Origin of the sequence: Occultella kanbiaonis, assembly GCF_009708215.1 — a bacterium.
Lineage (GTDB): Bacteria > Actinomycetota > Actinomycetes > Actinomycetales > Beutenbergiaceae > Occultella > Occultella kanbiaonis.
In genome coordinates, this window is sequence record NZ_CP046175.1 from 3,879,009 (window position 1) to 4,109,694 (window position 230,686).

Annotated in this window: 195 protein-coding genes, 1 tRNA gene and 1 pseudogene (2 of these 197 only partly in view); 71 read left to right on the top strand and 126 right to left on the bottom strand. The window is 71.1% G+C overall.

The window, feature by feature from the left end:
* The 4 genes in view from crtI to idi are tightly spaced (each overlapping or abutting the next) and all read right to left on the bottom strand, a layout consistent with a single transcriptional unit that may run on beyond the window.
* Positions 1 to 1,291: the 5' portion of a phytoene desaturase family protein gene (gene crtI, locus GKS42_RS17880; protein WP_154795059.1), read on the bottom strand. Its footprint begins 323 nt before the window's first position; only the first 1,291 of its 1,614 coding nucleotides appear in the window; its start codon is at positions 1,289 to 1,291; the stop codon falls past the left edge of the window.
* The gene (locus GKS42_RS17885) at positions 1,249 to 2,133 is read right to left on the bottom strand and encodes a phytoene/squalene synthase family protein (protein ID WP_154795060.1); all 885 of its coding nucleotides are present in this window, start codon (positions 2,131 to 2,133) and stop codon (positions 1,249 to 1,251) included. The genes crtI and GKS42_RS17885 overlap by 43 nt, the downstream gene beginning before the upstream one ends.
* Entirely contained in the window at positions 2,130 to 3,179 is a 1,050-nt protein-coding gene (locus tag GKS42_RS17890; RefSeq protein ID WP_168217885.1) for a polyprenyl synthetase family protein, read from the bottom strand. Before GKS42_RS17890 ends, GKS42_RS17885 begins: the two co-directional genes overlap by 4 nt.
* The gene (gene idi / locus GKS42_RS17895) at positions 3,176 to 3,715 is read right to left on the bottom strand and encodes an isopentenyl-diphosphate Delta-isomerase (RefSeq protein WP_232847724.1); all 540 of its coding nucleotides are present in this window, start codon (positions 3,713 to 3,715) and stop codon (positions 3,176 to 3,178) included. Before idi ends, GKS42_RS17890 begins: the two co-directional genes overlap by 4 nt.
* Positions 3,716 to 3,801: 86 nt before the next feature.
* Between idi and GKS42_RS17900 the strand changes: the two genes are divergently transcribed.
* Positions 3,802 to 4,332, top strand: a complete 531-nt coding sequence (locus GKS42_RS17900; RefSeq protein WP_168217886.1) for a MarR family winged helix-turn-helix transcriptional regulator — start codon at positions 3,802 to 3,804, stop codon at positions 4,330 to 4,332.
* A 15-nt stretch (positions 4,333 to 4,347) separates the two neighbouring features.
* On the opposite strand, the gene GKS42_RS17905 is transcribed toward GKS42_RS17900, so the two are convergent.
* A complete protein-coding gene (locus GKS42_RS17905) occupies positions 4,348 to 5,163 on the bottom strand; it encodes a tryptophan-rich sensory protein (RefSeq protein ID WP_154795063.1) in 816 nt (271 codons plus the stop codon).
* 154 nt (positions 5,164 to 5,317) lie between these two features.
* On the opposite strand from GKS42_RS17905, the gene GKS42_RS17910 reads away from it, so the two are divergent.
* Together GKS42_RS17910 and GKS42_RS17915 are read left to right on the top strand one after the other, a co-directional pair.
* Positions 5,318 to 7,609: an MMPL family transporter gene (locus GKS42_RS17910; RefSeq protein ID WP_154796807.1), complete on the top strand. Its 2,292-nt coding sequence runs from the start codon at positions 5,318 to 5,320 to the stop codon at positions 7,607 to 7,609.
* Positions 7,609 to 9,114: an SDR family oxidoreductase gene (locus GKS42_RS17915; protein ID WP_232847726.1), complete on the top strand. Its 1,506-nt coding sequence runs from the start codon at positions 7,609 to 7,611 to the stop codon at positions 9,112 to 9,114. The genes GKS42_RS17910 and GKS42_RS17915 overlap by 1 nt, the downstream gene beginning before the upstream one ends.
* Positions 9,115 to 9,180: 66 nt before the next feature.
* Here GKS42_RS17915 and GKS42_RS17920 read toward each other — a convergent pair whose 3' ends face one another.
* The gene (locus GKS42_RS17920; RefSeq protein WP_232847727.1) at positions 9,181 to 9,609 is read right to left on the bottom strand and encodes a carbonic anhydrase; all 429 of its coding nucleotides are present in this window, start codon (positions 9,607 to 9,609) and stop codon (positions 9,181 to 9,183) included.
* Here GKS42_RS17920 and GKS42_RS26600 point away from each other — a divergent pair.
* Complete coding sequence (locus tag GKS42_RS26600) at positions 9,511 to 9,714, top strand: hypothetical protein (RefSeq protein ID WP_232848151.1); 204 nt, start codon at positions 9,511 to 9,513, stop codon at positions 9,712 to 9,714. The genes GKS42_RS17920 and GKS42_RS26600 overlap by 99 nt on opposite strands.
* Here the strand turns inward: GKS42_RS26600 and GKS42_RS17925 are convergent.
* The 5 genes from GKS42_RS17925 to GKS42_RS17945 form a co-directional block, all read right to left on the bottom strand.
* A complete protein-coding gene (locus GKS42_RS17925; protein ID WP_232847728.1) occupies positions 9,704 to 10,642 on the bottom strand; it encodes a DUF1214 domain-containing protein in 939 nt (312 codons plus the stop codon). The genes GKS42_RS26600 and GKS42_RS17925 overlap by 11 nt on opposite strands.
* Before the next feature lie 68 nt (positions 10,643 to 10,710).
* Entirely contained in the window at positions 10,711 to 11,424 is a 714-nt protein-coding gene (locus tag GKS42_RS17930) for an anti-sigma factor (RefSeq protein WP_154795064.1), read from the bottom strand.
* Positions 11,408 to 12,043, bottom strand: a complete 636-nt coding sequence (locus tag GKS42_RS17935) for an RNA polymerase sigma factor (protein WP_354002668.1) — start codon at positions 12,041 to 12,043, stop codon at positions 11,408 to 11,410. Before GKS42_RS17935 ends, GKS42_RS17930 begins: the two co-directional genes overlap by 17 nt.
* Entirely contained in the window at positions 12,033 to 12,539 is a 507-nt protein-coding gene (locus GKS42_RS17940) for a class F sortase (protein ID WP_154795066.1), read from the bottom strand. Before GKS42_RS17940 ends, GKS42_RS17935 begins: the two co-directional genes overlap by 11 nt.
* A 170-nt stretch (positions 12,540 to 12,709) precedes the next feature.
* Positions 12,710 to 13,531 (bottom strand): DUF4397 domain-containing protein, encoded by an 822-nt coding sequence (locus tag GKS42_RS17945; RefSeq protein WP_154795067.1) that lies wholly within the window; start codon positions 13,529 to 13,531, stop codon positions 12,710 to 12,712.
* 407 nt (positions 13,532 to 13,938) lie between these two features.
* Here GKS42_RS17945 and GKS42_RS17950 point away from each other — a divergent pair, with 407 nt between their 5' ends.
* The gene (locus tag GKS42_RS17950) at positions 13,939 to 14,916 is read left to right on the top strand and encodes an alpha/beta hydrolase (RefSeq protein ID WP_154795068.1); all 978 of its coding nucleotides are present in this window, start codon (positions 13,939 to 13,941) and stop codon (positions 14,914 to 14,916) included.
* Positions 14,917 to 15,051: 135 nt separating this feature from the next.
* Here the strand turns inward: GKS42_RS17950 and GKS42_RS17955 are convergent, their stop codons facing one another.
* The 3 genes from GKS42_RS17955 to GKS42_RS17965 are packed head-to-tail and all read right to left on the bottom strand — an operon-like array spanning position 15,052 to position 17,725.
* Complete coding sequence (locus GKS42_RS17955) at positions 15,052 to 16,092, bottom strand: NAD(P)/FAD-dependent oxidoreductase (RefSeq protein WP_154795069.1); 1,041 nt, start codon at positions 16,090 to 16,092, stop codon at positions 15,052 to 15,054.
* Entirely contained in the window at positions 16,089 to 16,649 is a 561-nt protein-coding gene (locus GKS42_RS17960) for an isoprenylcysteine carboxyl methyltransferase family protein (RefSeq protein WP_232847729.1), read from the bottom strand. The genes GKS42_RS17955 and GKS42_RS17960 overlap by 4 nt, the downstream gene beginning before the upstream one ends.
* On the bottom strand, positions 16,646 to 17,725 hold the full coding sequence (locus GKS42_RS17965; RefSeq protein WP_154795070.1) for a type III polyketide synthase: 1,080 nt from the start codon (positions 17,723 to 17,725) through the stop codon (positions 16,646 to 16,648). The genes GKS42_RS17960 and GKS42_RS17965 overlap by 4 nt, the downstream gene beginning before the upstream one ends.
* A gap of 79 nt (positions 17,726 to 17,804) precedes the next feature.
* Here GKS42_RS17965 and GKS42_RS17970 point away from each other — a divergent pair, with 79 nt between their 5' ends.
* Complete coding sequence (locus GKS42_RS17970; RefSeq protein WP_232847730.1) at positions 17,805 to 18,653, top strand: UbiA family prenyltransferase; 849 nt, start codon at positions 17,805 to 17,807, stop codon at positions 18,651 to 18,653.
* Between the two features lie 16 nt (positions 18,654 to 18,669).
* Here the strand turns inward: GKS42_RS17970 and mnmA are convergent, their stop codons facing one another.
* Together mnmA and GKS42_RS17980 are read right to left on the bottom strand one after the other, a co-directional pair.
* The gene (mnmA, locus tag GKS42_RS17975) at positions 18,670 to 19,791 is read right to left on the bottom strand and encodes a tRNA 2-thiouridine(34) synthase MnmA (protein ID WP_154795072.1); all 1,122 of its coding nucleotides are present in this window, start codon (positions 19,789 to 19,791) and stop codon (positions 18,670 to 18,672) included.
* Positions 19,791 to 21,035: a cysteine desulfurase family protein gene (locus GKS42_RS17980; RefSeq protein WP_154795073.1), complete on the bottom strand. Its 1,245-nt coding sequence runs from the start codon at positions 21,033 to 21,035 to the stop codon at positions 19,791 to 19,793. Before GKS42_RS17980 ends, mnmA begins: the two co-directional genes overlap by 1 nt.
* Positions 21,036 to 21,263: 228 nt before the next feature.
* Between GKS42_RS17980 and GKS42_RS17985 the strand changes: the two genes are divergently transcribed.
* From GKS42_RS17985 to GKS42_RS17995, 3 genes are read left to right on the top strand one after another with little or no spacing between them, the layout of a single operon-like run.
* Positions 21,264 to 22,991: a PQQ-binding-like beta-propeller repeat protein gene (locus GKS42_RS17985; RefSeq protein WP_168217887.1), complete on the top strand. Its 1,728-nt coding sequence runs from the start codon at positions 21,264 to 21,266 to the stop codon at positions 22,989 to 22,991.
* Entirely contained in the window at positions 22,988 to 23,140 is a 153-nt protein-coding gene (locus GKS42_RS17990; RefSeq protein WP_154795075.1) for a hypothetical protein, read from the top strand. Before GKS42_RS17985 ends, GKS42_RS17990 begins: the two co-directional genes overlap by 4 nt.
* A complete protein-coding gene (locus GKS42_RS17995; RefSeq protein WP_154795076.1) occupies positions 23,137 to 25,077 on the top strand; it encodes an outer membrane protein assembly factor BamB family protein in 1,941 nt (646 codons plus the stop codon). The genes GKS42_RS17990 and GKS42_RS17995 overlap by 4 nt, the downstream gene beginning before the upstream one ends.
* A gap of 6 nt (positions 25,078 to 25,083) precedes the next feature.
* Here GKS42_RS17995 and GKS42_RS26605 read toward each other — a convergent pair whose 3' ends face one another.
* Together GKS42_RS26605 and GKS42_RS26610 are read right to left on the bottom strand one after the other, a co-directional pair.
* Entirely contained in the window at positions 25,084 to 26,217 is a 1,134-nt protein-coding gene (locus GKS42_RS26605; protein ID WP_435529676.1) for an NAD(P)-binding domain-containing protein, read from the bottom strand.
* Between the two features lie 115 nt (positions 26,218 to 26,332).
* Positions 26,333 to 27,181, bottom strand: coding sequence for a hypothetical protein (locus tag GKS42_RS26610; RefSeq protein ID WP_154795077.1), 849 nt, complete (start codon positions 27,179 to 27,181; stop codon positions 26,333 to 26,335).
* Between the two features lie 195 nt (positions 27,182 to 27,376).
* On the opposite strand from GKS42_RS26610, the gene GKS42_RS18010 reads away from it, so the two are divergent.
* Positions 27,377 to 27,766, top strand: a complete 390-nt coding sequence (locus tag GKS42_RS18010; protein WP_210769211.1) for a hypothetical protein — start codon at positions 27,377 to 27,379, stop codon at positions 27,764 to 27,766.
* 89 nt (positions 27,767 to 27,855) lie between these two features.
* Positions 27,856 to 28,515: a vWA domain-containing protein gene (locus GKS42_RS18015; RefSeq protein WP_154795078.1), complete on the top strand. Its 660-nt coding sequence runs from the start codon at positions 27,856 to 27,858 to the stop codon at positions 28,513 to 28,515.
* On the opposite strand, the gene GKS42_RS18020 is transcribed toward GKS42_RS18015, so the two are convergent.
* Complete coding sequence (locus GKS42_RS18020) at positions 28,473 to 29,468, bottom strand: EamA family transporter (RefSeq protein WP_210769212.1); 996 nt, start codon at positions 29,466 to 29,468, stop codon at positions 28,473 to 28,475. The genes GKS42_RS18015 and GKS42_RS18020 overlap by 43 nt on opposite strands.
* A gap of 106 nt (positions 29,469 to 29,574) precedes the next feature.
* Here GKS42_RS18020 and GKS42_RS18025 point away from each other — a divergent pair, with 106 nt between their 5' ends.
* Positions 29,575 to 30,081 carry a MarR family winged helix-turn-helix transcriptional regulator gene (locus GKS42_RS18025; RefSeq protein WP_154795079.1) on the top strand — a complete coding sequence of 169 codons (507 nt, stop codon included), beginning with the start codon at positions 29,575 to 29,577 and terminating at the stop codon, positions 30,079 to 30,081.
* Positions 30,082 to 30,124: 43 nt separating this feature from the next.
* Here the strand turns inward: GKS42_RS18025 and GKS42_RS18030 are convergent, their stop codons facing one another.
* Positions 30,125 to 30,532: a winged helix-turn-helix transcriptional regulator gene (locus GKS42_RS18030; protein ID WP_154795080.1), complete on the bottom strand. Its 408-nt coding sequence runs from the start codon at positions 30,530 to 30,532 to the stop codon at positions 30,125 to 30,127.
* A gap of 66 nt (positions 30,533 to 30,598) precedes the next feature.
* Here GKS42_RS18030 and GKS42_RS26270 point away from each other — a divergent pair, with 66 nt between their 5' ends.
* Both GKS42_RS26270 and GKS42_RS26275 read left to right on the top strand, forming a co-directional pair.
* The gene (locus tag GKS42_RS26270) at positions 30,599 to 31,579 is read left to right on the top strand and encodes an NAD(P)-dependent oxidoreductase (RefSeq protein WP_154795081.1); all 981 of its coding nucleotides are present in this window, start codon (positions 30,599 to 30,601) and stop codon (positions 31,577 to 31,579) included.
* A complete protein-coding gene (locus tag GKS42_RS26275) occupies positions 31,576 to 32,511 on the top strand; it encodes an NAD(P)-dependent oxidoreductase (RefSeq protein WP_232847731.1) in 936 nt (311 codons plus the stop codon). The genes GKS42_RS26270 and GKS42_RS26275 overlap by 4 nt, the downstream gene beginning before the upstream one ends.
* Here the strand turns inward: GKS42_RS26275 and GKS42_RS18045 are convergent.
* The 3 genes from GKS42_RS18045 to GKS42_RS18055 are packed head-to-tail and all read right to left on the bottom strand — an operon-like array spanning position 32,492 to position 35,210.
* A complete protein-coding gene (locus GKS42_RS18045) occupies positions 32,492 to 33,409 on the bottom strand; it encodes a phosphotransferase family protein (protein WP_154795082.1) in 918 nt (305 codons plus the stop codon). The two genes, GKS42_RS26275 and GKS42_RS18045, sit on opposite strands and share 20 nt — an antisense overlap.
* Positions 33,406 to 34,416, bottom strand: a complete 1,011-nt coding sequence (locus tag GKS42_RS18050; protein ID WP_154795083.1) for an electron transfer flavoprotein subunit alpha/FixB family protein — start codon at positions 34,414 to 34,416, stop codon at positions 33,406 to 33,408. The genes GKS42_RS18045 and GKS42_RS18050 overlap by 4 nt, the downstream gene beginning before the upstream one ends.
* 14 nt (positions 34,417 to 34,430) lie before the next feature.
* Positions 34,431 to 35,210 (bottom strand): electron transfer flavoprotein subunit beta/FixA family protein, encoded by a 780-nt coding sequence (locus GKS42_RS18055; RefSeq protein WP_154795084.1) that lies wholly within the window; start codon positions 35,208 to 35,210, stop codon positions 34,431 to 34,433.
* 69 nt (positions 35,211 to 35,279) lie between these two features.
* On the opposite strand from GKS42_RS18055, the gene glgX reads away from it, so the two are divergent.
* From glgX to GKS42_RS18075, 4 genes are all read left to right on the top strand, one after another.
* Complete coding sequence (gene glgX, locus GKS42_RS18060; RefSeq protein ID WP_154795085.1) at positions 35,280 to 37,502, top strand: glycogen debranching protein GlgX; 2,223 nt, start codon at positions 35,280 to 35,282, stop codon at positions 37,500 to 37,502.
* Positions 37,503 to 37,603: 101 nt separating this feature from the next.
* Positions 37,604 to 39,259, top strand: coding sequence for an FAD-binding dehydrogenase (locus GKS42_RS18065; protein WP_154795086.1), 1,656 nt, complete (start codon positions 37,604 to 37,606; stop codon positions 39,257 to 39,259).
* Between the two features lie 64 nt (positions 39,260 to 39,323).
* Positions 39,324 to 40,415, top strand: a complete 1,092-nt coding sequence (gene trpS / locus GKS42_RS18070) for a tryptophan--tRNA ligase (RefSeq protein ID WP_232848118.1) — start codon at positions 39,324 to 39,326, stop codon at positions 40,413 to 40,415.
* A 160-nt stretch (positions 40,416 to 40,575) separates the two neighbouring features.
* The gene (locus GKS42_RS18075; RefSeq protein WP_154795088.1) at positions 40,576 to 41,562 is read left to right on the top strand and encodes a hypothetical protein; all 987 of its coding nucleotides are present in this window, start codon (positions 40,576 to 40,578) and stop codon (positions 41,560 to 41,562) included.
* 114 nt (positions 41,563 to 41,676) lie between these two features.
* Here the strand turns inward: GKS42_RS18075 and glgP are convergent, their stop codons facing one another.
* A complete protein-coding gene (gene glgP / locus GKS42_RS18080) occupies positions 41,677 to 44,268 on the bottom strand; it encodes an alpha-glucan family phosphorylase (RefSeq protein WP_154795089.1) in 2,592 nt (863 codons plus the stop codon).
* A gap of 118 nt (positions 44,269 to 44,386) precedes the next feature.
* Between glgP and GKS42_RS18085 the strand changes: the two genes are divergently transcribed.
* The 3 genes and pseudogenes from GKS42_RS18085 (at position 44,387) to glgB (ending at position 52,211) form a co-directional block, all read left to right on the top strand.
* The gene (locus tag GKS42_RS18085) at positions 44,387 to 46,402 is read left to right on the top strand and encodes an alpha-1,4-glucan--maltose-1-phosphate maltosyltransferase (RefSeq protein WP_154795090.1); all 2,016 of its coding nucleotides are present in this window, start codon (positions 44,387 to 44,389) and stop codon (positions 46,400 to 46,402) included.
* Positions 46,399 to 48,027 (top strand): annotated as a pseudogene (treS, locus tag GKS42_RS18090) (maltose alpha-D-glucosyltransferase); the annotation flags it as partial. The gene GKS42_RS18085 and the pseudogene treS, both read left to right, overlap by 4 nt.
* Before the next feature lie 401 nt (positions 48,028 to 48,428).
* On the top strand, positions 48,429 to 52,211 hold the full coding sequence (gene glgB / locus GKS42_RS18095; RefSeq protein ID WP_154795091.1) for a 1,4-alpha-glucan branching protein GlgB: 3,783 nt from the start codon (positions 48,429 to 48,431) through the stop codon (positions 52,209 to 52,211).
* A 72-nt stretch (positions 52,212 to 52,283) separates the two neighbouring features.
* Here glgB and GKS42_RS18100 read toward each other — a convergent pair whose 3' ends face one another.
* The 4 genes from GKS42_RS18100 to GKS42_RS18115 all read right to left on the bottom strand — a co-directional run bounded on the left by GKS42_RS18100 (position 52,284) and on the right by GKS42_RS18115 (position 56,911).
* Entirely contained in the window at positions 52,284 to 53,258 is a 975-nt protein-coding gene (locus tag GKS42_RS18100; RefSeq protein WP_154795092.1) for a type IV toxin-antitoxin system AbiEi family antitoxin domain-containing protein, read from the bottom strand.
* A gap of 146 nt (positions 53,259 to 53,404) precedes the next feature.
* Complete coding sequence (locus tag GKS42_RS18105; protein ID WP_154795093.1) at positions 53,405 to 54,340, bottom strand: tetratricopeptide repeat protein; 936 nt, start codon at positions 54,338 to 54,340, stop codon at positions 53,405 to 53,407.
* 25 nt (positions 54,341 to 54,365) lie between these two features.
* Positions 54,366 to 55,376, bottom strand: a complete 1,011-nt coding sequence (locus GKS42_RS18110) for a DUF8094 domain-containing protein (RefSeq protein WP_154795094.1) — start codon at positions 55,374 to 55,376, stop codon at positions 54,366 to 54,368.
* Positions 55,373 to 56,911: a hypothetical protein gene (locus tag GKS42_RS18115; protein ID WP_154795095.1), complete on the bottom strand. Its 1,539-nt coding sequence runs from the start codon at positions 56,909 to 56,911 to the stop codon at positions 55,373 to 55,375. Before GKS42_RS18115 ends, GKS42_RS18110 begins: the two co-directional genes overlap by 4 nt.
* A 296-nt stretch (positions 56,912 to 57,207) precedes the next feature.
* On the opposite strand from GKS42_RS18115, the gene GKS42_RS18120 reads away from it, so the two are divergent.
* Together GKS42_RS18120 and GKS42_RS18125 are read left to right on the top strand one after the other, a co-directional pair.
* Positions 57,208 to 58,923, top strand: a complete 1,716-nt coding sequence (locus GKS42_RS18120; protein ID WP_174791096.1) for a hypothetical protein — start codon at positions 57,208 to 57,210, stop codon at positions 58,921 to 58,923.
* Positions 58,924 to 58,954: 31 nt separating this feature from the next.
* On the top strand, positions 58,955 to 59,431 hold the full coding sequence (locus GKS42_RS18125; protein ID WP_154795096.1) for a hypothetical protein: 477 nt from the start codon (positions 58,955 to 58,957) through the stop codon (positions 59,429 to 59,431).
* A 90-nt stretch (positions 59,432 to 59,521) separates the two neighbouring features.
* Here the strand turns inward: GKS42_RS18125 and GKS42_RS18130 are convergent, their stop codons facing one another.
* A complete protein-coding gene (locus tag GKS42_RS18130; protein ID WP_154795097.1) occupies positions 59,522 to 60,310 on the bottom strand; it encodes an alpha/beta fold hydrolase in 789 nt (262 codons plus the stop codon).
* 136 nt (positions 60,311 to 60,446) lie between these two features.
* Here GKS42_RS18130 and GKS42_RS18135 point away from each other — a divergent pair, with 136 nt between their 5' ends.
* Positions 60,447 to 61,922, top strand: coding sequence for a glutamate-cysteine ligase family protein (locus GKS42_RS18135; protein WP_154795098.1), 1,476 nt, complete (start codon positions 60,447 to 60,449; stop codon positions 61,920 to 61,922).
* 180 nt (positions 61,923 to 62,102) lie between these two features.
* Here GKS42_RS18135 and GKS42_RS18140 read toward each other — a convergent pair whose 3' ends face one another.
* Both GKS42_RS18140 and GKS42_RS18145 read right to left on the bottom strand, forming a co-directional pair.
* On the bottom strand, positions 62,103 to 62,408 hold the full coding sequence (locus GKS42_RS18140; protein WP_154795099.1) for a hypothetical protein: 306 nt from the start codon (positions 62,406 to 62,408) through the stop codon (positions 62,103 to 62,105).
* A 112-nt stretch (positions 62,409 to 62,520) separates the two neighbouring features.
* Positions 62,521 to 63,192, bottom strand: coding sequence for an alpha/beta fold hydrolase (locus tag GKS42_RS18145; RefSeq protein WP_168217889.1), 672 nt, complete (start codon positions 63,190 to 63,192; stop codon positions 62,521 to 62,523).
* A 151-nt stretch (positions 63,193 to 63,343) separates the two neighbouring features.
* On the opposite strand from GKS42_RS18145, the gene GKS42_RS18150 reads away from it, so the two are divergent.
* Entirely contained in the window at positions 63,344 to 64,078 is a 735-nt protein-coding gene (locus tag GKS42_RS18150; RefSeq protein ID WP_154795101.1) for an SDR family NAD(P)-dependent oxidoreductase, read from the top strand.
* 63 nt (positions 64,079 to 64,141) lie between these two features.
* Here GKS42_RS18150 and GKS42_RS18155 read toward each other — a convergent pair whose 3' ends face one another.
* From GKS42_RS18155 to GKS42_RS18165, 3 genes are read right to left on the bottom strand one after another with little or no spacing between them, the layout of a single operon-like run.
* Positions 64,142 to 65,578 carry a GH1 family beta-glucosidase gene (locus GKS42_RS18155; protein ID WP_154796815.1) on the bottom strand — a complete coding sequence of 479 codons (1,437 nt, stop codon included), beginning with the start codon at positions 65,576 to 65,578 and terminating at the stop codon, positions 64,142 to 64,144.
* Complete coding sequence (gene yicI / locus GKS42_RS18160; RefSeq protein ID WP_154795102.1) at positions 65,574 to 67,898, bottom strand: alpha-xylosidase; 2,325 nt, start codon at positions 67,896 to 67,898, stop codon at positions 65,574 to 65,576. The genes GKS42_RS18155 and yicI overlap by 5 nt, the downstream gene beginning before the upstream one ends.
* A complete protein-coding gene (locus GKS42_RS18165; protein WP_210769213.1) occupies positions 67,895 to 69,901 on the bottom strand; it encodes a beta-galactosidase in 2,007 nt (668 codons plus the stop codon). The genes yicI and GKS42_RS18165 overlap by 4 nt, the downstream gene beginning before the upstream one ends.
* Before the next feature lie 192 nt (positions 69,902 to 70,093).
* Here GKS42_RS18165 and GKS42_RS18170 point away from each other — a divergent pair, with 192 nt between their 5' ends.
* The 3 genes from GKS42_RS18170 to GKS42_RS18180 are packed head-to-tail and all read left to right on the top strand — an operon-like array spanning position 70,094 to position 74,544.
* On the top strand, positions 70,094 to 72,646 hold the full coding sequence (locus GKS42_RS18170) for a glycosyl hydrolase family 95 catalytic domain-containing protein (protein ID WP_154795104.1): 2,553 nt from the start codon (positions 70,094 to 70,096) through the stop codon (positions 72,644 to 72,646).
* Positions 72,640 to 73,641, top strand: coding sequence for a LacI family DNA-binding transcriptional regulator (locus GKS42_RS18175; RefSeq protein WP_154795105.1), 1,002 nt, complete (start codon positions 72,640 to 72,642; stop codon positions 73,639 to 73,641). Before GKS42_RS18170 ends, GKS42_RS18175 begins: the two co-directional genes overlap by 7 nt.
* A 51-nt stretch (positions 73,642 to 73,692) precedes the next feature.
* On the top strand, positions 73,693 to 74,544 hold the full coding sequence (locus GKS42_RS18180) for a universal stress protein (protein WP_154795106.1): 852 nt from the start codon (positions 73,693 to 73,695) through the stop codon (positions 74,542 to 74,544).
* Positions 74,545 to 74,554: 10 nt separating this feature from the next.
* On the opposite strand, the gene GKS42_RS18185 is transcribed toward GKS42_RS18180, so the two are convergent.
* The 3 genes from GKS42_RS18185 to GKS42_RS18195 are packed head-to-tail and all read right to left on the bottom strand — an operon-like array spanning position 74,555 to position 78,245.
* Positions 74,555 to 75,550: a carbohydrate ABC transporter permease gene (locus GKS42_RS18185; RefSeq protein WP_154795107.1), complete on the bottom strand. Its 996-nt coding sequence runs from the start codon at positions 75,548 to 75,550 to the stop codon at positions 74,555 to 74,557.
* Complete coding sequence (locus GKS42_RS18190; protein ID WP_435529646.1) at positions 75,547 to 76,593, bottom strand: ABC transporter permease; 1,047 nt, start codon at positions 76,591 to 76,593, stop codon at positions 75,547 to 75,549. Before GKS42_RS18190 ends, GKS42_RS18185 begins: the two co-directional genes overlap by 4 nt.
* Entirely contained in the window at positions 76,590 to 78,245 is a 1,656-nt protein-coding gene (locus tag GKS42_RS18195; RefSeq protein WP_154795108.1) for a type 2 periplasmic-binding domain-containing protein, read from the bottom strand. The genes GKS42_RS18190 and GKS42_RS18195 overlap by 4 nt, the downstream gene beginning before the upstream one ends.
* Positions 78,246 to 78,548: 303 nt before the next feature.
* On the opposite strand from GKS42_RS18195, the gene GKS42_RS18200 reads away from it, so the two are divergent.
* Positions 78,549 to 81,470, top strand: coding sequence for a beta-glucosidase family protein (locus GKS42_RS18200; RefSeq protein WP_232847732.1), 2,922 nt, complete (start codon positions 78,549 to 78,551; stop codon positions 81,468 to 81,470).
* A 31-nt stretch (positions 81,471 to 81,501) separates the two neighbouring features.
* Here the strand turns inward: GKS42_RS18200 and GKS42_RS18205 are convergent, their stop codons facing one another.
* Both GKS42_RS18205 and GKS42_RS18210 read right to left on the bottom strand, forming a co-directional pair.
* Positions 81,502 to 82,083: a dihydrofolate reductase family protein gene (locus GKS42_RS18205; RefSeq protein ID WP_154795109.1), complete on the bottom strand. Its 582-nt coding sequence runs from the start codon at positions 82,081 to 82,083 to the stop codon at positions 81,502 to 81,504.
* A 65-nt stretch (positions 82,084 to 82,148) separates the two neighbouring features.
* On the bottom strand, positions 82,149 to 82,985 hold the full coding sequence (locus tag GKS42_RS18210) for a helix-turn-helix domain-containing protein (protein WP_154795110.1): 837 nt from the start codon (positions 82,983 to 82,985) through the stop codon (positions 82,149 to 82,151).
* A gap of 153 nt (positions 82,986 to 83,138) precedes the next feature.
* On the opposite strand from GKS42_RS18210, the gene GKS42_RS18215 reads away from it, so the two are divergent.
* Both GKS42_RS18215 and GKS42_RS18220 read left to right on the top strand, forming a co-directional pair.
* Positions 83,139 to 83,846: a VOC family protein gene (locus GKS42_RS18215; protein ID WP_154795111.1), complete on the top strand. Its 708-nt coding sequence runs from the start codon at positions 83,139 to 83,141 to the stop codon at positions 83,844 to 83,846.
* 71 nt (positions 83,847 to 83,917) lie between these two features.
* Complete coding sequence (locus GKS42_RS18220; protein WP_154795112.1) at positions 83,918 to 84,439, top strand: UDP-N-acetylmuramate dehydrogenase; 522 nt, start codon at positions 83,918 to 83,920, stop codon at positions 84,437 to 84,439.
* Between the two features lie 6 nt (positions 84,440 to 84,445).
* Here the strand turns inward: GKS42_RS18220 and GKS42_RS18225 are convergent, their stop codons facing one another.
* From GKS42_RS18225 to GKS42_RS18290, 14 genes are all read right to left on the bottom strand, one after another.
* Positions 84,446 to 85,699 carry an N-acetylglucosamine-6-phosphate deacetylase gene (locus GKS42_RS18225; RefSeq protein WP_154795113.1) on the bottom strand — a complete coding sequence of 418 codons (1,254 nt, stop codon included), beginning with the start codon at positions 85,697 to 85,699 and terminating at the stop codon, positions 84,446 to 84,448.
* A gap of 71 nt (positions 85,700 to 85,770) precedes the next feature.
* Positions 85,771 to 86,466 carry an endonuclease NucS gene (gene nucS, locus GKS42_RS18230; protein ID WP_154795114.1) on the bottom strand — a complete coding sequence of 232 codons (696 nt, stop codon included), beginning with the start codon at positions 86,464 to 86,466 and terminating at the stop codon, positions 85,771 to 85,773.
* A 69-nt stretch (positions 86,467 to 86,535) separates the two neighbouring features.
* Positions 86,536 to 86,949: a DUF2550 family protein gene (locus GKS42_RS18235; protein ID WP_154795115.1), complete on the bottom strand. Its 414-nt coding sequence runs from the start codon at positions 86,947 to 86,949 to the stop codon at positions 86,536 to 86,538.
* Between the two features lie 9 nt (positions 86,950 to 86,958).
* The gene (locus tag GKS42_RS18240; RefSeq protein ID WP_154795116.1) at positions 86,959 to 87,237 is read right to left on the bottom strand and encodes a F0F1 ATP synthase subunit epsilon; all 279 of its coding nucleotides are present in this window, start codon (positions 87,235 to 87,237) and stop codon (positions 86,959 to 86,961) included.
* An 85-nt stretch (positions 87,238 to 87,322) separates the two neighbouring features.
* Complete coding sequence (atpD, locus tag GKS42_RS18245; protein ID WP_154795117.1) at positions 87,323 to 88,801, bottom strand: F0F1 ATP synthase subunit beta; 1,479 nt, start codon at positions 88,799 to 88,801, stop codon at positions 87,323 to 87,325.
* Between the two features lie 29 nt (positions 88,802 to 88,830).
* Positions 88,831 to 89,724 carry a F0F1 ATP synthase subunit gamma gene (locus GKS42_RS18250; protein ID WP_154795118.1) on the bottom strand — a complete coding sequence of 298 codons (894 nt, stop codon included), beginning with the start codon at positions 89,722 to 89,724 and terminating at the stop codon, positions 88,831 to 88,833.
* 3 nt (positions 89,725 to 89,727) lie between these two features.
* Positions 89,728 to 91,356, bottom strand: coding sequence for a F0F1 ATP synthase subunit alpha (atpA, locus tag GKS42_RS18255; protein ID WP_154795119.1), 1,629 nt, complete (start codon positions 91,354 to 91,356; stop codon positions 89,728 to 89,730).
* Between the two features lie 114 nt (positions 91,357 to 91,470).
* Positions 91,471 to 92,286 carry a F0F1 ATP synthase subunit delta gene (locus GKS42_RS18260; RefSeq protein WP_154795120.1) on the bottom strand — a complete coding sequence of 272 codons (816 nt, stop codon included), beginning with the start codon at positions 92,284 to 92,286 and terminating at the stop codon, positions 91,471 to 91,473.
* Positions 92,286 to 92,843, bottom strand: coding sequence for a F0F1 ATP synthase subunit B (locus tag GKS42_RS18265; RefSeq protein WP_154795121.1), 558 nt, complete (start codon positions 92,841 to 92,843; stop codon positions 92,286 to 92,288). The genes GKS42_RS18260 and GKS42_RS18265 overlap by 1 nt, the downstream gene beginning before the upstream one ends.
* A gap of 31 nt (positions 92,844 to 92,874) precedes the next feature.
* Positions 92,875 to 93,165 (bottom strand): ATP synthase F0 subunit C, encoded by a 291-nt coding sequence (atpE, locus tag GKS42_RS18270; protein ID WP_210769214.1) that lies wholly within the window; start codon positions 93,163 to 93,165, stop codon positions 92,875 to 92,877.
* Between the two features lie 16 nt (positions 93,166 to 93,181).
* Positions 93,182 to 94,036: a F0F1 ATP synthase subunit A gene (atpB, locus tag GKS42_RS18275; protein ID WP_154795122.1), complete on the bottom strand. Its 855-nt coding sequence runs from the start codon at positions 94,034 to 94,036 to the stop codon at positions 93,182 to 93,184.
* 121 nt (positions 94,037 to 94,157) lie between these two features.
* Positions 94,158 to 94,772: a Cg1360 family ATP-synthase-associated protein gene (locus GKS42_RS18280; protein ID WP_154795123.1), complete on the bottom strand. Its 615-nt coding sequence runs from the start codon at positions 94,770 to 94,772 to the stop codon at positions 94,158 to 94,160.
* Positions 94,773 to 94,817: 45 nt separating this feature from the next.
* Positions 94,818 to 95,969, bottom strand: coding sequence for an MraY family glycosyltransferase (locus GKS42_RS18285; protein ID WP_154795124.1), 1,152 nt, complete (start codon positions 95,967 to 95,969; stop codon positions 94,818 to 94,820).
* A complete protein-coding gene (locus tag GKS42_RS18290; RefSeq protein ID WP_232847733.1) occupies positions 95,966 to 96,799 on the bottom strand; it encodes an L-threonylcarbamoyladenylate synthase in 834 nt (277 codons plus the stop codon). Before GKS42_RS18290 ends, GKS42_RS18285 begins: the two co-directional genes overlap by 4 nt.
* 85 nt (positions 96,800 to 96,884) lie before the next feature.
* On the opposite strand from GKS42_RS18290, the gene GKS42_RS18295 reads away from it, so the two are divergent.
* Entirely contained in the window at positions 96,885 to 97,271 is a 387-nt protein-coding gene (locus GKS42_RS18295; RefSeq protein WP_232847734.1) for a VanZ family protein, read from the top strand.
* A 23-nt stretch (positions 97,272 to 97,294) separates the two neighbouring features.
* Here the strand turns inward: GKS42_RS18295 and prmC are convergent, their stop codons facing one another.
* From prmC to GKS42_RS18340, 9 genes are all read right to left on the bottom strand, one after another.
* A complete protein-coding gene (prmC, locus tag GKS42_RS18300) occupies positions 97,295 to 98,230 on the bottom strand; it encodes a peptide chain release factor N(5)-glutamine methyltransferase (RefSeq protein WP_168218013.1) in 936 nt (311 codons plus the stop codon).
* Between the two features lie 40 nt (positions 98,231 to 98,270).
* Complete coding sequence (gene prfA, locus GKS42_RS18305; protein ID WP_154795126.1) at positions 98,271 to 99,353, bottom strand: peptide chain release factor 1; 1,083 nt, start codon at positions 99,351 to 99,353, stop codon at positions 98,271 to 98,273.
* A 53-nt stretch (positions 99,354 to 99,406) separates the two neighbouring features.
* Positions 99,407 to 101,569, bottom strand: coding sequence for a transcription termination factor Rho (rho, locus tag GKS42_RS18310; protein ID WP_154795127.1), 2,163 nt, complete (start codon positions 101,567 to 101,569; stop codon positions 99,407 to 99,409).
* Between the two features lie 246 nt (positions 101,570 to 101,815).
* Positions 101,816 to 102,706 carry a homoserine kinase gene (gene thrB, locus GKS42_RS18315; RefSeq protein WP_154795128.1) on the bottom strand — a complete coding sequence of 297 codons (891 nt, stop codon included), beginning with the start codon at positions 102,704 to 102,706 and terminating at the stop codon, positions 101,816 to 101,818.
* 4 nt (positions 102,707 to 102,710) lie between these two features.
* Positions 102,711 to 103,772 carry a threonine synthase gene (thrC, locus tag GKS42_RS18320; protein ID WP_154795129.1) on the bottom strand — a complete coding sequence of 354 codons (1,062 nt, stop codon included), beginning with the start codon at positions 103,770 to 103,772 and terminating at the stop codon, positions 102,711 to 102,713.
* Positions 103,772 to 105,076, bottom strand: a complete 1,305-nt coding sequence (locus tag GKS42_RS18325; protein WP_154795130.1) for a homoserine dehydrogenase — start codon at positions 105,074 to 105,076, stop codon at positions 103,772 to 103,774. Before GKS42_RS18325 ends, thrC begins: the two co-directional genes overlap by 1 nt.
* Before the next feature lie 108 nt (positions 105,077 to 105,184).
* Positions 105,185 to 106,528 (bottom strand): diaminopimelate decarboxylase, encoded by a 1,344-nt coding sequence (gene lysA, locus GKS42_RS18330; RefSeq protein ID WP_232847735.1) that lies wholly within the window; start codon positions 106,526 to 106,528, stop codon positions 105,185 to 105,187.
* Positions 106,525 to 107,370, bottom strand: coding sequence for a DALR anticodon-binding domain-containing protein (locus GKS42_RS18335; protein ID WP_168217890.1), 846 nt, complete (start codon positions 107,368 to 107,370; stop codon positions 106,525 to 106,527). Before GKS42_RS18335 ends, lysA begins: the two co-directional genes overlap by 4 nt.
* A gap of 73 nt (positions 107,371 to 107,443) precedes the next feature.
* Positions 107,444 to 108,421: a hypothetical protein gene (locus GKS42_RS18340; protein ID WP_154795132.1), complete on the bottom strand. Its 978-nt coding sequence runs from the start codon at positions 108,419 to 108,421 to the stop codon at positions 107,444 to 107,446.
* A gap of 294 nt (positions 108,422 to 108,715) precedes the next feature.
* On the opposite strand from GKS42_RS18340, the gene GKS42_RS18345 reads away from it, so the two are divergent.
* Together GKS42_RS18345 and GKS42_RS18350 are read left to right on the top strand one after the other, a co-directional pair.
* A tRNA-Arg gene (locus GKS42_RS18345) sits at positions 108,716 to 108,788 on the top strand.
* Positions 108,789 to 108,953: 165 nt separating this feature from the next.
* Positions 108,954 to 109,868, top strand: coding sequence for an aldose 1-epimerase family protein (locus GKS42_RS18350; RefSeq protein ID WP_154795133.1), 915 nt, complete (start codon positions 108,954 to 108,956; stop codon positions 109,866 to 109,868).
* A gap of 59 nt (positions 109,869 to 109,927) precedes the next feature.
* On the opposite strand, the gene GKS42_RS18355 is transcribed toward GKS42_RS18350, so the two are convergent.
* The 3 genes from GKS42_RS18355 to GKS42_RS18365 form a co-directional block, all read right to left on the bottom strand.
* Positions 109,928 to 111,325: a peptidoglycan DD-metalloendopeptidase family protein gene (locus GKS42_RS18355; RefSeq protein WP_154795134.1), complete on the bottom strand. Its 1,398-nt coding sequence runs from the start codon at positions 111,323 to 111,325 to the stop codon at positions 109,928 to 109,930.
* A 236-nt stretch (positions 111,326 to 111,561) separates the two neighbouring features.
* Positions 111,562 to 112,671 carry a hemolysin family protein gene (locus tag GKS42_RS18360; RefSeq protein WP_154795135.1) on the bottom strand — a complete coding sequence of 370 codons (1,110 nt, stop codon included), beginning with the start codon at positions 112,669 to 112,671 and terminating at the stop codon, positions 111,562 to 111,564.
* Positions 112,668 to 113,987 (bottom strand): hemolysin family protein, encoded by a 1,320-nt coding sequence (locus tag GKS42_RS18365; protein WP_154795136.1) that lies wholly within the window; start codon positions 113,985 to 113,987, stop codon positions 112,668 to 112,670. Before GKS42_RS18365 ends, GKS42_RS18360 begins: the two co-directional genes overlap by 4 nt.
* Before the next feature lie 112 nt (positions 113,988 to 114,099).
* On the opposite strand from GKS42_RS18365, the gene GKS42_RS18370 reads away from it, so the two are divergent.
* The 5 genes from GKS42_RS18370 (at position 114,100) to GKS42_RS18390 (ending at position 122,838) form a co-directional block, all read left to right on the top strand.
* The gene (locus GKS42_RS18370) at positions 114,100 to 114,825 is read left to right on the top strand and encodes a response regulator transcription factor (protein WP_154795137.1); all 726 of its coding nucleotides are present in this window, start codon (positions 114,100 to 114,102) and stop codon (positions 114,823 to 114,825) included.
* A 42-nt stretch (positions 114,826 to 114,867) separates the two neighbouring features.
* Positions 114,868 to 116,013, top strand: coding sequence for a HAMP domain-containing sensor histidine kinase (locus GKS42_RS18375; protein ID WP_154795138.1), 1,146 nt, complete (start codon positions 114,868 to 114,870; stop codon positions 116,011 to 116,013).
* A 551-nt stretch (positions 116,014 to 116,564) separates the two neighbouring features.
* On the top strand, positions 116,565 to 120,410 hold the full coding sequence (locus tag GKS42_RS18380; protein ID WP_154795139.1) for a multifunctional oxoglutarate decarboxylase/oxoglutarate dehydrogenase thiamine pyrophosphate-binding subunit/dihydrolipoyllysine-residue succinyltransferase subunit: 3,846 nt from the start codon (positions 116,565 to 116,567) through the stop codon (positions 120,408 to 120,410).
* Positions 120,407 to 121,012, top strand: coding sequence for a GDSL-type esterase/lipase family protein (locus tag GKS42_RS18385; protein ID WP_290368028.1), 606 nt, complete (start codon positions 120,407 to 120,409; stop codon positions 121,010 to 121,012). Before GKS42_RS18380 ends, GKS42_RS18385 begins: the two co-directional genes overlap by 4 nt.
* Positions 121,013 to 121,020: 8 nt before the next feature.
* Positions 121,021 to 122,838, top strand: coding sequence for a glycoside hydrolase family 35 protein (locus GKS42_RS18390; RefSeq protein ID WP_168217678.1), 1,818 nt, complete (start codon positions 121,021 to 121,023; stop codon positions 122,836 to 122,838).
* A 16-nt stretch (positions 122,839 to 122,854) separates the two neighbouring features.
* Here GKS42_RS18390 and GKS42_RS18395 read toward each other — a convergent pair whose 3' ends face one another.
* From GKS42_RS18395 to GKS42_RS18420, 6 genes are read right to left on the bottom strand one after another with little or no spacing between them, the layout of a single operon-like run.
* Positions 122,855 to 123,001 (bottom strand): methionine/alanine import family NSS transporter small subunit, encoded by a 147-nt coding sequence (locus GKS42_RS18395; protein ID WP_154795141.1) that lies wholly within the window; start codon positions 122,999 to 123,001, stop codon positions 122,855 to 122,857.
* Positions 122,998 to 124,521 (bottom strand): sodium-dependent transporter, encoded by a 1,524-nt coding sequence (locus GKS42_RS18400; protein WP_154795142.1) that lies wholly within the window; start codon positions 124,519 to 124,521, stop codon positions 122,998 to 123,000. The genes GKS42_RS18395 and GKS42_RS18400 overlap by 4 nt, the downstream gene beginning before the upstream one ends.
* Before the next feature lie 60 nt (positions 124,522 to 124,581).
* Positions 124,582 to 125,433, bottom strand: a complete 852-nt coding sequence (locus tag GKS42_RS18405; RefSeq protein ID WP_154795143.1) for a DUF4097 family beta strand repeat-containing protein — start codon at positions 125,431 to 125,433, stop codon at positions 124,582 to 124,584.
* Between the two features lie 52 nt (positions 125,434 to 125,485).
* Positions 125,486 to 126,469: a zinc-binding dehydrogenase gene (locus GKS42_RS18410; protein WP_154795144.1), complete on the bottom strand. Its 984-nt coding sequence runs from the start codon at positions 126,467 to 126,469 to the stop codon at positions 125,486 to 125,488.
* Positions 126,470 to 126,519: 50 nt separating this feature from the next.
* Positions 126,520 to 127,266: a ThuA domain-containing protein gene (locus GKS42_RS18415; RefSeq protein WP_154795145.1), complete on the bottom strand. Its 747-nt coding sequence runs from the start codon at positions 127,264 to 127,266 to the stop codon at positions 126,520 to 126,522.
* A 51-nt stretch (positions 127,267 to 127,317) separates the two neighbouring features.
* Entirely contained in the window at positions 127,318 to 128,412 is a 1,095-nt protein-coding gene (locus GKS42_RS18420) for a Gfo/Idh/MocA family protein (RefSeq protein WP_154795146.1), read from the bottom strand.
* 235 nt (positions 128,413 to 128,647) lie between these two features.
* Between GKS42_RS18420 and GKS42_RS27030 the strand changes: the two genes are divergently transcribed.
* Positions 128,648 to 128,722 carry a 50S ribosomal protein bL37 gene (locus GKS42_RS27030; protein ID WP_407938729.1) on the top strand — a complete coding sequence of 25 codons (75 nt, stop codon included), beginning with the start codon at positions 128,648 to 128,650 and terminating at the stop codon, positions 128,720 to 128,722.
* A gap of 195 nt (positions 128,723 to 128,917) precedes the next feature.
* Here the strand turns inward: GKS42_RS27030 and rsrA are convergent, their stop codons facing one another.
* Together rsrA and GKS42_RS18430 are read right to left on the bottom strand one after the other, a co-directional pair.
* Entirely contained in the window at positions 128,918 to 129,190 is a 273-nt protein-coding gene (gene rsrA, locus GKS42_RS18425) for a mycothiol system anti-sigma-R factor (RefSeq protein ID WP_154795147.1), read from the bottom strand.
* Positions 129,187 to 129,933 (bottom strand): sigma-70 family RNA polymerase sigma factor, encoded by a 747-nt coding sequence (locus GKS42_RS18430; RefSeq protein ID WP_435529647.1) that lies wholly within the window; start codon positions 129,931 to 129,933, stop codon positions 129,187 to 129,189. The genes rsrA and GKS42_RS18430 overlap by 4 nt, the downstream gene beginning before the upstream one ends.
* Positions 129,934 to 130,018: 85 nt before the next feature.
* Between GKS42_RS18430 and GKS42_RS18435 the strand changes: the two genes are divergently transcribed.
* From GKS42_RS18435 to GKS42_RS18450, 4 genes are all read left to right on the top strand, one after another.
* Positions 130,019 to 130,573, top strand: a complete 555-nt coding sequence (locus tag GKS42_RS18435) for a DoxX family protein (RefSeq protein WP_154795149.1) — start codon at positions 130,019 to 130,021, stop codon at positions 130,571 to 130,573.
* Positions 130,574 to 130,593: 20 nt separating this feature from the next.
* Positions 130,594 to 131,916, top strand: coding sequence for a 3-phosphoshikimate 1-carboxyvinyltransferase (gene aroA, locus GKS42_RS18440; RefSeq protein ID WP_154795150.1), 1,323 nt, complete (start codon positions 130,594 to 130,596; stop codon positions 131,914 to 131,916).
* A gap of 7 nt (positions 131,917 to 131,923) precedes the next feature.
* Complete coding sequence (gene rsgA / locus GKS42_RS18445; RefSeq protein WP_154795151.1) at positions 131,924 to 132,937, top strand: ribosome small subunit-dependent GTPase A; 1,014 nt, start codon at positions 131,924 to 131,926, stop codon at positions 132,935 to 132,937.
* A 296-nt stretch (positions 132,938 to 133,233) separates the two neighbouring features.
* A complete protein-coding gene (locus GKS42_RS18450; RefSeq protein ID WP_154795152.1) occupies positions 133,234 to 134,262 on the top strand; it encodes a hypothetical protein in 1,029 nt (342 codons plus the stop codon).
* 104 nt (positions 134,263 to 134,366) lie between these two features.
* On the opposite strand, the gene GKS42_RS18455 is transcribed toward GKS42_RS18450, so the two are convergent.
* The 15 genes from GKS42_RS18455 to GKS42_RS18525 all read right to left on the bottom strand — a co-directional run bounded on the left by GKS42_RS18455 (position 134,367) and on the right by GKS42_RS18525 (position 151,182).
* Positions 134,367 to 135,113, bottom strand: coding sequence for a succinate dehydrogenase/fumarate reductase iron-sulfur subunit (locus GKS42_RS18455; RefSeq protein ID WP_154795153.1), 747 nt, complete (start codon positions 135,111 to 135,113; stop codon positions 134,367 to 134,369).
* Positions 135,110 to 137,065: a fumarate reductase/succinate dehydrogenase flavoprotein subunit gene (locus GKS42_RS18460; RefSeq protein WP_154795154.1), complete on the bottom strand. Its 1,956-nt coding sequence runs from the start codon at positions 137,063 to 137,065 to the stop codon at positions 135,110 to 135,112. The genes GKS42_RS18455 and GKS42_RS18460 overlap by 4 nt, the downstream gene beginning before the upstream one ends.
* A gap of 1 nt (position 137,066) precedes the next feature.
* The gene (locus GKS42_RS18465; protein ID WP_232847736.1) at positions 137,067 to 137,750 is read right to left on the bottom strand and encodes a succinate dehydrogenase cytochrome b subunit; all 684 of its coding nucleotides are present in this window, start codon (positions 137,748 to 137,750) and stop codon (positions 137,067 to 137,069) included.
* 115 nt (positions 137,751 to 137,865) lie between these two features.
* Complete coding sequence (locus GKS42_RS18470; protein WP_154795155.1) at positions 137,866 to 138,714, bottom strand: SMP-30/gluconolactonase/LRE family protein; 849 nt, start codon at positions 138,712 to 138,714, stop codon at positions 137,866 to 137,868.
* A 35-nt stretch (positions 138,715 to 138,749) separates the two neighbouring features.
* Positions 138,750 to 139,760, bottom strand: a complete 1,011-nt coding sequence (locus GKS42_RS18475) for an aldose 1-epimerase (protein WP_154795156.1) — start codon at positions 139,758 to 139,760, stop codon at positions 138,750 to 138,752.
* A 5-nt stretch (positions 139,761 to 139,765) separates the two neighbouring features.
* Complete coding sequence (locus tag GKS42_RS18480; RefSeq protein ID WP_154795157.1) at positions 139,766 to 141,844, bottom strand: glucosidase family protein; 2,079 nt, start codon at positions 141,842 to 141,844, stop codon at positions 139,766 to 139,768.
* Positions 141,841 to 142,890 carry an acetylxylan esterase gene (locus GKS42_RS18485; protein WP_154795158.1) on the bottom strand — a complete coding sequence of 350 codons (1,050 nt, stop codon included), beginning with the start codon at positions 142,888 to 142,890 and terminating at the stop codon, positions 141,841 to 141,843. The genes GKS42_RS18480 and GKS42_RS18485 overlap by 4 nt, the downstream gene beginning before the upstream one ends.
* Before the next feature lie 85 nt (positions 142,891 to 142,975).
* Positions 142,976 to 144,250 carry an enolase C-terminal domain-like protein gene (locus GKS42_RS18490; RefSeq protein WP_154795159.1) on the bottom strand — a complete coding sequence of 425 codons (1,275 nt, stop codon included), beginning with the start codon at positions 144,248 to 144,250 and terminating at the stop codon, positions 142,976 to 142,978.
* Positions 144,247 to 145,068 carry an SDR family NAD(P)-dependent oxidoreductase gene (locus tag GKS42_RS18495; RefSeq protein WP_154795160.1) on the bottom strand — a complete coding sequence of 274 codons (822 nt, stop codon included), beginning with the start codon at positions 145,066 to 145,068 and terminating at the stop codon, positions 144,247 to 144,249. Before GKS42_RS18495 ends, GKS42_RS18490 begins: the two co-directional genes overlap by 4 nt.
* An 18-nt stretch (positions 145,069 to 145,086) precedes the next feature.
* Entirely contained in the window at positions 145,087 to 145,896 is an 810-nt protein-coding gene (locus tag GKS42_RS18500; protein WP_154795161.1) for a carbohydrate ABC transporter permease, read from the bottom strand.
* Positions 145,897 to 145,906: 10 nt separating this feature from the next.
* Complete coding sequence (locus GKS42_RS18505) at positions 145,907 to 146,824, bottom strand: carbohydrate ABC transporter permease (RefSeq protein ID WP_154795162.1); 918 nt, start codon at positions 146,822 to 146,824, stop codon at positions 145,907 to 145,909.
* An 82-nt stretch (positions 146,825 to 146,906) separates the two neighbouring features.
* Complete coding sequence (locus GKS42_RS18510; RefSeq protein ID WP_154795163.1) at positions 146,907 to 148,187, bottom strand: ABC transporter substrate-binding protein; 1,281 nt, start codon at positions 148,185 to 148,187, stop codon at positions 146,907 to 146,909.
* Positions 148,188 to 148,267: 80 nt separating this feature from the next.
* Entirely contained in the window at positions 148,268 to 148,969 is a 702-nt protein-coding gene (locus GKS42_RS18515; protein ID WP_210769215.1) for a FadR/GntR family transcriptional regulator, read from the bottom strand.
* A 110-nt stretch (positions 148,970 to 149,079) separates the two neighbouring features.
* Positions 149,080 to 150,309, bottom strand: coding sequence for a DUF5005 domain-containing protein (locus GKS42_RS18520; RefSeq protein WP_154795165.1), 1,230 nt, complete (start codon positions 150,307 to 150,309; stop codon positions 149,080 to 149,082).
* Positions 150,310 to 150,420: 111 nt separating this feature from the next.
* Positions 150,421 to 151,182, bottom strand: a complete 762-nt coding sequence (locus GKS42_RS18525) for an IclR family transcriptional regulator (RefSeq protein ID WP_154795166.1) — start codon at positions 151,180 to 151,182, stop codon at positions 150,421 to 150,423.
* An 89-nt stretch (positions 151,183 to 151,271) separates the two neighbouring features.
* On the opposite strand from GKS42_RS18525, the gene hisN reads away from it, so the two are divergent.
* Positions 151,272 to 152,090: a histidinol-phosphatase gene (gene hisN, locus GKS42_RS18530; protein WP_154795167.1), complete on the top strand. Its 819-nt coding sequence runs from the start codon at positions 151,272 to 151,274 to the stop codon at positions 152,088 to 152,090.
* Positions 152,091 to 152,180: 90 nt separating this feature from the next.
* Here the strand turns inward: hisN and GKS42_RS18535 are convergent, their stop codons facing one another.
* The 3 genes from GKS42_RS18535 to GKS42_RS18545 all read right to left on the bottom strand — a co-directional run bounded on the left by GKS42_RS18535 (position 152,181) and on the right by GKS42_RS18545 (position 156,297).
* Positions 152,181 to 152,612: a type II toxin-antitoxin system VapC family toxin gene (locus tag GKS42_RS18535; protein WP_154795168.1), complete on the bottom strand. Its 432-nt coding sequence runs from the start codon at positions 152,610 to 152,612 to the stop codon at positions 152,181 to 152,183.
* Positions 152,609 to 152,839, bottom strand: coding sequence for a FitA-like ribbon-helix-helix domain-containing protein (locus GKS42_RS18540; RefSeq protein WP_210769216.1), 231 nt, complete (start codon positions 152,837 to 152,839; stop codon positions 152,609 to 152,611). Before GKS42_RS18540 ends, GKS42_RS18535 begins: the two co-directional genes overlap by 4 nt.
* An 83-nt stretch (positions 152,840 to 152,922) precedes the next feature.
* A complete protein-coding gene (locus GKS42_RS18545) occupies positions 152,923 to 156,297 on the bottom strand; it encodes a phosphodiester glycosidase family protein (RefSeq protein ID WP_154795170.1) in 3,375 nt (1,124 codons plus the stop codon).
* Positions 156,298 to 156,505: 208 nt separating this feature from the next.
* Here GKS42_RS18545 and GKS42_RS18550 point away from each other — a divergent pair, with 208 nt between their 5' ends.
* Entirely contained in the window at positions 156,506 to 156,883 is a 378-nt protein-coding gene (locus GKS42_RS18550; RefSeq protein ID WP_154795171.1) for a VOC family protein, read from the top strand.
* A gap of 13 nt (positions 156,884 to 156,896) precedes the next feature.
* Here GKS42_RS18550 and GKS42_RS18555 read toward each other — a convergent pair whose 3' ends face one another.
* A complete protein-coding gene (locus tag GKS42_RS18555; protein ID WP_154795172.1) occupies positions 156,897 to 157,361 on the bottom strand; it encodes a DUF6912 family protein in 465 nt (154 codons plus the stop codon).
* Between the two features lie 116 nt (positions 157,362 to 157,477).
* Between GKS42_RS18555 and GKS42_RS18560 the strand changes: the two genes are divergently transcribed.
* Positions 157,478 to 158,470: a hypothetical protein gene (locus GKS42_RS18560; protein ID WP_154795173.1), complete on the top strand. Its 993-nt coding sequence runs from the start codon at positions 157,478 to 157,480 to the stop codon at positions 158,468 to 158,470.
* A 32-nt stretch (positions 158,471 to 158,502) separates the two neighbouring features.
* Here the strand turns inward: GKS42_RS18560 and GKS42_RS18565 are convergent, their stop codons facing one another.
* On the bottom strand, positions 158,503 to 159,894 hold the full coding sequence (locus GKS42_RS18565; protein WP_154795174.1) for a CpaE/TadZ family protein: 1,392 nt from the start codon (positions 159,892 to 159,894) through the stop codon (positions 158,503 to 158,505).
* Positions 159,891 to 160,544, bottom strand: coding sequence for a hypothetical protein (locus GKS42_RS18570; RefSeq protein WP_154795175.1), 654 nt, complete (start codon positions 160,542 to 160,544; stop codon positions 159,891 to 159,893). The genes GKS42_RS18565 and GKS42_RS18570 overlap by 4 nt, the downstream gene beginning before the upstream one ends.
* Before the next feature lie 130 nt (positions 160,545 to 160,674).
* Between GKS42_RS18570 and GKS42_RS18575 the strand changes: the two genes are divergently transcribed.
* Both GKS42_RS18575 and GKS42_RS18580 read left to right on the top strand, forming a co-directional pair.
* Positions 160,675 to 160,926, top strand: coding sequence for a helix-turn-helix domain-containing protein (locus GKS42_RS18575; RefSeq protein WP_154795176.1), 252 nt, complete (start codon positions 160,675 to 160,677; stop codon positions 160,924 to 160,926).
* A gap of 70 nt (positions 160,927 to 160,996) precedes the next feature.
* Positions 160,997 to 162,559 (top strand): helix-turn-helix domain-containing protein, encoded by a 1,563-nt coding sequence (locus tag GKS42_RS18580; RefSeq protein WP_154795177.1) that lies wholly within the window; start codon positions 160,997 to 160,999, stop codon positions 162,557 to 162,559.
* A gap of 4 nt (positions 162,560 to 162,563) precedes the next feature.
* Here the strand turns inward: GKS42_RS18580 and GKS42_RS18585 are convergent, their stop codons facing one another.
* The 3 genes from GKS42_RS18585 to GKS42_RS18595 form a co-directional block, all read right to left on the bottom strand.
* Positions 162,564 to 163,076 (bottom strand): nucleoside deaminase, encoded by a 513-nt coding sequence (locus tag GKS42_RS18585; protein WP_232847737.1) that lies wholly within the window; start codon positions 163,074 to 163,076, stop codon positions 162,564 to 162,566.
* Between the two features lie 2 nt (positions 163,077 to 163,078).
* Complete coding sequence (uraD, locus tag GKS42_RS18590; RefSeq protein WP_154795178.1) at positions 163,079 to 165,001, bottom strand: 2-oxo-4-hydroxy-4-carboxy-5-ureidoimidazoline decarboxylase; 1,923 nt, start codon at positions 164,999 to 165,001, stop codon at positions 163,079 to 163,081.
* A gap of 210 nt (positions 165,002 to 165,211) precedes the next feature.
* Positions 165,212 to 165,718: a hypothetical protein gene (locus GKS42_RS18595; protein ID WP_154795179.1), complete on the bottom strand. Its 507-nt coding sequence runs from the start codon at positions 165,716 to 165,718 to the stop codon at positions 165,212 to 165,214.
* Positions 165,719 to 165,854: 136 nt separating this feature from the next.
* Here GKS42_RS18595 and GKS42_RS18600 point away from each other — a divergent pair, with 136 nt between their 5' ends.
* Complete coding sequence (locus GKS42_RS18600) at positions 165,855 to 166,916, top strand: LysM peptidoglycan-binding domain-containing protein (protein ID WP_154795180.1); 1,062 nt, start codon at positions 165,855 to 165,857, stop codon at positions 166,914 to 166,916.
* Between the two features lie 10 nt (positions 166,917 to 166,926).
* Positions 166,927 to 167,469 (top strand): Rv3235 family protein, encoded by a 543-nt coding sequence (locus tag GKS42_RS18605; protein ID WP_154795181.1) that lies wholly within the window; start codon positions 166,927 to 166,929, stop codon positions 167,467 to 167,469.
* A 95-nt stretch (positions 167,470 to 167,564) separates the two neighbouring features.
* Here GKS42_RS18605 and secA read toward each other — a convergent pair whose 3' ends face one another.
* The 7 genes from secA to mtrA all read right to left on the bottom strand — a co-directional run bounded on the left by secA (position 167,565) and on the right by mtrA (position 177,952).
* A complete protein-coding gene (gene secA, locus GKS42_RS18610) occupies positions 167,565 to 170,546 on the bottom strand; it encodes a preprotein translocase subunit SecA (RefSeq protein ID WP_154795182.1) in 2,982 nt (993 codons plus the stop codon).
* Positions 170,547 to 170,666: 120 nt separating this feature from the next.
* On the bottom strand, positions 170,667 to 171,905 hold the full coding sequence (locus tag GKS42_RS18615; protein ID WP_154795183.1) for a winged helix-turn-helix domain-containing protein: 1,239 nt from the start codon (positions 171,903 to 171,905) through the stop codon (positions 170,667 to 170,669).
* Positions 171,906 to 172,062: 157 nt separating this feature from the next.
* On the bottom strand, positions 172,063 to 172,713 hold the full coding sequence (gene hpf / locus GKS42_RS18620) for a ribosome hibernation-promoting factor, HPF/YfiA family (protein WP_154795184.1): 651 nt from the start codon (positions 172,711 to 172,713) through the stop codon (positions 172,063 to 172,065).
* Positions 172,714 to 172,952: 239 nt separating this feature from the next.
* The gene (locus GKS42_RS18625) at positions 172,953 to 173,735 is read right to left on the bottom strand and encodes a ComF family protein (protein ID WP_154795185.1); all 783 of its coding nucleotides are present in this window, start codon (positions 173,733 to 173,735) and stop codon (positions 172,953 to 172,955) included.
* Positions 173,736 to 173,835: 100 nt separating this feature from the next.
* Positions 173,836 to 175,536 (bottom strand): LpqB family beta-propeller domain-containing protein, encoded by a 1,701-nt coding sequence (locus tag GKS42_RS18630; protein ID WP_154795186.1) that lies wholly within the window; start codon positions 175,534 to 175,536, stop codon positions 173,836 to 173,838.
* Entirely contained in the window at positions 175,533 to 177,272 is a 1,740-nt protein-coding gene (mtrB, locus tag GKS42_RS26720; protein ID WP_154795187.1) for an MtrAB system histidine kinase MtrB, read from the bottom strand. Before mtrB ends, GKS42_RS18630 begins: the two co-directional genes overlap by 4 nt.
* A complete protein-coding gene (gene mtrA, locus GKS42_RS18640; RefSeq protein ID WP_154795188.1) occupies positions 177,269 to 177,952 on the bottom strand; it encodes an MtrAB system response regulator MtrA in 684 nt (227 codons plus the stop codon). The genes mtrB and mtrA overlap by 4 nt, the downstream gene beginning before the upstream one ends.
* A 97-nt stretch (positions 177,953 to 178,049) precedes the next feature.
* Between mtrA and GKS42_RS18645 the strand changes: the two genes are divergently transcribed.
* The 7 genes from GKS42_RS18645 to GKS42_RS18675 all read left to right on the top strand — a co-directional run bounded on the left by GKS42_RS18645 (position 178,050) and on the right by GKS42_RS18675 (position 186,582).
* Positions 178,050 to 179,327: a DUF7847 domain-containing protein gene (locus GKS42_RS18645; RefSeq protein WP_154795189.1), complete on the top strand. Its 1,278-nt coding sequence runs from the start codon at positions 178,050 to 178,052 to the stop codon at positions 179,325 to 179,327.
* Complete coding sequence (locus GKS42_RS18650; protein WP_154795190.1) at positions 179,324 to 180,028, top strand: DUF4129 domain-containing protein; 705 nt, start codon at positions 179,324 to 179,326, stop codon at positions 180,026 to 180,028. Before GKS42_RS18645 ends, GKS42_RS18650 begins: the two co-directional genes overlap by 4 nt.
* Positions 180,025 to 181,257: a DUF4350 domain-containing protein gene (locus tag GKS42_RS18655; protein WP_154795191.1), complete on the top strand. Its 1,233-nt coding sequence runs from the start codon at positions 180,025 to 180,027 to the stop codon at positions 181,255 to 181,257. Before GKS42_RS18650 ends, GKS42_RS18655 begins: the two co-directional genes overlap by 4 nt.
* Positions 181,258 to 182,150: 893 nt before the next feature.
* Positions 182,151 to 183,107, top strand: coding sequence for an AAA family ATPase (locus GKS42_RS18660; RefSeq protein ID WP_154796825.1), 957 nt, complete (start codon positions 182,151 to 182,153; stop codon positions 183,105 to 183,107).
* On the top strand, positions 183,107 to 184,399 hold the full coding sequence (locus GKS42_RS18665) for a DUF58 domain-containing protein (protein WP_154795192.1): 1,293 nt from the start codon (positions 183,107 to 183,109) through the stop codon (positions 184,397 to 184,399). Before GKS42_RS18660 ends, GKS42_RS18665 begins: the two co-directional genes overlap by 1 nt.
* Positions 184,400 to 184,618: 219 nt before the next feature.
* Positions 184,619 to 185,854 carry an L-talarate/galactarate dehydratase gene (locus tag GKS42_RS18670; RefSeq protein ID WP_232847738.1) on the top strand — a complete coding sequence of 412 codons (1,236 nt, stop codon included), beginning with the start codon at positions 184,619 to 184,621 and terminating at the stop codon, positions 185,852 to 185,854.
* A gap of 11 nt (positions 185,855 to 185,865) precedes the next feature.
* A complete protein-coding gene (locus GKS42_RS18675; protein WP_154795193.1) occupies positions 185,866 to 186,582 on the top strand; it encodes a FadR/GntR family transcriptional regulator in 717 nt (238 codons plus the stop codon).
* Between the two features lie 43 nt (positions 186,583 to 186,625).
* On the opposite strand, the gene GKS42_RS18680 is transcribed toward GKS42_RS18675, so the two are convergent.
* The gene (locus GKS42_RS18680) at positions 186,626 to 187,621 is read right to left on the bottom strand and encodes a stage II sporulation protein M (protein WP_154795194.1); all 996 of its coding nucleotides are present in this window, start codon (positions 187,619 to 187,621) and stop codon (positions 186,626 to 186,628) included.
* Positions 187,622 to 187,640: 19 nt separating this feature from the next.
* Here GKS42_RS18680 and GKS42_RS18685 point away from each other — a divergent pair, with 19 nt between their 5' ends.
* Positions 187,641 to 188,678: an RDD family protein gene (locus GKS42_RS18685; RefSeq protein ID WP_232847739.1), complete on the top strand. Its 1,038-nt coding sequence runs from the start codon at positions 187,641 to 187,643 to the stop codon at positions 188,676 to 188,678.
* An 87-nt stretch (positions 188,679 to 188,765) separates the two neighbouring features.
* Here GKS42_RS18685 and nhaA read toward each other — a convergent pair whose 3' ends face one another.
* Both nhaA and ahcY read right to left on the bottom strand, forming a co-directional pair.
* Complete coding sequence (gene nhaA / locus GKS42_RS18690; RefSeq protein WP_154795195.1) at positions 188,766 to 190,043, bottom strand: Na+/H+ antiporter NhaA; 1,278 nt, start codon at positions 190,041 to 190,043, stop codon at positions 188,766 to 188,768.
* Between the two features lie 337 nt (positions 190,044 to 190,380).
* The gene (ahcY, locus tag GKS42_RS18695) at positions 190,381 to 191,856 is read right to left on the bottom strand and encodes an adenosylhomocysteinase (RefSeq protein ID WP_154795196.1); all 1,476 of its coding nucleotides are present in this window, start codon (positions 191,854 to 191,856) and stop codon (positions 190,381 to 190,383) included.
* A gap of 92 nt (positions 191,857 to 191,948) precedes the next feature.
* Between ahcY and rfbA the strand changes: the two genes are divergently transcribed.
* Positions 191,949 to 192,839, top strand: coding sequence for a glucose-1-phosphate thymidylyltransferase RfbA (rfbA, locus tag GKS42_RS18700; protein ID WP_154795197.1), 891 nt, complete (start codon positions 191,949 to 191,951; stop codon positions 192,837 to 192,839).
* Between the two features lie 2 nt (positions 192,840 to 192,841).
* A complete protein-coding gene (locus GKS42_RS18705) occupies positions 192,842 to 194,785 on the top strand; it encodes a SpoIID/LytB domain-containing protein (protein WP_168217891.1) in 1,944 nt (647 codons plus the stop codon).
* A 19-nt stretch (positions 194,786 to 194,804) separates the two neighbouring features.
* On the opposite strand, the gene GKS42_RS18710 is transcribed toward GKS42_RS18705, so the two are convergent.
* The gene (locus GKS42_RS18710; protein WP_154795199.1) at positions 194,805 to 196,061 is read right to left on the bottom strand and encodes a D-alanyl-D-alanine carboxypeptidase family protein; all 1,257 of its coding nucleotides are present in this window, start codon (positions 196,059 to 196,061) and stop codon (positions 194,805 to 194,807) included.
* A 78-nt stretch (positions 196,062 to 196,139) separates the two neighbouring features.
* On the opposite strand from GKS42_RS18710, the gene GKS42_RS18715 reads away from it, so the two are divergent.
* Both GKS42_RS18715 and GKS42_RS18720 read left to right on the top strand, forming a co-directional pair.
* Positions 196,140 to 196,757, top strand: a complete 618-nt coding sequence (locus GKS42_RS18715) for a dTDP-4-dehydrorhamnose 3,5-epimerase family protein (RefSeq protein WP_154795200.1) — start codon at positions 196,140 to 196,142, stop codon at positions 196,755 to 196,757.
* Between the two features lies 1 nt (position 196,758).
* Complete coding sequence (locus GKS42_RS18720; RefSeq protein WP_154795201.1) at positions 196,759 to 197,667, top strand: glycosyltransferase family 2 protein; 909 nt, start codon at positions 196,759 to 196,761, stop codon at positions 197,665 to 197,667.
* Here GKS42_RS18720 and GKS42_RS18725 read toward each other — a convergent pair.
* From GKS42_RS18725 to GKS42_RS18735, 3 genes are read right to left on the bottom strand one after another with little or no spacing between them, the layout of a single operon-like run.
* Complete coding sequence (locus GKS42_RS18725) at positions 197,645 to 198,583, bottom strand: lysylphosphatidylglycerol synthase domain-containing protein (protein ID WP_232847740.1); 939 nt, start codon at positions 198,581 to 198,583, stop codon at positions 197,645 to 197,647. The genes GKS42_RS18720 and GKS42_RS18725 overlap by 23 nt on opposite strands.
* Positions 198,580 to 199,755 (bottom strand): glycosyltransferase, encoded by a 1,176-nt coding sequence (locus tag GKS42_RS18730; RefSeq protein WP_232847741.1) that lies wholly within the window; start codon positions 199,753 to 199,755, stop codon positions 198,580 to 198,582. Before GKS42_RS18730 ends, GKS42_RS18725 begins: the two co-directional genes overlap by 4 nt.
* Positions 199,752 to 200,897, bottom strand: coding sequence for a glycosyltransferase family 2 protein (locus tag GKS42_RS18735; RefSeq protein WP_354002669.1), 1,146 nt, complete (start codon positions 200,895 to 200,897; stop codon positions 199,752 to 199,754). Before GKS42_RS18735 ends, GKS42_RS18730 begins: the two co-directional genes overlap by 4 nt.
* Before the next feature lie 123 nt (positions 200,898 to 201,020).
* Between GKS42_RS18735 and GKS42_RS18740 the strand changes: the two genes are divergently transcribed.
* The 6 genes from GKS42_RS18740 to GKS42_RS18765 all read left to right on the top strand — a co-directional run bounded on the left by GKS42_RS18740 (position 201,021) and on the right by GKS42_RS18765 (position 211,934).
* On the top strand, positions 201,021 to 202,634 hold the full coding sequence (locus GKS42_RS18740; RefSeq protein WP_154795202.1) for a DUF2142 domain-containing protein: 1,614 nt from the start codon (positions 201,021 to 201,023) through the stop codon (positions 202,632 to 202,634).
* Entirely contained in the window at positions 202,631 to 204,067 is a 1,437-nt protein-coding gene (locus GKS42_RS18745; RefSeq protein ID WP_154795203.1) for a glycosyltransferase family protein, read from the top strand. The genes GKS42_RS18740 and GKS42_RS18745 overlap by 4 nt, the downstream gene beginning before the upstream one ends.
* Before the next feature lie 336 nt (positions 204,068 to 204,403).
* Positions 204,404 to 207,262 carry a YfhO family protein gene (locus tag GKS42_RS18750; RefSeq protein WP_154795204.1) on the top strand — a complete coding sequence of 953 codons (2,859 nt, stop codon included), beginning with the start codon at positions 204,404 to 204,406 and terminating at the stop codon, positions 207,260 to 207,262.
* A 119-nt stretch (positions 207,263 to 207,381) separates the two neighbouring features.
* The gene (locus tag GKS42_RS18755) at positions 207,382 to 210,084 is read left to right on the top strand and encodes a DUF7657 domain-containing protein (protein WP_154795205.1); all 2,703 of its coding nucleotides are present in this window, start codon (positions 207,382 to 207,384) and stop codon (positions 210,082 to 210,084) included.
* Positions 210,085 to 210,310: 226 nt separating this feature from the next.
* Positions 210,311 to 211,216 (top strand): lysylphosphatidylglycerol synthase domain-containing protein, encoded by a 906-nt coding sequence (locus GKS42_RS18760; RefSeq protein WP_168217892.1) that lies wholly within the window; start codon positions 210,311 to 210,313, stop codon positions 211,214 to 211,216.
* Complete coding sequence (locus GKS42_RS18765; RefSeq protein ID WP_210769217.1) at positions 211,209 to 211,934, top strand: class I SAM-dependent methyltransferase; 726 nt, start codon at positions 211,209 to 211,211, stop codon at positions 211,932 to 211,934. The genes GKS42_RS18760 and GKS42_RS18765 overlap by 8 nt, the downstream gene beginning before the upstream one ends.
* Before the next feature lie 96 nt (positions 211,935 to 212,030).
* Here GKS42_RS18765 and GKS42_RS18770 read toward each other — a convergent pair whose 3' ends face one another.
* From GKS42_RS18770 to GKS42_RS18800, 7 genes are all read right to left on the bottom strand, one after another.
* On the bottom strand, positions 212,031 to 214,091 hold the full coding sequence (locus tag GKS42_RS18770; protein WP_154795207.1) for a glycoside hydrolase family 99-like domain-containing protein: 2,061 nt from the start codon (positions 214,089 to 214,091) through the stop codon (positions 212,031 to 212,033).
* A 10-nt stretch (positions 214,092 to 214,101) separates the two neighbouring features.
* Positions 214,102 to 214,851, bottom strand: a complete 750-nt coding sequence (locus GKS42_RS18775) for a rhamnan synthesis F family protein (protein ID WP_168217893.1) — start codon at positions 214,849 to 214,851, stop codon at positions 214,102 to 214,104.
* 77 nt (positions 214,852 to 214,928) lie between these two features.
* Positions 214,929 to 216,218: a class I SAM-dependent methyltransferase gene (locus tag GKS42_RS18780; RefSeq protein WP_168217894.1), complete on the bottom strand. Its 1,290-nt coding sequence runs from the start codon at positions 216,216 to 216,218 to the stop codon at positions 214,929 to 214,931.
* Entirely contained in the window at positions 216,215 to 217,483 is a 1,269-nt protein-coding gene (locus GKS42_RS18785) for an ABC transporter ATP-binding protein (protein ID WP_154795210.1), read from the bottom strand. The genes GKS42_RS18780 and GKS42_RS18785 overlap by 4 nt, the downstream gene beginning before the upstream one ends.
* Positions 217,480 to 218,313: an ABC transporter permease gene (locus GKS42_RS18790; protein WP_154795211.1), complete on the bottom strand. Its 834-nt coding sequence runs from the start codon at positions 218,311 to 218,313 to the stop codon at positions 217,480 to 217,482. The genes GKS42_RS18785 and GKS42_RS18790 overlap by 4 nt, the downstream gene beginning before the upstream one ends.
* A 73-nt stretch (positions 218,314 to 218,386) precedes the next feature.
* A complete protein-coding gene (locus tag GKS42_RS18795; RefSeq protein WP_154795212.1) occupies positions 218,387 to 219,103 on the bottom strand; it encodes a hypothetical protein in 717 nt (238 codons plus the stop codon).
* Positions 219,104 to 219,161: 58 nt separating this feature from the next.
* A complete protein-coding gene (locus tag GKS42_RS18800; protein ID WP_168217895.1) occupies positions 219,162 to 221,216 on the bottom strand; it encodes an N-acetylmuramoyl-L-alanine amidase in 2,055 nt (684 codons plus the stop codon).
* Positions 221,217 to 221,450: 234 nt separating this feature from the next.
* On the opposite strand from GKS42_RS18800, the gene rfbB reads away from it, so the two are divergent.
* Positions 221,451 to 222,446 carry a dTDP-glucose 4,6-dehydratase gene (gene rfbB / locus GKS42_RS18805; RefSeq protein ID WP_154795214.1) on the top strand — a complete coding sequence of 332 codons (996 nt, stop codon included), beginning with the start codon at positions 221,451 to 221,453 and terminating at the stop codon, positions 222,444 to 222,446.
* A 37-nt stretch (positions 222,447 to 222,483) separates the two neighbouring features.
* On the opposite strand, the gene GKS42_RS18810 is transcribed toward rfbB, so the two are convergent.
* The 6 genes from GKS42_RS18810 to GKS42_RS18835 form a co-directional block, all read right to left on the bottom strand.
* Complete coding sequence (locus GKS42_RS18810; protein ID WP_154795215.1) at positions 222,484 to 223,341, bottom strand: glycosyltransferase family 2 protein; 858 nt, start codon at positions 223,339 to 223,341, stop codon at positions 222,484 to 222,486.
* Positions 223,338 to 224,300, bottom strand: a complete 963-nt coding sequence (locus GKS42_RS18815; RefSeq protein ID WP_154795216.1) for a cation diffusion facilitator family transporter — start codon at positions 224,298 to 224,300, stop codon at positions 223,338 to 223,340. The genes GKS42_RS18810 and GKS42_RS18815 overlap by 4 nt, the downstream gene beginning before the upstream one ends.
* Before the next feature lie 96 nt (positions 224,301 to 224,396).
* On the bottom strand, positions 224,397 to 225,320 hold the full coding sequence (locus GKS42_RS18820) for a cation diffusion facilitator family transporter (RefSeq protein WP_154795217.1): 924 nt from the start codon (positions 225,318 to 225,320) through the stop codon (positions 224,397 to 224,399).
* A 52-nt stretch (positions 225,321 to 225,372) separates the two neighbouring features.
* On the bottom strand, positions 225,373 to 225,585 hold the full coding sequence (locus tag GKS42_RS18825; protein ID WP_154795218.1) for a Trm112 family protein: 213 nt from the start codon (positions 225,583 to 225,585) through the stop codon (positions 225,373 to 225,375).
* On the bottom strand, positions 225,578 to 227,053 hold the full coding sequence (locus tag GKS42_RS18830; protein WP_232847742.1) for a phosphomannomutase/phosphoglucomutase: 1,476 nt from the start codon (positions 227,051 to 227,053) through the stop codon (positions 225,578 to 225,580). Before GKS42_RS18830 ends, GKS42_RS18825 begins: the two co-directional genes overlap by 8 nt.
* A gap of 23 nt (positions 227,054 to 227,076) precedes the next feature.
* Positions 227,077 to 227,478, bottom strand: coding sequence for a DUF3499 domain-containing protein (locus tag GKS42_RS18835; RefSeq protein WP_154795219.1), 402 nt, complete (start codon positions 227,476 to 227,478; stop codon positions 227,077 to 227,079).
* A 73-nt stretch (positions 227,479 to 227,551) separates the two neighbouring features.
* On the opposite strand from GKS42_RS18835, the gene GKS42_RS18840 reads away from it, so the two are divergent.
* On the top strand, positions 227,552 to 228,028 hold the full coding sequence (locus tag GKS42_RS18840; RefSeq protein WP_154795220.1) for a metallopeptidase family protein: 477 nt from the start codon (positions 227,552 to 227,554) through the stop codon (positions 228,026 to 228,028).
* Positions 228,029 to 228,057: 29 nt separating this feature from the next.
* Here GKS42_RS18840 and GKS42_RS18845 read toward each other — a convergent pair whose 3' ends face one another.
* The gene (locus GKS42_RS18845; RefSeq protein ID WP_154795221.1) at positions 228,058 to 229,608 is read right to left on the bottom strand and encodes a DUF5719 family protein; all 1,551 of its coding nucleotides are present in this window, start codon (positions 229,606 to 229,608) and stop codon (positions 228,058 to 228,060) included.
* Between the two features lies 1 nt (position 229,609).
* Positions 229,610 to 230,686 carry the end of a glycosyltransferase gene (locus GKS42_RS18850; protein ID WP_154795222.1) on the bottom strand. Its footprint extends 2,673 nt past the window's final position, so 1,077 of the gene's 3,750 nt are visible here — the last part of the coding sequence; its start codon lies beyond the right edge, outside the window; it ends in the stop codon at positions 229,610 to 229,612.

Genomic DNA, 230,686 nt, shown 5'->3' on the forward strand with positions numbered 1-230,686 from the left:
CTGCGATCCGCTCCACCGTAGGGTCGCCGCCGCCGCTCATGCCGCCGCCGCCGATGCTCGGGTCCGGGGGCACCGGGATCAGCACGAAGAGGTTCTCCATACCCGGTGGCGCAACCGTCGTATCGGTCGCGGAAGGTCGGCACACGTAGCACGAGGCCGGGTCCGGCACACGCGGGTTGTCGCCGAAGATGTCGTCGAAGTTCCCGGTCCAGTCACGAGTGAAGAACAGCGAGTGGTGTGCCAGCTCGGGTAGCTCGCCACGCACGCCGAGGTACACCAGGACGGCGCCGGGGCCGGATTCACGCCGGTCCCACCACCGCTGCGGGTACGTCTGCAACGACAGGGGTAGCAGGTCGGTCTCCGTGTGGTGCAGGTCGGCCGCCCCGATGACGACGTCCGCCGCGATGGTCCGTTCGGACCCGTCCGAAGCCTGGTACCGCACGCCGGTTGCTCGGGCGCGCCCCCGGTGCGGAGTGGTGGTGCTGATAGCCGTGACCACCACGTTGGTGTGCAGGCGCGCACCCTCTTTCTCCGCGAGCGTCGCGATCACCTCGATGAGGCGAGTGAAGCCCCCGTGGGGATAACTGACGCCATCGGCCAGGTCGAGGTGGCTCATCAGGTGGTACATGCTCGGAGCTCGATCGGGTGAGGAGCCGAGGAACACGGCAGCGTAGCCAAGGATCTGCCGGAGCCGATGGTCGGTGAAGGACTTCGCCACGAATGTCTCGAGCGGCGTGCCGAGCAGGGTCAGCAACCGGCCGGCGCGGGCCAGCACATCCCTGCGCAGCAAGGGGACCAGGGACTGGAATGAGGAATAGAGAAACCGGCGGGTCGCGACGTCGTGGGTGTCCCGTGCCGACGCGAGATAGGCCCGGAGGCCGGCGCCGGCGCCAGGTTCGATGGCTTCGAAGGATGCGACGTTGTGCGCCAGGTCGGCGCGGATGTCCATCGGTTCGTCGAAGCCCTCGAAGAAGACGCGATAGGCGGGGTCGAGGGTTTCGAGGTCGAGCTCAGCACGTGCCGTGGTACCGAGGAGGCGGAAGAAGTGGTCGAACACCTCTGGCATGAGGTACCAGGACGGCCCGGTATCGAACCGGAAGCCGTCCTGCGCCCAAGATCCAGCCCGACCTCCAAGAGTCTCCTGCTGTTCGAGCAGATCCACGTCGTAGCCGTTGCGGGCGAGCAGCGCCGCGGATGCCAGGCCGGCGATACCGCCGCCGATGATCACCGCGCGCTGACCTGCTGAGGTCACGATCGGCCACGCACGGCGTACGCGTGGACGAGGATCCATCCCTTGCCCATCGCCGGTACCCGGACCCTGGAGCGGCGCAATTGAGTGGCCGGGGTAGCACGCAGTCGCTTGGAGAGGGCCGCGAACAGGTCGTGCGCGGCTCGAACCGCCCGCCGGCTGCTCCGGGGTAGGCGTGCGATTGCGACGGCCGCGGCATCGAGGTCGGCATCGATCTCGTCCAGGAGGGCGTCTCTGTGCGCGTCCGTGAAGTGGTCCACGTCCAGGTCCGGGAAGTAGATCCGGCCGCGCAGATCGACGTCGGCGCCGAGGTCGCGAAGGAAGTTCACCTTCTGGAAGGCCGCGCCGAGTCGCTTCGCGCCCGGCGCGAGGTGGCTGTAACTGGGTGCGCGAGCCGCGTCCGGTGCGGCGAGGAAAGCCCGCAGGCACATCAGTCCGACCACCTCCGCGGAGCCGTAGACGTACTCCCGCAGGCTCTGCTCGTCATGGCCGGTGACAGACAGATCGGTTCGCATCGATGCGAAGAAGGGCGCGATCAGGTCTGCGCCGATGCCGCAGGACCGAGCCGTCAGCGCGAATGCGTGCACCAGCAGATTCGTGCTGTGACCGGTCCGCACGGCGTCAAGGGTCTGTGCCTCGAGGGCGTCCAGCAGCACGGCGGCTCGCGCAGGGTCCGCCGATGTGGGTCCGTCCACCAGTTCATCCGCGACGCGTACCAGTGCGTAGATGCTGCGCACCTGGGTGCGCACCGGCTCCGCCAGCAGCCGGCACGCCCAGGAGAAGGACGTGGAGTACCCCGAGATCACGACACCCGCGCTACGTTGGGCGACCCGGTCGTAGAGCGGGTCGGCCGAGCCTGCGATGGTGCCCGCTCGGACGCTCATGCCGCGCTCCGGAGCAGACCCTTGGTCAGCGTGGAGACCCAGCCCAGAAACTCGCGCGGCAGCCCGATCTCGTCGGCGATGACGAGTGCCGCCTCCAGGTAGCTGTGTGCGAGATCCTCGATGAACTGGCGCGAACCGCACTCCTCGAGCAGGGCGCAGGCCCGGTCTGCCTGTTCCTGGGTCAGGTCCGCCTTTCCGTGGAACGGCGCGATCGACGGCCACTGGGCTGTCGTGCGTGCGTGCGCGATCAGCGGCGTCTGCTTTGCCTCGCGCAGGTCGCTCAGGCAGCTCTTTCCGGTCTGTTCCTCGTCGCCGAAGACACCGAGAACGTCGTCCTGGAGCTGGAATGCGATGCCCACCAGGCGGCCGAGCTCGCCCAACCGGTCCACCACGGGTGCAGCTGCCCCGGCGAGGATGGCACCGGCCTGGAGCGGGAGGACGAACGAGTACACCGCCGTCTTGAGCTCGGCCATGGTGAGCACCTCGCCGAGCGTGGCGCTACCGATGCCGACCGAGAGCCCGACGTCGGCCAACTCCCCCGCGGCACTGGCGTGCACGGCCTGGTCCACGAGGTCGAGGACGCGGGAGACGGTCGCCGGTGGGGCGCCGCACAGTGCGACGGTGCGCACCGCGCCCACGAGTGCCAGGTCCCCGGCGAGGATGCCTGCGGTCTGCGCGTAGGCGTTGGCGTGGGCCTTGTCGACCCCGGCCGCGCGTGCTCGACCGGCTGCGGCGCCGGATACATTGGGCAGGCCGCGTCGGGTCTGATCACCGTCGATCACGTCGTCGTGGATCACGAATGCGGTGTGCAGCAGTTCTACCCCGGCGGCGACGGTGGCGGCCATGTGGCGGTCCGTGCCGCCGTGAGCCTGATAGACGCCGACCAGCAGGGCCGGCCGGAACCGTTTGCCACCGGATGTGGCACCGGCGAGGTCGGACCACAACTGCTGGTACGGCCCACCGAGGGGGCCGGAGCTGGCGGTGCCGCGGTCGATGAAGTCCTGCAGCACGGCGTCACGTTCGAGGTCACGGTCCGTCGGGTTCATCGGACGTACTCCGGTCGCGAGGTGACTCGATCGCCGGTGGCGGCCAGTTCGTTGAGTTGCTGCACCATCCACGGGCTGAGCGCCCAGGGGGCCACCCGGATCAGATTCCCGACGTCCTCCATCCGCACCCATTGTGTCTCCATGACGGCGTCGGGGTTCGGCGTCGGGATCTGGTCCGAGTAGGCGAACAGCACCGGGCAGACCTCATCCTCGACCATGCCGCCAGCGCCAACGGCGCGGAAGCGGAACTCCGGCAGCACCACGTCGATGCCGTCGATTGTCAGGCCCAACTCCTGGTCGGCAAACCGTCCGACCGCGTCCGGGAGGTTCTCGTCGAGATGGGGGCGTCCGCAGAAGGAATTCGTCCAGACTCCCGGCCAGGTCGTCGTCGTGAGCGCTCGCCGGGTGAGCAGGACGTGACCGTCGGCGCGGAAGAGGTAGCAGGAAAAGCCAAGGTGGAGTGAGGTATCACGGTTTGGCACGGTCGCTCGCGGCGGAGCACCCAGCCCGTGGCCTGCGTCATCGAGCAGGATCACATCGTTGACGTCTTCTCGAGGCATCCGCTGCTCCTTCCCGAATGTTGTTAGCCTATCTAGTAGTAACTCACGGTAGCATCACCGCTATGGAACCGACCACCCCGTCGACGGGGGCCTACTGGTACGACGACGACGATGACCTCGTGGTGTCGATGTTGGAGGCGTTGCGGGCGTTTCGCCGGTCGGACCAGGAGATGCGTCAGCGGGTCAGTGCGAACATGCGGATGAACGTCAGGGACATGCAGGCCCTCCAGTTCGTCATCGCGGCGCAGAACCTGAACGAGGTGACCACACCCCGCGACCTCGCCGCCCATCTCCACATCTCAACGGCGTCGACCACCAAACTGCTGGACCGCCTGACGAGGTCGGGGCACCTCAACCGCGGGCCACACCCCAGCGACAGGCGCTCGCTTGTGATCACCGCCACCCACCACGCGCACGAGGAGGTGCGCGAGCGCTTGGCGAGGATGCACGCGCGAATGGCCGAGATTGCCCGCGCAGTACCGTCACAGGCCCGACCCTCCGTGGTCGAGTTCCTGCGGAGCATGGCGGCCCAATTGGATCACGAGGCCGAGATCGTGCCCCTACGTCCCGATCCGGGTCTGGATCGGAGCTGAATCGGACCCTGGCACTCATCCGACCATCTGTGCGTCCGAGTTTCGAGGCGGTGTAGCCAGACGACGGATCACGGTCGAACCAAGGACGACGAGGGCCGCCAGCCCTGCAGCGACGGCCGTCGGCAGGGAGTAGGGGTCGCCGCCCGCTCTGGCCACGGCGATCCAGGCCAGTCCCCAGGCAAGTGTGGCGGCCACCGCGAGGCGGCCTCCGCCCTTGATCGCAAGCGCCACTCCGACGCCGGCGGTGATCGTCAACATCGCGACGGCCCACCAGTTCGGAGCGATCCCCCCGCCGTCGAACCCGTTGGCAGCCAAAGCAGCGGCCACGTTCGCGACGGTGGCGACGCAGACCCAGCCGAAGTAGAGGCCAAGCACGCCGTCGACGAGTATCCGCTCCAGTAGGCCGTGCGGGCGAGTCCGCACCAGGATCACGAAGGTGTAGGCCAGCAGTGTCAGCAATGCCGCGATGACCAGGACGCTCAGCCACAGCCAGCCGGCCTGGACGACCAGGATCCACGCAGCGTTCAGGAGCATCGTGCCGGCTACCGGCAGTCGAAGCCTGCGCTGCCGCGGGTCAGCCGTACGCGCCGGCAGCCACTGGAACACCGTGTAGCCGGCCAACCCGAGATAGATCACGGTCCAGACCGAGAACGCACCCGAGGCCGGCGCCAGCAGGGTGGCATCGGCGGAGAGCGCACCCCCGGCAGCCGAGGAGATCGGCGTGCCGCCGAACACTCCGACGCCGACCATCGAGCCGATCAGGCAGATCAGGAAGCTTGCGGTGACGGCGACCTGACGCCATCGGTCGCCCACGGTATGCGGCAGTGCCACGGTGGCTCCTCCTCGAGCGGTTCGGCTGGGACACGAGCCTGTCATGGCTCCTGGCGCGACACCACCGGGGGACATTGCTAGCCTGGCTAGTAATCGATTAGGCTCAGCCGAGCCATACGGCACCCACCATCAAGCCCTGGACCAGAGGAACACGATGACCTCAGTTGAACCGTCGACCACGCAGGCCCACGGTCGACGCCGTCGCAGCCGGGGACCAGTGCTCCGATCCGTGCTGATCGCGGTGTCACTGCTGGCCTGGCTTGGGATCGCCGCGTTCGGTGGCATGGCCCAAGGCACCCTCTCCGAGGTGCAGCAGAACGATCAGGCCGCGTTCCTGCCCGATAGCGCCGAGTCCACCCAGGCCGCCGAGCTCGCCCGAGAGTTCTCCGAGACCACAACACTGCCGGCCCTGCTGGTCCTGCAAAGCAGCGACGGCGCACAGGTCACCGAGGAGCAGCTCGCTGCCGCCCAGGAGTTCGCCGAGCAGATCCAGGACCTTGAGATCGGCGAAGGGATGACCGTCGGCGACTACCTCACGGGTGCGGTGGTCGCGGTCCCCTCGGAGGACGGCGAGGCAATCCTCCTGCCGATCCCACTCGACGCCGATCAGGTGAACGAGACCGTAGGCGAAGAACGCGTGGTCAATCTGGTGGTGGACTCCGTCCGCACCGCGGCCGCCGAGGACCTGTCGGAAGCCGGGCTGAACGCGTGGGTCACCGGACCCGCAGGTGCGGTGGCCGACCTCGTCACCGCGTTCGGTGGCATCGACGGGATCCTGCTCCTGGTGGCCCTGGTCGTCGTCCTCGTCATCCTGTTCATCGTCTACCGCTCCCCCACGCTGCCGTTCACCGTGCTTCTGACCGCAGTGTTCGCGCTCTGCCTCGCAGCCCTCGTCATCAAGCCCCTCGCCGCCAGCGGCGCCCTGCTCCTGAACGGGCAGAGCCAGGGCATCCTCTCGATCCTGGTGGTCGGTGCGGCGACGGACTACTCGCTGCTACTCGTTGCGCGTTACCGGGAGGAACTCACCCGCTACGAGCGTCCCGCCGATGCCATGCGCGTTGCCTGGAGGGCGTCCCTGGAACCGATCCTGGCGAGCTCGGGCACGGTGATCGTTGGCCTGCTCTGCCTGCTGCTCTCGGACCTGGGCTCGAACGCGAGCCTCGGACCGGTGGCCGCGATCGGCATCGCGTCCGCGGTGATCGCGGCGTTGACCCTGCTGCCAGCGATCCTCCTCGTGGCCGGTCGTCGATCGCGGTTCTTCTTCTGGCCACGCAGTCCGCGCTATGTCGACCCCCACGCCGCGGAGGACCCTCACCACCACGCGGCCACCACCCTGGGCCTGTGGCAGCGGGTCGCGGACTTCGTTGCCCGTCGGGACCGCAGCGTTTGGATCGTGACCGCGGCCGTGTTGCTGGTGGGGGTCGCTTTCGTGCCGACGCTGCGGGCCGAGGGCACCAGTGATTCCGACGTGTTCCTCAACGAGGTCGAGTCGGTGGCCGGGGAGGAGATTCTGGCCGCGCACTTCGACGCCGGTCAGGTCCAGCCGGTCACGATCATCGCCGACGAGTCCTACGGCGCGGATCTGGTCAGTGCGGCCGAGGACGTCGACGGTGTCCAGAGTGCGAGCCTGTTCACCGGAGAGACGACGACCGGCCGCCCGGCCGATCCAGGCGCCGAACCGGTGGTCGTCGATGGCCGGGTCCAGGTGCAGGTCATCACTGAGGATGCCGCGGAGACGCAGGAAGCGCTCGTCACCGTCGCGTCATTGCGCGACGCGGCGCATGCGGTTGATCCCGAGGCACTGGTCGGAGGCGCGGCCGCGCAGCGCCTGGATACCCAGGTCACGGCCGCGAACGACCTCCGCACCATCATCCCCGTCGTGCTGCTGGTCATCTTCGTGATGCTCGTGCTGCTGCTGCGCGCCGTGGTGGCGCCGTTGATCGTGCTGGTGGCGAACCTGCTGTCGTTCGGCTTCACGATGGGCCTGGCCGCAGTGGTCTTCAACCATGTGTTCAAGTTCCCGGGCGCGGATGCAACGGTGCCGCTGTACGGGTTCGTCTTCCTGGTGGCCCTCGGGATCGACTACTCGATCTTCCTGATGACCCGAGTGCGCGAGGAGTCGCTTCAGTTCGGCACCCGGGAAGGGGTGCGCCGCGGCCTGGCCGTCACCGGCGGGGTCATCACCTCCGCCGGACTCGTCCTGGCCGCCACGTTCAGCGCACTCAGTGTCATTCCGCTGCTGTTCCTCGCTCAGCTCGCGTTCATCGTGGCTGCCGGCGTGCTGGTGGACACGTTCATCGTCCGATCGCTGCTCGTCCCGGCCCTCGTGCATGACGTGGGGCGCCCATCGTGGTGGCCGTGGACCCGACGGATCCCCCGCGACCATCAGAACACGACTCCACCCGCCGCCTCCGAGGCAGATGCCGACCAAAGGAAGCAGACCTGATGAGCAGCATGCCCCTTGTCCTCGTCACCGGGGCCACCGGCTACATCGGTGGCCGACTGGTTCCCGAGCTCCTCACCGCCGGCTACGCCGTGCGGGTCATGGCTCGGCACCCCGAACGACTCAACGCCCGCGACTGGGTCGATGACGTGGAGGTGGTCACCGCCGATGCCACCTCGCGCGCCGACCTACGCTTGGCACTAGAGGGCGTGGAGGTCGCCTACTACCTGATCCACGCATTAGGTACGGGGAGTGGATTCGCCGATCGTGACCGGCGCACAGCCCGCGGATTCGCCGTGATGGCACGGGAGGCGGGAGTCCGGCGGGTCATCTATCTCGGTGGCATCCATCCCCAGGGTGAGCGGCTCTCCCCGCATCTGGAGTCCCGCAGGGAGGTCGGCGAGATCCTGCTCGACAGTGGCGTTCCCACGACCGTGCTGCGGGCGGCCGTGATCCTCGGTTCCGGGAGCGCATCGTTCGAGATGATGCGCTACCTCACCGAGCGGTTGCCGGCGATGGTCGCTCCGCGCTGGATCAACAATCACATCCAGCCGATCGCGGTACGGGATGTGCTGCGCTACCTCGTGGGAGCCGCCAGCATGCCGCCCACTGTGAACCGAGGGTTCGACATCGGCGGTCCCGAGGTGCTGACCTACCGCGCGATGATGCAACGCTACGCCGCCGTGGCAGGGCTGCGACCCCGCATCATCCGGGCGGTTCCGGTCCTCACTCCACGCCTGGCCAGCCTGTGGGTCGGACTGGTCACCCCCGTGCCCCCGGCGATCGCACGACCCCTGGTTGGCTCCCTGGTGCACGAGGTGGTGGCGAAGGAACACGACATCGAGGAGTACGTGCCCGATCCACCTGAAGGCCTCATCGGTTTCGACCGAGCCATCGAGCTGGCGCTGGCGAAGATCCGCAACGTGGACGTCCGCACCAACTGGGCATCCGCCTCGACACACGGAGCACCCTCGGAGCCGCTCCCCGAAGATCCTGACTGGGCAGGCGGCAGCCTGCAGGTCGACGACCGTTCGTGCGAGGTGAACTGCACCCCGGAGGCGCTCTGGTCTGTGATCGAGGGTATTGGTGGCGCGCACGGCTGGTACTCGTGGCGCCTGGGCTGGGTGGCGCGCGGCCTCATGGACCGCCTGTTCGGCGGGCCGGGGCTACGGCGTGGACGACGCGACCCACACCGCCTCACTCCTGGCGACGCACTCGACTGGTGGCGGGTGGAGGCAGTCGTGCCAGGACGCCTGCTGCGGTTGCGCGCCGAGATGCGACTTCCGGGTCTCGCTTGGCTGGAACTCTCCGTGGAGGACGCAGCGGGTGAGGGCGCCACGTTTCGACAGCGCGCGATCTTCTACCCCCGCGGGTTGTTCGGCCAGGCGTATTGGTGGGCAATCCTGCCGTTCCACGGCATCGTCTTCGGCGGCATGCAGCGCAACATCGCCCGCGCGGCCGAACGTGCCACCGGCCATGTGGTCTCGGCCGAGCAGCGCCGTCGATAACCGCGACCCGTCGAGATCCGGACCTGCAGAACCTGCGAATCCGCGGGGGTCAGCCGGCCTCGATGGTCACCTTGCCCACCGAGGTGATCGGCGTGACCCGGCCGTCTTCGAGTTGATGTTGGCAGCCGACGATGCTGAGTCTGCCGGTGGCGACCGCATCGCTGATGACGCGCGAACTGCGCATGAGCGAGTTGATCGTCTCCACGAGATGACGCCGCCCGACCGCATCCTCGTCGATCGCGGTCGGGTCGACATAGGGAGTGTCCCGGTGCTTGCCGAACCATCCTGATGGACGGCAGGCTGGATAGCCTCCAGCTCGTGCTTGATCGCCGCCGTCACCCGGTTGGGACTGGCACTGGTCTGGTTGATGGCTGCAGCCACCGCACCACACGAGCGATGCGCGAGCACGACGATCAAGGCGAGGTCGAGCTCGGCGACAGCGAACTCCATGGTTGCGGTCGTATTCTCGTTGGCGATCTGCCCGATGTCGCGCACGACGAAAAGGTCGCCCAAACCACAGTCGAACTGGATCTCAAGTCAGCAACGTCATCGGGATGCTTCGCACTCATACCCGGGCGCGATCGGGTTGCTAACGGGTGAGGGTCGGGAAACTCCACCGGCCATCGGTGATCTCGGAGCGAGGCCGGTAGAGCCTGACGAGGTAGTTCCATCCCTGCGTGGTCGGAAGCGCGTTCGGAACATCACTCGGATAATCGCCGAACCGGACGGTGATCGTGCCGTCATCGTTGCGCGCTCCGGTGATGCTGTTGATCGTGTACGCGCCGCGCTCGTTCGGCTCGAAGAACCCGGCAGCGTTATAGACGGAGATGGACCAGAACCCATCAACGGGGACCCGCCCGACGGTCAACTCGTACCGTCCCACCGGAAGGCGCGGGTCGACGCCGATGTAACTCGCCTCAGACGAGGGCAGCCCTCCCCACCCAGCCGCTGTGCCGATGAGGTGGCGGACGGGGTCGACCTGATCCTTCGAGCCGAACATGCGGTCGAAGCCGCTCAGGTTGCGCGCGAGCGAGAGCAGCGCGTCCCGGGTCTCGTCGAGGCTGGTCACGTCATAGACGGGCATCTCAAACGGGCTCGATGAGGCGCATTCGAGTCGGATCTGATCCTGCAGTGCCGACACGTCGGCGACATCGGCCGCATCTGCGGGATCCACCAGGATGCGGATCGCCAACACGACGTGTGATGTGCCGAACTGCTCGACCGACAGGTGGTGCTCGCCCGCGTCGTGGAAGATGGCGTCGACGTAGTGGTGCTCGTTGACGACCATCGCCGACAGGTACCGTTCGGCATGCTCGGGAATGCTGAACCTCGCACCGGCGCTGATGTCCACGACGGCAAAACTGTAGAGCGTATCCCGGTTCAGTCGAATGACCGTCTGCTTGTCGATCGCCGCAGGCTCACGGTTGTGAAGAAATCTGTTCACGCCTCCCGCGTTCCGTTGGAGGTCACGCATCATCCGGTGGGTCTCAGCGAGTGCGAAGTTGTCGGCATTGACGAGGCTGGTCACAACGGGATCATCGCACAACGGAGAAGATCATCCACGGAACTGTCGCCACGAGGTTTAGCAAACACGTCCTAGGTGAGTTCACCACGCACGATGCTGTCTCCGCTGTGCGCTGGATCGCCGTCGAACGGCTCGTCGGAGACGTCGACGATCGGGAACTCTGCGACATCCACTCCGGCAGGCACGGCGAACTCCCCGCTCTCGCCGACGAGGATGCCGAGGCTGATCAGGCGTTGAAGTTCGACATCGATGAGCCAAACCTCACGAAACCCGTCGGATCCATCGCCGGTCACCTCGACGGACAGCACTTGCTGACCGTCGACCTCCCGCAGTGCCGCGGTGCCGCCATCCTGCCAACCGGGCAGAGCCTCCAGGTCCGCGGTAGCGATCGTGCGCGCGGTCGGAGGGGCTGGTTCGAGAAGGCGATCGACGGCGACGGAGACGCCGACACCGGCCACGAACGACGCCGCAACGATCCACGCGGTGCGGCGGCGCCAACGATGCGACGCGGGCTTGACCGTCGGTTCGGCTGCCTCCGCCGTGGCCTGCGCGGGCCCAGGTTCCGGCAGGCCCAACTCCAGGGCGACGCGCTCCCAGACTCGGGCCGCAGGAACGTCCAGTTCGTCAGGGTCCGAGGCATTGCGGCCGGCGCGGGTGACGCGCTCGAACGCAGCGAGTTCACCCTGGCAGCGCGAACACTCGGCCAGGTGCTCCCGTGCACCCGTCCCACCAGCCTGCTCGCCGAGTGCCAGGAGAGCCAACGTCTCGTCATCCAGGTGCGCCATCTGACACCTCCAGCCCTGAGCGCATGCGTCGAAGACTACGTTTGATGTGGGACTTGACCGTGCCGAGCGGCAGATCGACCCGCGACGCGATCTGACTGTGGGTGAGGTCCTCGTAGAACGCAAGTCTGAGGATCTGCGCCTGCGGTTCGGGAAGTTCGCGCAGCGCGTCCGCGACGACGACCCGGTCCACGACTCCGGAGACCGCGTCCTGGTCCGTCGTCGGCGCCGGCAGGGCGGCGGTTGCGGCCTCCTGTGCGCGACGTTCACGGGCGCGCCGAGCGTGCATGTCCGCGACCGTGTGCCGGGTGATGCCGACGAGCCAGGCTTGCAGTCCGGAGCGCTCGGGGTCGAACCCGCTCCTGCCGCGCCACGCTGCGACGAAGACCTGCTGGGTGACGTCTTCGGCGTCGGCAACCGAGCCGAGCGACCGCAGGGCCACGGTGTAGACCAACGGCGACCATCGCTGGAACGCGAACTGGATCGCGTCGCGCTGGCCCTCCCGGAAGGCGCGATCGAGGTCGCTGCCTTGCGCATGTTCCTCGACGTTGATCAACTCCCCGCGTGCATCGGTGCAGTGCGTAGAACGGCCGCCTCGCGCGGCGGCACCGTCAATCTGCACTGAGCGTAGCGGTGACGACGATGTTGTCGTCGTAGCTCTGTCGGTCATCGTCCCACCGTCCGCCGCACGTGATGAGTACCAGGCTCGGCTCGCCGTCCCAGCGGAAGTGCTCGGACAGGTCGATCGTCGCCTTGGACAGGGCCGCAACGCTCGTGACCACGTAGTCGACGGTGGCGCCGGTCGCGCTCGTCGCCGTGACGAGGTCGCCCACCTCGGCCTCGCGCAGGTCGTAGAAGGGTCCCCTGGGAGTGATGAGCGACCCTGCGTGCGCCGCGACCACCACACTCCCGGCGACGGCGTCCAGGCCAGGGCCGAACCGGTACCAGCCGGCACGATTCGCGTCGTCGGGGATCTCCATCTCCGTGCCCGTGACCCCGACCGGATCGACGGGGACATCGATGCCCAGTTCCTCGTAGACGACGCGGACGGGCGCGACGCTCGCCGCCGGCCTCGTGGCCGCGAGGTCCGCGGACCGGACCGTGACCGCCGGGGCCACGGCCGGGGTTGAACTCGGCGCAGAGGTGGTTGTCGCCGGCTCGGGAGCCGGGACGTCCCTCGGTGGTTGCGCGACGGGGGATGCGCAACCACCGAGAGCGGCCAGCCCAAGAACCAGGACGCAGGCCCACACTCGTGGGTTGGTCCTCATCCTCGAACTCAAGTCGCGACTCAGCGCCGGGAGGTGGCCAGGCGACGCGTACCCACGAAGCCCAGCGTGGCGACCAGGAGAGTCAGCGCGATCCAGAGCGCGGGCGAGGTTCCCGACTCCTGGACCTCGACCATTCCGGTGGGCACCCCGCCCGGGGCGGAGTGCAGGCCCTCGATGGTCTGGGTGGCAAGGGCCAGGTTGCCGTCCTCGAGACTGCCCCAGGCGTAGACGATGGTGTTCGCACCCTCGGCGACGGCAACGTCGGCCGGGCCGATGACCGGCTCAGTGGTACCTGCTGCGGCAACGGCGGCCGAGACCGTTCCGGCCGGGAGATCCAACATCGCCTCGTCCGGGTTGGACAGGCCGGAGATCACGGCCTCGCCACCGGCGAGCACATCCACGGCGGGAGCGGCTGCCGTGTGGCGGACGGTCAAGCGACCCTCACCGGCGGCTGTCGCCGAGATGTCGTTCGTGAACAACGTGGCCGTCGGTGCACCCTCCGGATCCAGGTGAGCAGCCGCGGTGTAGCTCATCCCCGCCTCGAGCGGCAGATCGATCGGCCCGATCGCCGGCTCACTGTCGTCAGCGGCATCGGAGGCGGTGATGGCGACCGTGTAGGTGCCCGGCGCGAGGTCCAAGGGACCGGCGAGATCGCCGGGCTGGAAGTTGTCGAGTGTGAGTTCCCCGTTGACGTAGACGTCGACGGGCAGATCGGGCACCGCGTGAAGCACGGACAGCGAGGCGATGTCCGGGCCGGGTGCGGGTGCGGCCGCCGCCGGCGCGGCAGCCAGCCCCAGGGCCGCCAGACCGATGACTCCACCTACTGCTAGGCGATGACGCATGAGGACCTCCGTTGGTACGCCCGAGGGCATCGTGTGTGACGTACCGGTATTCATCCCCTCCCCCCGGTTTGGATGCAGTCCAGGCCGGTTTTCTTTCCGTGCGGGTTTCACGCACATCCGGGGTGCGACGGCGCACGGCTAGGTGTACTTCCCGGCAGATTGTGAACGGGTGAGGTAGGCGAAGGCCTCCGGGCAGGCTGTGGGCCACCACACTCGCACCCGACCACGGAGGTCTTCGTGACTCAACGATGACGCGCCTTTGACGCCTTAGGGGTCGTCGTCGTCTTACTGTTCTGATCGTCGAGGAGCGCTTGGGTTTGCGCAGGGCCGCGGAGCGGTTCCAATGGTGCTGAGCCACTGCGATCGCGTTCTGGAGATGACCGACGGTCGCCTGAAGGAGTTGTGACATGACCACCCGCGAAAAGCAAGGCAAGACCGAAGGCTCGGTCAGACCCGCCTGGCTGGCCTGGACGGTGCGCGCAGTCGCGGCCGCGGGCCTGATCGTCGTCGCCTGGGTCTTCCTTACCGAGTGGGGCGCTGTCACGCACGGCCACCCGCTCTACCCCGTCCTGCTCGGCCTCACAGTGCTGGGCGCCGCGCTTGCGATGTGGCGCAGCTGGCGTCCCCGTGCTGCGCAGTCGGGGTGGCGCTGGGCCGCGGACCTCGTGCTCGTCGTCGCCGCGATCGGGTGGGTCGCGACGATTGCCTGGCTGCGACCGTTCACCGCGGTCGAGCCGGCCCTCGCCGCGATGAACTCGGACGCCCAGGTCACGGTCACCGAGACCGCCACACAGATCGAGCTGAACCCCACGGGCGACGTCAGCGGCACGGCGGTGTTCTTCCAGCCGGGCGCCAGGGTCGAGGCCCGCGCCTACGCTGCGATCCTGCGACCCCTGGCCGAAGCCGGGTACACGGTCGTCATCGCCAAACAGCCCCTCGGCATCGCGTTCCTCGCTGCCGGAGCGTTCGACGACGCCCGGGCCGCCTACCCCGACGCAATGCGCTGGGTCGTCGGCGGCCACTCCCTCGGCGGGGTCGTCGCGTCCTCCGAGGCAGACGCCGCGGACTCCGACACCACCGCGCCCGTCGCTGGACTCCTGCTCTACGCCTCCTACCCTGCGAACGACGAAAGCACCACCCTCACCGCGCAGGTCGAATCCATCTCAGGCTCGCGAGACGGACTGTGCACCCCCGAGATGATCGACGCCGCCAAGGCCGACCTGCCCCAAGAGACCAACTACACCGTGATCGACGGAGGCGTCCACGCCTACTTCGCCGACTACGGCCCACAACCCGGCGACGGCACCCCCACGATCTCCCAAGACGACGCCCGGCAACAGATCTCCGACGCCACCGTCCGGTTCGTCAACAGCCTTACGCCTTAGCCCGGCCTACGATCGGGCGTTCCGTGAGGGTGCTGTCCGGATCGTCGAGGAGACTGGGGAAGCCGATCGCCCAGATTGCAGGTGACCTTGGCGTGAACACTCTGCCCGCGCACACAACGTCACGGGGAAGCACGGCTAGCGAGCGAGCCGCTCCACGATCGCTCCGTACAACCACGGGAGTCCCGCGGCCGCCGGCATGATCGCGGCCCGCGCGGGTGAGGTGGCCAAGCCCACGAGGCCGCTGGTCAGGACACGGTAGTCACGGGTGGCCTCGGTCCAGGCACGTTCATAGGCTCGTGGGTCGTCGTCGAGCGTGGCCACGGCCGCGCGTGCCTGGGCGAAGCCCACGCGCAGGCCCTCACCGGTCAGCGCGTCGACATAGCCGGACGCGTCACCGACGAGCCGGATCCGGCCCAGGGCCCGGCGACGGGAGCGCTGCCGCAGCGGGCCCGCGCCGCGAACCGGACCGAGCGGCTCCGCCTCGCGCACCCGCTCCCAGACCTCGGGGAACGTGGCGAGCGCGGCGGTGTAGTCGATGCCCGCCGGGCCGAGCAACGCCACTCCTACGACGTCATCGGCGACGGGCGTCACGTACGCCTCCACACCGGCGCCCCAGTGCACCTCGACGAGGTCGGTCCAAGCCTCCACCCTGAAGTGCCGGCGCAGTCCGAACCGGCGGCGGTCTCGCCGTCCTCGGGACACGACTGCCAGTCCCGACGCGCGCCGGGCGGTCGAGTGCAGGCCGTCGCACGCGATCAGGAACCGCGCCTCGATGCCGGCCGCCCGTACGCCGTCGGGCGACTGGGCGATCCGATCGACCCGGGCCCGAACATGCGTCGCACCGAGTTCGATGCAGCGGGCGTACAGGTCTGCGTGCAGGGTGGTCCGTCGAACGCCCCGACCGGGACCGGTCACGAAGAGGTGGTCGACATGCCGGTGGCTGTCCCGGTAGCTGATCCCGGTCAGAGGATGCCCGGCCGGATCGACTCCGAGTCGGCGCAGCCCGGCCAGGGCGCCGGGCATCAGACCCTCGCCGCACGCCTTGTCGACGGGGCCGCTACGTGGCTCCACCACGACGACCTCGCGGCCGGCGAGCCGGGCCTCGATCGCGGTGGCAAGTCCGACTGGCCCACCCCCGACGACGAGGATCTCCGTGCGGGTTCCCGGCTCGCTCACGGACCCGCTCGCCCCGTCGCCGCTCCGTCTGTCCGGGTCGCGCCGGCGAGCGCTCTTTCCTCGGCCGGGATCCGGAACCCCAGCAGCAGCAACGCATTGAGCACGGTGAAGACCGCGGCTGTGACCCACGCGGTGTGGATCAGCGGGAGCGCAAGGCCCTCCACGACCACCGCCACGTAGTTCGGGTGACGCAGCCAGCGGTATGGCCCGACGACGACGAGTGGAAGCCCGGGCACGACGATGATTCGGGTGTTCCACCGCTCGCCCAGCGTGGCGATGCACCACCAGCGCAGAGCCTGGCTCGCCAGCACCGCCACCAGTGCCGTCCACCCGAGGGCCGGCAGGAACGGACGGTCCGCGAACCACACCTCGGCCACGCACGCGATCAGCAACCCGGTGTGCAGGGCGACCATGGCCGGGAAGTGGCCGCGACCGCTCTCCACCCCGCCGCGACCGAACGCCCAGCTCGCGTGCCGGGCCGAGACAACCAACTCCAGGAGTCTTTCCAGGGCTGTCGCGGCGACCACCACGACGAACAGGATGAACGCCGGGCTCACTCCGGCACCCCCCACCGCAACAGCACCAGTTCCGCGCACACGCCCGGCCCGAACGCCAACAGCACCCCGTAGGAGCCGGGAGCGGGACGATCCAGTTTGAGTGTCTCGTCCAAGACGTGCAGCACCGACGAGGAGGACAGGTTACCGACCGCCGCGAGCGACGAGCGGCTCACCTGCAGGTCACCCTCGTGCAGGTCGAGCGCGGCGGCGACCGCGTCGAAGATGCGCGGCCCACCCGCGTGCACGATCCACGTGGTCACATCCTCACGGGCGAGCGAGTGCTCGGCGAGCAGGATCGACACGTCGCCGGCGAGATTCTCGGAGATCACCTGCGGCAGCCCGGCGGAGAGCATGATGGCGAAGCCGGTGTCCTTGATGTGCCAGCCGAGGTCGTCCGCGGTATCCGGGTAGAGGCAGCTGCGACTGCCCAGCACGTCCGGCCCACCCTGACCGACCCGACCGGCCGGGTGGTTCTGCCCTGTCAGCACCACGGCGGCGGCACCATCCCCGAAGAGAGCGCTCGAGACGAGGTTCGCCGTCGAGTCGTCGCCCCGCTGGAACGTGAGCGAGCACAACTCGACCGACACCAACAGGGCGACGTGGTCCGGGTGACCGGCCAGGTAGTCATGCACACGCGCGATCCCGGCGGCCCCGGCCACGCAGCCCAGACCGAACGACGGCATCCGCCGGACGTCGTTGCGCAGCCCGAGCCGGCCGACCAGCGCGGCATCGATGGACGGTGCCGAGATGCCGGTGACCGATGTGAACAGGAGGAAGTCGACGTCGGCGGCCGCGATCCCGGCGCGGCTCAGCGCCGTCCGGCACGCCTCCTCGGCGAGCGTCGTGCCCTCGGAGATGAACAGATCGTTGGCGCGGCCGAACGATGTCAGTTCGGCGTACTGCTCGAGCGGGAGCGCCAAGTGTCGGGTGCGAACCCCACTGGAGCGCTGCAGCCGGGTCAGCGCGGCACGCCGCACCGGGTCACTGGTGAGCAGCGGACCGATCGTGTCGATGATCTCCTGCTGGGGGTGCGCGCGACCGGGAAGCGCGGGACCGACGGCAACGAGGCGCGACATCGTGGCATCGTGTCACGCAGTTCACTCGTCGGCACCACCAACCGACGCCGCACCGAGCCGGCTCTACGGAGGAGAACGCGTGAGGTCTTGGACCCGCATCGCCCGTGGACTGGGCTCCGCCAGCCATCCGGGCCCGACTGTGGTCGTGACCCTGCTCGCCGCGGCGTTCGCCGTCGGTGTCGGGGCGGATCCAGCACGGGCCGTCCTGGTCACCCTGGCCGTGCTCACCGGGCAGCTCTCGGTCGGATGGTCCAATGACTGGATCGATGCCGAGCGCGACACCGCGGTCGCCCGTGATGACAAGCCCGTCGTCGCGGGCCTGGTGTCGGTCAGGACCCTTCGCCGCGCCGCGCTGCTGGCGGTGTCCGCGTGTGTCGTCCTGTCCTTGGCCACAGGCTGGGTCGCCGGCGCGGTGCACCTGGCCGCGGTGGCCAGTGCGTGGTCGTACAACCTCGTCCTCAAGGCCACCCTGCTCTCCTGGGTGCCCTACGCCGTCTCGTTCGGCCTGCTGCCCGTCTTCGTCGTGCTGGCCTCAATCCCTGGCGCATCGACCGCCCCGTGGGCGGTCATCGCGACGTCCTTGCTCGGTGTCGGCGCGCACGTGGCGAACACGCTGCCCGATCTGGAGGACGACCGCCGAACCGGTATCCGCGGCCTGCCGCACCGGGTCGGGCGAGCCGCGGCGAGTCTGCTGGCGCCGATGGTGCTCATGCTGGCGACGGTCATCGTCGTCCTGGGACCCGACCGACCACCCGGACCGGCCGTCTGGATCGGAGGCATCATCGCCCTCGTCCTGGCCGCCTCCGCCGGGGTCGTGGCCAGGAGCCGGACGCGCAGCCGGCTGCCGTTCGCGCTGAGCATGGCGGTGGCTGCGGTCTGCGTCGTGCTGCTCGTGCTGGCCGCACCCGAAGTCGCGGTGCCCGGGTGATGCTCGGAGCAAGGTCCTAGGACCGGGCCGCCTGCTCCACCCGGTCGAGGGCGCCGCGTCCGGCCGCCGAGATGCTCGCCTGGCCGAGCACCCGGGTGCCGTCGTAGACGACGATCGACTGCCCGGGTGCGATGCCCCGCAGCGGCGTGCCCAGCCGGGTGGCCAGGCCTGCGCCGTCGACACGGACCCGGGCCGGCACCGGGTCGCCGTGCGCGCGCACCTGCACGGTCACGTCGGTCCAGTCGGCCGGGTCGACGTCGTCGGCGAGCCACACCACGTCCCCGGCGGCGATCTCGGTGACGGACAGCAGCTCGCTCGGTCCGACGACGACCCGGTTCGCCGTCGAGTCCACCTCGAGCACGTAGCGGGGCTTGCCGTCCGCCGCCGGGGCGCCGATGCCCAGGCCCTTGCGCTGTCCGACGGTGAAGCCGTAGGACCCCTCGTGGCTGCCGACCACCTGCCCGTCGGTGTCGACGACCTCACCCGGCTGCGCGCCGAGGCGAGAACGTAGGAAGCCCCGGGTGTCGCCGTCGGCCACGAAGCAGATGTCGTAGGAGTCCGGCTTGGCCGACACGCTCAGCCCGCGGCGGGCGGCCTCGGCGCGCACGTCGTCCTTCGACGGGGCGTCCCCGAGCGGGAAGATCGACCTGCCCAGCCGCTCGGACCCCATCACCGCGAGCACGTAGGACTGGTCCTTGAGCGGGTCAGCGGCGCGGTGCAGCTCGCGCACCCCGCCCGGTCCCTCGGCGATCCGGGCGTAATGCCCGGTCGCGACGGCGTCGAAGCCCAGCGCGAGTCCGCGGTCCAACAGGGCGGAGAACTTGATGTGCTCGTTGCAGCGCACGCACGGGTTCGGGGTGCGGCCGGCCGAGTACTCGGACAGGAAGTCCGCGACCACGGTGTCCTCGAACTCCTCGGACAGGTCCCACACGTAGTACGGGATGCCGAGCACGTCGGCGGCACGGCGGGCGTCGGAGGCATCCTCGATGGAGCAGCACCCGCGGGAGCCGTTGCGGTGCTGGGCGCGGGACCGGGACAGCGCCATGTGCACACCGACGACGTCGTGCCCGGCGTCCACGGCACGAGCGGCGGCGACGGCGGAGTCCACGCCGCCGGACAGCGCGGCCAGGACGCGCATCAGCGGCTCCCCCCGGTCATGGTGCCGGTCGCCGCGGCGGTGGGTGCCGCCGTCGGGGTCCGACGCGGGGCGTGCGCCGCTCGGGCCCGCTCGACCACGTCGGGCAGGACCGCGAGCAGCGTGTCCACGTCCGAGTCGGTGGACGTGTGCCCGAGGGTGAGGCGCACGGCGGAGCGGGCGCGCTCGTCGTCGTCACCCATCGCGGCCAGCACGTGCGAGGGCTGCTGGACGCCGGCCTGGCACGCGGACCCGGACGAGGCACAGACCCCGACCATGTCCAGCCCGAACAGCAGCGCATCCGCGTCGGTGCCCTCGATGGTGAAGTGCGCGTTGCCGGGCAGCCGGCGCTCACCCGACGGGGTGCCGCGCAGGGTGGCGCCCGGCACCGCCTCGAGCACGCCGGCCACGAGCCGGTCCCGCAGGGCCGTCAGCCGGGCGGTCTCCTCGGTCAGGTCGGCGACGGCGGCCCGCACCGCGACCGCGAGCGCGCGGATCCCCGGGGTGTTGACGGTGCCCGAACGCACGCCGCGCTCCTGCCCGCCACCGTGCAGCACCGGCGTCATGGTCAGGTCACGCCGGGCCAGGAGGGCGCCGACCCCGATCGGAGCACCGAGCTTGTGCCCGGACAGCGCGAGCGCGGCAAGCCCGCTCGCCGCGAAGTCGATCGGGACGTGCCCGACGGCCTGGACGGCGTCGGAGTGCACCGGCACCCCGTGCGCGGCCGCGAGCGCAGCCACCTCGGCGACCGGCTGGATCGAACCGACCTCGTTGTTCGCCCACATCACGGAGATCACCGCTGTGCGCGGGCCGGCCACCTGGAGAAGGTGGGCGACCTCGTCGAGGCGGATGACGCCGTCGGGTCCCACCGCGAGCACGGTCAGGTGCGCGCCCTCGCGTTCGGCGAGCCAGTGCGCCGCGTCGAGCACCGCATGATGTTCGACGGCGGAGATCGCCACCCCGGTCGCCTCCGGTCGCGCTTCGGTCGTCGCGAACCACGCGCCCTTGACAGCGAGGTTGTCCGCCTCGGAGCCGCCCGCGGTGAAGATCACCTCGGTCGGGTGGGCGCCGAGGTCGGCCGCGATGGACTCCCGGGACTCCTCGACCACACGCCGGGCGGCGCGGCCGCGAGCGTGCAGCGAGGAGGGGTTGCCCAGTTCGAGGGCGGCCTCGGCGAAGGCGGCCGCCACCTCCGGGCGCACGGGGGTCGTGGCGGCGTGGTCGAGGTAGACGGGAGGCGTGGTCACGGTCCACCAGTCTACGTTCCGCGGCGCGGGGCCTCCGTGGGCGGGTTCGGACGGCGGCGGAGTGCCGTGCCGCTCCCGGGCCGCCCGCTCGCCGCATGCGCGAGGTCGGACCCGAGGCCGATGGGCAGTTCTGCACGGGCCCCGGTGCGGCGCCGTCCGTGCGAGCCCATACGCTCTGGGCACGTGCCCGAGCACCGAGGGCGGCGGGATCGACGAGCAGGGGGCGGCGTGAGCGAGACGAACGATCCGGGCAGGCAGACCTCCTCGGGCGCCGGGTCGGGTTCGGGTGGCGGGCCGGGCTACGGCGTCGGTGAGAACTACGGTGGCGCACCCTCCCCGTACGGCGCGGCGGCGCCCGATCCGTATGCGGGTGCCGGGGCGGGTGGCTCGGGGCCGACGCCGGCTGCCGGCTCCCCCGACCCCTTCGGTGGCGGGCCGGCGCCCTGGGATCAACCCACGGTCGGCAGCGGCGGCGGCGCGAACCCATCCCCGTACGGCATGGACCCCGCCCAAGCGCACGGCTCGCCCTACCTGCAGCCGGGCGGTTACGTCCCACCGAGCACCCGCTCCACCGGGCGCACTGGCTGCCTCGTCGCCGCCGTGATCGTCGGTGCGGTCATGGTGCTCGTCGTCGGCCTGATCGTCGCCTTCGTCGTGGCGCTGGGCCGGACGAGCGGCTCGGAGCCCACGCCCGACCCGCCGGCGACCACGGACCACCTGACCGAGACCTGGCTCGCGACGCCGCAGGACCTCTCCCCCGGCGTCGGCGCCGACACCCAGCTCGGCATCGGCGTCGACGGTGCGTTCACCGGCCCGTCCTTCATCGGTGGTGAGAGCGCGTGGATCGTGACCCTCGACGACGCCGGCAGCGCGCCGTTCGCGGTCGCCGGACTCGACCCGGCCACCGGGGCGCCGCTCTGGGAGCACGACCTGCCCGGGGTGCTCTGCGGCGACGCCGAACTCGACGCCGTGATCATGTGCGTCAGCCGCGACGGCGGCGCCTGGCAGGGGCACGTGATCGACGCGGCCACCGGGGAGATCCGGCTCACCTGGGCGACCGACCTGACCAGTGCCGCGACCGTGCACCACACCGCCGCCGGGCTGATCGTGGTCGGGGACAACGGGCCACAGGCCCCGCACGCGCGGATCAGCTTGCTCACCCGGGAGGGCGCCACGGCCTGGAGCGTGGACCTCGCCGACATCCCCGGCGGCGAGTCGCTGTTCAGCGACTTCCTGGCCAGCGACCTGGGCAACTCGGACTCCGACGACGCCGAGGCGACCCTGGAGCGACCGCGCTGGCGCCAGCTCGACGGCGGCCTGATCATGCTGTGGTCCACGCCGGGCGCCGCGATCATCGACCCCGCCACCGGAACCGTGTTCGCCCACGAGTGCCGCCGCGCCACTGTCGCAGGCTCGGCCTACTACTGCGTCACCGACGCCGGCATCACCCGGCACGACCTCGACGGCAAGGTGGTGTGGACGCTGCCTGGCCTGACCCTGACCCACCCGTCGGACATCTCGCCGGGCCGGCCGGTCGCCTACGACGAGTCGAACCACGCCATCGTCGGCGTCGACTGGGACACCGGCACGGTCACCAACACCGTGGCCACCCTGGCGCCGTCGTCGGGCGGCTTCGTGCCCGGTGTCAGCCCGCTCAGCAGCTCCGGCAGCCCGGAGCATCTGGTCGTTGCCGGCGGCGCGTCCATGATCGCGCTGGCACCGGACTCCGACACGCTCGCCTGGACGTGGGAGCCGGAGGACGGCGGCTACATCGGTGACGTGTACGTGGTCGGGGACCTGCTCGTGCTCGACGGCTTCGACCAGGTCGGGTTCGATCCACTCACGGGCGACGAACTCTGGACCGCACGGGTGGACACCGGGATCTACCGGCAGGTGGTCGGCGACCGGGTCGCCACGATCGGGTTCGAGGGCATCGCGCTGTTGGAGCTGCCGTGAGCACCGTGAACCACGCCGCGGTGGTCGGCGGGATCGCCGCGGACCGGGAGAATGTCAGCGTGATGCATGCACTCACCACCGCTGGATCACCGGCTCGCGCCGCCTACCCGATCGTGACCGGGGGCATCGCGCCGGTGGAGGTCTCGTGACCGACCAGACCGACGACGGCGACGACGAGTTCCGCGGCAGCGCACGGTTCCAGGGCGGGGCCCGCTTCGGTGAGGCCCCGGCGGGCACCGACGCCGATGACCCGGCCACTGCGTCGGAGGACGACGAAGCGCCCGGCAGCACCGGCTACACACCCTCCTACGGCACGACGGGCTACACGCCCTCGTACGGGACCACGGACTACTCGCCACCCGCCTACGGCACGTCCGGCTACCAGCCGCCGAACTACAACGCCCCCGCGAACCCCTACGTCGGGCTCGGCGACCCCTCCGAAACCGCCACCGACCCCGTCACGGTCGATCCGCCGTCGACCGTGCAGCCCTGGGCCGCGGCGGGCTCCACCGGCATCGACCCCTCGACGGTGACCACCGGCCCGGCCGAGGACACCCGGGTGGCGCTCGGCCGGATCGAGCCGAAGCGGATCGAGGTGACTCGCGTCGCACCACCCGCCGCCGGTGCGCCGACCCGGCCGGTCACACCCGCGGCCACCGAACCGGTCGTGGTCCGGATGCCGCCCCGCACCGATCGCGTCCACCCTGTCGTCCGCAGACGGAACCAGCGCCGGACCCGCCGCTTCATCGCGGTCGCGTCGGCCGTGGGCGTCATCGGGATCGCCCTGCTGATCGTTTTCCGGCTCGCCGGCGGCCCGTCCGGGGCGTTCGACAGCCGCCCGGACATCGAGGGCGACGCCGACCCGTTCGACACCCGCTGGGAGGTGACCGCGGACACGCTCCTGCCCGGGGCGTCGGAGTTCCTGCCGGTGAACTCCGCCGACTGGTTCGAGTACCGCGCCCCGTACCTGATCCCCGGCGACGACGCCTGGGCCGCCATCGTCAACGACGCCACCATCAGTGTCGCGGACGACGCCGACGTCGTGGCCGCGGACGTGGTCGCGTTCGACCCCGAGACCGGGGCCCTGCTCTGGGACGCGCCGCTGCCCGGCGGCCTGTGCGCGGAACGTCTCACGGATGCCCAGGGACTCGTCTGCCTGGGTCGCACAGACGACGACGGATGGGCGATCACCCTGTTCTCGATGGACGACGGAGCGATCATCGCCACGCACCCGGTGGCCGATATCGGCCAGCCGTGGAACGTGCACCTGAGTTCGGCCGGGCTGCTCGTCATCACAGAGGGCTCCCCTGGGGAGTTCACGACGCTGAACCTGCTCTCGGTCGCCGACGGCACGCTGACCTGGTCCCATGACCTGGCCGACCTGCCGGACACCGAGGACCTGTTCCGGGAGGACGACTCCACCGGCCGAATCCGGGTGGTCCCGTATCTGCCGATCTGGCGGGACGTGGGCGCGAACACGTTGCTGTGGGCCTCCTCCGTGACGCTCCACATCGACCCGCTCACCGGCGAGCTGACCCCCCGCCAGTGCTACGAGCTCGCCGTGGTCGAGGACACCTTCGCGTGTGACTCGATCGACGGGACCACCCGCTTCGCGGCCGACGGCACCGAGCTGTGGCACTCCGAGCAGATCCGTCTGGAGGGGTCGGCGTTCCTGCCGGCCCCGGCGCTGGTGAACACCGGCACCCCGGGCGTCGTGCGGGCCACCGACTGGGACCGCGGCGGCGTGGGCGACCCCCTGCTCGAGTACTCGCTGCCGCAGTCCACGAACCTCTCCGGCACCGCGCAGTACCCCTTCTTCAACACCGAGTCCGAGCTCGTACTGCTGAGCGAGGACGGCGGGTCGACGCGCTGGATCACGCAGATCCGGAACATGAACTCCATCACGGACGTCGTCGTCGTCGAGGACGTCGCGATCGTCACCGGCTACATCTCCTTCGGCCTGGACCTCGGCACCGGGGAGATGCTCTGGTCCCGGGACACCAACGGCGACATCCACCTCGTCGACGGCCGGCCCGTCTCGTTCAGCTACAGCGGGTTCGCGCTGCTCGAGCTCCCGGAGGCGTGAGCGGACTCAGCCGCCGAGGAACGCCAGGGCGCCGCTGACCGCCTCGCGGCCGGCCCGGTTCGCACCGATCGTGGATGCCGACGGGCCGTAGCCGACCAGATGCAGGCGCGGTTCGGCCGCCACCTGGGTGCCGGCCATCTCGATGCCGCCGCCATGGCCGCGCAGGCGCAGCGGGGCCAGGTGGTCCAGCTGCGAACGGAACCCGGTGGCCCAGAGGATGGCGTCGGCACGCTGTTCGGAGCCGTCCGCCCAGCGCACGCCGGTCGGGGTGATCTCGGTGAACATGGGCCTGCGGTCCATGACCCCGCGCTCGGCGGCGGCGCGCAGTGTCGGGGTCCAGATCAGACCGGTCACGCTGACCACGCTGCGCGGCGGCAGGCCCGCTCGGACCCGCTCCTCGACGAGCGCGACGGCCCTTCGCCCGGCGTCGGGGTCGAACTCGTCGTCGCGCCAGACCGGCTCCCGGCGGGTCACCCAGGTGGTGGCGGCGACGTGGGAGATCTCCTCCAGCAACTGCACCGCCGAGATGCCGCCGCCGACGACGATCACGTGCCGGCCGGCGAACTCGTCGGCGCTCACGTAGTCGGCGGTGTGGAGCTGGCGGCCCCGGAACGTCTCCTGGCCGGGGTAGATCGGCCAGAACGGCTTCGTCCAGGTCCCGGTCGCGTTGATCACGACCCGGGCGGACACCCCGCCGCGGTCGGTCGACGCGAGCAGCCGGCCGCGCGGGTCGTCGTCGGTGCGGGCGACCCGGTGCACGTGCACCGGCCGCAGGATCGGCAGGTCGAAGTCGCGCTCGTAGTCCCCGTAGTAGGAGGGCACCACCTCCCGCGACGGCGCGCACGGGTCCACCTCGGGCAGCTCCCGCCCGGGCAGGTCGTGCACCTTGTTCACCGTGGCCATCCGCAGGGTGCGCCACCGGTGCCGCCAGGCACCGCCCGGCCCCGCCTCGCCGTCGAGCACCACGAACGTGCCCGACGGCGGCCGGTCGCCGTCAGCGGTCGGCGTCGCCGTCGCGGGGGTGAGTCCGCGACGGCGCAGGTGGTACGCGGCGGACAGCCCGGCCTGACCGGCGCCGATCACGACGACGTCGGCGCTGCTCGGCAGCGGCTGGGCCGCATCGAACGCGCCCTCATCGATGGTCGACGGCGGAGCGTGCGTGGGCTGCGCGGTCGCCGCGGTCTCGGGTCGGGTAGCGACCGAGCGGCCGGCGACTCCTGGATGCTCGCGGGTCAGGTCGGTGGTCACGTCCGTCTCAACCAGTCCGCCACGGCGGATCTTCCGGACCCCAGGTCTGCCCGGCCGACTCGATCCGGACGCAGTGCCCGGCACCGGCACGCTCACCGCCCAGTTCTTCGGTGAACACGCAGATCCCGGTGCCGACGTCCAGGCGCACCCGGTAGGCGTCGGCGTAGTCGCCCTCGCGCTTGCGCCAGTTGTCGGCGAGATCGGTCGTCTCGTTCGGGAGCAGGGCGCAACAGGAGCATCGCGGGTCGTAGGCAGGGGTGGTGCGGAGCACGGCCTCCCAAGCGGGGCGGCCCTCGTGCTCGACGGCACGGACCTCCTCGATCGCGGTGCCCGGCACCACCTCGCCGGCCACCAGTGCCGCGAGGGCGTCGGGATCGTCCTGGTCGTGCTGCCCGTCGGTGAGTTCGATCGGATCGAGCATCGCGACCCAGTGGTAGTTCTGGTACATCGGCGCGTCGTGGTCGAAGCGGTCGGTGCGGCGTCGCCGGACGAGACCTGCGCCGTCGATGACCGTCTCGGCCAGGCGGCGGGACTGCTGCTCGCGGTACCGCTCGCCGGCAGTCCTCGCGCGGTGGGCGGGATCGGCGAGCTCGGGTTCCCGCGCGAGAGCCTCCGCATCGAACGCGATCAGGAAGCCATTGGACGACCCGACGACCTGCCTCTCGTCGAGGAGCTCCCGGCCGTCAAGGGTCTCGACCCGGATCCGGTTCGGGCGCTCCATCCAGGCGCGGACGGGCCCATCGGAGTACAGCCCGGTCCAGCGCGCTGTGAGTGTCACGGTGCGCCAGCGCCACGGCGAGGACCGCGCCAGGGCACGGAAATCCTCGACGTCCGGGACCGTGGGTGCGAGCGACATCGGACCATTGTGGGTGGTCCGCGGGACGATTGCAGCAGCAATTCCGGCGGCCACACCGCCGTGGCTGCGGCGCGCGAGAGGCCCACCTCTACCGCGCGGATCCACTCGAACCGCAGCGGCGCATCTATTGCGTATCCGCAGTAACTGCGGCAGACTGGATACGTCCCCACGAGCCGTAATCACCCGGAGGTCGCCGTGTCCACCGAGAACCGCCTGCAGACCGCACTCGAGCAGGCACGCGCCGAGCTCGACGCGTGCGACCCCTCGTCGGCGGCCGGCTCCCTGCCCCACCTGCGTGCCGCCGTCGGGCATCTCGCCGACGCCGTCGACGAGGCGATGGCGATGGCCGTCCTCGAGGAGGGCACCTCACTACGTGCGGCCGGCGCGATGGCCGGCCTGTCCGAGAACGCGGTCCCGCCCCGCCTTGGCCGCACGGCCGCGCTCGCCTCGTACCGCGACGCCAGCGGGCGGGTCTCCGCCCGGGGCGTCGAGCGGGCCCGGTATGACGTGGAGCGCGGCGACTACTCCCCCGCCCCCGAGGCCGACCGCGAGCCCATGCGGTTCCGGCCGCGCCGCCCCGATTGAGCCGCACCCGACCCGGGCCGCCACCGGCGCCGACCGCAACCACCCGACACCAGCCACCGATACCACCCCCACCGACGAAGGGACCCGTCATGACCGACCAGAACTTCACCCACATCGCGTTCCTGCTCGACCGCTCCGGCTCGATGCAGTCCATCAAGTCCGACACCGTCGGAGGCTTCGACGCGTTCATCGCCGAGCAGCGTGGCGAGCCGGGCCGGTGCACGGTCTCCCTGGCCCAGTTCGACAACGAGTACCAGGAGGTCTATGCGGATCGACCGATCGCCGACGTGCCCTCCCTCGAGCTGGTCCCGCGCGGAAGCACGGCCATGCTCGATGCCATCGGACGCCTCATCAACGCCACCGGCGCCCGGCTCGCCGCCCTGCCCGAGGCGGAGCGGCCGGGCACCGTGATCGTCGGCATCATGACCGACGGCCTCGAGAACGCCTCGAAGGAGTTCAGCCGCGCCCAGATCAAGGCGATGATCGGCGAGCAGACCGACCGCTACGGCTGGCAGTTCCTGTACATGGGCGCCAACCAGGACGCGATCGAGGTCGGCACCGGGCTTGGCGTGGACCCGGGCCTGGCGGTCACCTACTCCTCGACCAAGGTCGACGCGGCGATGCGCATGACCAGCAGGAAGGTCGCCGGGGTGCGCGCCGCCATGGCCGCAGGCATGGCCGCACCGGCCGCGCGTGCCGCGCACGGCTACACCGAGGCGGAGCGCGCCGAGGTGGGCGAGGACGGCTGAGCACTCGACGCGGCTTGGGCCACCGAGTCGCCGGCCGCGGCCAGGGGCTCGGTCACGCGACGCTCCGTCGGGACGTCCTGTGGTCCGGGCGCCGATCGCGACACCGCGGAGCCGGTTCGCAACTGCCCGGCGACGATCGCACTGAGCGCCAGCGCGAACCCGAGGAGCTGTGCGGGTTCGAACCGCTCCCCCAGGACCAGCGCACCCAGCGCCGCGGCAACGACCGGGGAGAGCAGCGCGAGCATCGCGGCCGATGTCACCGGGATCCGCCCGATCCCGGTGAACCACAGTGTGTACGCGAGCAGGCCGCCCACAAGTCCCAGCCACACGTAGCCCGCCACGGCGGTCGCGTCGATGCCGGTCGGCACGCCCTCAACGATCAGCGTCAGCGGGAGCAGTGCCAACCCGCCGGCAGTGAGCTGCCAGCCGGCGAACGCGAGCGCCCCGGCCGGCCTGCCCCAACGCTTCGTCAACGTGACGCCGAGCCCCATGGAGGCGGCTCCGGCGAGTCCGGCCGCGACTCCGAGCAGGTCCGGTACGGCGTCCGCGCGCAGCACCACCAGCGCCACCCCCACGATTCCGACCACGCCCCAGCCGAGCCGCCAGGCGGACCAGGCCTGGCCGAGCAGGACGACCGCGAGCACGGCCACGATCAACGGCTGGCCGGCGCCGAGGGTGGCGGCGAGGCCTCCGGGCAGCCGATAGGCCGCCACGAACAGCAGCGGGAAGAATGCGCCGATGTTCAGGACGCCGAGCACCGCGGCGCGCCACCACCAGGAGCCTCGGGGCAGGGTGCGGGAGAGCGCCACGGCCAGCAGGCCAGCAGGCAGGGCGCGCATGAGGGCGGCGAAGAGTGGCGCATCCGGTGGCAGGAACTCGGTCGTCACCAGGTAGGTCGTGCCCCAGACGAGCGGGGCGAGGGCCGTGGCCATGGTCATGGACAGGCGTCGCATCGCAATCTCCTCAACGTTGAACTATTCAACGTGAAGCACTGTAGGATGACCGGAGTCGGTTCGTCAAACAATTCAACGTCAAACAGTTCAACGTCAAGGAGATGCCGTGCAAGACGCCGTGGATGCCCGCCTGCACCAGTGGAGCGTGGTGCGGCCCGATCTCGACGTCTCCGCCATGGGGGTGATCGGCCGCCTGTCCCGATTGACCCGACTGCTCGAAGGCAGCCTGCAAGAGGTCTTCGATGCTCACGGTCTGCAGCCCGGCGAGTTCGATCTGCTCGCCACGCTGCGGCGAGCGGACCCGGAGGGCACCGGCCTGACCGCGGTGGCGTTGGCCCGCGCGGCAATGAGGACCTCCGGGGCGATCACCAATCGCCTGGACCGTCTGGTCGCCAAGGATCTGGTGCGCCGCGACGTGGACGAGGCCAATCGCCGCGCCATCCTGGTCACCCTCACACCGAAGGGGCGCACCGTACTGGACGCCGCCCTTGCCGATCACGTCGCGAACGAGGAGCGTCTGCTCGCCGCCCTCGGGGCCCCCGAACGCGAGCAGCTGGCGAACCTGTTGCGCACCCTCCTGCTCGCCCACGGCGACCAGGCACCGCCGGCCTGACCCCCTGACCGTTCCTCCGGGTGAGGCGGAACTCGTCGTGCGGCTAGACCGCGGTGTGCGGCGCGACCATCGGTGCACCGATCCGGTTGATCCGATCCGTGCCCCACGCGCCCAGTGGCGCGAGAGCGGCGTTCAGCGCGACGCCGGCCTCGGTCAGGGAGTACTCCACGCGCGGCGGTACCTCCCGGTACACCTCGCGATGCACCAGCCCGTCCACCTCCATCTCCCGCAGGTGCTGGACGAGCATCTTCTCGCTCACCCCGGGCAGGCCACGCTTGAGCGCGGAGAATCTCCGGGTGCCGTTGTCGAGCTCCCACAGGATGAGCGACTTCCACTTGCCGGTGATCACGTCCATGGCGGCGTCGATGCCGCAGAGGTAGGGCCCCTGCCGTGGGCCGGGCGGCGCCGTCTCAACGGACTCGTTCTGGGCTGTGACCTCGATACTTACCATATGGTGAGTATCGCACTATGAAGTGGGTACTTGTGTGGTGGTGCGCGCTCGCGCAGGCTCGACGAGATGACTCCCACAACTGCCCCGCCGCCATCCGCATCGACCATATCCACGACGCCGATCACCGCGGCGTCCGACTCCTCCACCACCCCCGACTCCCCCGCGCAAGCGCGGGTGAGCGTCCTGGGACTCGGTGTGATGGGCAGCGTGCTGGCCAGCACGCTGCTCGCCGCCGGGCACCGGACCACCGTCTGGAACCGGACCAGTGGCCGGGCCGACCCGCTGCGTGCCGCGGGCGCGATCGTGGCCGGCTCGCCGGCCGAGGCGATCTCCACCGCCGACGTGGTGATCGTCTGCCTGTTCGATCACGCCTCGGTGCACGAAGTGCTCGACCCGCTCGTCGACCACCGCACCGGCATCGACCTCATCAACCTCACCACCACGACGCCCGAGGAGGCCCGCGAGCTCGCGGCCTGGTCCTCGACCCGCGGCATCCACTATCTCGACGGCGGCATCATGGCCGTGCCGGCCATGATCGGGCAGGACGGTTCGTCGATCCTCTACAGCGGGGCACCCGAGGTGTTCGAACGGCACGAACAGCTCCTGCGCAGCTGGGGCAAGGCCACCTACTTCGGCGGAGATGCCGGCCTGGCCTCACTGGAGGACCTTGCGCTCCTGTCCGGCATGTACGTCATGTCCGCAGGACTGCTGCACGGCATGGCGATGGTCGGCTCCGTGGGTGTCAGCGCGAGCTCGTTCGTCACTCGGGCCCAGCCCTTCCTGGCCGCGATGACCGAGACCTTCCCGGCCTTCGCCGAGACCATCGACAGCCGGCGGTACGACGCGCCCGAACGGCAGAGCCTGGAGTTCTCCGACCTCGGCAAACTCGTGCGGGCCAGCACCGAGGCCGGCATCAGCCCGGCGGTGGTGCAGATGGTGCAGGACCTGATCATGCGCCAGCGCGACGCGGGCTTCGGCGACGAGGACTTCTCCCGCATCTACGAGAGCATCGCCCACCCGCTCACCACCGAATCGAGTGCACCGTGACCGCCCGAACCGAGACCAGTACACCCCGTCGGCCCGCCACCACGGCTCCCGTCACCGTGCTCGGCCTCGGCCCGATGGGCCAGGCAATGGGCCACGCCCTGCTCGCGGCCGGCCATCCGGTGACCGTCTGGAACCGGACACCGGCACGGGCGGACACCCTCGTCACGGCCGGGGCGAGGATGGCACCGGACCCGGGCTCCGCCGTCGGGAGCAGTGGGCTGGTGATCCTCAGCCTCACCGACTACCAGGCGATGTACGACATCCTCGGCGGCCACACCGACGCACTGCGCGGACGACTGCTCGTGAACCTCAGTTCGGACACCCCGGAACGCACCCGAGACGCCGCGGCCTGGGCCAACGGCCACGGCGCCCGGTTCCTGACCGGCGGCGTGATGACGCCCCCGCCGACCATCGGCGCGGAGGGTGCCTACGTCTACTACAGCGGACCACGCCCCGAGTTCGAGGCGCACTCGGCCACCCTGTCCGTGATCGGCGAGCCACGGTATCTCGGCGAGGACCCGGGGCTCGCCCAACTCCTTTATCAGGCACAGCTGGACGTCTTCCTGACGGCGTTGGCCGGCCTCCTGCACGCGACCGCGCTCGCCGGCAGCGGCGGCATCAGCGCCGCCGAGTTCGTACCGCAGGCCCTGGAGACGCTCACCGGCATTCCCGCGATGATCGAGGACGGTGACGCGCTCGGGACCGCGCTGGACGCACGTTCCCATCCGGGCGACCTCGCCACGACCACCATGATGGGCGCCACCGCCGATCACATCGTCGCCACCTCGGCCGCCGCCGGCCTGGACCTCGTCCTGCCCGACGCCGTGGCCTCGCTCTACCGGCGCGCCATCCGGGCCGGCCACGGCGCCGACAACTGGACCTCGCTGATCGAGGTGATCCGCGGAGCCGAGCTCACCGCAGCCGCGCCCTGAGCCAGGCGAGGGCGATCTCCCCCTGGGCGCGCTGGAACGCGCGCAGGTGGGGGATCCCCGGTGGCGGCTGCTGCAGGGAGCCGTGCACGAAGAACCCCGTCACGGCCGCCACCACCGCGGTGACCGCGTCCGGATCGGCCCCGAGGCTCAGCGGGTGTGCCCGCCAGATCTCCTCGGGCTCGCCGCCACCCTCGAGCCCGACGCTCGGCAGCATCAGCACCAGGTCCACCCACGCGGCACCCGAGGCTGCGTAGGGCCAGTCGACGGCGAGCAGCCGGCCACCGGATCGGATCATGTTGTCCGCGCGCAGGTCACCGTGCACCAGGGCGTCACCGGCCACCGCCTCGCGCCAGCCGTCCGCGGACGCGGCCAACGGCTCGAGGTTCGCCGCCACCCACGGATCCCAGCCGGCCAGCGGCTCGCCCGACTCCAGCAGCCGACGCCACTCCCCGAACGTGTCCGCCTCGTTCAGCGGGGTGATCAGCTCCACCCGAGGGGCGCTCACCCGGCCGAGCGTGGCGAGCAGCTCCAGCGCCTCGCGCAACTCGTCCGGACGCCACGGCAGCTCCGGCCCCGGGCCGTCCGCGGCGTCATAACCGAGGGCGATCCACTCGCCGTCGTCGAACGTCCAGCGCAGCCGGGGCGCCGGCACCTCAGGCGGCAGGACGGCAGCCACCGCCGCCTCCTGCCGGTACAGCTCGGCGCTGCGCTCGTGGAAGCTCGTGGCGACCGCCTTCACGAACACCCGCCCACCATCGGCCGTGACCAGCGTGGCGGCCATGCCGGGGCTGTACCCGCCCTCATGGCTGCGCGCGGTGACCACCTCGCCGGTGCGCTCGGAGACCAGCGAGCGGACGTCGTCGGGCAGGTCGGCCCAGGCGAGCCGCGTCCGGCTCACGAGAGCGCGGCAGCGTCGCGGCGGGAGCGGATGGCGGCCGCGGCGGCGGGCAGGATCTCGTGCAGGTCCCCGATCACCGCGAAGTCGCTGATCTCCACGAGCGGTGCCTCGGAGTCGGTGTTCACCGCGATGATCGTGCGGGCGGCCTGCATGCCGCCGTGGTGGTGCGGCGCGCCGGAGATGCCGGCGCCGATGTAGACGCGCGGGGCGATGGTCACACCGGTCTGGCCGACCTGGGCGTCGTGCCCGATCCAGCCCTCGTCGACGGCGTCCCGGGTGGTCCCGATCGCGGCGCCGAGGGCGTCGGCGAGGTCCTCGACGGGCCCGAAGTCACCGGCGGTTCCCCGGCCACCGGCGACGACGATGGCCGCCTCGGCGAGCGCCGGCCGGACCACCCCGCTCGCGTCCGCGGAGACCTCGTGCACCACCCGGTCGAGGAGTTCCAGTCCGGCCGGTGCCGCGGCGCTCACGGGCAGCCGCTCGACGACGGCCGCGCCCGGTGCGGCGGCTGGCTCCGCCGCAAGCGCGTTCGGGCGCAGCGTCACCACGGCACGGTCGGTGGTGATCGCGCACTCGGTGTCCCAGGTGCCGGCGAACACCCGCTTGCCGCCGACCAGGCGGCCACCGTCGTCGGCGAGCGACGTCACGTCGATGAGTAGGCCGGCGCCGGTCCGCCACGCCGTGTGCGCGGCGATCTCCTTGTTCACGAACGAGGACGTCAGCAGCACCAGGGCGGCCCGCACGTGCTCGACGGCGGCGGCCACGGCGGCGGCCGCCACCACGGGGATCTCGCGCGGGGCGTCGCCAAGGTCGGCCTGCAGCACCCGGTCGACGCCGGCTTCGGCGAGCTGGTCCAGCGCCCGCCGGTTCGGCTCGGTCAGGGTCAGCGCGACCACCTCGCCCAGCGTCCGGGCGAGCGTGAGTGCCTCCAGCGCGGGTGAGCGCAAGGCTGCGTCGGCTGTGTTCTCGACCAGTACGAGGACGGTCCGGACGGCGGTCTCGGTCACGGGGGTCACCACTCTCAGATGAGGTTGTTGCTGATCAGGTAGTCGGCGAGCGCACGGCCGCCGGCACCGGAGTCGGTGACGATCTCCGGCTCCGGCCGGGGCGGCCGCGGCTCGGCCCGGACCACCTCGGTGCGGGCGGTCGAGGCGGCGTCGGCGAGGCCGAGCTCGGCGGCGCCGAACACCTCGATCTCCTTGGCCCGGGCCGCCATGATGTCCTTGAACTTCGGGAACCGCGGGGTGTTCGCGAGGTCCGTCACGGCCACCACCGCCGGCAACGTCGCGCGCAGGGTCTCGGTGACGCCGTCGAGTTCGCGCCTCGCGGTGAGTGCGCCACCCGAGTAGGTCAGTTCCTGCACCACCGTCAGCTGCGGCAGGTTGAGGGCAGCCGCGAGCAGGGACGGCACCACCGCGCCGAGCCCGTCCAGCGCCGCCATGCCGGTGAGGACCACGTCCACGTCACCGATGCGCCGGATGGCAGCCGCGAGCGCCGTGGCGGTGCCGAAGTAGTCCGCACCGGCCAGCGCGTCGTCGGTGATCCGGACGCCACGGTCGGCGCCCATCTGCAGGGCGCGGCGCACGGCGTCCGCGGCGACGTCCGGGCCGAGGGTGAGCGCGATGATCTCGTGCTCACCGTCACCGGCTGCGGCCACGAGCGCGAGCGCCGCCTCGACGGCGTTCTCGTCCACCTCGTTCATGGTTCCGTCGTCGGCGCTACGAATCACCCGGCGCTCGGCGGTGAAGCCGCGCGTGGATTGCAGGTCCGGGACGTGTTTGACACAGACTACGATTCGCATAGTCACAGCCTGCCACTGCGGGGCCCCTCCCTGGCAATCGCGGCCGCCCTCCGACGGATCGACCACCTGATGTTGTTCACCGAGACCGACCCGCCCACCACCGCCACCCCCCGGCTGATCGGTGTGGAACGGGTCATCGGGAGCGCTCGGCACCAGGACCGGTACGGCACCCACCTCGTGCCCGGCGGGGTGGACACGGTCGTGCACGCTCCGCAGGCGACCGCCGTCGAGTTCTGCCTGCTGGACGGCGAGGGCGAGGCGGCCACCGAGCGGCGGTTCCGGCTGCTCGTCGGTGAGCACGGCCGCTGGCACGGACACATCCCCGAGGTCGGCCAGGGCCAGCGGTACGGACTGCGCGTGCACGGCCCCTGGGACCCGGCCCACGGCCAGTTCCACAACCCGCACAAGCTGCTCACCGACCCCTACGCCCGGGCGATCGTGGGCTCGCTCGACCTGGTCCCGGCCGTGTACGGGCACATCGTGGACGACTACCTGCGCCCGGTCCCGGGGCAGGACGGGCGGGACGCCCGCGACAGCGCCGCGCACGTCCCGCACGGCGTCGTCGTCGACGACGCGTTCGACGAGGAGCCGGTGCAGCACCCCGACACCCCGTGGGGCCGCACGGTCATCTACGAGGCGCACGTGCGCGGTCTGACCCGCCGGCTGCCCGGGGTGCCCGAGCACCTGCGTGGCACCTACGCGGGCCTGGCGCACCCCGCGACCGTGGCGCACCTGCGTGACCTGGGCGTCACCGCCGTCGAGCTCCTCCCGATCCACGCGAAGGTGACGGAGCCTGCGCTGACCATGCGCGGCGTCGTGAACTACTGGGGCTACAACACGCTCGGGTACTTCGCCCCGGAACCGTCCTACGCCACGCAGGCCGCGCAGTCGGCCGGCCCGGCCGCGGTGCTGGCCGAGGTCAAGGGCATGGTCAAGCTCCTGCACGAGGCCGGGCTCGAGGTCATCCTCGACGTCGTCTACAACCACACCTGCGAGGGCGGCACCGACGGTCCGCTGCTGTCCTGGCGCGGTCTGGACAACGCCGGGTACTACCTGCACGACGGCGCCGGGCACAGTCACTACCTCGACGTCACCGGCTGCGGCAACTCGCTCGACTTCCGCAACCAGCACGTGGTCCGGATGACCCTGGACTCGCTGCGGTACTGGGTGCAGGAGGTGGGGGTGGACGGGTTCCGGTTCGACCTCGCCACCACCATGGGCCGCAAGGGCGCCACGTTCCTGGCCGACCATCCGTTCCTGGTAGCGCTGGCCTGCGACCCGGTGCTCGGCGGGCGCAAGCTCATCGCCGAGCCCTGGGACCTCGGCCCCGGCGGGTGGCGCACCGGGCAGTTCGCGGCGCCGATCGCCGAGTGGAACGACCGGTACCGGGACGTGCTCCGGACCTTCTGGATCTCGGACGCCGCGGCCGCGGTCAACGGCGGGTACGGCCACGACCTGCGGGACCTGGCCACCCGGCTCGCCGGCTCGGCGGACATGTTCGCCCACTCCTCGGTGCCGGGCGGACGTGGCCCCATCGCGAGCCTCAACTTCGTCACCGCCCACGACGGCTTCACGCTGCGGGACCTGGTCTCCTACGACCACAAGCACAACGAGATCAACGGCGAGGACAACCGGGACGGGACGGACAACAACCGGTCCTGGAACCACGGCGTCGAGGGCGAGACGGACGAGCCGGAGATCCTGGCGCACCGACGGCGCACCATCCGCAACATCCTCGGCACCATGATGGTCTCGGCCGGCACGCCGATGATCACGGCCGGGGACGAGTTCGGGCGCACCCAGCAGGGGAACAACAACGCCTACTGCCACGACGACGAGTCCGTGTGGGTGGACTGGGACCTGGCGCCCTGGCAGCGGGACCTGCAGGCGACCACCGAGCACCTGCTCGCCCTGCGGCGGCGCAACCGCGTGCTGCGGCCGGCCCGGTTCCGGCCGTTCGACCCGCACGCGTTCCGGTCCCGACCCGCGCTGGCCTGGTTCGACGAGCACGGCGCGACCATGTCGCTGGAGCGCTGGCACGACGTGAACCGCCGGGTGCTGCAGATGTTCCGCGGCGGCGAGCGGGCCGACGAGCGCGACGCCCTGACCGTGATCAACGGTGCCGCGAACCCGGTCCACGTGACCCTCTCCAGCGATGGACCGGAGTTCTACGAGCTGGTCTGGGACTCGGCCTGGGAGCACCCGGACGAGCGTCCGCCCACGGCGAGCGTGCCCGCCGGCACCACCCTCGAGGTGCCCGAGCTGAGCATGCGCATCTACCTGCAGTCGTAGACGCTGCGTCACTGACCCGCGTGCCGGGTCAGCGACGCAGGCACCGCCGTCGGGCCTTGGCCGTACCGCCGCCGGCGGATCGTCTGGCTACGCTGAGCCACATGACCGACACGGACGTCATCGTCATCGGCGCGGGCCTGTCCGGCCTCGTCACCGCCACCCGCCTGACCGCCCGGGGCCGGCGCGTCATCGTGCTGGACTCCGAACCCGCCGCCTCCCTCGGCGGACAGGCGTTCTGGTCGTTCGGCGGCCTGCTCCTCGTGGACAGCCCGGAGCAGCGCAGGCTCGGGGTGAACGACAGCGCCGAGCTGGCGTTCTCGGACTGGCTCGGGTCCGCGAACTTCACCTCCGGCGCGGAGCGCGGCGAGGGGCCGGACGCGCAGGGCTACGCGTGGGCGCAGCGCTACGTGGAGTTCGCGTCCGGGCCGATGCGCTCGTGGCTGCACGGCGAGGGCGTGCGCTGGTTCCCACTGGTGCAGTGGGCCGAGCGCGGCGGCTACCCCGCCGGCGGGCACGGCAACACGGTGCCCCGGTTCCACGTCACCTGGGGCACCGGCCCGGGAGTGCTCGCGCCGTTCCTACGGGCGGCCCGGGCGGCCCGGGACGCCGGGCTCCTTCAGATCCGGTTCCGGCACCGGGTCACCGGCCTCGTCACGACCGACGGCGCGGTGACCGGGGTTCGTGCCGAGGTGCTCGAGCCGTCGACGGTCGGCCGGGGCGAGCCGAGTTCGCGCGCTGCCACCGGCGAGGTGGAGCTGACGGCGGACGCCGTCGTGGTCGCCAGCGGCGGCATCGGCGCGAACCATGATCTGGTCCGGGCCGCCTGGCCCGGATCCGCCGGCCGGCTTCCGAGCGAGATGCTCTCGGGCGTGCCCGACGCCACCGACGGGTGGATGCTCGCCACCGCGGAGGACGCAGGTGCCGCGGTGGTGCACTCGGACCGGATGTGGCACTACCCGGAGGGTCTGCCGATGCACACGCCCGTCTGGGGCCGGCATGGCATCCGGATCCTGCCCGGCCCGAGCTCGCTCTGGTTGGACGCCGACGGCGGACGGCTGCCGGCGCCGCTGTTTCCCGGCTACGACGCGCTCGGCGCGCTGCGGCACATCACCGGCCGCGGCGACTCGCACTCCTGGTTCGTGCTGAACAAGACGATCATGGAGACCGAGTTCGCGCTCTCCGGCTCGGACCAGAACCCGGATCTGACCGGCAAGGACGTGCGGCTGCTCGCCCAGCGGGTGCTGCCGGGCGCCGTCGGGCCGGTGGCGGCATTCGCCGAACGGTCCCCCGAGTTCGTCTGGGCAGCGAACCCGGCCGAGCTGGCCGCGGGCATGAACGCGCTCACCGGGTCCGAGCGGATCGACGCCGGCGCCCTGGCCCGCCTGATCGAGCTGCGGGACGCGCAGGTGCGCAGCGGCCTCGGGAAGGACCCGCAGCTCATGGCGATCAACCATGCGCGCACCTACGTGGTGGACAAGCGGATGCGGGTCAGCCCGCCCCGACCGCTGACCACGCCGAAGGACGGGCCGCTGCTCGCGGTGCGGCTGTCCGTGCTCACCCGCAAGACGCTCGGCGGGCTGCACACCGACACCGAGACCCGGGTGCTGCGTCCGGACGGCCAGGTGCTGCCGGGCTTGTACGCGGTCGGCGAGGCGGCCGGGTTCGGTGGTGGCGGTGTGCACGGCGAGCGTGCCCTGGAGGGCACCTTCCTCGGCGGCTGTCTGTTCTCCGGCCGGGTGGCCGGCGGAGCGATCTGATCCGGGCCTCGGGCGGCATTAGGGTATGCGGGTGACTTCAGCCGCCCTGCCCTCCGACCCGCCCATCGACGACACCGAGCTCAGCACCACCGAGACGCTGGACCGCTCGCTGCTGTCCGCCGTCGCCCGGAGCGGTGAGATCGAGCAGGCGCTGGCCACGGACGCGAGCCGGTTCCGGGTGCTCACCGGGGACCGCCCGACCGGCCGCCTGCACCTGGGTCACTACCTCGGCACGCTGGCGAACCGGGTCCGTCTCCAGGACCTCGGTGTACAGACGATGCTGCTGGTGGCCGACTACCAGGTGATCACCGACCGGGACGACGCCGGGCCGATCGCCGAACGCACCCGCGAGCTCGTCACCGATTATCTCGCCGCCGGGATCGACCCGGCGCGGACCACGATCTTCGCGCACTCCGCCGTGCCGGCGCTGAACCAGCTGATGCTGCCGTTCCTGTCCCTGGTCACCGACTCGGAACTGCGCCGCAACCCCACCGTGAAGGCCGAGAACGAGGCGACCGGCGGCCGGCCGATGAGCGGCCTGCTGCTCACCTACCCGGTGCACCAGGCCGCGGACATCCTGTTCTGCAAGGCGAACCTGGTGCCGGTCGGCAAGGACCAGCTGCCGCACCTGGAGCTGACCCGGGTGATCGCCCGACGGTTCAACGAGCGCTACGCGGGCGGCCGGACGGTCTTCCCGTCCCCGGACGCGCTGCTCAGCGAGGCCGTGAACGTGCTCGGCGTCGACGGGCAGAAGATGTCCAAGTCCCGCAGGAACACCATCGACCTGGCGATGACCGAGGACGAGACCACCAAGCAGCTCAAGCGGGCCGTCACCGACTCCGACCGGAACATCACCTACGACCCGGTCGGCCGCCCCGAGGTCGCGAACCTGCTCTCGATCGCGGCCCAGCTCGGCGCGGGCACCCCCGAGGAACTCGCCGCGCAGATCGGCGACGGCGGTGGTGGCGGCCTGAAGAAGCTCGTCACCGAGGTCGTCAACGAGCACCTGCGCCCGATCCGGGCCCGTCGCCGCGAGCTCGAGGCCGACCCCGGCTACCTCGCCTCGGTCCTGGCCGAGGGCAACGCCCGCGCCAACGAGATCGCCGACGCCACCCTCGCCGAGGTGCGCGAGGCGATGGGTATGACGTACGTCTGAGCAGCCCCCCGGACCGTCGTCCAGCCCCGCCCCGCGGCCGATGGTGCGATTGTCCGGCCCACCAGGGTGTTCCGCCGCATTTCCGCACGTTCGCGCCCGGCACCGGCGGGGTGTCCACAGGCGGGGAACGGGGTCTGGGTAGTTCTGGTGACCTTGGGGCATGCGGAAAGTCAGCCATCCGGTCCTGGTCACGGCCCTCGCACGGAGGCAGGGCGGCCTGATCTCCGCCCGCCAGTGCGACGAACTGGGCATCAGCAGCGACCGCCGTACGGCCCTTGTCCGTCACCGCGTCTGGCGCCGGGTGGTGCGCTCTGTCTACGACTGCCGACTCCCCGCCGACGACGGCGATGCACGCGATCTTCGCCGGCGCCGGTCGGCATGGATCGCCATCCTCGCGGCGGGCCCGGACGCGGTCGCGACCGGGATGTGCGCCCTCGCGCTCCATCGCGTCTGGGGCCTCCCCGTGGTGATCGCGCCGGAGGCGATGCTTCCCGGCGTTCGCGCGAACCGGGGACCATCCGGCGTCCGGATCCGCCGGGGACCACGGACCGGTCGGATCACGGTCGTCGACGGTGCCCGGGCGGTCGACGTGGGCACCGCCCTCGTCCAGACCCTGCCGGAGCTGGATCGCAACACCGCGGTCGCCGTCCTGGACTCGGCGCTGAACCGGGACCTCATCGACGCGCGCGGACTCGCGTCTGTCCGTCGACGGCTGCGCGGCCGCCGTGGCGCAGGCAAGCTTGAGGCCTGGTGGGCGCTCGTCGACGGACGCGCCGAGTCTCCGCTCGAGACACACGCGCGGCTCGACTGCCACGACCACCGACTGCCGCCGGATGAACTCCAGCTCGAGGTCCGGGCGGAGGAAGGCCGGTTCCTCGGCCGGGGCGACCTGGCCTGGCGGGGACCGGACGGGACCTGGGTGATCGCCGAGGTCGACGGCGCGGACATCCACTCCGAGACACCTGCGCTGTACCGCGACCGGGACCGTCAGAACGACCTCGCGATCGATTCCGACGTGACGCTGCTGCGCTTCGCCGCCCGCGACGTCTACCGGTCCGGCACCATCCCGGCCAGGGTCCGCGCCGCCCTGTCGGCACTGCGGTCGAACGTGCGGTCCCGCGGCGCAAGAGCCGGATCAGCCGCATGACCGCACCCCCGGCGAAGCTGGCGCGAGACGAGAGTGTCCTTGTGCGGCCCAACGGAGCCGTCGGCCGCACAAGGACACATTCGACGCGATGCCGGTCGCGGCGACCGCGGACCGTCAGACAGTCGCGACCAGCGCGAGCTCGGTCGGCGCCGCCAGGTCGCGGTGCTTGGGCACGATCCGGACGTTGTAGCCGAACGGACCGGACTGGGCGAGCGTGAACGCACGGCTGAAGTGGTAGCGCCCACCCTCGTAGGTGTCGGTCAGCTCCAGCTTCGAGGTCCCGAACTCGTCGATCTCGTCGTTGTCGGAGACCCGGCCGTAGTTCATCTGGACCTCGACGTCGTCGGGGCCGAGCTGGCCGAGCGAGACGAACGCCTTGATGGTGACGTGGTCGCCCACCTTGACGGCCTCGTGCAGCCCCTCGGACTCGACGTGGTCGACCCGCACGCTCGGCCAGGCGGCGCGCACCTTGGCCTTCCAGTCCGCGAGCTCGATCGCACCGGTGTAGCCGGGGCCGTCGACGCTGCGGTAGGACTGCGCCGTCGGGGTGTACAGCTCGGTGATGTAGTCGCGCACCATCCGGGTCGCCTGGACCTTCGGCCCGAGGGTGGCCAGCGTGTGCCGGATGTTCTCCAGCCAGTGCACGGGCAGCCCGTCGGTGCGGTCGTAGAACCGCGGCGCGACGGTGTTCTCGAGCAGGTCGTACAGCGCGGACGCCTCGAGGTCGTCCCGGTGCTCCGGGTCGTCGACGCCGTCGGCGGTGGGGATCGCCCAACCGTTCTGGCCGTCGTACATCTCGTCCCACCAGCCGTCGAGCACGGACAGGTTGAGGGCGCCGTTCAGGGCCGCCTTCATGCCGGACGTCCCGCAGGCCTCGAGCGGGCGCAACGGGTTGTTCAGCCAGACGTCGCAGCCCGGGTAGAGGGTCTGCGCCATCTCGATGTCGTAGTTCGGCAGGAACACGATCCGGTGGCGCACGTCCTCGGAGTCGGCGAACTGCACGAGCTTCTGGATCAGTCGCACGCCCTGCTCGTCGGCCGGGTGGGACTTGCCCGCGACCAGGATCTGCACGGGCCGGTCGGGGTCTGTGAGCAGCGCCCGCAACCGGTCCTCGTCCCGCAGCATCAGGGTGAGCCGCTTGTACGTGGGCACCCGGCGGGCGAACCCGATCGTCAGCACGTCGGGGTCGAGCACGCCGTCCACCCAGCCGAGCTCGGCGGCGGAGGCGCCACGCTGGGTCCAGGACTTGCGCACCCGGCTGCGGGCGTTGTGGACCAGTCGCTCGCGCAGCTGGCGGCGCAGCTCCCACAGGGTCGCGTTGTCGATGCCGCCGTCCTGCTTGTACCAACCGCCGCCCGACTCGATCTCGTCGGCGGTGAAGTACTCGGCCTGGGCGCCGGCGAACAGCGGGTCGATCCAGGTCGGGCTGTGCACGCCGTTCGTGACCGACGTGATCGGTACCTCGCCGACGTCGAAGCCCGGCCACAGCTGATGGAACATCGACCGGGACACCTGGCCGTGCAGCTTGGCCACGCCGTTGGCCCGCTTGGCCAGCCGCAGGCCCATGACGGCCATGTTGAACACGGTCGGGTCGCCGCCGTCGTAGTCCTCGCGACCGAGCGCGAGGACGTCGCCGACGTCGATCCCGGGGATCGAGTTGCCGCCGCCGAAGTACTCGGCGATCAGGTCAGCACCGAAGCGGTCGATGCCCGCGGGCACCGGGGTGTGGGTGGTGAACACCGTGCCGGCCCGCACCGTCTCGAGCGCGGCCGGGAACGTGAGCCCTTCCGCCTCGATCAGCTCGTGGATGCGTTCGACGCCGAGGAACCCGGCGTGGCCCTCGTTGCAGTGGTACACCTCGGGCGTCGGGGCGCCGGTCAGCCGCGAGTGCAGGCGCAGCGCCTTGACGCCGCCCATGCCGAGCAGCAGCTCCTGTTGCAACCGGTGCTCGCTCGTGCCGCCGTACAGACGGTCGGTCACCTTGCGGGCCGCGTCGTCGTTCTCGGGCACGTTCGAGTCGAGCAGGAGCAGCGGGACCCGGCCGACGTCGGCACACCACACCTGGGCGTGCAGGGAGCGCCCGCCGGGCAGCGGCAGGCTGATCCGCGAAGGCGTCCCGTCGTCCTCGCGCAGCAGCGTCAGTGGGAGGTTGTCCGGGTCGAGCACGGGGTAGGTCTCGTGCTGCCAGCCGTCCCGGGTCAGGGACTGGCGGAAGTAGCCGGCGCCGTACAGCAGGCCGACGCCGACGATCGGCGCGGCGAGGTCGGAGGCGCTCTTGAGGTGGTCGCCGGCCAGGATGCCGAGGCCGCCGGAGTACTGCGGCAACGCCGCGGCGATCCCGAACTCGGCGGAGAAGTAGGCGACGGCGGCGGGCAGGGCCGGCTCGCCGGCCTGCTCCCGACGGCGTCCCTCGGCCTGGTACCAGCGGTCCTCGCTCCGGTAGGTGTCGAGGTCCGCGGCAAGCGCCCGGACGCGCTCGACGAACCCGGCGTCGGCGGCGAGCTCGGCCAGGCGCTCCGGAGAGAGGGACCCGAGGAGCCGGATCGGGTCGCCGTGGAAGGCCTCCCACCGCTCCGGGTCGATCGAGGAGAACAGGTCGCGGGTGGGTGCGTGCCAGGCCCAGCGCAGGTTCAGGGCGAGGTCGTCGAGTGCGCCGAGCGCCTCGGGAAGGACGGTGCGAACGGTGAATCGTCGAATGGCTCTCACACGGCGAGCATAGGGGACTCGCAACGAATTGCGAACCTTGCAATGCTCTTGCAAGCCCACCCCGCCCGAGTCGCCGACTCCACGTGTGAAGGAGCCCGGCTCTCGGTAGGTTCGACCCGTGAGCACTCCACTTCCCACGCCCACCGCACCCATCGGCCGAATCCCCGTGATCGAGGTCGGCCCCATCGTCGAAGGTGGTCGCTGGCCGACCAAGGCGGTGGCCGGTGAGGTGATCCCGGTCCGCGCCACCGTCTTCCGCGAGGGGCACGACGCCGTCGCCGCGACGGCGGTCCTGGTGGCGCCGGACGGCACCGACCACAGCCACGTGCGGATGGTGGACGTCTCCCCCGGCAACGACCGGTACGAGGCCTGGGTCCAGCCGGACGCCGTCGGGAACTGGACGTTCCGGGTGGAGGGCTGGTCCGACCCGTACGGCACCTGGTCCCACGACGCGGTCCTGAAGGTGCATGCCGACGTCGACACAGAGCTGATGCTGGCCGAGGGCGCCCTGGTCCTCGAGCGCGCCGCCACCGACCCCGCGATGACGGCGGCGCACCGGCAGGTCCTCGGCGACGCCGTCCTGGGGCTGCGGGACGACTCCCGCCCGCCCGTGGCCCGGCTCGCCGCGGGCATCTCGCCGGAGGTCCGCGGTGTACTCGCCGAGGTGCCGCTGCGGGACGCGGTGTCCCCGAGCGCGGCCTATCCCCTCACCGTGCACCGCCCGCGAGCGCTGTACGGCTCCTGGTACGAGTTCTTCCCCCGCTCCGAGGGTGCCCACCGGGATCCGAACACCGGCGAGTGGATCTCCGGCACGCTGCGCACCGCGGCGGAGCGGCTGCCGGGCATCGCCGAGATGGGCTTCGACGTCGTCTACCTGACCCCGATCCACCCGATCGGCACCACGAACCGCAAGGGCCGTAACAACACCCTCGATACCGAGCCCGGTGACCCCGGCTCGCCCTACGGCATCGGCGCGGCCGACGGCGGTCACGATGCGATCCACGCCGACCTCGGCACCTTCGACGACTTCGACGCGTTCGTGGCCCGCGCCCGCGCGCTCGGCCTCGAGGTGGCCCTGGACGTCGCGCTCCAGGCGTCCCCGGACCACCCCTGGGTCACCGAGCACCCGGAGTGGTTCACCACCCGAGCGGACGGCTCGATCGCCTATGCGGAGAACCCGCCGAAGAAGTACCAGGACATCTACCCGCTGAACTTCGACAACGACCCCGACGGCATCTACACCGCCATCCGGGACGTGCTCGGGGTCTGGATCGACCACGGCGTCACGCTGTTCCGGGTGGACAACCCGCACACGAAGCCGCTGCCGTTCTGGGAACGCATCCTGGCCGACGTCGCGGCCGAGCATCCGGACGTCATCTTCCTGTCCGAGGCGTTCACCCGCCCGGCCATGATGCGCACGCTGGCCACGGTCGGGTTCCACCAGTCCTACACATACTTCACCTGGCGCCACACGAAGGACGAGCTCGCCGAGTACTTCACCGAGGTGGCCGGCGACTCCGCCGCCGTGATGCGACCGAGCTTCTGGCCGACCACCCACGACATCCTCACCCCGTACATGCAGCAGGGCGGTGCGGCCGCGTTCGCCATCCGCGCCGTGCTCGCCGCCACCGGCGCACCGACGTGGGGTATCTACTCCGGTTACGAACTCGCCGAGCACGTCGCCCGGCCCGGCGCCGAGGAGCAGATCGACAACGAGAAGTACGAATACAGACCGCGGGACTGGGAGCGTGCCCGCGAGCAGTACGGGCTGACCGCACTGCTGACCGCCCTGAACCGGATCCGCCGCGACCACCCGGCGCTGCAGCAGCTGCGCAACCTGACCATCCACCCGACCTCCGACGACGCGACCCTCTGCTACTCCAAGCGGGTCCGCGCCGAGCACTCCCCCACCGGCCGCGAGGACGTCGTCATCGTCGTGGTGAACCTCGACCCGTTCACCACCCGGGACTCACTGCTGCACCTGGACCTGGCCGCGCTCGGGCTCGACGGCCACGACGCGTTCGCCGCCCACGACGAGCTCTCCGGCGAGACCTACTCCTGGGGCGCGAACCCGTTCGTGCGGCTGGACCCGTGGGGACGCCCGGCGCACCTGATCCACGTGAGGCCGGCATGAGTCAGGCCACCCGCGGCCCGGTGTTCCACGAGCGCCACCAACCGGGCCTGTCCGACGATCCGCAGTGGTACCGCACCGCGGTGTTCTACGAGGTGCTGCTGCGGGCCTTCTCGGACTCCAACGGCAACGGCACCGGCGACCTGCGTGGGCTGATCAACCGGCTCGACTACCTGCAGTGGCTCGGCATCGACTGCCTCTGGCTGCCACCGTTCTACCCGTCCCCGCTGCGCGACGGCGGCTACGACGTGGCCGACTACACCGCGATCGCCGGCGAGTACGGCACCATCGAGGACTTCGTCGAGCTGATCGACGCGGCGCACGCCCGCGGCATCCGGGTGATCATCGACCTGGTCATGAACCACACGAGCGACCAGCACCCGTGGTTCCAGTCCTCGCGGTCCAACCCGACCGGCCCGTACGGCGACTTCTACGTGTGGAGCGACGACAACACCGCCTACCAGGACGCCCGGATCATCTTCGTCGACACCGAGGTCTCCAACTGGGAGTTCGACCCGGTCCGGCGCCAGTACTTCTGGCACCGGTTCTTCTCCCACCAGCCGGACCTCAACTTCGAGAACCCGCGGGTGCGCGAGGCGATGTTCGAGGTGGTCCGGTTCTGGTTGCGCACCGGCGTGGACGGGTTCCGCCTGGACGCCGTGCCGTACCTCTTCGAGGAGGAGGGCACGAACTGCGAGAACCTGCCCCGCACACACGAGTTCCTGCACGATCTGCGGGCCATGGTGGACGCCGAGTTCCCGGGCCGGCTGATGCTCGCCGAGGCGAACCAGTGGCCCCAGGACGTGGTTGCCTACTACGGCTCCGCGGCCGAGCCCGAGTGCCACATGTGCTTCCACTTCCCGGTGATGCCGCGGATCTACTACGCGCTGCGGGAGCAGAGCGCCCGCAGCATCTCCGAGATCCTCGCGGACACCCCCGAGATCCCGGTCGGCGCCCAGTGGGGCACGTTCCTGCGCAACCACGACGAGCTCACCCTCGAGATGGTCTCCACCGAGGAACGCGCGGCAATGTACGGCTGGTACGCCCAGGACCCCCGGATGCGCGCGAACGTGGGGATCCGGCGGCGGCTGTCCCCGCTGCTGGACAACTCCCGGGCCGAGATCGAGCTCGCCCACGCGCTGCTCCTCTCGCTCCCGGGCAGCCCGTGCCTGTACTACGGCGACGAGATCGGCATGGGCGACAACATCTGGCTCCACGACCGGGACGCGGTGCGCACACCGATGCAGTGGGACCCGGACCGCAACGCCGGCTTCTCCGCGGCCACCGACCCGGGCCGCCTCTACCTGCCGGTGATCCACTCGCTCACGAACCACTACGCGCAGGCGAATGTCGAGGCCCAGCTGGCGATCCCGACCTCGTTGCTGCACTGGGTGCGCGGGATGCTCGAGATCCGTCGCGCCCACCCCGTGTTCGGCAACGGCGACTACCTCCCGCTCACCACCGACAACGACGCCGTGCTCGCGTTCCTGCGCCGCAACGACGACGAGACGGTGCTGTGCGTGATGAACCTCGCCGCGACCCCGCGCTCGACGACGGTCAACCTGCCCGGCCTGGCCGGCGCCCGGCTGACCGACGTGTTCGGTGGCGCCGAGTTCCCGCCGGTGCGAGCCGTCGACGGCGTCGCTGCGCCGGTCGAGGCACCGTTCCTGGCGCAGGTGGCTGGGACTGGAGGGGCCCGCCCGACGGCGGCCGGCGGCTCCGCGGGTCCGGCGGCGGGCGGCTCAGCGGGTGCTGCGGTGGGTGGCTCCGACGGCCCGACGGCGATGGGCGGGCCGGACCTGGCCCTCGCCGATGGCGCGGGTCGGGTACCGGCGGCCGGCGGCGGCGCCGCGGTCGGGCCGGCTGGTGACGGGCCGGCGACCGACGGGACCGATACCGGCGGGACGGACTCGGCAGGGAGCGGCGCAGCAGGGCGCGCGCTGATCCCCACCGGTGCGTCGCCCGGCCGCGCGGGCGTCGCGACGCTGACCCTCGGATCCCGGGACTTCTTCTGGCTCAGGGTGACCCCATGACCGAGGTGCCGTCGCTGCTGATCGAACTGCTGGAGCCATGGATCCGCCTGCAGCGCTGGTTCCCGGCCAAGGACGAACCGGGCGCCGCGATCCGGGTGCTCAGTTCCATGGACCTGGCCGACCCCGCCGGGCAGGCCTCCTGCACGGTGCTGATCCTCGCCGTCGATCGCAGTGCCGGCACCACGCTCGTGCAGGTGCCGGTGGTGACCGCGCCCACCGACCCGGCCCGGCCGGGAGCCGAGCCGGGCCGGGAGCCGACCGGGCTGATCGCGACCCTGGCCGGTGACCGGGCACTCATCGACGGCCCGCACCACCCGGCCTTCGTCCGCGCCTGGCTGGCGGCCGCCGAGACCGACCTCGCCGGGACTGGGCAACCGTCGGTGGCTGGCGCCCCGGGGGTCGACGCGCCGGATCCGGTGGCGCGGGCCGTCGTCGCCGATGTCTCGGCGGCCGCGACGGGCGCCCGGGTCCTCACCGGCGAGCAGTCGAACACCTCGGTGCTGCTGCCCGCCGCGGGGCTGATCCTCAAGGTGTTCCGGGTGCTGGCCGCCGGCCCGAACCCGGACATCGACGTGACCCGCGCCCTGCACCACTCCGGCTGGTCTCAGGTGCCGGCGCCGCTGGGCTGGTCGGCCGGCCGCTGGCCGGACCCGGCCGGGTCCGGCGCGCCGCAGCAGGGCTACCTGGGCGTGCTCACCGCGTTCGTCCCGGACGCCCGTGACGGCTTCGACCTCCTCTGCGAGCGCGCCGGCACCGGCGCGGACGTCACGGATCTGGTCCATGACCTCGGCGTGACGGTCGCGGACATGCATGAGCACCTGCGCACCGCCCTTCCGGTCCACGACCCGCGCAGCGCGGCCGCGCGGGCGGGCGACCTGGCCGCGGCCATGCGCCAGCGGGCCACCTGGGCGCTGGAGACGGTGCCCGAGCTGGCCCCGTTCACCGACGCGATCGACGAACTGATCACGGGTGTCGCCGCGATGGAGACCGTGCCGAGCGTGCAGCGGATCCACGGCGACCTGCACCTGGGCCAGACGCTGCGTTCCGGCGTCGGCGCCACAGCTGCGCCGAAATGGTTCGTGATCGACTTCGAGGGCGAGCCGTTGCGGCCGTTGGCGCAGCGGACCCGGCCGGACCAGCCGTTGCGCGACCTGGCCGGCATGCTCCGCTCGCTCGACTACGCGGCCGCCGTCGGCGGGGCACCCGGCGAGGACTGGACGAGCGCCGCGCGCGCCGCCCTCCTCGCCGGCTACATCGAGGGTGGCAACAACTCCGCCGCCCAGCGCGAGGCCGTCGACGACGAGCACGACCTCCGCACCGGGGGCACGCTGGTCCGTGCCCTAGAACTGGACAAGGCCCTGTACGAGGCCGTCTACGAGTACCAGAACCGCCCGGACTGGCTGTCGATCCCGCTCCGCGGGATCCGACGGATCACAGAGGAGCACGCCATGACCTTCCCGCCTGATGACGACGCCGTCGGGGCACCGCTGAGCATTCCGGTCGAGGCTGCGCTCGACGCGCCGCCGGCCGCGGTACCGGGCACGGCCGCGGGAGCGCCGGGCGACGCGACCACCGCCCCCGGCGACCCCGACGACGACGGCGAGCCCACGCCGTCGACCATCGACCGCGACCTGCTCGGGATCGTCGCCCACGGCCAACACTTCGCCCCGCACGACATCCTCGGTCCGCACCTGGACACCGAGCGCGGCGTCGTCACGATCCGGACGGTCCGCCACCTGGCCACGGCTGTCACGATCATCACGCCCGATGGCCGGCACGAGGCGCGGCACGAGGACTTCGGCGTGTGGGTGCTCGCCCTGCGGGCCGACGAGGTGCCGGACTACCGCGTCGAGGTCACCTACGAGGCCGGCCCGGTCCTGGCCGACGATCCGTACCGGTTCCTGCCCACGCTCGGGGAGGTCGACCAGCACCTCATCCGGGAGGGGCGCCACGAGCAGCTCTGGGAGGTGCTCGGGGCGCACGTGCGGACGTTCGGGTCCGTGCTCGGCGAGGTGCGCGGCGTCTCCTTCTCGGTGTGGGCACCGAACGCACGAGCGGTGCGGGTGGTGGGCGACTTCAACGGCTGGGACGGGCGATCATCGTCGATGCGCTCACTCGGCTCGACCGGGGTCTGGGAGCTCTTCCTGCCGGACGTGAACGACGGGGCCAGGTACAAGTTCGAGCTCTGTCACGCCGACGGCTCCTGGCACACCAAGGCCGACCCGATGGCGCGCGCCGCCGAGGTGCCGCCCGCGACCGCCTCGGTGGTGACGGTCTCCGAGTACACGTGGGCGGACGAGGACTGGATGGCGGCGCGGGCGGCGCAGGATCCGCACAGCGGCCCGATGAGCGTGTACGAGGTGCACCTCGGCTCCTGGCGGCCCGGCCTCAGTTACGTCGAGCTCGCCGATCAGCTCGTCGGGTACGTGACCTGGATGGGCTTCACACACGTCGAGCTGATGCCGGTCGCCGAGCACCCGTTCGGCGGGTCCTGGGGCTACCAGGTCACGTCCTACTACGCCCCGACGTCGCGGTTCGGCAGCCCGGACGAGTTCCGGCACCTGGTCGACGCGCTGCACCGGGCCGGCATCGGGGTGATCCTGGACTGGGTCCCGGCGCACTTCCCGAAGGACGAGTGGGCCCTGGCCGCGTTCGACGGGACCGCCCTGTACGAGCACCCGGACCCGATGCGCGGCGAGCAGAAGGACTGGGGCACCCTGGTCTTCAACTTCGGGCGCAACGAGGTCCGCAACTTCCTGGTCGCGAACGCCCTGTACTGGCTCACCGAGTTCCACATCGACGGGCTGCGGGTGGACGCCGTGGCATCGATGCTCTACCTCGACTACTCGCGTGAGCCCGGCCAGTGGCGACCGAACGAGCGCGGCGGCCGGGAGAACCTGGAGGCGATCCAGTTCCTCCAGGAGACGAACGCGACGGCCTACCGGGTGGCCCCCGGGATCGTCATGATCGCCGAGGAGTCCACCGCGTGGCCGGGGGTGACGGCGCCGACCGACCACGGCGGCCTCGGCTTCGGCCTGAAGTGGAACATGGGCTGGATGAACGACACGCTGCGGTACCTCGCGGAGGAGCCGATCAACCGCCGCTACCACCACGGCGAACTGACCTTCTCCCTCGTGTACGCGTTCTCCGAGCGGTTCGTGCTGCCGATCAGTCACGACGAGGTGGTGCACGGGAAGGGTTCGCTGTGGCAGAAGATGCCCGGCGACCTGTGGCAGAAGCTGGCCGGGGTCCGGACCCTGTTCGCCTACCAGTGGTCCCACCCGGGCAAGAACCTGATGTTCATGGGCGGGGAGTTCGCGCAGAACCGGGAGTGGAACGAGGGCGCCGGCCTCGAGTGGGGACTGGGCGACACCCCTCCGCACGCCGGGGTCCGGCTTGCGCTGCGGGCACTGAACCAGGTCTACCGGGACAACCCGGCCCTGTGGCACGACGACCACACCTACCACGGCTTCGAGTGGCTGGAGGCGAACGACGGCGACCACAACGTGCTGGCCTACCTGCGCAAGGACGGCGAGGACCACGTCGCCGTGCTGGTCAACTTCGCCGGCACCGGGCACCAGTCCTACCGGCTCGGCCTCCCGCACGGCGGGGACTGGACGGAGATCCTGAACACCGACGACCCGTCCTTCGGCGGCTCCGGGGTCCTCAACCCCGGCACCCTGACCGCCGAGGAGGTGCCCTGGCACGGCCGGAGCCACTCGGTGCTCATCGAGGTCCCGCCGCTGGGCGCCATCTTCCTCAAGCCCAGCACCGCCTGATCCTGGGCACGAACGCGAGGTTGTTGGCCCCTCCGGCGACGGCGGAGCCAACAAACTCGCGTTCGCCCATGGTCAGGCCGCGAGTGCACGGCGGACCTCGTTGGGGATGATCCCTCCTCGCAGGACGTCGCGACCGGCGAACCGCAGCAGAAGGGCATCGGACCGGGTGGCGATCGCGTTCTGCCGCGCCCGGTCGGCGAACAGCGCGGCCGGGTTCGAGTGGACGTCGCGACCGTCGACCTCGACCAGCACCCAGCGCCCGTCCTTCCGGCGCCAGCCCAGGTCGACCCGGGCCACGAACAGCCCGCGCGCGTCCCGAACCTCAACCTGCAGATCGTCCGGAGGGAGTCCGTGGTCGACGCAGTCGAGTCGCGCGAACGACTCCATCGGTGATTCGGCCCGCCCGTCCACGAGCGCGAGCCATCCGTTGACCCCCGCCGCACCCCGTCGACCACGCAGTTGCTCGGCGATCCAGTCAAGATCCTCCGCGCGGAGCCGTCCCAGATGCAGACCCGAGTCGAGCATCGCCACAGCCGTGTCCCGCGGCAGTTCCGGCAGTGCCTGCACGAACGCACAACGCACGGACGCGACCCGCGGCTTCCTCGCCTCCGGCCCTTCATGGACCACAGCGATCCTGGGGCCCATCCGCACGACCTCCAGGGGCAACCCGAAGCGGCGTACCGTCACGCCGCTGGCACCCGGGGCTCCGCGGCCACCCGGAAGCGTCACCTCGGACGGGATCTGGCGTGGCAGGCCGTGGATGCCGTGGAGCGCGAGGGCACTCAGCCCCACCACGACCGCGTCGGAAGGGGAAGCCAGGCAGGCGAGCCAGCCGGCCCGCACGCGGGCGAGGTCGAGAGGGTGGAGGGCCGGGTCCGGCTCACCGGTGTCGTAGACGCCGCGCGTCGCCTGGGTCCAGTGACCGGCCCGGACCAGACTCGCGAGGCGGTGGTCGCAGATGCCGAGATCCCTGCACTGGTGCCGGCTGACGAGCCCGGCCTGCGCGCGGGCGAGCGAGCGGACCCGCGGCTCCGGTCGAACTGTCATTCCCCCATGGGACCTCGTTCTTCCGAGATCTCATCGAACCCTGTGGATACCGGCACGAACGCGAGCTTGTTGGCCCCTCCGGCGACAGCAGTGCCAACAACCTCGCGCTCACCGACACCCCCGGCGCCGGAGCCGGGTGCCGGTGGCTAGAAGAGCGCGACGGCGAGGTCGCGGCGCGCCTTGATGAGTTCCTGCGAGTCCTCGGGGGCGAGCAGGAACAGGTCGAGCAGTCGCAGCCGCGCCTCCTCGCGCTCCGGGCCGGCGGTCACCCGGATCACGCCGATGACCCGCGCGTACCCGGCGGCGAGCTGGCCGGCGCCGATCTCGACGTCGGCGGCCACCAGCTGCACCGGCAGGTCGCCGGGGGCAGCGTCCCGCGCGGCGGTGAGGGCACTGATCGCGTCGACCCCGTTCAGCCGGCGGAGCAGGTTCACCTGGGCGAGCCCGGCCTTCGCCTCGGCGTCCGCCGGGTTCTCCTTCAGCGCCTGCTCGAAGGCTGCGGCGGCGCCGTCGAGGTCGTCCGCCTCGATGGCGTCGTAGGCGGCCTGGATCAGCGGGGGCAACTCCGGCTCCGGGGCCTCCTCGGGCTCCTCGCCGGACACGTCGAGCTGACCGGAGACGCCGTTCTCGGCGGCCACGCGGAGCAGCTCGTCGAGGACCTGGCGGATCTGCTCGGCGGGGTAGGCACCCTGGAACAGCGGCAGCGGCTGGCCCTTCATGACGGCCAGCACGGACGGCACCGCCTGCACCTGGAACGCCTGCGCGATCCGGGGGCTGGTGGTCACGTCCACCCGAGCCAGCAGGAACCGGCCGGCGTAGGACCCGGCCAGCTCGGTCAGCACCGGCATCAGTTCGTCGCTGTTGGCCTCGCCCGGCTGGTACAGCGCCACCACGACGGGCACCTGGGCGGACTGCTGGACCACGTCGTTGAACGTGGCCTCGGTGACGTCGACCACGGCCCCGCCCCCGGCATCCCCGCCCGGGGTGGTGCCGCCGGCGGGCCGCTGCCCGGGCGGTGGTCCGGACAGTGCCGAGAGGTCGACGGCGCCGCGCAGGTTCAACGAGGGGGGAGGTTGGCTCATGGACGAAATCCTAACGCCGGCGGACTCAGGACTCGGCGACGTAGGTGAGCACGTGCTCCCCGCCGAGGACGGTGATCTGGGCGCCGTCCGCGGCGGGCGGCACGTAGAAGGCGACCATCTGCTCGTACGTCGCGGTCAGGGAACCCTCCACCTCGCTGTTGCCGTTCAGCACGGCGAGCCGGCCACCGACCTCGAGGGTCGCGCCCTCGACGGTCTTGGTGAACTCCTGCAGCATGACCGTCGCGCCGACGACGATCGCGCCGCCGTCGTCGGTGGCCAGGGTGAGCACCGGGTCGTCGGCCGCCCTGACCGTGTTGGTCACGGTGCCGGCCTCCTCCACGGCCGTCGTCAACCCGGCGAGCTCGGCGGCCACCAACGACCGCAGGCTGTCCTCGGCGAACGTGCCCGCGTACTGGCTGCCGGAATTGGTGAGCACGTCGGCATAGGCCGGTACCACCTGTCCGGGTGGCAGCACCAAGCCCTCCGCGTCGGCGGCCACCTGGGGACTGCCGATCGAACCCAACGACGTTGCCGGCATCGAGACGCCCGGGAACAGCCGGACCCAGTCCATCAGGACGTACGGGTCCCGCGGCGTGGCCTGTTCGAGCGTCAGCAGGATCGGCACGTTCGCGCCGTCGGGAATCTCGGTGACCACCATGACCGTGTGCGGCCAGGCCTCGGTGTTCGAGACGATCTCCACGTCGGCCAGCCCGGTCAGCGGTTGCACCGCGTACGGGGTCTCCTCGCCGGCCGTCGCCGTTGCGAGGGCATACTCGGCGGTCCGGATCCGCAGCGCGGCCCCCGCGACCCGACCCTCCAGGAGGCTCGCGTCACCGGCCTCGTCGGCCGCAGCGATGGTCTCCTCCAGTGAGGTCAGCACCCGCTCGATCCGGGACTCGTCCAGGACCGGGACCGGGTCGGTCGGCGCCGGGTCGGCGTCCACCTCCGGGACCGGGATGGCGCAGGAGGCCAGCACGGCGCCCAGGGCGGTGGCTGCGGCGAGTGCCTGCAGGCGACGGCGGAGCGTCTGCCTCATGAGTCATCCTCCGTTCGCTGGTCGGCAGGTCGGTCTTCGTCTGGTTCGACGGGCTCGATGACCCCGGTGGTCTCGGCGTCGGCGGCCATGGGTGCACCCAGGCCCCAGGTCTGGCGCCAGGAGGCCCCGGACGCCTGCGGGTTGGCATCCGGCGGAGGTTCCACGTCGGCAGGTGCCGGCGGCGGCTCGGCCGCCGTTGCGGAGGGTGCCCCGGCCGCTCCGGTCGTCGGTGCTCCCCACCGGTCCGGGCGCCAGCCGCGGCGGCGCGTGGTGCCGTCACCGCCCGACGGCGTGGCGTCGCCGTCCGCGATCGGCTCACCCTCGGTCGTGGTGTCGGTCGGGTCGGCGCCGGTGCGGCGCCACCATGGGCGGCGCGCGGTCGACTGCTCGGCCCGGTCGGCGTCGTCGGCTCCGTCCGGACCGGACACCGCGGGCAGGCCAGCGCCTGGCGCATCGGAGGCGTAGGTCTCGATGGGCGCCGCCTCGGCGCCGGAGCGGCCGCTGCTGACCCAGTCGGCGAGGTCGGTGGCCGCGGCCTCCCGACCGTCCACGGATTCACCGGTCCCGCTCGAGGTCGGCTCGTCGCCCTGCTCGTCCGTCGCTCCGGTCTCGTCGGTGGTGGCGGAGGAGTCCGTCGCCGCGGCGGCGCCCGTGACTGCGGCTCCCGCACCGACGGCGGTCGCGTCGTCGGGTGAGGCGGCCGAGTCGCGGCCACGACCGGTCCGGGACTCCTGCTCGGCCTGGGCCTGTGCCTCGCGGAGCTGGCGCCGGGTGAGCGGCGCTCCATCGGCGCCCACGGTCGGCACGGTCGCCGTCACCGCGGTCTCCGGGCCGGCTACCGCGGCACGAGCCTTCGCCCGCTTCGTCTCCCGGTCCACCAGCAGCGTCATGATGCCGAGCACGAGGCCGATGAGGACCAGTACCCCACCCACGATGACACCGGGGACCACGAACGGGGTCTCCACCTCACGGGTCCAGGTCAGGCCGAGCTGAGGGGCCGGCGTGGTCCCGTCCGTGGCGATGAGCATGACCCAGCGGCCGTCGACGGCGGTCCAGTCATAGGTCAGTTCCCCGGTGCCGGTGAGCTCCTCGATCCAGAGGTCGGAGCCGGCCGGATTCGGCACGGTGGCCATCTCGGCCGGTGCGTCCTCCGTGGCAGATTCGGTCGGATCGGTCGCGGGCTCGTCGGTCGCTGCCTCGTCGGTGGCCGCGTCGTCCGTCGCCTCGGTGCCGTCCGTCGCGGCGTCGTCGGTTGCCTCGGTGCTCGGGTCGGCGACCGCCGGCCCCTCTTCGACGGTGAGCGTCTCCCAATCGGTCAGGCCGGTGACCTCCAGGTGCGGGGAGTCCGCGACCCAGGCTCGGACGTCGGACTCGCGACCCATCGCGAGCACCAGTGGCGTCTCGGCCGTTGCACCCGTGACCGTGACGGTCACGTTCGGGTTCACCACGTCCAGAACCCCGGGCGCCGTGATCACCACCGGTACTTCGGGGTCGTCGGGGAGCGTGGCCGTGACGACCTCATCGGGTCGCCACACGGTGCCTGAGGCGATTGCTGCGCCGGCCGTGCCCAATCCGAGCACTATGAGCAGGACCGCTAAGATCCGTCGAAGCACGAGCTGAGAGCCCTCCGTTGTCCACAGCCGGCCCTACACCGACGACCTACCAGGGTACGTGACCTTTCCGTGATCTCGCGCATCGGAATGCTACTGGGGGCTTCCTAGGACCCCCGATGGTGGGGTTAGGCTGGCAGGTGGCGGGGGCCATCGGCGGGCCGGAACGGTACGCGCCGGGTTCCGCCCACAACCCTGAGACGTTCTTCCGAGGAGACCCCGTGGCTGACGATCCTTCGACCTTCCCTGTCGTGATGCGCGGCTATGACCGCGCGCAGGTCGACCAGCACGTGCACGCCCTGGACCGCAAGCTCTCCGAGGCCCGCTCCCAGGTGGAGTCCCTGGACGCTGCAATGATGCAGATCTCCGGCCAACTCTCGGAGGCCCAGGTCCAGCTCCGGGAGGCCGAGAAGCCCAGCTACTCGGGGCTGGGTTCGCGGATCGAACTTCTGCTGCGTTCGGCCGAGGAGCAGTCCACCGACGTCCTCGCGCAGGCGAACCAGCAGTCCCGGGACATCCTCTCCCGCGCCGAGGCCCAGGCGGAGCAGCTCACCGGCCAGGCGGAGAACGACGCCGCCGAACGCCTCGCGAACGCGCGTCGTGATGCTGAACACACCACCGCCTCGGCCGCGAGCGCGACCGAGGGCGTCATGGTCGCCGCGCAGCGCCGGGCCGAGGAACTCGTCGGGTCGGCCGAGCGGGAGGCCGCCCGGATCACAAGCTTCTCCGCCACCGAGCAGAGCGAGCGCAAGGCCAGCCTGGAGCGTGAGCTCGGCACCCTGCGCGCGACGACGGAGCAGGAGATCACCCAGGCCCGCGTCGAGTCCGAGCGGATGGCACGCGAGCTGCGGGTCACGAGCGAGGCCGAGGCCGAGGAACTGCGGACCCGGGCCCAGGCGGAGGCAGAGGCGGCCCGCGAGGACGCCCGACGGGAGTCCCAGGCCGCCCTGGCCGCAGCCCAGCAGGAGGCCGCCGAGATCCTCCGGGCTGCCACGAGCGAGGCGGAGACGATCAAGCTGTCGGTCGCCGAGCTGCGCGAGGACGCCGACCTCGAGATCGCGGCCCGCCGCGCCGCGGCCGAGGCGTCCGACGCCGCGCTGCACGCCCAGGCGAAGGCGGACACCGACCAGATGATCGCCGATGCGCAGGCCCACGCCCAGGACGCGGAGGCGCGCGTCGCAGCCGCCCTCGAGAAGGCCGAGGAGCTGCGGGCCAGCGCCGAGGAGCTGTCCACCCAGATGGTCGCCGACGCCCGGTCCAGCGCCGAGCGGATCATGCACGAGGCCCGCCAGAACGCGGACCTCCTGCGCACCGACACCGTCGTCCAGGCGGAGCGGGACCGCCGGGTCGCACAGCGTCAGGTCGACGACCTGAACCGTCAGCGCGAGTCGATCACCGGCTACCTCGACGAACTGCGCTCCCTCCTCGGCGCCGGGGACGTGGCCCAGGCCGCGGCCCTCGCCGAGACCGAGCCCGCCATCGCGCCCGCCGACGACCAGGTCGGCACCGAGGTCGGGACCGACGACGAGCTCCTCGACGGGGCCCCGGTCGACGAGGCCCCGGCCGACGAGGCCCGAGCCGAGGACGAGGACCTGCTCACCCTCGCCGCCGCCGAGCAGGACGGCGCCGACGCGGACACCGAGCGCGAGGACGACCAGGCCGCCCAGGACGAGGAAGCCGCCGAGGCTGCGCTCGACGAGGCTGCTTCGGTCGACGAGGTTGACGCCGACGAGCTCGACCCCGCAGACGAGGCGACGGACGCCGAGAGCCCGGCGGCGGCCACCACGGCGGCCGAGAGCCCGGCGGCGGCCACCACGGCGGCCGAGAGCCCGGCGGCGGCCACCACGGCGGCCGAGACGGCGGGCGGTGCCCCCGTGGCGGCCGAGGAGGCCGACGACGCCGAGGTGCTCTCGCCGACGGGCCGGGCCGGCCGCTGACCGGCGGTCCCCTCCCCTGCCGGCAATATCCGTGAGCGACTCCGAGTGGGCCGCCCAGCGCACCGAGGCCGCGCGCGAACACGAGCGCCGGCTGCAGGCGCGCAAGGCGGCCGAGAACGAGCGCGCTGGTGCGATGCTCCGCGAGTTCGCGGCCGCGGCGACCGCGGCCGCCGTACCGGTCGAGGACTTCGTCGTGCGTGGCTACGGCGGGCGGGGTTCGGCGCGGAGCGCGGTCCGTGGCTGGTACCTGCGGCTGGACCGAACGGCTGGAGTGGGCACCGACGGCGCCTTCTACGTCCTCACCGCGCCTCTGAGCGTGCTCGACCGGGTCCGCGGCGTACGGCTGTCCCCATCCCCTGCCCCGCTCGTGCTCGGCGCGGGCGGGCGCGACGGCGACTCCATCGACCTGAGCGCGGCGCTGGACCGGCTCCTGCCCGGCTGGTCGGACGTGCGTTCCCGAGACGCCGGCCGGGACACCCCGGGCGGCGACGACGCCGCCGACCGCTGACCGCCGACCCGACCGTGGCGGCGCTCACCTGCGCCGTGCAATCGCGTACGTGACGGCACCGGCAACCGACTCATCTCCTGACAGCGTCCCTCACCCGATCACGGTGTGACGCAACTCGGCGAGCGCGTGCGCCACCGGCTGCGGGGTCTCCACCGCGCTCAGGTGCCCCGACGCCGGGACCTGCACCACGTCGACGCCCAACGCCCGCGCCATCCGCTCGTGATCCTGCGCCGACGCCATCACGTCCTCGGCGCCGCGCAGCACCAGCCCCGCGACGCCTCGCTCCCGCAGGTCCTCCAGCACCGGGTGCCGGTCCGGGCGCACCGCCATCGACTCCTGGGCCCAGGAGATGGCCGACGGCGGCGCCTGGGCCAGCCAGCCCCGCACCTCCTCGACCACCTCGGGGCGCTGCGCGTGGGTCGTCTCCCCGAGCACGGTCGCCAGCATCGGCGCGACGGCTGCCGCGCCGTCCGCGCCGCGGGCCGCGCGCGCCACATCGAGGCGCTTCGCCCGACCGGCCTCGTCGTCCGCGCTCGCCTTGGTGTCCAGGAGGGCGAGGCCGGCCAGCAGGTCCGGGTGCCGCTCCGCGAGGGCGAGGGCCACGTATCCGCCCATGGACAGCCCGGCCACCACGGCGCGGGTCACGCCGACGTCGGCCAAGCCTGCGGCGACGGCGTCCGCAAAGGCCTCCAGGCCGCCGTCGGGCAGTGCCGATGACGCCCCGAAACCCGGTGCGTCCACCGCGACCACCGGAACCAGCGGCAGCGACGTGATCACGTAGGACCACATCCGCGAGTCGAGCGGGAACCCGTGCAGCAGGACCAGCGGGACGCCGGCGTCGGCGTCGGGTCCGTAGCGGTGCAGGGCAAGTGCGGTCATGGTTGTCCTCCCGGACCCGACCCTACCCACCGACCTGTGGCGGCGCCGGGCGGATGCTGGTTTGCTTCAAGGCACGTGGGCGCTCGCGCGTCATGAGGCAGCGGTCGCCGGCACCGGGCGGGCAGAGGAGGCAGCAGTGGGTGATGAGATCTCCTCACCGACATTCACCCGCGAGCAGCGTCAGCGCTACCGGGAGAAGGTCCGCCGCTGCCTGGACGTGTTCGAGCGGATGCTCGCGACCGAGATGTTCGACGAGGACCGGCCGCTGACCGGCCTGGAGATCGAGCTCAACCTGGTCGATGCCGACCGTCGCCCCGCGATGGCGAACGCTCAGGTCCTCGCCGCGATCGCGGATCCGGCCTTCCAGACGGAACTGGCGCGCTACAACATCGAACTGAACGTACCTCCTCAACCACTGCCCGGCGACGCCGTCCTGGACCTGGAGACGCGGCTGCGCTCCTCCCTCGATCACGCGGACGAGCGGGCCGCCAGGTCCGGCTCGGCGATCGTGATGGTCGGGATCCTGCCCACCCTGACGCCCGAGCACCTGACCGGGGACTGGATGAGTGCGAACCCGCGGTACCAGGCCCTCGAGGAGGCGGTGTTCGCGGCCCGCCGGGAAGACATCGAACTGGACATCGCGGGTGCCGAGCACCTGCGCATGCTGACCGCCACGATCGCCCCGGAGTCGGCCTGCACGTCCGTGCAGCTGCACCTGCAGGTCAATCCCGGCGACTTCGCGGCGAACTGGAACGCGGCCCAACTGCTGGCCGGGCCGCAGTTGGCGGTCGGCGCCAACTCGCCGTTCCTGTTCGGCAAGCAGCTCCAGGCCGAGACCCGGATCGAGCTGTTCCGGCAGGCCACGGACACCCGCTCCCCCGAGCTGCGCAACCAGGGCGTGCGTCCGCCGGTGTTCTTCGGGGACCGCTGGATCACGTCCATCTTCGACCTGTTCGAGGAGAACGTGCGGTTCTTCCCGGCCCTGCTGCCGGAGTCCACCGACGAGGATCCCGAGGCCGAGCTCGCGGCCGGGCGGGCACCGCGGCTGCAGGAGCTGCGCCTGCACAACGGCACGGTCTACCGCTGGAACCGCCCCGTCTACGACGTGGTCGACGGCGTCCCGCACCTGCGCGTGGAGAACCGCGTGCTGCCGGCCGGGCCGACCGTGGTGGACGTGCTCGCGAACGCCGCGTTCTACTACGGCGCGGTGCAGATGCTGGCCAGCGAGGACCGGCCGACCTGGACGAAGCTGTCCTTCGACGGCGCCCGGTCCAACTTCGAGACCGCCGCCCGGGACGGCGTCGACTCGGTGCTGTACTGGCCGGGCTACGGCGAGGTGCCGTGGGACGAGCTGGTGCTGCGGCACCTGCTGCCGCTGGCCGCCGAGGGCCTGCGCCGGCGGCACGTGTCCACCTCCGTGATCGAGCGCTACCTGGGCATCATCGAGGCCCGCGCGAAGCTCCGCCGCAACGGCGCGTCGTGGCAGGTCGAGGCCGTCGCCGCGCTCGAGCGCGGCGGCCTTGGCCGGGCCGAGGCGCTGTCCGAGATGCTCCGGCTGTACATGGACGGCATGCACGCCAACGAGCCGGTGCACACCTGGGACCTGCCCTGACTGCTCAGCTCGGCCAGCGGCGGTCCCGACTCCCCTCCCGTCGTGACAAAGAACCTCTCGCCTGAGACAGAAGTGTCTGAAGGTCGATCTCAGGCGCGAGGTACTGCCTCACCACGAACCCCACCCACATCCGAGAGCCGGTGGCGCCACGAGCCGCGCCACGGGGTGGGATCCGGGCGCTCAGCTCGGCCGGCGGCGGTCCCGAGCCTGCCAGCAGGCAGTGTGCCAGTGCCGGCGCTCGGACAGGGCGGCCTCGGCCCCGAACAGGTGATCGTCGCCCCACGCCACCACGTGGGCCGCGCCGGGAGCGATCTCCTGCGCGCAACCGGGGCAGCGGTAGGTCTTGTCCGAACCCTGCACTGGACGCACCGCCCACTGCGAACCGTCCGCGCGGGTCTCGGTGCGGGCCCGTCCGCGCAGCACCGACTCGACGTCGAGCTCTGGGTGCTGCTCGGCGTAGGGGCGGCGGCGGGAGCGTCGGGCCATACCGTCCATTCTCCCTCAGGTCCAGGAGGCGTCCAGCGCGCGTGCTGCCGATCACGAGGCGATGCTCACCCCTCTGTGAGCTACAAGGGCCGGCCGGGCTCCGATGCCCTGGTCACCGAGCAGGCTCTTGCGTCATGCTCTCGGCAAGAAACGGCCGCACGGAGTTCAGGAACTCAACCGGCGCCAAGGAGTGCACCCGGTGTCCCACGTCGACGTTCGCCAGCGACGCCTCCGGGAGGGTCTGGGCGAGCCGGGGGTATCGGCCCTGATCCAAGTGGCTACGCCGCCCACCGGCCACGATCAGGGTCGGCGCGGAGATCCGTGGGAGCCCGTCCCACCAATGGGGTTGAGGTGTGCGAAGTCCGTCCAGCACCTGCCGGAGCATTCTCGGATCGAAGTGGCGCCGCCCCAACGGTGCAAGCAGGCGCATCAGTCCAAACCTCCGGCCGGGCCCGACGTCGTCGCTTCCGGCCGGAGGTACCGGTACTTCCTCCAACACCAGCCGGCTGACGCGCTCCGGGCAGTGCGCAGCCACAATGCTCGCCACGAATCCGCCCAAGGAGTGACCCACCATCGCGAAGGAGCCCACTCCTAGTCGATCGAGCTGCCGGATCACATCGTCGCGGAACCCGGCGAACGGGTAATCGGGCCGGTACTGCGCTCCCCGGTGTCCCAGCAGTCGCAGCGCGTGTACCCGGTGGCCCTCCTCGGCGAGAGCCCCGCTGACCAGATCCCACGTCGCCGGGCCGCTCGTGGCCCCGTGCAGAAACACGATGTCCGACATGACCACCGATCGTAGCCGCTGCAGGTAGGCGGCCCAGTGATCGTCGTCACACCTCACGTTCTCTGTGGCCGGGACGTCTACTTCACGTGAGCGACCCTCGCCGAAGGCCCCTCCGTCAAGATCCCATCCCGTCAACAGAAGGAACCTCCGCATGTCCATCGCTCTGGTCACCGGCAGCACCCGAGGTCTTGGTCTCGCGACTGCCACAGCACTCGCCGAAGCCGGCCATACCGTCATCATCACGGGACGGGATGCCGAGGCCGTCCGGACGACATGTGCCGCGGCAAGGAGTGCCGGCCTCGTCATCGAGGGCATCACTCTCGACGTTGTCGAACCGGAGAGTGTCGCAACGCTCACAGCACAGATTCAGGACAGGTACGGAGCGCTCGACATCCTCGTCAACAACGCGGGCATCCTGCCGGAAGCCACCGATCCCGTCCCCCACGAGTTCGCGTCGGTCGAGATGTTCCGAAGGACGTTCGAGACGAACGTCTTCGGCGTCGTGGCCGTCACCGAGGCCCTCCTTCCGCTGCTGCGCTCGAGCGATGCGGGACGGATCGTGAACGTCTCGTCGACAATGGGCTCGCTCGCCGACCAGGGCGACCCGGAGTCGCCGTGGTTCTCGATGCTGCTCCCCGCCTACCAGACGTCGAAGGCCGCCCTGAACAGCATCACGGTCGAACTCGGCAAGCGATTGTCCGCGACGCCGGTCGTCGTCACGTCCGTCTGTCCGGGCTGGGTACAGACCGACCTGGCACCGGGCAACCACGAGAATGCGCCACTCACCGCAGCGGCCGCCGCCGAGGTGGTCGTCACGGCCGCGCTGGCTCCGGCAGGGGCCAGCAGCGGAACCTTCGTCGATGCCGCGGGACCCGTGCGCTGGTAACGGATCGGGCCGGCCGGCGAGACTCCCCCCGGCGCCCCGGCGGGATCGGCAGCCGCCCCGCAGTCAGAGGGCGCCGGTGGCGATCAGGTCTGCGTACCAGCGGGCGGAGTCCTTCGGGGTGCGCACCTGGGTGTCGTAGTCCACCCGGACGATCCCGAACCGGCGCTCGTACCCGAACGCCCACTCGAAGTTGTCGAACAGCGACCAGACGAAGTAGCCGCGCACGTCCGCACCGGCCTCGATGGCCCGGGCGACGGCGTCGATGTGGCCGTGCAGGTAGGCGACCCGGTCGCCGTCGTGCACGCCGCCGTCGGGACCCACCTCGTCGTCGAAGGCGGCGCCGTTCTCGGTGATCATCAGCGGCGTCGCCGGGTACTCGCGGTGCAGCCGCAGCAGCAGTTCGACGAGCCCGTCGGGATCGATGTTCCAGCCCATCGCGGTGAGCGGCCCGGGCATCTCGAGGAACTCCACGGTGTCCGCACCGACCCAGGGGCTCGCGCCGTCGCCGTGCCCGTCGGCCCGCTCCGGCTCACCCTCGCCCGCGTGCCGGCGGGCCCGGGACGTGGAGTAGTAGTTCACGCCGAGGGAGTCCAGCGGGACGTTGATGAGCTCGCCGTCGCCGGGATGCACGAACGACCAGTCGGTCAGGTGCGCGGTGTCGGCGAGCAGGTCGGCCGGGTAGGTGCCCTTGAACAGGGGGTCCAGCCAGATCCGGTTGCCGACCGCGTCGAGCTGCCGGACGGCGTCGGTGTCCGCGGCCGAGGTCGCGTCCACCGGGCGGGTCACGTGCAGGTTCAGCGTGATCGAGACCGGCGTGTCCTCGCCGAGCTCGTCGCGGATCGCGCGCGCGGCCAGGCCGTGGGCGAGGTTCAGGTGGTGGGCGGCCTGCAGCGCCGCCACCGGTTCGGTCCGCCCGGGCGCGTGCACGCCGGCCGCGTAGCCGAGGAACGCCGCACACCACGGCTCGTTCAGGGTGGTCCACAGGCCCACCCGGTCACCGAGGTCGGCCGCGACGATCCGCGCGTACTCGGCGAAGGCATAGGCGGTGGCCCGGTTCGTCCAGCCGCCGGCCGCCTCCAGCTCGGCGGGCAGGTCCCAGTGGTAGAGCGTCACCACCGGCTTGATGCCGGCCGCCAGCAGTTCGTCGACGAGCCGGGAGTAGAACGCCAGACCCTCGGGGTTCGCCGGTCCGGACCCGCCTGGCTGCACCCGTGGCCAGGAGATCGAGAAGCGGTACGCCGCCAGACCGAGCTCCTTCATCAGGGCGACGTCCTCGGCGACGCGGTGGTAGTGGTCGATCGCGACGTCGCCGGTGTCCCCGTTGAGGGTCTTGCCCGGGGTGTGCGAGAACGTGTCCCAGATCGACGGTCCGCGGCCACCCTCGGTGACGGCGCCCTCAACCTGGTACGCGGCGGTGGCCGAGCCCCACACGAAGTCGGCGCCGAAGCGGCGCCCGGTGCCCGGTTCGGCGACCGCGTCGGCCGCCGGGGAGGTGTCAATGCTGGTCACGGTCTGCTCCGTCGGTGTCGAGTCCCACCCACGACGGCGGAACGTCCAGTGTGAGGGTATCCCCGCTCGCGGGGTGGTCGGCTCCGGCGAGGCGCACCGCCCAGGGGCGGTCGGTCCCGGCGGCGCTCACCTCGAGGCGGTTGCCGGTGCGGGTCACCGTGAACGTCGCCGCGGTGCCCGAGGCGTCCGCCGTCGGGACACTCACCGTGGTGCGGGCGCCGTCGGCGAACTCGAAGACCGCCAGCCGCACGCCGTCGGCGTAGTCGTAGTCGGGCCGGTCGGTGCGGGCACCGAGCGGCAGCACGGCGCCGGGCCGCACGAGCAGAGGCAGCGTGTCGAAGCCGTGCCGCTGGCGCACCCACCGCGGGCCGGTCAGCCTCTCGTCGGTGAGCAGGTTCGTCCAGGTGCCCTCCGGCACGTAGAACTCGACGTCCCCGCCCGCGTCGAAGACCGGCGCCACGAGCACCGAGTCGCCGAGCAGGTACTGGGTGTCGGCCGCGGCCGCGCTGCGGTCGTGCGGGAACTCCAGGACCATCGGACGCATCACCGGCACCCCCTCGGCCGTGGCGATCTGGCCGGCCCGGGCCAGGTACGGCATCAGCTCGTACTTGAGATGGATGAACCGGCGGGCCACGTCCACCGCCTCGTCGTCGAACGCCCACGGCACCCGATAGGAGGACGACCCGTGCAGGCGGCTGTGCGAGGAGAGCAGACCGAACGCGAGCCACCGCTTGAACACGGCCGGGTCCGGCATGCCCTCGAAGCCGCCGATGTCGTGGCTCCAGAACCCGAACCCGGACATCGCCAGGGACAGCCCGCCGCGTAGCGACTCCGCCATCGAGGCGAACGTCGACTCGCAGTCCCCGCCCCAGTGCACCGGGAACTGCTGGCCGCCGGCGGTCGCCGAGCGCGCGAACAGCACGGCCTCACCGGTCCCGCGCTCCTTCTGGAGGAGTTCGAAGACGCAGGCGTTGTACAGGTGCGTGTAGTAGTTGTGCATCCGCTGCGGGTCGGACCCGTCGTGCCAGACGACGTCGGTGGGGATCCGCTCGCCGAAGTCGGTCTTGAACGCGTCGACGCCCTGGCGCAGCAGCACCCGCAGCTTGTCCTGGTACCAGGTCCACGCGCCGGGGTTCGTGAAGTCCACGAGCGCCATCCCGGCCTGCCACATGTCCCACTGCCAGATGTCCCCGGCCGCGGTCTTCACCAGGTAGCCGAGCTCGGCCCCCTCGGCGAACAGGTGCGAGCGCTGGGCGATGTAGGGGTTGATCCACACCGAGACCTTCAGGTCGCGCTCGTGCAGCCGGGTGAGCATGCCCTCCGGGTCACCGAACGTGGCCGGATCCCAGACGAAGTCGCACCAGTGGAACTGCCGCATCCAGAAGCAGTCGAAGTGGAACACCGACAGCGGCAGATCCCGCTGCGCCATCCCGTCGATGAAGGACGTGACCGTGGCCTCGTCGTAGTCGGTGGTGAACGAGGTGGACAGCCACAGCCCGTAGGACCAGGTGGGCACCCGCGCCGGGCGGCCGGTGAGCGCGGTGTAGCGGCGCAGCACCTCCTTCGGGTCGGACCCGCCGATGACGTAGTACTGCAGGACCTGCCCCGGCACCGAGAACTGCGTGCGGGAGACCACCTCGGTGCCGACCTCGAAGGAGACCCGCTCCGGGTGGTCGACGAACACCCCGTAGCCGCGGTCGGAGACGTAGAACGGGACGTTCTTGTAGGCCTGGTCCGAAGCGGTGCCGCCGTCCTCGTTCCAGATGTCGATCGACTGGCCGTTCTTGACCAGCGGCCCGAACCGCTCGCCGAGACCGTACAGGTGCTCGGCCACCCCGATGTCGAGCTGCTCGCGGACGTAGTGCGATCCGTCGTCGGTGGAGATGATCCCGATCCCGCGATCGGCGGAACCGGTCAGGACCCGGCCGCGGGCGTCGGTGAACTCCAGGCGCCAGGGCCCGTCGGTGTCGATGGTCGCGGTCAGGTCGCCCGTCGTGAACGTGGCCGGATCCCCGGGCTGCTCGGACCGGTGGATGCGCACCGGCCCCGGGGCGGCCTCCAGCTCGAACGCCGGCCGACGGTCGCGACCGCCCTGGAAGTGCTCGATCCGCACGCCGATCACGCCGTCCAGCGGCGAGTCGAGCGTGATGGTCACCATCGGCCGGTTCAGGGTGTCGCCTCGCCGGTTCAGCGGCGCGGTGGCCGCGTACACGGTCAGCGTGTCGCCGCCGTCCTCGACGGACTCCACATGCCGGGGGCGCAGGATCTCCACGCCGGGCAGCACGTTCCAGTAGCCATCGGTGAACTTCATGGTTGCCTCTCGATCAGGACGACGCTGCCGTCGGCCGGGACGTCCGCGGCGTGCGGGTGGTCGGTGCCGGTGAGCATGTCCCGGCTGGCTCGCGTGAGCGGGACGCTCACCGGCGCGCCGGTGTGGTTGAACAGGAACGTGTGCTCCCCGCGGACGGCGAGCTCCACCCCGGGCGGTGGCTGCGCCACGATGCCCGACGGCGTCACCCCGGCCGCGTCGAGGCAGGTCGCCACCCAGACCTCGAGCAGGTCGTCGCCGCCGACGGCGGCGAGGTAGAGCAGTCGGCCGTCGGGCGAGCGGACCGCGGCCGGCGCGCCGTCGAGGTCGGCACCGGCGAACGTGGCGAGCACGTCGGCCGAGCCCACCACGAGCCGTTCCGCCCAGGTGTGCACGGGGTACCGGTGACCGTCGAGAACCAGGGCGGCTCCGCCGTCGGGCAGGGGGCACCACTCCTCGCCGCCGGCGCCGAGCAGGTCGGTGAACGGGGCCGGGAACGCCCCGGGGCGGATTGCGGCGTCGGCGTCGGCGACGCCACTGAACGGCCCGAGCGCGAGAGTCCCGCCGGCGCCGGTGAAGGCCCGCAGGTTGGCGACGGCCGCGTCGGTGACCAGGTGGAGCTGAGGTGCGAGGACGAGATCGTAGGAGGTCAGGTCCGCCTCGGGCTGGACCAGGTCGGTGGCCAGGCCGCGCCGCCACAGCGGCCGGTACCAGGACAGCACCTGGGGCAGCACCCGTAGCCGGGCGCTCGGTCCGCCCGGTTCCTCGGCCGCCCACCAGCTGGACCAGTCGAACGCGATCGCGACCCGGGCCCGGATCCGCGACCCGGCGACCGGCGCGAGCGCGGCCAGGTCGGCGCCGAGGGCGCGCACGCTGCGGTGCAGTCTGGTGTCCGGTCCCGCGTGCGGCAGCATCGCCGAGTGGAACCGCTCGGCACCGGCCGCCGACGCCCGCCACTGGAACGAGAGCACGCCGTCCGAGCCGTGGGCGACCGCGCGCAGGGCGTCGGCGCGCATCCGGCCCGGGGACTTCGGCGGGTTGTGCTCGCGCCAGTTCACGGCGCTGACGGCCTGTTCCATGAGGAGCCAGGGGCCGCCGGCCAGGGACCGCATCAGGTCGTGGCTGAGCGCGGCCAGGACCGGGGCGTCCGGGTCCACCGGGTCCGGGTAGGAGTCGTCGGAGATGACGTCCAGCTCACCGGCCCAGGACCAGTAGTCCACGTGCGGGAAGAACCCCATGAAGTTGGTCGTGATCGGGTTCGACGGGTCGACCGCGCGGATCATGTCCCGCTGCGCCGTGTACAGCTCCAGGAGGGTGTCGGAACAGAACCGGCGGTAGTCGAGCCGCTGGGTCGGGTTGATCATGTACGGCGCCGCCCGCGGCGGCACGATCTCCTCCCAGCGCCCGTACGCCTGCGACCAGAACGTGGTGGCCCAAGCGGAGTTCAGGCCGGTCAGGTCGTCGTAGCGGTTGCGCAGCCAGTGCCGGAACCCGGCGGCGCACTGGTCGCAGTGGCAGACCTGCCCGAACTCGTTGCCGACGTGCCACATCGCGACGGCCGGGTGGTCGGCGTACCGGGCGACGACGTCGGTGGCGATCTCGAGCGCGTGGGCGCGGTACGTCGGCGAGCTCGGGCAGAAGTGGTTGCGGGAGCCCTGGCTCAGCCGCACCCCGTCCGCGGTCACCGGCAGCGTGTCCGGATGGTCGTGGGCCAGCCAGGGCGGCGGGCTGGCCGTGGGGGTGGCGAGGGCGACGGCGATGCCGGCGCCGGCGAGGAGGTCGAGGACGCGGTCGAGCCAGTCGAAGTCCCGCACCCCCGGGCCGGGTTCGATCCGGCTCCAGGAGAACACGCCGACGGTCACCAGGTTCACCCCGGCGGCGACCATCAGCTCGACGTCGCGTTCGACGATCTCGGCGGGCCACTGCTCCGGGTTGTAGTCGCCGCCGTAGAGAAGCCCACGGGTGGCGGTGAGGTCCCGCAGTCCCGGTCCCGTCCTGCCGGTCATCGACCGCCTCCTTGATGTCCGCATTGACTTGATCGACCGGGTTGTCGAAGCGTTTCAACACCTTAACGATGGCGAGGACCTGTGTAAAGTGGCGCTCGCGACAGTCTGGTTCTGTATGCCGATCGGAGTGGATCCATCACAACCGCCACGCTTCCCCTGCTCTTCGCGGCGCCCGAGGGCGATCCCGCGACGCTGCTCTGGTACCGCGATGGGGCCACCGGGTTCGTCGAATCGCTTCCGGTTGGGAACGGCCACGCCGGGGCCATGGTCGGTGGCCGGGCGGGCGGTGAGCTGCTGCAGCTGAACGAGGGCTCGGCGTGGTCCGGGCCGAGCGCCGACGCCGACCCTGCCCTCGATCCCGCGGACGGCCCGGACCGGCTCGCTCGCGTCCGCGCGCACCTGGCAGACGGTGACGTGCGGGCGGCCGAGGACCTGCTGCGCGCGTTCCAGGGCAGCCACTCCCAGGCGTACCTGCCGTTCGCGCGGCTCGCCGTCGCGGTGCGAGCGACCGGCGACGCGCAGGCGGCGACGGGCTCGGCGCCATCGGACGCGGCGACGGGCTCGGCGCCATCGGAGCCGGGCGCCGTGCCGGACAGGGCGTCAGCCGACCCCGGCGACGGTTCTGCCACCGCGCGTCGGTGGCTCGACCTGCGCACGGCGACGGCGGGACACCGCTACGCGGCCGGCGGGACCAACGTGGCACACCGCAGCTACGCCTCCCACCCAGCCGGGCTCATCGTGCACGAGGTGCACGCCGACTCCCCCGTGGACCTTGACGTGCGGCTCGACCCGGACCAGGTCCGCGAGGTCACCCGGACGGCGAGAAACGCATCGGAGGGTCCGCCCTCCCCCTCCGACTGTTCCGCGACCACGAGCGCGGCGGCACACCTCGCCCTCGAACTCCTGCTGCCCGGCGATGTCGCGCCCGAGCACGAGGGCGCCGAGGAACCGGTCCGGTACACGGCCGACTCGCGCACCGGCGTCGTCCACGTCGCGATCGAGACCGACGGCCAGGTGCGGACCGACGACGCCGGCGCCCACGTGCACGCGGCCCGGGTGACCCGCCTGCTGATCGCGACCGGCACCGTGCTGCCCGAGCCATCCGCGGCCCGGACCGGCTCGACCGGGCCGGACCGGCACGCGAACACCGCCGGCACCCTGGACGCGCTGCACGAGCTGCTCGCCGCCCGGACCGAGGCGGCCCACGCCGTCGGGCCGGAGCAGTTGTACGCCGCGCACGTGGCCGACCACGGCGGCCTGTTCGACCGGGTCCGGCTCGACCTCGGCCCGATCGCGCCGATGCCCACCGACGAGCGGATCCGCGCCGCCAACGCCTCCGGTGCTGGACCGGCCGACCGCACGGGGCTCGCCGTGCTCGCGTTCCACTACGGCCGGTACCTGCTCATCGCCTCGTCCCGGCCGGGCGGGTTCCCGGCGAACCTCCAGGGGATCTGGAACGACCGGCTCCCGGCCCCGTGGAGCTCGAACTACACGATCAACATCAACACCGAGATGAACTACTGGCCCGCGCTGACCACGAACCTCGCGCCCTGCCAGGCCCCGTTGCTGGACCTGGTGGACACCCTCGCCGAGACCGGTCGCGCCGCGGCCGCGCTGTACGGCGCCGGTGGCTGGGTGGCGCACCACAACACCGACCCGTGGGGCTACCCGTACTCGGTGGGAGCCGGCGCCGGCGACCCGTCCTGGTCGGCCTGGTCGATGGGCGGTGTCTGGCTGTGCCGCTCGGTGTGGGACCACCTGGAGTTCACCGGTGACGTCGCTCGCGCGCGGCGCTCCTGGCCGGCGATCGAGGGCGCCTGCCGGTTCGCCCTGGACTGGATCGTGCGCCCCGAGCACGGCCCCGCGGCGACCGCCCCGTCGACGTCGCCGGAGAACCGGTTCGTCGCGCCGGACGGTCGGCCCGCGGCCGTGTCGGTCTCCTCCACCATGGACGTGGCGCTGCTGCGCGACCTCGCCGCCAGGGCCGGGGCGATCGCGGCCCGGATCGGCGCCGACGCGCCGTGGCTGGCCGACCTCGTGGCCGCCGTCGCTGCGCTGCCGGATCCGGTGGTCGGCGAGCGCGGCGAGCTGCTCGAGTGGTCCGTCCCACTGATCGAGGTCGAGCCCGAGCACCGGCACACCTCGCACCTGGCCGGTCTGTTCCCGCTCGGCCTGTGGACGTGCGAACGCACGCCCGCCCTCGCTGCCGCGGCGGCCAGGACCCTGGAGCTGCGGGGCCCGGAATCGACCGGGTGGGCACTCGGCTGGCGGCTGTCGCTGTGGGCGCGGCTGCGACGGGGCGACAGGTTCGGAGCGGTCCTCGCGCTCGCCCTGCGGGTGGCCGACGACGGCGCCGGTCAGCGCGGCGGGGTCTATCCGAACCTGTTCAGCGCACACCCGCCGTTCCAGATCGACGGGAACTTCGGCCTCACGGCGGGGATCGCCGAGGCGCTCCTGCAGTCGCACGAGGGCCGGATCGACCTGCTCCCGGCCCTTCCGCCGCAGTGGCCGGCCGGCTCCGTCCGCGGCCTCGTGGCCCGCGGCGGCCTCGTCGTGGACCTGGGCTGGGACGACGACGGCCGCCTCACCGAGGCGACGCTGCATGCCCCGGCCGGCGGCGAATCCTCCACGCATCTGGTGCGATGGCCTGGTGGCACGGAACGCGTGCGGATCGACGCGGGCAACACATGGACCCTGACCCCGAGCGGGGTCCTGGGGCAGGGAACGGGAGCAACCCCATGGTGACGATCAACGACGTGGCCCGGCGCGCGGGGGTATCGGTGTCCACCGTGTCCTACACGCTCAGCGGGAAGCGGACGATCTCGGCGAGCACCCGGGCCCGGGTGGAGAAGGCGATCGCCGACCTCGGCTACCACCCGCACGCCGGCGCCCGCGCCCTTGCCTCGGCCCGCACGAACATCTTCGCGCTGATGGCGCCGTTGCGCCCGGACGTGGACGTCAGCGTGATCATGCAGTTCGTCACCGGGGTGGTCACCCGCGCCCGCACCGCGGACTACGACGTGCTCCTGCTCACCCAGGACGAGGCCGACGGGGTGGGCCGGGTCGGCTCCGGCTCGCTCGTGGACGCCCTCATCCTCATGGACGTCGAGTCCGACGACCCGCGGATCCCGCAGGTCGCGGCCCTGCGGCAGCCCACCATCCTGATCGGCCTGCCCGAGGACGCCAGGGGCGTGAGCTGCGTCGACTTCGACTTCGAGGCGGCCGCACGCCTGTCCCTGCGGCACCTGACCGCACTCGGCCATCGCAACGTCGCGCTGATCGGGCCACCGCCCGCCGTGATCGCGCGGCACACCTCCTACGCGGACCGGCTGCTGCGCGGCTACCGGGCCCAGGCCACCCACGACGGCGTCGGTTGCGTCATCGAGCCGGCGGGCACCGCGCCCGGGGAGGCCATCGCCGCCCTGGACGCCGTGTTGACGCAGGTCCCAGACCTGACCGGCCTGGTCGTCCACAACGAGGCCGCCCTGCCGGTGATCCTGGCGAGCCTGCGCGACCGCGGCAAGCAGGTCCCGGAGGACATCTCTGTGGTGGCGCTGGCCCCGGCGGACGTCGCCGACGCCCAGCCGGTGCCGATCACGGCCATGGACATCCCGGCGCTGAACATCGGGCAGGTCGCCGTGGACATGGCGCTCGCCCGGCTGCGGGGGTCCGACACGGTCGAGACCCGGCTGATCGCGCCCACCCTGCACAAGCGCTCGAGTACCGCGCCGCCGCGCTGAGCCGGGACCTCGGGCCCACCTCGTGCCCGGATCCGAGGTGATGATGGAGGCATGAAGATCCCACGCAATGCCGTCATCGTCGGCTACGACGGGTCCCCGGACGCCGATCTCGCCGTGGAGTGGGCCGACCGTGCCGCGGTGCAGCGCTCCGCGCCGTTGCATCTGCTCACGTCGTTGTACGACCCGGCCGCCGTCAACTTCAGTCCCTCGACCGCCTGGTACGAACGGCACCTGGCGGAGCTCGAGCAGGCGGTGCGGGACCGGCTGGTCGGCCTGGCCAGCTCGTCGGTGACCCACGAACTGATCGGCGGTCCGCCCGTGCCGGCCCTCGTCGACGCCTCCGCCGGTGCGGCCATGGTCGTCATCGGTGCCCGCGGCCACACCCAGGCGGCGGGGTTGCTACTAGGCTCGGTGAGCCAGCATGTGAGCCGGCACGCCACGTCTCCCGTGGTGGTGGTCCGCCGGACCGAGGACGCCGAGAGCCGGCGGATCGTGGTGGGTGTCGACGGCTCCGGCGGCTCCGCCGCCGCGCTCGACTTCGCGTTCGCACAGGCCGGCCTGACCGGGGCGCCGCTGCGCGTGGTGCACGGCTGGTGGCACACCCGGCCCGGCCGCGTCGAGGGCCTGTCCAACCCGATCAACGACATCCCCGAGGCCCTCGCCTCCGGTGAGCGCATCGTCGCCGAGGCCCTCGCGGGCCGGCGCGAGCGGTACCCGGACGTGACCGTGGAGACGGTCGTCGTGCCGCGACCGCCGTCGGTGCTGCTGACCGAGGAGTCGGCCACGGCGGCGTTGGTGGTCGTCGGGTCCCGGGGCCGGGGCACGTTCAAGGGGATGCTGCTCGGCTCGGTGAGCCAGGACGTGCTGCGCACCTCGCGGTGCCCGGTCGCGGTGGTCCGATAGTCCGAGGGCCTCAGCCCTTGATCGCCCCGAAGATGACGCCCTTCGTGAAGTGGCGCTGCACGAACGGGTAGACGACGAGCACCGGGATGATCGCGAGGACCATCACGGCCATCTTCACCGGCAACCCGGTCACGGCGCCCGTCGCGACGTCCACCTGCCCGACCCCGGAGCCCGGCAGCGTGACGCCCTGCAGCACATAGGAGCGCAGGACGAGCTGCAGCGGCCATTTGGCATTGTCGTTGATGTAGAGCATCGCGTTGAAGAACGCGTTCCAGTACCCGACGCCGTAGAACAGGGCGACCACCGCCGTCACCGCCTTCGACATCGGCAGCACGATCTGGCCGAGCACGCGCCACTCCCCCGCGCCGTCGATCCGCGCGGCGTCGGTGATGCCGGGGTCGATGCCCATGAAGAAGTTGCGCAGCAGCAGCACGTTGAACGCCGAGACCGCGCCGGGCAGGATCAGCGACCAGTAGGTGTCGATCAGACCGAGGTTGCTCACCAGCAGGTAGGTCGGGATCATCCCAGCCCCGAAGAACATCGTGATCAGCAGCACGAAGAGGATCGGGCGGTGCCCGAACGAGGACGGCTTGGATAGCCCGTAGGCGCACAGGATGGACACCGTGGTGGACAGCAGGGTGCCGACCGCTGTGACACCGATGCTGACCATGGTCGCCCTCGTCACGATGCCACCGGCGAGGATCTGCCGGTAGGCCGCCGTGGTCAGTTCCGTGGGCACGGTGATCAGGCCGCCGGCCTCGGTCACGGCCGCCGTCGTGGACAGGGACGTGATGATCACGGTGTACAGCGGGTAGACGACGGCGAGGACGATCAGGGCGAGCACGATCACCTTCGCGCCGGTCCCCAGCGCGGTGGGTCGGTCCTCCCAGGCCGGGCGGTGCTTGGAACGGCGGGGACGACGGCGGGGGTCGGGCCGGGCGGTGCCGGTGACGGTCTCGTCGATGGCCGGGTGGGTTCCCCGGTTGGATCCGAGTGCGGTACTCATGCGCGCTTGTACACCCCAGCTTCTCCGAAGACGTGTGCGATCTTGTTGGCCCCGAGCACGAGGATCAGGCTGACGATCCCCTTGACCAGGCCGGCGGCGGCGGCGAAGCTCCAGTCACCGTTGATGACGCCCTGGTAGTAGACGAACGTGTCGAGCACCTCGGCGACGCCGGCGCCGACGGCGCCGCGCTGCAGGATCAGCTGCTCGAAGCCGACGGTCAGCGCGTCGCCGAGCCGCAGGATCAGCAGCAGGATGATGACCGGACGCAGGGCGGGCAGGGTGATGTGCCAGATCCGGCGCCATCGGTTCGCGCCGTCCATCACCGAGGCCTCATACAGGGCCGGGTCCACCGTGGACAGGGCCGCGAGGAAGATGATGATGCCCCAGCCCGCGTCCTTCCAGACCGATTGCGCCGTGATCAGGACCAGGAACGTGTCCGGGTTCGTCATGATGTCCGGCATCGCGATCCCGTTGTCCGCCAGGATCCGGTGCAACTGACCGGCGCCGCCCAGCAGCTGCTGGAAGATCGTGACGACCAGCACCCACGAGAAGAAGTGCGGTAGGTACACCACGGACTGGATCGTGGTCCGGATCGCCGGCGTGATGACGCTGTTCAGCAGGAGCGCCAGCACGATCGGGATCGGGAAGAAGAACACCAGCTGGAACGCGGTGATCACGAGCGTGTTGCGGACCGCGTCCCAGAACAGCGGGTTCGTGAAGACGCGCTCGAAGTTCCACCAGCCCACGAACGGGGAGTCGAGGATGCCCACATACGGGGAGTAGTCCTGCCAGGCGATCACGTTGCCGAGCATCGGCACGTACGCGAACACGCCGAGCAGCACGATCACCGGGATCGTCATGATGAGCAGCGACCGGTCCCGCTTGATCCGGCTCCACGCGCTCCGGTGCCGCACCGGCGGGCCGGAGCCGGCCCGCCGGGAGGACCGAGGTCGGTGGGCGGCCCGGGCCGTCCCGTCGGGGCCGTCGGAGCCGGCAGCGCCGTCGCTGCCGCCGGCACCGTCGCTGCGGGTCGTTGCGGTCACTGCGCGTCCAGGATGCCGGTGTAGAAGGCGCGCAGCTCCTCACCACCCGAGGTCCGCCAGGTCTCGATCGCGGTGTCCAGGTCCGCCATGGACTTGCGGCCGCGGGAGATGTCCTTCTCGAGGTCCTCGAACGGCTGCGCCAGGGAGGCGTACTGGGTCGGCTCGGTGATCTGCATCCCGAAGAAGGCCGGGTCCTGGACGTACCCGGCGGCGTCGGCCATCCAGGTGCAGAACGCCTCCACGAAGCCGGGGTACTGCACCTTGGTGTTCACCACGGGCGGGTCGGTCAGGAAGATGTAGGTGGGCTGCACCTCGGTCGCGGCACGTTCGGTGGACACCGGCAGGCCGTTCTGGTCGAACGTGAAGTGGACGTCCTCGAGGCCGAAGTTGATCAGCTGGTACTCGGTCGTGCCGAACGGGGAGGCGAGGAAGTCGGCGACCGCGAGCAGTTCCTCGATCCGCGCCGAGTCCTCGTTCTTCTTGATGAACGAGAAGATGTTGGCCGGGTTGCCCTTCCACAGGACCGGCGTGCCGCCCTCCGCCGCGAACGGCGTGAAGGGACGTTGGGAGTAGGTCGGGTTCGACGCCAGCTGCCGGCCGAGCGCCTCGTGCCAGCCGCCGACGCCGTCGTTGCTGATCAGCACCAGTCCGGACTCGAACCGGGTCTTGGCGTCACCGGAGTTGTCGGCGACGGCGTCCGGGTGCACCGACCCCTGCGCGAACAGCGCCGCGTTCCACTCGAGCGCGGCGCGGTACTCGTCGGTCTCGACGCGGTGGGTGAGCGTGCCGTCGTCGTTGATCCGCCACTTCGGCACCACACCGTGGATGATCACCGAGGAGTTCCACAGGTCGTTCGCGCCCCACCGGTCGGCACCGGTGAGCTCCTTGGCCAGGTCGAGCAGTTCCTGGCCGTTCGTCGGCTGCGTGGTGATGCCCTCGGCCTCGAGGATGTCATCGCGGTAGAAGATCGCGTCGGTGATGATCTCACCGGGGAACGGCAGCGCCTTGAGCTGACCGTCGAAGACACAGAACTTCCAGACGTCCGTGGGGATGTTGGCGAGGTTCGGGTACTTCTCGACGGCGTCGCCGGCCAGGTACGGCGTGAGGTCCTCGAACAGTGCCTCGACGGCCTGGTCGAAGCGCGGCGGGATGTTCCAGGTGGGGATGGAGACCCAGTCCGGCACGTCCTGCTCGGAGGCGAGCACCGCGGCGAGCTTGTCACCGTAGGTGTTGCCGTCGCTGATCTGGAACGTGATCGTGGACCCGATGGCGGCGTTCACGGCGTCGAAGTACTGGTTGCCCTCGGTCGGCGGGATGGCGCCCCAGAGCGGGGTCATCGCGGTGAACTCCGAGCCAGATCCGGGCGGGGCGTCGAACACCTGGACCAGTTCCGTCGGGATCGTCGCATAGCCCGCCGTGGACCCGTTCACGCTCGGGAAGTCAGGGGTCACGTAGTCGATCGGGATGTGGTTCGGCAGCGCGCTGGTGACGTCGCCTCCCCCGCCGCTCGGGCCGGCCGAACCACCGGGCGGCTCGGAGCTGCAGGCCGCCAGAGCGGCCGAGGAGGCCGCGCCGAGGCCGAGGATGGTCAGGAACGACCGCCGGTTCAGCGGTAGCACCCGGGTCACGTCTGGGTGGGAGTCCAGGTTCATGTTCGCGTTCACTCCTTCGTGGATGGCGGACCGCTGCCTCGGTGCGCCTCTGCGCGCACTCATCGAAGCGGTTCGAACGTGCCGATCGTAAGCCACCATGCACGGACAGCGCAACCACTTCCCTCGCCGACTCCGACGGCTGGAAAGACGCCCGAGGAACCGCCATAATGAAACGAGATGGACGGGCATCGAGTGGGTTGATGCCGACTGGGCAGAGAGACCGATCGCAACGCTCCGGGAATCGAACCGATTCGAACCGGGATCGCTCTCTCGCGCAGACGTCAAGGCGAAGGAGCATCGACGGTGCCTCAACGGGACACGGCAGGACCCAAGACCGGGCGGGACCTCCCGGCAGTCGTAGGCGACCTCCTCGCGCAGCTCACCGACGACGAGAAGGTGGCGATGCTGCACCAGGCGAGCCCCGCCGTCGAGCGTCTCGGCCTGGCTCCGTTCACGACCGGTGCGGAGGTGCTGCACGGGGTCGCCTGGCTCGGTCGGGCGACCATGTACCCGCAACCCGTCGGCCTCGCCGCCGGCTGGGACCCGGACCTGCTTCGCCGCATCGGGGCGCAGGTGGGCACCGAGCTGCGAGCCAAGCAGGCGGCCGATGCGACGGTCAGCCGCAACGTCTGGGCGCCCGTGGTGAATCCGTTGCGGAACCCGCTCTGGGGCCGTAACGAGGAGGGGTACTCCGAGGACCCGCACCTGACCGCGGAACTTGCCGCCGGGTACGCGCTCGGCCTGCGTGGTGATGACCAGCAGGTCTGGCGCACCGTGCCCACCCTGAAGCACTTCCTCGCCTACAACAACGAGACCGACCGCGCGGTCACCTCCTCGCAGCTGCGCCCGAGGGTGCTGCACGAGTACGAACTGCCCGCGTACCGGGGCCCGATCGAGGCCGGCGTGGTCGGCGCGGTGATGCCGTCCTACAACCTGGTGAACGGCCGGCCGAACCACGTGGCGCGCGAGCTGCTGGAGGAGCTGCGGTCCTGGACCGATCAGTCCCTTCTCGTCGTCTCGGACGCGGGGGCGCCCACGAACCTGAGCCGGTCCGAGCGCTACCATCCGGACCCCGTCGAGGCGCACGCCGCCGCGCTGCTGGCCGGGGTGGACTCGTTCACCGACAACGGCCAGGACCCGGCGCCGACCCTGGCCCTGGTGCGCGAAGCCCTCGAGCGCGGCCTGATCTCGATGGCGGACGTCGACCGTGCGGTCGCCCGGGTGCTCACCGTGCGGGCCCGCTCCGGCGAGTTCGATCCGGCCGACCCGTACGCCGCCATCACGGCCGAGCACCTCGACCTGCCCGAGCATCGGGACCTGGCCCGGGAGGCCGCCGGGCGGGCCGTGGTGCTGCTCCGCAACTCCGGGGTGCTGCCACTGACGCCGTCCGGTTCGGTGGCGGTGATCGGCCCGCTCTCCGGCCGGGTGCTCCCGGACTGGTACGCGGGCACGCCGCCCTACACGGTGAGCATCGCCGACGCCGTCCGGGCCCGCTGGGACGGCACCGACGTCACCGTCGTGGACGGTTCGGACCGGATCGCCCTGCGCTCGGTCAGCACCGGCGCCTACCTGCGCGCCGGCGCCGACCAGGTGCTGGTCGCCGACGCACCGGGCGCCGGTGAGGACGCGCTCTGGGACATCACCGACTGGGGGCACGGCGTGCTCACCCTGGCCGGGGCAGGTACCGGACTGCTGCTGCGCGCCGACGGCGAGCAGGTCGTGGCGGATGCGACCCGGCCACAGGGCTGGGTGGTCGGTGAGTCCTGGCGTGCGCACAGGCACTCCGACGACACCTGGTCCTTCCAGCACATCGGCACCGGTCGGTGGCTGCGTGTGGAGGCGCACGGAGGCGGCGTCGGCGCGACCGGCGCCACCATGGACGAGGCCGAGCGGTTCGTCCGCCGGCTCGTGCGCTCGGGCACGGCGGCCGCCGCGGCCGCGGCGGCGCACGCGGACGTGGTGGTGTGCGCCGTCGGCAACGACCCGCACCTGCTCGGCCGGGAGACGCAGGACCGGCCCGGACTCGCCCTGCCGGCCCCGATGGCCGAGCTGTGGCGGACCGTCCAGGAGGCGAACCCGGACGCCGTGCTCGTCCTCGTCTCGAGCTACCCCTATGCCCTGGATGCCGCGGCCCGGGACGCCGCGGCGATCGTGTGGACCTGCCACGGCGGCCAGGAGGCGGGCAACGGGCTGCTGGACGTGCTCCTCGGCGAGGTCGAGCCGAGCGGTCGCCTCCCGCAGACCTGGTGGGCCGACGGGTCCGACGCCGGTGACCTGCTCGACTTCGACATCCTCGGCTCCGGCACCACCTACTGGTACTCCGAGGCCGCGCCGCTGTTCGCGTTCGGGCACGGGCTGACGTACTCCCGGATCGGCTACGACGCGCTGACCGTCGAGACCGTCGAGACCGTCGGCACCGACAACACCGCCGTACTCGCCCGCGTGACGGTGTCGAACACCGGGGACCGGCTGGCCACCGAGGTCGTTCAGGTCTACACCGACTCCCCCGGGCACCCGGTGCCGTTCCCGCGCCGCCTCGCCGCCCATGCTCGAGTGAGGCTGGCGCCCGGGGAGCGCCGCACGGTCGAGCTACGGATCCCTGCCGAGCGGTTCTCGGTCTGGGACACCACCCGAGCAGCGATGGCGGTCCTGACCGCCGACTACCGGGTGCTGGCCGGTCCGAACGCGGCCGACACCCCGCTGGTGGTTCGCGTCGCCCTTGCCGGCGAGCCCGTCACCGCGCACCGCCTGCCCCTGCGCGCGGTCGACTTCGACACCCACTCCGGCACCCGGATCGAGGAGGCCACCCCGGCCACGGGCGAGGTGGTCACCGCGCCGTCCGGCTCGGGATGGCTGGGCTTCAGCGCCGTCGCCGACCTCGCCGAGGCGGCCAGCGTGACGGTCGCCCGCACCGCGCCCGGACCGGCGTCGGTGACCCTGGAGACGATCGCCGACGGCGGAGCGCACCAGTTCGCGCGGGCGGAGGTCCCCGCGGGGTTGGGCCGGCACGATCTCGCCGAGGTGTCGCTGGCGCCGCTCGGGGCCGGGCTCGCCGCCGGGCCGGCGCAGGACGAGCGGGCACCAGGGCTTCGGGTCGTCCTGGCTGGTCCGGTCCGATTGGCCGGGGTCGAGGGACGAACCAGCACTGCAGTCAGTGCCGCCGACGCCTCATCGCTGCCCGGAGGCGGCCAAGACACGACGGAAACGGGAAGCCGGCGATCGTGAGCTGAACTGCCGCGGGTGAGGTGCTGGGCGGTCAGTGGCGCACCCGATAGCGCAGGTGTAGCACCCGGTTGCCCTGAATCACGACGTCAGGATCCTCCAGCAGGTGCTGTGCTCGGACCGACCCGAAGTAGCGCTTGCCGGACCCGAGCACGACCGGTGCGACGTCCATGCGCACCTCGTCGACCAGGCCCGCGGCGAGCACCTGGCCACCGACGTCGCCGGCGGCGACCTCGATGATGCGCTCACCCACGAGCCCCCGCGCCTTGGCCATGGCCGCCTCGACGCCGTCGACGAAGTGAAACGACCCCTCTGGGTCCCAGCCCTCGGGCTCCGGCCGGTGCGTCACGACGACCACATGGTCGACCCCGCCCGGAGGTTTCCCGTCCCAGCCGTCCGTCAGGTCGAAGACGTGGCGGCCGACGATCGTCGCGCCGATCTGGTCCCAGTACGGCCGGACGTGGTCGAAGGACGTCTGCGACACCTTCAGCACGCCGCTCTCGTCCAACGGGACGTCACCGCTGAGCAACCAATCGAACAACGGCCCGGGCTGGTCGTTCTCGTCCGCGATGAAGCCGTCCACCGACACCGAGCTGTACATGACCGTCGTGCCCATGGGCGCTCCTCTGCTGGGGATTTCCCTCAGATTAGAGCGTCGTGAGCCGTCGCTCTTGTAGGAAATCAATCGGCCGGCAGCGGCCAGCTGTCCAGCACGTGGCCGGGATGCTCGCGCATGAACCGCTGCCGGGCTTCGACGTATCGCGTCGGGGTGAGCCCGGTGAAGGCCCGGAACTCGTGGCCGAAGTGGGCCTGGTCGAAGTAGCCCGCCCCACTCGCGAGGTCGGCCCAGTCGATCGGCCCGGCGGGGTCGATCGAGAGCACGGTAGCGGCGAAGCGGTAGGTGCGGGCCAACCGCTTCGGCGTGACGCCGATGAGCTCCTTGAACCGCTGTGCCAGATGGGTGCTGCTGACCCCGGCCGCCACCCTCAGGTCGTCGATCGCCACCGCCCCGCCGGTCGCCGCGATGACTCTGCTCGCATGGCGGATCAGTCCCAGGCCGGCCGTCTCGCACAGCCGTCGCATCAACTCCTCCTCGAGGAGGGTCAGCATCTCGTGCGGTCCCACGGCCGTGGCCAGCCGGTCTCGCAGCTCGGCGACGGCTGGTCGACCCCAGATCTGCTCCACCGTCACCGGCCGGTCACACAACTCGGCCGCCGGCATCGGCAGGAACGGGGCCAGCCCCCACGGCTTGAAGTGCACGCCGACGGACCGGGTCCGGAGTGGGTAGCCGAACTCCCACGCGCGGGTGGGCATCGTGACCACGCAGCCGTCGGCGTACTCGGCCATCTCGACGTCGGTGCCGGCGCGGATGCGGAACGGCGCACCGAGGTTGACGATGAGCAACGCCGCCGGCGGCGGCAGCGTCAGCCGGGCGTACGGCGACTCACCCTCCAGGTAGTAGAGGTCGTCGATCAGCCCGTCCAGCGGAGGTCGCGGCACCCTTGGCACGTACTCCATGTCCACAGTATCGCCGACTCCAAGCCGACCACACCCTGCATGGTGAGGAGCCGCCCAGGCGCTCGAAGTCCAGAGCGATCCAGTACCGGACGAGCGTCCGCGGTCCACCGGTCCCAACGGTTCCTCGCCGACCGGGAGCACTACGATCGGGGGGTGGCCGGAGAGCGGATGTACCCGATCCTGCCGTGTCCTGATCTCGCTGAGGCGATCGAGTTCTACGGCTCGTTGGGCTTTGCGGTCACGTACCGGCAGGAGAAGCCGAACCCGGCCGCGGTGGTTCAACTGGAGGACATGGCGATCCACCTGGCCGGCGTGCCAGGGTACGAGCCCGAGTCCTCGCCGTGCAGCGTGATCGTCACGGTGCCCGACGCCGAGCGGTTGCGCTCGGACTTCGCGGACGGTCTGCGTGCCTCGCGTGGCCGTGTTCCGGTGGAGGGCGTTCCTCGGCTTCTCAGGCTGCGCCGCAAGGCGGGCACCGCGGTGGGTTTCAGCGTGATCGACACCGGTGGGATCTGGCTGCGCTTCTACCAGGAGGGATCGCAGGAGGAGACAGCGACGACCCGACGCGACGGCCTCGCACGGGTGATCGATGTCGCGGCTCGGCAAGGGGAGGCGCGCGGTGAGGATGGGCTCGCCCTCGCGAAGGTCACCGCGGGTCTGGACAGGTACGCCGACGCTCCGGTGGCTGAGCGGATCGAGGCGCGGGTCTATCGCGCCGAGTTGCTGATCAGGCTCGGTCGCGCCCAGGAAGCGAGCTCGGAACTCGATGCCGTGGACGCCCTGATCGCCGAGTCCGGCACCGCCGAGTACTCCGCTGAGACGCTCCTCGAGCTGCGGACGGCAACGGTCCCGCCGACGTAGCGCCCGACGAGACCGACGTCCATGGGGTTCGCAGGGTCCTGATGCGGACGCGCCGGGTGCAGACTGGAACCATGGACTCACCGGGCTCCAGCGACGCGGGTACCGGCCTCCGGGTGGACACCACCGGGTGCGCGGTCGACGACCTCGTCTACTGCGGCGCCGTGCAGGTGGCCGCCGACTCCGCGGAGCCCTGGGACGGGATCGTCGAGCGGGCCGTCACCGAGGGCTGGCTCGGTGTCGAGGCGCTCTCCGGGCTGCCGGGCTCGATCGCGGACGTGACCCTGGCCAACGCGTCCGCGTACGGCCAGTCGGTGAGCGACGCCGTCGTGTCGGTGCGGACCTGGGACCGCTCCGTCGACCGGCAACGGACGTTCGCGGCGGTCGAGTGCGGCTTCGGGCCCGGCACGTCACGGTTCACCGAGCGTCTGGCCGACGGGTCGCTGCGGTACGACGTCCGCGAGGTGACTCTCCTGCTGAAGCAGGGCGATCTCACCGCCCCGATCCGCGACGACGCACTCGCCGTGAGGCTCGGCGTCACGTCCGGGCAGCGGGTGCCGCTGACCCGGGTGCGTCGCGCCGTCCTGGCCGACTGACCGCGGTCAGCCGAGCGTGCCCGGACCCGTGACGGCCACGCCGTCGCGGTAGACCTGCTGCACCCGCAGGTCGGCGTCGGCGACGACGACGTCGGCCCGGTACCCCTGGCGCAACGCCCCGACGTCCGTCAGGCCGAGCACGGATGCCGGCGTCGCGGAGGCGGCCAGCACGGCCGCGCGAAGGCCCACACCGCCGTCGACCGTGGTCCGGACCACGTCGATCAGGTGGGCGGTGCCACCCGCGATCGAGCCGCCCTCCACGAGCCGGGCGACGCCCGAGGTGACCTGCACGGCGAGGGCACCGAGCAGGTACTGTCCGTCGGGCATGCCGGTGGCTGCCATCGCATCGGTGACCAGCGCGATGTGCTCCGGCCCGACCAGGTCGAACACCTCCCTGACCAGGTCCGGGGACACGTGGGTGCCGTCCCCGATCAGTTCGACCACGACCGCCCCCTGCCGGGCCAGCGCCAGCGCCGGTGGGACCGGACCCGGGTCGCGGTGGTGGATCGGCCGCATGCCGTTGAACAGGTGGGTGATGGTCGGCCGGCTCCGGGTGCGCCCGGCCATCGCCTCCACGGCCTCGACCAGAGCCGCGCGCATCGCGGGCGCGGCGGCGTCGGTGTGTCCGAAGGAAGGCACCGCACCAGCGGCGATCAGGGTCTGTGCCACTCCCCCGGGACCGACCACGCCGGGCGAGTCGGGGGCGATCGTCATCGAGACCACGTGCCCGCGGCCGAGGGCGAGCAGGTCCGCGGTCAGCGCCGGGTCCCCGTCCAGGAGCAGGGCCGGGTCGTGTGCGCCGCAGCGCACTTCGTTCAGGAACGGCCCCTCGAGGTGGATCCCGACGATCTCGCCCGCATCGGCGAGGTCGGCGAGCGTGCTCACCCGGGCCCGGAGCGTGTCCGGGGCCGCGGTGACCAGGGACGCGACCATGCGGGTGGTGCCGTGCGCCAGGTGCTCGGCGACGGCCGGCCGGGCGGCCTCGGCGTCCGGGGCGTCCGGGAAGCCGACCCCGGCACCGCCGTGGTTGTGCAGGTCGACGAGGCCGGGCAGGATCGTCCGGCCCGACGGCGCCTGCGCGCTCGCGATGGCGGCCGCGGCGGGCCCGTCCGCGCCGGCGCCGGCGACGGGACCCACCCAGGCGATCCGGCCGCCGTCGATCATCACGACGCCGTCATCGATCACCGCCTCCGGCGTGACCACCCGCCCTCGCAACACGATCGGAACCGGGACAGGCGTGGGGGGAATCGACGACGACATGCACCCATTGTGACCGATCGCCGATACCGCCCGCGCCCGCCGACCGGGTACCCGCCCGGCACCGGAGAGCGTCAGAACAGGCGCGAGTCCACGTCGTCGATGCCGCGCATCGCGTCGTAGTCGAGCACGACGCAGCGGATGCCGCGGTCGGTGGCCAGCACCCGGGCCTGCGGCTTGATCTCCTGGGCGGCGAACACCCCGTCCACCGGAGCGAGCAGCGGGTCGCGGTTCAGCAGCTCGAGGTAGCGGGTGAGCTGCTCCACGCCGTCGATGTCACCACGGCGCTTGATCTCCACGGCCACCGACGTACCTCCGGCCGACCGGGCCAGGATGTCCACCGGACCGATCGCCGTCGGGTACTCGCGCCGGACCAGGGTGTGCCCGTCTCCGAGCAGCGTGATCTGCTCTGCGAGCAGCTTCTGCAGGTGCGCCTCGACGCCGTCCTTGACCAGTCCGGGATCGACGCCGAGCTCCGTCGTGGTGTCCGAGTGCACCTCGTGCAGGGACACCACCAGCCGGTCGTCGGTCTTCGTGTGCTGGACGGTCCAGACGCCGGTGACGCCCACCTCCGCCTGGGCCGCGTCCGGCTCCGACTCCGAGAGCCGGCACGGCGGCGACATCCAGTTCAACGGCTTGTACGAGCCCCCGTCGGAGTGCACCAGCACCGAGCCGTCAGCCTTGACCATGAGCACCCGACGGGCCAGCGGCAGGTGCGCCGTCAGCCGTCCCGAGTAGTCGACCGCGCAGTCGGCGATGACGATCCGCATACGTGTGTTCCTTTCCGCGCCGGACGCAGCCGGGTGCGGCTGCGACCCGGTGGCCAGCGAGGGGTGTCCTCAGACGATACGGGACGTGTTCGGGTCCGGCGGCGCCGCCTCGAGCCAGGACCGCAGGCCGTCCAGGGACTGGTCGTTCGCGGCGAGCAGGAACTCCTCGTCACGGTAGACACACCGGGCCTCGCTCACGCTGCTGAGACGCCCGTCCACCTCCCGCCGGGACCGGTCGAGGATGTCGAGCTCGCGCCGTTCCCACCGGGTGGTCGGGCGCAGGGACAGCGAAACCACCTCGTACCAGTCGAGGTGGTCCCTGGTGTAGCTGGCGATCCCGGCCAGCCAGCGGTTGCCGGTGTACTTGGCACACTCGAACGATCCGACCCGGTGGCTGAGGGTGCGAAGCCGCCACAGGAAGAGGGCGATCAGTACCAGGGCGAGCACGACCGCAACGGCTCCGACGGCGATCGCGATCCTCATCCGGTTGGCTCAGTTCTCGCCGGACGCCTGGTCCTCGTTGGTGGTCGGATCGACCACGATGGTCACCGAGTCCTGGTCCACCGAGATGAACCCGCCGTCGACGTCCATGGTGATCGCCTCGCCCGAGGTCGGCCGGACCCGCACCACACCGGCGCGCAGCACCGCCAGGACCGGCTGATGGCCGGTCAGGATGCCGAGGTCACCGTCGGCCGCGGGCGCACCGATGCTCACCGCCTCACCGGACCACCAGGTGCGGTCCGGGGACACAATCTCCACGTTGAGCGGCACGCCGCCCTCCTTCGTTCGATAATCGGACGGGCCGATCGGCGACGCTCCTCGCGGTGCGCCGGCCGATCGGCCTACCGTTGTGCGGTCAGTTGATCTCGGACTGGATCCGGGCCCAGTTGCGCTCGAGATCCTCCAGGCCACCGATGTTGAAGAACGCCTGCTCCGCGACGTGATCGTACTCACCGGCGGCGATCTTGCCGAACGCCTCGATGGTCTCGGACAGCGGCACGGTGGAGCCGACCACCGACGTGAACTTCTCCGCCATGTAGGTGTTCTGGGACAGGAACTGCTGGATCCGGCGGGCCCGGTTCACGGTGATCTTGTCCTCTTCGGACAGCTCGTCGATGCCGAGGATCGCGATGATGTCCTGCAGTTCCTTGTTCTTCTGCAGGATCGCCTTCACCTGGGTCGCCACCCGGTAGTGCTCCTCGCCCACGTAGCGCGGGTCGAGGATCCGGGAGGTCGAGGCCAGCGGGTCCACGGCCGGGTACAGACCACGCGAGGCGATCTCACGGGAGAGCTCGGTCGTGGCGTCCAGGTGCGCGAACGTGGTGGCCGGGGCCGGGTCGGTGTAGTCGTCGGCCGGGACGTAGATCGCCTGCAGCGAGGTGATCGAGTGGCCGCGGGTCGAGGTGATCCGCTCCTGCAGCTGGCCCATCTCGTCGGCCAGGTTCGGCTGGTAGCCCACCGCGGACGGCATCCGGCCGAGCAGCGTGGACACCTCGGAACCGGCCTGGGTGAACCGGAAGATGTTGTCGATGAACAGCAGCACGTCCTGCTTGGCCACGTCGCGGAAGTACTCCGCCATGGTCAGTGCGGACAGTGCCACGCGCAGACGCGTGCCCGGCGGCTCGTCCATCTGGCCGAAGACGAGGGCCGTCTTCTCGAAGACTCCGGCCTCCTCCATCTCGACGATCAGGTCGTTGCCCTCACGGGTGCGCTCGCCCACACCGGCGAACACGGACACACCACCGTGGTCCTGGGCGACGCGCTGGATCATCTCCTGGATGAGCACGGTCTTGCCCACACCGGCGCCGCCGAACAGGCCGATCTTTCCGCCGAGCACGTACGGCGTGAGCAGGTCGATGACCTTGATGCCGGTCTCGAACATCTGCGTCTTGGACTCGAGCTGGTCGAACGCCGGCGGCTGACGGTGGATCGGCCAGCGCTCGGTGACCTCGAACGTCTCACCCTCGGCGAGGTTCAGGGGCTCACCGATCACGTTGAAGACGCGACCCTTGGTGATCTCACCGACGGGCACCGAGATCGGCGCGCCGGTGTCGGTCACCTTGGCCCCGCGGACGAGGCCGTCCGTGGGCTTCAGCGCGATGGCGCGGACCATGTTGTCGCCCAGGTGCTGAGCCACCTCGAGGGTCATCTCGAAGGCGCCCTCACCCTCACCCTGGGTGGACAGGTCCACCGTGGTCTTGAGGGCGTTGTACATCTCCGGGATGGCGTCCGGCGGGAACTCGATGTCGACGACGGGGCCGATCACGCGCGCGATGCGGCCCACGCCGGGGCCGCTCGCGCCCGGCGCCGTGGTGTCAGTGGCGGTAGCAGTCATGGATAGCGATCCTTCGGTGTGGTTGGTGCTCAGCTCGCGGCCAGGGCGTCGGCACCCGAGACGATCTCGCTGATCTCCTGGGTGATCTCGGCCTGCCTGGCCTGGTTGGCAAGCCGCGTGTAGTTGGTGATGATGTCCTGCGCGTTCTCGGTCGCGGTGTGCATCGCGCGCTGCCGGGCGGCGAGCTCGGAGGCCGCGGCCTGCAGCAGCGAGTTGAAGATCCGGCTACGGATGTACCGCGGCAGCAGCGCGTCGAGCACCGCGTCGGCGGACGGCTCGAACTCGTACAGCGGCATGACCTCGCTGGTGGGCTCCGCCACGCCGTCGACTACCTCAAGGGGCAGCATCCGCAGCACCTGGGGCTCCTGGGCGACCATCGAGCGGAACCGGGTGTAGACCACGTGCAGCTCCGCGACGCCACCGGCGTCGACCGGGGCCCGGAACGCGTCCAGCAGGGTCTGACCGATCTCCTCGGCCACCTCGACCCTTGGGTTGTCGGAGTCGCCGAGCCAGGTGCGCTCGAGCTCGATGCCACGGAAGCGGTAGAAGCTCACGCCGCGTTGCCCGGTCACGTACAGGACCGGGTCCTTGCCGTCCTCGATCAACTGGGCCCGCAGGCGCTCCGCCTCGCGCAGCACGGTCGCCGAGTAGGCGCCGGCCTGGCCACGGTCGGAGGTGACCACGAGCAGGGCGACCCGGTTCGTGTCGGTCCGGTCCTTGGTCAGGACGTGGTCGACGTCCGTGTGTGAGGCCACGGCGGACACCGCACGGGTGATGGCCCGCGTGTACGGGCTCGCCTTGACCGCGCGGTCCCGGGCCTTGCCGATCCGGGACGCGGCGATCAGCTCCATGGCGCGGAACATCTTCTTCAGCGTCTGGGTCGACTTGATCTTCTGCTTGTAGACCCGTTGTTGCCCGGCCATGGATCAGCCCCGCTTCTGCCGGACGATCTGCTCCTGGTCGATGTCCACGTCCTCGTCGGTTCCTTCGGTCTCGACGACACTCTCACCGTCGGAGGCGAGGAAGGTCGTCCGGAACTTGTCCGCGGCCTCCTCCAGCGCCTTCGTGGCGACGTCATCGAGCTTGCCGGTGCTGACGATGGTGTCCAGCACGTCGGAGTGCCGACGGACATAGTCGATCAGTTCCCGCTCGAAGCGGCGCACGTCGTGCAGCTCGACCTTGTCGAAGTACCCATGCGTGCCGGCCCAGACCGAGACGACCTGCTCCTCGACCGGGTACGGCGAGTACTGGGGCTGCTTGAGCAGCTCCATGAGCCGCGCACCGCGGGTCAGCTGCTGGCGAGACGCCGGGTCCAGGTCGGAGGCGAACATCGCGAACGCCTCGAGCGAGCGGTACTGGGCGAGGTCGATCTTCAGCGTCCCGGAGACCGACTTCATCGCCTTCACCTGGGCATCGCCACCCACACGCGAGACGGAGATACCCACGTCGACGGCGGGACGCTGGTCGGCGTTGAAGAGGTCCGACTGGAGGAAGATCTGGCCGTCCGTGATCGAGATGACGTTCGTCGGAATGTAGGCCGACACGTCGTTCGCCTTCGTCTCGATGATCGGCAGGCCGGTCATCGAGCCGGCGCCGAGCTCGTCGGACAGCTTCGCGCAACGCTCGAGCAGGCGGGAGTGCAGGTAGAACACGTCACCGGGGTAGGCCTCGCGGCCCGGCGGGCGGCGCAGCAGCAGGGACACGGCGCGGTAGGCCTCGGCCTGCTTGGACAGGTCGTCGAAGATGATCAGGACGTGCTTGCCGCCGTACATCCAGTGCTGGCCGATGGCCGAACCGGTGTAGGGGGCGATGTACTTGAAGCCGGCCGCGTCGGAGGCGGGCGCAGCCACGATGGTGGTGTACTCCAGCGCACCGGCGTCCTCGAGGGCGCCGCGCACGGAGGCGATCGTGGAGCCCTTCTGACCGATCGCGACGTAGATGCAGCGGACCTGCTTGTTGACGTCGCCGGTGTCCCAGTTGGCCTTCTGGTTGATGATCGTGTCCAGCGCGATCGCGGTCTTGCCGGTCTGCCGGTCGCCGATGATGAGCTGACGCTGACCGCGCCCGATCGGGATCATCGCGTCGATGGCCTTGAGGCCGGTCTGCAGCGGCTCGTGGACGGACTTGCGGTCCATCACCCCGGGTGCCTGGAGCTCGAGGGCGCGGCGACCCTCGGTGGCGATCTCGCCGAGACCGTCGATCGGCTTGCCGAGCGGGTCCACAACGCGTCCGAGGTAGCCGTCGCCGACCGGCACCGAGAGCACCTCGCCGGTGCGCCGCACCGGCTGGCCCTCCTCGATCCCGCTGAACTCGCCGAGGACCACCACACCGATGGACCGCACGTCGAGGTTCAGTGCGAGGCCGAGAGTTCCGTCCTCGAACTTGAGCAGCTCGTTCGCCATGACCCCGGGCAGACCCTCGACCTGGGCGATACCGTCCGCCGCGAGGGTGACCGTGCCGACCTCCTCGGCCGCGCTACCGGCGGGCTCGTAGGAGTTCACGAAGCTGTCGAGCGCAGCCCGGATCTCCTCGGGCTTGATCGTCAGTTCAGCCATCTCTACGTCCTTCTCTTCTGACCGCCTCGTGGCGATCGGTTCGTCTCGTCAAGTGTGCGGGTGGTTCGGCCCCTGGGGAAGTGCGGCCGGGTGGCCGATCCTGGGCCGGGCGGCTCAGCCGGCGAGCCGTCGCTGTGCCTCGTCGAGGCGGGAGAGCATCGTGGCGTCGATGACCTCGTCACCGAGCTGGATCCGAAGACCCCCCACGACGGCGGGGTCCAGGGCGACGTTGACCTGCACGGCGCGGCCGTACGCCCGGGCGAGGATCTCGCCGAGGCGCGCGACCTGGACCTGGGTCAACGGGCGGGCCGCCGTCACCACGGCGACCAGCTGCTGGCGCCGCGCCGCGGCTGCCTCGTTGAGCCGGACCAGGGCAGCGGTCAGGGTGGGCGCCCGGTGCGTGCTGAGCGCCCGCTCGAGCAGGGCGGCCGTCTCGGGAGCCACTCGGGCGCCGAACAGGGACGTCAGCAGTCGCTGCCGGTCGGCAACGGTGCGGTCCTTGTCCGCAAGTGCGAGCCGCAGCTCACGGTTGTCGGCGAGCAGCCGGATCGTGCGGAACAGCTCGTCCTCGACGCGGATGAGCTCGCCGCGCGACTCGGCGCCGGCGAGCAGCGACGTCGTGCCCAGCTGTTCGATCGAGTCGGCCAGGTCACCCTCGGCCGACCACCGTGACCGCACCAGGCCGGCGAGCAGGTCCGCGACCGCTCCGCTGACCTTCGGTCCGAAGACACCGGCCACGACGGCGGCCTTGTCCTCGCCCGAGCGGGACGGGTCGGTCAGGGCACGCCGCAGGGCGGCCGAGCCGTCCAGGACGTCGACCACGCCGAACAGCTCGGTGCCGTACCGGAACGAATCCGCTCCGGCCGTGCCGAGGACCGCCTCCCAGCGGTCGGTGGCGGCTGCGAGTGATCCCTGGCTGCTCGCCCGCATCACGCCTCCGGCTCGCGCGACCCCGTGGCACCCGAGGGCACGCCGGCGTCCAGTTCGTCCAGGAACCGGTCGATCACACGCGACTGCCGTGCGTCATCGGTGAGGGACTCCCCGACGATCCGCGACGCGAGCTCGGAGGCCAGGCCGCCGACCTCGGTGCGCAGCGAGACCACCGCCGCCTGACGCTCGGCGTCGATCTGGCGCTGCGCGTTCTCGGCGATCCGGTTGGCCTCCGTCTGAGCCTTGGCACGAGCGTCGATGACGATCTGCCCACCGTCGCTGACGGCCTCCTCACGGATGCCGGCTGCCTCCTTGCGGGCCTCGGCGAGCTCGCGCTCAACGTCGGCCTTCGCGGAGGCAGCCTCGGCATGGGCCTTCTCGGCCAGTGCCAGACCGCCTTCGATCTTCGCCGTGCGCTCATCCAGGATCGCGTTCAACTTCGGCAACAGGTACTTGAAGAAGAAGAATCCGATGATGACCGTGACCACCAGCGACCAGAAAATGTCATAGCCGGCGGGCAGCAGGACGTTCGGCGCGGCCTCGTCTGCGTGAATCATGGGGTACTCCAACGCCAGTGGGAAAGGACGATCAGGTGAACATCAGCCCGGCGACGAGGCCGAGCAGACCGAGCACCTCGATAAGGGCGGCACCGATCATCATGTTGGTGAACAGCCGACCAGCGACCTCGGGCTGACGCGCCGTGGCGATCTGGGTCTGACCGATGACGATACCGAGACCGATACCGGGGCCGATCGTCGCGAGACCGTAACCGACGGTGGCGATGTTTCCGGTGATACCTTCCACTGCATTTCCTTCCTGAAGGCGCTCGGGGTGAGCGTCTGGGGTTCTGCGGACGGGGCGGCTCAGGGTGCGAGCCATGCCCTGGGAGAGAAGCTCAGTGCTCCTCTTCCAAGGCGAAGTTGAGATAGATCGATGCGAGCAGGGTGAAGATGTACGCCTGCAGCAGTGCCACGAAGATCTCGAACAGCGTGATGAAGATGCCGCCGGCGAACGAGAGCGCGCTGGTCAGCTTGATCAGTCCGCCGCCCTCCAGGAGGAGGAAGTTAGTGGCGGAGAAGCACAGCACCAGCATCAGGTGCCCGGCCATCATGTTCGCGAGCAACCGGATGGTCAGGGTGGCGGGGCGCAGGATGAAGACCTGCAGCGCCTCGATCGGCGTGATCAGCAGATATGCCGGCCACGGGATCCCGGGCGGGAAGAGTTGGGCCTTGAGGTACTTGCCGACGCCGTGCTTGCGCACACCGGCCGCGAGGTAGACCACCAGGACCCAGACGGCGAGCACGAGCGGCAGGCCGACCCGGGCGGTGCCCGCGATGTTCAGGAACGGGATCACCCCGGCGATGTTCATCGTCAGGACGGTGAAGAAGATCGTGGTCAGCATCGCCAGGTACGGCTTGGCGCGCTCGTGGCCGAGCACCTGTTCGGCGATCTGGACCCGGACGAACTCGACGCCGAGCTCGATGATGTTCTGGCCGCGACCCGGAACGAGCTTCGCGCGGCGGATCCCCAGCCAGAGCAGCAGGAGCAGGACCACCATCATGATGACGCGGACGAGCATGATCCGATCGAAGCCCCACCAGGAGTCGAGATCGGTGCTGCCGAAGATGGCCGGCGGGAAGAACTCGTCGATCCCGGGGGCGTGGAAACCGCTGCCGGAGGAGTCCTCGGTCTCGGCCAGGATCGGCAGGGCGATGGCTGCGGTGGACAGGATTCTCTCCCCAGGGAGCATCGGGCCCAGCCCTGCTCGCTGTACGGAGGCAGCGTCGCAGGAACCGAACTCAGGTGGGCTGGAAGTGACTGCGTTTAGACTACCCGATGGCACTCGGTGGTTGTGACGAGGGTGTGAAGCCTCAGGCCCCGTCTCCGTCCCCCCGCGGCGCGCGATCGCGCGGCTCCGCGGCCTCGTCGGCAGCGCCGTTTTCGCCCGCTGAGCCGCCCGAAGAGGGTGATCCACCCTCGACATCGGAAGGATCCGCCGTCGGGCCCTCATCCTCGGCTTGTGTCTCTTCTGTGGACGCCGTGGCACCCGGGCTGACGTAGGGGATCTTCGCCGTGACGACCGTGTACAGCTCGACCACCAGGGAGACGATCACCTGCACGAAGAGAGTGACGAGGAACACAGGCAGGGAGTAGAAGTCCTGTTCCCGGAGCCAGAGCAGGACCAGCGCGAGCAGACCCATCTTGACGATCCAGCCACCGAGCAGGACGACCTGCAGCAGTTCCGGTCCGCGGCCGGCCACGAGGTACAGGGCCGCGACGGTGGTGGCGGTGAAGACCACGCCGATGGCGACGGCCACGAGCGCTCCCCATAGCCCCGGCAGGCCGGCGGCGAGCAGGCCGACGACCGCACCCACGACGGCGATCGCGGCGCCGGCCAGGAGCAGCCGCCGCAGAACCTTCTTGATGAGGTCCAGCACCGCCGCGGTGCGGATGTACTTGTCGTTCAGGAAGGTCGGTTCGCTCACGGGAGTCTCTCGGTCTACTGGTGCGGCCGGGTGTCGGTCGGAGGGTCAGGGGCCGGGCGGGTGCGCGACGGGCTCGTCGGCGTCCTGGGTCGCTCGGTCACGACCGGGTCGCAGCGCCGCGAACGGCAGCCTGGCCACGGTGATGATGGTGGCCAGCAGGGCGCCGGCGACGAAGCATGCCAGCACCACCCAGACCGGGAACACGATGAGGGCGGCCGCACTGAAGGCGACCACCGCGGTCCACACGTACATGATCAGGACCGCGCGCCGGTGCGAGTGGCCGTGGTCGAGGAGCTTGTGGTGCAGGTGGGTGCGGTCGGCGTGGAACGGTGACTTGCCGCTGAGGAGCCGGCGCCCGGCGGTCACGGTCACGTCGATCAGCGGCAGCAGCAGCACTGCCACCGGGAGCACGATCGGCACGTAGGCGGGCAGCGCCTGCTCGGTCTCAAGGACCGCGGGGTTGATCTGACCGGTGACCATGATGCCCGCGGCCGCCACGGTGAGGCCGAGCAGCATCGCCCCCGAGTCCCCCATGAAGATCCGCGCAGGGTGGAAGTTGTGAGGCAGGAACCCCAGGCACACGCCCACCACGGACGCCATCAGCACGGTCGCCAGGTTCGAGAAGTCGGTCGGGTTGTTGTTCACGGTGAGCAGGTAGGTGTAGACGAAGAACGCGATCCCGCCGATGGCGACCACCCCGGCGGCGAGGCCGTCCAGGCCATCCACCCAGTTCACGGCGTTCACGGCGATCACCACGACGAGCACGGTCACCAGCAGGGACAGCCGCGGCGAGCCGATGACCAGCCCGAAGATCGGGAACTGGACGAGTTGGACGCCCTGCCAGGCCATCAGGCCGGCGATCAAGACCTGCCCGACGAGCTTCGTGATCCAGTCCAGGTCCCAGATGTCGTCGGCGGCGCCGAGCAGGCACACCAGCGCGCCACACCCGAGGATCGCCCACGGCACGGTGCCTGCGAACACGTCCTCGAGGAACGGCATCCGGGAGGCCATCACGAACGCCACCGCCAGGCCCGCGAACATCGCCAGGCCACCCATGCGCGGGGTCGGGACCGCGTGCACGTCGCGCTCCCGCACCGGTGTCACGGCACCGGTGCGTTGGGCGATCAACCGGGCGAGCGGGGTCGCCAGGTACGTCGCCGCGGCGGCGATCGCCATGATGAGGAGGTAGAGCCTCACGGCTGGGCGGCACCGGGTTCGGACTGCGGTCGGCCCGCCGTGGCGGCGTCGCCCGCCTCGGTCTCGTCACTCTCGACGGCGTCGCCCACCTCGGCCGTATCACTCTCGACGGCGTCGCCCACCTCGGCCGTGTCACTCTCGACGGCGTCGCCCACCTCGGCCTCGACGGTCGCCAGTTCCTCGTCGTCGAGGATCTCGGGCACGATGGCACCGAGGTCCTCCCGGCTCAGGGCGCCCTCGCGCACGATCCGCAGGCTCTCACCGGTGGCGTCGACGATGGTGGAGGGCACACTGCCGCGGGCCGGGCCACCGTCGAGGTAGACCTTCACGGTCCGCAGCAGCTGGTCATACGCCTCGGCGGCGGTCTGCGCGGCGGGGTTGCCGGTCTTGTTCGCGCTCGAGACCGCGAGCGGGCCGGTCCGGCGGAGCAGGTCGAGGGCGACCTCGTCGTCCGGCATCCGCAGTGCGACGGTGCCGTTGGTGTCGCCGAGGTCCCAGTGCAGGCTGGGCTGGGCGCGCAGGATCACCGTGAGCGGGCCGGGCCAGAACTCGGTCACGAGTTCGCGCACCGACTCCGGAATCTCGGTGGCGAGCCCGTCGAGCGTGTTCAGGTCCCCGACGAGCACGGGCGGCGGCATCTGCCGGCCGCGGCCCTTGGCGCGCAGCAACGCGGCCACGGCCTTCGGGGTGAAGGCGTCCGCGGCAATCCCGTACACGGTGTCGGTCGGCAGGACCACCAGCCCGCCGCTGGCGAGCGCCTCGACGGCGGCGTCCAGGTGTGGCCCGCGCTCGGCGGCGTCGGTGCAGTCCCTCAGTTCTACGTCACTCACGCGGGCGAGTCTTTCATGTCCGGCAGCACATCGGCACCGACCGGACCGGCGGCACGGTGTGTCCGCGGCGTGGGAAGGTGTCCTGGTGACGACCACCACCCGCCCGGCACTGCCGAAGGTACTCACCCGGCTCGCGTTCGCGGTGGCCGTCATCGTCCAGCTGCTGGCGCTGTACTGGCCGCGGGTGGACCTTCCGGGCGACGGCGTCCCCGGCACCGACAAGGCCGTGCACGTGCTGATCTTCGCCACCGTGATGGCCACCGGACTCCTCGCGGGGATCCCAGGGAGGTGGCTCGCGCTCGGGCTCGCGGCGCACGCGGTCCTCAGTGAGCTGATCCAGCACCTCGTGCTCCCCGAGCGCAGCGGCGACCCGCTCGACCTCGTCGCGGACCTGGCCGGCATCGCCCTCGGCTGGTACGTGATCACGTACGTCCGACGGCACAGCACCGCCCGGTCCCCGCAGAGCCCCTGACCCCCGGACGGTCGACGGCCGGGTCAGCGTCGGGTCGCGACGACCATCCGATCGCGGCCGGTCAGGTCCGCGACGGTGTGGATGTCGGTGAAGGCATCGGTGGCGTCGACGTCGGCGCGCACCGCCTCCGCCTGCACCTCCGCGTGTTCCATCACGAACGTCCCGCCAGGGCGCAGGAGCCGCACCGCCGCCCACACGACGGCGCGGGGCACCTCGAGCCCGTCCGCGCCGCCGCCGTAGAGGGCGAGGTCCGGGTCGTGATCGCGGACCTCGGGATCGATCGGGACTGCGTCCGGCGGGATGTAGGGCGGGTTCGAGACGAGCACGTCGACGGCGCCGTCGAGCTCGGCGAGCAGGCTCGCCTGGCGCACGTCGCCGGCCAGGACCCGCACTTCGAGGCCGAGGCGGTCGGCGTTGGCGCGGGTGAGCGCCACCCCCTCGGGTGAGAGCTCCACAGCCGTGACCCGTGCACCCGGGACCTCGTCCGCGACCGAGAGCGCGATCGGGCCGCCGCCGGCGCACAGGTCCACCACGACCGCGGCCGCTGCGCCCTCAGCCGACGGGACCGCGCCGGACGGGACCACGCCCGTCGGGACCGTGCCCGCCGCGGCCAAGGCTTGTGCGGCGTCGATCGCCACCTGCGCGACCGTCTCCGTCTCGGGCCGCGGCACGAACACGCCGGGCCGCACCGTCAGGTCGAGGTGCCGGAACGCGGCGGTCCCGGTGATGTGTTGCAGCGGCTCCCGCAGCCGGCGGCGCTCCACGAGCGCGGCGTACCGCGCGGAGAAGTCCGGGGGCAGCGGGGGCGCCATCACCAGGACCAGGTTCGGTACCCCGAGCGCGTGCCCGGCCAGCGCGACGGCGTCCACCCGCGCCGAGGGCACGCCTGCCTCCGCGAGCACCGCGGTCGCCCCGGTGACGAGGGCGCGAAGGTCCGGCGAGCCCGGCGAACCCGGCAGGTCCGGCGAACCCGGCAGGTCCGGCGAGTCCGGCACGGCCTCAGCCACCCGCGGCGGCCAGCCGCTCGGCCTCGTCCAGTTCGATGGCGGACGCGATGACCGGGCCGAGGTCGCCGTCGAGGACCTGGTCGAGGTTGTACGCCTTGTACCCGGTCCGGTGATCGGCCACCCGGTTCTCCGGGTAGTTGTACGTGCGGATCCGCTCGCTGCGGTCCACCGTGCGCACCTGGGATCGGCGCACCTGCGCGGCCGCGGCCGCGGCGGCCTCCTGCTGGGCGGCGAGCAGCCGGGCGCGCAGCACCCGCATCGCCTGCTCCCGGTTCTGCAGCTGCGACTTCTCGTTCTGCATCGAGACCACGATCTGGGTGGGCACGTGGGTGATCCGCACGGCGGAGTCGGTGGTGTTCACGCTCTGCCCGCCGGGGCCGGAGGACCGGTACACGTCGATCCGCAGGTCGTTCGGGTCGATCTCGATCTCCCCGGCGTCCTCGACCTCGGGGAACACGAGCACGCCCGCCGCCGAGGTGTGGATCCGGCCCTGCGACTCGGTCACCGGCACCCGCTGGACCCGGTGCACCCCGCCCTCGTACTTCAGGTGCGCCCAGACCCCCTCGGCGGGGTCGGTGGCCCGCGACTTCACCGCGACCGAGACGTCCTTGTACCCGCCCAGGTCGGATTCGGTGGCGCCGATGATCTGCGTGGACCAGCCCTGCCGCTCGGCGAACCGCAGGTACATGCGCAGCAGGTCGCCGGCGAACAGGGCGGACTCCTCGCCACCCTCGCCGGCCTTCACCTCGAGGATGACGTCGCGGCCGTCGTCGGGGTCGCGGGGCACCAGGACGTGGCGCAGGCTCTCGGCGGCGGCGTCGGCGGCCTCGCGCAGCGGGGCCACCTCCTCGGCGAACGCCGGATCCTCGACCGCGAGCTCCGCGGCTGCGCCGGCGTCCTCCTCGGCCGCCCGCCAGGCCCGGTAGGCCGCGACGATCCTTCCGAGCTCGGCGTACCGGCGCCCGAGCGAACGGGCCCGCGCCTGGTCCGCGTGGACGGCTGGGTCAGCCAGGGCCGACTCGATCTCGGCGTACTCGGCCAGCAACGGGTCGACGACCGCGAAGTCCTCGCTCATGCACTTCCTCCTGCTCGATCACTCCCCTGGCGTATGCGGAACCGCCGGGGTCGCTAACTGAGCTCGGAGGATGCCGACGGGTGGCCCGGCGTCGTCTTCTGCACGGTCAGCAGGAACTCCGCGTTCGAGCCGGAGTCGCGCAGCTTCGACTGCAGCAGCTCGATCGCCTGCTGCTGGTCGAGGCCGCCCATGACCCGGCGGAGCTTCCAGATGATCTTCAGCTCCTCGGAGGAGACCAGGATCTCCTCACGACGGGTACCGGACGCGTTGACGTCGACGGCCGGGAAGATCCGCTTGTCCGCGAGCTGGCGGGACAGCCGAAGCTCCATGTTCCCGGTGCCCTTGAACTCCTCGAAGATCACCTCGTCCATCTTCGAGCCGGTCTCCACCAGGGCGGAGGCGAGGATGGTCAGCGAACCGCCGTGCTCGATGTTGCGCGCGGCCCCGAAGAACCGCTTCGGCGGGTACAGCGCGGACGCGTCGACACCGCCGGAGAGGATCCGGCCGGAGGCCGGGGCCGCCAGGTTGTAGGCGCGGGAGAGCCGCGTCAACGAGTCGAGCAGCACCACGACGTCCTGGCCGAGCTCGACCAGACGCTTGGCCCGCTCGATCGCGAGCTCCGCGACGATCGTGTGGTCGGTGGCCGGCCGGTCGAACGTGGAGGAGACCACCTCGCCCTTGACCGTGCGCTCCATGTCCGTGACCTCTTCGGGCCGCTCGTCCACGAGCACCACCATGAGGTGCACCTCGGGGTTGTTGGCTGTGATGGCGTTCGCGATCTGCTGCATGATGATCGTCTTGCCGGCCTTCGGGGGCGCGACGATCAGGCCGCGCTGGCCCTTGCCGATCGGGGCGACCAGGTCGATGATCCGGGCCGTGATGAGGTTCGGCCGGGTCTCCAGGCGCAACCGCTCCTGCGGGTACAGCGGGGTGAGCTTGCTGAACTCGGGCCGCTCGAGGGCCTCCTCTGCCGGCGCGCCGTTGACCGTGTCCAGGCGGACCAGCGCATTGAACTTCTGACGCTGGTTGCCGGCGTTCTCGCCCTCGCGGGGCTGACGCACGGCACCCGTGACGGCGTCGCCGCGACGCAGGCCGTTCTTCTTGACCTGGCCGAGCGAGACGTACACGTCGTTCGGGCCGGGCAGGTAGCCGCTGGTGCGCACGAAGGCGTAGTTGTCGAGGATGTCCAGGATCCCGGCGACGGGCAGCAGCACGTCGTCCTCGCTGATCTCGATCTCGTCCTCGCCGGTGGACTCGCCACCCCGGACCGGACGGCGCTTCCGGTCCCGGTCACGATCCCGGTCCCGGTAGCGGTCCCGGCCGCGGCGCCGACGGGAGCCGCGCTCATCGTCGTCGTCCGAACCGCCGTTGTCGCGCTCACCGTCGCCACGTTCGGTGTCGATCCGGCGGCCCTCGGGCAGCTGGATGTCGTCGAGGGACGGGCGGCGCTGAGCCTGGTTGCGGCCCTGCTCCGGCTGGCCGTTGCGGCTCGAGGTGTCCTCGCCGCGCTCGGGCACGAGTGCGGACAGGTCCAGCTGCGGCTGGTCGCTGTCGGTGGCGCGCCCGCGCTGGCGGGACCGCGGCGCACGGGACTCCTGCGCCGGAGCAGCGTCGGACTCGGTGCGCTCCTGCGGGCGCGAGGCGTCCCGCTGCGGTGCGGTGGCTCGGCGGCTGCGGGTGGTGGTGCGCTGCTGCGCGGCGCTGCCCGACGGCGGGGCCTCGGTCACGACGTCGGCCTGCGGCGTGGCGGTGTCCCCGCTGCCGTCAGGGCCCGCGGCGCGCCGTTGGCGCTGCTGGGGGGCCTGCGTCCGGCCGGAGCCCGCACCGTCGCGGGAGCGCTCGGCCGTCGGCGCCTGAGCGGTCGGTGCCTCGGCGGTCGGTGCCTGGGCGGTCGTGGGCTGTGCGGTCGGCGCCGCCGCGGTCGCCGGCTCGGCCGAGCGGGCTGCGGGCTGGGCGTCCTGCAGTTCCGGTGCCGCGGGCTCGGTCGAGCGGCTGCGCGCCGGACGGCGCGTCGGCGCACCGTCGGTCGCAGTCGCAGCGCCGGCGTCGCCGCCGGAGCGGGCCGCCCGGATCGCGGTGACGAGGTCACTCTTGCGCATCTTCGCGGTGCCCTTGAGCCCCAGCTCGGCAGCGAGCGCTTGGAGTTCGGGCAGTCGCAGCGAGGACAACGCACCGCCTCGACCGGAGCCGGTCGAGGTGTTGATCGTTTCGGTCACGGGGTTCCTTCCCCCTAGATGTGCCGGGCCGTGCCCGGCGAGTACTGACTCCGGGTCTCGGACCCGGGTGGTTTCCGCCACGCGCCGACGCGACCGGGCAGGTGCTCGGGAGCGAGGTTCGGGGCGGTGTCATCACGTGGGCCGTGCGGGTACGCATCAGGCCCGTCGATGCGCGGCCAGCCTACCACCGCGGCTGGTTGGAGCTCACGGATTTCCGCCACGTCGGGCGCGAGTCCGCGGCCGGACTCACCGAGCCAGGATCTGGGCTCCGTCGCGGTCGATCCGGGGGTGCAGCACCCGCCACCGGCCGGCCAGTTCCGCCTCCAGCTCGGGACCGACATCGGCCAGCACGAGGACGCTCGGACCCGCACCGGAGATCACCGCCGGCAAGCCACGCTCGCGCAGCCGGTGCACGAGCGCGACGCTGGCCATCATCGCGTCCGCCCGGTGGTCCTGGTGCAGCCGGTCCTCGGTGGCCGCCATGATCAGGTCCGGCCTGGACGTCAGGGCCAGGGTCAGGAGCCCGGCCCGGCCGGCATTGAAGGCGGCATCGGCATGGGCGACCGTGCGCGGGAGCGCGGCCCTGGCCCGGTGGGTGGCCAGCCGTTCGGTGGGGATGAGCACGGTACAGGCGATCTCCGGGTGCACCTCGATCCGGGCGGCCCGCGCCTCCGGTCCCATCCACGCGATCGTCGCCCCGCCGAGCAGCGCCGGCGCCGCGTTGTCCGGGTGGCCCTCGAACTCGGTGGCCAGTTCCAGTACGGCGCCGTCCGCCAGCGCGTCCGGGTCACCGATCAGCGCGCGGGCGGCAACCAGCCCGGCGACCACGGCACCGGCGCTGGAACCCATCCCGCGGCCGTGCGGGATCGCATTCACGCACCTCAGGTGCAGGCCTGCCTGCGGCGCCCCGGCGTACTCCAGGCCGGCCCGCAGCGCGCGCACCACAAGGTGCGTCTCGCCGTCGGGCACCTCACCGGCGCCCTCGCCGGTGACCTCGACGGCGGTCGCACCGGTCGTGGCGCGCACGTGCACGACGTCGTGGATCCGGTGGGCGAGACCGAACGCGTCGAAGCCGGGTCCGAGGTTGGCGCTGGTCGCGGGGACGCGCACCGAGGCCTGGTCGTACAGCAGGCGCATGGCGTCAGTTCAGACCGAGGGCCCGGGCGGCGGCGTCGACGTCCACACCGATCACCCGCGGCTCGATGACGGTGTCCCCGAGCGCCGTCGCGGTGTCCTTGAGCCCGTTCCCGGTGACGGTGCAGACCACCTGCGCGCCGGCGGGGACGTCGCCTGCCTCGGCGCGCACGAGCAGGCCGGCCACGCTCGCCGCGGACGCCGGCTCCACGAACACGCCGACCTCGCGGGCGATGAGGGCCTGTGCGTCAAGGATCTGCGCGTCGGTGACGGCGTCGATGCGCCCTCCGGAGTCGTCCCGAGCGGCAACGGCCAGGTCCCAGGAGGCCGGGTTCCCGATCCGGATCGCGGTCGCGACCGTCTCCGGGTGCTCGATCGGCACGCCCTTGACGAACGGCGCGGCGCCCTCCGCCTGGACGCCCCACATCATCGGGGTCCGGGACGCGAGACCGTCGGCGGCGTACTCGCGGTAGCCCATCCAGTACGCCGAGATGTTGCCTGCGTTGCCGACCGGCAGCACGTGGATCTGCGGGGCGTCGCCGAGCGCGTCGACGACCTCGAACGCGGCCGTCTTCTGCCCCTGCAGCCGGTACGGGTTCACCGAGTTCACGAGGGCGACGGGGTAGTTCTCCGCGAGCGAGCGCACGATTCGCAGGCAGTCGTCGAAGTTGCCGTCCACGGCGAGCAGCGTGGCCCCGTGCACGATCGCCTGGGCGAGCTTGCCGGCCGCGATCTTGCCCTGCGGCAGCACCACGGCGCAGCCGAGGCCCGCACGGACCGCGTACGCGGCGGCGGAGGCGGAGGTGTTCCCGGTGGAGGCGCACACGACGACCTCCGTACCGGTCCCGGCGACCTTGCTCATCGCCATCGTCATGCCCCGGTCCTTGAAGGACCCGGTGGGGTTGGCCCCCTCCACCTTCAGGTGCACCTGCGCGCCGGTGGCGGCGGACAACGACGGCGAGTGCACCAGTGGGGTGCCGCCCTCGCCGAGGGTGACCACCGGGTCACCGTCCTCGATCGGCAGACGGTCGGCGTACTCGGCGATCACGCCGCGCCAGGGCTTGGCCATCAGATTCCTTCCACGCGCAGGACCGAACTGATCCGCAGGACGACGTCGAGCGTATCCAATGCCGCGAGGGTCGCGGCGAGCGCCGACTCGCTCGCCTCGTGGGTGCCGATGACCAGCTCGGCCGGGCCTCCGGGCAGGCCCTGCTGGCGGACCGTCTCGAAGGACACACCGTGCTCGGCGACGGCGGCCGCGACCTCGGCGAGCACGCCCGGCCGGTCCGCGATCGCCATCCGGATCTGGAAGCGGGTGTGGATCTGGTCGGCTCCCAGCGGCGTCAGTTCGGCGTACCGCGACTCGGACGGCGCCTTGCCGCCGCTGACGCGGTTGCGCGCGGCGGCGACGAGGTCACCGAGCACGGCGCTCGAGGTGGCCACGCCACCGGCGCCGGCACCGTAGAACATCAGGGTCCCGGCCGCCTCGGCCTCGACCAGCACCGCGTTGAACGGCCCGCGCACGTTGCCGAGCGGGTGCTCGACCGGCACGAGCGCCGGGTACACCCGGACCGCCACGCCCGCGCGGCCGTCGGGCTCGCGTCCCTGTTCCGCGACGGCGAGGAGCTTGATGACGTGCCCGGTCTGCGCCGCGGAGGCGATGTCCTCCGGGGTGATCGCTGTGATGCCCTCGGCGCTGACGTCCGTGAGCGCGATCCGGCTGTGGAAGGCGAGCGCCGCCAGGATGGCCGCCTTCGCCGCGGCGTCGAGACCTTCGACGTCGGCGGTCGGGTCCGACTCGGCGTACCCGAGGTCCTGGGCCTGGCGCAGGGCCGCGGCGAAGTCCAGCTCGTTCGTGGTCATCTCGTCGAGGATGTAGTTCGTGGTGCCGTTGACGATGCCGAGGACCCGGTTGATCCGGTCCCCCGCCAGCGACTCGCGGACCCCGCGCACCACCGGCACCGCGCCCGCCACGGCCGCCTCGTAGAACAGGTCCACGTGCGCGGCGTCCGCGGCCTCGTACAGCTCCGGCCCGTGCTTGGCCAGGAGTGCCTTGTTCGCGGTGATGACGCCGGCGCCGGTGCGGAGCGCCTCGAGGATCAGGGTCCGGGCCGGCTCGATGCCGCCCATCACCTCCACGACCAGGTCGGCGCCGGCGATCAGCGCGGCCGGGTCGTCGGTGAGCAGGTCCCGGGGCACGACCGGGTCCCGCGCGGTGTCCAGCGAACGGACCGCGATCCCGGTCAGCTCGAGGTCGGCCCCGGTACGCGCCGAGAAGTCGGCGGTGTGCTCGAGGAGGCGGCGGACCACCTCCGTACCGACCACGCCGCAGCCGAGGACGGCGACACGCAGGGAGGCGGGGGCGTCGTTCATGATCTCCTTCGGCGTGCACACGCACGCACTGTTTCGCTCGGGGGTTGCCTCAGGATAGGACTCCGCGGCGCGGTTGCGGGCAGGGCGTCGAGGAGTGGACACCACCCCTCAGCCCATGTCGAGGGCGAGCACATCCTCGATCGTCTCCCGCCGCACGATCTCGCGGGCCTGCCCGTCGGCGACGGCGACCACGCCGGCCCGCGGGAGCAGGTTGTAGTTGCTCGCCATCGATCGTCCGTAGGCGCCGGTGGCGGGCACCGCGAGCAGGTCGCCGGCGGCGACGTCCGCGGGCAGCGCCACGTCCCGGACCACGATGTCCCCGCTCTCGCAGTGCTTGCCGACGACCCGGGCGGTCACCGCGGGTGCGGTCGATGCACGCGAGACAAGCTCGGCGTGGTAGTCCGCGTCGTAGAGCGCGGTGCGGATGTTGTCGCTCATGCCGCCGTCGACGGACACGTACAGCCGGCTCCCGCCGTCGTCGAGGACCACCGGCTTGACGGTGCCCACGGTGTAGAGCGTGATCATCGTCGGCCCGACGATCGCCCGGCCCGGCTCGAAGGACAGCCGCGGCAGCGTGGTCCCGAGCGCCTGCGCCTCGGTGGCCAGCAGCCCGGCCAGGTCCGTGGCCAGGGCGGCCACGTCCACCCCCTCCTCGCCGGGGACGTAGGCGATGCCGAAGCCGCCGCCGAGGTCCACCTCGGGCACCAGCTCGCCGGTGCGGTCGGCGAACTCGGCCCGCAGGCCCAGCAGCGCGCGAGCGGCCTCGCCGAAGCCCGCCGGATCCAGGATCTGGGAGCCGATGTGGGAGTGCAGGCCGAGCAGGTCGAGCCGGTCGTCGGCGTGGATCCGTTCCATGGCGTCCAGGGCGGCCCCGCTGGCCAGCGAGAGCCCGAACTTCTGGTCCTCGTGCGCGGTGGCGATGAACTCGTGCCCGCCGGCGTGCACGCCGGTGGTGACCCGCACCATGACCGGCGCCCGGACCCCGAGCTCGGCGGCGATCGAGCCGACGAGCTCGATCTCGGGCAGGGAGTCGATGACGATCCGGCCCACGCCGTGGCCGAGCGCGAGGGCGATCTCCGCGGCGGACTTGTTGTTCCCGTGCAGGCCGATGTCCGCCCCGGGGATGCCGGCGGCGATCGCGGTGGCCAGCTCACCGTGGGCCGCGGTGTCGATGCGCAGCCCCTCGGCGTGCACCCAGCGCGCCACGGCGGTGCTCAGGAACGCCTTGCTCGCGTAGTAGACGTCGACATCCACGCCGAGCGGGGCGAACGCCCGGACGAACGCCTCCCGGTATCGGGCGGCCCGCGCGCGCAGGTCCGCCACGTCGAGCAGGAACGACGGCGTCCCGTAGGTCCCGGCGAGTTCGGTCACCGACATCCCGGCGAGGCGGAGCACGCCGTCGGTCACGGTCACGTTCGCGGGCCATAGCTGGGGGTCGGTCGGGTGCGTCACAGGTGCTCCGGAGCGTCGAGGCCGAGGATCGCCAGCCCACCGGCCAGGACCGGGGTGGCAGCGTCGTTCAGGCAGAGTCGGGATCGGTGCGCCGAGGTTATCGCCCCAGCGCCACGTGGGGTCACCCTGGTCGTCTCGAACCAGGCACGGTGGGCGGCAGCGGTGCGATCCAGGTGCGCGATCACCGGGTCGGGTCGGTGCGTCTCGTGGACCCGGGCGGCCGCATCGCGGGAGCCGGCGAGGCAGAGGATGAGTTCGCGAGCCCCGGACTCCTCGACCAGGTCCTCGAGCGCGGGCCCGCGAGCGACGTCGCCGGCCGGCCACGGCAGCACGCCGTGGGCGTGGGCGGACCGAGTGAGGTTGCGGGCGCGGGCGTGCGCGAGACGGGCCGCGGCGGCGCGCGCGGGCGGAACCGGGAGGCAGGTCGATGCGTCGAGAGCCGCCGGGGCACGGTGGGCGTCGAGCAGGTCCTCGACCACGCCCGCGAGCGCCGCGGAGGTGACCGACACCAGCACGTGACCGTCCCGTGCCCACGCGTCCGCGACGCCGTCGGCACCACGGACCTCCGCAGCCAGGGCGAGCGCCAGCGGCTCGGCGAGGTCCGCCCGGTCGAGCCGCTGGGCCAGGATCCGAGCGGCCGCGCTCGTGAAGTCGGCGCGCTGCCCGCGCGCCGTCGGGCGCTGGGCCCGGAACGCCCGCGGCTCGCCGGCCGCGAGCGTCGTGGCCGTGCCGGGCGGCGCGGCCGCGGAGCCCGTCAGACCGAGCAGCCGGACGCCGTCGGGCCGTCCCAGAATCCGGGCGAGCCCGGCTTCGAGGGCAACGCCCACCTCCTCCTGCCACACGCCGCGAGCGTAACGCTCGCGGCGTGTGCGACGGTGCCCCACCCGATCGACCCGGCCGATCGGGATCGTGCGATCAGACCGGCAGACCCAGGTAGAAGTCGAACGCCGCGTTGTCCTGCGCGGGTCCGGTCACGTGGAAGACCACCGCGGTGTCGTACCACCAGACGATGTCGAGGGTGGTGCCGTCGGAGAAGTCCAGCCGGGTGCCGCTCTGGTCCTCCTCCCAGACGTAGGACTCGTAGATCTGCTCGCCCAGCGTCGCGGACAGCTCGGCGGCGTACGCGTCCGCCTCCGCCTCGGTCGCGAACGCGACCGCGGTCATCGTGACGTCGCCGGGATCGCCCACGAACGTGCCCGTGTAGGCCTCGGTGGCGGACGCGGGCGCCGGGGTGATGGCGTCGGCGACGGCCCAGCCGGCGTCGTCGATGGCCCACACGCCGCCGAGCTCGTCGCCGCCGGTGATGATCTCGACCCGCGAGGTGAGTTCGTCGTAGAGCTCACCGCTCGGCTCGGCCGTCGGGTCGTCGGTGGGCTCGTCCGTCGGGTCCACGGTGGGATCGTCGGTCGGTCCCTGCGTGGTCGTGGTGCCGCCCGCGGTCGGGTCCTCGTCGCCGCCGCCGCCGAAGAGCTGGATCGCGAAGAACACGATCGCTCCGAGCACCACGACACCGCCGATGACGGCCCCGATCACGACGCCACGGTTGCTGTTGGTGGGCCCACCTGGGCCTCCGGGCCCCTGACCGGGCATGCCCGGCTGGCCGTAGCCACCCTGTTGGGGCTGCCCGTAGCCACCCTGCTGGGGCTGCCCGTAGCCACCCTGCTGCGGCATGGACGACTGGCCGTAGCCACCCTGCTGGGGCTGGCCGTACCCGCCCGGGGGCATCGACGCCTGCCCGTAGCCCTGGCCGTACGCCTGGCTCGGGTCCTGGCCGAACGCCTGGGTGGGCTGGTCCGGCGAAGGCTGGCCGAAGCCGTACTCCGGGCCGTCGGAGGTTGCGCCGGGCTCGCCCTGGGGGCGGCCGTACGGGTCCTCGGGTGGGTTCTGGCTCATCTCGCCCTCCGCTGATTGTGTGTGTCGATCCCGGCGCCGTCGCTGGTCGCAGGCGCCGGGCTTCCCCTGATCTGGCCATGGTAGGGGCGCAAGGGGTCCGAGGAGACACGCGTCCATGGGAAGAACTGCACCCAGGCGCTGAACCCTGGCCGGACCCGCCCGGTGTGATCCTCGCCTCCCGCGCTGGCCCGACCCCGCGCCACCACGCCGGTGCACCCGGGTTCGCGCGCCACCGCCCGTCCCGGGCGGCGTGGTCGCCTCGCAAATCCTGGTAGGCTCACGCAGCGTTGAAACGCCCCTGTAGCTCAGTGGATAGAGCGTCTGCCTCCGGAGCAGAAGGTCGCTGGTTCGAATCCAGTCGGGGGCACGGAAGCGAAGCGACGTCCCCGACTTGATGACGGGAGCCGGAGCCCGCGTGCGAGGAACGAGCACACGGCGACGGCGGCTCCAGTCGGGGGCACTTCTCATCCCCGCGGGCCAGGGCTCCGGGTGCGCGGCTGGTACGTGCGGTCCGCGTCGCTAGGCTGTGTCGGTGACTTCTCCCTCCCCCACCGGCCAACAGTTCGAGATCCGTGCCGGCGACGCCGTCGCGATCATCACCGAGGTCGGTGCGAACCTCCGACTCTTCCGCGTCGGCGAACGCGACGTGGTGGTGCCCTACGGCGTCGACGAGCTGCCGCCCGCATCGAACGGCGCGGTGCTGGTGCCGTGGCCGAACCGGATCCGGGACGGCCGCTACACCTGGGACGGCCAGGAACTGCAGCTCCCGCTGACCGAGCCGGAACGGGGCACCGCCCTGCACGGCCTCGTCTGCTGGCAGCGGTGGACCGTGCTCGAGCACACGGCGGACACCGTCGAGCTGCGCCTGGACCCGGCGGCCACGCCCGGCTACCCGTTCCAGGTCAGCACCCGGATCCGCTACTCGATCGGTGCGGACGGCCTCTCCATCACCGCGACCACCGCGAACATCGGCTCCGCCGCCGCCCCGTACGGGATCGGGTTCCACCCGTGGCTCTCCCCCGGACCCGGCAGCCTCGACGACGCCGAGCTACAGCTCGACGCGACGGCATGGATCCCGACGGACGAGCGGCTGCTGCCCACGGGCGTCGCCGAGATCCCCGAGGACCTGGACTTCCGGGAGCCGCGGCGGATGGGCCGGACGGCGCTCGACGACGCGTTCGTGGGTGCGCTCTACGACGACCGGGGCCTGTCCTGGCTGCGGCTGCGCGGCACCGACGGACGCCTGGCGTCGGTGTGGATGGACGAGTCGCTGCGGACCTGGCAGATGTGCACCGGTGACGAGGTGGCCGCCCCGCAGGCGCGTCGCACCGGCCTGGCCGCCGAGCCCATGACGTGCGTGGCGGACGCCTTCCGTAGCGGAGAGCGGCTGATCCGGCTGAAGCCGGGTGCCGACCACACGGTGCGCTGGGGCCTGCGGCTCGACTGAGCGGCAGGGATCGGGCCCGGGCACGCCCGGGTGGCCGATCGGGGCCGGTGCGGGGGCGCTCAGCCCTCGGAGCAGAGCGGCGTGTCGCTGGTGAGCGGTGCCGCCTCGTGCTCGGCCAGCCAGGCCTCCGGGTCGACCGTGGTGAGGGCCTCGTCGAGGTGGATCTCCAGGTGCAGGTGCGGGCCGGTGGAGTTCCCGTAGGAGCCGACCGCGCCGATCACCTCACCGGCCGTGACGACGTCGCCGACGTCGACGAAGACGCCGTTCGGGTACATGTGGACGTACCAGGACCAGATCGGCTCGCCGTCGATCTCGTGCTGGACGATCACGAGCATCCCGGACCTGCCGTCCTTGCCACCGCCGGCGTAGATGACCTCGCCGTCCGCGATGGAGTGGATCGGGGTCCCTGCCGCCGCGGCCATGTCCAGCCCGGTGTGCTCGGAGTAGCTGCCGTAGATCGGGTGGGAGCGGTAGCCGTAGCGCGAGGTGAGCGAATAGGAGCCCGCCGTGATCGGCATGACCAGGTCCACCGGGGTCACGGTGGTCTCGGCGGCCACCACGCCGTTGGCCTCGAGGCCGGCCGTGCCACAGGTGAGCTCGTCGCGGGAGCCGTTGTCCCGGCTGGCCGCGGCGAGGGCGCGGGCGCGGGCCTCGGGGTCGGCGGCCAGGGCCTGGGTGCCGTCGGCGGGGACGTAGGCGCCGCCCGCGAGGATATCCAGCGCGCTGGCCGCGGCAAGGCTCTGGGTGGTCGCCTCGGCCGAGGGTCGGTCAGGGAGCGCGGCGCCGGTCAGCGGCACGACGGTCGTCGCGATGCCGAGGGCGGCCAGGACCGCGAGCCTTGGCACCCAACGGTGCACCCGGGGCTGCTCGGTCGTCGACTTCCGGCCGGCCGGTCGGTTGCCGCCCGCCGGGCGGCGGCCGCCGGGGCGGAACAGAGACCGCGTCGAGGTCGGTGTGGAGGTGGTCGCGGTGTCCGAAGGATCGGCGACGGCGGCAGCGACCTTGTCGTCGAGCGTCTCGTCGGCCGCGGGGTCGTCCTTTGCGTCGCCGGTGGCTGCGTCCTCCGTGGCCCCGTCGTCGGTGGCATTCACGACGTCGTGGGCGTTCGAGTCCTCGTCGGGGTCCGGGTCCTCATGGGCCTTGGGGTCCTCGTCGGTCTCCAGGTCCTCGTCGAGGTCCGTGTCCTCGCGGTCCGGGACGACATCGGCCTCGTCGGGATCCGGCGCCGTCTCGGCGTCCTGGACCTCGGTGACGGCGTCGGTCGTGACCTCGGGCCCGACCGGCTCGTCGGTCGGATCGACCGCTTCGGCCTGCGCCAGGGACGCCACGTACTCGGCAGCGCGGGCGGCGGCTTCGGCGGCGCGCTCCTGCTCGCGGATCTGACGGCGGGTCGGGGACGTGGCAGTGACCTCAGGGGTCGCGAGATCGTCAGCGGGCAGATCACGCTGAGAACTCACACGGCCTCCGGGGGAAAGGTGTTTGACACAGGTGGAACGAGGGACAGCACTTCGGGGGTTTCAGGATCGCGGGCGGTAGGGGGCCCGCCAGGACCGGATCACGAAACCATAACGGATGCCGTTGAATCGGTCCAGATCCTGTGAGCGAACCCACGCCACGCGCCGGGGCACCTTAGGCAGGATCGGCGGCCGGGATCAAACCGATGGGGGCCATGGCGCGTCGGCGGGCGCCTCGGTCATCGCTGTTGGGCCCGCTGCATCGAGTCACGGACCTCGCCGACCAGCTCCTCGAGGATGTCCTCCAGGAACACGACGCCGATCCGCTCCGGCGCCGCCTCGCCGTCGGTTCCGACGCCGGGCGCGAGCATCTCACCGGCGCCGATCCCGGCCTCCGGTGCGGCACTGATGGCGGCCAGGTGAGCCCCGGTGCGCTGCATCGCGGCGAGCACGTCCTCGATCTCGTCCCCGGTGGCGGCCATGGCCATCGGCCGGACCCGCCAGTCCGGCACCGGCGCCCGGCGCAGGGCGTCGGTATCGGCGTAGAGGACATCCTTGATGTGCAGGTAGCCGGTGATCGCCGCGCCTTGCGTGACCGGGAAACGGGAGTACCCGGTCTTGGCGACCGCGTGCTCCACCTCCTCGGGCGTACACCCCAGGGGCAGCGTGACCAGCTTCTCCACGGCCACCATCACGGTGCCGGCGGTGGCCTCGGAGAACTCGATGGCGCCGGTGAGCAGGCCGAGTTCGTCGTCGAGCAACCCCTCGGCCTGGGACCGCTCCACGATCGCCGCGACCTCCTCGGCGGTGAAGGTCGAGGTCACCTCGTCCTTGGGTTCGACCCCGCCGAGCCGCAGGATCGCGTTCGCCAGCCAGTTCAGGAAGCGGATCACCGGGGAGAGCACCCGGGAGATCCACACCAGCGGTGGGGCGAACCACAGCACCGCGCGCTCCGGCGCGGACACGGCCAGGTTCTTCGGCACCATCTCGCCCAGGACCACGTGCAGGTAGACCACGATCGCGAGCGCGACCACGAAGCCGACCACGTGGCTGGCCTCGGCGGGCAGGCCAACGGCGATCAGGGGGCCCTCGACCAGGTGCGCGATCGCCGGTTCGGCGACGGCCCCGATCCCGGTGGAGCAGATCGTGATGCCCAGCTGGGCGCAGGCGAGCATGAGCGAGACGTTCTCGATGGCCCACAGGGCCGTGCGCGCGGCCCGGGAGCCGGACTCCGCGATCGGCTCGATCTGGGATCGCCGCGCGGACATGATCGCGAACTCGGCACCCACGAAGAACGCGTTCGCGCCGAGCAGCACGAGCGCCAGGATGAGCGCGGTCGAGGAACTCATCGGTCCTCGCTCTCGGCAGCGGATTCGGCCGCGCGGACCTGGATCGTGTCCACCCGCCGGGAGTCCATGGTCTGCACCCGCAGTGTCACGCCGGGCACCTCGACCTCGTCGCCCACGGCGGGCAGGCGCCCGAGCGCGGTCATCACCAGACCGCCCAACGTCTCGTAGGGAGCCTCGTCCGGGACCACCAGCCCGGTCTGCTGGTACAGCTCGTCGGGTCGCAGGCTGCCCGGCACGATCCAGGTGCGGGCCGGACCGGGCCGCACCACCCGCCGTCGACGGTCGTGCTCGTCGGCCACCTCCCCGACCAGCTCCTCGACGACGTCCTCGAGGGTGACCACCCCGGACGTGCCGCCGTACTCGTCGACGACCACCGCCATCTGCAGACCGTCGCGCAGTTCCACCAGGAGCGGTCCGAGCCGGATCGTCTCCGGGACCTGGGGCGCCTCATCCATCAATGCCCCGACGGGCACCTCCCCGCGGCGTTCGTACGGCACCGCGATGGCCCGCCGCAGCTGGACGATGCCGACCACCTCGTCCGGTGAGGCGTCGATGACCGGGAACCTGGAGTGCCCGGTCGACCGGGCCAGGGCGAGCAGGTCGGTCGCGCGGGTGTCCCGGTCCACCGCGTGCATCCGCATCCGGTCCGTCATCACGTCGACGGCGGTGAGCCGGCCGAGGCCGATCGACCGGGTCAGCAGGGTGGCGGTGGACATCTCGAGCGTGCCCGCCTTCGCGGAATGCCGCACCAACGCGGCCAGTTCCGTTGCGGACCGGCCGCCGCTGAGTTCCTCGCGGGGCTCGACCCCGAACATCCGCAGCACCCGGTTCGCCGAGCCGTTCAGCACCGTGATCATCGGCCGCAGCGCGGTCGTGAAGGCGTGCTGGAACGGGATGACCGTCTTGGCCACCTTCATCGGGTCCGAGATCGCCCAGTTCTTCGGGACCAGCTCCCCGAAGATCATCGAGAACGTGTTCACGACCACGAGGCTGACGACGACCGCCACGGCTGTCGCGATCGCCGTCGTCAGGCCGGTGCGCCCCAGCGGCACCGCGACCAGATTCGCGACGGCTGCCTGCATCGTGTAGCCGAGCAGCACCGTGGTCACGGTGATCCCGACCTGCGCACCGGAGAGTTCGGTGGACAGGTGTCGTAGCGCCCGCGCGAGCAGTCCGGCGCGCTTGTCCCCGGCGGCGCTGCGCCGGTCGACTCCTGCCGGGTCGAGCGCCACCAGCGCGAACTCCGCGGAGACGAACAGTGCGGTCCCTGCGGTCAGTACCACCCCGAGCAGCACCAGCAACCAGTCGACGATCATCGGATGAGACCGAGGGCCCTTCGACGGGTGGCGGCGGGATGGCCAGACATAGTGGGGCCAGAGTAGCGCTCACCTCCCGGACCCCGAGGCTCGCGTGTGCCACAGTTTCCCCATGTCGACCGCGCAGCCGAACACCTCAGTGCTCATCGTCGAGGACGAACCGGAGATCGCCGCCCAGATCGCCCGCCGGCTCCAGGCGGAGGGCTGGACGCCACACATCGCCGGTGACGGCCCCTCCGGGGTGGAGGCGGCCGCCACGGTGCGTCCGGACCTGATCGTGCTCGACGTGATGCTGCCCGGGATCGACGGCCTCGAGGTGTGCCGCCGGATCCAGGCCGAGCAGGCCACCAACGGACGCCCGCCCACCCCGATCCTGATGCTGACCGCCCGTGACGACGAGACCGACATGCTCGTCGGGCTGGGCGTCGGCGCGGACGACTACATGACGAAGCCGTTCTCGATGCGCGAGCTGTTGGCCCGCCTGAAGGTGCTGCTGCGCCGGGTGGAGCGGTCCCGGCAGGCGCCGGCGACGGCGTCCGGTGAGCCGCCGATGGTGCTCGGCGACCTGATCATCGACCGGGCCGCACGCCGGGTGAACCGGTCCGGCGAGGAGGCGCACCTGACCCCCACGGAGTTCGACCTGCTGGTCTGCCTGGCGCAGAGCCCGCGGACGGTGCTCTCCCGCGAGCGCCTGCTCGCGGAGGTCTGGGACTGGGCCGACGCGTCCGGCACCCGCACCGTCGACTCGCACGTGAAGGCCCTCCGGCGCAAGCTCGGCTCGGACCTGATCCGTACCGTCCACGGGGTCGGGTACGCCCTCGAGCCCTCGGCCGGCTGACCACGCAACCGATCCCCGCGCCACCGCGATGAAGCCGCATCCATGAGCACCCCGCACGTCCGGCACGCCCGTTCCACCGAAGTGAGCTGGTGGCGACGGACCCTGTCCCTGGTGGGTGACCTGCGCCCGCTGGACCCGATGCGCTCGATCAAGATGAAGCTGATCGTGATCATCGCGGCGACGGTCGCCATGTACACGCTCGTCACCTGGGCCGGGATCCGGTTCGGGTTCGGGGTGCTGAACACGTTCCCGTTCGCGCTCGGGGCCTCGCTGATCCTCACCCAGATCCTCGCCCGTGGGATGACCCGGCCGCTGCGGGAGATGACCGCCGCGGCCCGTTCGATGGCGCGCGGCGACTACACCACCCGGGTCCACACGAACAGCCAGGACGAGGTCGGCGAGCTCGCGGCCGCGTTCAACTCGATGGCCCAGGACCTGGACACCCTCGATGCCCAGCGCCGGGAGATGGTGGCCAACGTCTCGCACGAGTTGCGCACCCCGGTGGCCGCGCTGCGCGCGCAGCTGGAGAACATGGCCGACGGCGTGGTGGAACCGGACCCGGACGCTCTCGAGGGGGCGCTCACGCAGATCGAGCGGCTCTCCCGGCTGATCACCTACCTGCTGGACCTGTCCCGGCTGGAGGCCGGTGCGGCCAGCCTGGCGCTCACCGAGTTCGAGGTGCAGGAGTTCCTCGACGACGTCGCCACCCAGGCGCGGCACGCGGCCGCCGGTTTCGGGCGGGACCTGCGCTGGGAGGTGTCGACGCTGCCCCCGGACCTGCACCTGACGGCCGACGAGGAGCGCCTGCGACAGGTCATCTCCAACCTGCTCGGGAACGCGTCCCGGCACTCTCCCCGCGGTGGCACCGTCTCCCTGCGCGGCCGGTACTCGGCCACGACCGACGAGGTCGTGATCGAGGTGCTCGACGAGGGTCAGGGGATCCCGGTCTCGGACCGGGAGAAGGTCTTCGAGCGGTTCGAGCGTGGCAACGCGCCGGCCCAGCGCGGCGGGCTGTCCACCGGCGGCACCGGGCTCGGGCTCGCCATCGCCCGCTGGGCGGTGAGCCTGCACGGCGGCATGATCGCGGTGGCGGATCCGCCGGGCGGCACCGGCGCCATGCTGCGGGTGACACTGCCGGCCCGTGGGCCGGCCGAGGGCCGCGCCCACCCCACCGCGCCGGGCACCTGAGCGCGGGTCGCCGAGCCACGGTGACGGTACCGACCCGCACGTCGGGGTCGGGGAACACAGGCCCCCGGCCAGGGAACGCCGCTCCACTGACTCGAGACGTCGATCCACCCACCCCCGACCCGCATCTCGCGTCAGCGGAACAAGCGCACCGGCCAGGGCCTGCCGCTCCACCGACGCGAAACGTCGATCCACCCACCCCAGACCCGCACCTCGCGTCAGCGGAACACGCGCCCCGCTCCACTGACTCGAAACGTCGATCCGCCCACGCCCGACCCGCACCTCGCGTCAGCGGAACGGGGCCTGCGTGGTCGCGGACCTGCTGCTGGCTCACCAGGTGCCAGGCAGCCGCCCACAGGCAGTCCACAGCAACCGCGGCGGCGGAGGAGACGAAACGTTGACCAGCGTTTGAATGACCACAGTCGGCTCGGGTCCGCCGCATCACATTTTGGCGTGGCAGGCGTGCTCCGGTGAGGTTTCCGTGTTGTTCGTCACCTAGGCTTGAGGGAACGAACCCGCACCCCAGCTACCTTTCGGAAGAGGGCGATCCTCGAGTGTCCCAGCAGGCACCCCACGACCCTGTCTCGGTTCCCACGAACTTCGGCGGCAACGAATGGCTCATCGACGAGCTGTACGCCCAGTATCGGGAGGACAAGTCGCAAGTCGACCCCACCTGGTGGGAGTTCTTCGAGAACTATCGCCCTGCCGACCTCGCCGCCAACGGCACCGCAGGTAGCAACGGAGCCCCCACCGCCAAGCCGGCCCCGGCCCCGGCCGCCGACACGAAGGCGCCCGCACCGGCCCCGGCACCCGAGGCGAAGGCGACGAACCCGCCCGCCGCAGCGACGCCGTCGGCCCCCGCGCACAGCGCCGCGCAGGCGAGCGCCGCGACGCCGCCGGCCGAGGAGGTCCGCGCCGACATCCCACCGGCCGCGCCCGAGGTCACCGCGGAGGCACCGACCGCCCCCTACACGAAGTCCCTCACCGGCGGCGGTCCCCGCAGCGCCGGCGGCGACGACGAGGTCGAGAAGTTGCGTGGCGCGTCCGCCCGGACCGTCACGAACATGGTCACCAGCCTCGAGGTGCCGACCGCGACCAGCGTGCGGTCGATCCCGGCGAAGCTGCTCGTGGACAACCGGATCGTCCTGAACAACCACCTCCAGCGCAGCCGCGGTGGCAAGGTCTCCTTCACCCACCTGATCGGCTTCGCCGTGGTGGAGGCCCTCGGGGACATGCCCGAGATGAACGCCGGCTACCGCGACCTGGACGGCAAGCCCGGCATCGTGCGCCCGGCCCACGTCAACTTCGGGCTGGCCATCGACCTGGCCAAGCCGGACGGCACCCGGCAGCTGCTGGTGCCCTCCATCAAGGAAGCCGAGACGATGGACTTCGCCCACTTCTGGGCGGCCTACGAGGACATGGTCAAGAAGGCCCGCGGCGGCAAGCTCGAGGTCTCGGATTTTGCGGGCACCACGATCTCGCTGACGAACCCCGGCACCATCGGCACGGTCCACTCGGTGCCGCGCCTGATGGCCGGGCAGGGCACGATCATCGGCGTCGGCGCCATGAACTACCCGGCCGAGTTCCAGGGGGCCTCCACGGAGACCCTCGCGAAGCTCGGTGTGTCGAAGATCCTGACGCTGACGTCCACGTACGACCACAGGATCATCCAGGGCGCCCAGTCCGGTGACTTCCTCCGGATCGTGCACTCCAAGCTGATCGGCGAGGACGGCTTCTACGACCGGGTGTTCGCGTCCCTGCGGGTGCCGTACGAGCCGGTCCGCTGGACCCAGGACACCAACGCCGACGCCGAGGACGACTTCGGCAAGCCGGCCCGGATCGCGGAGCTGATCCACTCCTACCGCTCCCGCGGGCACTTCATGGCCGACACCGACCCGCTGGCCTACCGCCAGCGCCGGCATGCCGACCTGGACGTGCAGAACCACGGCCTGACCCTCTGGGACCTGGACCGCACCTTCCCGACCGGCGGGTTCGGCGGCAAGCCCAAGATGCTCCTGCGCGACATCCTCGGGCTGCTGCGCAACTCCTACTGCCGCACCATCGGCTCGGAGTACATGCACCTGCACGACTCCGCCCAGCGCAAGTGGCTGCAGCAGCGCCTCGAGTCCGGCTGGGCCAAGCCCGAGCCGATCGCCCAGCAGCAGATCCTGCGCAAGCTGAACGCCGCCGAGGCGTTCGAGACGTTCCTGCAGACCAAGTACGTCGGTCAGAAGCGGTTCAGCCTCGAGGGTGGCGAGTCGCTCATCCCGATGCTGGACAAGATCCTGGAGCGCTCGGCCGAGGAGGGCCTCGACGAGGTCGGCATCGGCATGCCGCACCGCGGCCGTCTGAACGTGCTGGCGAACATCGCGGGCAAGTCCTACGCGCAGATCTTCGCCGAGTTCGAGGGCAACCAGGACCCGCGCACCGTGCAGGGCAGCGGCGACGTGAAGTACCACCTCGGCACGGAGGGCAAGTACATCTCCGTGAGCGGGGAGTCCACGAAGGTCTACCTCGCCGCGAACCCGTCCCACCTCGAGGCCGTCGACGGCGTGCTCGAGGGGATCGTCCGCGCCAAGCAGGACCGGATCGACCTCGGTGGGGCCGGGTTCTCCGTGCTGCCGATCCTGATCCACGGGGACGCCGCGTTCGCCGGGCAGGGCGTGGTCACCGAGACCCTGAACATGTCCCAGCTGCGCGGCTACCGCACCGGCGGCACCGTGCACATCCTGATCAACAACCAGGTGGGCTTCACGACCGGCGCGTCCTCGTCCCGGTCCACGCTGTACGCCACGGACGTGGCGAAGGGCCTGCAGATCCCGGTGTTCCACGTGAACGGCGACGACCCGGAGGCCGTCGCCCACGTGGCCGAGTTGGCGTTCGACTACCGCCAGGAGTTCCACAAGGACGTCATCATCGACATGGTGTGCTACCGCCGCCGCGGTCACAACGAGGGCGACGACCCCTCGATGACGCAGCCGGTGATGTACTCCCTGATCGAGAAGAAGCGCAGCGTCCGCAAGCTGTACACCGAGGCGCTCGTCGGCCGTGGCGACATGACCGAGGACGAGGCCGAGGAAGCCCTCTCGCACTACAAGGGCGAACTCGAACGGGTCTTCACCGAGGCACGCACCGGCGCCAGCACCAGCACCGACGACGTCCAGGTCGCTGGCCTCGAGCGCCCGGAGTCCCAGCTCGAGGACGCCGGGGTCATGGTCGGCTGGGAGACCGCCGCACCCACGCAGATGCTGACGCGGATCGGCGAGGCGCACGTGCGCCCACCGGAGGGCTTCACCGTCCACCCCAAGCTCCTCCAGCTGCTCCAGAAGCGGCACCAGATGTCCACCGATGGCGACATCGACTGGGCCTTCGGGGAGATCCTCGCGTTCGGCTCCCTCCTGCTCGAGGGCACCCCGGTACGACTGACCGGGCAGGACTCGCGCCGCGGCACGTTCGTGCAGCGGCACGCGGTGCTGCACGACCGGGTCAACGGCGCCGAGTGGACCCCGCTGATGTACCTCGCCGCGGACCAGGGCAAGTTCTGGGTGTACGACTCCTCGCTCAGCGAGTATGCGGCCCTCGGCTTCGAGTACGGCTACTCGGTCGAGCGTCCGGACGCCCTGGTGCTCTGGGAGGCGCAGTTCGGCGACTTCGTCAACGGCGCCCAGACGATCATCGACGAGTTCATCTCCTCCGCCCAGCAGAAGTGGGACCAGAGCTCCTCCGTGGTGCTGCTGCTGCCGCACGGCTACGAGGGCCAGGGACCGGACCACTCCTCCGCCCGCAAGGAGCGGTTCCTGCAGCTCGCGGCCGAGGACAACATGATCGTCGCGGAGCCGTCCACCCCGGCGAACCACTTCCACCTGCTGCGGCGTCAGGCGTACCAGCGCCCGCGTCGCCCGCTGATCGTGTTCACCCCGAAGCAGCTGCTGCGGCTGCGGGCGGCCACGTCCTCGGTGGAGGACTTCACCACCGGGACGTTCCAGACGGTCATCGGCGACTCCGCCGTGGACCCGGCGACCGTCGACCGCGTGCTCATGTGCAGCGGGCGGGTCTACTACGACCTGCTCGCCGAGCGCACCAAGCGTGAGGACACCAGGACCGCGATCGTCCGCCTCGAGCAGCTCTACCCGCTCGACGACGAGGCCATTCGCGCCGAGCTCAGCCGGTACCCGAACGCCGAGTTCGTCTGGGTCCAGGACGAGCCGAAGAACCAGGGCGCGTGGAGCTACCTGGTTCTGAACCTCGTGTACGCCCTGCCCGAGATGTCGGAGGCGGCGCGGCTGAAGGGCCGGCTGCGCGTGGTGTCCCGCCCGAACATGGCGGCCCCGTCCGCAGGTACCGGCAAGAAGCACCAGGCGGAGCAGGCCACCTTGCTGAGCGAGGCATTCCAACGGTGAGCGCCGCGTCCCCAGACGCGGCGGGCACGCGCATCTGTGTGGTCGGCGACGAACTCGTCGCCGGGTTGGGTGACGCCCGCGGGATGGGCTGGGTCGGCCGGGTCGCGGCCCGCACGCAGTCGGAGACGCCGTTGGCGTTCTTCACCCTGGCCGTGCCCGGCGAGACCAGCACCTCCCTGTCCGGGCGCTGGGAGACCGAGTGCAACCGCCGCTTCGGGGCCGGGGAGAACCGCCTCGTGGTCGCCCCCGGGTCCGCGGACCTGCAGCACGGGGTGTCCCTGGCCCGTAGCCGGCTGAACCTGGCCAACGTGCTCGACGACGCCACCAACCGGCAGATCCCCACGTTCGTAGTGGGCCCGCCGCCGCGCGCCGACGTGTCCGAGTCCGCGCTCGGGGATCTCTCCGGGGCGTTCGCCGACGTCTGCCAGCGGCGCCGGGTGACCTACGTGGAGACCTTCGAACCGCTGCGTACCCATGAACAATGGCTCTCGGACACCTCCGCCGGCGACGGCACCCACCCGCAGCAGGCCGGCTACGGTCTGCTCGCCTGGTTGGTGCTCCACAACGGCTGGCACGAGTGGCTCGGCCTGCCCCAGGAGTGAGGACGCGTGTGACCGACACCTTCACGGTCGCCGGGCAGGACTTCCTGCGCGACGGCGTAGCGCACCAGATCATCTCCGGCGCCGTGCACTACTTCCGGGTCCCGCGCGCGCTCTGGGAGGACCGGCTGCGGCGGCTGCTCGCGATGGGCGCGAACGCCGTCGAGACGTACGTGGCGTGGAACTTCCACGCTCCGCACGCGGGCACCGGTCCCGACTTCACCGGGAACGCGGACCTCGGCGCGTACATCGACCTGGCCGGTGACCTCGGCCTCGACGTCATCGTGCGACCCGGCCCCTACATCTGCGCCGAATGGGACCTGGGCGGGTTCCCCTCGTGGCTGCTCACCGACGACGCCGCCGCCGGCGCGTTGCGCACCTCCGACCCGGCCTACCTCGCCCACGTGGACGAGTGGTTCGACGCCCTGATCCCGATCATCGCCGAGCGCCAGCTCAGCCGCGGCGGACCGGTCATCGCCGTACAGGCGGAGAACGAGTACGGCAGTTACGGCAACGACGCCGCCTACCTGCGCGCGATGGCCGACGGGCTCCGGGCCCGCGGGATCGACGTACTGCTGTTCACCTCGGACGGACCGGAGCCGCTGATGCTTGCCGGTGGCACCGTGCCGGGCCTGCTGGCGACGGCGAACTTCGGTTCGCGGCAGGCCGAGGCCTTCGCGGAACTCGCCCGGGCCCGCCCGGACCAGCCCGGGATGTGCATGGAGTTCTGGAACGGCTGGTTCGACCACTGGGGCGTCGAGCACCACACCAGGTCGGCGGAGAGCGCGGCGGCCGAGTTGGCCGGGATGCTCGCGGACGGACGCTCGGTGAACTTCTACATGGCGCACGGCGGCACGAACTTCGGGGTCTGGGCCGGCGCGAACTGTCACGACGGCCAGGCCGGGGCGGGGCCTCGGTTCGAGCCGACCGTCACCTCCTACGACTACGACGCCCCGATCGCCGAGGACGGTACCCTCACCCCGAAGTTCGAGGCGTTCCGGGACGTGATCGCCGCGCACACCGGGCGCACGCCGCCCGCTCCCCCGCCGGCCCCGGCGCGGCTGGCCCCGCGCACGGTCGAGGTGCAGTCCTGCCTGGACCTCGGCGCCGTGCTCGACGGCGTCCCCAGGGTCCTCGCACCGACGCCCCGTTCGTTCGAGCGGCTCGGCCTCCACCACGGGGTGGTCCGGTACGTCACCACCGTGCCCGGCCCGATGCCGGCCGCGGACCTGCACCTGGACGGCCTGGCCGACCTCGCCACCGTGGTGGTCAACTCACGCCTCGTCGGCCGCCTCGGCCGCACCCAGGCGGACCCCGGGTACGGTCCGGCGGGCGACGGCCTGCGGGTCGAGCTCGACCAGCCGGTGAACACCGTCGAGATCACCGTCACCTCGCTCGGCCGGGTGAACTTCGGCCGCCACCTGCGCGACTCCAAGGGCCTGCAGGCGGTGCGGCTTGCCCACCAGCACCTGTTCTCATGGACACACGCGGGCCTCGACCTGACGACCCTGCCGGAACTGGACTGGACCGCGCGGGCGAGCTCCGCCGTCGGGGTCTCCGGCGGCCTGCACCGGGCGGTACTGGACCTGACCGAACAGGACGTCGGCGACGCCCACCTGGCCCTGCCCGGCTGGCACCACGGCCACGTGTTCCTGAACGGCTGCAACCTGGGCCGGTACTGGAACCCGGCGGGGCCGCAGCGCACGCTCTACGCCCCGGCGCCGCTGTGGCGCGCCGGTGCGAACGAGCTGGTGATCGCCGAGCTGACCCTGCCCGTGGACGCGCCGGGCGGCCCCATCGAGATCTGGGACCGCCCGGACCTCGGCTGACGCCGCGCGGCGCCCCTCAGGTGGACGGCGGGTACTCCTGCTGGCCGCTCTCGACCACGTCGAACTCCTCCGGGTGCTTGAGCAGGTGCAGCAGCGCCGCCACCAGGCCGCCCCAGACCAGGACCAGGGCCACGACCAACATCACGATCGCCGCAGCGCTCATCGCGGTTCACCTCCCTCGACGAGCACCGGCTCGTCCTCGACCACCCCGCGTCGCCACGGGATGAAACTGACCAGGACCGCGATCACGATCAGGCCGATCGCCACACCCCAGCCGAACACGGCGACGTAGCCGGCCGGCATCTCGCCGTAGCCGTCCCGGATCCGCGTGACCACCTCGCTGATGAACATGTAACCGAGCACGAGCGGGGTGACGACCCCGAGAAGCACGAACCAGGTGCGCCCGAGCTTGAACGAGGACACCGAGTTCACGTGCGCGGCGAGTTCGGGCAGCTTGCGCAGGCCCCAACCGATCACGATCACACTCACCAGCGCGGCGCCGACGATGCCGAAGTTGTTCGCGAAGTTGTCCACCACGTCCAGCAGGTTCAGCCCGGTGGTGGTGGGGAACAGCGCGACCGAGACGACCGCCATCAGCCCGCCGGCGATCAGCACGGACTTCGTGCGGCTCCAGCCGAGCTTGTCCTCCACCCCGGCGAGGACCACCTGCACGATCGACACGAGTGAGGTGATCCCGGCCAGGACCAGCGAGAGGAAGAACAGCACCCCGAACAGGCTGCCGCCGGGCATCGTGGAGATGATGGCCGGGAACGCGATGAACGCGAGCCCGATCCCGGACTCGGCCACGTCGGCGACCCCGACTCCGCTGGCCTGGGCCATGAACCCCAGCGCCGCGAACACCCCGATGCCGGCGAGGATCTCGAAGCCGGAGTTGGAGAACGCGACCACGAGGCCGGAGCCGGTCAGGTTCGACCTGCGCTTGAGGTAGGAGGCGTACGTGATCATGATCCCGAAGCCCACGGACAGCGAGAAGAAGATCTGCCCGTAGGCCGCGATCCACACGCCCGGGTTCGTCAGGGCGCCCCAGTCGGGCGTGAACAGGGCGTCCAGGCCGAGCATGGCGCCCGGCTGGCGCAGCCCCTGGATCACCATGACCACGAAGATGACGACGAGCACCGGGATGAAGATCTGGGAGAGCCGGGCGATGCCGTCCTGGACGCCGAGCCGGTGCACCACGAGCGTGAACAGCCAGATGATGATCAGCGGGATGCCGACCGCCGGCACCCAGGACCCGCCCAGGGTGAACTCTCCGCTCTGCTGCAGGAAGTCGCCCCCGAAGAACCCGCCGGGGTCGTCGCCCCAGGCCTGGTTGATGGAGAAACCGGTGTAGCGGACCGCCCACGCGATGACGACCGCGTAGTAGACGGCGATCACGAAGCAGATCCCGACGTGCCACCAGCCGATGGCCTCCGTGGCACCGCCGAGCCGGCGATAGGCCAGCGGGGACGATGCCCGGAACTTGTGACCGATCGCGTAGTCCAGGAACAGCAGCGGGATCCCCGCGGTGAGCAGCGCCACCAGGTACGGGATGATGAAGGCGCCGCCGCCGTTCTCGTAGGCCACATACGGGAACCGCCAGATGTTCCCCAGCCCGATCGCGGACCCGACGGCCGCGAAGATGAACGCCCGCCGTCCCTTGAACTCTTCTCGTTCCTGCGCCACGTCGTGCTCCCTTGCATTCGATGGTTCGTGGCCGGCCGCCGGCCACAGGGTCGGTGCTTGTCAGCCGGCCCCGTCGATCTGCCCGGCGTCGCCCTCGGGCGCGTCCGGCTGGCCATGCACCACGGAGACGCTGCCGGTGACGGTGCTGACCTTCACGAAGCTCGTCCCGGCCCCGCGCGGCTCGGAGAACGACGTGGACGACGGACCGGAGCCGCCGCGACGGTCCACGCCGTCGACCACGACCGGCGCGCTCACGCCGTGCACGCTCAGGTCCAGGCCGACGTCCGGTGCGAGGGTCACCGTGATGGCTGCCGACACGCCGGTCACCGAAACCACGGACGACGGCGTCGTCGGGGACACGGCCACGTCACCGGAGACCGTGGTCACCGACAGGCGGGGCACGGCCCCGCCGACGAACGTCGTGCCGGTCACGGTGGTGACGTTCGCCGGCCCGGTGTGCTCACCGACCACGATCGGACCGGACGCGGTGCGGACCGTGACCGAGCCGGTGGTCCGTTCGGTGCGGACCTGCCCGGACGCGCTGTTGACGGTCAGGTCCTCGGCCACGTCCGCGACGGACACGGCAGCGCCGACGGTCGCTGCGGTGACCCGGATCCCGGGCCCGACGGCGATCCGGACCCGGGCGCGGTCGTCGGCGGTGAAGGACGTGAGCCGCTTCAGCCAGCCCTCCCAGCCGATCGAGGGGTAGCCGATGGTCAGCCGGGCGCCGTCGGTGGCGACCTCCAGGGGTGCCCCGTCCACCTCGTCGATGTCGATGTGCAGGCCGGGCTCGGCGCGGGTGGAGACCTCCGCGGCGCCCTTGATGAGCTGAACGCGGACCTCCGTGACGCCGTCGGTCCCGCCGATCTCGATCGACTCCGGCCCGGTGATGATCCGACTCGTTGCTGCCATGTGCTGAACTCCTCGTGATCGGTTGGTGCGATGGTGTGCGTGGGCTCGCGTGCTATCGGGTGAGGACCACCTTGCCGAACGCGGCGCCCGAGGCGAGCCGGGAGAAGGCGGTGCGGACCGCCGTCGAGCCCGCGTCGTCGTCGGTGAAGTCGTGGACGGAGTCGAGGACCGGGCGGATCCCGGCCGCGACCATGGCGTCCCGCACGGCCGCGAGCTCGGCGAGGGTGCCCATCGTGGTGCCGATCACGCGCAGGCTGCGGAAGAACACCCGGTTCAGGTCCGCGGACGGTGCCGGCCCGCTCGTCGCCCCCGCGACGGCGATCACGCCACCGGGGCGCAGCGAACGCAGCGAGTGGGCCCAGGTTGCCTCGCCGACGGTCTCCAGCACCGCGTCGACGGGGGCGATGCGGGTGCCCGAGGCGACCGCGTCGTGGGCCCCGAGCGCACGTGCCCGCTCGAGCTTGGCCTCGTCCCGGGAGGTGACGGTGACGTGCACGCCGCCGAGCCGGGCGAGCACGACCGCCGCGGTGGCCACACCCCCGCCGGCACCCTGGATGAGCACTCGCCGGCCCGGGGTGAGGCCGGCGGCGCCGTAGAGCATCCGGTAGGCCGTGAGGTACGCCGTCGGCAGGCAGGCCGCCTCGGCGAAGCTCCAGTCGGCCGGCTTGTCCACGACGTTGCGGGCCGGGACGTGCACGTACTCGGCGAGGGTGCCGGGGTGCAGTTCGGACAGCAGCGTCCGCTTCGGGTCGAGCGTCTCCTCACCGGTCCAGCCCGGCGAGGTGATCACCGCGTGCACGATGACCTCGCGGCCGTCGTCGGTCACGCCCGCGGCGTCGGTGCCGAGGATCATCGGCAGCCGGTCCGCGGACAGGCCGACCCCGCGCAGGCTCCACAGGTCATGGTGGTTCAGCGCGGCCGCGCGCACCCGGACCCGCAGCCAGCCGGCCGGCGCCTCGGACTCGGGCAGGTCGGCGACCTCGAGCCCGGCCAGCGGGTCCTCGGGGTCCTGGCGGACGACGTGGGCGCTGCGCATCAACTCACCCTAGGACACCCGAGGTCGCCCGGCCATGCCGGGCGCCGGGCTCAACCCTCGAACCAGCCTCGCGGGCGGTTGGCCACCGTGGGAGCGTCGATCGCCGGGCCGGGCGCTGCCCAGCCGACGGCGTTGGCCAGCACCCGCCGCACGTGCGGGTGGTGGTAGACCGGGTACTCCTGGTCTCCGGGGCTGAAGTAGAAGATCCGGCCGTTGCCACGGCGGAAGGTGCACCCGCTGCGGAACACCTCGCCGCCGGTGAAGGAGCTGATGAAGACCAGTTCCTCCGGAGCGGGGATGTCGAAGTACTCCGAGTACATCTCCTGCTCGGGGATGTCGATCGGGTTCGGCACCCCGGCCGTGATCGGGTGCCCCGGGGCGACGGTCCAGACCAGTTCCCGGTCGGCCTCGTTGCGCCAGCCGAGCGAGCACGTCGAGCCCATCAGGTCGATGAAGATCTTCGAGAAGTGGGCCGAGTGCAGCACGAGCAGCCCCATGCCGGCCAGGACCCTGGCCCGCACCCGCGCGACGATCTCGTCGCTGACCGCCTCGTGCGCCGCGTGCCCCCACCAGGTCAGCACGTCGGTCTCGGCGAGGACCTGCTCGGTGAGGCCGTGCTCGGGCTGGTCAAGGGTGGCGGTGCGGACCACGACGCCGTCGCCGAGGTGCTCCGCGATTCCCTCGGCGATGGTGGTGTGCATGCCGTCGGGGTAGATCGCGCGCACGGACTCGTCACGGTGCTCGTGGACGTTCTCGCCCCACACGGTGACACGGATGGGCTGGGTGGGCTGTGGCATGGGTCTCTCCAGGGGTGTCTTGAGGGGTCGCGCGGTGGCTGCGGGTCGGGGTCAGTCGGCCTCGACCGCGACCTCACGGCCCTCGAGGGCAGAGCGGTAGCAGGCGTCGATGATCCGGGCCCGGGTGAGGGCGTCGCGGCCCACGTGCGAGGACCAGTCGCCGCCACGCACGGCGTCGACGAACTCCCGGACGACGGCCAGGTGGCCCTCCCCCTTCGTGACGGCGGGTCGGACCTCGGCGGGCACGCCCGCGACGTCGGTGTAGATCCGCAGCGTGTCGGAATGGGTGTAGTTCTCGACGTCGACCGACGCGCCGCCGTCGCTGCCGAACAGCTCGACACCGAAGTTGTCCCCGGGCCGGCGGTAGCTGGCCCAGCTGGTCTCCAGCAGCAGGGTGGCGCCACCCTCGAGCCGCAGGAACGCCGTCGCCAGGTCCTCGACGCCGTAGACGGACGCGACCTGCGTCTTGCCGACGTCCACCCGGCCGCCGAGGCCGCGCGGGCCGAGCTCGGCGAACGTGGACGCGGAGACGCTCAGCACCCGCGGCTCACCGAGCAGGAACAGGGCCATGTCCAGCATGTGCACGCCGAGGTCGATCAGCGGCCCGCCGCCGGCCATCTCGGCGTCGGTGAACCAGCTGCCCATGCCCGGGATCCCGTTGCGGCGGCGCCAGTGCGCCTTCGCGTAGTAGATCCGACCGAGCGCGCCCGCGTCGATCTGGTGCTTGAGCACGTCCACGTCGCCGCGGCGGCGGTGGTTGAACGCGATGTGCAGGACCCGGCCGGCGGCAACGGCGGCGTCCACCATCCGCTTGCCCTCCTCGGCGGTCCGGGCGAGGGGCTTCTCGCAGAGCACGTGCGCACCGGACGCGAGGGCGGCAACGGTGACCGGCTCGTGCAGGTACGTCGGCGTGCCGACGCTCACGATGTCCAGGTCGTCGCGCGCGACGAGGTCCTCCCACCGTTCGTAGCGGTGTTCGACGCCGTGGCTGTCGGCGAGCTCATGCAGCCGCTGGGTCTCGAGCCCGGCGAGCGCGACCACCTCCACGCCGGGGATCTGCTGGTATGCGGCCAGGTGCGTCGAACCAGCGAAACCGAGCCCGACCACCCCCACCCGCAACGGTGTCGGTTCCTGAGACAGTGACATGTCACCTTCGTACGATCGGGATGTGGATCACGGGCCGGGCGCCACACTAGCGGCCACGGCCGCGCGAGGCGACCACCCGCCGTCGGGCATCGCGAACGTGACCCCGGGGCGCCTGGAGCCGCCCCGCCCGGGGCGACCACCCGCCGTCGGGCATCGTCAGAGCCACCCGCCCAGGTGTGGGACCATGGACGGCGGACACTGGCATTCCGCCACAGTCGGTATCGAGGAGACAGTCATGAGCAAGCGCGGTCGCAAGCGCAAGGCCCGTCGGGGCAGCGCCGCCAACCACGGCAAGCGTCCCAACGCCTGAGCGTCGGGAAGCCCGAGCGCCGAGCGACACCCACGTGGTGTCCTCGGCGCTTTCTCGTTCCCGGCCCGGCTGGTTCCGGCCGGGCAAGCGCTGACATCGCCCCTGCGGGCCTGACGTCGTACACGCGCAGCGACCGGCTCAGCGCGGCAGCTGCGATCTCGCCGGCAGCGCCGGGCCGCGCCGGGCGGCGTCGGGTCAGTCGGTGGTGGTCGTGGTCCGCAGCAGCGAGAGCTGCGTCATCACGCGCATCCGCAGCGCGTCCGGCGCCACCTCGACGCAGGAGCGCTTGAGCACCACCCGCAGCTCGGTCTCGGCGCTGACGGCCTGCAGGCACGTCACGCACTCCTCGATGTGGGCGCGCAGCCGGACCAGGTCCAGGTCGGGCAGCTCGGAGTCCACGTACTCGTACAGATGCTCCAGTGCCTCTTCGCACCGGCACTCACCCGTGTTCGGGCGGTCCTGGTTCATACCTTCTCCACCTTCATCCCCAGCGAACGCGCATGGTCGGCGAGCAACTTGCGCAGTTGGGCGCGCCCCCGGTGCAACCGTGACATCACGGTCCCGATCGGCGTGTCCATGATCTCGGCGATCTCCTTGTACGCGAAGCCCTCCACGTCGGCCAGGTACACGGCCAGGCGGAAGTCCTCCGGAAGTTCTGCGAGCGCGTCCTTGATCTCACCGTCCCCGAGGGAGTCCAGCGCCTCGGTCTCGGCCGAGCGCAGCCCGGTCGAGGTGTGCGACGCGGCCCGGTGGATCTGCCAGTCCTCGACGGTGTCGGCGTCCGACTGCAGGGGCTCGCGCTGCTTCTTGCGGTAGGTGTTGATGAACGTGTTCGTCAGGATCCGGTACAGCCAGGCCTTGAGGTTCGTGCCGGGCTTGTACTGGTGGAACGCGGCGTAGGCCTTCGCGAACGTCTCCTGGACCAGGTCCTCGGCGTCCGCGGGGTTGCGGGTCATCCGCAGGGCGGCGCCGTACAACTGGTCGAGGTAGGGCATCGCCTCGTCCTCGAACCGTCGGTCCCGGGCGGCCTCGTTCTCATCGTCGGGTGCCCGGTCGGTGTTCTCTGTCATCGGGGTCGAGCCTAGTCTCCCTGTGCCCCGTCGCAGTCCGGGCCGGCGGGCCCCAGCGGGACCGCTCGGGGACGGCCGCGTCGACGCGGCCGTGCGGGGACACGGAGCGGTGGCTCGGTGCTCGGTCAACTCGGCGCTCACAGCCTCCTCAACCACGCCGGGCCGCCGGTCATTCCAGCAGGGCTCCCCACTAGCACTCGCGGGGCATCTGCGGTAGTCATGGATCATGAATCCTCTGCGCCTGCTCGCCCGCCCGCTCCTCGCCTCGGTGTTCATCGTGGACGGCCTGGACGCCATCCGGAACGCGGACAAGCACGCCGAGAAACTCGAGCCCTATAACAAGCCGATCCAGGCGATCGGGGAGAAGGTTCCGCAGCTCCCCACCGATGCGAAGACGCTGACCCGGATCACCGGTGCCGTGACGGTCGGAGCCGGCGTGCTGCTCGCCACCGGGAAGGCCCCGCGGCTGGCGTCGGCGGTGCTTGCTGCCGTCACGGTCCCGCTCACGGTGGTGCGCTACCCCTTCTGGACCTCCAAGGGCGACCAGCGTCGCGCCGACACCAGCAGCTTCCTGCGCAACTTCGCCCTGGTCGGCGGCCTGCTGATCGCGGCCGAGGACCGGGTCGGCAAGCCTTCGCTGGGCTGGCAGTGGAACAACTGGCGGGCGCATCGGAGCGAGCTCGCGGACGTGAAGGCGGACCTGACCAGGGCGAACGTGAAGGCTCTGAAGTCCGGGGTCAAGGCGACCACCGCGGATCTGCGGGCCAAGATCTCGTCCTGACCCCCCGGTAGGCTTGGCCGGTGCCCACTCTCACCGCCCCTTGGCCCGCTCCCGTCGCGACCCGACCGCTCGATGCCACGGTGGTGGTCCCGGGCTCGAAGTCGCTGACCAACCGGACCCTCCCACTGGCCGCGCTCGCGGTCGAGCCGACCCGGATCACCGGTGCCCTGGTGTCCCGGGACGCCGATCTGATGATCGGCGCGCTGCGCGCCCTCGGCACCGGCATCGAGGCCTCCGACGGCGGAACCACGCTGGTCGTGACGCCTGCGGTCCTGCGTGGGCCGGCCGAGGTGGACTGCGGCCTCGCCGGCACGGTGATGCGGTTCATCCCGCCGATCGCCGCACTCGCCGACGGGCCGGTGCGGCTCGACGGTGACGCCGGTGCCCGGGTCCGGCCGATGGGCCCGGTGCTGCGCGGCCTGGCGGCGCTCGGCGTCCCGGTCACCGGTGCGGACCCGGCCACGGGCGAGAAGGTCGACGACCCCTCGTTCCTGCCGCTGACGGTGCACGGGACCGGCCGGGTACTCGGCGGCGAGGTCGAGATCGACGCCTCCGGCTCGTCCCAGTTCGTCTCCGCGCTGCTGCTCGCCGCGCCCCGGTTCGAGGCAGGCCTCACCCTGCACCACGTGGGTGAGGTGCTGCCCAGCCAGCCGCACATCGACATGACGATCGCGGCGCTGCGCGAGCGGGGCGTGAACGTGGACGACGCCGCGCCCGGCAAGTGGCGGGTGGAGCCGGGGCCGATCTCCGGCGGTGACGTGGTCATCGAGCCGGACCTGTCCAACGCGGGCCCGTTCCTCGCGGCCGCGCTCGCCGTCGGCGGCACCGTGCGGGTGCCGAACTGGCCGACGGCGACGACGCAGCCCGGTGCGCTGCTCCCTGGCCTGTTGGAGCGCCTCGGGGCCACGACCGCGCTCGCCGACGGCGTGCTCTCGGTGACCGGCACCGGCACGGTGCGCCCGGTCGATGTGGACCTGAGCGCCGCCGGCGAGCTCGCCCCGACGATCGCGGCTCTGGCCGCGCTGGCCGACGGCGAGTCCCGGCTTCGCGGGATCGCGCACATTCGCGGGCACGAGACCGACCGGCTCGCCGCCCTGGTCACGGAGATCCGCCGACTCGGCGGGTCCGCCGAGGAGACCGACGACGGGCTGATCATCCGCGGCGGCGGGCTGCACGGCGCCGACGTGGAGACCTACCACGACCACCGGATGGCGACGTTCGCGGCCGTGGTGGGCCTCGCCGTCGAGGGCGTCCGGGTCGTGAACGTGGCGACGACGTCGAAGACCCTGCCGGACTTCACCGCGATGTGGGCCGACCTGCTCGGGCCGTCCGGCAGGGCGTAGGCCGGTCATGGCGGGACGCAGGGACTGGAGCGAGTCCGACGTCCGGGTGCGCCCGAACCCGAAGGGGAACCGGCCGCGCACCAAGCAGCGTCCCGAGCACGCGTTCGCCCGGGCGGCCCTGGTCCTTGCCGTGGACCGCGGCCGCTACCACCTGCTCACCGACGACGGCGTGCGCCTGGTCGCGATGAAGGCACGGGAGCTCGGCAAGTCCTCGATCGTGGTGGGCGACCGGGTGGACGTGGTGGGCGACACCTCCGGTGCGAAGGACACCCTGGCCCGGGTGGTCCGGGTGCATGAACGGCGCACGGTGCTGCGCCGGTCCGCGGACGACTCCGATGTCATCGAGCGGGTGATCGTGGCGAACGCGGACCAGCTGGTCATCGTCACCGCGCTGGCGGACCCCGAGCCACGGCCCCGCATGGTCGACCGCTGCCTGGTGGCCGCGTTCGACGCTCGCATGGACGCCCTGCTCTGCCTCACGAAGGCAGACCTGGCCGACCCCGAGCCGTTCACGCAGCTGTACCGGACCCTGGACGTCGCGTCGGTCGCGACCTACCGCGAGGGCGTGACGATCCACGGGCTGGAGGCGCTGCGTGAGCAGCTGGCCGGCAAGGTCTCGGTGCTCGTGGGCCACTCCGGCGTCGGCAAGTCGACCCTGGTGAACGCCCTGGTGCCGGACGCGGACCGGGCCACCGGCGTGGTGAACACGACCACCGGCCGGGGCCGGCACACGTCCTCCTCCGCGGTGGCACTGGAGCTGCCCGGCGGCGGGTGGATCATCGACACCCCGGGGGTGCGCTCGTTCGGGCTGGGCCACGTGGACCCGGCCACGTTCGTTGACGCGTTCGCCGACCTCGCCACCGTCGCGCAGGACTGCCCCCGCGGGTGCACGCACACCGCCGACGCCCCGGACTGTGCGCTCGACGAGTGGGTCGCCTCGGGCGCCGCTGGCCCCGCGGGCGAGGCGCGGCTGGAGTCCTTCCGCAGACTGCTGACGAGCCGGTCCGGCGACTCGGACTGACCTCGCGGTGCCGGGCCGAGCTCGGCCCGTTCCGTCGGCCCGCGGGTTCGGCGTGGCAGCGGCATGGTCGAGGCAGCGGCGATCCCGCGGGCGCTCCCGACCGACATCGCACCCACCCCACCGACATCGCACCCACCCCACCGACATCGCACCCACCCCACCGACATCGCACCCACCCAACCGACATCGCACCGTCAGGCAGTGCGATCTCGGCGCTGCCCGTGCGATCTCAGTACCTTCCGAGCACCGTCCACAGGGCCGAAGCACGCTCCGACGTTGTCCGCCAGGGTGCAGGCATGCCCGAACAGCCGAGGCCGCCCGAACTGCCGCGCACCTACCTCTCCGGTGAACTGACCGCGTCTTTACTGGCACGGATGATCGGCACCGAACGACTGGTGCCTGTCCGCAAGGGAGCCTTCGTGGTGGTCGACCCGGAAGATCCGATCTGGCGGCGCAAGCGGATCATGACCCTGGGTAGGTGCGTGGCGGCAACGCGGCTCCTGACCCGCGACCACGTGTTCAGCCACACCAGCGCAGCACTCGTGCACGGCTGTGCACTCTGGGATGTCGATCCCCGGGTCCACCTGTTCCAGAGTGGCAATCCCAGCCCGGGGCACACCCGGAACATGTTCCGGCACGTGGTTGCGATCGGCCAGGCCGAGCGGACCATCGTGAACGGACTGCCCGTCACCACCCTCGAACGCACCATCCTCGACTGCGCGCGGACCCTGCATCCGCGCGATGCGCTCGTGGTCGTCGACAGCGCGATGGGGATCCTGGTGAAACCGGACCGCACCGATCGCGCGGGCACCGACATGCGCACGGCAGAGCTGCGAGCGAGGCTGCTCCGCCGCATCGAGGAACCCGATATGCGCCGGGGGCGCCGTCAGGGGCGCGTCGTGATCGCCCTCGCGGATCCGTATGCGGAGTCGCCGGGAGAGTCCGCACTCCGATGGATCGCGCTTGCCCGCGGTCTGCCACCACCGGTCTGCCAGTGCGCCGTGCGGACCGACGCGGCGATGTACTACACCGACATGAGGTGGCGGTTCAGGCTGACACGTCCGAACGGGACGCAGCGGATCGTCACGGTCCACGCCGAGTTCGACGGGCGGGTCAAGTACCGCGGGACTGGGCCCGACGCATCTCGGACCGTGACGGACGAGAAGGTGCGGGAGGACCGGATCCGGGCGACCAAGGCCGAGGTGGTCCGCGCGGTGTGGGAGGACCTCGCTCACACCGATCGGATGTTCGCTCGCCTCATCGATGCGCTGCCGAGCTCGTTCGTGCACTCGCTGTGCGCCCGGCCAGAGTTGTTCCGCCCGTGAGATCGCACCTCCGGCGCTGAGATCGCACCGCTCAAGGGTGCGATCTCAGCCAGGCTGGTGCGATCTCAGAGCTGGGGCGCGATCTGAGGGCTGGGGGTGCGATCTCAGCCGCGGTGGGCGAGGGCGCCGAGCACGTCCCGGTTCAGGCGCGAGATGAGGTCGATCTGGATGCCCTTCGGGCAGGCGGCCGTGCACTCGCCGATCTGGGTGCAGCCGCCGAAGCCCTCGAGGTCGGCCTGGGCGACCATGTCCAGCGCGCGGGAGTGCCGCTCCGGCTGACCCTGCGGGAGCAGCCCGAGGTGGGTCACCTTCGCCGCGACGAACAGGGACGCGGATCCGTTCGGGCAGGCCGCCACGCAGGCGCCGCAGCCGATGCAGGTGGCGGCGTCGAACGCGGCGTCCGCGTCCACCTTCGGCACCGGCGCGGCGTGCGCGTCCGGCGCGGTGCCGGTGGGGGCGGTGATGAAGCCGCCGGCCTGGATGATCCGGTCGAACGCACCACGGTCGACGATCAGGTCCTTGATCACCGTGAACGGTTCGGCCCGCCACGGCTCCACGTCGATCACGTCGCCGTCGGAGAAGGAGCGCATGTGCAGCTGGCAGGTGGTGACCCGTTCCTTCGGGCCGTGCGCCAGGCCGTTGATGACCAGGCCGCACATCCCACAGATGCCCTCCCGGCAGTCGCTGTCGAACGCGATCGGATCCTCGCCCGAGATGGTGAGGTTCTCGTTGAGGACGTCCAGCATCTCCAGGAAGGACATGTCCGGGGAGACGTCGGTGACCTGGTAGGTCTGCATCTGCCCGGTGTCGTCGCTGTTGCGCTGACGCCACACCCGCAACGTGATGTTCACTTGTAGCTCCGCTGCTTCATCTCGATCGCTTCATAGATCAGGTCTTCCTTGTGCAACACCGGCGAGCCGCCGTCGCCGCCGAACTCCCACGCCGCCACGTAGGCGAAGTTCTCGTCGTCGCGCAACGCCTCGCCGTCGGGCGTCTGGTGCTCGGCCCGGAAGTGGCCGCCGCAGGACTCCTCGCGGTGCAGGGCGTCGATGCACATCAGCTCACCGAGCTCGAAGAAGTCGGCCACCCGGCCGGCCCGCTCCAGCGTCTGGTTGAGCTCCTCGCTCGTGCCCGTGACCCGGACGTTCGTCCAGAACTCCTCGCGCAACGCCCGGATCAGCCCGATCGCCTTCGTCAGGCCCTCGGCCGTGCGCTCCATCCCGCAGTACTCCCACATGATGTGGCCGAGCTCCTTGTGGAAGGAGTCGACGGTGCGGGTGCCGTTGATGGCCAGCAGCCGCTGGACCCGCTCGCGCACCGCTTCGGTGACCTCGACCGCCGCCGGGTGGGTGGCATCCGCGGCCTCGAACGGGGCGTCCGCGAGGTAGTTCGCGATGGTGCTCGGGAGCACGAAGTAGCCGTCGGAGAGGCCCTGCATCAGGGCGCTGGCCCCGAGCCGGTTCGCACCGTGGTCGGAGAAGTTCGCCTCGCCGATCACGAACAGCCCGGGGATCGTGGACTCCAGGTCGTAGTCGACCCAGAGCCCGCCCATCGTGTAGTGCACGGCCGGGTAGATCCGCATCGGCGTGACGTACGGGTCCTCGCCGGTGATCTGCGCGTACATCTCGAACAGGTTGCCGTACTTGGCCTCGACGGCCTTGCGGCCGAGCCGGGTGATCGCCTCGGCGAAGTCGAGGTAGACCCCGCGTCCGCCGGGGCCGACGCCGCGGCCCTCGTCGCAGACCTGCTTGGCGGCCCGGGACGCCACGTCCCGGGGCACCAGGTTGCCGAACGCCGGGTAGCGGCGCTCGAGGTAGTAGTCGCGCTCGTCCTCGGGGATCTGCCGGGCGTCGCGATTGTCGCCGGCCTCCTTCGGCACCCAGATCCGGCCGTCGTTGCGCAGCGACTCGCTCATCAGGGTGAGCTTGGACTGGTACTCCCCCGACACCGGGATGCAGGTGGGGTGGATCTGCGTGTAGCAGGGGTTGCCGAAGTAGGCACCCTTGCGGTGCGCCCGCCAGGTCGCGGTGACGTTGCAGCCCATCGCGTTCGTGGACAGGAAGAACACGTTGCCGTAGCCGCCGGTGCCCAGCACCACGACGTCGGCCATGTGGGTCTCGATCTCACCGGAGACCATGTCCCTGACCACGATCCCGCGGGCCCGGCCCTCGACGATGATCAGGTCGAGCATCTCGTGGCGGGTGTACATCTCGACGCTGCCGGCACCGATCTGGCGCTCGAGGGCCTGGTAGGCGCCGAGAAGGAGCTGCTGGCCGGTCTGCCCACGGGCGTAGAACGTGCGGGACACCTGCACGCCGCCGAAGGACCTGTTGTCGAGGAGGCCGCCGTACTCGCGGGCGAACGGGACCCCCTGCGCGACGCACTGGTCGATGATCTCGACGCTGACCTGGGAGAGCCGGTACACGTTGGACTCGCGGGAGCGGTAGTCGCCGCCCTTGACCGTGTCGTAGAAGAGCCGGTGGACGCTGTCGCCGTCGTTGCGGTAGTTCTTCGCGGCGTTGATCCCGCCCTGCGCGGCGATGCTGTGCGCGCGGCGCGGCGAGTCCTGGTAGCAGAAGTTCTTGACGTGGTAGCCGGCCTCACCGAGCGTGGCAGCGGCCGCGCCACCGGCGAGCCCGGTCCCGACGATAATGACCGAGCGCTTGCGGCGGTTGGTGGGGTTGACCAGCTTCGCCTGGAACCGGCGCTCGTCCCACATCAGGTTGACCGGGACGGCGGGCGCCTTGGTGTCGGCGAGCGGCTCACCGACGGTGAAGAACTGGGTGTCGCTGACGCTGCTCAAATCAACCAACCAATCCGAAGAGAACGGCGAAGGGCGGGATCAGGAAGCCCACCACGATCACGGCCGCGACGACGACCGCGATGATGTTCAGGTTCTTGCGGCGTTTCGGGCTCGTGTTCGCCCCGAGCGTCGCCATCGCGGCCCAGATCCCGTGCCGCAGGTGGAACGCGAGCGCGATCAGCGCGATCGTGTAGCTGAGCACCACCCACCAGATGCTGAACCCGTTGACGACCCGCTCGAACGGGCTGTCCGAGGCGCCACCCGGAGCGATCGTGTTCGTGGTCAGGTGCAGCAGGTGGTAGATCACGAAGAGCAGGATCGTCACGCCACCCCAGCGGAGCGTGAACGAGGCGTAACTGCGCTGCGCACCGCGCGGTGCCTTCGAGCTGGCGTATCTGGCCCCACCCTTGCCGCCGGTGGCCTTACGGGCCCGTCGCCACAGCGTGATCGCGGAGACCGCGTGCACCACGATGGCGGCGAGCAGGACGATCCGGATGATCCACAGTGCACCGCCGTACGGCAGGATCGGCTCGCCGAGCTCGCGCAGGTGGTGGGAGTAGCCGTCGAAGGCGTCCTGGCCCTCGAACACCTTGAGGTTCCCGTACATGTGAGCCAGCAGGAACAGCACCAGGATGATGCCGCTGATCGCCATGGCGACCTTCAACAGCGGTGTGGATCTCCACACGGATCCTGGTTGGGGGGATGAGGTCACCGTACGCGTTGCCACGGCGACTAACTTATCCCTTCCGAACGGTGCGCGTGACACGAGGGCGTGTGGTGGTGACGGTCTGTCGTGAATCTCACGTCGGCGTCGTCGACGGCGCGCCGGTGCCCACCGCGCCGTCGATGACGCTGACGTGCCAGCGGCCGAGGTTGCTCGTGAAGAGCCGGCTCCCCCGGAACGCGAGGTTCGTGGGGTGGCAGAGCAGGTGGGCGGTCGGGTCGGCCACGACGGTCGTGACGGTGCCCTCGGCCGGGTCCACGCGGAGCACCTGGGACGGTTCGTAGCACCCGACGTACACGGCGCCGTCGGGGCCGACCGTGACGCCGTCGGGCAGTGCGCCCGGCAGGTGCGCGAGGAGTTCGGGGCGCCCGGGGGCGCCGTCCGGCCCGATCGCGATCCTGGTGATCGCGGACGCGAACGTCTCCGCGACGTACAGTTCCCGGCCCGACGGCGTCAGCGCGAGCCCGTTCGCGAAGTCCAGTTCGCCGTCGTACCACAGGCCTCCGGTGCCGTCCGGAGCGAACCGGTACACCCCCGGGGCCGGTACGCCCTGCGCGCCGGAGTCCGAGACGTAGACGGTGCCGTCGGCGGCGACGGCGATCGCGTTCGGGGTCACGAACGGCCGGTCGCCGCCGCGGGAGAACACCTCGACGGCGCGGGTGGCGACGTCGAGGCGGTGCACGACGCGCGCCTTCAGGTCGCACGCGTAGAGCGCGTCGCCGGCCGGGGTGAAGGTCACGCCGAGGATGAACCCGCCGGTGCTCGCGACCACCTCGAGGGCGTCGCCGTCCGGAGCGATCCGGTAGAGCTGGCCGGCCTCGCCGCCGCACCAGATGCTCCCGTCGGGATGCACCGCGATCCCCTCCGGATGATCCAGCCGTGGGTCGGTCAGGGTCCCGTCGTGGAACACGCGCACCGTTGCCATGGCCTCCTCCTTCCTCGTCGCCTCGCACTTCGCGGTCAGCTCGGTTCGAACAGGCTCGCCTCGATCGTCGCGGTCCGGCGCTCGCCGCCGGCCAGATGCAGCAGGTCCTCGTCGCGCGCTCCGGCGACGCCGTGGCCCGGGATCGTGCCGGCCGGCTCGATGGCGCACACGTACGCCTCACGCCACCACGGGTGCCCGGGGCTCGCGTGCAGCTCCTGCCAGAACCACGCGTGCGGCCAGACGGTCCCGTCCCAGGACAGCCGCACGCCCAGACCGAGGCGGGCGTTCGTGATCTCGGCCCACGCGCCGTCGGGCCCGAGGTCGGTCAGGTACCCGAATGTGGCGACCCGTTCATCCGGCCCGGGCACCGCGGACAGGTCACGCACCGACCCGTCGGCCGCGACGGCCAACGGCCACGCCCCGGACGCTCCCGCCGCCAGGTGGGTGCCCGGGGACGTCGCGTCGGCGAGGAAGGTCCGAGCGCCCGTGGTGATCCGCGCCCCGGCGGCCAGCAGCGGTGCCCCGAACGCCGGGTGGTGCGACCACATCATCCCGATCGGGTCCGGCCCGGTGTTCGCACAGGTCTCGGTGATCGACACGCCCGCGCCGTCCAGCCGGATGGTCCGCTCCAGCCGGAGCGGGGCGGCGGTGAGCCGGGTCCGCGCCGTCAGCCACGCGGCCTGTCCGTCGGTTCCGCTCCCGGTGACCTGCCACGGGATCCGGGACGCCTCCCCGTGGAACCCCCAGGTGCCCCCGCCCGGCGCGGGCGACGCGGCGCCACCGTTCGGGCAGAGCACCTGCCACCCGCCGGGATAGCGCTCGAGCCACTGCGGTTCGTCGACGGCGTTCCAGGCCCCGGCCGCCCGCGGCGGGATGCCCCACGGCGCCCGGAACAGCACGTCCACCCCGGTGCGCCGGTCCACGAGCGAGACGAGGTCGCACCCCTTCTCGGGCAGCACGGTCAGGCTCGCCGCGTGGCTGCGCAGTTCCAGCGCCGGCCACCCGCCGTCGAGGGTGATCGCCGCGATCCCTGGTGCCGCACTCATCGCCGTCAGCTCCTGCGCACCTGGCCGTCGACCACGTCGTAGCTGACGCCGCCGACGCGCAGCCCCCGCAACGCGGCACCGGCGTCGAGCCCCTCCACGCAGCCGTTCGCCGTCACCGTGCCGTCCCAGTCCACGTGGACGCCGAAGATCCCGGAGATCACCAGTTCCACCCAGGCCCCGGCCGAGGAGCAGGACCAGTCGATCAGGTACGGGAACTGGGGTGGGGTCTTGCGCGCTCCCCCGTTGACCGGTTCGGCGGCCTCCTCGACGAAGTGCGCCTGCCCGGGTGGGCCCTGGTTCGCCGACCTGGCCAGACCGGGCAGCCACTCCAGCACCACCTCGGGGTGGCCGAGGGCGATCGCGGACCGCGCGGCGTCCGGCGGCCAGGCCGGGTAGGCGCCGTTCCACTGATGGTCGGCGCGCAGGGAGTAGCCGGCGTCGGCGTCGTACGGCGAGAGGGCTCGCATCCAGGATGGCGTCCGCAACTCCTGCGTGAAGAACCGCACCATCTCGTCCCGGGTCCCGGCAGGCAGGTCCGCGGCGATCGTGGTGCCCACGGTGGCGAAGTCGTAGCAGTGCCGGGTCGGGACCAGCGAACCGTCGGGCTGGCGGGCGTGGAAGAACCCGTCGCCGGGGATGTACAGGTCCTTGACCAGGGCGACGAGCTCCTCGGCCTCGGCCCGCAGCGACGCCGCCTCGCCCGGGTCGCCCTCGAGGTCGGCGAGACCGGCCGCGGTGCGCAGGCACCACACGTTCGCGGCGTTCAGGCTGGCGACCTCGTGCACGTAGGAGCTGACGCACTCGAGCAGATTGTCGATCTCCCCGTAGTCGGCGAGGCCACTGGCCGAGCGGATCCGGTGCCAGGCCCGCGACCACGCGCGGACGTCGTCGGCGAGACGCTGCGTGACGCCGTCGGCCGTGGTGAGCGACTCCTCCAGGAAGGCACGGTCCCCGGTGAACGCGACGTAGTCGCGCACGAGCCGGGTCATCGCGTAGTGGTTGACCGAGTACCAGTAGCCGACCGGCCCGCCGGTGAGCCACTCGGTGCCGAAGTGCTTATCGATGTCCAGTCCGACCCAGTGCGCGATCTGCCGGCGCATCACGCCCGGGTCGAGCAGGGCGTGCACCTGGGAGGACAGCGAGTAGTCCCAGATGAACGTCGTGGTCTGCCAGTACCGGGGCATGAGCGTGTCGTAGGTGCGGCCGAGCACGGACGCCGGGTTGTCCCGCTTGAACCACAACACCCCGACGGCGCCCCACCAGTACAGCCGTCGCAGCGCCTCGTCGTCGGTCTCGAGCACCGGCAGAGCGCCGCCGAACTCGTCGTCGTCGGGGTCGAACATGGCGGCGATCTGCCGGTCCCACTCGACCTCACTGGCCCGCGCCGCATCCGCCAGACCTGCCACGAGGCGGTCCGCGACCTGCGCCGCCTCGGCCGGCTCCGCGGCGACGGCATGCACGTAGCCGAACGCGACCGTGGCGCCGGCGGGCACCTCGAGCACCGCCTCGACGACGTGCGCCGGCCCGTCCAGCAGCCGTGCGCCGTCGGGCCGGACGAACTCCTGGACCGCGGTGGCGCTGCCGTCGGTGCCGACCAGCCGGGCGCCCGTCCGGGTGAGGGTGTTCGTGGCCTGCGGTGGCTCGGCCGAGCGCCACGGTCCGGCCTGCTTCGTCACGGTCGAGGCCAGCCACAGGCCGAGCCGCAGGTCCCGGTCGGTGCCGGTGGTCTCGGTGACCTCGATCGTCACACTCACGCCGGGCTCGCCGGGCGGGCACACGGTGACCGTGGTGATCTCCCAGCCGTCGATCGTGGTGGAGCGCTCGACCCGGTCCGGGCGCCAGCGCACGCTCACGGGAGCGCCGAAGGACCGGGCGAGGCGGCCGCCGAGGTAGAGCTGGCCGGAGATCGAGTCCCCCTGGGAGACCGGCGGGACGTTCAGGCTCCGGACGGCGACGACGTCGTGGTCCACCTGGGCGACGGCCCAGTGGTTGGTCAGGCCGGGCGGGTTGACCATGTCGTCGAAGGCATCGACGACGACGTCGCTGGCGACGTCGGCGCAGGTCGGGACGAGGTGGTGGGTCACGGCTGTCCTTGGTTCGGGTGCTGGTCGGGTGGCAGGTGGTGGTCGGCCGCGGCTGGTCCGAGGTGTTCGGCGAGCCAGGCGGCCAGGTGCGCGTCGTCGTGCGCGCCGCCTGCCTCGTGGCCGCCGTAGGGCCAGGTGCGGACCTCGGGGGCGACCGCCTCGATAGCGTTGATCGCTCCGAAGATGCCCGACGGCGGGCAGATCGGGTCCGCGAGCCCCACGGAGATCCAGGTGGGGCAGCGCAGCCGCGGTGCGAGGAAGGAGACGTCGACATGATCGAGCACCGCGAGGACGTCCTCCGTGCGGGTGCGGTGCACGGACAGGTAGCGGGCCAGGTCCCCGTAGGGCTCGGCGTCGGTGACCTCGAGGGCGCGGGCGATCCCGCACAGGAACGGTGCCCTGGCCCCGACGGCGGCGACGGCGGGGTTCAGCGCCGCGGCGGCCAGCGCGAGCGCGCCGCCCTGGCTGTGCCCGACGGCGGCGATCCGGCTCGGGTCCGCGCCGGGCAGGCGGGCGGCGGCGTCGACGGCGAGCACGGCGTCGGTGAGCAGGCGGCGGTAGTAGAGGTGGTCGGGGTGGTCGACGCCCTTGGTGAGCAGGCCGAGCGATCCCGCCACGGAGCCGTGCGGGTCCGGGGTGTCCCCGGTGTTCCAGATGCTGCCCTGGCCGCGGCTGTCCACGACGAGCTGCGCGAACCCGTGGCCGGCCCAGATCAGGCGCTCGTGGGGCAGCCCGCGGCCGCCGCCGTACCCGAGGAACTCGACCACGACCGGACGGGTGCCGGGTGTGCCCGCGGCAGCGACGCCGTCGGGCAGTACCGGCACCAGCCACCAGGCCCGGACGTCCTCGCCGGCGAAACCGGGGAAGGTGACGTCGTAGCAGGTGACCGTGCGCAGGCCGACGTCGACGCGGTCGGCTCGCACCGGCCCGGCCGCGGCGCGGGACTGCGCCAGGGTCCGATCCCAGTACTCGGCCAGGCCAGGCGGCGCCGGCCGCGGGTTCCGGTAGGTCCGCAATTGCTCCAGGGGCAGGTCGACCCGCACCATCAGGTCGCCCCGCCACCGTCGAGCGCGAGGTTGTTGGCCCCGGACTCCTCGGAGAGGCCAACGATGTCGCGTTCGGCGACGACGATCAGGACGGCCATCGGGCGTACTCCGCGGCGAGGGCCTCCGGGATGCCCTCGATGGTGTGGTCGGCGAAGGACGTGTTCGGCAGCAGCGGGTACCAGTCCGGGCGGCCCGGGTCACGGTCGTAGGTGTACCCACCGAGCTCGCGGTAGAGCTCGGCGTACTCGGCGACCTTGTCCCGGTCGAGGGTGACGCCGAGGCCCGGCGCCGTGGGCACGGCCATCTTCCCGTCGACGTAGGGCCGCAGCCCGCCGGTGACGATGTCGTCGGTGAGGTGGTGGTAGTGCGCGTCGGCGGCGAACACCAGGTTCGGCACCACGGCACCCAGGTGCAGCATGGTCGCGAGCTGGATGCCCAGTTCCCCGGAGGAGTGCACGGCCACCCCGAGGGAGAACGCCTCGCAGATCCCGGCGGCCCGGATGCACGGCCGGATCCCGCCCCAGAACGTGGTGTCCAGCAGGATCACGTCCACGGCAGGGTTGAGGATGTTCGCCGCGAGCTGCTCGAAGTTCACGACCACGGTGTTCGTGGCGAGCGGGACGTGCGTGTTCTCCCGGACCCTGCGCATCCCGGTGAGGGAGTAGACGGGATCCTCGAGGTAGTCGTTGGGCAGGTCCTCGATCGCCTTCGCGAACCGGATCGACTCCTCCACGCTGAGCGCGCCGTTCGGGTCGTACCGGAACCGGTCCGCCGGGAGCGCCTCGGCGAGCGCCCGGTAGCCGGCCAGCTCGAAGTCGGTGTCGAACACCCCGGCCTTGAGCTTGTGCACCCGGAACCCGTGCTTGGCCCTGAGCGCCTTCGCCTCGTCGACGAGCTGGTCGATCGTGCGGACCTCGCCGCTCCCGTCGCGTCCCGGATACCGGTAGAACAGGTAGGACGCGAACTCGACCTCGTCGCGGAGCTTCCCGCCGAGCAGGTCGTACACCGGGAGGCCGACGTGCTGGCCGAGCAGGTCAAGGCACGCGAACTCGACGGCGGCCAGGAGCTGGGTGCGGTTGTTGTACAGGCTCGCCGTCGGGTTCGCGATCATGAACCTGAGCGCCTCGACGCCGGCCGGGTCGTGGCCGACCAGGTAGGGCTTCAGCGCGGCGATGGCGGCCTCCGAGCCCTGCCCACCGCCACCCATCTCGCCGAGGCCGATCAGGCCGTTGCTCGCCTCGATCTCCACGATGGTGCGCACGAACCGGCCCCAGTGGGCGCCGTTCGAGTGTCGCAACGGGGCCTCGAGCGGCACCGTCACGGTGGTCGCCCGGATGTCGACGATCCTGAGGTCGCTCACTGGTCCTCCTCCGGCAGGGCGACGGCGTTGCCCGCGGTGAGGCCGCCGTCGACCTTGATATCGGCACCGGTCACGAACGATGACCGGTCACTGAGCAGGTAGGCCACCACGTCCGCGACCTCCCCAGCGCGGGCGACCCGCCCGAGTGGATGCGAGCGGCCCCACTCGGCGACGATCGCGTCGACCTGTTCCTGGCCGTCCGCGTGCAGGCCCGCGGCCCAGCGCAGCATCGGGGTGTCCACCGATCCCGGGCACACGGCGTTGACCCGGATCCCTTCCGGTGCATGGTCGACGGCCATGGCGCGGGTCAGTGACAACAGCGCCCCCTTGGTGGCCGCGTAGGCCGCGACCCCGTGCTGGGCGATGTATGCCTGGACCGAGGAGATCAGCACGATGCCCCCGCCGCCGCCGGAGCGGATCTGCGGCACCGCCAGGTGCGCGGCCAGGAACGCGCCCCGCACGTTCACGGCCATCACCCGGTCGTAGGTCGCCATCGGGGTGGCGTCCACGGTGCCGTAGGTCTGGATGCCGGCGGCGCAGACGAGGCCGCCCAGGCCACCGTCGGCCGCGATGGCCCCGAACGCGGTGGTCATCGCGTCCTCGTCGGTGACGTCCACCCGGATCCCGACGACCTCCCCCGAGCCGCGGGGCTGCTCCAGCCGCGCGAGGGCGTCGGCGTCGGTGTCGAGCGCGTACACCCGTGCGCCGTCGCCGGCCAGGCGCGCCACGACGGCGCCCCCGATCCCCGCCGCTCCCCCGGTGACCGCGACCACGGAGGGTGACCCTCCGCCGTCGGCGGCCTCGATCGGTGTTGTCATCTCAGGGTTCCGCCTTTCTCAGAACTGGCCGAGGGACAGGCCCCGGGTGAAGGCCCGCTGCGTGGCCAGGAACAGGATCACGGTGGGCAGGGAGACGAGCAGCCCTCCGGCCAGCACCGTGGACATCGCCGATCCCCCATAGGTGCTCTGCAACGCGGACAGGGCCGTGATCACCGGGCGGATCTCCGAGGACTGGGTCAGGGTCAGGCCCAGCAGCAGGTCGTTCCAGATGAACGTGGCCTGCAGGATGAAGATCGCGACCAGGGCGCTGGTGGACATCGGCAAATAGATCCGCCAGAAGATCCGCCAGGTGGACGCGCCGTCCATGACCGCGGCCTCGAACACCTGGTGCGCGATACCGGTGAAGAAGTTGCGCATCACGAACGCGGAGAACGGCGTGGCGATCACGGTGTACACGAGGATCATGCCGACCCTGGTGTTGAACAGACCGGTCTGGGCGTACCCGACGAACAGCGGCATCAGGATCATCTGCAGCGGGAAGATCGTGCTCGCGAAGATGACCACGAACCAGAAGAAGCCGTTCCGCAGCCGCAGGGCCACGATGGCGAACCCGGCGGCGGCGCCGATGATCACGGCGATGATCGGGGACACGATGGCGTAGACGGCCGTCGAGACGATGCCCTGGGACAGCCGGCCGCGGTCCCAGGCGTCGGCCATGTTCGTGAAGAGGGCGCCGAGGTTGCCCGGCTCCCACAGCCCATACGTGCCGAACTCCGCGGGCAGCTTCGACGCGTTCGCGAGCAGCAGGTAGACCGGCACCAGCCAGAGCAGGCCGAGGACCGCGAGGACGATCTTGCGTGCGAGCATCGCGGCCTCCTCAGATCGACCTGGAGTCGGCGAGCTGCCGGCGCAGGTAGAGGATCGAGGCGAGCACCGTGACCACGGTCAGGAACAGCGCCACCGCCGCGCCCAGACCGTAGGCGTTGTTGATGAACGTCTCCTTGTACATGGTCAGGGCGAGCGTCTCCGAGACGCGGCCGGGGCCGCCCTTGGTCATGCCCCAGATGATGTCGAACGTCTTCAGGCTGCCCACGATGGAGAGCCCGACCACCACGGTGGTGAGCGGGGCGAGCATCGGCCAGGTCATCGTGCGGAACAGCGTGAAGCCGCTGGCGCCGTCGACCCGGGCCGCCTCGAGGGGCTCCTTCGGGATGGACTGCAGGCCGATGCCGAACAGCAGCGCGTTCACACCGGCGCCCTGCCAGGTGGAGGCCCCGATCATCACGAAGGTGTTCAGGGGTGCGTCGAGCAGCCAGCGCAGTTCCGACCCGGGCAGGTGCAGGAACACCAGCGCCTGGCTCAGCGCGCCGTTGGTCTGCAGCACGAAGGACCAGATGACGCCGACGGCCACCCCGGAGAGGGCGTACGGGATCAGGAACGGCAGCCGGAACAGCGTCGCATTGGGCAACCCGTGGCTGAGCACGGCGATCAGCAGCCCGAGTCCGACCGGCAGCGCGATCGTGCCGAGCACCCAGTAGAGAGTGTTGAGGACCGAGTTGAGGAACGCCGGGTCGGCGAACATGTCCCGGAAGTTCTCGATGCCGATGAACTCCGGGTCACCGAGGCCGTTGTACTCGGTGAAGCTGATGTAGGTGGTCCACAGGAACGGCAGGTAGAGCACGACGGCGACGAGCAGGACGCCGGGCGCCACGAAACCGATGCTGGAGAGCCAGAACTGGTTCTTCGGTTTGCGCTGCGGGACGAGTTCCGCTTGCCGCGCGGTGGGCAGTGACATGCGCACGCACCTCCTCTTTCGGGCGGGCCGGATCGTCGGAGGGGTCCGCGGCCGGGCTGGGGCGGCGGACCCCACCAACAGGTCAGTTCTCGGCCCAGTACGCGTCCGCCTCGGCCTGGATCGCCTCCAGGACCGCCATCGGGTCACCGTTGTTCGTCACGAACGCCCCGAACTGCTCGGAGGCCACGGTGTAGATCGGGGTCGGGGTCGCCTCCAGGTAGCGGCGCAGCTGGAGGAAGCCGTCACCGTTGACCTCCTCGGTGATCGCCGCCAGGGCGGCGTCGGTCACCGTGGCACCGGGGTTGAAGGAGACGTCACCGCGGGACTCGCTCCAAGCGGACTGGGCGTCGACGCCCATCCACCAGGCGCTGTAGTCCAGGGCCGCCGCCTCGTTCGCACTGCCTGCACCCACGCACAGCGGGCCGGTCTCGACGACCACGGAGGTGTCGCCAAGGTCGGCGCTGACGTTCGGCAGGGTGAAGATCCCGTAGTCGGTGTCGGAGACCATGCCGAGGTCGGTGAGCTGGCCGGTGAAGAACGTCCCGAAGTACGCCATCGCGACCTCACCGGTCTGGAGCAGCGTCTGCGGGTCCGTCGTCACGCCCGGGTCGATGAAGTACCCGTCGGTCTGCATGTCGTGCCAGATGTTCATGGCCTCCACGACCACCGGGTCGGTGTAGCTGACGCTGCCGTCGGAGAGCCCGTTGTAGGCGTCGGGGTCGAGGCCCGCGAGGATCGCCTGGAACCAGACGAACTCGAAGATGATGTTCATCTGGTGCAGCGGCACCACGCCGTTGTCCACGAGGGTCTGCCCGACGTCCATGAACTCGTCCCACGTGGTCGGGACCTCGACACCGTTCTCCTCGAAGACGGCCTTGTTGTAGTACATGACCCAGTAGACGACGTTCAGCGGCACGCAGTACTGCTCGCCGTCGTAGGTGTAGTTCTCCGCCAGCTCCTCGGTGACGTCGCCGTTCGCGATCGCGGCGTCCCAGATCTCGGTGGTCGGCGCGATGAGGCCCTCGTCGACGAGCTGGGCCAGCGAGTCGCCCGTGTGCCAGGTGAACAGGTCCGGCTTGTCGTCGGTGCGGAACGACTGCTTGATGAAGGCGTCGTAGGCCGTCGGGTCGGAGTAGCCGGTGAACTCAAGCGTCGCGGTGACGCCCTCGGACGCGGCGTTCATGTCGTCGAAGGACGGCTCCCATGCGGCCTTGTCGGTGTAGAAGCTCAGGACGGCCTCGGTGGGGTCGCCACCATCACCACCGTCGCCGCCGTCCGTGCCGTCGCCGCCTCCGGAACACGCGGCCAGGGTCAGCGCGGCCGCGGTGAGCACGGCGGCCGCCAGGGTCGTCTTCTTCCTCATGGATACACCTCTTTGTGGGGTTGGGGTGCTGCTTGGTACTTCGGCTGGGTCCGTGGGGGTGCGGACCTTCGTGGCCCGGATCAGCCGATCCGGGCCCGGATCACCTCGACGACGTGGTCGAGGTGGGTGTAGGCCGCATCGCGAGCGAGTTCGGGATCGCCGTCCCGGACGGCGGCGCCGATCCGGGCGTGCTCGGCGTAGTCGTCGACGGCGTCGCCGTGCAGTCGCAGGATCTCCTTCTGTTCCTCGCCGTGCACGAGCACGATCGAGTCGAGGACCTCGGCGAGCACGCCGTTGCCCCCGGCCGCGGCGACGGCCCGGTGGAAGTCGAGGTTCGAGAGCCACAGCGCCTCGTCCCGTTCGGCGACGAGTCGGCGCGATCGCTCCAGTGCCTCCTCCATCCACGTCATGGCGACCGGCTCGCGCACCTGCGCGGCCAGCATCGCCAGCTGCGGCTCGATCTGCCGACGGGCCTCCAGGAGCTCAACGAGCTGATCGGAGTCGGGCCGGGGCGAGAGCGGGTTCGCGAGCACCCGCCGGCCGGAGTTCGCGCCGACGTAGACGCCGGAGCCGTGCCGGAACTCCAGGACTCCGAGCCCTTCGAGCCGCCGCATCGCCTCCCGCATGGTGGGCACGGCGACCTCGAAGCGGGCCGCGAGCACCTTCATGGAATCCAGCGGGTCCCCGGGTTGGAGCCCGCGGTCGTTGACCAACCGGACGATCGCACGCGCCAGATCATTGGAGAGGTTGGCCCTCTTCGCGACGTCCGGCGGCTGTGCCATGCAAGTCATCTAATCACTAGACGACGTCGCGGGACCAGCACATCGTCGGCACCGATATGAATCTGTGACCTGTCGGCCGTTCGGCAGCCGGAGCCGCGGCAGTGCCCCGGTCAGCCGCAGCGCCCGAGCTCGCGCCCGCAGTCCGGACGAAGCCCCAGGTCGATCTCGACGAACCGGGGCCGGTAGATCGTCACGTCCTCGTACAGGTCGCTGGAGTCGAAGCTGTTCACGTTGTAGGTGACCACGATCCGGTCGCCCCGGGTGCGCAGCTCCGGGTGCTCATGGGCGTTGTAGGCGAAGACGTTCGGGTTCCCGTAGGAGCCGGCGGCGCCCACCTCGGGCATCTCGTAGACGGTGCCGAGCGGCCGGAACGGACCGGTCGGCGAGCAGGAGACATACGCCTGGATGTTCCGGCTGAAGATCTCATGCGTGTCCTGGGTGATCAACAGATACCCGTCGCGCAGCGGGGAGACGCTGTACTCGTTGGCGACGCCGTCCATGACGCGGGCCGTGTCCGTCTCGTCGGCGGACCAGCCGGTGCCGTCCCAGTACTCCCACGCCGCGCCGTCGAGGTCGCGGCCCCTCACCCGGGCGACGTGCATGTACTTGGACGCCCCCAGATCCTCCACGCCGTAGATGTAGGTGTAGCGCCCTTCCTGCTGGAGCCAGCTGGCCCACTGCACCCCGGCCGCCGAGGGCAGGTCGACGAAGTCGAGCCGCTCGAACGTCTCGGAGTCGAACGTGGCCAGGTGGTTGGACTCCCAGCCGAAGTCGAAGGCGCCACCGCCGCCGTACCAGAACTTGAGGGCGACGAGCTGCAGGTTGCCGTCGCGGTCGGTCGCGCCGTCACCGACCCAGTACCAGCCGCCACCCTCCTCGGGCGGCGGGATCAGCGACTCCGGCGCCTCGGGGGTGCCACCGGTCGCCGTGCTCAGGCTCCCGCGCTCGTCGATCACGAAGGAGTTGTTCAGGAACGGCGTGGTCTCGGGGCGTGACCCGTCGGGGTTCACGGGACCGAGGAACGTGTCCGAGAAGATCCATGCGGTCCGCCCGCCCCCCAGCGGCACCGAGTAGGTGGAGTCACCGCCGGTCCAGCCCTCGCCCGAGTCGCCGTAGCCGGTGAAGGCGTCCGTCAGAGCGGCGTGCACCTGTGCGGACGGCTCGATCGCCACCCGGTCGAGCGAGCAGGAGCCCGCGCCGGACCCCTCGGCTCCCCCGCCGGCCTGCGCGGGCAGCGCGCCCAGCAACAGCGCACCGATCCCGAGCCCGACGGCGGTGGCGGCAGCGAGGCCACGTCGACGCGGCCTCTCGTTCACGTGGGCCGTGATGGACGGACGCATGATCGTGGCTCCTTCGCCTGGACCGGACCAAAATGCGTTCCGCATAAGCGAACGCTGGTTCCGGAACTGATGCAAGGAGCATTCCAGTGCCGCCGGGCACAGGTCAAGGCTCTACAACGTCGGCGGCAGCGTGAGCGAGCCGGGCAGCTCGGCCTCGACCACCCGGCGGAGCCGACGGCCGAGCTCGGGGATCTGGTGCTCGAGCCGCTCGAGCGGCATCGTCACGCTCACCGCGGCCACAGGTCGGCGGGCCCGCAGGATCGCGACCGCCACGCAACCGATGCCGGGCTCGGACTCCCCCCGCTCCACCGCGTAGCCGTCGAGCCGAGCGTTCACCACCGCCTCCCAGGACCGCTGCACCTCCTCCGGCGTGAACCGGGCCGGCGGCGCGAGCCGCCCGAGGACGCGACGGTCCACCTCACCCGCGGCGAGCAGGGAACGGCCGAGGGCGGTGGTCAGTGCCGCGATCCGTCGCCCGACGGCACTCCACACCCGGATCGCGTGCGCCGGCTCCGCCTTGTCCACGTACACCACGTCGGTCCCGTCGAGCACCCCGAGCTGGCACAGCTCGTCGAAGGCGTCGCGGATGCTCTCGAGCATCGGGTGCAGCAGCGCCGGAAGGTTGTCGCCCTCGATGAACGTGGCGCCGAGGTCGATCGCGGCTGCCCCGAGGCGGTACGAGCCGCTCACTGGGTCCTGTGCCACGAAGTGCCGGTACCGCAGCGCTGCGAGGGTGCGGTGCAGGGTGGACTTCGATACCGACACCGCCTCGGCCAGCTCGGCGAGGCTTCGACCGCGCGGGCCCGCGGCGGACAGTTCGGTCAGGACCAGCAGCGCCTTGTCGACGCTGCCCATCGGGGACTGCTCCGTCATCGTTCGCCCGCCTCACTCGTTCCAGGCCGTGCCCGGCTGCCCGGGGCGCCTGCCCGGACCGTCGACGGCTAACCGATATGTTGCCTGACATGAGCAGCGATAGTGCAGCCCAGGCCCCTCGACGGCCTCGCTACGACGACGACCTCCGCCTCGCCCACGTGATCGCGGATCAGGTCGACGCCCAGACGACGGCCCGGTTCAAGGCGCAGGACCTGCACGTGGAGACGAAGCCGGACACCACCCCGGTCACCGACGCGGACCGCACCGCCGAGGAGATCGTGCGCGCCCAGCTCTCCCGGACCCGCCCCCGCGACTCGGTGCTCGGCGAGGAGTTCGGGGTCACCGGCCACGGCGCCCGCCAGTGGGTGATCGACCCGATCGACGGCACGAAGAACTTCGTCCGCGGCGTGCCCGTCTGGGCGACACTCATCGCACTGGTGGACGAGGGCCAGCCGGTCCTCGGCGTGGTCAGCGCACCGGCGCTGAACCGGCGCTGGTGGGCGGCCAACGGGTCCGGGGCGTGGACCGGCCGATCGCTGTCCGCGGCCACCCGGATCTCGGTGTCCTCCGTGACCCGCCTGGAGGACGCCTCACTGTCCTACTCGAGCCTCGCGGGCTGGGAGGAGGCGGACCTGCTGGACGAGTTCCTGTCCCTGGAGGCCAGCCTCTGGCGCAGCCGCGCGTACGGCGACTTCTGGTCGTACATGCTGGTGGCCGAGGGGGCCGTGGACATCGCGTGCGAGCCGGACCTCGAGGTCTACGACATGGCGGCCCTGGTCCCGATCGTGACCGAGGCCGGCGGCCGGTTCACCTCCCTGGAGGGAGTGGATGGTCCGTTCGGAGGCAACGCGGTCGCCACCAACGGCCACCTGCATGACGGCGTGCTGGCGGGCCTGCGGCGCCACTGACCCACGCCTGCACTGCCGCGATGTCAGCACCCAGGAACGCATCGTGGCCAGTTCGCGGCGTCAAGGCGAGGGACCTCGCCGTCTGCGAACTCAACCGTTCCCGGTGGCAGTCCACGGGTTCACCAGGGGTAGGGAGACGCCCTCGAAGTCACGCACGTTGCGGGTCGCCAACGTCGCCCCTGCTTCCAGGCTGATCGCCGCGATCATGGCGTCCGCCATGCCGATCGGCCGGCCGATCGAGCGGCGAGCCGCAAGGACGACCGCATACCGGTCTGAGGCTGCCACGTCGAACGGCAGTATGCGGCCGGCGAAGTCCAGGCCGATCAGGTCCGCGACGGCTCCGGCGATTGCGGTTCGACGCCGCCCGGCCGGCATACGTTCCACTCCATCCAGGAGTTCGGCCGTGGTCACCGCGGTCAGGTACGCCTGGGAAGGGTCCAGACCATCCAACCATCCGACTACCGCACGGTCCGGCGCTGACCGGGTCAACTCCGAGATGACGTTCGTGTCGAGGACGATCACGCGTCGAGCTCGACCTCGCGCGGACGATCACCGGGGCGCTCCGCCGTCACTTCGCCCAATCCGGCGAACCGTCCGCGGATCCGCGATCCCAGCCCGACCGTGAGTGCATCGGCAACGACCGCATCGGCCAAGATCCGACGTGCCTCGGCCTCCATGGAACGCCCGTGCTCGCCGGCGCGCTTCTTGAGTGCATCGACCAGTTCGTCGTCCAGGTTCCTGATGGTCACCGTGGCCACCTGCCCACCGCCTCTCGCTACTTGCATAATGCTAGCACTTCGACAGCGGCGGGAGCGCAGGGCGCCGCTCAGCCCTAGCCGACGGTCACGACCACCTCCTGGCTGACCCCGTTCACGGTCAGCACCACGGTCGCCGTGCCGGGAGCCACGGCGGTGACCTCACCGGTCGCCGGGTTGAGCCGGAGCACCTGCGCCGCGGGCTCCAGGACCGTCCCGGTCCCGTCGGAGATGCTCACGCCCTCGCCGGACCAGTCCGCGCTCATCGGCCACGCCACCGGCACCTCGCGGCCCTCGTCCTGGGTGACGGTCCCGGCCACCACGCCGACCTCCCCCACCGTCATCTCGGTCGGCATCTCGAGGGCGAGCGAGTCGACGCGGGCCCGCACCTCCGCGCGCAGCCAGGCGAGCCGGCTGGTGACCGGCTCCGGGTTCGCCCCGACCACGCCCGCGGCGGGGTCGATCCCGAGCAGCGTCCACCCGGTGAACCCACCGTCCGCCGGCGTCGAGGCCGGGGACTTGCCGGAGTTGCCGTTGATCACGTTGGACACGCCATCGAAGCTGCGGGCGTGGAACGCGCCGACGTGGGAGTTGATCACGGCGATCGAGCGTCCGCTTGTGGCTCGGAACTCCGCGAGGAGTGCATCCACGGCGGCGGCCTCGTACCGGTCGGAGATCTGTGAGGCGTCCCCGGGCAGCGGGTCCTCGGTCGGGTGGTGGAAGAACACCACCACGCCGGTCACCGCCGGGTCGGAGGCAGCCGCGTCCAGGGCGTCCTCGAGCATCCGGATCTGGTCGAGCCCACCGGCCCGCAGCGACCCGGCGGAGGTGTCCAGGGTGATGATCCTGGTGCCGTCGAGGTCGGTGACCTGCTGGGCCGGACCGAACGCGGCCTCGAACTCGCCGATGGAGCCACCCATGATCTCGTGGTTGCCGGGTACGTAGAGCCACGGGACGGCGTCGCCCACCTCCTCGGTGAGCACCCGCCGGGCGAGGTCGAAGTCGATCGGTGCGCCCTCGTCGACCAGGTCGCCGTTGATGATGAGCAGATCCGGGTCCGCGGCCACGATCTCGGCGAGGGTGCGCCGGGCGGCGGCCACGATGTCCGATTCCGGGTTCCTGCCGACGAACTGCGCGTCGGACATCACGGCGATCTGCTGCGAGTACCCGGTCACGGTCCCGTCGGTGACGATCACCGGGTCGTGCACCGGGGCGGCCTCGGGCTGCGCCACGTCAGGGGCGACGACGGCACCGATGTCCGCGAACGAGATGTCCCCGTGGTAGCTCGCCGCGGACCGGGTCTCCATCAGCCGCACCCGCTCCAGGGTGAGCGGGAACGGGGCGCCGACGGGCACCGTGAACGTGACCTCCCGCCAGCCCTCCCACGTGACCAGCGGCCCGTCGAGCTGCCGGACGACGCCGTCGCCGTCGCGCACCTGCAGCCGTGGCCACACACCGGTGCCGTCACCGTCGATGGCCATCGTGATGGCCTGCGGCTGACCGTCGATCACGATCGGGGCCGGCGCCACCGCGTAGGAGCCGCGGGTCGCCGTCGAGGTGGTGAAGTCGTGCTGCAGGCGCAGCGCGTGCTGGCCGTCGGGCCCGGTGGTGGTCGTGAGCGTCCCGGACGCCCGGTCCTGGGCGAAGCGCCAGGACGCTCCGTCGGCGAGGTCGGTGACCGGTGCCGTCGTGAGCCCGACCGTCACGGGCACCTGCACGATCGCGCCGGCCACCTCGAACGTCACCAGTGCCGAGCCGGACTCCGTGGTGGCGGTGACCGTGAAGGTGTCCCGGCCGCTCGGCGCCACCGTGAAGCCCTCGGTGACGCTCGCCTCGACGTCCGCCGTCTCGACCGGCGCGGTGAACCCGTCGCCGTCGTGGGCGTCCAGCGAGATGGTCGCGGCGTCGCCGGCCGCGTCCAGTGCGACCTGCTGGCGCGAGGCGGTGACGTGGTCGAGCGGCCCGAGCACGGTGAACTCGGTGGTGCCGGTGATCCGGGTGGCCCGGTGGGTGACGGTGACCGGCCCGGGCGTGACGCCGGTCAGCACGGCCCCGGTCCGCTGCCGCTCGGTGATGACGGCGTTCGCGTCGCGTCCGCTCGGCGCTCCCCCCGGCGAGCTGACGGTCGTCACGCCGGGTGCCGGCACGCCGGCGAGCTGGTCGGACAGCCCGACGCCCTCGACCGTCCGGGTCAGTCCCGGGATGATGTTGTGGGCGTCGGGGTCGGCCAGTGCCGGACGCACGGCCACGTCGGAGAGCCGCTCGGTGTCGGCCGAGGAGAAGAACGCGAGGGAGTTCGCGACCACACGCTGGGAGCCGTCCGAGGGCGTGTTCACGAGCTCGACCTCGGTGCCGCCGGCGGGCCGGGCCACCATGGTGGTGGAGCCGCCGCCGTCGATGTTCACGGCGTTGTACGCCCCGAGGTCGATCATCAGCTCCGCCATCTCGATCCGGGTGAGCCCACGCGCGGTGGCGCCGCGACCGTCGACGGTCGCGACGATGAGCTCGCTGCCGTCCTCGGTGAGGCCGAGCACGGTGCGGGCCGCGACGGCCTCGTCCGGGAACTCGGCGAGTTCGCCGTCGAGCACGAGCGGCACGTTGCCGCCGATGCCGAGGTCGACGTCGGAGCTCGGGCTGATGCTGATCTCGACGGCCTGACCGACCTCGAGGGTCCGAAGCGTGGCCGCCCCGGTGCCGCGCCCGAGCAGTACCTGGGCGCCGGCGGGCACGCCCGCAGTGCCGGTCCCGTCCGCGACCGCGCTCACCACACCGTCCCGCACGACGGCGGTCGCGACGTCGGTCTCGCCGGGCACGCCGGCCGGCCGGTCCAGCGAGGCGTCGCCCCACCGCTCGTTGTAGGCGCCGATGCCGTTCACGGGGACCGTCGCCCGGTTCAGGCCGGCGAGGTCGTGCGTCGCGTCGCCCACAGTGAGCGCGCCGGCGGCGGACAGGTACTCGATGGCGGCGACGCCGTCGGTCATCGTGAACGCCGGGTACGGCTGGGCGTAGCCGTTGATCACCTCGCCGCCGGTGATCGTGGTGAAGATCGGGACGTTCGTGTAGTTCATGTCGAAGTGGTTGCCGTTCACGGCGGCGACGGCGCCGGTGCCGGCCACCTGGTCCAGCACGGTCGCGGGAGTGGTCGTGGTGCCCGAGTCAAGGACCTGCATGCTCAAGGTCGGCTCGGTGAGGTCCGCGACGAGGATGTTGCCGGTGGTCCAGCCCTGGTCCTCCAGCCGCTGGAAGCTGGTCAGATCCAGTCCGGGCGCGATCGGCCGGGTCGAGACCTCGTGCAGCACGGACCCGTCGGCATCGAGGCCGAGGCCGTTGTCGTCGCCCGGACGCACCAGCGCGACCGGAGTGGGGCCGGCGGTCGCGGGCGCGACGAGCCCGGTGAGGAGCAGGCCTGCGCCCGCGAGCGCGGCGATGAGTCGTCGAGTGGGCAGGGGCACGGTTCTCCTCCGGTGGCGTGATCCGTGGCGGTGGGCCGACGTCCGACCCACGTGGTACTGCCCAGCACCCTACGGCCGCGAGGCGGCGCGCCGGTTAACGGCGGGTGTGCGGCGCGCTGCCCGGCGGTGACGGGACGGGCGGTGCCCGGCTCTCGGGTGACCACGCGCAGGCCTTCCGCCGCACCGTGGCCGGTCGTATCGTGGCCGCATGATCACGGGAATCCACACCCTTGTCTACAGCGATGATCCCGAGGCCACCCGCGCGTTCTTCCGGGACGTCGTCGGATGGGGCTTCATCGAGACGTCCCCCGGCTGGCTCATCTTCGCCAGCGGCCCGAGCGAGGGTGGCGTCCATCCGCGCACCTGGCCCGGGCAGACCGAGCCCACCGCCCAGCGCCATGAACTCTCGCTCATGTGCGACGACCTGGACGCGACGATGGCCGACCTCGCCGCCCGCGGCGCGACCTTCGCGGGCGACGTCGACGAACGCCCCTACGGTCGCTGTGCGATGCTCGACGTCCCCGGCCTGGAGCCGGTGCTGCTCTACGAGCCGACGTACGCGCCCGCCTGGACGTCCCGGTCCTGACCGGCGCAGCCGGTCAGGACCGCAACTGCTCGCGCAACTGCCCGCGCTCGGTGACGTCGTACCAAAGCAGGCCGACGTCGCCGGTCCCGGTGAGCGCCGCCTCGTCGCCCGCGGCCGCCCGGGCGACCAGGTCCCGGACCTCGCCGTCGTCCGGGTCGTCCACATGGATGCTCACCACCGCCGACCACGGTACGTCGTCGACAAGCACGCCCGACGGCGGAGCCTCCTGGTCCGGTGCGTGCACCTGGGCGTCGGGTACGTCGGCGGCGATCACCACCCGCAGCGGCGTGGCGCCGGTGGAGCCGATCCGCTGCACGCTCTCGTCGGCGGCGACCAGCAGGGTCGCGAACTCGCCGGTCTCAGGGTCCTCGTCGCCTATCGCGGCCCGCCACACGGCAGTGAGGGCGTGCCCCCGACGCGCGCCCACGCCGTCGGGGTTGTCGAGGTCGGCCGACGTGGCGGGCAGGAAGATGCGCATGGCGCCAGTGTGTCAAAACAGCGGCCGGGACGCGCGGACCCTGGGGACGCGCCGTGCCTCATCATGTGCCCGAACGGACCTTCCCCGGGGCACACCCGGGGAAGGAGACTCTGCACATGAGTGAACTCATCGCGACGCGAACCGTGCGGGGATCGGTCGTTCACGCACGCAAGCACACCGCGCCGACGGAACGAGTGCACCCGCCCCGGACGCTGGCCGAACTACAGCGGCTCGCCGGCAACGGTGCGGTCGCCACCCTGGTCCGGGCGCCGAGCGTGTTCGATCCGGCCCTCCAGCGGTTCGTGGCCTCCAAGACGGTGAAGTCCGTGCTCGGCTCCACGATCTCGAAGAAGTGGGGCAAGGCGATCAAGGCGGAGGGCTCCGAGCCGGCCGACATCGTCACCGAGTTCATCGCCTGGTGCGACAGCAAGGACCAGGCGGAACGGCTCCTCGAGAAGCTGACCTACGAGCAATACTCCGCGAACTGCCACCGCGCCGCGAAGGACGTGGAGAGCGAGCTCATCGGCATCCGCGAGGACGCCGGGCCCAAGGAGGTCGACACGGGCGCTCGCATCCAGGCTGCGATCAAGAGCGCGGGATACAACGCCAAGGACTTCACCGCGGCGGACCTGCAGTCCATCGAGACCCTCGCGACCGTCGGTGGCCTCGGCTGGCAGCCGGCCGTCAAGAACGTCTACGAGACCAATGCGAAGGCGGCCGAGGACGCCGAACTACGCAACCAACGCAGCCTCAAGTACGCCGCGACCAAGGCCGCCGGCGACCTGGCGTTCGCCGCGAACCCGCTCCTGATGACGATCTGGTCCGCCGCGCACGGCGTCGCGGTGGCCGCCACCGCGTCCAAGAATGCCACGGCCCCGGGTGAGTACTCGGATGGGCAGATCCAGGCGGCGGTCGCCCTCTGGCACCATCACGCCGACATCGTGCTCGCGTCGAACATGCACGTGCCGGGAGGCACCGCGAACCCCATCCAGGACAAGTCGACCCGGCCCGTCAACCCCGATCCCACCCGGGGGCGACAGGCGGACTTCATCTCGGCCTGGGGCGGCGGCGACATCAACATCCATGTGGACTCCAACGTGCACCACTGACGTCGGCGGACCCCCCGGCGGGACTCGGCCGGCTACTGTCCGCGCAACGTCCGGGCCACGCCGACCCGGTCGGCGCGCAGCCCTCGTCCACGCCCGCTCCACCAGCGACGCCCGGGTGCGCGTGCCCCCTGGCCGGCCCGGTCCCGCAGGGCGCGCGCCACGTCCCGGACGACCTCCCGGGCCGCGGACCTGGGCGCCGCCTCGGCCCAGGCCGTACCGGCGAGCAGGGCCCGGTCGCACATGGGTCGGTCATCGGGTACGAGCACCGGGTCGCTCACGCCCGCGAACCGGGCCAGCGCCTCCCCGACCGAAGCGGCCGCCCGCGGACCGGCGGCAGTGGCCCGGACGCGGTTCACGAGCACGGTGCGGCTCAGCCCGGTGGGGGCGACGTCGTCGAGATCGAGCAGGGCCTGCACGAGGCGCTCCACCCCGATCGGCTCGGCGGCACCCACCACGACGAGTTCGTCGGCGGCCGAGAACGCCGATGCCGCCACGGCGTTGCGGGCGGGGCCGAGGTCGAACCCGGACTCGTCGTCGGGCACCAGCACCGGGGCATCGATCACGACCCATCGGCTCAGCCGGCGGGCCTGGTCCCAGAGCACGTCCAGACTGGCACCGCTTACCTCCCGCCATCGACCTGGCCGGGCCAGGCCGGGCAGCACCCGCAGGTCCTGGGACACCCAGGGGGTCAGCCTGGCCAGGGCGGCGGCGTCGAGGGTTCCGTGATCGGCGGCCCGCACGGCAGCGGCGAGACCTGCGAACTCGTCCAGCACGCCGAGCACCTGGGCCACGGACGCGCCCCAGATGTCCGCGTCGACGAGCAGCGTCGGCTCCCCCGCCGCGGCCAGCTCCGCCGCGAGGTTGACGGCGATCGTGGTGCGCCCCGGCGCACCCGACGGCCCCCAGACGACGACCACGCGCCCGGGCGCGCCCTCGCCGGAGTCCGCCACTGCCCCGGTGACGGCACCGGGCTCGGTGGGCTCCGCCGTCGGGCCGTGCTGCGGCACGTCCGCGGACGGCCCGCCGGGGTCGTCCCAACCGGCGCCGATGACCGCGTCGAAGCGCTCCGCCGTGCGGTCGGTGTCGTCGTCGGCACCGTCGGCGAGGGCGGTGACGGCGCCGAGGAGGTCCCCGTCAGGGGCCACGGCGAGCGCCCCGAGCCGGGTGTGCCGGTCCACCGCGTCGGGGTCGCAGAGCACGAGGGTGCGGGTGCCCGCGGCGCGCAGCCGGCTGATGAGGGGCCGGTCCACTTCGAAGTCGGCGTCCACCACGGCCACCGAGCCGAGGCCGGCCAGGGCCGCGGCCAGCAGCTCGGCGGTGTCGGCACACCGGCGCACCACCGACAGTCCCGGGGCGGCCGCGATCGCGGCAACCAGCGCCTGCTCGACCTCGCCGCGCAGGCAGAGCAGCACCCCGGTTCTCACGAGTCTGCCTGTCCGGGCAGCGGCACCACGGTGATCTCCGCCCCGCTGCTGAGTGCGTCCAGCACGTCCGGCAGGTCGGCCACGTCGATGAGGACCTGGACCTGGACCTGGTCGGTGCCCGCGAACAGCGACGTGTCCTCGTGGATGTCCCAGACCTCCACACCCTCGACCAGCAGCTGCGCGGGGCCGACGGGATCGACGCCGACGCCGTCCGGGTCCGGCAGCGCCACCCACAGATCCACCCGCGACCCCTTCTCCAGGTAGGCCTCCAGGGCTGCGCTCATCGGCAGCGAGATCGGCCGGACCTCCACCTGCGACTCGGTGCCGAGCGCGGAACCCGGCACGAGTTCGCCGGGCCCGACGGCGCGGATCGCCACCGCGTCGTCGGGGACCGACTCGCCCGGGGTCAGATACAGGTCGATGTCGGGGACGTGGACCCGCACGACCTCCAGGTCCGCCGGGTCGATCCGGTCACCCGGGCTGAGCGCATCGGTGGTGCGGTACACCTCGACCGTGTCGGCGGCACTGGTGACGGCCCACGAGCCGAGCGCCACGGACAGCGCCACCAGGAGGATCCCGATCCCCAACCGAGGGTCGCGCCAACTCGGGCGACGCAGCCGCTGTGCCGCAGGTGTACTCGGATCGGGCATCGTTGCTCCCCCCAACCCCCTCGCCCTTCGAGGAGTGCACCCATGGTGCCAAGAGAACACCCGTTGCGGAAGTTATGCACAGATCGCTCATGTTCACTCCTAGCGGGCCGTTCGCTGTCAAACTATGAGGATGGAAGCGCGATTCCTCTCTCTCGCGGACGTGACGGAGGTTCTTCAGATCACGATGTCGCAAGCGCGTGCCCTCGTGCGCAGCGGGGAGCTGAAGGCGATCCAGATCGGCGGCAAGGGCACCTGGCGGGTCGAGAACACCGAGCTCGAGGCGTACATCGCCCGGATGTACAAGCGCACCCAGGAGCGGATCGCCCACGGCGGGGACCCGATGGCGGACCTCGACGAGACGGCACCGCTGGCCGAGAGCTGACGGCGCCGCGGGAACCCCGGGCGGCCGCGCCGAGGCGATCGGCACGGCCGGGCCGGAGTAGGTTCGGGCGATGAGGCTCCGCGACCTCCTCGACGCCGAGGACCTTGACCTGCGCCTGCTGGTCGGGGACGAGCGCGCACTCGAGGCGCCCGTCACCGTCGTCTACACGACGGACCTGATCGATCCCGGCCGATACCTGAGCGGCGGGGAACTGGTCATCTCCGGCCTGATGTGGCGGCAGGCGCCGACCGACTCGGACACCTTCGTCGCGACCATCGGGGCCGCCGGGGCGGTCGCGCTGGCCGCCGGCACGGCCTACTTCGGTCCCGTGCCCCAGGACGTGGTGACCGCCTGCGCCCGCCACGGTCTGGTCCTGTTCGAGGTGCCACCGCCGGTCTCCTTCGCCACCCTCACCGAGTACATCGTCGGAAGGGTCGGCACCGAGCGGGGCGACCAGCTCGCCGCCCGGCTGGACCGCCAGCGCCGGCTGCTGCTCGCCCTGGCGCAGGGCTACAACGTGGCCGAGCTGCTCGGACAGGTTCGGGACGAGACCGGTCTGACCTGCCGGGTCCTGACGCCGAGCGGGCGCGAACTCGCCGGGCACGGCGACCCGCTCCCCGATGCGACGCTGGACCAGATCATCGACGCCTACCTGCGCGCCCCGCGGCTCCCGATCGTGGTGACGCCGTCCGCGGAGCCGGGCGACGCCGTCGGGCCGTGGTCGGTGTTCGCCGGCGCCGGTGCCCTCGCGGACCGGGTGACCACCACGATGGTGCTCGTCGAGGGCAGTTGGGCGAACTGGCCGGAGGACCACCTGGACACGATCACTCAGCTCTGCGCGGTCGTCGCCCTGGACGAGGCCCGCCGGGCGCCGGTGCGCCAGGTCGCGCACACGCTGGCCGACGGCGTCCTGGCACTCGTCGCGCAGGGCCACGGCTCCGGCGCCGAGGCACACGCGTTGCTGGAGCAGTGCGGCGTGGACCCCAGCGCGCCGTTCGTCGCGGTGGTGGCCGGGCCCGGCCCGGGCGCGCCGGCCGGTGCCACCGGGGCGATCCTTGACGACGTCGCCGCGCACCTCGGGCGCGGCGCGGTCGGCTCGGTCGGGCCCGACGGCGTGACGCTGGCGCTCGTGCCGGCCGCGGGGATCGACGCCGCCGAGCGGGTCCGGGCCGCGGCACTACGGCTGACGCCGGCCATGGGGGCACGCCGCTTCTGCGTCGGCATCAGCGCGCGCACCACCGATGCCGCGATCGCCGGTGCCCTGGACGAGGCCCGGCACGCGTTCGCCCTCGCGCGGCTTCGCCCGGCACCGGTGGAGGTCGTCACCGCTGCCGAGGTGACGAGCCACGTCGGCCTGCTCGCGGCGGTCCCGGACGAGGTGCGGCGGGCGTTCTCGGCCCGGGTGCTCGGCGCGCTGGCCACCCGTCGGGCCGAGCACCAGGACGCGGCGCTGGAGGAGACCCTCGTGGCGTTCCTCGAGAACGACGGGTCCTGGACCCGGACGGCCCGGGCCCTGCACCTGCACGTGAACACCGTCCGGTACCGGATCGGCCGCGTCGAGGAGCTCACCGGCCGGGACCTGTCCCGGTTCGCCGACAGGGTGGACGTCTTCCTCGCGATGGGGCTGCGGTGAGGCTTCAGTACTCCACGCGGTCGGCGCGGGCGAGCCAGTCGTCGAACGGGCCGGCCGCCCCCGGTACTTCGAGCGAGACGACCGGGGTGTCCCACTCGGAGCGGTCCTTGGCGAACAGCTCGTAGAACGCGAGATCGTCGAAGCCGCCGCGCGCCGCGTCGTAGCGGTCGGCGGCATACACGACTCGGTCCACCCGCGCCCAGAGGGCGGCCGACAGGCAGAGCGGGCAGGGTTCGCAGGACGTGTACAGCACCGTCCCGGTCAGGCGGTAGTCCCCGAGCGCGGACGCCGCCGCACGGATCGCGCAGACCTCTGCGTGCGCCGTCGGGTCGTTGTCACGGGTGACCCGGTTGACGCCCCGTCCGAGGAGCTGCCCGCCGCGGACGATGAGCGCGCCGAACGGGCCGCCCCCGTCGGCGACGTTGCTGCGGGCGAGGGCGACGGCCTCGGCGAGCCAGTGCTCCTGCCTGGGGTCCGCGGTCATGATCCGCCCCTCCGCGAGTTCGATGTGGCTCATGGTCAACTCCCTGCTCGGTCCAGGCTACGCGTGCGCGCGGCGCTGATGGGGTTGGCGTCCGCGACGAGTGACTCGAAGCGGTGGTTGGCGATCTTGGCGATCTCGATGATCGCGGTCGCGTGTTCCTGGGCGTCGGAGTTCGAGAGCCGCTCCCACCCCGAGGCGAGCACGCGTTCGCGGGCGCCGATGTCACGCACGCAGGCGATCAGCGGAACTCCGAACCGGTCGCGATAGGTGGCCGTGAGCCGGGTGAACTCGTCCTGGGACTCCTCGTCGAGCCGGGTCAGGCCCACCTCGGACTGCTCCGCGGCCGAGTCCTCGCCGGCCTCCTCCCCGAGCCCGCCGAGGTCCGGGTAGGCCTGCATCAGCTCCCGCTGCTCGTCGGTGGCACCGGCGAACAGGGCCTCCTGCAGGGCCATCCGCAGCGCCTGGGTGTCGCCGAACGGGCGCCGGTCGTAGGCGCGCTCGGCCACCCAGCCCTCACCCTGGACCAGCACGGCGAACGTGGCGACGAACTCCTCGCGGCTCATCGCGTTGACCTGGCCGAGGCTGATCGAGTCGGCCCCGGGCCGGCCTGCGACGGCCGGTCCCCGGCCGCTCCCGAGGTGGTGGAAGACGAGGTTCAGGCCGATCGCGGTGATGCTGCCGAGCGTGATGCCGCTGCCGAAGATGATCTCCGCCCAGGAGGGCACCGCCTGGGCGACCGCGGGCTGCGCGGTCACGAGCAGGGCCAGCCCGATGCTCGTGCCGACGATGACGATGTTGCGGTGGTCGTTGAAGTCCACCCGGGAGAGGGTCTGGATGCCCACCACCGCGACGGTCGCGAACATGGCAAGTGCGGCACCGCCCAGCACCGGGTGCGGGATGCCCGCCACCACCGCGCCGGCCTTCGGCAGCAGGCCGAGCCCGATCATGATCAGACCCGCGGCCGCGACCACGTACCGGCTCTTCACCCGGGTCAGCCGCACCAGACCGACGTTCTCCGCGAAGCACGTGTAGGGGAAGGAGTTGAGAACGCCGCCCAGGGTGGTCGCGAGTCCGTCCGCGCGCAGCGCCCGGGCGATGTCGGCCCGACTGATGCGCTTGTCCACGATCTCCCCCGTGGCGAACACGTCACCGGTGGTCTCCACGGCGGTGATCAGCATGACGACGATCATCGAGATGATCGCGGCGGCGCTGAACTGTGGCCAGCCGAAGTAGAAGGGGGTGGTCACGCCGACCCACGCGGACTCGGCGACCCCGCCGAAGTGGGCGTCCCCGAACGCCCACGCGGCCAGCGTGCCGACGACCAGTCCGATGAGCACGGCCACGGTGGCCATGAAGCCCTTGAAGATCCTCTGGATGGCCACGATCAGGGCGAGGGTGCCAAGGGCATAGGCGAGGTTGCGCGGGTTCGTCGGGTCGCCGCCGGCGCCGCCGACCGCGTCCTGGGCCGCCACCGGCAGCAGTGCGATACCGATGATCAGGATCACGGTGCCGGTCACGACCGGTGGGAAGAACCGGATCAGGCGGGCGAAGAAGGGCGCGATCAGGAACGTGAACAGCCCGGCCACGATGACCGCGCCGTAGATCACCAGCAGCCCATCGGTGCCGCCGCCGGCGGCGAGGCCGATCGCGATCATCGGGCTCACGGCGGTGAACGTGACCCCCTGCAGCAGCGGGAGCCGGACTCCGACCTTCCAGAACCCGATCGACTGGATGATCGATGCGATCCCACAGGTGAACAGGTCCGCGTTGATCAGGTGGATCAGTTCGCGTTCGTCGAGTCCGATGGCCCCGGCGAGCAGGATCGGAACGATGACGGCGCCGGCGTAGAACGCGAGCACGTGCTGCAGTCCGTAGACGGCGAGTTTGCCCGTGGGCAGACGTTCGTCGACCGGATGGACGGACCGGGTGCGGGTCGGGCTGGGTGTCGCAACAGACATGGGAACCTCGGGGAGTCGGGTCGATTCGTCGTCGAATCCGCGAACCAACAATTCTTTCGAATCATGGAATGCAACTTCCGCGTTGTGCGCAGGTAACCACGGTCGTGCATCACGGGTAGGCCGTGCCAGTCACCGATCCGCCAACGTTCGAGCGCCAGCCCCGGCCCGCCTTGGAGGATCCTCCAAAGCGGGTTCGCGGGCTCCGACGCCCTACTGGGAGTCGACGCTCAACAGCGCCGACCACGGCACGACGAGCACCGCCGCCGCCGTGGCCAGGTCGAGGTGATCGGCGCCGACGCGCACGATCCGGCCCCGATGCATCCCGCCGAGAGTGTGTGCGAGCACCTCGGCGCCGTCCGCCGCCAGGGCGCGCAGCACATGCCCCAGCCGCAACCCCTGCTCGACCCGCCCGGGCGCCGGTGCGACGCCCGCCAGCGGCCACGCCGCGACGACGGCATCCATCCGGATCAGCGAGCGCCGCTCCCCATCGCCGAGCACGAACCAGGTCGGCGCGGCGTCGGTCACGAGGCCGCGGCGGTCGGTGCCGTCCAGGAGGCGCGCGGTCACCGAGCGGCCCTTCGCTGCCCGCACCCGGGCGCCGAACGTGGTGGTGGCCGCCTCGGCCTCCACCAGGTCCGCGACCAGCTCGCCCTGCTCGGCTCGCTGCTGCGCCACGAACTGGGCCTGGAGGTCGGCGAAGAGGTCGTCCCAGTTCATGGACCCAACAGTAGGGAGGCCGCCCGCGTTGTCCACATGCCCGCCGTTCCTCTGGACAAGGACCGCCGAAGGGACTACACCTAACTCCATCGAAAGTCACGTACCGACATGAACTGACATGAAACGCGGTGGTCTCATGCGAAGGGCACTCCTCACCCTGAGTGTCGCCGGGATCACCGGTGGGGTCGCGGCCTGGCTCGCGACCGTGGCCCTCCCCGCGGCCGCGACCCCACGCTCGGTGGACGAGACGGTCTCGCTCGCACTGATCTGGTGCGCGCTGGGCGTCCTGGCCTGGTACTGCGTGAGCGCAGCACTGGCGCTCGGGTGTCTGGCCGCGCGGGCCGCCGGACGCGGCTGGTCCGCGGGCGAGCGGGCGCTGCGAGCGGGCGGCGCGCCGTTCATGGCGCGGATGGCCTCCGTGGGCGTCGGGGTCGCCCTGGCCGCCGGGGCGCTGGTGGCGCCCGCGCAGGCGGTGCCCATGCCCGACGGCGGTGCGTCCGTCGGCGCCGACATCACCTGGGGAGCCGGTTCCGATCTGGTGCCCGGTTCCGATCTGGCGCCTGGTTCCGATCTGGCCCCTGGTTCCGATCGGGCGCCCGCTTCGAGTTCCACGCTCGGTCCCGGGGCCGGGACCGACGCCGACGCCGATGCCGATGCCGATGCCGATGCTGGAACCGGATCCGAAGCGGCCGAGGTGGGTCCCGACCTCACCTGGGGGGCGTTCGGTCCCGACGATGCGGCGACGAGCCCGGCCGACCAGACGAGCCCGCCGGACCAGATGCCCGAGCGCACGGACCCCGGGCCCACCGCGAGCCCGGCCGAGGCCGCCGCGAACGAGGCGACCACGCAGGCCGGGGCCGCGAACCCGGGTGACGCGGCCGCGACGAGTGGCGCGACCGCCCGACCCGACGCCACCCCCACGAATCCGACGGCCAGCCAACCCGGGGCCGGCTCCACGAGCGAGACGCCCAGGCCGGGCGACACGGCGGGCACCCCAACCGGGGCGCACGTGGTCGCGCCCGGCGAAACGCTCTGGTCCATCGCTGCCACCGCACTCGCCCGTGACGCGTCGACCGTCACCGATGCCGACATCGCCGCCGCGTGGCCGCGTTGGTATGCGGCGAACGCCGTGACCATCGGCTCGGACCCCGACCTCATCCAGCCCGGGCAGGAACTCGTCCCGCCCACCAACCCCTGAGGAGTCCACGATGAGCGTTCAGCCGATCACCCGGCCGCGCACGGCACCGGAGCCGCCGGACACGGTGCCGCGGCTCCTCGTCAATCCGAACGCCCCGGACCGGCGCACCTGGGACCGGGTGCGGTTCTCCGGCCCGCCGGCGCCCGCCGAGGTCCAGGTCGAGGACATCGTCGAGGACGCCACCGGTCCACGCCTGGTCTGGTCCCGCGGCGCCGTCCCCGAACTCCCCGACGCAGGCACCTGGAGCGCCACCCTCGTCCGGGCGTGCGTCGAGGCCCTGCTCGGGGCGCGCCCGGCCGCCCAGCTCGCCCGTTGGTTGGACGCGGACCTGTGGACGGCACTGAACCGGCGTGCCTGCCTCGGCATGGAGATCGCCGGCCGACCCAGTCATCCGCCGATGGTCACGATCCGCCGGGTCCACCCGTGCGAGATCACGGAGGGCACCTGGGAGTCGTCCGTGGTGGTGCACGACGGCAACAGGGTCAGGGCCGCCGCGATCCGGCTCGAGACCCGCCGCGGCCGGTGGCGCGCGACCGCGCTCGAGATCGGCTGAGCCTGCCTGGCGATCAGCTGAGCCTGCCTGGCGATCAGCTGAGCCTGCCTGGCGATCAGCAGGCTCAGCCGGTCGGGCGGGTCTTCACCGCTGTGTCAGCGACGCTTCTTGGCCTGCTTCGCGGCCCGGCGACGCTGCTCCCGGTTCGCTGCGCCCGCCGCGCCACCGGCCGCGTTCGCGCCGCCGGTCCCGGCGGCCTGCTCGGCCGGGGTCACGCCGGCCTGCGCCGCGCGCACCGTCGATCCCATCGAGCCGTCCTCGCTCGGTGCGGAGTAACGCAGGTTCGTGGCCCGCTGGGGTGCCCCGAGCCCGAGCGGGTCGTCGAGGTCGGCACCGGTCGCGACGACCGGTTTCGCGGGGATCGACTTGCGTCCGGCCCGCTTGCCCGGGGTTCGGGGCGTGCTCGCGCCCGACTGGCCGGCCGGCTTGGCGGCACCGGTCGTTCCGGTGCCCGGCGCCACGGCGTCGTCCGCGGCTTGGCCGTCGGTGCCACCGGTGGCCGGTTCCGCTGCCGCCTCGAGCACGGGCGTCTCGGAGCCCTCCACCACGTCCACGCCGTCGGTCTCGGCCGGCTGCTCGGGCCTGCGCACCTCGACGTTGAAGAGGAACCCGACGGCCTCCTCCTTGATGGACTCGTTCATCGCCTGGAACAGCTGGAAGCCCTCGCGCTGATATTCGACCAACGGGTCGCGCTGGGCCATCGCGCGCAGCCCGATGCCCTCCTTGAGGTAGTCCATCTCGTAGAGGTGCTCGCGCCACTTGCGGTCGAGCACGGACAGCACCACGCGTCGCTCCAGCTGACGCATGAGGTCCGGGGTGATCTCCTGCTCCCGGTTCTCGTAGGCGAGCTTCGCGTCCGACTTCAGTTCCGAGACGAGTTGCTCGGTGGTCACGCGGGTCTCGTGACCGGCGTCGGCGATCACGTCCTCGATGGTGATCGAGACCGGGTAGACGGTCTTCAGGTCGGTCCAGAGCTGCTCGAGGTCCCACTCCTCCGGCGGGCCGGAGCTGGTCGCCTCGGTGACCACACCGGTGATCACGTCCTCGAGGAACGTCTGCACCTGGGCCTCGAGGTCCTCACCATCGAGCACGCGGCGACGCTCGTCGTAGACGACCGTGCGCTGGCGGGAGAGCACGTCGTCGTACTTGAGGACGTTCTTGCGGATCTCGAAGTTGCGTGCCTCGACCTGGCCCTGCGCGCTGGCGATCCCGCGCGTGACCATCTTGGACTCGATGGGCATGTCGTCGGGGAAGCCCGAGGAGTTCATGAACCGCTCGGCCAGCGCGGCGTTGAAGAGCCGCATCAGGTCATCACCGAGCGATAGGTAGAACCGGGACTCGCCGGGGTCGCCCTGACGGCCGGCGCGCCCGCGCAGCTGGTTGTCGATCCGGCGGGACTCGTGCCGCTCGGTGCCCAGCACGTACAGGCCGCCCAGCTCGGTGACCTCGTCGTGCTCGGCGGCCACGGACTCCTTGGCCTCGCTGAGGGCGTCGGCCCAGGCCGCCTCGTACTCCTCCGGGGTCTCCTGCGGGTCCAGGCCGCGGTCCTTGAGGTTCGCGATCGCGAGGTGCTCGGCGTTGCCGCCGAGCATGATGTCGGTCCCACGGCCGGCCATGTTCGTGGCGACGGTGACGGCGCCCTTGCGGCCGGCCATCGCGACGATCTCCGCCTCGCGGGCGTGCTGCTTCGCGTTCAGGACGTCGTGCGGGACGCCCTGCTTCTTCAGCATCTTCGAGAGCAGCTCGGACTTCTCGACGCTGGTGGTACCGACGAGGACGGGCTGCCCGGCCGCGTGCCGTTCGACGAGGTCGGCGACGACCGCCTCGAACTTCGCCTGCTCGTTCTTGTACACGTAGTCGGACTGGTCGATCCGCGCCATCGGCCGGTTCGGCGGGATCGGCACCACGCCGATCGTGTAGGTGTTCTGGAACTCCGCGGCCTCGGTCATCGCGGTACCGGTCATCCCGGCGAGCTTGTCGTAGAGCCGGAAGTAGTTCTGCAGCGTGATGGTGGCCAGGGTCTGGTTCTCGGCCTTGATGGCCACCCCCTCCTTGGCCTCGATCGCCTGGTGCATGCCCTCGTTGTAGCGACGCCCGGGCAGCATCCGCCCGGTGTGCTGGTCGACGATGAGGACCTCGCCCTTCATGACCACGTAGTCCTTGTCCCGCGTGAACAGTTCCTTCGCCTTGATCGCGTTGTTCAGGAACCCGATCAGCGGGGTGTTCAGGGACTCGTAGAGGTTGTCGATGCCGAGGTAGTCCTCGACCTTCTCGATGCCCGGCTCGAGGACGCCGACGTTCTTCTTCTTCTCGTCGACCTCGTAGTCGCTCTCCCGGCGCAGCCGCTTGGCGACCCGGGCGAACTCGGCGTACCACTTGTTCACGTCCCCGGAGGCCGGCCCGGAGATGATCAGCGGGGTCCGGGCCTCGTCGATGAGGATCGAGTCGACCTCGTCCACGATGGCCATGTTGTGGCCGCGCTGCACGAGTTCGGCGGAGGACCAGGCCATGTTGTCGCGCAGGTAGTCGAACCCGAACTCGTTGTTCGTGCCGTAGGTGATGTCCGCGGCGTACATCCGGCGGCGCTCGTCGGGCTTCTGCCCGGACAGGATCACCCCGGTGGTCAGGCCGAGGAACCGGAACACCCGGCCCATCAGATCGCTCTGGTAGCTGGCCAGGTAGTCGTTCACCGTGACCACGTGAACGCCCTTGCCGGACAGTGCGTTCAGGTAGGCCGGTAGGGTGGCGACCAGGGTCTTGCCCTCACCGGTCTTCATCTCGGCGATGTTGCCGTGATGCAGTGCCGCGCCACCCATGATCTGCACGTCGAAGTGCCGTTGGCCGAGGGTGCGCTTGGCAGCCTCGCGGACCGCGGCGAACGCCTCGGGCAGCAGGTCGTCGAGGGACTCGCCGTCGGCCACCCGCTTCTTGAAGACGTCCGTCTCCTCGCGCAGCTCCGCGTCCGTCAGGTCGCTCATGGAGTCCTCGAGAGCGTTGACCTGATCCTTCTCCGCGTTGAGCTGCTTGAGGATCTTGCCCTCGCCCATGCGCAGGATCTTGTCGAGGATCGAAGGCACTGACACTCCCGGTGGATCGGATCGATCCGGCGTCGTTCGACACCGGTGCACCGTCCATCGTATGCGAGAGCTCCGATGGCAGTACCGGTCCGGACCGCCGATCACGGCACAGGTTCGCTCTCAGCGCACCCCCGTCAGTGCCTGCGCGACGTCGCCGATGAGGTCGCCGGCGGCGTCGGCATCGACGGTGACGTCCGGCAGGTCGAGCCAGTCCGCCATGACGCGCAGTTCCTGCGCCAGCTCGTGCCCGACGGCGGTGGGAGCCTCCGGCTGGGCGAACGCGCTGCGTAGCCGCAGCACTCCGGCGGCCCGGTCGGCCTTGAGGTCGACGCGCGCCACGAGCTCGTCGCCGAGCAGGAACGGCAGCACGTAGTAGCCGAACTGGCGCTGGGCCGCCGGGGTGTAGATCTCGATCCGGTAGTGCATCCCGAACAGCTCCAGGGTGCGCTCCCGTTCGAACACGAGCGGGTCGAACGGAGCGAGCAGGGCACGGGCGTTCGTGGCCCGCGGCCGGCGGGCCTCCGGGTGCAGATAGGCCGGGCGGCGCCACCCGGCCACCGCCACCTCCTCCAGGTCACCGGCCGCAACGAGCCGGGCGACGGCGTCCGACGTCTGCGCGATGGACAGCCGGAAGTAGTCGGCGAGCCCCCGGACCGTAGCCACCCCGTGCGCGCGGGCGGAGATGTCCACGAGCGCCCGGACGGCCTCGTCCTGTGGGAGCACGTCCTCGGCGAGGACGTCCGCCGGCAGCACCCGCTCGGGCAGGTCGTAGGCCCGCTCGAAGGACGCGTTCCGGTACGCGGAGGCGACCCGCCCGACGGCGAGCATCGCCTCCAGGGAGTGCTTGGCGGCGGTCCAGTTCCAACCCCAGTTGACCTTCTCCGGGCGCTCGTGCCCGAGCAGGTCGTGCACCTGCGCCGCGGTGACGGGTCCGTGCTCGGCGACGATGTCCAGCACGGCTGCCACGGTCTCCGGGTCCTTCGAGGCCACGCCGTCGTACCAGCGCAGTGCCCGCGGTCCCTGCATCCGCCACCGCAGCAGCTGGAACGTGCGCGGCGGTACGAACGCGGCCTCGTGGGCGCGGTACTCGACCAGCCGCCGCGGCCGGGCCGGGGTCCCGGTGGTGGCCCGCTCAAGCAGGGCGACGTCGTAGGGGCCCAGCCGGGCGACCACGGGCAGCAGGTGCGCCCGGGCGAGCACGTTCACCGAGTCGATCTGCAGCAGCCCGACCCTGTCGATCATCCGCTGCAGGTGCGCCATCGTGACGACGGGTGGTCGGGTCTGAGCGGGCGCCCCGGCCAGTCCCTGCGCGGTGACGGCGATCCGGCGGGCCTGGGCGAGCGTGAGCGTGCGCGGCATGCATCAGACCCTAGGGCCCACCACTGACACTCCCCCGACCCCGCGCACAGGCAGCGAGAGGGGACCTCGCACCGAGACCGGACCAGTAAGGTCCGGTCCCGGGTGCTCGGTCCGGTCTCGGTGCTGCGTGGTTGCCGTCAGCCCGGACGGTTGCGCGTCAGGCGCTCGCGGGCAGCAGCGCCTCGGCCTCGTAGTTCAGGCGGATCACGCCGTAGGTCCAGCCGCGCCGGTTGTACACGACGCAGGGCTGCTTGGTCTCGGCGTCCACGAACAGGTAGAACGGGTGGCCGACCAGCTCCATCTCGGCGAGGGCCTGGTCCACCGTCATCGGATCGGTGTCGTGCACCTTCTGCCGGATAACCACCGGGGAGTCCCCGAGCTGCGCCTCCACCGCCACGCCGGTCTCGGTGGGCGGCGTGGGGGTCATCGAGATCTCGTCGTCCTCGACCGGCTCGGGAGCGAGGTCGACGGGCTCCGGCACCGGCGGCGCCTCGGCGCGACCGTGGTGGGACTTGCGCCGGTCCCTGGCCCGGCGCAGTCGCTCGAAGAGCTTGCCGGCCGCGAGATCCAGCGCGGCATACCGGTCCGGTGCGCTCGCCTCGGCGCGGACCACGGGGCCCTTCGCGCGGACCGTCAGTTCGACCCGCTCGGCCCGATCGGCCAGACGGGGGTTGTTCTCGTGCGTCACCTCGACGTCGACTCGCTGCGCGTAGGGCGAGAACTGCCCCACCTTCGAGAGTTTGTCCTCCACGTGCTGCCTGAATCGCTCAGGCACCTCGGTGTGGCGGCTGACTACAACGATCTCCATGACGTCCTCCGGTTCGAGAGAGTGCGGCCGAGACCTCTTTCCTGGGGGTCCCCGGCCAGGGCTTGAGCGCTCACCCGGCCTTTCTCAGCGGCCGGGGCGCGGTCTGCAGGCGGGCCTCACCTCCCCCTCACGCCGTCCGGTGAACACAGAAGGCGAGGGTGGCGCTGTGCGCCCCTCGCCTGCGTTGTGCTCCATGACCTGACGCTAGTCCACTCCTCACGGATGCGATAGGCGAAAGGTCATGGGTCGGCGCGCCAGGTCGTGCTACCCGGCCGCGGCGTCGCGAGGAGGGCGAAGGCGCACAGCACCTGCCCACCGGCCATGGTGAGCGCATCCCTGGCCGCGGCGAGGGTGGCGCCGGTGGTGACGACGTCGTCGACGAGCACGCAGGGTGCCCCGGCCGGCAGTTCCGCGACCAGATGCACGGCCGCCCGCCCGGACCGTCCGCGGGCCGCCGCACCGAGCCGGTGCGAGCTGCCGCCACGCCGGCGCAGCACATCAACCACCCACACGGGGCGGCCCCGACCCTGCCGGGCCAGCCCCGCGCTCAGCCCGACGGCGACGGCGTCCGCCAGGTCCCCCACCACGAACCGGCGGGCCAGGCGCCGCCGCCAGCCAGACGGGGCCGGGACCACCAGGATCGGCCCGGTCCCGGGCACCTCCCTCAGGTGCTCGGCGAGCCGGCGGCCGGCCGCGGTCCCGGCGTGCGCCAGTTCGGGGGCCAGATCGGGGCGCACGCCGGTCTTCCAGGCGAGCACGACGCGTCGCGACCCGGAGGCGTACGGCGCGACGGCCCAGGTCGGCAGCCCGAGTACCGCGGGCCCGATCCCGCCCGCGTCCCGGGCGGCGAGGAACACGGTGTCCTCCTCGCAGCGCCGCGGCGGCGCGGTCAGCAGCTCGCGGCAGTCCGCGCACAGGTGCGCATCGTGCGCGCCGCAGCCCGGACACTCGACCGGCAGCACGAGGCCGAGCACATCGGTCAGCACCGCGCGCACCACCTGCACCGACACCCGTGCGTACACCCGCCCAGCGCACCGCATGCTCGCGGGGCGACCTGCGCCGTCGGGCACCACCTGTGGACGGCCGCGCATCGGCGCGTGCGTCCACACGCGGGCGACCGCCTCAGCCGGGGAAGGTGGGGTCGCGCACCGGGTCCAGGCCGGAGACCGGCCGCCACCCGTTCCCCGAGCGCGCGTACAGGTTCCCGTCTGAGGTGACCAGGTAGAGCTCACGCTCGCCGCGGGCGGCCGCGATCGAGGCGGAGTCGACCACGGTGGGCAGGGACCTCGTGGGCTGACCGCCGACGGTCACCAGGTGCACGCTGATGGACCCACCGCTGGCGCCGAGCACCGCGAGGGTGGACTCGTCGACCCAGACCACCTGGGTGGCCGACGTCATCGACGGCGCGAGGCTCAGCGGCGGACCGAGCCGGATCGGGACCCCGTCGGCGTCCCGGGTGATCGCGACGACCTCGACGCGCATCGCGCCACCGCCGGTGTACACCACGGCCATCCGGGTGCCGTCCCGGCTGACCCGGATCGAGGCGACCTGGGCACCGGCGAGCGTCGGCGTCTCCAGCGTGGCCGTTGACCCGTCCGTCCGGGCCAGCAGCAACCGCCCGGTGTTCGTGCGCTCCCCGGTCCAGACCCACCCGAACCTGTCGAAGGATGGATCGAGCAGCGCGGTGCCCTCGAGCAGGGTCACCGAGGCGGTGTCCGGGGTCGGCACCGTGATGAGGAACCGGTCGTCCGCGAGCGCGACGGCGAGGTCGTCGCCGTAGGGCAGCGCCGGGTCGGACGCGTCGATGCCGGTCAACGGCGCCGTGTTCGGTGCGGCGGACAGCGTGGACCCGTTGAACCGCACCAGGGCGTCACCGGAGAGCATCGTCGGCGACGTGCCGACCCCCGGGTTCAGGGTGAGGTCGAGGTCGACGTCCGAGGTGTTGAACGGCCTGGAGTCGACCAGGATCTCGACGTCCTGGACCTGGGGCAGCGCGGTGAGGGTGGCCTGGATCTGCGCCTGGAGGCGCGCCCGGTCGGTCGAGCCGGCACCGGAGATCTCCTCGGTCACGTCCACCGTCGCGGTCCCCGCGGAGACCGGCACGGTGTCCAGGGTGAGCGAGGTGCCGCTCGGGATGGCGCTGATCACCCCGGTGCTGAGCCACTCCACGGGGCCGCCGAGCAGGCCGTTCATGGCGTACGTGGCGGTGTTGCGGGCCGGGTAGAAGCGCATGTCCGGCACCAGCATGGTGGCGTCCGGGGAGAGGAAGTACAGCGGCGTGCCGCGGTACTGCGAACCGAAGTTGACGTCGGAGATGAGGACGCCGTCGGGCAGGCTTTCGATGCGCCACTGCGCGTCGGCGTCCTGGGTCAGCCGGAACTCCTGGGTGGTCTCGGTGCCCGGCCGGGCCTCGGTGCGTACGCCGGTGGGGTCGACCGTGCCGGCGACGGTGACCCGCACCTCCACGACGCCTGCCTCACCCTCGACGACCTCAAGGGCGGCGCTGCCGGAGTAGATGACGACGCCGCCGGCGGGATCCCACTGGTCGCTGCCCTCGGTGGTGAGGAACTTGCGGGCGACCGCGAAGTTGTCGACCAGCCCGCCGGCGCTGCCGGCCAGGAACCCGCGCACGATCTCGCTCGGGGACGCGTCCGGTCTCGGGTCCTCGGCGGAGAGCACGATGCCGCTCGTGTCCGGGGCCGCCTCCACGCCGCGCTGCACGGCGCCGTCCGTCGGCAGGCTCGCGCAGCCCGCGATCACGGCGAGCGCGATGAGGACGACGGCGGCCCGTGCCTTCCCGGTGATGCCGGCGTTCGGGTTCATCCGTTGACCTCCTCGTGGCTGGGGGGCGGATCCGGGTGCAGCTCCGGCAGCGCGGCCGGGTTCGCGGCGGACGGGTCGTCGGGCGGCTCCAGGTCCGGGTCGGAGCGCACCGGGCGCAGCGCGAGCGGGTGCGTCGTGATCGTCTGGCCGGCCCGGCGGGGCAGTGAGAGCCGGAAAGCGGCCCCCTCGCCCGGACTCCCCCAGGCCTCCAGGTCGCCGCCGTGCAGCCGGGCGTCCTCGAGGGAGATCGCCAGGCCGAGGCCGGTGCCGCCGAGGGTGCGCGCCCGGGCCGGGTCGGCGCGCCAGAACCGGTCGAACACGTGCTCGGCCTCCATCGCCGTCATGCCGATGCCGTGGTCACGGACCACCACGTCGACGACGCGGGCGTCCGCGCCGACGAGGACGTCGATCGGCCCACCCTCACCGTGCTCGATGGCGTTGACGATCAGGTTCCGCAGGACCCGCTCGACGCGTCGCTGGTCGATGTCCGCGGTGCAGGAGGTCGGGGAAAGGTTCATGACGAGCTCGGAGCCGCGATTCGCCGCGAGTGGCGCGGTCAGGTCCACGACCCGGCGGACCACCTCCCGCACATCCACCTCCTCGGCCTCGAGGGTCGCAGCGCCGGCGTCGAACCGCGAGATCTCCAGGAGGTCGGCGAGGAGGGCCTCGAACCGGTCCAGCTGGGTCTGCAACAGCTCGGCCGACCGGGCCTGCACCGGGGTGAACTCGTCCCGGGCCTGGTACAGGACCTCCGAGGCCATCCGCACGGTGGTCAGCGGCGTGCGCAGCTCGTGGGAGACGTCGGAGACGAACCGCTGCTGCATCAGGGACAGGTTCGCGAGCCGCTCGAACTGGTGCTGCAGACTCTCGGCCATCTCGTTGAACGAGCGCCCGAGCCGCGCGAGCTCGTCGTCGCCACGCACCTGCATGCGCTCGGTGAGGTGACCGTCGGCCAGCCGCTCCGCCGTCCGGGCCGCCTGCTGGACCGGGTCGAGGACCTGCCGGGTCAGGTACCAGGCCATGGCGAGCAGCAGCACCAGCAGGCTCACCGCACCGACGGTGAGGACTCCCTGGAGCAGGTCCAGGTTCTGCTGCTCCGCGCTGAGGCTGTAGATGAGGTAGAGCTCGTACTCACCGGCCAGCGGAAGGGTGACCGCCGAGCCGACCGCGATCCCCGGGGTGACGCCGCCGTCCGAGCGCGGGATGGCGACCGACTGCCAGGCCTGGAAGTGGTCGGCCTGGACCCGCTCGCGCAGTTCCGGGGAGATCAGTGGCCGCAGCGACTCGTTGGTGGACGGATCCAGGATCAGCGCCGGGGTGTTCGGGGAGCGCATCAGGAACACACCGGAACTGCCCGCGGAGGTCTCCTGGAGCCCCGCGACCATGTCGGTCGCAAGCTGCTGGACCTCCTGGGTGGAGGAGACCGTCGAGGCATCGAACTGATCCTGGGCCAGGTCCGCTCGGGTCGCGGCGTCGGCGAGGACCTGGTCGCGGCGGTCGTCGAAGAGCCCGTCGCGGATCTGCGCGGACAGCAGCAGACCGAGCAGCGCCAGTGCGATCACACCGACGGCGACCGTTGTACTGGCCACGCGCAGGCGCAGCGAGCGGCGCCAGGCCAGCAGCGCGAGCCGGGCCCGGACCCGGAGCAGCCGGCGCCACCGCTCGGCGCGCCGCCGCACTCCTGCGAAGGGGTCGGTGCGTGGGGGCGGGTCCGCCCCACCCGCCGCGTCGGTCATCGCACGGGGGTGCCGGCCCGGTATCCGACGCCGCGCACGGTCACCACGACCTCCGGGTTCTCCGGGTCCTTCTCGACCTTGGCGCGCAGCCGCTGGACGTGCACGTTGACGAGTCGGGTGTCCGCCTGGTGCCGGTAGCCCCAGACCTGCTCGAGCAGCACCTCGCGGGAGAACACCTGCCACGGCTTACGAGCCAGCGCCACGATCAGGTCGAACTCGAGCGGGGTGAGGTTGATGGCGTCACCGTCACGCGTGACCCTGTGCCCGGGCACGTCGATGGCCAGGTCGGCGATCAGCAGCTGCTCGGTGCCCTGGGTCTCGCCCTGGCGCAGCCGCGCGCGTATCCGGGCGACGAGCTCGGTGGGCTTGAACGGCTTCGCGATGTAGTCGTCGGCGCCGGCCTCGAGGCCCTTGACCACGTCGGTGGTGTCGCTCTTGGCGGTCAGCATGACGATCGGCACGCCGGACTCGGCACGGATCCGCCGGCAGATCTCGATGCCGTCCATGCCGGGCAGCATCAGGTCGAGCAGCACCAGATCCGGCTCCACGGTGCGGAACGCGTCCACCGCCTTGGCACCGTCGGCACAGAAGGAGGCCTCGAAGTTCTCCGACTGCAGGACGATCCCGATCATCTCCGAGAGGGCGGCGTCATCATCGACCACGAGCACACGTGCATTCATGCGCCCTATCGTGACACCTTCGCACGAGGAGGGGGCGTGACCACGCTCATGCAAAGATGAACGCGGCGCACCGCCGACGAAGGAGAATGACCATCCCATGACCGAGCGTGGAGAGCCCACACCGCCCCGGCAGGACCCGAACGGGACCGGGCCGACGGGCTGGGGCGAGGTCGCCCCCGGCGGCTACGGCACCACACCGGGGCAGCCCGGCGGGTATCACCAGGGGCAGCCGGGTGGCTACCCGCAGGGCCAGCCCGGCGGCTACCCGCAAGGCCCGCCGGGTGGCTACCCGCAGGGCCAGCCGGACGGCCACCCGCAAGGGCAGCCCCCGAACCAACCCGGCCAGTACGGCGGGCCACCGCCCGGACCGGCCGGACCTGCGCCGTCGGGCTCCTACGGTCAGTACGGGCCGGTCGACCCCCGCGCGAACATGACCCCGTTGGGCCCGGCACCGCAGCCGGGCATCATCCCGTTGCGGCCGCTCACCCTCGGCGAGATCTACGACGGCGCGTTCCGCTCGATCCGAGCCAACCCCACCGTGATGTTCGTGCTCGCGGCCATCGTGGTCGCGGTCCTCGGCGTGATCCAGGCGATCGCCACCTGGGGCACCTTCGAGCAGCTGAACGAGACGCTCCGCAACTTCGATCCGACCGTGTCCGACTCCGAGGCCCTCGACGACATCACCGCGACGCTGCAGTCGCAGGTCCTCGCCACCGGGGTGTCCGGGCTGCTCTCGTTCGTCGTCTCGACCATCCTGACCGGGGTGCTCATCCACTCGGTGAGCCAGTCGGTGATCGGCCGGAAGATGAGCCTCGCCGACGTGTGGCAGGCGATCAAGCCGCAGATCGGACGCCTGCTGCTGCTCACGCTCATGATCCTGCTGCTGGTGGCGTTGGTGAGCGCCGTGTTCGTCGGCATCATCGTGCTGGCGGCCTCGTCCGGGTCGCTCAGCGTGATCGCCATCGCGGGGATCCTCGGGGTGCTCGGGCTCATCGCGGCACTGGCGTTCGTCGTCACGGTCACGGTGCTGGCGACGCCGGTGCTGGTCCTCGAGCGGTCCGGCGTCTTCGCCGCGCTGAAGCGGTCCTGGAGACTCACCCTCCCGACGTTCTGGCGGGTGTTCGGCATCTACCTGCTCACGACGATCCTGATCGGGATCCTTGCCCAGGTGATCACCTACCCGCTGCAGCTGATCGGACAGGCGATCGGCGGGTTCGGGACCCTGACGACCATCCTCACCCTCGCCGGCGGCGTGATCGCGTCCGCCCTGACCACGCCGTTCCTCGCAGCGGTCGTGGCATTGCTGTACATCGACATCCGGATCCGCACCGAGGCCCTGGACGTGGACCTCGCCGCGGCGGCCGAGGCACCATGACGGCAGCGCCGGCGGTGGGGGCCCGACTGGCGATTCTCCCGCGCGAGGTCCCGCTCGACCCATCGGCGGACGAGGCCCGGGACTGGGCCGAGGCCGAGCTCGCCAAGGCGATCTACAACGACCAGCCGAGCCTGTGGGACCGGTTCCTGGGCTGGCTGGGCGACCTGTGGGAGGCGATCACCTCCGCCAACACGGCGCTCGGGCCGATCTTCCTGCCGTTGTTGATCCTGCTCGTGATCGGCGTGATCGTCGCCGTCGTGCTGCTCGTCGGCGGGCCGATCCGACGGCGGAGGTTGCGTTCTGCCGAACGCGGCAGCTTCGATGTGCTCGACGGGGACAACCGGGACGCCAGGGCGCTGCGCGCCGCGGCGGACGCCGCGGCCGCCGCCGGTGACCACGCGCTGGCCGTGCTGGAACGGTTCCGGGCGATCGTGCGGTCCCTGGACGAACGGACGATCCTCGAGGACCGGCTCGGTCGGACCGCACGCGAGGCCGCAGCCGCGGCCTCGGAGCGCCTGCCGAGCTGCGCCGACGACCTGCACCGCGCCGCGGACCTGTTCGACGAGGTCTGCTACGGGCACGTCGCGCCGACCGAGCGTGAGGACGCCTGGCTGCGCGAGGTGGATCGGACGGTCGCGGCCACCAAGCCGACCCGGGCCTCCGCCACCGGTCCCGCCGACGCCTGGGCGGCGGCCAGGTGAGCGGCACGACCACGGACCCGGGCACCCCCGCGGCGGGCGCGCCCGGCCCTTCGATCGTCGCGCGGGGTCGGCGCGTGGACGCCCCGGAGGCCGCCGACTCCGCTCCCGAGCGGACGAACCGGCGCACCGTGATCGTCATCGTGGTCGCCGTGGTGGTCCTGATCCTCGCGGCGGTGGCGCTCGGCCGCGGGGGGCAGTCCCGCTCCGACATCCCGCTGGCCCCGAACAACCCCGCACCCGAGGGGGCCCGGGCCGCCGCGCAGATCCTCGGTGAACACGGCGTCGATGTCACGCTCGCGACCCGGACGTCGGCGGTGCTCGCGCAGGACGCGGCGGACACCACGCTCGTGATCGTCGGAGCCGACGAGCTGAACTCGGACCAGATGACCGCTCTCGCCGACACCCAGGCCGACGTGGTCCTGCTCGGGCTCGGGTACGCCTCCTTCGAGGACCTGACCTGGGCCGTCCAGGTCGAGGCGGGCGGGACCCAGGCAGCGCGTTCGGCCGAGTGCGACGACCCGGACGCCGAGGCCGCGGGCACCATCGACACGGCCGGGCCCGGGATCAGCGGCCTCAGCCGAGTCGAGATCTGCTTCCCGTTCGAGGAAGGAGCCGGTGCCTACGCCGTCTGGCAGGAGGCCGGCCGCACCTGGCGCGCGCTGCCGAACGGGTTCCCGGCCTCGAACGAAGGGCTCGCCCTGGAGGGCAACGCCGCCCTGGTACTGCGAGCCCTCGGCCAGCACGAGCAGCTGCTCTGGTACGTGCCGGACCCGAACGACCCCTTCACGCTGGACGACGACGGCGTGGCGACCGCTCCGCAGACGTTCTTCCTGCCCGACGCCGTCGTCTACCAGCTCCTCATGGTGGCACTCGCCGTGGTGATCTGGCGCGGCCGCCGCCTCGGGCGGGTCGTCGTCGAGCCGCTGCCGGTCGTGGTCCGCGCCGCCGAGACCACCCGCGGGCGCGGTCGGCTGTACCGGCGCGCCGGCGCCCACGCCCACGCCGGCGCGGCGTTGCGGGCCGGGACCCTCGCCCGGGTCGGCGCCCGGATCGGGCTCCCCACGTCGGCCAACCCGGACCAGGTCATCGACTCGCTGGTCCGTGCCACCGGCCGAAGTCCGGACGAGCTCGAACATCTCCTGTACGGACCACCACCGACCGACGACGCTTCTCTCGTCGCCCTCACCCAAGCCCTGGACACCATGGAAAGCGAGGTTCATCGCGCATGAGCAACCCCACCGGGCCGAACCAACCAACTCCGCCCAGCGAGGCACCCGACCCCATCGACGCGGCCGTCGACGCTTCCGCGGAAGCGCCCGCCGGGTCGAGGCAGCACGTCACGACTGACACAGAACGTGCTGAGGCTCTGTCTCAGGCGGAACGTTCTGTCTCAGCGGGTTCGGGTGACCAGCCTGTCGACGCGACCCAGGTCGTGGCCCCCGAGGAGCTTCGCGCCGCTCGCGAGCAGAGCGCCACAGCCACGCCGGACCAGCCGACGGCACCGAGCGCCGGCGCTTCCGCGGAAGCGTCAGGGGACGGCGGCCCGGCCGTCGAGGCGCAGCCCATGCAGGTCGACGCGCAGGCCATGCAGGTCGACGCGCAGGCCATGCAGCAAGACCCGGTGCCGACGCTGCAACCCGGCTACGGTCAGGCGGGCCAGGCACCTGGTCAGTACGGACAGCCGAGCCAGTCCGGCGGGCAGTACGGACCGTCGCTCGGCTACGGTCAGGCCGGCCAAGCCCAAGCGACCCCCAGCTACGGCCAGGCCAGCCACGCTCAAGCAACCCCCGGCTACGGCCAAGCCGGCCAGGCCCCAGCAACCCCCGGCTACGGCCAAGCCAGCCAGGCCCCAGCAACCCCCGGCTACGGCCAAGCCAGCCAGGCGCCCGGCCAGTACGGGCAGTCGCTCGGCTATGGCCAGGCCAGTCAGGCGCAGGCGGCCCCGGGCTACGCCCAGCCGGTGCAGGCCGGCCAGTACGCCGTGTCGGGTCAGGGCCCAGGCCAGTACGGGCAGCCGAACGCCGGCTACCAGGGCGCGCCCGGGCACGCCGCCCCGATCCAGGCCCCCGGCTATGGCGAGCCGGCGCAGCAGCCAGGTGCACCCGCACCGGCAGCCGAGCCGATGGTCGAGTCCCCCGCCCGCACGAAGCTCGCCGGCGTGCGTGCGGAGGTCGCGAAGTCGGTGGTCGGCCAGGAGGCTGCCGTCACCGGTCTCGTCATCGCACTGCTGTGCCGCGGCCATGTGCTGCTCGAGGGCGTGCCCGGGGTCGCCAAGACGCTCCTCACCCGAACCCTCGGTGCGGCCCTGGACCTCGAGATGAAGCGGGTCCAGTTCACGCCTGACCTGATGCCCGGCGACATCACCGGCTCGCTGATCTACGACGCGCGCACCGCCGAGTTCTCGTTCCGGGAGGGCCCGGTGTTCACGAACCTGTTGCTGGCGGACGAGATCAACAGGACCCCGCCGAAGACCCAGGCCTCCCTGCTCGAGGCGATGGAGGAACGACAGGTCACGGTGGACGGCGACCCGAGGCCACTGCCGGACCCGTTCGTGGTGATCGCCACCCAGAACCCGGTCGAGTACGAGGGCACCTACCCGCTGCCCGAGGCACAGCTGGACCGCTTCCTGCTCAAGCTGATCCTGCCGTTGCCGGGCCGCGGCGAGGAGATCGAGATCATCAACCGGCACGCGCACGCCTTCGACCCCCGTGACCTCAAGGCCGCGGGTGTCACCGAGGTGGCCGACGCCGACGACCTGGAGGCCGCCCGCGAGGAGGTCGCGAAGGTACAGGTGGGGCCAGAGGTGCTCGCCTACATCGTCGACATCTGCCGGGCCACACGGACCTCCCCGTCCCTCTCGCTGGGAGTCTCCCCCCGTGGTGCGACGGCGCTGCTGGCCACCTCCCGCGCGTGGGCGTGGCTGTCCGGCCGCGCGTTCGTCACCCCGGACGACGTGAAGTCGCTCGCGCACCCGACCCTGCGGCACCGCGTACAGCTGCGGGCCGAGGCCGAGCTCGAGGGCGTCAGCGCGGAGACCGTCCTCGACGGGATCCTGGGGTCGGTCCCGGTACCACGCTGATGGCGATCTCCGTCCGCACGGTCGCGCTGCTGGCGCTGGGCCTGATCCCGGTCCTGCTGCTGCCCGAACTGGGCACGGTGCTGACCTGGTTGGGCCTGGTCGTGGTGCTCGCGGTCGTCGACCTGGTGCTCGCGGCACCGCCCCGGGCGCTGGAGATCGAGCGGCGCCCACTCGGCTCGGTCCGGTTGACCGAGCCGGCGGAGTCGGTGCTGACGGTCACGAACCCGTCCGGGCGCACGATGCGGGCGCTGATCCGGGACGCCTGGCAGCCGACGGCGGGCAACGGCCCGAACCGGCACCGGGTGACGATCCCGGCCGGGGAGGCCCGCCGGACCCGGACGGCACTGCTACCCACCCGCCGTGGTGACCTGCAGGCGGACCTCGTCACCGTGCGCTCCTCCGGCCCGCTCGGGCTGGCCGCGCGGCAGGCCTCGATCACGGTGCCCGGGCACCTGCGGGTGCTCCCGGAGTTCCGGTCCCGGCGGCACCTGCCCTCGCGCCTGGCGCGCCTGCGGGAGATGGACGGGCGCTCCGCCGTCAACGTCCGCGGACCCGGCACCGAGTTCGACTCGCTGCGCGAGTACGTGATCGGCGACGACGTCCGGGCCATCGACTGGCGGGCGACCGCCCGCCGGGCCGACGTCGTGGTGCGGACCTGGCGCCCCGAACGGGACCGTCGCGTGTTCATGGTGCTGGACCTGTCCCGCCTCTCGGCCGTGCGACTCGGCGAGGCGCCCCGGTTGGATGCCAGCATCGAGGCCGCCCTGCTCCTCGCTGCCCTCGCCTCCAAGGCCGGTGACCGGGTGGAACTGGTCGCCATCGACCGCGCCGTCCGGGCCCGGGTGAGCGGCACCCATGGGCCGGCGATCATGGCGAAGATGGCCGACGCCCTCGCCCCGGTGCACCCGACCCTGGTCGAGCCGGACTGGACCGCGGTCACGCAGGTCATCCGGGACCGGCTCTCGCAGCGCTCGCTCGTGGTGCTCCTGACCGCGCTCGAGCCGGGCGCCATCGACTCCGGCCTCGCGCCCGTGGTCGCGGCGCTGTCCAAGGACCACCAGGTGGTCCTTGCCTCCGCCACGGACCCCGACACCGACCTGCTCCGGCAGGCGCGCGAGTCCTCCGCGGACCTGTTCGACGCCGCTGCCGCCGAACGCGGCGAGCTCGAGCGTCGCGCCGTCGCCACCCGGATGCGCCGCGTCGGCGCCGAGGTGGTCGAGCGCCTGCCCGAGGACCTGGCTCCCGCCCTCGCGGACACCTACCTCGCGCTCAAGGCCGCCGGCCGGCTCTGACGGTCGCGCCGATGCCGCTCACCCCATGCTGATCGGCGGCTCGTGTCCGAGGTGACCCTGGCTACCGCCCCTGTGCTGCGTGGTGTGAGGCGCCGCCCACAGCGACGGGCTCGGTGGTGGGTCACGGCGCCGATCAATCCGGTCACCCTGCTCCGCACGGCATGGTCGGCAATCGTTGTACGATGACTTCCATATTTATATGATGACATTGCCGTTCGCGTGACCCACCAGCAACCGATAGGACCTACCGCCATGGATCGAGGCGAGCGACCGATCGCCGTGACAGCCACACCCGTCACCGCGCCCGAGGCGCCGCAGGTAGCGAGCGGGTCGGGCGAACGGATCGAGTGGGTCCGGCTCTCCTCCGTGCGGCTCCCGCTGGCACAGCCGATCAGTGACGCGAAGGTCTTCACCGGGCGCCAACGGCCGATGACCGAGATCATGATGCTGTTCGCCGAGCTGCGCAGCAGCTCGGGCCTCGAGGGCATCGGCTTCAGCTACTCCAAGCGGGCCGGCGGTCCGGCGCAGTACGCGCACGCCCGCGAGGTCGCCGATTGCCTGCTCGGCGAGGACCCCAATGACATCGGGCGCCTGTACGAGAAGGTGCTCTGGGCGGGCGCCTCGGTCGGACGTAGCGGCATCGCGACCCAGGCGATCGCGGCGCTGGACATCGCACTCTGGGACCTCAAGGCGAAGCGTGCCTCGCTGCCGCTGGCCAAGTTGCTCGGCGCATACCGCGACTCCGTGCGCACCTACAACACCTCGGGCGGCTTTCTGCACAGTTCCGTCGCCGAGATCCAGGAGAACGCCTCGCGAGCACTCGCGTCCGGGATCGGCGGCATCAAGTTGAAGGTCGGCCTGCCGGACACGCGCGAGGACCTCATCCGGGTGCAAGCGATTCGCGAGTACCTCGGCCCCGACGTTCCGCTCATGGTCGACGCCAACCAACAGTGGGACCGCGCCACGGCGCTGCGCATGGGGCGGCGGCTGGAGGAGTTCTCCCTCACCTGGATCGAGGAACCCCTGGACGCCTACGACGCGCAGGGCCACGCCGCCCTCGCGGCTACCCTCGATACGCCTATCGCCACCGGCGAGATGCTCTCGAGCGTCAGCGAGCACCGGGCCCTGATCGATGCCCGCGCCTGCGACATCCTCCAGCCGGATGCCCCACGTGTCGGCGGCATCACCCCGTTCCTGCGCCTGGCCACGCTCGCCGACCTGAGCGGACTCGACCTCGCTCCCCATTTCGCCATGGAGATCCACCTCCATCTCGCGGCCGCCTATCCGCGCGAACCATGGGTCGAGCACTTCGAGTGGCTGGACCCGCTCTTCAACGAACGTCTCGAGATCCGCGACGGGCGGATGGTTGTTCCCGATCGCCCCGGGCTCGGCATCACCCTCAGCGACCAGGCTCTGGCCTGGACCGTCGAGGCCGCCGAACTCATGACCCGCTAGGCGCCGTGCCCATGGACCCGGCGCCGGAACCCATCAACCGGGAGAGCGCTCGAGGCCTCAGCCATGAGTTGACGTTGCGGCTGACCGCGTTCATCCAGGACGGCACCATCCGCCGCGGTGAGAGGCTCCCCACCGAGACCGCCATGATGGAGTCCTACAAGGTCAGCCGGACCGTTGTCCGCGAGGCGATCTCCCAGCTCCAGGCGGCGGGTCTGGTCGAGACGCAGCAGGGCCGGGGCTCCTTCGTCCTGAACGTGCCGAGCCAGGGCAGCTTCGCGATCGACAACAACGGGATCAACACGATCGATGATGTCTGGGACCTGCTGGACTTCCGGCTCGGCGTCGAGTCCGAGGCGGCCGCGCTGGCCGCGACCCGCCGCACCGACCAGCAGCTCGCGGAACTCGAGCGCCTGGCGCAGACATTCCTGGAGTGTGAGGCCCGCCCGAGTGAGGCCGTCGAGGCGGACTTCGCCCTCCACCTGGCCATCGCCCGCGCCGCCCAGAACCGGCACTACCTCGCGCTGCTCAAGTCGATGGGCCCGATGATGATCGTGATGCCCAAGTTCCGGCTACTCACGGGTGATGACGCCGACCACCCCGACAACGTGCAGCTGGCCGCCGTCGAACACGCCTCGATCGTCCAGGCGATCGCCCGCCGCGAGCCGGAGACGGCGCGTGCGGCCATTCGGTTGCACCTGGCCAACTCCAGGGCCCGGCTCAAGGGCTGATCCCACACCGGGTCGGCGCACCCTCGGCCCGCTGGCCGAGGGTTCAGGCGGCCATCGCGACGGTGTCCTCGGCGTGCTCGGCGCGCACGTCGCCGGTCTCGCCGTCCCGCACGGCGATCCGGCCGAGGATGATCGTGTAGGCCCAGTACCCGGCGAGGACCAGGGCACCGATCGTGATCTTCACGCCCGTCGGCAGCGACGACGGCGTCACGAAACCCTCGACGAGACCGCTGACCGCGAGCACGAACACCAGGCCGATGGCCACCGTGAACAGTGCCCGGCCCTCCTCCGCGAGCGCCCGGGTCCGGGTGCGCCCGCCGGGCGCGACCACGGTCCAGAAGATCTTCAGCCCGGCCCCGCAGGCGATGAAGATCGCCGTCAGCTCCATGAGCCCGTGCGGCAGGATCAACGCGAAGAACAGGTCGAGCAGGCCGAACTCCGCCATCACCGCGGCGGCCGAGCCGATCGCGGCCGCGTTCGAGACGAGGATCTGGACCGGGAAGTAGCCGGTGATGCCCAGCCCGATGGACCGGGCCGCGATCCACGCGTTGTTCGTCCACACCTGGGCGGCGAAGTCCGGGGCGGGGTTGTTTGAGTAGTACGCCTCGAACAGTTGCTGGGCGTAGATCTCCCGCTGGCTCGGACTCCCGAACGCGGCCAGCGCCTCCGGGCTGTTGTAGGTGAAGATCCCGTTGCCCACGGCGACCACGATGAACAGCAGCATCATCGCGACGGTCCACCATCGGACCCGGTAGAACGCGGCCGGCACGGAGATCAGGACGAACCGTTGCAGGTCCGCCAGGGCCGGTTCATGGGCGCCGGCGATGTGCCCGCGAGCGCGGGCCAGCGTGCCGGAGAGCCGGGAGACCAGGCTCGGGTCCGGGGCCGACGTGCGCACCTGCGACAGGTGGGTCGCGGTGCTCTGGTACAGGTTGACCAGTTCGTCGCTCTCGGCGCCGGTGAGACGGCGCTGCTTCACGAGTGCGTCGAGTCGCTCCCACCGGGGCGAGTTCACGGCGACGAACGCATCCACATCCACGAGCGCTACCCTGCCATACATGTCCTCCGTCGCGCCCAGCCCGTACGCGCCGCCGCAGACCGGCGCGCAGCGGCGCAGCGGTGCCGGCGGAGTTCCGGGCGTGCCGGTCGATCCGTACGCGGCCCCGCAGCAGCGCGGCAACCACCCGCCCCGGCAACCACTGCCGCCGCGGCGCGGCGCCGCCCCCAGCCCGAGCGCCCCGGTACCCCAGCCGTCCTCGTCGAACCCGGCTACGCCGTCGGGCAATCCTGCCGACCTGATCGTCACCGGCGAGGCGGTCGCGCTCGAACTTCGCCCGGCCGGGCTGATGTCCCGGATCGGCTCGGGAGTCGTCGACCTGGCCGTCTACGGCATCATCGGCGTCGCCATCATCCTGGTCTGCCTGCGGTTCATCGTGAACGACTCCCAGGCCGGTGTCCTGATCGTGTCCACGATGGCCGTCATGATGGTCATCGTGCCCACCGCGGTGGAGACGATCACCCGAGGCCTGTCCGCCGGCAAGGTCGCCATGGGCCTGCGCGTGGTGCGCGACGACGGCGGCCCCGTGCGGTTCCGGCAGGCGTTCGTCCGGGCCCTGACCGCGGTCGGTGAGATCTGGTTCTGCCTCGGTAGCATCGCCGTGCTGACCGCGATGTTCAACAACCGCAGCAAGCGGCTCGGCGACTTCCTCGCCGGGACCTACGCCGTCCGGGAGCGGGGCACGGAACTGGCCGTGGCGCCGCTGCTGATGCCTCCGGACCTTGGCGCCTGGGCCGAGCGGGCGGACCTCCGTCGCCTCCCGGACAACCTGGCCCTGCACGCCCGGGTGTTCCTGTCCCGCACCGGCACCCTCGCGCCGTACACCCGACTGCAGCTGGGGCGGGCGCTGGCCGCCGCGATCGAGCCGTACGTCTCGCCCCCGCCGCCCTGGGGCACCAACCCGGAGCGGTTCGTCGCCGCCGTCCTCGTGGAGCGCCGCGACCGCGAGTTCGCCGCCGGCCTCGAGGGCCAGGCCCGCCGGCTCGACGAGAGCGAGCACATCCGCCGGCTGCCGTACGGGGTCACCGACTACGCCTGAGTGACCGGGCCGGAGTACGAACTTCCGAGCCCTGGCGCGGCGGCGGGCACCCTGCCGAGGTGCGATCTCAGTGCCTCGGGCAGGAGGTCAGGTCGCCGAAGGCTCGCCGCGAGCCTCGTGCACCCGGCCCCGCCAGAGCAGCAGGATCGCACCGAGGACGGCGGCCACCAGGGACGCGCTCAGCACCGCGATCTTCGCGTGCTCGTCCTCCGGCGCACCGACCCCGAAGGCCAGCTCGGCCACGAGCAGGGACACGGTGAACCCGATGCCGGCGAGCACACCGACGCCGATCACGTCCGCCCAGCCGAGACCCGGAGCGAGATTCACGTGCCGGAGCCTGGAGATCAGCCACGTGGCCACGGTGATCCCGATCGGTTTGCCGATCACGAGACCGAGCGCGACACCCTGCGCCACCGGGTCCCGCAGGGCCTCGCCCAACGACGTCGGGTCGACGGCCACCCCGGCGGTGAAGAGCGCGAAGACCGGCACGGCGAACCCGGCCGAGAACGGACGCCAGCGATACTCGAAGACCTCGGCCATCGACGCACCCTCGCGCAGGTTCGCCGGTCGGCGTGTCGAGGCCTTGCCCTTCAGCGGCAGCGCCGGCACCACCATGCCGAGCGCCACGCCGGCGATCGTGGCGTGGATCCCGGAGGAGTGCATGAAGACCCAGGTCGCCACGCCCAGCGGGATGAGCAGGTACCACGACGTGATCCCACGCCGCAGCAGCAGGGCGAAGACCAGCACGCAGGCGGCCGCGGCTGCAAGCCAGGCCAGGGTGAGCCCATCGGTGTAGGCGACGGCGATGATCACGATCGCGAGAAGGTCATCGACCACGGCGAGCGTGAGCAGGAAGGCGCGCAACGCCGTCGGGAGTCTGCGACCGACGATCGAGAGGACCGCGACGGCGAACGCGATGTCGGTCGCGGTGGGGATCGCCCACCCGTGGGGTGAGCCGCCGTCCGCGCTCAGGTTGATTGCCAGGTAGATGAGGGCGGGCGCGGCCATGCCGCCGACGGCGGCCGCGACCGGCACGATCGCGGTGGACAGCCGCCGGAGCTCGCCGGTGACGATCTCACGTTTGAGTTCGACGCCGACGACGAAGAAGAAGATGGCGAGCAGCCCGTCCGCGGCCCACTGGCCCACGGTCAGGTCCAGGTGCCAGGCCTCGATGCCGAACCGGAAGTCACGGATCGCCACGTAGCTCTCGCTCCACGGCGAGTTCGCCCAGATCAGCGCGACCACGGCACCGACGATCAGCAGGACGCCGCCGATCGCCTCTCCGCGGAGGGTGTCGAGGTAGTTGCGCAGCCCGCCCTCGGTCAGCCCACTGAACAGCGGCTCGGCTGGTTGCTTGTCACTCACGGGCAGGCTCCTGAGGGGTCGGTGAAAGGGATCGCCGACCAGACTTCCCGGCACACCGTGGTCGCCCGGATGCCCGGGCTGCCACACACCCTACCCAGGACGGATGGTGCGCGGGACTCGGGGCCGCGGCGGCGACCGCGACCATCGATGGCCGTGGTGCGCGGACTTGGCCGGCGTCTGATCGCGGCGGGTCACCGCCGCCCTGCACGGGCGCGGAGTAGGCAGACCCGCCGTCGGCCCGCGCGAGCCCGGAACGGTACCGACCCCGGGAACCACAACGGCCGGACGCCCTCCCGGTGAAGGAGGAACGCCCGGCCGCGATCGGACCGCGTGACGCTCAGTAGCGGTAGTGCTCGGGCTTGTACGGCCCGGCGACGTCCACGTCGATGTACTCGGCCTGCTCCTTGGTCAGCTCGGTCAGGTCCACCCCGAGCGCCTCCAGGTGCAGACGGGCCACCTTCTCGTCGAGGATCTTGGGCAGGCGGTGCACGCCGAGCTCGTACTCGGAGTCGGCCTCCCACAGCTCGACCTGGGCCATGACCTGGTTGGTGAACGAGTTGCTCATCACGAACGACGGGTGGCCGGTCGCGTTGCCGAGGTTCAGCAGCCGTCCCTCGGAGAGCACGATGATCGAGTGCTCGGGCCGATCGTCGGTGGCCGGGAACGTCCACTCGTGCACCTGCGGCTTGATCTCGGTCCGCACGACACCCGGGATGCTGGCCATCCCGGCGATGTCGATCTCGTTGTCGAAGTGGCCGATGTTGCCGACCACGGCCTTGTCCTTCATGCCGGCGAGGTGGTCGGCGGTGATGACGCTCACGTTGCCGGTGGTGGTGATGAAGAAGTCCGCAACGGACAGAGTGTCCTCGAGGCGGGCGACCTGGTAGCCGTCCATGGCTGCCTGGAGCGCGCAGATCGGGTCGATCTCGGTGACGATGACACGCGCGCCCTGGCCACGCAGGGACTCGGCCGCGCCCTTGCCGACGTCGCCGTAGCCGACCACCACGGCGACCTTGCCACCGATCAGGATGTCGGTCGCCCGGTTGATGCCGTCCGGAAGGGAGTGGCGGATGCCGTACCGGTTGTCGAACTTGGACTTCGTGACCGAGTCGTTCACGTTGATCGCGGGGAACAGCAGCTCACCGGCGGCGGCCAGCTGGTAGAGGCGGTGCACGCCGGTGGTGGTCTCTTCGCTGACGCCCTTGATGCCCTCGGCGATCCGGGTCCAGCGCTGCGGGTCCTCGGCCAGCGAACGGCGCAGCAGGTTACGGAAGACCACACCCTCCTCGGAGTACCCGTGGTCACCGGGCTCGAGGTTGTCCGGGACGACCCCGGCGGCCTCGAACCGCTTGCCGTCATGCACGAGCATGGTGGCGTCGCCGCCGTCGTCGAGGATCAGGTTCGGGCCCTCGCCCGGCCACACCAGGATCTGCTCGGTGCACTCCCAGTACTCCTCGAGCGACTCGCCCTTCCACGCGAACACCGGCACCCCGGCCGGCTCCTCGACCGTCCCGTTCGGGCCGACGACCACAGCGGCGGCGGCCTCGTCCTGGGTGGAGAAGATGTTGCAGCTGGCCCAGCGGACCTCGGCGCCGAGCGCCGTCAGCGTCTCGATCAGGACCGCGGTCTGGACGGTCATGTGCAGCGAGCCTGCGACCCGCGCGCCGCGCAGCGGCTGGGACTCGGCGTACTCGGCGCGAAGCGCCATCAGGCCGGGCATCTCGTGCTCGGCGAGTCGGATCTGGTGCCGCCCTGCCTCCGCGAGGCTGAGGTCGCGGACTTTGTACTGAGCGGGCTTCTCGGAGAAGGTCATGGGCGCCATGCTAACGGCCCGGGCCGTTCCCGTTCAGCGACCTGCGAATCGTGGATGTGCTTCTAGGAGTCCCATGGGCCAGACTGGGACGCATGCGTGGAATCATTCTGGCCGGTGGCTCCGGCACCCGACTGCACCCGATCACCCTCGGCACCAGCAAGCAGCTGGTACCGGTGTACGACAAGCCGATGGTCTACTACCCGCTGTCGACGCTGATGTTGGCGGGGATCCGAGACGTCCTGGTGATCACCACGCCGCACGACGCACCGCAGTTCCACCGGCTCCTCGGCGACGGCTCGCAGTTCGGAATCTCCATCAGCTACACCGTCCAGGAGGTCCCGAACGGGCTCGCCCAGGCGTTCGTCCTGGGTGCCGATTTCGTCGGTACCGACTCGGTGGCCCTGGTCCTCGGTGACAACATCTTCTACGGCCCTGGTCTCGGGTCCACGCTGGCCAGGTTCGAGGACATCGACGGCGGCGCGGTCTTCGCCTACCGGGTCTCCGACGCGACGGCGTACGGCGTCGTCGAGTTCGACGCCGAGGGCAGGGCGCTGTCCCTGGAGGAGAAGCCGGCCAAGCCGCGCTCGAACTACGCGGTCCCGGGACTGTACTTCTACGACAACGACGTCCTCTCGATCGCCGCCGACCTGCAGCCGTCCGCACGCGGAGAGTACGAGATCACCGACGTGAACCGCACCTACCTCGAGCAGGGCCGCCTCCAGGTGGAGGTACTCCCCCGTGGCACGGCGTGGCTGGACACCGGGACGTTCGACTCGCTCCTCGAGGCCTCGGACTACGTGCGCACGATCGAGCACAGGCAGGGCCTCAAGATCGGCGCCCCGGAGGAGATCGCCTGGCGCCGGGGCTTCCTCAGCGACGACGAGCTGCGGGAACGGGCTGAGCCGCTGACGAAGTCGGGGTACGGTGATTATCTACTTCACCTGCTCGACGTCGCGATGGAGGAACGTCGTTTGGAGGGATGAGGGTGTCACGTGTCCAACACCCGTCCGGCCGGCGCAGGCCGGTCCGGAACGGCATCGGAGCCGTCCTCGCCGTCGCGCTCGCTGCGCTGACGCTGCTCGGCCAGACGACCCCGGCCGCCGCGGCCGAGGAGGTCTACGGGGTTCCCTCCAGCGGCTACTGGGACGTCACCGGTCACGGCTGGGGACACGGCATCGGCATGTCCCAGTGGGGCTCTCAGGGCGCCGCGCAACAGGGCCGCACGGCGGAGCAGATCCTCGCCTTCTATTACCCGGGCACCACGTCGAACAACGTCGGCAACCCCCAGATCCGCGTCCAGTTGCGGGCGCTCTCGGCGGTCGCGTCCGGCTCCACCTATTCGACGCCACCCGGTCAGAACGAGATGCGGATCGGAAACCCCGCCACGCCCGAACGTCACCCGGCGGGCCGGTACACCGTGACCGTGACCGGATCCGGCTTCGTGGTGGCCCGTCGTGCGACCGTCTCGGGACCGATCCTCGAGTCCCGCACCTACACCGGCTCGGAACTGATCTTCTCGACCGGTGACGGCGTGGTCGCCTCCGGATCACAGGGTTCGGCGACCGGCACCTGGTACCGGGGCTACATCCGGATCGTGCGCACCGGCAGCACCCTCGACGTGATCAACAACGTGCCGCTTCAGGAGTACCTGTACGGGGTGGTCCCTCGCGAGTCGCCCGCGTCCTGGCTCCCGGCGGCGCTGCAGGCGCAGTCCGTGGCCGCGCGCAGCTACGCGCTGTCCGTGCGGCAGGTCACCGGGCCGTACGACCTCTGCGACACGACCGCCTGCCAGGTCTACGGCGGCCGCGCGCTCGTCTCCAGCGGCGGCGCCGTCACCGAGGGTCGCGAGCACGCGAACACGAACCAGGCCGTGAACGTGACCTCCGGGCTGGTGCGGTGGTACGCCGGCGCGGTGGCATTCACGCAGTTCTCCTCCTCCAACGGCGGCTATTCGCGGGCCGGGTCGCGCCCCTACCTGACGGCGCGAGCCGATCCGTACTCCGGCACGGCGAGCGGCGACACCGTGAGCAACTGGACGAACCGGCTCCAGGTCTCGACGGTCGCGGCGTACTGCCCGTCCGGCGGTTCCCTCCAGCGGCTCGTCATCGTGTCCCGGGACGGCAACGGTGACCTCGGTGGCCGCATCACGTCCGCGCGGGTGGAGTGCTCCACCGGCAACCGCACCCTGACCACCACCGGAGAGCTCTCGTTCGGCATGCGTTCGCACTGGTGGCGACCGAACGCTCCCGCCTTCGGATTCTTCCTGTCGAACACGTTCGGCGCCGAGGCGGACACGGTGTTCGCGTTGGGGGCCGGCACCGAGACCGCACTGGTCGGCGACTGGGACGGCGACGGGATCGACACGATCGCGCTGCGGCGCGGCAATCTCTACTACATCCGGAACTCGAACTCCGCCGGGCCGTTCGATCGTGTGATCGTCTACGGCAGGGCCGATGACGTGGTGCTCGTCGGGGACTGGGACGGCAACGGCACCGACACCCTCGGTGTCCGCCGAGGAAACATCTACCACCTACGCAACACCCTCAGCAGCGGGGTGGCCGACCGCACCATCGCCTACGGGCGCAACAGCGACGCTATCCTCATCGGCGACTGGGACGGCAACGGCACCGACACCCTCGCGGTTCGTCGCGGCAACCTCTACTACCTCCGCAACAGCCTCACCAGTGGCGAAGCCGACCGCACCATCGCCTACGGACGCAACACCGATATCGTCCTGACCGGCGACTGGGACGGCAACGGCACCGACACCCTCGCCGTGCGACGAGGCAACATCTACTACCTGCGCAACAGCCTCACCAGTGGCGAAGCCGACCGCACCATCGCCTACGGACGGGCCAGCGACGTCATCCTCATCGGCGACTGGGACGGCAACCGCACCGACACCCTAGGCGTCCACCGCAAGCGGTAGCGGCCCGTCGGCGCCGGCATCAGCCGGTGTACTCGTAGTGCCAGTACTCGGGCTTGCTGCCGTTCTGACGCGCCCAGGTGGGCTGGTTCCAGCCGAAACGTGGCGCGTTGGCGAGGAGCCAGTTGTACCGGGCGCTGCCGTACTGGTAGGTGCTCCACTCGAACACGTCGATCGCGATGCCGAGGCCGTGCGGTGAGGTGCCGGCCGGCACCGCGACGCCGCCCATGTGCGCGTGCATCTGCGCCTGGAGCTCTCTGGTCCGGTAGGACATGTCGACGGCGATGTTCTCGCCGAAGCGCGCTCGGAACGCCGAGTTGAACCGTCCGAGGGCCGCGGCCGCGTCGCAGCGCAGGTACTGGCCGTTGCCGCGGGAGTCGGTGCCCCACCCGATGCGGCAGAGCGAGGCCGCCGGAATGTTGCCATTGCTCCCGTCGCCCCAGGAGTTCGGGGTCGATGTGTAGAACCGACCCTCGGCCACAGCGGGCTCGTCGTCGCCGTCGCCGTCGAGGTCGCCCGACAGCGGCGCGTCGATGATCTCGTTGCCGAACGCGTAACCCCAGTCCGCTCCCCCGCCGCCCGGCGCGTTGCGCAGGTACACGGACATCGTCGAGGGCCGGTAGATCCCTGGCGTGTCGTCGCCGTCGCCGTCCCAGTCGCCGGCGAACGCCCGCTCACCGGCGCCGGCGGAACCGAACCGGAACACGCTCGTCGCGGGTCCGGTGCTCAGCGAGTTCCGCAGGTACCACAGGCCGTCCGAGGCTCGACGCACCCCGAACGTGTCACGACCGTCGCCGTTCCAGTCGCCGACGACCGGCGTGTCGCCCGGACCCGGCGAGCCGTATCGGAACGTCATCGCGGCGCCACCGCCGTCGAGCCGGTTCGTGAGGTGCCAGGTCGCGTCGACGCCCCGGTAGATCCCCGGGGTGTCCCGGCCGTCACCGTTCCAGTCGCCGCAGAGCGGCCGCTCCCCACCGTTCGTGGAACCGAACCGGAAGGAGATGGTGGCATTGCCGCCGCCCGACGAGTTCCGGATGTGCCACGTGCCGGTCTGCGGCCGGAAGACAGCCAGGGTGTCGACCCCGTCGCCGTTCCAGTCGCACCAGAGCACGTCGTCGTACTGCCGCCCATAGAACCAGGTTCGGGTGGCGCCGGCTGCCGGCTCGGCACCGCTGCGTACCTCGACGTCGGGGGCCGCCGCGCCGGCCGGGACCGCCATCACGGCGATCAGGGCCAGTGCGAGCGCACCCGTCAGGATCGGACCTTTCCGTCTCCCCATGGGTAAGACCGTAGCGGAGTGCCCGTTAGCATGGAATGCCGCACCCGCAGCCACCCTCGAACGAGTTGGAGACCACCGGTGATGTTTCGTGAGTTGTCCGTGCCAGGCGCGTGGGAGATCACGCCGAAGCTGTTGGGCGACCCGCGCGGGGTCTTCCTGGAGTGGTACAAGGACGAACGGTTCGTCGAGGCGGTCGGGCACTCCCTCGACCTCAGGCAGGCGAACTGCTCCGTCTCCGCGGCGGGTGTGCTGCGCGGGATCCACTTCGCTGACGTGCCGCCGTCGCAGGCGAAGTACGTCACGTGCGCACGCGGCGCCGTCCTCGACGTCGTCGTCGACATCCGCGTCGGCTCGCCGACCTTCGGCCAGTGGGACTCGGTCCTCCTCGACGACGTGGACCGACGCGCCATCTACCTGAGCGAGGGCCTCGGTCACGCGTTCATGTCCCTTGAGGACGACTCCACGGTGCTCTACCTCTGCTCGTCCGGCTACGCACCCGGCCGCGAGCACGGTGTCAACCCGCTCGATCCTGAGATCGGCATCGAGTGGCCCACGACCACCCGAGACGGTGCGCCGCTTGCGCCGCTGCTGTCCGAGAAGGACACTGCGGCTCCCACGCTGGCGCAGGCGCGAGAGCAAGGGCTGCTGCCTGAACTCGCAGCCGTCGAGGAGTTCCTCGCCTCTTTGAACGCCTGACGTGACCGCCCCCCGGGTCGTGGCGGTCGTCGTCACGTACGAGCCCGAGGACTCGGCGCTGGCGGCCCTGCTCGAGCGGCTCGGAGCTCAGTGCGATGCCGTCGTGGTGGTGGACAACGGCTCCACCACCTCCCCGGCACAGGCCTGCGCGGGCACCGGCGCCGAACTGATCGCGCTGCCGACGAACGAGGGGATCGCCGCCGCGCAGAACCGCGGGATCGCCCGCACGGTCGAACTCGCCGCCGACTTCGTCCTGCTCTCGGACCAGGACTCGCTCCCGGCCGAGGACATGGTTGCCCGCCTGCTCGACGGGATCGCGACGGCGTCCGCCGCCGGCACCCCGGTCGCGGGGGTCGGTCCTGTCTCCTCCGACAGCCGCGCCGAGTCGGGCGAGATGGTCTACGTCTCGAGGCGCTGGGGTCCCCGGCGGGCCGCACCGGAGGACACCCGGCCGGACGGGCTCGTCGAGGTCGCGTTCCTGATCGCGTCCGGCTGCCTCATTCCGGCGACCGTCCTCGAGGAGGTCGGTGCCATGAACGGCGGGTGGTTCATCGATCACATCGATCTCGAGTGGGGCCTGCGGGCTCGTCGAGCCGGCTACCGGCTGTTCGCGGTGACCGGGGCGCACCTGGGTCACGAACTCGGAGAGCGGGTGACGCGGGTGCCGGGCCGCAAGCAGCTCGTGCATGTCCAGTCCGTCCCGCGCACGTACTACATGACGAGGAACACGATCCTGCTCGTGCGTTCGGGCCTGCTCGGCACCGCCTGGCGACTGGGCTATCTCGTCTGGCTCGCGAAGTACCTCGCGTTCAACACCGTGTTCGTCGCGCCGCGACGGCAGCGGATCCGGCTGATGGCACGCGGGCTGGGAGACGGACTGCGGGGCGTCACCGGTCCACTGCGCGGCTGACGTTGCGCTTGCGCAGGACAAGCACCACCACCCCGAACAGCACGTCGACGACCGTCAGCAGCACCCGGCTCACCAGGACCGTCGCGAGGACGCCGCCGGGGGCCAGCTGGCCGTAGAGCACCGCACCGAGGACCACCTCGCGCGCGCCGACCCCGGCAGGCACGAAGACGACGAGGAAGCCGACTACCCACGCCAGGGCGTACCCGCCGGCCGCCAGAGCGAACGTCTGAGCGGACGGAGTCATCCCGACCGCGGTGGCGATGAGCCACACCTGCAGGCCCGCCAGGAGCCAGCCGACGAGCGCCCAGGCCGAAGAGCGGACCACGCCGCCGCTGGAGATCGGGTGCTCCAGGGGTGGTCGCTTGAGCGTGCGCAGCGCGAGGGTGAGGATCCGGTTCAGGACCGGCGGGATCAGCATCACCAGGAACACGGGGACGGCGAGGGCCACCCACCAGAACTGCTGGGCTACCTCCGCCGGAGAGAACACGATGCCCACCACCGCGAGCGCCAGTCCGGTCACGATCGAGACGAGGATCGAGACGACCATGACACTCAGGGAGCGGCGTCTCGGGATCTCGGCATCGGCGCCCAGTTCCGCGGCCGCCACGATGTTCCAGACTCCGCCCGGAACGTACTTGCCGAGCTGGGAGAGGAAGAAGATCGACGACGCGGTTCGGAGGCGGACCGGGGAACCCAGGTCCGTCAGCACCGCACGCCAGGACAGCATCGTTGCGACGACGTACACGACGCTGATGAGCAGGCACAGGAGCAGGGTGCCCGGCCGGATCTGCGTCACCGCCGCGCTCACCGCGTCCCATTGCGTGGCGACGGCCAGGACCGCGGCGCCGAGGGCCACGGCGAGGAACACCCAGCGGGTGATCGGCGAACGCAGGACGCCGAGGAGCTTGTTGATCATTCGGTGCCGAGTGCCCCGGCGAGCGGCGCCGTCACGGCGGCGGCGGTGAATCGATCATCGGCCAGATCTCGCGCCGCGCCGCGGTATCGGGCGAGCCGATCGCCGTTGCTCGCAAGCAGCCGGATCGCTGCTGCCAACGCCGGGGCGTCGCCCGGCGGCACCAGGAGCGCGGCCTCCCCGAGCATCCGGCGCTGGGGGGCGCTATCGCTGGTGACGATCGCCACACCCGCGGCCGCGCCCTGGTAGACCTTGTTCGGGACGACGCTCAGGGCCTTGGTGCTGGTCCCGAAGACCCCAAGGCAGACGTCATGGGAGGCGACGAGGGCCGGCAGGTCATCCGCATCCACCCAGTCCCGCCAGGTCACTCTCGGATCGTCCCCGACCAGCGTGCGGGCGCGCTCGAAGTCCTGTCCGGTGCCGATCATGGTGAACCGGAGCCCGGCCTCGGGCAGGTCACGGATCGCCTCGGCGATCACCGGGGCACCCTGCAGTGGCGTGTACAGACCGAAGAAGACCACGCCGAGCCCGTCCCGCTCCGCCGTGCCGGAGGCGACTTCCCCGGCGGTGGCCCGGTCAGCGTCGGCGCGGGCGTCGAACCAGGTCCGGCTCGCGCCGACCGGCACCACGACGGCGCGAGCGCGCCGGGACGCCGGCACCATCTCCAGGTGCTCCTGCGTGTCGACGATCACGACGTCCGCGGCCGAGATCGCGAGCCGGTCGAGCAGCCGCAGGAGCCGCACCCGAAGGCCGTCCTGCACTCCGCGGTCCGAGGCGGTGCTGCCTGCGAAGATCAGGTGGTCGAGCAGGATCGTGGTCCGCGGGAACAGGATCCTGGCGAGCAGCACGTCGAAGTGCCCGAGGTAGCCGACGAGGACCGCATCGGGCACGCCTCCGGCACGTCGGATCCTGATCGACCCACGTACCAGTTCGCTCCAGCGGGCCGCCAGGCGCCATGCCAGGGTCGGCAGCCGCCACGGTTGGTTGAGCAGGCGGACGCGGTCCGCAGTGTTCAGCCCGAGCGGGGCGTTGAGCTCCATGAGGTGCGCACCGTGCGCTCGCAGTCCGTCGATGAGCACCTGCACTCTCGGGTGCGAACGGGCGTCATAGGTTCCGAACGCGACGACCCGGCGCCCGTCGCCGGCGACACGTCCTCGACCGGTCCGGCCGGTCACCGGGCGCGGGTGGCTCGGACGGGCTCCGTCAGCGAGACAGGTGCCGGCTCGGGCACCGAGCGCTCAGGCACCACCGGGAACTCCGCCGGGGCGGGCCGGAGGTCGACCACCTCCGAGGCGAGGGCTGCGCGCCCCGAGTCGGAAGGTGCGGGACGGCCGTACTGCACGACCTTGATCCGCTCCAGTGTCTCCTCGAGCAGCACCCGGTTCGTGCGCTGCAGGTCTGCGATGACGAGGAGCGCGAGGCAGAGCAGTCCACCGACGAGCATCGAGGAACCGAAGATCAGCGATTGGATGTGCCCGCCCGCTTCGCCCTGGATCATGAACACGAGGAATCGGACGAACGGGATGATGCCCGCGAGCAGCAGGATCACCCCGAGCGTGCCGAGGATCACGTGCGGCTTGAACATCAGGTACGAGCGCGTGATTGCCGAACCCGACTTGAACATGTGCTGCCCGATGTTCTTGAACAGCCGGGACTCGCGCGTCTTCGCGTTGGTCGTGATCGGCAGGCTCTCGATCCGAAGCCGCTTGTTGCCGGCCTGGATGATCGTCTCCATGCAGTAGCTGAACTGGGTGACCACGTTCAGCCGGAACAGCGCGGACTTGGAGTAGGCCCGGAACCCGCTCGCGGCATCGGGCAGCTCGGTGCCGGCGGCCCGGTTCACCACCTGAGACCCGACCCGCTGCATGAGCTTCTTGAACGGCGAGAAGTGCGCGATCTTCGACGTCTGACGGTCCGCGATGACGATATCGGCCTCGCCGCGGACGATCGGCTGGACCAGATCGGTGATCCGCTCCTGCGGGTACTGGTTGTCGCCGTCGGTGTTCACGACGATGTCCGCGCCGTGGGCGAGCGCGTAGTCGACGCCGTCGCGGAACGAGCGGGCGAGCCCCATGTTGCGCGAGTGCCGCACGAAGTGCACGACGCCGTGCTCCTGTGCCACCTCGATCGTCCGGTCGGTCGAGCCGTCGTCGATGATGAGGATCTCGACGCTGTCGACGCCCGGGATCTCCCGCGGGATCGACGACAGGACGAGCGGCAGCGTCGTCTCCTCGTTGAGGCACGGGACTTGGACGAACAGCTTCATGATCTCCTCTGCGGCGGTCTGCAGGCCGAGGTGGCCCGCCCGAGACGGCATTCCGGGCACCCGCACGGTTGACCTGGATCCGGGCTCAAGTGTACAAGGATCGGCCGATCATCCCACGGAGGCGCCGCCGTAGCGGCGCTCGGGCCGGGGTGTCTGGCCCGGTAGCCTCGACGCGTGACCTCACGGACCTACCGACGCACCCTCGCGGTCATCACCGCGCTCCTCGGGGTCGTGATGGTCCTCTGGGCCGTGCTGACACCTGGATTCCGTGCTCCGGACGAGCCCCAGCACTTCAACAGCGTGATGCGGGTCGCGACGGGCGGTGGCTGGCCCGCCCCCGGCGAGGCCCGGGTGAGCGACGCCACACTGATCGCGACCAGGGAGGCCGGGCTCAGCCTCGAGACCCATGGCATCTCGGTCCTCACCTCCTCGATCCTGCCGCGCAGCTCCCTTCAGGGCTGGGGTTACCAGTTCGTCGACCTGACGCCGTTGCCGGCGCAGGAGCGGTCGGTTCTGGACCACACCGCAGACCTCGTCACGGACGTCGAGCCCACCTTCGACCAGATGACCCAGCATCCGCCGCTCTTCTACGCCGCCGGCGCCGTCTTGATCCGGGCTTTCGGTGCCCTCGACTGGCGTTGGGACCAGCAACTGCTGCTCCTGCGACTCTTCTGCGTATTCCTGTGCATCTGGGTGGTTCCGCTGACCGCGGCCACCACTCGGATGCTCACCGGGAAGCGGACCGTGGCCCTTGCGGCATCCGTCTCGATCCTCGCCGTTCCCCAGTTCGCCCACATCGGCGCGACCGTCTCGAACGACTCGCTCACGAACCTGCTCGGTGCCGTCCTCCTCACCATGGCCGCCGCCATCGTGTCCGGCCGGGCGACGTGGGCACGCCTCGTGGCGATCGGCGTGGTCCTCGGTCTTGCATTGTTGACCAAGGGCTTCCTGTTGGCAGCCATCCCGATGGTGGCGCTCGCGGTCGTCGTCGGCGCGCGGGCGCTGCGCCCCCGCCAGCGGCTGTGGCGCACGTTCGTCACACTGGCGGTGGCCTTCGTAGTCGGGGGCTGGTGGTGGCTGCGTAACCTCCTGGTGCACGGTGCCCTGCAGCCGAGCGGGATGCCGCCGTTCGAACCGGACTGGGGCGACGACACCCCCACCGTCGGTGAGTTCGCCCCACAGGCCTTCGATCGCTTCGCCACCTCGTTCTGGGGCAACTTCGGCTTCCTCGAGATCTCGCTGCCCCGGCAACTCACCCTCGGACTGACGGTGCTCGGACTGGCCGCGGTCGTCGTCGGAATCGTCGCGTGCCGGAGGCGCCTCCGCCTCATCGTCCTACTCACACTCCCGGTCGGCACGCTGCTCGTCGTGCTCGGCGGCACCTTTGCGTCGTACCAGACGAACGGCCTGTTCGCGGGGCTTCAGGGCCGATACCTGTTCTCCTCGATCGCGGTCCTGGCCGCCGCCGCCTGGATCGGCCTCGATGCGATCGCCCGTAGGCTCGGCCGACGCTGGGCGCACTGGCTCCCGGTCCTGGCCACCCTTCTCTCGGTCACCCTCGCGGCAATCGGCCTCATCACGTTCTTCCAGGCCTGCTACCAGCTTCCCTCCGAGTCCGTGATCGTCGGGCTGAACCGGTGGGCACTCTGGTCGATCGCCGGGCGGACCGGTGTGGGCCTCGCTGCCCTCGCGCCCCCGGTTGTCGCGATCGCTCTGCTCGTCGTCCTCGTCGTCGGCAGGCTCAGGCGCTCACGACGGCCGGACCTCGCCAGGAGTCTGCCCGCGTGAGGGGTGCGCACGCGCGAGCCCGGTCGAGGCTCGACTGGGAGCGCCTCGCCGTACTGGCAGTCCTGGTGGCGACGGCGGGATTCTCGGTGTCCGTCGCCCTGTCCGTGCCGATGTTCGCCTCCGCGGACGAGTCCGCCCATGTCGACTACGCCTACCAGGTCTGGCTCGGACGATTGCCGACCTTCGAGGAGGGCGTGCAGATCCGGCCGCCGTTCGGGTTCCTGCCGCCCGTCCAGTGGGCCTCGCAGCATCCCCCGCTGTTCTATCTGATCCTCGCTCCGGTGGTCGGGCCGCTGATCGAGGCCGACCACTACCTCCGAGCCGGGTATGCCGCCCGTGGCATCAACATCGCCATCACCGTGGCGTTCGTGTATGCCGTGATCTGGGCCACCCGCAAACTGGCGCCGGGCCACCGCCGCCTGGCGGTCACGACCGGCATCGTGGCCGCGTCCGCCGCCTGGGTCACTCGGGTCGGCGGCGCCGTCTACAACGACATCCTCGCCGCCCTGCTGTCTGCACTCCTGCTCGGCGTGACAGCGCGGGCACTGCGCACCGGGCTGACCCGGCGGGACACTGCGCTTATCGCTGTCCTCGGGTCCCTCGGGATGCTCAGTCGGGCGTCGGTCGCCGTCGTGCTCGCGCTCTGCCTTGCCGCACTGGTCGTCGGCGCGGCACGCGGCCCCAGCACAGGTCGTGTCCGACGCGTTGTTCGCGCGTCGATCCAGTGCCTGATCGCCGGGAGCGTGGTGCTCGCCGCCGCGCTGTGGTTCTACCTTTTGAACCTGGAGCGCACCGGCCGGCTGACGGGCGGGAGCCCGGAGTGGTCGCAAGCCAACATGGGCCGCGTCGTTCGTCCGGTCCTCGAGCTGGTCGGCGACCCCGGGGCCTGGTTCCGACTGGTCCGGTTCTTCGGCCACGGCGCGTTTCCCCTCGAACTGATGACGACCGTGTGCGTGCTCGTGCCGGCGGCCGTCGGTCTCGTGCTGATCCGTCGACTCCGTACCGCGACCCCGGCCGACGCCGTCGTGCTCGGCCTGGGCGTGCTGCTGGTTGCGGCCACCCTCGCGCAGCAATTCGTGTACGCCTCGTCCGGCGGCCAACTCAGTCCCCGCTATCTGCTGCCCGTCGCCACCATCCCGTTCGTGCTGATCGCCCATGGACTCACCGGGTTCCAGCGCGCTCGATGGTTGCCGACGGCGGCGTGGCTCGTTGTCGTGAACGTCCAGTACCTCGACTGGTTCCGTGGTGCGATCACGACCGTGCAGCAACCCGGCTCCGGGCCGATCTACCCTGCCGCCGCGGCCGCGGCCGCCGGGCTCGCCCTCGCTGCCGTGGTCATCGCGGTGATCGCGACCGACCGACTCACTCCCATCGGCGGGTCCGAGAAGACACCGGCACCTCACGGCCCGGGCCACGGCGGTCGACCCCGATAGCAACGGGCCGCACCACGCGTCCGGCGGACGTCGCCCGGGGCCCAGGACTCGTCATCGATTCCTGACCGGGACTGGCACGTTCGTCGCCACCTTCGCTGCGGGCACGTACCGCGCCAGCGGCCCCGCTGGAAGGCGCGTTAGCGGCAGCGGTTGTCCGGGTTCACTAGCGTCGGGTGCGGACGGTGGACCAGGCTGTAGCGTGCCAAGGCCTCGCCTCCGGAGCGGCCCCACGCACCAGCCAAGGTCGGAAAGGTACGATCCGTGGTCGGCGGGCGGTGCTGATCGCTGCCCCAGACCGTCCCGACCCGAGGAGTCTTCATCAACGAGCACGCGCCCGTGACTGCCGACGTTGATGAAGGTGTCGAACGACCCAAGGATCACTCGGCACCGTTGTTCGACCACGGCGGCAGGAACCGCCTCGCCGCGTGGCTGCTGGCGGCTGCAGCGTTCGCCGTCATCGGCATCCGCCTGGGGCCCCCATTGCTCGGCCTCGAGGTGTTCGTCGGCCTGGACCTGTTCGAGTTCTTCCGACCGTGGTCGGAGTTGCCCGGGGCGGACGGCTACCCGACGTCGTCCATCTACGTCTCGGACCAGCTCGACTCGACGCTGCCCGGGATGTACGAGATCCGTGAACGGTTCCTGAACGGCGACCTCGCGCTCTGGAGCTCCTCCGCCGTCGGCGGGTTCCCGTTGTTCGCAACGATGCACTACGGCATGCTCACGCCCGGCCGGTGGCTGTTCTTCATCCTGCCGACATGGCTGGCCCCGGCCTGGGCCAAGCTCGCCGAGCTGGCGTTCGCCGCAGCCTTCACCGCGCTCCTCGCGCGCCGGCTGAAGTTCAGTCGGCTGGCTGCCGCCGTGGCAGCGTTCATCTATCCGATGACCGGCTTCATGATCGGCTGGACGAACTGGCCGCAGGCCGCCGTCGCCGCCACGATCCCCATGGTCTTCTGGTCCGTGGAACGCTTCGTGCAGCTCCGGCGGGTGCGCGACATCCTGCCTGTGGCCCTCGCCACGGCGATCCTGCTGTTCGGCGGGTTCCCCGCCGTCGCGGGGCAGACCCTGTACCTGGCCGGGGCATATGCCCTCGTCCGGACCATCGCAACCCACCGTCGAGCGATCGGCGCCATCGTGCGGGACCTCGCACTGCTCGCCGGCGGTGTGCTGATCGGCGTTGCCCTGACCGGATTCCAGCTCGTGCCGTTCGCAAGTCAACTGCTCGGCGAGACGGACCTCACCTATCGCGCATCAGAGTTCTTCAGCGTGAGCCAACCCGTCTTCCTGCTGACGACCATGTTCCCGGAGTCGTTCGCCGGGAACCAACTGTGGGCCGGAGCCAGCCCCATGGACGTCAACGCCTACCTCGGCGGCGTGACGATTGCCCTGGCGACGCTCGGCGTCGTCTCAGTGCTCCGGGGCCGGGTGCCACGGCACGTCGGCCTCTTCTTCGTGGGCGTCGTCCTGCTCGCCGTCACGTTGATCTGGTTCCAAGGCCCGTGGACCGCCTGGATGAACAACCTCCCGATCTTCAACGGGAACCCAATCGGCCGGTTCCGCTCACAGTTGGCACTCCCCGCCGCCATCCTGGCCGCGGCCGGCGTGGACCTGCTCCGGACGGACTCGGACGGCGAGTCCCGAGCATTCACATGGCCGACGGCACTCGCTGTCGGAGCCGTGACGGCGCTCGCGGCAGCGGCCGCCGCCCTGCTCAACTCGGGGCGGATCCTCATCCTGAGCGAGCAGGTCCTGCGGGACACGCTCATCGCAGTTGTGCCCCTGGTGCTGCTGTTCGGCCTTGTGCTCTGGGGACTGCGCAGCCGGCGCCCGAGAACCCTCGTGCTCTGCCTCGTGGTCCTGGCGGTGCCGCTACAGGCGTTGTCCGCAACGGCCTTCTACTGGCCGACCGGCGAACGTGAGGACTTCTATCGAACCACCTCGGGCATCGAGTACCTCCAGGAGAACCAGGGGCACGACCGGATCGCAACCCTCGGGCTTCCGCTCCGTCCGAACATCACGCAGTACTACGGCCTGCGTACCCTCAACGGGCACTCCTTCGTGACGGAGCAGATGTCCGAGGTCTTCCTCGCCATCAACCCGTCGATGTTCATCGGCCCCACATACACGGCACTGTCGAACGACATCGCCTCCTACGGGGATCGCGCCCCCGGGCTGGACCGGTTCGGGGTTCGGTACCTGGTGGCGGACGCAGAGGCGATCCTCCCGGGCAACGTCCCGGTCACGCTGCCGGGGATCGGGGACCCGCTCGCGGAGCGCGCCGGCGACCTGCCCCTGGAGCCTGGCCGCGAGTACACATCCACGATCGCGGCCGGCGACCTGCGCGGCGTCCACATCCCAGTGATCCTGAACGCGCCCGGGAGCGTCACCGTCGAGATCCACGACGCTGACGGAGCACTGCTGGCGAGCAACGAACTCGACGTTCGCAACACCGGCGAGGAGGTCACCGTCCCAATAGCACTCTCCCCCATCGACGGCGTCGCGTTCCCCGACTCCGGTGACCCCTTCACCGTGACCGTCACCTTCACGGGGGACGGCCTGATCGGGTCCGCGGACGACGCGGGGAACCTGCGCGTCCAGGCGGTCCGAGCCCCGGCCGAGGGCGACGGTCTGGACCTCGCGTACGCAGGCGAGGGCCTGATCATCTGGGAGCGGACCACCAGCCTGAGCCGGATCCGCTGGGCGAGCGAAGCCGTCGTGATCAGCGACGACGAGGACCGCGTGGCAGCCGTTGCGAACGATGCCGTCGATCCGGAGGCCGCGATCCTGGCCGAGGAACTGCCTGAGGAACTGGCCGGCGGCACAGCCGAGCTGAGGATCACCGAGGACAGCGGTGACGTGATTCGTGTCGAGGTGGAGGCCGAGACCGCTGGGCTCGTCGTGGTGACCGACACGATGGACGACTTCGTCGCGACAGTCGACGGGCAGCCTGCCGACATCGTCACAGCCGAGCACGCCGGTGGCGCGGTCCTGGTTCCCGCCGGGTCACACACCGTCGAACTGACCTACGCGCCACAGTCCGGAAAGCTGGGCATCGGACTCACGATCGGTGCTGCCGCAATCCTGCTTGCGATCGGGGTCGGTTCCCTGCTGCTCCAGCGACGGAGCCGCCGACAGGCGTCCGACGCGGAATCCGACGTGCGGGCGGACGTCGAAGTTGAACCGGATAACATTCGCTGATGTCCTCGACCAATCAGAGCGAGCCACAGCCGGTCGCTCCCGGCGTCCAGGATCATCGAGCACCACTGTTCCAGCGATCGACGCGGCCGGAGCGGACTCTGGGGCTGATACTGGCCGCCTTGGGACTGGCGTTCGTCGCACTGCGGTTGGGCCCTTCCCTGCTGGGACTCAACGTCTTCACCGGCCTGGATCTGTTCGAACTCTTCAGGCCCTGGTCGGAACTGCCCGGTTCGGACGAAGCATCCTCGACGTCCGTCTACGTCTCCGATCAGCTCGACTACTTCCTGCCGGCGATGCACGAAGTCCACGTGCGGCTCCTCCAGGGTGACCTCGCCATGTGGACGTCGGCGAACGTCGGCGGCTTCCCGCTGTTGGGCACCATCAACTACGGGATGATCTCCCCCGGCCGTTGGGTCTTCTTCATCCTGCCGACGTGGCTCGCGCCGGCCTGGTCGAAGCTGCTCGAGATGGCGTTCGCGGCGACGTTCACGTTCCTGCTGGTGCGCCGACTCGGGATGAGCAAGCTCGGGGCCGGGCTCGCCGCGTTCATCTATCCCATGACCGGTTTCATCATCGCGTGGACGAACTGGCCGCAGACCGCAGTCGCCACGATCATCCCGATGCTCTTCTGGTCCATCGAGCGGTTCTCCCAGGAGCGGCGGGTCCGAGACGCGGTGCCGGTCGCGATCGCCACCGCACTCCTGCTCTTCGGCGGGTTCCCCGCAGTGGCAGCACAGACCTTGTACCTGGCCGGCATCTACGCCCTGGTCCGTACTCTCGTCCGCCATCGGAGGTCCGTGCGCCCGATTCTGCGCGACCTCGCAATCCTCGCGGGTGCGGTGGTGGTCGGCGTGGGCGTCACGGCATTCCAACTGCTGCCATTCGCGGACCAACTCCTCGGCGAGACGGATCTCTCCTACCGCGAGGACGGTTTCTTCGGCGTCAACTCACGGCACTTCATGCTCACGACCATCTTTCCCGAGTCGTTCTCCGGAAACTACCTGTGGTCCGGTCTGAGCCCGATGGACGTCAACAGCTACCTGGGTGGCATGGTGGTCATCCTCGCCGCGCTCGGTGTCGTGCGGACGGTCCGAGGCGGCATCCCACGGTCGGTCGGCCTCTTCTGTCTCGGCGCGATCGTGCTGGTCGTAGGACTCATCTGGTTCCAGGGCCCCTGGTCCGACTGGATGAACAACCTTCCCTTCCTGAGCGGGAACCCGATCGGCCGAATGCGCTCCCAACTCGGCCTGCCCGTGGCCCTGCTCGCCGCCGCCGGTATCGACCACCTCCGCTCGGACTCGCAGGGCCAGGCCCGTGCCTTCACGCTGCCGACGGTGCTCACCGTCGCGGCCGTCACCCTGCTGGCGGTCGCTGGAGCCGGCCTGCTCGTCTCCGGTCGCATCCTGGACATCAGCCAGTACGCGTGGCGTGACGCCCTGGTCGCCGTGGTGCCGATGTTGGCCCTGGGAGTCCTGGTTCTGATCGGCCTGCGTCGGTCCTGGCCCAGGTGGATCGCGCTCGCTCTCGTCGTGGTCACGGTGCCGCTGCAGGCAGTACCGGCCACGGCGTTCTACTGGCCGACCGGTGAACGGGACGCCTTCTTCCGCACCAGTGCCGGCATCGAATACCTCCAGGAGCATCTCGGACACGACCGGATCGCCACGCTCGGACACCCGATCCGTCCGAACACCAACCAGTACTTCGGACTGCGTACCCTCAACGGCCATGCGTTCGTCCCGGAGGATATGGCGGCCGTGCTGACTGCGATCGACGAGCGCGCCTTCATCGGACCGACCTACAGCGTGCTCTCGAGCGCGGTCACCCAGTTCGGGATCCAGCCCGGCCTGGACCGGTTCGGGGTCCGGTACCTGGTGGCCGACGCCGAGTCGAGCTACCCCGGTCCGATCCCGGCCCCGCTGGCCGGCGTCGAGGATGCCGTCAGTGAACCCTCGGAACCGGTGCTGCTGGAGCCCGGACAGGCATATGAGGCCCAGATCGCGCCCGGCGAACTGCGTGGCCTGCACATCCCGATGACGGTGAACGAGGCTGCGACCGTCTCCGTCGAGGTGGTTGGTACCGATGGCACGATAGCCCGCAACGAGGTCGACGTGCGGGCCACGACGAACCAGGTCAAGGTGCCGGTCGCCCTCACCCCGATCGGCGGCGGCGCCTTCCCCGACACCGGCGACGCGCTGACGGTGCGGGTGACCGTCGATGCCCCGGTCACCGCAGCGCTCGAATCGGACGGAGATCTGCAGGTGCTGGCGGTCCGTCCGCCCGTTCCGTCCGATGGGCTCGAGCTCGTCTTCGCGGGCGAGGGCCTGATCATCTGGGAGCGACCGACGGCGCTGCCGAGGATCCGGTGGGCCGGCGACGCGATCGTGATCCCGGACCCGGCCGAACGGCTCGACGCCATGGCCAACGATCCTGCTCCCGAGGGCACCGTGATCCTCTCGGACGCGCCCGAGACTCCCCTCACGGGCACTGGTTCGACCACGGAGTTCACCGTCGTCGAGGACAGCGGAGATACGATCCTGGTCGACGTGACGGCGACCGAACCCGGTCTGGTGGTGATCTCCGACAACGTCGAGAACTTCGTCGCGACGGTCGACGGAGACCCCGTTGAGATCGTGTCCGCCGACTACGCCGGCGGCGCGGTCGAGGTCCCGGCGGGTGTCCACCAGGTGGAGCTGACGTACGCGCCCGAATCGGGCGCCCGCGGAGCTGCGATCTCGTTGGTGTGCGTCCTGCTGCTCGCGGGGATCGGGATCGTGCCATTGCTCCGACGGCGGATCCGGGCCATGGGCGAGAGCCGTCGCTAGATGTCGCTCTCCCGAACCCACCCCCGCCCGCGTGCCCGTCCGCACGCGTCGACCACGCTCCCGGATCATGGCGCGCCGCTCGTCGCGGGCCGTGCTCGGTCGGGTGCGGCGACTAGAATCCGTTGCAATGACGCCCTCATCGCCTGACGCGGCACCGCGGGTCCCGAAGGTGCCGGGGCAGACCTCCCACCCTCGGCGCAAGGTCCTGCTGCGAGTGGTGGGACTCGTGGCGGCGGTGGCGGCACTTGCTCTCTGTGCCAAGGCCCTGATCGACTCCTGGTCCACCGTCTCGACGGCGGTCGCAACGGCCGATCCGGGCTGGATCGCGGTGGCACTGCTCGCCAGCGCGGCGTCGATGTTCGGACTGGCGGTGCTGTGGAAGCGCACGCTCGCCACGTTCGACGAGGTGCGCCCGCTCCGTTTCGTCACCAGCTGGTACTTCGTGGGCGAACTCGGCAAGTACATCCCCGGCGGAATCTGGCCGGTGGTCGGTCGCGGGGAACTCGCCTCACGGGGCGGCGTGCCGCGCGGCCTCGCCTACACCAGCACCATGCTCTCCCTGGCGCTGATGTGCGTCGGCGCCGCTTTCGCATCCGGACTCCTGGCTCCGTTCCTCACCGTCGATGGTGGGCGGGTCGGGCCAGAGATGCTTCTCCTGGCCCTGGTGCCGATCGGTGTGGTCTGCGCCCATCCGAGCGTCTCCGGGCGCCTGCTCGGGCTTCTGGATCGTGTCTCGAAGGGGCGCATCCGCATCGCCGCACCACCGTTCCGGACGATGCTCTCCCTGATCCTGAGCGCGGTCCCCACCTGGCTGCTCGTCGGCGCAGCCTCGGTGGCGGTCACGCAGGCCCTGGGATACGAGCAGTTGCCTGCTCGCATCGCCTTCGCAGCGATCGCCGCGTGGATCATCGGGTTCCTCGCCGTTCCGGTACCGGCGGGAGCGGGAGTCCGTGAGATCCTGTTCGTGGCGATCTCCGGTCTTGAACCCGGACCCGCGGTGGCCGTGGCCGCGATCGCGCGCCTGCTGTTGATGGTCGTGGACGCGGGAGGCGGTATTCTGGGCCTGCTCTGGCTGCGGACGGGGCGCCGATTGCCGACTCCTGCTCCCACTGAAGGTGAAACGCTTGGGTAACCTGCCCTACCTGGTCAAGAGCACATACGCGAAAGCCATGCGCGCCACCGGGCGGTTGCTGACCAGGGCGAAGGTCCTCAGCGAGAATCCACCGGTCCGCAGCCACCGACTGCAGCACTGGGCGTACAGCCTGACTCGCGTCCACGACTCGATGGCCATCGTGGAGCTCGGCGTGCCGTGGTGGACCTATGACGCGATCGACCACATCGAACAGGTTCTGGACGCCCGCCCAGACGACCTCCGGGTGTTCGAGTACGGCTCCGGCGCCAGCACGTTCTGGCTGGCCCGGCGAGCTCGCGAGATCCACACCGTGGAGCACCATGCCGGGTTCGCCAAGACGATCGGTCCCGAGTTGGCGAAGCTCGAGGACGTCACCTTCCACCTCGTGGAGCCGGAGCGATCCGAGCATCCGGCGATCGGGTCACTGAAGTCGGGCAACGCAGGTCTGGACTTCAAGGCCTACGTGACCACCATCGACGCGGTCGGGGGTCTGTTCGACGTGGTGGTGATCGATGGTCGGGCGCGTGCCGCGTGTCTCAGGGCCGCCATCCCGCACCTGGCCGAGAACGGCATCATCGTCTTCGACAACACCCGGCGGCGGCGGTACCGGAAGGCCATCGAGAAGTCCGGGCTGGTAGAGACGCGGTTCACAGGGCTCACCCCGACCCTGCCCTACCCGGAGCAGACGTCGGTGCTGACCAGGGCAGCCGGGCACTGAACCGGTGGCCACCCCGGTGGCCGAGCGATCCAAGGGCAACACCGAGGACCGGCGACCGGTCCGGATCGGGTGGGAGTGTGTCGACGGGGCGTCGCCCTACGACCGGCCGACATCCCGGACTGCCTGGAGATACGTGCGGCCGAACCTGTCGGTGGGCTCGAGGATCGCACCCTCGGCCCACTCGTTCCACGCGTTGATGAAGACGATCCGTTCGTCCGCCGGCCTGTGGGCGACGGCGTGCACGGACTCCGCGAGCCAGCGACGGAACGTGTACGGGTTGGATCCGTACCAGAGGTCGGGCCGCCACTGCCGGCGCGCCGTGTTGTCGAAGTTCACCATGACGCCCGGGTAGTAGTCGTCCGGCATCGTTCGCAGCTTCTTGATGGCTTCGGTGACGAGGGCACCATAACTCATCAGGTTGCCCCGGAAGGCCGGATCCAGTGACAGGTGTTCAGCCGGTCCCGCGACCCACGAGAGGTTGTGCGGTGGGAATCCGAGTGACCCGTCCAGCCCGTAGTCCGCGGCTCCGGAGGTCAGCCCGTCGAACTCCTCGGCGACGCTCACCGAGAGCAGGAACAGCTCACCGATGCCGGCCTCCCGGGCGTGCGCCCGCCAGGTCGCGGCGACAGCGGGAAAATCGGGAATCTGACCGGGTCGGTAGATGGCCAGCACCGCCTTGCCGTTGACCCGTAGATACCGTCGGTCCTTGAGCAGGTGCGCGACGTCGTCGATGAACTGCTCCGCGGGCACCTTGTCGTAGTCCTGACCGATGAGCACGTCACTGGACCGGCCGTCCCAGCGCCGAGTCCAGTTCTCGTTCGCCCACATGAGACAGAAGGGCTGTTCGACGTCACCCTCGACGAGCCGGTTCACGGGCAGTTCCAACAGCGGTCGCCCCGCGAACCAGTAGTGGTAGTACATGAATCCGGCGATGTCATGATCCTGGGCCAGCTCGCGCTGCTGCTCCCGGATCTCGTCGAGCCGGAGGTCGTAGAAGCCCAGTTCGGTCGGGAACCGGGGTTGGTGCTGACCTCGGTAGACGGGCCGCGCCGCGGTGACATTCGTCCACTCGGTGAATCCCTTGCCCCACCAGACGTCGTTCTCCTCCGTCGGGTGGAACTGCGGGAGGTAGAACGGCACGAAGCGAGCCGCAGGCACTCGTGGTGCGTCAAGGGTGAACCGGGTCCACCCCTCCTCCGCGGCCGGGTGCTCCCGGACATGGCGGGTGTCCTCGACGGTCAGGCCAGCCTCCCGGCTGAGGATCCCGATCGAGCGCTCCAGCGCGTGCGCCGTGGTGCCATCGATGTGTGCGGACCGCTCGTCCTCGAAGTCCGCCGCCGTGAGGTTCAGCGACCTCAGACCCTGGAGGACGAACGCCCGGACCCAGTACATCGAACCGGCCGCGAACCGGAGGTCGTCATGGACGACGTCGAGCTCGATGCGGCGTAGGAGTTCGCGCGTGATCGGCTCGTCGGCCCCCCAGTGCTCGGGTCCCACGACGTTGCCCTCCGCGGTGACCAGCCCGAGGTTCGGGTCCTCGGCGAAAGCGCCGAGGATCGCGCGGATCCGGTCACCGTCGCCGACGAGTTCCTCGATGAAACCGGCCCGCCAGGCGTCACCAGAACCCTCAAGATCGACTCGCTCGGTACGCCATGCGCTCTTCTTGGTGTGCATCTTGAGCACGAGTTCGTATGGGTCGAGGATTCCGGCGTTGACGACCTGAACCAGGGGGAAGATGTCGCGGCCGCGGTTCTCGGTGTCGAACGAGACGCAGTTGCGCAGCATCGGTGCCGACACGCCGGCCAGGTTCACCGCCTTCCCCGAGGAGTTGGTGACGACCAGGTCGAACTCGACCGGCATCGCGGCGAGTCGCTCGAGCAGCTCCGGCAGGAGCTCGGGGTAGAAGACGTGGACAAGGACCGCGACCCGGGCGGGCTCGTCCAGCGGTAGCTGCGGATCGATCCGCCAGCTGTCCGGGTGGCCCGACGCCTTGCGACCCGCCCCGCGGCGTAGCCAGGCCCCGAAGTCGACGGCGGCGCGCGAGGAATCACGACCCGGCAACGTGCCATCCTGGAGATAGGTGACAACAGCGCCCTTGGCGATTCCGCGGTAGCGCGCCAGCCTGCGGCGCACTCCGGCAACCGTGATCCGTCTCATCGATCCTCCGTTACAGCCACTCGTCAATCTCCTGCCGGTACATCGCCCGCACGACCTCACCGATCCTGTCGCCACCGGGGCCGGTGGAGGGATCGGTCACCAAGGTCCGCTTGACGAACGGGAATCCGCGCTGCAACAGCGTCCGCCACGCGCCGAGCGTCGGATTGACCGCATCCTGCGTCACGTCGTGCGAGCGGAACCGGGCTGTGGGTGCGTAGCCACCCGCCACGCAGGCCCGGCTCAGCCCCAGCTCATAGCGCATCACCACGTCCATCTTCGTGGGCTCCACCCTCACGTTCGCGAAGAAGTCCCTGAGGGCGGGCTCCGCGAGGATGCCGCGCCGGAATCCGACGAAGTAGCTCTGGAAGTGATGTGCGATCTGCCACGAGTCGGTCAACGTCCAGACATCGGCCCCGGTGCTCTCGTAGTCCGCGAGCAGGTCATCGATGGGCGCGAACGGGCCGACCATCGAGTCGTTGGTCAGGACCACGTGCTCCAGCCGGGTCACCTCCGGGAACCGGTCGAGTCCGACGGTCCAGGATCCGAAGTCGTACCCGAGGTTCTCCCTGCGAGTGACCACAACGCCCTCCGGCGGCGGCACGGTCCAGACCAGCTCGGCCGGCGCCGTCGAGACCACCAGCGGCGTGTATCCGTTCGCCACGAACTGGCGGAGATACTCCGTCAGGGAGCGACCCACACGTCCGTCGGCGCTGTACTGCGCCACCACTGCGACCTTCGTCGCGGCGGCCAGCAGGCCCACGTCCCCGGACTCCACTCGCAGGTTCGCCCCAGGCCCGTCGAGGACCCGCGGCCGGTTCCGACCCCGCAACGGCATACTCAGCGGCTCATCATTCGCCGGACGCCGCGGATCGGCGCGGTCAGACGCCAGGACACCGAACCACGCATCAGCCGGATCTGCTCCCAGCTCTCCAGGAGCCGGCCGTTGGCCGAGGCCAGGTCGGTCGTCAGTCGCTCGAGTTCGGCGTTCGTCTCGACCGATTCACGACGCATCCGCTGTAGCGCGAGCCTGGCGCTCCGGTCGTTCTCGATGACCTCCGTCGCGGACCTGTCCACGGTCCTGTCCATCTCGTCCCGGAGCGCGGTGACCTCACCGCGGATGGCGTCGAGTTCCGCCTGGAGCTGGTCCCGCGAAGCGAGCGCATCCGCCAGGTAGGACTCGGCGAGCCGGTCCGAGCGTAGGTACGACGAGCTGCCCACGACCTCGCTGAACGGACGGAACCGCTCGGCCTTGTCGAGCACCACGACGGAGTCGTAGACGTGGACACCGTCGAGGTGTGTGGCCCAGACGCTTGTCCGGTCGACCGCCAGGTCATAGCGCGAGTGCTCGTCGTCGACGCGGTCCTTGACCCATTCGATGAACGTCCCCTCGCGCTTGAGCCCGCCCTCGTAGTAGTCCCAGTACGACGTGTGGCAGTCCTCGGTGATGAACGTGCCGCCGTCGAGCAGCAGGGGAAACAGGGTCTCGGCCGTGACGATCTGCTGCCCCATCGTGTGGCCACCGTCATCGATGATGACGTCGAACGGCCCGTACTGGTCGTTGATGCGGCGGAGGACCTCGGGGTCCTCCTGGTCGCCCAGTTCCACAACGTAGCGGCCGTCCACTGCGCGCACGGCGGCCTCGTCGACGTCGAGACCGACGATCGTCGCCTCGGCACCGAAGTACCGTTGCCACATGTCGAGGCCACCGCCGCGGTAGACGCCGATCTCAAGCACTCGGACCGCCCTGCCCCGGTACCGCTCGAGGTGGCGGTGATACACGGGGAAGTAGTGGATCCACTTGTCGAGGATGGCGCCCGACCGGTGCGCGAGATAGTGCGCGTACAGCGGGTTCGACGACAACTCCTCGGCGGCTCCCGAGAAGTAGAACGCCGCGCGATAGCACTCGTTCGCGTGATCATGGGGCAACGCATGATCGCGGAAGGCGTCGCCGAGGCCGCGAGCCCGCTCGGCCGCAGTCGGGGCAGCGAGGGCACTCGTCAGGTCCCCCAACACCTCGGCGGACGGCTCCCAGTTGGCGGTCAGCGCCGCGAGTGCCTGGTCACCGTCGTCCATCGAGAGCAGGAACAGTGCCCGCGACACGTCGGCCAGTTGAATGCTTTCGGTCATGCTTTTCCTTCCACCGGTAGCGACGGCTCGGCACTCCATCGTCCGAGCATCCGTGTGAGGCCAGGCTCACGCACAGCGTGGTCGGCGCGGACCCGGAGCTCGGTCTCGCGGTCCGAGTAGTCATAGGTGTGACCCTTGTCCACGATCGCCGTACTGATGTTGAACGCCCCCGGCTGCAGCGGCAGCGCCGCACTGTAGAAGTCGACGAAGCCCTCGCCCGGCTCGATGTCGTACCGGCGATCGTCCTGCATCGAGTTCGGCCCGGCGACCGTGATGCCCGACTCATGGATGAACGCGAGTCCGAACGTCACGTCCTCCAGCGATCGCGTACTCCGATAGTGCACCCGGACGGTGCACTCCTCGCCCGGCGTGACGAACCCGACCTCGGCCCCGGACGCATCGTGCAGCGTCACCTTGGTCATCCGGATCTCGCCGGATCCCTGGCGCGGGATCGGCACCGCGACCTCGTCGCCGACGTCGCCCGGTTCGCCACCGGCCGCCGCATCGGCTTCGGCCCTGGCCGCCGACTCCTTGGCGTTGACGTCCAGGAGGTAGCCGTCGATCACGTCGCTGACGTCGCCGAGGGCCCGGGGGCGTCCGTGGTCGAGCCAGATGCCCTGGTCGCAGAGCTCGGCCGCCAGCGTGAGCGAGTGGGTGACCAGCACGATCGTGGTGCCTCTGCGCCGGAGCTCGAAGAGGTGGTCGAAGCACTTGCGCTGGAACTCCTCGTCGCCCACCGCGATGATCTCGTCGACGATGAGGATCTCCGGGTCCAGCGTCACCGCGACGCTGAATCCGAGCCGGACGTACATACCGGAGGAGTAGACCTTCACGGGCGAGTCGATGAACTCTCCGATCCCGGCGAAGTCGATGATCTGGTCCATCGACCGGTCGATCTGCTTCTTGGAGAGCCCGAGGATCGCGCCGTTCAGATAGATGTTCTCGCGCCCTGTGAGTTCACCATGGAAGCCCGCACCGAGCTCGAGCAGCGCCGAGACCCGACCGTCGACGAGGACCTGCCCGGCGGACGGCCGGTAGACGCCGGCCAGGATCTTCAGCAGCGTCGATTTGCCGGACCCGTTGTGTCCGACCAACCCGAAGGTCGAACCGCGGGGGACCTCGAACGAGACATCCCGGAGCGCGTGGAAGTCGTGGACGCCCCTGGACTTGCCGCGGACGAACATCTCCTTGATCGAGTTGCGCCGCTCGGTCTGGAGTCGGAAGGTCTTGCTGAGGTGATCGACCTTGATGGCGATGTCGGTCATAGCGCCTCGCTCAGGTCGCCGCCACGACGCTTCATCACGAACATCGCCCCCGCGAGGGCTACAACCGTCCAGATCGTCACGGAGATCCAGGTGCTGAGATCACCCGTGGTCAGGTCGTAGATGGCTGCCCGGAACAACTCCACGAATTGCGACAACGGACTGAATTCAACGATCGCACGCAGGGGAATTCCGTTCCATGACAGCGGGACGATCTCCGGGTTGTAGATAATCGGCGTCAGATAGAAGAGGAGTTGCAACGCCACCGAAACGAGGTGGGCCAGGTCACGGTAATACACGTTCATCACCGAAACAATCGTCGCAACCGACGCAGTGAATATCACGAAAAGGGCTAGCACAAGGGGTACCAACAACCAGGTCCACGACACGTTCAAGAGCACGACGAGCACGATGGCGAGGATGCCGAGTTCGATAAGGCTCTGGATTCCGACCGCAAGCCCGGCACCCAGCACGGGCGCGTACGCGGGGAAGTAGATCTTCTGCAGGAGCGGGCCGCTACCGAGGAGGGCACCCATCCCGCCGTTCACGCACGATGAGAAGTACGACCAGAGCACGAGGCCGCAGAACAGCCAGACGACGAATATGCCCTCGTTGCCGTTGCCCATCGGCGGGGGGACCATCCGAAAGACGATCGAGAAGACGAGCGTATAGATCGCAAGGGTCGCCAGCGGAACGACGAGGGACCACGCCCAACCGAGCAGAGTTCCGTTGAACTTCGCCTTCAGGTCGCGGCGCCCGAAGTTGCTGATCAGATTCCACTGTCGCCAGATCGGTACCGATGGTCGGATCTCACGAACGGACTCAGATGTCACCGGTTCACACTACCAGTCAGGCCGTGTAGCCCTTCCCTCGTGCAGGTCGCCGTGACCGACATCACGGTGCTGGTCACACTGTGCTGGAAGGGCCGGCCCGACGGTCGCCGCCGGGCAGGATCTGGCAGATCAGGAACGCGGTCAGCGCGCTGAGGATCACTTGCTCGCCTCCGTCCTCGAGGAACGTGAGCGCGATGTCGATCGGCACGATCTCGACGAAAGGGTCGTGCAGGAAGTCCAGCGCGACGCCGCAGACGATGAGGGCGACGAAGTAGCCGGCGATCTTCCGGCTCAGGCGCTTGGTGACCTCGTCGGCCCGTCGATACCCGAGTGCGACCAGCAGGATGAGAGTCGCCCCGACGGCCGCGTACCAGATGAACTCCCCGACGGATGTGGAGATGCCGAGATCGACCTGTTCGACGAGGTAGACGCTCATGCGCTCGTGGATCCGTCGGGAGTCGTCGACCAGGTAGTACGCCATGACGACGGCCCATGCGAAGACCACGAAACTCCTGCGCCGCACCCAGAGGACGCCGAGGACCACGACGCACCAGAACTGCTTCAGCGACTGGTAACGCTCGCCGAGTCCGTGCTCGCTGCGGATATCCCATGGCCACGACTCCGGTGACTCGAGCCGGAAGTACAGGTAGGCGAGCATCAGGAACAGGTCCGCGGCGATGAACAGCAGGGCAAGCACCTGGAGCTCTGGCCGGCGTAGCTCGAGGAAGTCGACGATGCGGCGCATCCGGCCCGGATCCACCCGTTCCGGCTCGGTCAGTACTCTCGCCATGCTCACTCCACTCCCCGAACGTGAACCGTGATTTTGCCACAGGCACGCCCGGGACACGTCACAGGCGGCGAACGCCCAGCGTGTCTCGCCCGTCGTCGTTCCAGTCGCCCACGAGCACGACGTCCGTGGCTCGACCGTAGAAGACGACGGTGCTCGCCGGACCCGACGAGAGTGAGTTGGCGATGAAGTACTGGTTCGCGCGTCGCACGGCCAAGGTGTCCGTGCCGTTGCCGTCCCAGTCCCCGGTGAGCACGACGTCGGTGTTGCGTCCGTAGGCGACCTCGCGATCAGCGACGCCCCCGGTCAGGGAGTTTCGGAAATAGTAGATGTTCCCTCGCCGAACGCCGAGCGTGTCCGTGCCGTTCCCGTCCCAGTCGCCGACGACGACCTGATCGGTTGCGCGTCCGTAGGGGATGACGCGGTCCGCGGTCCCGCTGCCCATGGTGTTCATGATGTAGTACATGTTGCCGCGCCGAACGGCGAAGGTGTCCCGCCCGTCCCCGTTCCAGTCCCCGACGAGGACGACGTCCCCCGGGCGACCGAACGCGACGACGGTGGCGGCCTCCGAGTAACCGTTCGTGTTCGTCAGGTAGAAGAGCTGGTTGACCCTGGTCGCGACGGTGTCGACACCGTCTCCGTCCCAGTCGCCGACGTAGACGTTGGCACCTCGCTGCCCGTACCGGAACCGGACGTCGGCCGTGGTGGTGAACTCGTTCGCGAGGTAGAAGAGGTTGGGCAACTGGCTGCTGACCATCATGCTGAGCTGGTCGATCTGCGTCCTGATCAGGCCAGGGCACGCCGTCTGCGCGACGTCGCGGTGGCCAAAGATCCGAGGCAGCTCCACCCCGCTCGGCACGACCCCGGTACCGGTCGAGACCAGCCCGCTTCGCGCCGTCATGTCGAGGCCCGCGCGACCGAACTGCCAGGCGATGACGTTGGCGACCGAACGGAGCACCGTGCTCGAGGCGGGCGCCTCCGTGTAGGTGCCCATCACGGACACGCCCATCGTGTGGGTGTTCATCGGCCGGGCATGGCCGCCGATGGTCATCTGCCCGGGCGCCGCGGTACGCGAGCCTGTGCGTCCCTCGAAGATCCGGCCGAACTTGTCGACGAGGAAGTTGTACCCGATGTCACCCCAGTCCCGAGTGATCGCGTGGTAGCGGTAGATGCTCCTGATGATCGAGGCGGACTGGTCGGCCGTGTAGTTGTTGGTCCCGGCCGTGTGGTGGATGACTGCCGCCTGCAGTCCGGCATAGGAGGGCCGCCACGTCATGATCGTCTCGTCGGCGCCCCACTGCGCACGGGTGTAGACGCCAGGATTGGGCAGGTTCACCCCCGACGTGGCAGCCGCCGTCGTGGCCAAGGGCTCCGCCGCGTCGGTCCCGGGTGCGGCAGCCACCGATGCGGCGGCCGCCGTCGCACTCGCCGGGGTCGAGATCTCGCTCGTCGGGTCCGCCGCGAGCGCGGCTTCCGTCCGCTCGCCCATCGGCACCGCCGTCAGGTCGGCGTCCGGCAACGTGGCCGGGGCCTCGCCCGGATCGGAACTGACCTGTGCATCCTCCGACGGGTCCGCTGGGATCAGCGTCAGGCCGAGGTCGGCCGGAAGTTCTGCGGCCGGACCGGTGACCTGCACCTGCACGGCCTCGGCGCCACCGGTGACGAAGGGGTCCGTCCCGGCAACCGCCTGACCGCCCTCGGCGCCTTCGTCACTCTCGGTCTCCAGCCAGTCCGACCAGACCCCGCCCTCGAGCACCCGAATGAATACGTGCGCGTCCTCCGCCAGGTTCTCCCCATCACGCCAAGTCACCGCGGCGACGAGGAACGTGTCGGTCGCCGTCGGCACGGTCAGTACGGCAGGCGTCCCCGACGCGGCGTTGGGCGCGAGGCGCGAACTCGAGGCGGGCGCGAGTCCTGCCGCACCGGCCGCCGTCGTCGTCCCCGACGCATCCGTGAGCGAGATCACCTCCACCGCGGCCGAGGTGTCCGGCGCGTCCGTGCTGTCACGGCCCGGCGGGTCCGGCAGAGCTGATGCCGTTGCCGAACCGGAGGCAGCGAGCGCGACGGCCAGGACGGCCACGGAAAGGGCTGTCGGAACCGTTCTGGTGTTACGCATGGATCTCCCCCGGACTGTGTGGTTTATCCACCATCGTGCATGGACAGTCAACTCGACGGTCATTTTGATCGGCGCGGCGCGTAGATCTCGGCGTTGACGGTAGCGAATCGGTCTCGTTTTCGAGGGTAGCGTGCCCGCGTGGCGGGCGGCGGGTTGGACCTACCATGGTTCGGGCCGTCCCTGACGGCTCCCTGTCCAGGTCAAGAGCGGAACAACTACTTCTAGGAGTGCACCTTGCGCATGCTCATCACCGGCGGAGCCGGCTTCATCGGGGCCAACTTCGTGCACCAGACGGTGCGCGAGCGGCCGGACGTGGAGGTCACCGTCCTGGACGCCCTGACGTACGCGGGGAACTCGGACTCCCTGGCCGACGTGCGCGAGAAGATCACGTTCGTCGAGGGCGACGTCGCGGACGCAGCGGCTGTCGACCCGCTCGTCGAGGCGAGTGACGTCGTCGTCCACTTCGCCGCCGAGTCGCACAACGACAACTCACTGGCGAACCCGTGGCCGTTCGTGCAGACGAACCTGATCGGGACGTTCACACTCCTGGAGAGTGTTCGACGCCATGGCGTCCGCTACCACCACATCTCCACCGACGAGGTGTACGGAGACCTCGAACTTGACGATCCGGCGCGGTTCACGGAGAGCACGCCCTACAACCCGTCGAGCCCGTACTCCTCCACGAAGGCGGGGTCGGACCTGCTCGTGCGCGCCTGGGTGCGCTCCTTCGGCGTCGAGGCGACCATCTCGAACTGCTCCAACAACTACGGTCCGTTCCAGCACGTGGAGAAGTTCATTCCGCGCCAGATCACGAACGTCCTGAGTGGCGTTCGGCCCAAGCTGTACGGCCAGGGCCTCAACGTGCGCGACTGGATCCACGTCGATGACCACAACCGTGCGGTCTGGACGATCCTCGAGAAGGGCACTCCTGGTGAGACCTACCTGATCGGCGCCGACGGGGAGGAGAACAACAAGCATGTCATCGAGCTGATCCTCGAACTCCTCGGTCAGGATGCGGACGCCTACGACCTGGTCACGGACCGACCGGGGCATGACATGCGATACGCGATCGACTCGACCCGGTTGCGGACCGAACTGGGCTGGGAGCCCAGGTTCCCCGATTTCCGCTCCGGGCTCGCCGAGACGATCACCTGGTATCGCGACAACGAGGCCTGGTGGCGCCCGCAGAAGGATGCCACCGAGGCCAAGTACGCCGCCGCAGGGCAGTGATCACCGCGCGCAGTCGTCCCGCTGGGGCCGGTCGGCCTCAGCGGGATGCGCGCGTCTGAAGCCAGGACCGCACGCGCAGCCCCGTCGCGAGCGCCCAGCGCAGTGGAAAGAGGTACCAGGCCGAGTACCTGCGGCGCAGGTACAGTTCGGCGCTCACGTGATGCGCCCGGATCATCGCTGCCGGCTTGTCCCGCCAGGACGAACCCTGGTCGTGGACGACCCGGGCCGAGGGCACGTAGACGTTCGTCCAACCGGCGCGGGCGAGCCGGTCGCCCAGATCCACATCCTCGAAGAACATGAAGTAGGCCTCGTCGAAGCCGCCCACGGCCTCGAACGCCTCTCGCCGCAGGAGCAAGCACGCCCCCGACAGCCAGCCTGCCTCGTGCTCGACGGCCCCGGAGCTCTCCTGGGTTCTGCGGTAGGCCTTCGTCCATGGATTGCCCGGCCAGACACGAGCGAGCAACGCGTGACCCGCACCGGTCCGCACCGATGGCAGCGCCCGCGCCGACGGGTAGACGCTCCCGTCGACGTTCAGGATCGCCGGTCCGAACGAACCCGCCCTCGGGTGTCGCTGCGCGGCCCGGATGAGCTCGTCGAGGGAGCCCTGCGTCCACTCCACGTCCGGGTTGACCACCACCAGCCACTCGCCGCGCGCTCCCTCGGCGCCACGATTCGCCGCGGCCCCATAACCGAGGTTCGTCCCGGTCTCCACGACGGTGCCGCCATGACTTCCGGCCACCCGGAGGGCAACCCCAGGGTCCGCACCGTTCTCGACGAACACGAGCTCGACGGGTGCGGTGCTCGCACCGGCGAGGGTCGTCGCGAAGTCCTCGAGTTCCGCGCCGGGATGGAACGTGACGCAGACGACGCGGACTTCAGGGACATCGGCGCTCATGCGGTGGTCGGGCCACCCGGCTGGTCGGATACGGCGGGACCGGTCGTCGCCGGGCGGCGCAGATCCGGCTCGATGTAGATCGTCAGCTTGAGCGGGACCGACTCGCGGATGCGCACCTCGGCATCGTCGATGGCGCGGGCGACCTCCTCGGCGTTGTCGTCGCGTTCGACCTCGACCTTCGCCGCCACGAGCAGTTCGTCCGGGCCGAGGTGCAGGGTGCGCATGTGGATCACCGAGGTGACGCCATGTCCCACCACGGCCGCCTCGATGGCGTCCTGGTGCTCGGGCAGCGCCGACTCGCCCACGAGCATGGACTTCATCTCGATGGCCAGGAAGACCGCGATCACGACGAGCAGCAGACCGATCGCCGCGGATCCGATCGCGTCCCAGCGACCGTCGCCGGTGATCAGGGTCATCGAGACCCCGAACAGCCCGAACACGAGGCCGAGCAGGGCGCCGGTGTCCTCGAGCAGGATCACCGGGATCTCCGGGGAGCGGGACCTCTTGACGAACTTGAAGATCGGCGTCCGGCCGCGCACGTGGTTCGCCTCGATGACGGCGGTCCGGAGCGCGAACGACTCCAGCACCACGGCGACCAGGAGCACCACGATCGGCACCCACTGCCACTCGGTGATCGGGTGCGGGTCGGAGAACTTGTGCCATGCCTCGTACAGGGCGAACAACCCGCCGAGGGAGAACAGGATGATCGCGACGATGAACGCGTACACGTACCGGATCCGGCCGTAGCCGAACTGATGCACCTCGGAGGCCTTGCGCTGGGCGCGCTTGCCGCCCAGTAGCAGCAGCGCCTGGTTGCTGGTGTCTGCGACCGAGTGCACGGACTCGGCCAGCATCGAACTCGAGCCGGTCAGCAGCCAGCCCACGAACTTCGCGATCGCTATGCCGAGGTTCGCGAACAGTGCCGTGATGACTGCCTTGGTGCCCCCGCTTGCGGCCATGTGCGTCCGTATCCGTCCGTCGGTGAGGTGTGTCGGAGGGAATCGTACCGAAGGCTCGGCAGCACCTCGCCACAGGGCCGGCTGCGGCGGGTGGACTCAGTCCGGCGCGAGGTGGCGGCGCAGGTCCGCCTCGAGGTAGATCTGGGTCTCCAGCGGCACGGCTGCCCGGATCCGCACCTCGGCCGCGTCGATCGCGGTGGCCACAACGCGGGCATCCGCGTCGGGCTCCACCTCGATCTTCGCGGCGACCAGGAGCTCCTCCGGGCCGAGGTGGAGGGTGCGCATGTGGATGACGGAGAGCACACCGGCCCCGGGAATGGCCGCCTCGATGGCCGCCTGGTGCTCGGGCAGCGCAGACTCACCGATGAGCAGCGAGCTCATCTCGATCGCGAGGAACACCGCAATGGCCACCAGGAGCAGGCCGATGGCACCGGACCCGATCGCGTCCCAGCGCCCGTCGTCGGTGCCGAGGGTCATGCCGACCCCGAACAGCGCGAACACAAGGCCGATCAGAGCACCGAAGTCCTCCAGCAGGATCACCGGCAGTTCGGGGGCGCGCGACTGGCGCACGAATCGCGTCAGGCTCGTGGTGCCCCTGGCGTGGTTGGCCTCCCTGACCGCCGTCCGGAACGAGAGCCCTTCCATCACCAGGCCCAGCAGCAGGACCGCCACCGGCACCCACCGCCAGTCCTCGATCGGGTGCGGGTCGGAGAACTTGTGCCACGCCTCGTACAGCGCGAAGCAGCCACCCAGGCTGAACAGGACGATGGAGACGAGGAACGCGTACACGTAACGGGCCCGGCCGTAGCCGAACTGGTGCACCGCCGAGGCCGCGTGTCGGGACCGCTTGCCACCGATCAGGAGCAGTGCCTGGTTGCCCGAGTCCGCGACCGAGTGCACTCCCTCGGCGAGCATCGAGCTCGACCCGGTCAGCGCGTAGGCCACGAACTTCGTGACCGCGATCCCCAGGTTCGCCGACAGCGCGGCAACCACGGCCTTCGTGCCTCCACCCGTGGACATCCGCGCGCCTCCTTGTGACCGGTCCCGCCGCGCTCGGCGGCCCGGAACGTCCTCAGACCTGCCGCGCCTCGTGGGCGAGCAGTACCGGTACGCCGCCACGAACCGGGAAGGCCAGGCGCGGGGAGCCGCTCGTGTTGACGAGTTCCGGCTCGCCGTCCGGGCCGAGACCGTCGACGAGTTCGGATCCGGTGACCGGGCACCGCACGATCGCCCGCAGCCAGTCCTCGATCGGCAGCGTGTTCTGCTCGGGTCGGGACTCAGTCATGGGTGGCCTCTTCTCCTTCGCGGACGAGCGCGAGTACGCCGTCACGGATCTTGATCATGATGTCGGAGTCCTGGGCCTCGACGTTGAGTCGCAGGAGTGGCTCGGTGTTGGAGCTGCGCAGGTTGAACCACCACCGCGGGGTCTGGTCCCAGTGGGTGAAGGTGAGCCCGTCGAACTCCTCCACCGTGACGACGCCGGCGTCGATGTCGTCGGAGAACGCCTGGAGCACCCGCTCGCGGGCGGCGTCGACATCGGCAACCCGGGAGTTGATCTCCCCTGACGCGGAGTACGGGGTGTAGATCTCGGCGAGGGCGGACAGCGGCACGTCGGCCTCGCCGAGCGCCTGCAGCACGTGCATCGCGGCGAGCATGCCGGTGTCGGCGAACCAGAAGTCCCGGAAGTAGTAGTGGGCGCTGTGCTCACCGCCGAACACGGCGTCCTCGGCGGCCATCTCGGCCTTGATGAACGAGTGCCCCACCCTGGTGCGCACGGCTCGCCCGCCCGAACCCTCAACCAGTTCCGGCACCGCACGTGAAGTGATCAGGTTGTGGATGATGGTGGCGGTTCGGCCCGCCGCCTTCTCCTTCTCCAGCTCCCGGAGACCCACCAGGGCCGTGATCGCGGACGGGCTCACGCTGACGCCGCGCTCGTCCACGACGAAGCACCGGTCCGCATCGCCGTCGAACGCCAAGCCGATGTCCGCCTGCTCGGCCACAACGGTGGCCTGCAGGTCGATCAGGTTCTTCGGCTCGAGTGGGTTCGCCTCGTGGTTCGGGAACGTGCCGTCCAGCTCGAAGTACATCGGCACCAGGTCCAGGCCGAGGTCGTCCAGGCCCGCCTCCGTGCCCAGCACGGCGCCGGCGGTGAGACCGGCCATGCCGTTGCCGGCATCGATGACGACCTTCATCGGCCGCACACCGTCCAGCGGCACCAGGGTGCGCAGATGGCGGGCGTAGTCGGCGAGGAGGTCCCGTTCGGTCACCGTGCCGGCCGGCTCGGCCGCGGGGATCCCCTCGGCGAGGTAGGCGGCGGCCAGCGTCTTGACGTCGGCCAGCCCGGTGTCCCGGCCGACGGGTCGGGCTCCGGCATGGCACATCTTGATGCCGTTGTACTGCGCCGGGTTGTGGCTCGCGGTGAACATGGCCCCGGGCAGGTCAAGACTGCCGGAGGCGAAGTAGAGCCCGTCGGTGGAGGCGAGGCCGATGCGGATGACGTCCACTCCGCGCCAGGTGACCCCGTCGGCGAACGCTGTCACCAACCCCGGCGAGGTCGCGCGCATGTCGTGGGCGATCACGACCGCCGGCTTGTGCGCCGTGGCTGCGATGACGTCCGCGAAGGCCGCGCCGAGCGCGCGGGCGGTGTCCTCATCGAGTTCGTCGGGGACGAGCCCACGCACGTCGTACGCCTTGACGATGGCGTCGAGGCGTGGCGAGTCGGGCGAATCGGGCAGTTCAGGCGAATCAGGCACGGTACCGGAGCCTACCGGCCGGCTCACTCGCCGTCGTCGCGAACCACCCGGAGGTGGCCCCGCCGGCCCGCCTGCGGGGTCGGGCGGGCCTGGGTGACGGGTGCGGGGGCGGCGAACTGGCCGCGGGCCGCCGGCACGGACGGCGGCGGGACGGCCCGCGACGCCTCCCTGACCGCGTCGGCGAGCGCGAGGAGGTCGTCCGAACTCGGCGGTGCCGGCTCGAACTCGGTGGCCAGGCGCACCACGTCCCAGCCGCGCGGCACGGTCAGCCGTTCGGCGTGCGGCGCGCACAGATCGTAGGTGTGCGGCTCGGCGTTGGTGGCGAGCGGGCCGAGCACGGCCGTGGAGTCGGAGTACACATAGGTGAGCGTCGCCACGGCAGGCGCCGTGCACGCGGAACGGGTGCAGCCTCGGGTCGCTCTCACGAGATGAGAGGCTACCCCCTCCCCCTGCCCTCCTCGGCGATCCCACGCCGCCGACTCTGGCACCCTTGGTGACATGACCGAGGAACCGCCGGCTGCCGGGCGTGACGTGAGCCGCGTCGTGTTGCCGTCCCGACGTGGCTCGGCCCGCCGGGACCGGCGCGGGCGCGGGCTGCGGGGTCCGCTCCTGCCACCGACCCTGCCGGGCTGGCGCACGCGCGGGGAACGGTTCGACGAGACCCTGCTCAGCACCGTCGAGCGGTTGGAGAAGCACCTGGGCTCCGATCTCGACGGCGTCGAGTTCGCGGTCGAGGAGGTCCCGCCGTCCGCACCTGCCCCCTGGGAGACCGGTGCGGTCCCGTTGGGTCGTTACTTCCCCGCGGACCCCGCAGCGGGCCTGAGTCACCGGATCGTCGTGTACCGGCGTCCCGTGGTCGGCCGATCCGCGGACTCCGATGACATCGCCGCACTCGTGCGCGACGTCCTGGTGGAACAACTCGCCCAGATGCTCGGCCGGGACCCGGAGGACATCGACCCCACCTACCGGGACTGAGGCCGGTCGCGCGGACCCGGTCCACGTGCTCAGGGACCGAGCCGCACCGTCACACTCTGGTCCTCGTCGGCGTCGGGGGTGAGCGGGAGCATGCTGAGCAGCTGACCGTCGGCCGCCTCCGCGCTCAGGGCCACACTGGCGAGGACGGCGGTACCGCTCACCTCGACGGCGACCGCGTTCGACAGGTCAAGGCGGTCGGTGACGTTCTCGGTGGTCCCGGCCCCGAGGTCGATCTCCACGGGTTCGCCGACCTGCCCGGCGGGGTCCACCGGGCGCAGCGTGACGGTCTGGTCCTCCTCGAGCGGATTCGTGATCGCGAGTCCGGCGTCATCCACGACGGATCCGAGGCCCGGGATCGCGAGCAACCCGTGGTCGACCGCGGTCCGCGCGGGCATCCAGGCCCGGTCCAGCACCGGCTCGTCCGGGTCCAGCTCACCGGCCTCACCGAGTCGGGTGAGCATGACGGCGCCGGTGACCGGCTGGTCGGCACCGACGCGCACGGTCCAGGAGCCGGCCGGGACACCCGCCAAGGAGACGTCGGTGACCGCCCCCGGCTCGAGGATCATCCCCTCGGTACCGGCGAGGACCTCCTCGCCGTCCTCGCCGAGCAGTGACACGGTCACCGTGGTGGGCTCGGTGTTCGGGTTGGCCAAGCGAACCACGGACGGTGCCGCGGCCGAGGCGTCCGTCTCCGGCAGCGGCACCGGGCCGATGGTCAGGTCCAGGCCAGGGTCGGCCGTGGCCGTGACCAGGTCGGTACCGGCGGGCACCACCCCGTTCAACGCGTTGTCCTGGATCTCGGCAGTCAGCCGACCGCCGTCCGCGCTGACCCGGACGGCGATCCGTGGCTCGAGGGAGAGGGACTCCAGCAGGATCGACTCGCTCGCGCCGGGTCCCACCAGGACGGGGTTGTCCGCGCTGACCTGTCCGGCCGCGCCCCAGATGTCCACGCTCGCCGCGACCGCCGTGTCCCCGGGATTCGTCAGAGTCAATCGGGCACTCGAACCGAGCTCGGTCGCCCCGCCCACCAACCAGATGCTCGAGGACGGCGCCTGGCACTCCGCCGCGGCAAGACCACGCAGGTCTCCGGCGTCCTGCCGCGCCGCCGAGGCACCTGCCGCGAGCGCGGTCGAGTCACCGTCCGGCTCGGCGCGCAGCAACGCCGGCCCGCTCGGGTCGCTCTGGCTCAGGTACCGGATGTCCCCGGTGCCGGGCACCTCGACCGGATCGCCGCCCACGGAGGACCACGTCGCGGCCGGAGGCTCGCCGTCGCGACCGAGGACCACGGCCTCGGCGACAGCGACGAGGTCGGCACCACCGGATCCGAACTCGTCGTCGACGTCGATGTCCGATCCGTCGTCGCTCGCCAGGAGCGGTGGTCCGGCACACACCATGGACAGTGGGGCGGCGCCGACGCTGATCTCGGGAGGTGGGACGGTCGTGGCTTCCGGCGGCGGGGCCAGCGTGGCGGCCCCCACGACCGCCCCGGTCAGCCCGAGGACGAGCAGGCCGGTGGTGGCTGCGCCCACGCCGCGGGCGACGGCCCGCAGACGGGGGTTCAGTCGGGGTGTCGAGGTCATCTCAGGTGTCCTCCAACCGGCGGCGCCGGGTCGGCAGGGCGAGCAGGACGGTGAGCCCGAGCACCACGATGGTGACCACTCGCCAGGGCATGTGCAGGGCGTGCTCGTAGCGGACCTCGATGGTGCCCACGGCGCCGTCCGGGATGCTGAACGCCTGCCGCCAGCCCGCATCGACGGACCGCAGCGGCTGGCCGCCGACCCAGGCCCGCCAGGACGGATCGGCCCGCTCGGCAAGGACCAGGGTGCGCCCGGTGCCGTCAGCCGTGATCCGGCCCGCCGCGGTCACACCGGTGGAGGGCACGGTGGCCAGCACCGCGCCGGTCGCGTCGGTCACCTGGGCGCGCGCGATCGAGGTGTCCGTGGATCCGTCGCCGAGATTGACGCGCCAGATCACGCCGCTGTCGTTCTCGGTGACCCGGTCCAGCCCGCGCACCGAGTCCAGCAGGGCGATCAGCCGGCTCCGTTCGGTCGGATCGGCGAGTACACCGCTCGCGTTGGCATCGACCGCAGGCACGACCACGACGGCGACGGCGTGGGTCGCCAGCGCCGTGGCCGCGTCGTTCGCCGTGCCGGTCGCGAGGGCGGCCACCAGTTCACCCAGGTCGGCATCCGCGGCATCGAGGACCTCCGGGTCGGCGAGATCGTCTGCGGACTCCACCCGCACCAGGCCCCCGAGTGCGACCGCGGTGGCGGTCTCGGTCAGTTGTGGCCCGTCGCCACGCCAGAGCTGGGCGTCCAGTTCGTCCTCGGTGGGGGTCAGCGCGAGCACCCGGGCGCCCTGCGGCGGTCGTTGCACCTCCAGGCCGAGGGCTGGCACCGGTTCGGCAGTGCGCGCGGCGATCTGCACGAGTCCGGTGGGTTCGGCGCCGCTGCGCTCGGCCAGCACCCGGGTGGTCCAGAGGGTCGCCGAGCACACCAGCCCGGCCACCACGACGACCGTCGCGACCACTGCGGCGGGTTGGCGCCAGCCGAAACTCACCTGACCAAGACTGCCCTTGAGACCGTCGGCGGCGGCGAGCGTGGCGGCGAGCAACCCGAGCAGCACGAGGGAGGTGCCCGGACCCGCCCAGCCCTGCAC

Coding starts and splice junctions, on each gene's coding strand:
- GKS42_RS18370 (WP_154795137.1), top strand. CDS start 114,100: ATGTCGACCGCGCAGCCGAACACCTCAGTGCTCATCGTCGAGGACGAA.
- GKS42_RS18815 (WP_154795216.1), bottom strand. CDS start 224,300: ATGGCCGCAAGCGGGGGCACCAAGGCAGTCATCACGGCACTGTTCGCG.
- GKS42_RS18515 (WP_210769215.1), bottom strand. CDS start 148,969: ATGGCACAGCCGCCGGACGTCGCGAAGAGGGCCAACCTCTCCAATGAT.
- GKS42_RS17890 (WP_168217885.1), bottom strand. CDS start 3,179: ATGAACCCGACGGACCGTGACCTCGAACGTGACGCCGTGCTGCAGGAC.
- GKS42_RS18205 (WP_154795109.1), bottom strand. CDS start 82,083: ATGGGCACGACGGTCATGTACAGCTCGGTGTCGGTGGACGGCTTCATC.
- hisN (WP_154795167.1), top strand. CDS start 151,272: ATGAGCAGCGATAGTGCAGCCCAGGCCCCTCGACGGCCTCGCTACGAC.
- GKS42_RS18395 (WP_154795141.1), bottom strand. CDS start 123,001: ATGAGCGCTGCGGCGATCGTGATGTTGGTCGTGGCCCTGGTCCTGGTC.
- GKS42_RS18685 (WP_232847739.1), top strand. CDS start 187,641: ATGTCCTCCGTCGCGCCCAGCCCGTACGCGCCGCCGCAGACCGGCGCG.
- GKS42_RS17910 (WP_154796807.1), top strand. CDS start 5,318: ATGACCTCAGTTGAACCGTCGACCACGCAGGCCCACGGTCGACGCCGT.
- GKS42_RS18575 (WP_154795176.1), top strand. CDS start 160,675: ATGGAAGCGCGATTCCTCTCTCTCGCGGACGTGACGGAGGTTCTTCAG.
- GKS42_RS18185 (WP_154795107.1), bottom strand. CDS start 75,550: ATGAGTACCGCACTCGGATCCAACCGGGGAACCCACCCGGCCATCGAC.
- GKS42_RS18225 (WP_154795113.1), bottom strand. CDS start 85,699: ATGTCGTCGTCGATTCCCCCCACGCCTGTCCCGGTTCCGATCGTGTTG.
- GKS42_RS18365 (WP_154795136.1), bottom strand. CDS start 113,987: ATGATCGTCGACTGGTTGCTGGTGCTGCTCGGGGTGGTACTGACCGCA.
- yicI (WP_154795102.1), bottom strand. CDS start 67,898: ATGAAGTTCACCGATGGCTACTGGAACGTGCTGCCCGGCGTGGAGATC.
- GKS42_RS26610 (WP_154795077.1), bottom strand. CDS start 27,181: ATGTCGCTCGCACCCACGGTCCCGGACGTCGAGGATTTCCGTGCCCTG.
- GKS42_RS18475 (WP_154795156.1), bottom strand. CDS start 139,760: ATGAGTGCGGCACCAGGGATCGCGGCGATCACCCTCGACGGCGGGTGG.
- GKS42_RS18130 (WP_154795097.1), bottom strand. CDS start 60,310: ATGACCGCACTTGCCCTGCACCGCTACGGACCCGACGCCGACGCCGGC.
- GKS42_RS18055 (WP_154795084.1), bottom strand. CDS start 35,210: ATGCGAATCGTAGTCTGTGTCAAACACGTCCCGGACCTGCAATCCACG.
- GKS42_RS18500 (WP_154795161.1), bottom strand. CDS start 145,896: ATGCTCGCACGCAAGATCGTCCTCGCGGTCCTCGGCCTGCTCTGGCTG.
- GKS42_RS17950 (WP_154795068.1), top strand. CDS start 13,939: ATGACCACCCGCGAAAAGCAAGGCAAGACCGAAGGCTCGGTCAGACCC.
- GKS42_RS18555 (WP_154795172.1), bottom strand. CDS start 157,361: ATGCGCATCTTCCTGCCCGCCACGTCGGCCGACCTCGACAACCCCGAC.
- ahcY (WP_154795196.1), bottom strand. CDS start 191,856: ATGACCTTCTCCGAGAAGCCCGCTCAGTACAAAGTCCGCGACCTCAGC.
- GKS42_RS18485 (WP_154795158.1), bottom strand. CDS start 142,890: ATGGTGCGGGTCGACCTGCCCCTGGAGCAATTGCGGACCTACCGGAAC.
- GKS42_RS18840 (WP_154795220.1), top strand. CDS start 227,552: ATGACCGAGGAACCGCCGGCTGCCGGGCGTGACGTGAGCCGCGTCGTG.
- rsrA (WP_154795147.1), bottom strand. CDS start 129,190: ATGAACCAGGACCGCCCGAACACGGGTGAGTGCCGGTGCGAAGAGGCA.
- GKS42_RS26600 (WP_232848151.1), top strand. CDS start 9,511: ATGCGCGAGCACGACGATCAAGGCGAGGTCGAGCTCGGCGACAGCGAA.
- GKS42_RS18420 (WP_154795146.1), bottom strand. CDS start 128,412: ATGTCACTGTCTCAGGAACCGACACCGTTGCGGGTGGGGGTGGTCGGG.
- nucS (WP_154795114.1), bottom strand. CDS start 86,466: ATGCGGATCGTCATCGCCGACTGCGCGGTCGACTACTCGGGACGGCTG.
- GKS42_RS18505 (WP_154795162.1), bottom strand. CDS start 146,824: ATGTCACTGCCCACCGCGCGGCAAGCGGAACTCGTCCCGCAGCGCAAA.
- GKS42_RS18375 (WP_154795138.1), top strand. CDS start 114,868: ATGAGCACCCCGCACGTCCGGCACGCCCGTTCCACCGAAGTGAGCTGG.
- GKS42_RS17885 (WP_154795060.1), bottom strand. CDS start 2,133: ATGAGCGTCCGAGCGGGCACCATCGCAGGCTCGGCCGACCCGCTCTAC.
- thrB (WP_154795128.1), bottom strand. CDS start 102,706: ATGCGCCTGCTGTACGACCAGGCCTCGGTGCGCGTCCCCGCGACCAGC.
- GKS42_RS17900 (WP_168217886.1), top strand. CDS start 3,802: ATGGAACCGACCACCCCGTCGACGGGGGCCTACTGGTACGACGACGAC.
- atpB (WP_154795122.1), bottom strand. CDS start 94,036: ATGCTCCCTGGGGAGAGAATCCTGTCCACCGCAGCCATCGCCCTGCCG.
- glgB (WP_154795091.1), top strand. CDS start 48,429: ATGACCGAGGTGCCGTCGCTGCTGATCGAACTGCTGGAGCCATGGATC.
- GKS42_RS18325 (WP_154795130.1), bottom strand. CDS start 105,076: ATGAACGACGCCCCCGCCTCCCTGCGTGTCGCCGTCCTCGGCTGCGGC.
- mtrA (WP_154795188.1), bottom strand. CDS start 177,952: ATGAATGCACGTGTGCTCGTGGTCGATGATGACGCCGCCCTCTCGGAG.
- GKS42_RS18820 (WP_154795217.1), bottom strand. CDS start 225,320: ATGTCCACGGGTGGAGGCACGAAGGCCGTGGTTGCCGCGCTGTCGGCG.
- GKS42_RS18825 (WP_154795218.1), bottom strand. CDS start 225,585: ATGACTGAGTCCCGACCCGAGCAGAACACGCTGCCGATCGAGGACTGG.
- GKS42_RS18570 (WP_154795175.1), bottom strand. CDS start 160,544: ATGCCCGATCCGAGTACACCTGCGGCACAGCGGCTGCGTCGCCCGAGT.
- GKS42_RS18645 (WP_154795189.1), top strand. CDS start 178,050: ATGACCGAGCGTGGAGAGCCCACACCGCCCCGGCAGGACCCGAACGGG.
- GKS42_RS18560 (WP_154795173.1), top strand. CDS start 157,478: ATGAGTGAACTCATCGCGACGCGAACCGTGCGGGGATCGGTCGTTCAC.
- GKS42_RS18735 (WP_354002669.1), bottom strand. CDS start 200,897: ATGCCGTCTCGGGCGGGCCACCTCGGCCTGCAGACCGCCGCAGAGGAG.
- GKS42_RS18585 (WP_232847737.1), bottom strand. CDS start 163,076: ATGAGCCACATCGAACTCGCGGAGGGGCGGATCATGACCGCGGACCCC.
- GKS42_RS18030 (WP_154795080.1), bottom strand. CDS start 30,532: ATGGTAAGTATCGAGGTCACAGCCCAGAACGAGTCCGTTGAGACGGCG.
- mnmA (WP_154795072.1), bottom strand. CDS start 19,791: ATGCGCGTCCTGGCCGCGCTGTCCGGCGGCGTGGACTCCGCCGTCGCC.
- GKS42_RS18075 (WP_154795088.1), top strand. CDS start 40,576: ATGCGGAAAGTCAGCCATCCGGTCCTGGTCACGGCCCTCGCACGGAGG.
- GKS42_RS18495 (WP_154795160.1), bottom strand. CDS start 145,068: ATGACAACACCGATCGAGGCCGCCGACGGCGGAGGGTCACCCTCCGTG.
- GKS42_RS18195 (WP_154795108.1), bottom strand. CDS start 78,245: ATGAACCTGGACTCCCACCCAGACGTGACCCGGGTGCTACCGCTGAAC.
- GKS42_RS18165 (WP_210769213.1), bottom strand. CDS start 69,901: ATGACCGGCAGGACGGGACCGGGACTGCGGGACCTCACCGCCACCCGT.
- GKS42_RS18265 (WP_154795121.1), bottom strand. CDS start 92,843: ATGATTCACGCAGACGAGGCCGCGCCGAACGTCCTGCTGCCCGCCGGC.
- GKS42_RS18065 (WP_154795086.1), top strand. CDS start 37,604: ATGACCGACACGGACGTCATCGTCATCGGCGCGGGCCTGTCCGGCCTC.
- GKS42_RS18175 (WP_154795105.1), top strand. CDS start 72,640: ATGGTGACGATCAACGACGTGGCCCGGCGCGCGGGGGTATCGGTGTCC.
- GKS42_RS18415 (WP_154795145.1), bottom strand. CDS start 127,266: ATGCCACAGCCCACCCAGCCCATCCGTGTCACCGTGTGGGGCGAGAAC.
- atpE (WP_210769214.1), bottom strand. CDS start 93,165: ATGGCTCGCACCCTGAGCCGCCCCGTCCGCAGAACCCCAGACGCTCAC.
- GKS42_RS17930 (WP_154795064.1), bottom strand. CDS start 11,424: ATGGCGCACCTGGATGACGAGACGTTGGCTCTCCTGGCACTCGGCGAG.
- hpf (WP_154795184.1), bottom strand. CDS start 172,713: ATGGAGATCGTTGTAGTCAGCCGCCACACCGAGGTGCCTGAGCGATTC.
- GKS42_RS18605 (WP_154795181.1), top strand. CDS start 166,927: ATGAGCGTTCAGCCGATCACCCGGCCGCGCACGGCACCGGAGCCGCCG.
- GKS42_RS17945 (WP_154795067.1), bottom strand. CDS start 13,531: ATGCGTCATCGCCTAGCAGTAGGTGGAGTCATCGGTCTGGCGGCCCTG.
- rsgA (WP_154795151.1), top strand. CDS start 131,924: ATGGCGGGACGCAGGGACTGGAGCGAGTCCGACGTCCGGGTGCGCCCG.
- GKS42_RS18785 (WP_154795210.1), bottom strand. CDS start 217,483: ATGACCGACATCGCCATCAAGGTCGATCACCTCAGCAAGACCTTCCGA.
- GKS42_RS18435 (WP_154795149.1), top strand. CDS start 130,019: ATGAATCCTCTGCGCCTGCTCGCCCGCCCGCTCCTCGCCTCGGTGTTC.
- GKS42_RS17965 (WP_154795070.1), bottom strand. CDS start 17,725: ATGTCGCGCCTCGTTGCCGTCGGTCCCGCGCTTCCCGGTCGCGCGCAC.
- GKS42_RS18180 (WP_154795106.1), top strand. CDS start 73,693: ATGAAGATCCCACGCAATGCCGTCATCGTCGGCTACGACGGGTCCCCG.
- GKS42_RS18210 (WP_154795110.1), bottom strand. CDS start 82,985: ATGGAGTACGTGCCAAGGGTGCCGCGACCTCCGCTGGACGGGCTGATC.
- GKS42_RS18450 (WP_154795152.1), top strand. CDS start 133,234: ATGCCCGAACAGCCGAGGCCGCCCGAACTGCCGCGCACCTACCTCTCC.
- GKS42_RS18110 (WP_154795094.1), bottom strand. CDS start 55,376: ATGAGGCAGACGCTCCGCCGTCGCCTGCAGGCACTCGCCGCAGCCACC.
- GKS42_RS18220 (WP_154795112.1), top strand. CDS start 83,918: ATGGACTCACCGGGCTCCAGCGACGCGGGTACCGGCCTCCGGGTGGAC.
- rfbA (WP_154795197.1), top strand. CDS start 191,949: ATGCGTGGAATCATTCTGGCCGGTGGCTCCGGCACCCGACTGCACCCG.
- GKS42_RS18770 (WP_154795207.1), bottom strand. CDS start 214,091: ATGAGACGGATCACGGTTGCCGGAGTGCGCCGCAGGCTGGCGCGCTAC.
- mtrB (WP_154795187.1), bottom strand. CDS start 177,272: ATGACCGACGCGGCGGGTGGGGCGGACCCGCCCCCACGCACCGACCCC.
- GKS42_RS18595 (WP_154795179.1), bottom strand. CDS start 165,718: ATGAACTGGGACGACCTCTTCGCCGACCTCCAGGCCCAGTTCGTGGCG.
- atpA (WP_154795119.1), bottom strand. CDS start 91,356: ATGGCTGAACTGACGATCAAGCCCGAGGAGATCCGGGCTGCGCTCGAC.
- atpD (WP_154795117.1), bottom strand. CDS start 88,801: ATGACTGCTACCGCCACTGACACCACGGCGCCGGGCGCGAGCGGCCCC.
- GKS42_RS18615 (WP_154795183.1), bottom strand. CDS start 171,905: ATGCCGCGCACGCTCACGCTCGCCCAGGCCCGCCGGATCGCCGTCACC.
- GKS42_RS26270 (WP_154795081.1), top strand. CDS start 30,599: ATGACTCCCACAACTGCCCCGCCGCCATCCGCATCGACCATATCCACG.
- GKS42_RS18100 (WP_154795092.1), bottom strand. CDS start 53,258: ATGACAGTTCGACCGGAGCCGCGGGTCCGCTCGCTCGCCCGCGCGCAG.
- GKS42_RS17915 (WP_232847726.1), top strand. CDS start 7,609: ATGAGCAGCATGCCCCTTGTCCTCGTCACCGGGGCCACCGGCTACATC.
- GKS42_RS18015 (WP_154795078.1), top strand. CDS start 27,856: ATGACCGACCAGAACTTCACCCACATCGCGTTCCTGCTCGACCGCTCC.
- prfA (WP_154795126.1), bottom strand. CDS start 99,353: ATGAGCGAGGACTTCGCGGTCGTCGACCCGTTGCTGGCCGAGTACGCC.
- GKS42_RS18020 (WP_210769212.1), bottom strand. CDS start 29,468: ATGCGACGCCTGTCCATGACCATGGCCACGGCCCTCGCCCCGCTCGTC.
- GKS42_RS18665 (WP_154795192.1), top strand. CDS start 183,107: ATGGCGATCTCCGTCCGCACGGTCGCGCTGCTGGCGCTGGGCCTGATC.
- GKS42_RS18470 (WP_154795155.1), bottom strand. CDS start 138,714: ATGGCAACGGTGCGCGTGTTCCACGACGGGACCCTGACCGACCCACGG.
- GKS42_RS18650 (WP_154795190.1), top strand. CDS start 179,324: ATGACGGCAGCGCCGGCGGTGGGGGCCCGACTGGCGATTCTCCCGCGC.
- GKS42_RS18845 (WP_154795221.1), bottom strand. CDS start 229,608: ATGACCTCGACACCCCGACTGAACCCCCGTCTGCGGGCCGTCGCCCGC.
- GKS42_RS18630 (WP_154795186.1), bottom strand. CDS start 175,536: ATGAACCCGAACGCCGGCATCACCGGGAAGGCACGGGCCGCCGTCGTC.
- glgX (WP_154795085.1), top strand. CDS start 35,280: ATGTTGTTCACCGAGACCGACCCGCCCACCACCGCCACCCCCCGGCTG.
- GKS42_RS18405 (WP_154795143.1), bottom strand. CDS start 125,433: ATGGCAGCAACGAGTCGGATCATCACCGGGCCGGAGTCGATCGAGATC.
- GKS42_RS18675 (WP_154795193.1), top strand. CDS start 185,866: ATGGACCCGGCGCCGGAACCCATCAACCGGGAGAGCGCTCGAGGCCTC.
- GKS42_RS18140 (WP_154795099.1), bottom strand. CDS start 62,408: ATGGCCCGACGCTCCCGCCGCCGCCCCTACGCCGAGCAGCACCCAGAG.
- uraD (WP_154795178.1), bottom strand. CDS start 165,001: ATGTCTGTTGCGACACCCAGCCCGACCCGCACCCGGTCCGTCCATCCG.
- GKS42_RS18510 (WP_154795163.1), bottom strand. CDS start 148,187: ATGAGGAAGAAGACGACCCTGGCGGCCGCCGTGCTCACCGCGGCCGCG.
- GKS42_RS18520 (WP_154795165.1), bottom strand. CDS start 150,309: ATGCGTCCGTCCATCACGGCCCACGTGAACGAGAGGCCGCGTCGACGT.
- GKS42_RS18810 (WP_154795215.1), bottom strand. CDS start 223,341: ATGAGCGCCGATGTCCCTGAAGTCCGCGTCGTCTGCGTCACGTTCCAT.
- GKS42_RS18150 (WP_154795101.1), top strand. CDS start 63,344: ATGTCCATCGCTCTGGTCACCGGCAGCACCCGAGGTCTTGGTCTCGCG.
- GKS42_RS18410 (WP_154795144.1), bottom strand. CDS start 126,469: ATGCGCAGCGCCCACGTCGTCCGCCAGGACCCCGAGGACCCGCTGGCC.
- GKS42_RS18525 (WP_154795166.1), bottom strand. CDS start 151,182: ATGACGGAGCAGTCCCCGATGGGCAGCGTCGACAAGGCGCTGCTGGTC.
- GKS42_RS18795 (WP_154795212.1), bottom strand. CDS start 219,103: ATGGCGAGAGTACTGACCGAGCCGGAACGGGTGGATCCGGGCCGGATG.
- thrC (WP_154795129.1), bottom strand. CDS start 103,772: ATGGCCAAGCCCTGGCGCGGCGTGATCGCCGAGTACGCCGACCGTCTG.
- GKS42_RS18550 (WP_154795171.1), top strand. CDS start 156,506: ATGATCACGGGAATCCACACCCTTGTCTACAGCGATGATCCCGAGGCC.
- GKS42_RS18145 (WP_168217889.1), bottom strand. CDS start 63,192: ATGTCGGACATCGTGTTTCTGCACGGGGCCACGAGCGGCCCGGCGACG.
- GKS42_RS18600 (WP_154795180.1), top strand. CDS start 165,855: ATGCGAAGGGCACTCCTCACCCTGAGTGTCGCCGGGATCACCGGTGGG.
- GKS42_RS18580 (WP_154795177.1), top strand. CDS start 160,997: ATGAGGCTCCGCGACCTCCTCGACGCCGAGGACCTTGACCTGCGCCTG.
- GKS42_RS18660 (WP_154796825.1), top strand. CDS start 182,151: ATGGTCGAGTCCCCCGCCCGCACGAAGCTCGCCGGCGTGCGTGCGGAG.
- GKS42_RS18725 (WP_232847740.1), bottom strand. CDS start 198,583: ATGATCAACAAGCTCCTCGGCGTCCTGCGTTCGCCGATCACCCGCTGG.
- GKS42_RS18780 (WP_168217894.1), bottom strand. CDS start 216,218: ATGACCGAAAGCATTCAACTGGCCGACGTGTCGCGGGCACTGTTCCTG.
- GKS42_RS18235 (WP_154795115.1), bottom strand. CDS start 86,949: ATGAGGATCGCGATCGCCGTCGGAGCCGTTGCGGTCGTGCTCGCCCTG.
- GKS42_RS18260 (WP_154795120.1), bottom strand. CDS start 92,286: ATGCGGGCGAGCAGCCAGGGATCACTCGCAGCCGCCACCGACCGCTGG.
- GKS42_RS18710 (WP_154795199.1), bottom strand. CDS start 196,061: ATGGGGAGACGGAAAGGTCCGATCCTGACGGGTGCGCTCGCACTGGCC.
- GKS42_RS18250 (WP_154795118.1), bottom strand. CDS start 89,724: ATGGCCGGGCAACAACGGGTCTACAAGCAGAAGATCAAGTCGACCCAG.
- GKS42_RS18360 (WP_154795135.1), bottom strand. CDS start 112,671: ATGAGTTCCTCGACCGCGCTCATCCTGGCGCTCGTGCTGCTCGGCGCG.
- GKS42_RS18340 (WP_154795132.1), bottom strand. CDS start 108,421: ATGAGCCAGAACCCACCCGAGGACCCGTACGGCCGCCCCCAGGGCGAG.
- GKS42_RS18800 (WP_168217895.1), bottom strand. CDS start 221,216: ATGCGTAACACCAGAACGGTTCCGACAGCCCTTTCCGTGGCCGTCCTG.
- GKS42_RS18105 (WP_154795093.1), bottom strand. CDS start 54,340: ATGAGCCAACCTCCCCCCTCGTTGAACCTGCGCGGCGCCGTCGACCTC.